This window comes from Gordonia sp. 34D (genome assembly GCF_056682775.1).
In genome coordinates this window covers 2530579-2758252 of record NZ_CM155293.1, presented here as the reverse complement: position 1 = coordinate 2758252, position 227674 = coordinate 2530579, and the positions used below count along the sequence as shown (strand labels likewise).

Here is a 227674-nt window from a genome sequence, read left to right as displayed (position 1 = left end):
TTCGACGAAGCGGGGCACTTTTTCGAGGGCAATTTCCAAGCGCACGCAGTATCCGAGCGTGCCGTACGAGTTGGGGAAGCCGAAGAACAAGTCTCGATACTCGTTGTCTGGACGCGCGATCACCACTTCGCCCGCGCCGGTGAGGATCTCCATTTCCAGCACGGACTCGTGTGGCAGCCCGCTGCGAAACGAACTGCTCTCGATGCCCAAACCGGTAACGGCACCGCCCAGCGTGATCGTCTTCAGCTGCGGAACCACCAGGGGCACAAGGCCATACAGCAGGGTGCGCGCGACGAGATCCTCGTAGGTGCACATCCCGGCCACCTGTGCCGTCTGCTTAACGGGGTCGACTGAAATGACGCCATTGAGATCGGAAACATCCAATCCGGGCGACGACACTTCCGCGCGCTTCCGGAACAAATTAGAGGTCTTCTTCGCCAATCGGACATTGGTTCCGGTCGGAATTGCGTGGTAACTGTCCAGGAGCTTGCTCCTGCCGCGCCGGAATGCAATGTCGTTGTACTCGGATGCGTTCAAAGCCACATTCCCACCGTAGCCCCATCGCCAGTACGGTGGATGGAGTCCATCGCCACCGCCGCATTGAAATCAGCGGGGCGATACCAAAAGCGGCATGCACTCAGTGCCGATCCATCCATAAGGAGCCACCAAAAGTGGGACAGGTAACCGCCTCCGCCAGCATGTCGATTAACGCCGCACCGGAAGCCGTCAGCGCCGCACTGGCCGATTACGCGACCGTTCGGCCGACGCTGCTTCCGGCAAACTACCGCGACTACCGCGTCGATGAGGGCGGCAACGGCAACGGCACGCTGGTTCATTGGATCTTGCAGGCCACCGAGAAGCGCCAGCGCGATGTCCTTGCCGACGTCACCGTCCAGGGCAACACCATCACTGAGACCGACCGCAATTCGACGATGGTCACCACGTACGTCGTCACCGGCGCTGGCGCAGGTTCGACCGTCGAAACCACCACCACGTGGAAGGGTGCTGGCGGCATCGGCGGCTTCTTTGAGCGCACGTTCGCGCCCAAGGGTCTGAATCGGATCCAGACCGAACTGCTGACCAACCTCAAGAACAAGCTCGAGAAGTAGTACTTCTGAGTCGTCGGGGACGCAGTCGCGTCAAACCACTGGCCGCCCGGGATGGCATTGATGCCACCCGGGTGGTTTTGCGTGCGCTGGGCAGCACCGTCTGCGAGGCACTGCTGGCGGCACCGTCGTTGAGCGAGTTGTCGGAGGCCGATCTCCGGGCACGGTCGGCGGCGGGGGAGATCGTGGACGTCGACGGCAATCCGGTCGACCTCGACGCCACGGTGCTGCGCCCGGCCCCGGTGTATCTCTACCGGGACCTGCCGCACGAGTATCCCGTCCCCTTCGACATGCCGATCCTGCATGTCGACGACGACATCGTGGTGGTCGACAAGCCGCACTTTCTGGCGACGATGCCGCGCGGCGCGCACGTCGCGCAGACGGCCCTGGTGCGACTGCGCCGGGAACTCGGCTCCGACGATGTTGCCCCCGCTCATCGACTCGACCGGCTGACAGCGGGCGTCCTGCTCTTTACCCGTCGTCGGGACGTGCGGGCCGCCTACCAGGAACTCTTTGCCGAACGGCAGGTCCACAAGGAGTACCGGGCGTATGCGCCGGTCGACGACTCTCTCGCGGCAGGGAGGCGCGTGGAGAACCGGATCGTCAAGACCTCCGGCGACCTCCGCGCCCAAGTGGTGCCCGGCGAGGTCAATGCGATCTCTTCCATCACGCTCGTCGGACAGGACGACGGTATCGGCGAATACCACCTGCTCCCGACTACCGGTCGCACCCATCAGTTGCGGATGCACATGGCTGGCCTCGGCGTTCCTATCCTGGGCGACCCGCTGTACCCGGATGTGGACCCGGACCTCGCTTCCGCGCCCGAACGCGGCGATTTCTCCCAGCCGTTGCGGCTGGTAGCGCACGTGCTGTCGTTCACCGACCCCCTCTCGGGGGAGCGGCGGGAGTTCCGCACCCAGCGTTGATCGCGGGTTCGCGTACCCTCGCGGCATGGCCATCATCGCGTCGTACGAGCGGCATCCCGACCTCGGATGCGAAGCCGTTGTGTTCCTCGACGACGAATCCGACGCCTGCTTCCAACTGCAGCGCGACCTTCCCGGCGGCCCGCGGGCAGGGGAGTACTGCATCACCACCGGTGCCAGCGCCCCCATCTACGACGGCATCACCAACTGGCGGCGCGTCGACAACCGATTCGAATTCGCGCTCACCCCGCGAGCGGCCCGATTGTTCGGTGACGAACTGCTGTCGTTCCAGGTAGTCGCGTCGGACGATGTCAGTATTGACGAACTCGCCGGGCACGTCGACCGCTTCCTTGCGGCCAACCGACTACCCTGAGATACGTGACTGACGCATTCGATCCCAGCGCCCTCTTTGGTGGCGGAGCAAACGGCGAGAACCCGATGGCGGGACTGCTCGCGCAAGCCCAAGAAATGCAGACCACGCTGCTGCGCGCCCAGCAAGAACTAGAGGAAGCCGTCGTGACCGGCACCGCTGGCAACGGCCTGGTAACCGTGACCGGATCAGGCGCTGGCGAGGTGACGGGCATCGAGATTTCCCGCGATGTCGTCGACCCCGAAGATATTGAGACCCTGCAAGACCTCATCATCGGTGCGCTCGCTGATTTCTCGAACGTCAGGGAGAATCTGGCCTCGGAAAAGATGGGGCCGTTGGCTGGCGGACTGCCCGGATTGGGCTGATTCACCACCATGTACGAAGGCCCGATTCAGGATCTCATCGACCAACTCGCGAAGCTTCCCGGGTTGGGCCCGAAGGGTGCGCAGCGCATCGCTTTTCACCTGCTTGCCGGTGAGAATGTCGAGATTGATCGGCTCATCGCCGCCCTCGGTCACGTGCGCGACGATGTTGTTTTCTGCAGCGAGTGCGGCAATGTGGCGGCCGAGAAACTCTGTCGCATCTGCGCTGACGCGCGCCGCGACGTGACGAAGATTTGCGTCGTCGAAGAGCCGAAGGACATCTACGCGATTGAGCGGACCAGGGAGTTCGACGGTCGCTATCACGTGCTCGGCGGGGCCCTGGATCCGTTGTCGGGCATTGGGCCGGACCAGTTGCGTATCCGCGAACTCCTGCGTCGCCTCGGCACGCAAGAGGACGGGCAGGACGTTTCGGAGATCATTGTCGCGACCGATCCCAATACCGAGGGCGAAGCGACCGCCACGTACCTGCTGCGGATGTTGAAAGATTTCCCCGGGCTGTCGGTCACGCGCCTAGCATCTGGTCTGCCCATGGGTGGCGACCTGGAGTTCGCTGACGAGTTGACGCTGGGTCGGGCACTGTCGGGCCGCCGCGTTCTGGTGTGACGGCCTTCCCCAATGACCGACACTCTCGATCCGACGCCGCGAGATTGGTCGTGGCTGGCTGACGAAGTCGCCACCCGCAGCGGGCTGATCGAGGGGGCCATCGCGATCGACGGACCGTCGGGTGCCGGGAAGAGCACGTTTGCTGCCGAGTTGGTGCGGGCGTTCGCTGACCGCAGTCGTGCTTCGGTCCTCATTAGTACCGATGACTACGCAACCTGGGACGATCCTGCAGCGTGGTGGCCGGAGTTGGAGCGCGATGTATTGGGCGCTTACGAACGCAACCACGACTACTCGTACTCGCCGCGCGTGTGGGTCGACGGCCATCCGCAGCCGGGGCCCGAGCAGTGGGTGCGGTGGCAGCCGATTCTGATTGTCGAGGGTGTTACGTGTGCCCGCCGGAGTTCGGCTCACCGGTTTACCCAGCGGTATTGGCTCGACGGTCCTGACCCGGAGCAGCGACTTGCCCGCACCGTCGCCCGCGATGGCGAAGCCGAGCGTGACCACCTGACGCGCTGGCAGCACTTTGAGAAAGGCTGGTTCGCCGTCGACAAGACCCGCTCCCGATGCGAGGTTTTGTCGTCGATTTCCGAGTAGCGACTGAGCGTAGCGATGGAGAGTATCGAGGAGCGACGACCCCTACCGCGCGGCGGCCAAGCGTTCCTTGCGGAGACGGTCCACCTGCGGGAGGTCCAAGGGGGCGAGCTTGGTGCCCGTCGCCTTTTCCAGGAGGTAGTCGGCGAGTTCGGGATTGCGGGCCAAAACCGGACCGTGCATGTACGTGCTGACCACACTGCCCTGCACGGCACCCTCGATGCCGCCGCCAGCACCATTGCCGACACCGTCGCGGACGCGGCCCAGCGGCTTGGCCGCCGGACCCAAAGTGGTGGCGCCGCGATGATTTTCAAATCCGGACAGTGGCTGGGTTAGACCGTCGAGCAGGGGCATGGTTACCAGTTCGCCGATTGCGCGAGCCTCTTGGGGCGAGGTCGTGAGATCGAGCATGCTGATCCCTGAAACCCGTTCGCCCGCAGCAGTCTCGTACCAGTGACCCAAGACCTGGATCGCGGCACAGATCGCCAGGACCGGCCGGCCAGCGTCCGCTGCCCGCTGCAAACCGGGGTACCGCTGAAGATGGCGAGTCGCTAGGCGCTGGGCATAATCTTCGGCGCCACCGAGGGTGTACACGTCAAGGGATTCGGGGACCTCGTCGTCGAGGGTGATCTCTACGATCTCCGCATCAAGGCCGCGCATGCGAGCGCGCTGACGCAAGATCAGGGCGTTGCCACCGTCGCCGTACGTGCCCATCACATCGGGCAGGACCAGGCCGATCCGCAGTGTCGACTCGCTCATCGGGTGCCTCCTTCGGTCGTGGCTTCCGGCGCGACGGGCTGGGCGCCTGCGCGTTCCAGGGCAACGCCAAGGTCGCGGAACGCGGTGTAGTTGGCGAGCACCTCCACGCGGCCCGGAGGGCACGAGGCGATCGCATCGAACGGATTGTCGATCACCGTGTGCTCGGAACCGGCATACAGCAGGCGGACCGACAGGTCTGCCGCGCGCTCGCCCGCGGCAATCACCTTGGTCTGCTCGAAAGCTTCGAAGCGCACATCCCACAGCCACGACAAGTCTTCACCATCGGGAACCTGGCCGTTAACGGCAATCACCAGGCTGTCGGCCGTCTCGTCGATCATCGACAGCGCTTCCTGCCAGCCCGCCGGGTTCTTAGCGAGGAGCGTGCGGATCCGGTGGCCATTCAGGTCGACGGTGCCATAGCGTCCAGCCACCTCTCCGACGGTCCCAACCGCGCGCGCGGCGAATGCTGGATCGGCACCCATGGCAACAGCGGTGGCGATGGCCTGCGTAGCGTTGCCGCGGTTGGCTCGACCGGGCACCTGGAGCGTCATCGGTGCGACGAAACCGTCGGGGCCGTAGACGTTGTCGTCGTCGAACCACCACTGCGGTTCGGGGCGGGCAAAGTTGGCATCGCCGGTCGATCGCCAGTGATCGCCCTCGCGGACGATGGGCTCACCAGATCGCGGACAGCTCACCGAGTCGCCGACCCAGCTTGCGCCTGCCGCGACCCACACCACGTGGGGGGCGTCGAAGGCGGCCGACGTGACGAGCACGTCGTCGCAGTTAGCGATGATCGTGGCGTCGGAATGATTGTTGATTCCGCGGCGCAGGCTTTGCTCGATGACGTTGATTTCGCCGACGCGGTCGAGCTGATCGCGAGACAGGTTCAGCAGAGTCATGGCACGCGGTGACGTGTTGTCGGCGACGTGCGCCACGTGTAGCTCGTCAACCTCGAGGGCAGCGATAGGGGCGTCCTGCTGCAGGCTCAAGGTCGCGATAATGCCTGCGTCCATGTTGGCGCCGTCGGCCTGCGTGGCGATCTCCCCGAGCCCAGCGAGTGCGGCAGCCGTCATCCGGGTGGTGGTGGATTTGCCGTTGGTTCCGGTGATCAGCGCGACCGATTTCCCGGCGGCCAACCGAGTCATGATCTTCGGGTCGATCTTCTCGGCGATGAGGCCGCCGATCATCGAACCTTTGCCGCGACCGGCGGTGCGAGAGGCCCAGCGGGCAGCCGCGGCAGCGGCGAGCGCGGCGCGAGTACGGACGGGGAGTCGGGTGGCTTCCGGCATGACACGAGTTTCCCACATGCGCGCATTTGGGCTGCTCCTGCGGGTGGGTGCGGGTGCCCAAAGATAACGCCATTAATTAATGTGACCGTTAGTAACGGCATAGTGGTTTGTCTGCCAGCAAGTGCGCGACGCAGCATCGCGCGCATGAGTGAGGCAGTCGCCAATGCTGCCCGGGAATCTCGGTGATAGGTTCGGCGGTGTGAGCCGCGCAACAGCAGTCAAGCTGCCTGTCCCGATGAAAATCCAACGATCGGTCCTCCTGGCGACCGCCAAGATGCCCAATGCCGTGCGAGCCCGGCTATCTCGTCTTGCCCCGGTCAATGCCGACGGCGACCGACTCGACCCGATGTTGACGGCAATCACCTTGGCTTCCAAGTACATTCCGTCGTTCGCGCTGATGGGCAAAACGGTCGAGGAATCACGTCGCTCTCTCGATCTCAATAGCGCAATGATGGCCGAAAGCTTTGGTCCGTTCGCGGTCGAAGAAGACCTGGTCATGGATACCGCTGCCGGGCCCGTGCCGGCCACGCGTTACAGCTTGGATGGCAACGGTCGCGGATTAATCGTCTTCTATCACGGCGGTGGATTCGTTGTGGGTAGCCGCGTCTCGCACGATTCGGCAGTGCGGGCACTGGCGGTGGCTTCGGGCGCCGACGTGCTCGCGGTCGACTACCGACTTGCTCCCGAGCACCGCTTCCCCGCGGCGGTGGACGATTCCGTCGCCGCCTTCCGCTACGCGGTAGCTAAGGCTGCCGACTGGGGCATTGACCCGAACCAAATTGTGGTGGCCGGAGACTCAGCCGGCGGTAATCTCGCGGCGGTCGTAGCTCAGCAGGTCCGTGGCGACGACGTTGTGCCGTGCCTGCAGTTATTGGTCTATCCCGTCGTCGACATGTCCCGTAAGCGCCCGTCCATCCACGAGTTTTCGACCGGCTTCTTTTTGACCGAAGCAGATATGGATTACTTCCGCGAGACCTACCAGTCCTCAGCAGACGACGTCTCCGACCCGCGATTCTCGCCGCTCCTGGCGGAGAGTCTGTCGGGCCTGCCGGACGCGCACGTCGCCGTCGCCGGGTTCGATCCGCTGCGCGATGAAGGCCTGGAGTACGCCGATGCGCTCGAGAAGGCAGGCGTATCGGTCACCGTCGATCGTGTTGGTCCGATGATCCACGGCTTCCTCAACATGGGATTGTTGACGCCGGTCGCCCGCGACAGCATTGCCCGGATGGGGGAAGCGATCAAGAGGGCTGTCGCCGCGGCATAGGAACGGCGGCGCTCGCGCGGAGATTCTGCTGGGGCGCACAGGCCGCGAATAAAGAAATCCCCGCCCGGAACCCGAGCGGGGATTTCTTCGCTAGTGCGTCAGCGATCTACGGTGCCCAGGTGCGGGCACCCTCGGCGGCTTCTTCAACGGGTGCGGCCGAACGGTGTGCGCGGTTCACGGCTGAAACCACGGCGCGCAGGCTGGCGGTGGTGATCGACGCGGCGATACCGACGCCCCACACCACTTCGCCGTTGATTTCAGCTTCGACGTAGCAAGCGGCGTTCGCGTCGTCGCCCGCGGTCATCGCGTGCTCGGAGTAGTCCAAGACGCTGACGTCGTAGCCAATGGTCGACAGGGCGTCGACGAAGGCGGCCAGCGGGCCGTTGCCGGTGCCGCTGATTTCCTTCTCAACACCGTCGACGAGCACGGCGGCGGTGACCGAATCTTCGCCGTCGTCGGTCTCCGCGGCGTCGACGCGCTGGCTCAACCGCTCCAGCGGGGTCACCGGCTGCAGGTATTCCTGCGAGAACACATCCCACATTTCCTTGGGATTGACCTCGCCGCCCTCACCGTCGGTGAGCTTCTGGATCTCGCGGCTGAACTCGATCTGCAGGCGACGCGGCAGGTCCAGGCCGTGATCGGCCTTCATGATGTACGTGACGCCGCCCTTGCCGGACTGGCTGTTGACACGAATCACGGCCTCGTAGCTGCGGCCCACATCCTTCGGGTCGATCGGCAGGTATGGCACCTGCCACAGGATGTCTTCGACGTCCTGATCGGCGTTGTCGGCGTCGATCTTCATCTGGTCGAGGCCCTTGTTGATCGCATCCTGGTGGCTACCGGAGAACGCGGTGTAAACCAGGTCGCCGCCGTAGGGGTGGCGCTCGGGAACGTTCAACTGGTTGCAGTATTCGACGGTGCGACGGATCTCGTCGATGTCGGCGAAGTTGATCTGCGGGTCGATACCGCGGCTAAACAGGTTCATGCCCAACGTCACCAGGCACACGTTGCCGGTGCGCTCGCCGTTGCCGAACAGGCAGCCTTCGATCCGGTCCGCGCCAGCCAGGTAGCCCAGCTCAGCTGCGGCGACACCTTCGCCGCGGTCGTTGTGCGGGTGCAGGCTCAAGATGATCGAGTCGCGGCGCGCCAAGTTGCGGTGCATCCACTCGATGGAGTCGGCGTAGACGTTGGGGGTCGCCATTTCGACGGTCGCGGGCAGGTTCAGGATCAGCGGGCGTTCCGGAGTCGGGTTAATGACCTCGGAGACGGCGTCGCAAACTTCCTTCGCGTAGGCGAGTTCGGTGCCGGTGTAGCTCTCGGGGGAGTACTCGTAACGCCAGTTGGTGTCCGGGTACTTCTTGGCTTCGTCCAGGCACAGCTGCGCGGCGTCGGTCGCAATCTTGGTGATGGCGGCCTTGTCGGCGCGGAACACGACGCGACGCTGCAGCACAGAGGTGGAGTTATAGAAGTGCACGATCACGTTCTGGGCACCGGCGCACGCCTCGTAGGTGCGCTGGATCAGCTCGGGGCGAGCCTGCGTCAGGACCTGGATGGTGACGTCGTCGGGGATTGCGCCGTCGTCGATGATTTCGCGGACGAAGTCGAAGTCGGTCTGGCTGGCCGACGGGAAGCCGACCTCAATCTCCTTGTAGCCCATGCGAACCAACAGGTCGAACATGCGGCGCTTGCGTGCCGGGCTCATGGGGTCAATCAACGCCTGGTTGCCGTCGCGCAGGTCGACGGCGCACCACAGCGGGGCTACTTCGGCGACCTTGTCGGGCCAGGTGCGGTCGGGCAGCGACACCTTCTCGACCTCATCGGCGAAACTCCGATAGCGGTGCACGGGCATCGCCGAGTTACGTTGCAAATTCCAACTGGCCTGGCCATCCGGAATGGGTCCCGTGGGGGTTACCAAGCGGCTGGGGCCGGAAGTGAAAGCGTCTGCTGGTGCCATGATTGGTCAATCTCCTGATCAAAGAAGTGGGGTTGACCGGCGCATAAAGAGGCCCCGCGACGGAGAGCCGGTCGGATCAGACCCCGCCGCGGCAACCGAGAAGGAGCGCGCGCTGCATGCTCTCCAGCATAACACCGCTGACGGTCCACCCGGCATTTCAAACGCGGGTGTGAAAGGGTTCACGGTCGCGTTGCGCCGCGGAGAGCAGCCAGTACGACCGCCGCGAGCACCAGCAGCGCGGACCCGCCGACCCCGGCGGCAACATGCAGTCCGTCGACGAATGCGGCTCTGGCGGCATCGATCGTCGCCTGTCCTGCTGAGCCCAATTCGCTTGCCTGCTTGAGGGTTTCGCCGAGTGAATCGGAGAAACCACGACCTTCGCGGTCGGCGATGAAGACGGCGGTGGCGATGGACCCAAGGAGTGCTAAGCCGAGCGAAGTCCCCAACTCAAAGCAGGTTTCGGAGATCGCCGAGGCGGCACCGGATTGCTCGGGCGGTGCGGCGCCAACCACGACGTCTGTCACCAAAGCGAAGATGACGCCGTACCCGACGCCGGCCACGGCACTGATCAACAGGAAGATCCAGAGGGGCGACGACGGTGTCATCGCGAGATAGCCGAAGTTGGCGATGCCTGCCAGCAGGACCGATCCGACGAGTGCGGCCCGGACGCCGACGAGTCGCGCTACCCGGTCGGCGGTGATGGAGAAGACGGCAATGGTGATTGCCATCGGAAGTCCGGCGAGGGCGGCCGCGAGGACGTCGTGGCCCAGGACCGACTGCAGGTAGACGTTCGCAAGGTAGGCGATGCCCGCTTCCACCATGATGCCGACCAAGGCGATGGCCAGGGCCGCGCTGAAGATGGGATTTCGGAACAGGCGCAGGTTCAGCAGTGGTGCGGGCGTTCGCGACTCGTGCCAGAGGAAGGTAAGCAGCATGGCGAGGCCGAACAGGCCGGTGATCACCGCAGCTGTGGAGAGACCTTCGGTTGCGAGCGACTTCACCGAATACACCGCGGGGAGCAGGCCGAGCATCGACAGGAGGACGCCGATGACGTCGAACGGTTCGCTGCTCGGTGAGTGGTACTCGGGCAGGACGAAAGGTCCGACGGCGAACAGGATCGCCAGCACCGGCACATTGATCAGAAACACCACACCCCACCAGTAGTGGTGCAGCAACATGCCGCCGATGACTGGGCCGAGGGCCGCGCCGCCAGCAAACGCCGACGTCCAAATCCCGATGGCACGCGCTCGGGAACGACCGTCGGGAAACATGTTGGCGATCAGCGCCAGACTGGCGGGCATCAGAGTGGCACCGCCGACACCCATCAGGGCGCGCGCGGCGATCAAGAAGGCAGTGCTTGGAGCGAACGCGGCGAGGACGGAGGCCGCACCGAAAAGTGCGGCACCGAGGAAGAGGATGCGGCGGCGACCAATTCGGTCGCCCAGGTTGCCCATGGTGATGAGCAGACCCGCGATCAGGAATCCGTAGATGTCGAGGATCCAAAGCTGGCCGGTAGCTGAGGGATCGAGGGCGTCAACGATGGTCGGCATTGCCAGGAAAAGGACTGACACGTCCATCGAGACCAGCAACACCGGAAGCAGCAGCACGGTCAGGCCCCACCAGGCGCGGCGGTTGTCGGCCGGTGGCTGGCCGGTGGGCGGGGGTGCCGCGGACATGGTGGAACTCCCTGGGAGATGGGGCGTGGACCAGCCAAGATTACGCCGTCATTTTCTAAACCCCACGGTGGTGAAACCGGCGCGCAAGAATGGAAGTGGACGCACCTGTGGTGGCGCCCGGCAGTTAACGGTCGTGGCAAGGAGATGATCGTGGCGAGAGGGAGGCGTCGGCTCGGCCTGCTCGCGGCACTGGTTGGCCTGACCGTCGCGGTGGCCGCCTGCGGCAGCTCGGCGATGGCCCCCAGCAGCAGTACGCCGACAGTCCTGGGTTCGGCGGAGGGCACAGTCAGCGTGCTGGCCGGGCCCGGTCACGTGGAAGACGGCAGCAACAATCGGTCCGTCAACTGGGTGCAACCCTTCAGTCAGCAGACGGGTTGGCAGGTGGAATTTACCTCGTTCGGGACGTCGGACGAGGCAGTTGCCAAGATGCGGAGCGGTCAGTTCGACGTCGTATCGGCGTCCGGGGATGCCTCCCTGCGGCTGATTGCCGCGGGTGACGTTGCACCGATCAACACCGCATTGCTCTCCAACTACCCCAACATCTACCCGTACCTTCGGGAAAAATCCTGGAACTCGGCGGGCGGGAAAGTTTGCGGAGTGCCCAGCGGTTGGGGTGCCAACCTGCTGATGTACCGGACCGACCTCGTTAAACCCGCGCCGACGTCGTGGTCTGCGGTCTTCGACGACGCCGATCGGTATCCCGGCAAAGTCACCGCGTACGACTCGCCGATTTACCTGGCCGATGCCGCGCTCTACCTGATGAAGCACCGCCCGGAACTGCGAATCACCAACCCGTATGCACTGGATGAACAGCAGTTTCAAGCGGTCGTCGATCTCCTAAAAATCCAGCGCGCCAGCATCGGTTTCTACTGGAACGACATTGTTCACGAGGTACTGGCCTTCAGTGCCGGGTGGAGTGTCATCGGAACCACCTGGCAAGTCGGTGCCAACCTGGCGCGCGATGGCGGTGCGCAGGTCGAGACGGTAACGCCGGTCGAAGGCTCTACCGGCTGGGCTGATTCGTGGATGGTGTCGTCGCGCGCTAAGCATCTCAGTTGTGCGTACCAGTGGATCAACTACGCGTTGAGCCCCACGGTGAACGCACAGATCACCGAGTACGTCGGCGAAGCACCCGCCAACTCGAAGGCCTGCGCGCACTCGAAAGACCGCAACCACTGCGCGGTTTACCACTCCGCCGACGCCGCGTATGCCTCGAAAATTTGGTACTGGGCGACACCGATGGCCGACTGCCTCGACGGTCGGACCGACGTGAAGTGTGTCGACTATGCGGGGTGGACGAAAGCGTGGCTGGAGATCAAGGGGTGAGCCTCAGGCGACGATCGATAGGCCGTGCCCGACGTCCCACCGCTGCGCGGAATCCCGGATGAACTCGCCGGGTGCTACGAGCGGTGACGACGTGACGATGGCGCGGTCCTCGGAATTCACCAGGGCGGCCCCGGGGGAAACCGTCTTGAGCGAGGTCAAAATGCGATGTTCCAAGGCGGCGACGGTGACATCGAAGCCCACGACTCCGGCCGGACCGTCGGGCCGGTAGGTGTCGACGGCAGCGGTGTACGTGATGGAGAACTCGTCGGTGCAGAGCAGGTCGACGTACGGCCCGGTGATGGCCATGTGCCCGGTGCTGATCGGTGTCACGTACCAGTCTGCGGTGAGGTAGCGACCGCGTGCGGCATCGGACAGATTGGCGATCGGGTCGACGCGGTCGACACCGGTACCTTGCCACCACGCCATGTAGTAGCGGTCGGAGTTGAGCAGGCCCGGTGCGGCAATGAATCCGCCACCGGAAACAACGGAGTCGTCGGCCTTCAGTACCTCGGCGACGGTCGGTTTCACCGCGCGTTCAATCGCAGCAGCGTTGAGCGTCCCGCGGTGCGCCGCCAGCGAATGGCCCAATGCCACCGACCACCGCTGCAGGCTGGTGGAGATTTCTGTCAGCGATCGGGCGACTGCAGCTACTTCGGGCGATGTAGGCACGATCAGCGAGTCCTTTACTTGGGGCGAGATGTGGGTTGGGCCGTCGCCGGCGCTCCGACTCGGTTAGCCGGTTTGCGAGCGTCGAATGAGAAGCCAATTCACGGTATGGGTAATCAGCGCGCGGATGGCGGATTCGGCGTTCGCCTCGCTGCCCTCGGCAATGGCAGCAAGCACGGCGGACCGATGCGCGCACGACTCGCGACGATAGTCCGGGTCGGTGTTCGGCAGATAGGTGAGGCATCCGAGTTCAGACTGCGCCTGAATCAACGCTCGAGCCAAGCGGGCGATGCGCGCCGCAGCAGCGACTTCCACCAGGAATTCGGTTTCCAACTGGCGCCACGTCGTCGGATCCTGCTCGACATCCGGACTGTCCGGGTCGCCGATGAGGTCACCCAGGAGCTTCAGGTCGCTCGGGCTGGCTCGGCGGGCGGCCGCTCGAGCACAACCGACCGCCAGCGCCTCGTAATGGGCACCCATCTCGAAGATGTCGGTGCGCGACGTTTCCCGTAGCCGGGCCTCGGCACGTTCGGTAGAGGGTGCGAGGCCAGCGGAGATGAAGCTTCCCCCTGTACGGCCGCGAGTGGTTACGACGATTTCAGCGTCGCGGAGTCGGGCGAGCGCTTCACGAACGGTCAAGGGGGAAACACCAAGCGCCGCAGCAAACTCAACCTCGTTGGGGAGGCGTTGGCCCGGACGCAAGACGCCCGATTCTGCGGATTCCGCGATGCGATCGCTGATCTGGTCGACGAGGGAACCAGACCGGAGCGGCGTAAACACGGCGGACGTGCTCCGACTCGGCTCGGTGTTCAACATGACGCGGCCTCTTCTCTGCCGTGGCGGCACGGCATGTAGGCGGTGAGGAGGGAGAGTGTATGAAACGGAAAAATTGTGAAATTCGGGCGAGGGGATGGATCAGAGTAAACATACGCGGCGCCTTGCACGTCACAGACAAAACTGAGTCGAGCTTGAGCTAGATCGCATACTCGAACACCGTCAACATATGTGCGCCAAACCATCCGGAGAACACGGCAACCAGCGCTAACATCGCCGCGATTTCGGTGCGCGGGCGGGTTGCTATCCGCAGGGCAACTGGAATGAACAGGACAAATGCCGGCAGCAGCAGTCGTGCCCGGCTCATCATCAGTCCGTCCGACAACAGGATGGATGCCACCACCAGAGCGCCGTACACCAACACCGGCCATGGCACGCGATCGGCGATTGACCATCCGAGCAGAGTGATAACGGACACGAAAATGAGCGCGGTCGCGACCGCTGCGAAGGTCGAATCCGATCCCAGCGAGTCGACAAGGAAGCGCCACGTGGCACGACCGCCGTCGATCCTGGTGTTCCATCCGGAGGTCTGAACTTGGAACCAGCCGTCGAGGGAACCGGTCTTCGCGGCGACCAATGCCAGGTATCCGAGATAGCCGAGTGGGGCAATCCCGACTGCGACCCAGGCGCGGCGACCGTCGCGTCGGCCGAGGAACGCGGCGACCATCACGACGGCGATCACGGCGACCCCCGTCGGTCGCACCACTCCGGCGCCCAGGGCGCAGAACCCGGCGAGCAGCCAGCGTCGTTCGGTGACCCCAACGAGTGCCCATGCCGCGGCCGCGCAAAACACCGCTTCGGTGTACGCCATATTGAGGACCACCGACATGGGGGTGGCTGCGAAGAGGGCCACCAGGATCAGTCCGACGATCGGTGCCTGTTCTTGCGAAGCTCTGACCTGTGGTGACACCCGCGTCGCGCAGTGCTGACCTAGCCGCCCAATAGCCACCGCGGCGAGGGCCCCGGCAAGCACGTTGACGATCATGGCCGCCGCAAACGGCGAGATTCCCGGGAGAATGGCAACGGCCCGGACCAGCCAGGGGTACCCGGGGAAGAATGCATACGCGGTGAAATCGGTATGGACACCGTTTGCATCGGTGAACCAGGGTGGGACTCCGCCGTAGCCGTAGCGGGCGAGCCCGAGCATCCATTCGCCGTCCCACTTCGACAGTGTCGACGTCATTGCGAGCTGATGGGCGTTGGTAAAAACTGAGAGGACGGCGAGCCCGACTAGCCGGACGGCGAAGTACACGCCGACGCACAGCAACGCGAAACGGTGGGCCCGCACTGAACGTTCAGTGGCCACACGGAATTTCGACGGCGGACGGCGGCGTTGATTAGTCGCAGAGGTGGCTGTCATCGGGCCCGATGTTACGGCAGGACCGCGGCGGACGGTGGTCGCTGGAATGCGTCTGGTCAGCGGCGGCAGGTAAGGTGAACCGGGCGCAAGGCCCCTAGTACAGGACTGGCCTTGCCCAAGTGACTGATCTTGCAAAGTGACTGCAAAGACAAAGGAAGGTTGCACGACGTGGCTCTGGTTGTCCAGAAATACGGTGGCTCCTCAGTGTCGGATGCCGCTGGCATTCGCCGAGTCGCCGAGCGCATCGTCGAAACCAAGCGTGCCGGCAATGAAGTCGTCGTGGTGGTTTCCGCCATGGGCGACACCACCGACGAACTCCTCGACCTCGCACAGCAGGTCACCGAGAATCCGCCGGGCCGTGAGATGGACATGCTGCTTACCTCGGGTGAGCGGATCTCCAATGCGCTGGTAGCGATGGCGATTAACGCCCTCGGGGAAAACGCACAGTCGTTCACCGGTTCGCAGGCGGGCGTCATTACTACGAGCAGCCATGGCAAAGCCAAGATTATTGACGTGACGCCGGGTCGCGTTCGCAGTGCCCTCGACAACGGCCACGTAGTGCTCGTGGCTGGTTTCCAGGGCGTCTCGCAGGACACCAAAGACGTCACGACCCTCGGTCGTGGCGGCTCGGACACCACGGCAGTCGCCTTGGCTGCGGCGCTCGACGCTGACGTCTGCGAGATCTACACCGACGTCGACGGCATTTACACCGCTGACCCCCGCATCGTGCCGAACGCTCAACGCCTCGGACATGTCTCGTTTGAAGAGATGCTCGAGATGGCAGCGTGCGGTGCCAAAGTTTTGATGCTGCGTTGCGTTGAATACGCGCGCCGCTACAACGTTCCAATTCATGTGCGCTCGTCGTACTCGAATAAGCCCGGCACCATTGTCTCGGGCTCGATGGAGGACATCCCCGTGGAAGAAGCAATCCTCACCGGCGTCGCCCATGACCGCAGCGAAGCCCAGGTCACCGTCATTGGTATCGACGACAAGCCCGGCTACGCCGCCAAGGTGTTCCGTGCTGTCGCCGACGCCGAGATCAACATCGACATGGTGCTGCAGGGCGTGTCGGCGTTGGAGACCGGCAAGACCGACATCACCTTCACCCTGCCCAAGGAATTGGGCGAGTTGGCGGTGGAAGAACTCGGCAAACTGCGCGATGAGATCGGGTTCTCCGAGGTTGTCCTGGACGACAACATTGGCAAGGTCTCGCTGGTTGGTGCCGGTATGAAGAGCCACCCGGGCGTCACCGCGACGTTCTGTGAGGCGCTCAGCGACGCAGGCATCAATATCGAACTGATCTCGACATCGGAGATCCGCATCTCGGTGTTGCTGCGCGAACAGGACCTGGACCAAGCGGTCCAGGTGCTGCACGAAACCTTCGGCCTCGGTGCTGAAGAAGAAGCCGTGGTCTACGGCGGAACCGGGCGATAGGAGTCGGGTAATGGGTGTTCGTTTGGGTGTAGTCGGCGCGACCGGGCAGGTCGGCGGCGTGATGCGTCAACTGTTGGAGGACCGGAACTTCCCGGCCGACGAGATTCGTTTCTTCGCATCGCCGCGTTCGGCTGGAAAGACCCTGCCGTGGCGCGGCGGTGAGATCGTCATTGAAGATGCCACCACAGCCGACCCTGCGGGTCTCGACATTGCGTTGTTCTCCGCTGGCGCCACCATGTCGAAGGTTCAGGCACCGCGATTTGCCGCTGCTGGCGTCACAGTCATCGACAACTCGTCGGCGTGGCGCAAGGATTCTGACGTGCCGCTGATTGTCGCCGAGGTTAATGGCGCGTTGGCGAAGAACCCGCCCAAGGGCATCATCGCGAACCCCAACTGCACCACGATGGCGGCAATGCCGGTTCTCAAGCCGTTGCATGACGCCAAGGGCCTGCAGCGCCTCGTCATTTCTAGCTACCAGGCTGTGTCCGGCAGCGGACTCTCGGGCGTCCGCGAACTTGCCGGTCAGGTTCGCGCCGGCATCGACGGCGCGGAGAAGCTGGTCTACGACGGAAGTGCCGTCGACTTGGGCGAGACGATCAATTACGTCGCGCCGATCGCTTTCAACGTGGTCCCGCTGGCAGGTTCGCTGGTCGACGATGGCAGTGGCGAGACGGACGAAGACCAGAAGCTGCGCAACGAGTCGCGTCGTATCCTCGACATCCCGGAACTGTTGGTCAGCGGAACGTGCGTTCGCGTCCCCGTCTTCACTGGACACTCACTGTCGATCAACGCCGAGTTCGCCGAGTCGGTGACTCCGGAAGAAGCTCGCGAGATTCTCGCGACCGCCGCTGGTGTACAGGTCGTCGACGTGCCGAATCCATTGGACGCTGCGGGCGGCGACGTCTCGTTGGTCGGTCGTATCCGTCAGGACGAGGGTGCCCCCGCGGGCCGCGGGCTGGCGCTCTTCGTCTCGGGTGACAACCTCCGCAAGGGTGCTGCCCTCAACACGATTCAAATCGCGGAGCTGCTCGTCTAGCCCGAACCCCGCCGCTTGTCCTTCCCGCATGATGCGTTGATTCCCGCTACACGTCCGACGTGTAGCGGGAATCAACGCATCATGCGGGAAAAGGTGGGTGGGCGGGTGTTACAGAATTCACACGTTTGTGAGAGAGCTCACAGAATGGCGTGAAATCTGTACTACTCATCGGTAACTTTGTGCCGTAAGTTACAAAGCGTGAGAAATATTCGGGGCATCGTCTCATCGAGCCGTCAAACATTGTCAGGCGCAGCTAAGCGCGTCACTGTCGTCGCTGTTGTGAGTGCAGTTGCTGGCGCGACGCTGGTTTCGACCAGCGGTGCCGGCACTGCGGAAGCTGTCGGCAACTTCTACCTGCCGCCCGCTAACTACTCTTCGACGCCGGGTGACATCGTCCGTACGCAGCACGCCGACCTGCTCCTGCAGATCCCGGGCGTAAAGCGGCAATGGCCGGGCAACGCTACCCGCATCATGTACACCTCCACCAAGCAGGACGGATCCAAGACCGCCGTGACCGGCACCGTCGTCGAACCGACCGCGCCGTGGCAGGGCAAGGGAAAGCGTCCGACGGTCGTGCTGGCTCCCGGCACCATCGGGCAGGGCGACCAGTGCGCAGGCTCGAAGATGCTGTCGTTCCCGATGTCGATCGACCCGACCAAGCCGAGCATCGGCGTCAACTACTCGGGCCTGGAGATGAACCTCTTCCTCCTCAACGGCGTTCGAGTCGTCATGACCGACTACATCGGCCTCGGCACCCCGGGCATCCATACCTACGTCAACCGGGTCGAGTCCGCACACGCGGTTCTCGACGCCGCGCGCGCAGCACTCAAGACTGCCAAGGCACCGAAGGATGCACCGGTGGCATTCGCGGGCTACTCGCAGGGTGGCGGTTCGGCAGCCGCGGCGGCCGAACTGGCGTCAACGTACGCTCCCGAACTCAACGTCAAGGCCACCTACGCGGGTGCGCCGCCCGCAGACCTCGCCAAGGTGCTCCCGGCCATCGACGGAACCTTCATCACCGGTGCTATCGGCTATGCGATCAATGGGCTCGCCGCGCGTTACCCGGAGATCAATTCGATCTTGGACAAAGAAACAAACGCGACCGGACGCAAGGCGCTCAAGGCAGTCTCTACCCAGTGCATCGGCGACACCGCATTGGCCTTCGGTTTCCAGCGCACCAGCTCGTGGACCCGCACCGGTGAGTCGCTATCGTCGGTAATCAAGCGCTACCCGGTGATCCAGGACGCGCTGGCCGATCAGCGGATCGGAAAGCTCAAGCCGAATGCACCGGTCCTGATTTCCACCGGCATCAACGACGACGTGATTCCGCACGGGCAGGTCATCACGCTGTACCGCGACTGGAAGAAGCAGGGGGCCGTCGTGCATCTGGCGAACGATTACACCCCGCCGATCTTCCCGGGTCTGGTCGTCAACCATGCGCTGCCTATGCTTTTCCAGCTCCTTCCGGGTACCAACTTCATCCTCGGCGAGTTCAACAGCTGAACCGGTAAGAACGAGTCATCACCTGGGCAATCAGCGCTCCGTCAGTTGTAAATGTGGTCCACTGGCCACGTGACTTTGACGAAACGTTTGCTGATTGCCGCGGCGACGGCGGTCCTCGGGCTCGCTGCGGTGTCGACTAATCCGTTGGACGGGTTAGGGACTGCCGTGGCGAGCCCTGCCATTCCCGGGGTTGGCCCGGCGGCCACTTCCCTAATGCACGGCGATCCGGAATCGACAGACAGCACGCCGTTCCGCGGACCGGGGCGAACGGCGCACCTGGCCGCGTCAAGCTCGCCGGGCGGAGTGTGCGCGGCAACGTTTGTCGGCTCCGACGGCTTCCCGATTTCCCTGTGCACCGCTTACGTGGCGGGGGACCCGCCGCAGGTCGCCACTCCCGTGGTCACCTTGTTCAACCCGAAGAATGCCCAGGTTCTGGCACGACTGCCGCTGACAAAGGGGCAACTGCTGGGCGGGGTTTACGGGTTCCTCGATAACCACGACCGCGTCGTCGTGGCGGATGGATCGGGCAAGATCCTCCGTGTCGGGCACCATCGCACACCGAGTGGGTGGAAGCTCAGCGTCGACAAGGCCACCGACGTCTCGAAGTATCTCGGGAACGACGGGATCACCGGCTTGGCCCCCGACTACCAGGGCCGGACCTGGTTCGCGACCACCAAGGGCGTGATCGGAACGGTCCTACCCGACGGTCGTATCGGTACCACCCGCCTGCCGCGGGGCGAGGAACTGGGTAACGGGCTGACGATCCATCGGTCCGGTGCCTCTGTCCTCACCACCCATGCGCTGTACGAGATGACCGCCGACGCGAACGGGGTTCCGCAGACCGTGTGGCGGCGAAGCTACGATCGCGGCACCGCACGCAAGCCCGGTCAGCTGACCTGGGGTTCGGGAACCACGCCGACGTATTTTGGCCCCGGCGGTGATGGCTGGGTCGCCATTGTCGACAGCGCCGCAACGCCGGAGTTGATCGTCTACAACTCGTCCGACGGGTCGCAGGTGTGCCGCATGCGCGCATTTAAAGCCTCACCGCAGGGCACCGAGAACTCGCCGATGGCGAAGGGCAACAGCCTTGTCATCCCAAGCACCTACGGCTTCCAGTATCCGCCGATGGCGGTAAACGGCGGTAATAGCGTGCCAGCATTTGCTGGTTTCCGCGGCGGCATGACCCGCATCGATGTTGCGGACGGGAAGTGCTCGCGCGTTTGGGAAACAACGACTGACCGGATGGCGACCCTGCCACGACTGTCGCGGGCCGACAACCTGATTCACGGCTTGGCTTACGGTCCCTACTCGGCGGTACCGCAGCAAGTTGGTCCGGTGAACTATGTCGCCATCGACTTTGAGACCGGCCGTCGCGTCGTCACCCGACAGGTCGGGGCTGCACCGCTCGACGAGCCGATGCAGTTGACCGGAATGATCGGTCCCGGCGGCGTCCTTTGGCAAGGGACCATAACCCGCATGCTGAAAGTGACGCCCTAGCGTGCGCGCTTAGCGTCGTCGGCTGGGCGATCCGGTGGTAGGCAGATCTGCCATGATCTATGGCATGACCACCCCCGGGTCGCCCGACGGCGACATGCCCGACGACGACCGGTTACCAACGCAGGCCGAACTCGACGCCCAAGATCTTGCTGAGATCGCCCGGAAATCGAAAGACCGCAATCTCGCCAATCGGTATCCGACACGGCCGGAGGACCCCGGACCGGCGCCCATGGAGTTGCTTCGCGATGCGCGGGTCCTGTGGTGGATTGCGGCGGCGGCCTGCCTGACGTGGGTTGTTTACGGAATCGCAAACCTGGGGATGCTTGAAGAACTCATGGCCGTCCGACTCCGCCCGGGTCTGGAAGAGGTCCCCGGCGTTGACCCGGATTCCAAAGCCCTGTCGATGGCATCGTTCTGGACCCCGGCCCTCCTCATTGGCATGCCGGTGTTCACTGCATTGAGCTATCCGCTGCTCGTCGGCATCGTTAAGTTCAACAGTCGCAATGTGCGCAGCATCTATGTCGCAGTCTTAGCTGTGGCGGTGCTGTTCACGATTGTCGGTGCCGACCTGCTCTTCAACTACCCGGAAATTTCCGTGGTCTGGCGGATCATCGCGTGGGTCGAGTGTGGCGCACTGGTCTTGTCCGCGCTCGTGACGATGCGTCGCGCGCCCAATGAATGGCTTCCGAAGACCTCATTGGTTGTGAAGCCCTTCCGGGCCTCGCGCGACGAGTAGGTTGGATAGCGGCGTGGATTTCACGCGATCTGACCGCATCTGAAGGAGAATGAAATGACCGTGTCCCCCGTGTACCACGTTTCGTCAACCTCTACCGGAGGTGGTCGCGACAGCGAAGTGGTGTCCGAATCGGGCCGCATCGATCTGGAACTTGCACCGCCGGTCGAGATGGGCGGCAAGGGCGACGGAAGCAACCCCGAGGAACTGTTTTCGGCAGGCTACGCGGCCTGCTTCATGGGGGCACTTCGCCTCGTTGCCAAGAACGCGGGCGTGGCCGTCCCCGACGACGCCGCAGTGAAGGTGACCATCGGAATCGGCAAGGACGACGTCGACGACGGCTTCGGACTCACCGCCGATATCGACGTTTACCTGCCCGGTTTGGAGACTGGCGCAGCTTCCGAATTGGCCCAGGCCGCACACGGTTTTTGCCCTTACTCGAAGGCCACTCGCGGAAATATTGCGCATAAGGTCACGTCTCGGGTGTAATCCCGGCACCTCCGCGCGGGTGTGGCGCGCTTCCGGTGTGACCGGTGGCACGGCCTCAGTGTGATTGGCGGCACGGCGCCGGGTACCGTGAACTCTCGTGAGTAACTTGGCACTCGTCGCGGCCGCTGGAATTCTGGCGGTCACCATCGCGACCATCGCATATGTTCGATACCGCCAGAACGAAACGGTGGTCCTGCGTCGTGACGCCGATCTCGCTGCCACGCTGCGCGAGTTGGCGGGCACCGATGCCGCTCGACTGGCCGCCGTCGACGAATTCGAGATCGGCCTCTACGAACGGCTCTTTTATAGTCGGGCGATCGGGCCGCGTGCCCGCTCGGCCGCCTGGGCTCTTCTCGCAACGGTGCTGACCATCGCCGCGGTGATTGCTCTCGACGGTCAGGACAACATCGTCAGCGTCGTCGCATGGGCGTGCTCGATTGTCCTGGCCGTCGCGTTCGGGATCGCCGCGGTCGTCTTTGCGGCGCTCGCTGGCTATTCGGCGCTGACGACGCCGCGCGTGTCGTTTGCCGATTCATACGCCGACGAGGCAACAGGTTCGGACGCGTCGGGCGCCGACTTGTAGTGGCGCGCAACAGGACCGGATCGACTCGTTCGCGGGTGATCGGCGCGGGTGCGATTGGCCTCGCGGTCGTGGTGCTGGTGGCGGCATCCGCCGTGTCGGTGGTTGCTGATAAAACCACGCCAGCACGACTGGTCGATGGCTCGGTCGAGGTTGTGGCCGAACCTGGTGTGCCGGACTCCGTGTTGGTGAGCCGCACGGTATTCGCGTCGTCGTCGACGGCAGTGGTGGTGGCGCAGGCGGCCAACGCCAGCGACGTCCGGGCCGCCGCCGACCTCGCGCGTGCCAAACGGGTCCCGGTCTTCGTCCTGGCTGAGAGCACCGCACCCGCCGTGTCGACCGAGTTGCGCAGGCTCGGCGTTACCCAAGCGGTGCGCATCGGTGCCGCTACCGCACCTGTCGACGTCCCGGAGACCACCGACACCGATCTGCCCGGCGACGCGGTCAGTACCGGTAGCGGAACGCTGGTGCTGCTGGCCGACTCGGGCAGCGACACGGTCGCTGCCGTGGCAACCGCCGAAGCAGGTGCCGCAGAGGTGATTTCGATGCCGGTCGCGGACCCGCGGAGTTCCGGTGAGGCCCTCGCCCGAATGCGCGCCAAGCCGGCCATGCCGGTTCGCGCGATTGGCGCGAACTTCGGCACCGTCGAGCAGTTCAAGCAGCAACTCAACCTGGCACGGAATGTCCAGGAGCTTCCGGGCGGCGGTCAACTGATGTTTCCGTCGCGTCGCGTCGTGGCACTCTACGGATCGCCCGGGGCCCCCGAGTTGGGCCCGCTCGGCCGCCAGAGCATTCCCGACTCCATCAAGAAGGCGAAGGCCCTGGCCGCCAAATACCAGAAGTTCTCGCCCGTGCCCGTCGTGCCTGGATTCGAAATCATCGTCACCGTCGCCTCGGCCGAACCTGGCCCCGGTGGCAACTACACCTCGGCGCTCGACGTTGAGAAGATTCGACCGTGGGTCGACGCCGCAGGCAAAGCTGGCGTCTACGTGACGCTCGATTTGCAGCCCGGCCGGATGAACTTCCTTAAGCAGGCCAAGATGTACCGCGACTTGCTGCTGGAACCGCACGTGGGGCTGGCGCTCGACCCGGAATGGCGCCTCAAACCCAACCAGGTTCATCTGACCCAGATAGGTTCGGTGGCACCCGCGGAAGTCAATCAAGTTTCGACGTGGCTGGCCGACATCGTCGCGTCCCAGAACCTGCCGCAGAAAGCGTTGGTGCTGCACCAGTTTGACGCCGATATGCTCGGCGACCGGAGCAAAATCGACACCCGCCGGCCGGAGTTGAGCTTCGTGATCCACGCGGACGGTCACGGTGTCCCCAGCGTGAAGATGGAAACATACCGTCGAATTGTGGCGGGGATACCGCCACGCACCTGGCTGGGGTGGAAGAATTTCTATACCGAGGACAAGCCCATGTTCTCTCCACGGAAGACGATGGCTGTCGACCCGGTACCGTATTTCATTTCCTACCAGTAGGAGGCCGACGATGGCCGTGTCAGTCGAAGAATTGTCTGCGGTTCCGGAGGCCTCGAAGCGACGCAGTTCGCTGGGACTCCTTGCTGCCCAGGACGCAATGCGTCTGCCGGATCTGATTCCCGTTCGCTATCACCGGATGTCGGCGACTCCGTTCACGTTCTATCGCGGGGCCGCCGCCGTGATGGCGTCGGACCTTTCGCTGACTCCCACAACGGGAATCATCACGCAGTTATGCGGCGATGCACACCTGAGTAACTTTGGACTCTTCCGGTCGCCAGAGCGAACCATGGTGTTCGACCTCAACGACTTCGACGAGACTCACCCCGGTCCCTTCGAATGGGATGTGAAACGGCTCGCCGCCAGCGTCATGGTCAGCGCCCTCCAGAATGGCAGCGATGAGAAGGAGGCGCGCCGAGCGGCCAAGCATGCTGCTCGGGCCTATCGGGAAGGCATGATCGCCAGCGCTAGCGAGACCGCGATGAAGTGCTGGTACACGCGGGTCGACGCGGACGATGTGATGGTCGATCTCGGAAACCGGTTCGATGTCTCGGTGTCGGAACGGACCCAGAAGGCGCTCGCGAAGGCCCGTCACCGAGACAGTGCGCAGGCACTTTCTAAACTCGCCTACGTCGATGCCGATGGACCGCATATCAAGAGTGACCCGCCGCTGCTGATGCCCGCATCGGAGATTGTGACGACCCTGTCGCGGGACGAACTCGATGCCGAGTTCCTGGAAGGGTTCGACCGCTACCGGCGGACGCTGCCGGCGCACGTTGCCGAACTGTTTTCCCAGTATCGCTTTGTCGAAGCGGCGCGCAAGGTGGTTGGCGTCGGCAGTGTCGGTACGCGGTGCTGGGTATCGCTCTTCGACGGTGCCATGGGTATTAGTGACCCGTTGATCTTGCAGCTTAAGGAAGCGTCCCAATCGGTCCTCGCGCCCTACGTGCGGGGATACCACTATGAGCACCAGGGCAATCGCGTCGTCTTCGGGCAGCAGTTGCTGCAAGCTTCCAGCGACATCATGTTGGGTTGGGTGCAGACAATGGTGTTCGTTGGCGGTCGCAGCGCAGACTTCTATGTCCGTCAGTTGCGAGACGGCAAGGGTTCGGTAGTCGTGGAGGCGTTGGAGCCGAAGGGCATGCGGTACTACGCGCGATTGTGCGGCACCGTGATGGCGCAAGCCCACGCCCGAACGCCAGCTCGGCTAGAGATCGCCGAGTACCTGTCGGATGCAGGCAAGCGATTCGATTCCGCGATCGCCGATTTCTCGGTCGAATACAGCCGGGTCAACGTTGCCGATCACGCCGGACTCATCGGAGCCATCAGCGACGGCAGCGTCGATGCTGTGTCACTCGGGCCAGACGCCTGACCAGCCGATTTTAATCTTTCGACCCACTCGTTGTAGGCTACTGGAGGCTACAACACGGGGTATGGCGCAGCTTGGTAGCGCGCTTCGTTCGGGACGAAGAGGTCGTGGGTTCGAATCCCGCTACCCCGACGCTTTGGTTGAGAAGCAGTAGAGGCCCCCGGCCTGCAGAAATGCGGACCGGGGGCCTCCTCGTTTGTCTGGGGTCGTGCTTGCCCCTCTGGTCAGCAGTCGGCAGTCAGTCGGCAGTAGATCTCAGGCGAGTGCGGCGCGTGCAGCTGCGTCGAGCGCGTCGGCTACCGCCTCGAGGTCGTCGGGGAACAGGTCGGCATAGGTGTCGAGGGTCATCGCGGCCGATTTGTGCCCGAGCATCGTTTGGACGGCCTTCACGTTTGCGCCGGCCGAAATCGCCAACGACGCCGCAGTGTGCCGCAGATCGTGAAGTGTTGGCCGCGGCCAATCATTCGCTGCCTCGCCCTCGTCGAGGCCCCTGAGCGTATCGACTGCCGGGTTCAGGATCCGCGTGCGGAACGTCGCGATCCGAAGTACACCACCTTTTGGTGCCTGGAATACGAGGTCGTCGCGACTCTTGCTCTCCATAAGGAGAGCAAGGTCTGCGGCGAGTAACTTGGGAAACGGCACCGTCCGGCGCTCATGCGTTTTTGGCGTCGACCACACGAGTTTGCCCTTAACCTCAGTCACGGACTGCCGGACGTTGACGCGTCGCCGCAGCATGTCGAAATCCTGGACTCGCAGTGCTGCCATTTCGCCGTATCGCAGGCCGGTGTAGGCGAGGAACCGGATAACGAGACCGTCGCGGGTGACAGTGTGTGCCAGCTCGTCGACCTGCCGGTGTGTCAGGTATGCGCGATCGACATGCTGGCGCCGTGGAGCTTTGACACCCTCGCAGGGATTGCGAGGGATCCGCTTGTCATCGACGGCAACGGCGCACAACATCCGCAGGACACCGAGAGCGGTCTCGATGGTTGCGGCCTCCGATGTCGTCGACATCTCCGCCACCCAGGAGCGGACAGCTGATGTCTGGACGTCCACGACCTCGACTGTCTCCCAACGCTGTCTGACGTGCGCGGACCAAGCGGAGTCACGCGCGGCCTTGGTGGACTCTTTGACGTGCCCCTGCATGTTCTGCCATTGTGCGTGGATGTAAGCGATTGTGACGCGGCCTGCAGCGGGTGCGACGTAGGTACCGGTGACTACCGTCGCGGTAACCTCGTCGAGCCACTTTTGCGCCTCGTTTTTGCGAGCGAACCCCTTGGTGTGCCGTTTGTGGTTGCTGTCGACGTATTCTGCGCGCCACCGGAGGCCTTTGCCTGCGAGGGCTGAGGGGGTTCCGTCAGTGCGGCGCCAACGGTCTTGAACTCCTGATCGTGGGTTACGTCGTTGTGTCATCGCCAGCGTTCTCGTCTTCGTAAATAGCGCCTGCGGTGAGTCCATCGAATGTGTCGTTGTATCCGTAGGTGAACCTCGTCAGACTGTCGTCGAGGCCCGCCTCGTCGTAGGCGTGCGTTAGCTTCTCGTGCGCCGCACGCCAGCGCCGGTGTGCGAAGCCGAACGCTTGGGCTGCAGAAGTCAATTCGTCGCGCGCCTTGTTGTAGTCGATTCTGATCCGGTCGAGTGGGTTCATTGCGTCCCCTGGTGGGGTGTCTCCTCCCAAGAGTTCGGCTGGCGGTACTGCAAGGATCTGCGCGATTACTATCAGTTCTTCAACCGACAGTGGCCTCTTAGCCCCTTCGATCCTTGTGACGATCAGCGGTTTTATCTCGCGATCGAGTTTCGTTGACATGGCTCGTGCTAGATCAGCCTGGGTCATTCTCGCTGCATGTCTGGCCGCGCCGATGCGTTCTCCGACGACCTTCCCGATATTCTCCATGGGTCAATATTCAACATGTGCTTGACGAGATGCAAGTATTGCATCTAATATCATCCGCAGAAGTACATAATAAACATGTACTCAACAGGAAGATGGATTATCGCATGACGAACAACATTACCCAGGCTGATCGGGTCCTCAACGCGAAACAGGTCGCCGAAATGCTCGGCACTACCCACGGGACCATTCGACAGTGGGACATGAACGGCAAGGGCCCGAAGTCATTCAAGATGAACGGTCTTCGCCGCTGGCGCGAGTCAGCGGTCAACTCCTGGCTGACCGAACAGGAAATGAAGGCCACAGCATGACCACGCTTTTTCAGCAAGAAGCCCCCGGTGTTCATCCGACCAAGAACGTCACCGAGGGCCCTCGAACCGCCAAACACAACGGAGATTCACTCATGAACCTACCCCCCATGACCAGCAACTGCCAGCAAGGTCGGACCAGAATCACTCTCGAGCGTGCAACGCTCGACGTCGCCGAGTTCGAACGCATCGTGCCGCACACCGACGTCACCACCGCCTGCACCCGCCTTGGCGTGCACCCCCGCACAATGATTCGCCGCTACCAGCTCCTCCACCGGAAAGCCCATCCCGGACTACACCAGGCGGCGAAATACTGCCTGGCTGTCGCGACGCTCGAGCGGGTGGTTGCATCATGAGCCACCAGTGGGAGGCGCTCGACTCGAAGCTGTCCATAGAAAAAACGCGCTGGGCCCGGCTATCTGCCGATGCCGAGTCGTGTGGATTTGAGCCCGATGGAGACGCCTCAAATCTTCCGCGCATGCCAGAACGCCCTTCATGGGCTCAAATCCAGGATGACCACATCGACGAGACCGGGTTTGGTCGCTTCAGATCCGAAACCATTCGGCTGCCGTTGTACAACGGCACTGCCACCGAGGTCGACAGCTTCATTGTCTACGACGCGTTGACAGTGACCGCTTCTAGGACCCAGTTTGATCACCTCGTTGAGCTTGGCTGGATCAGGAATATCAACGGAGGTCGGAAGATCGGAAAATTTGAACTGACCCCTGTCGACGCACGCAGATTGGCTCAACTCCTGGACGCGGCCGCGTCCCTCTCCGAATCGGACTAAATAACCAAGGCCGCCACGCTGTTGTCTAGTCAGCGTGGCGGCCAGAAAGAACAACACTCATGTTCGATGCGCACATTACCGCTTTTCTAACCGACCTTGGTCGCCTCGATGCAGCACTTTTCACCATTGGTGCGAAGGTGCCAGTTGGTGCCGAGACTGAGGACGAGTACCAGTTTCCGCGACGCTGGCAGGACTACACCGCCGGCCAAAACCGCGAGCGCCTGGCGGGTTGGTCTGCTGACCACCGGTACGGGCTTGCGGCAGTCCCCCCGCCACATCTGGCAGTAGTCGACGTCGACACAAAAAATGGTGCCAATTTTGAGGAGACTTACGACAGCCTCACCGCGGCGGGTGTACCGATCCTTGCGACCGTCGCAACCCCTTCAGGTGGGCGCCACTACTGGGTGCCGTCTGACGGCACAGTGCCCACGAAGAACGGCCTTCTCCGCGGGGTAGATATACGCGCTCGCCTCAAAGACGGAGGCAGCGCTGGCTTTGCGTTCATCCCCGGATGCCTGCGGCCCAAGTACGCGGGGGCGGGCTATGTACTCCTCGACAACAATCTCGCCGACCATGACCCCGGCGACAACCTGGGTGCTGTGTTCGGTGCCTGGTACCGAACACACCTACCCAGTAGAGATGCCGCGATCGCGGGTCCGAGCTCCGCAACCCAGTCTGTATCTGACGAGCGCCTCGCGGCGTACATCGAACCGATTATCAACGACTTTCAACAGACGATTGAAGGCGGCCGCAATGATGCGATGTTTCGTGCCCGAGTTCGGCTCACCGAGATTGCCGACCCGACAGGGACGCGGCCACTGCTGTCCGCTGGTCAGGTCGACGACCTGATCAGCACGACAGCCCGCAGTATTGGACTTGACGAACACGAGATTGATGCGACCAAACGCTCCGTCGACAAACGCCGAATCGACCTCAAACCCATCCCGGACCGCGGCCGCGTCTCAGGTCACCCCGACAACACTGCACGCCTCACCGGAGGCCGCGATGACACATTGAAAACTCAACCCAACGTCGACTCCAAAATGCGGAGCACCGAACCGTTACCACGTATTTGGCGCGCGAACGATCTGTCACCAGCCGAACAACCCCGATGGCTTGCCAAGGCACGGCTCCCACTGTCGGCCGTCTCTCTCCTGGTTGGCGATGAAGGCATCGGTAAGTCTCTGCTGTGGGTATGGCTTACCGCCGCCATCACTAGGGGGACCGCGGTCCCTGAGTTTGGCATACCAGCCAGGGCCCCAGCCGGGGTTCTCGTTGTCGTCACCGAAGACGACTGGACGACGACGGTTAGGCCTCGCCTTGACGTCGCAGGCGCCGACCTAGATCGAGTGTCAGTAATTTGCATTGAGCAAGACGGTTCTGGGTCACCAGTGTTTCCGAGAGATATGCCGCTGATCTTCGGTGCGGATCCCTATCCGAAGCTTGTTGTCGTTGATGCCTGGCTCGATACCGTCGACGGTTCACTTTCGGTCCGCGATCCGCAGCAAGCACGACGTGCTTTGCACCCGTGGAAGGAAGCCGCGACTGTTACCGGGGCTGCTGTCCTGTTGCTTACGCACACCAACAGGGTTACGTCGGGGAACGCTCGCGACAAATACGGCGCGACTGGCGAGCTCCGCAAAAAGGCGCGCATGACGTTGTTCGCTCAACAGGACGACGACGGCAACCTGTTGGTTGGCCCTGAGAAGTCGAATACTGCCCGCCCCGTCCCAGCGTCGAAGTTCACTATCGAAGGCATTCGGGTATTCGAGCCGACTGACGACCACGATGGGACCGCGCCGCTGCTGCGATACGTAGGAGACTCCGATCGCACGTCACGCGAGTTGATCGCTGACGCTGCGGAAGCTGGCGAGGGATCGGCAGACCGTACTGAAGCCGAAGCGTGGCTCTTTGACTACCTAACCGAGCACCAGTGGAGTGCATCAGCGGATGCCAAACGTGACGGCGCGAAAGCGCTCCGCTGTTCGGAGAAGACGATTCAACGAGCAGCGACAGCGCTCTGCGTGGTAACGGATGGACGGGGTTTTCCTCGCCGTACACATTGGAGCCTGCCGGAAGCTGCAGACGGAATTGAAGACCAACTCGCACGATGGGCCAGTCAGGACAGTCAGAACAGTCAGGACACCGAAAAAAGTGAAAATGTCCTGACTGTTCTTGACCCATCTGACCAGCAGAAACAAAAACATAGTTCTCAGTTGGGACAGTCAGGACACGAAACGGGCGAGGCAGTCCAGACTGACAGTGAGGACGCTGCCTCTCCGTATCGTGTCCCAACTGTCCCAACTGACAATGAACAGCAGAAACACAGTCAGGACACTGTCCTGACTGTGTGTCCATACTGCCGCCTTCCGCTCGTGCATATAGACGACGTACGCGACGGATGGCACACCAGCGAAAGTGGTTGTCTTACCGCACGCCGCCAGGCTGAGGGAGGTCAGTCATGACCGATATTGCAGTGATCACTGCAATATCGGTCATCGAAGGTGGCCGTCGGATAGTTACCGTCCGATGCCCCTATTGCTCGAAAACTCATGTCCACGGAATACCTGCAGACGACACCATCGACACTCCGCGACTATCGCACTGCACCGACCAACAACGGGTCGTCCGCGGCCGCGTCAGGATCATCCGCGCCATCAGGCGACCCTACCTACTCACCGAAACGAGCCTTTGAATGACAAAGAGCCTCGATCCAGCAGCGACCATAAAGCTTCTCGCGAAGGTCCTCGAGGGCACACCAAAACTCGAAGCCGCTTGCAGAGGCGAGCACAAGATGTTCGACGACGAACCGCTTACAACAACTCGCGAACGCCACGAGAAGGCCTCGGCTATCTGCCGGTCTTGTCCGTCACTCACAGACTGCAGCGACTGGTCGCAGTCACTGTCCGATTCACGTTCTAAAAGTCCGTCGGGTGTTGTGGCCGGCCGAATACCGACTACCCATCGAAAGATGGGCCGACGTACCAGCAAGGAAAAGTCATGACCAACAAAACGCAACGAGAGGATCGTCGTAACGCCGCCGAGCTGGTCCGAGCAGTACTTACCGCATCATCAGAAGACGCCACCAGAATCCTCGACACCCTCGACGAAAACCGAGGCATCGCTGGACTAACCGGACTCATTGCCGCGCTAGTCGACGGCCTAACCGAGCAACTCGTCTACAACGCAGGCAGCACCGACGCCGCAATCAGAACGATCGACCTCGTGCTCCTCGAAACCTCCCTGGATGGTGAATCCAATGAGTAACGAGACCCCAAGATTTCCGGCAATACCCCGTACGCCATACCTCAAAAATGTCGGAGTCGATGGCGACGGAAACGCCATCACCGACATGTACGTCGATGTCGCCATCAGTGACGGAACGCTAATCGAGGTCCCTTTTGAGTACGCCACGCACTGGGACAACAACGTATGGAATCAGACCCCGAAAGGCTAAAAAGCTCCATCGACACCCCAAAAGGGCATGCGGTATCGTCGAAGGCGGAGATGTCGCCAGCGTCGCGGCCAAGCACCCCAGAGGGGCGCTCGCCAGCAAGCCCGCGAACACATCCAGCACCCGCCCGCCAGCGCAACGCGCGGCCACGCCGGTGCTGTTGAACAGTCACACTCCAAGCACTCACGCCCCGCAGGAGGGCATCCATGCAGCACAAAACGCTAGCGCTCGCTGGCCTCAAAACCTCCGGCCTCGCCGAAGGGACCTTCGAGGGATTCGCGTCCGTCTTCGACAACGTCGACGCCGTCGGCGACATCGTCCGCCGAGGCGCGTTCGTCAAATCCATCAAGTCCGGTCAGGTGACGCCACTGATCTGGGAACACCAGGCAGCGAATCCGACTGCGTACGTCGGCGAAGTCATCGACGCCCGCGAAACCGAAGAAGGCCTCGCCATCACCGGCCGCCTAGACCTCGACACCGAACCCGGAGCCGCAGCCTACCGGCAGGTCAAGGGACGCCGCGTCACCGGCCTGTCCATCGGCTACTACGTGCAGAAGCAACGCAAGAACGCCGACGGCCACAACGAGCTCCTCGACGTCGACCTCCTCGAAGTGTCGATCGTCGCCCGCGGAGCCAACGACCGCGCACTCATCTCCAAAGTCAAGAACCGGCCCACAGTGGCCGCCACCAAGTCGTGGCTCGCCCGCCAAGCAGCCGCCACCTACCTCAACCAGGAGGACACCATGAGCAACAGCCGCATCCTCGACCGCCTCACCAAGGGCCGCGACGAACAGATCGAGCTCATCAAGAGCATCATCGGCGACGCCGAGAAACTGCAGCGCGACCTGACGCCCGACGAATCCGCCGAAGTCGAAGCCGCCACCTCGAAGGCAACCGAACTCGACACCCGGATCAAGGCAGCCACCCAGGATCAACAGGTCCTCGCCGACGCGATCACCCTCGCCGACCAGATCGGCCCCGACGTCAAGACCGCTGAACCCACCTCGAGCAGCCGAGGCTACCTGCACCTGACCGGTACCGGAGCTAAGACATTGGCCGCCAGTATTATCGGCCGCCTGCCCCGCAACGGCACCAAGGCCCTCGCCGCTGGCCAGCAGACGACCAGCATCGTCATGAACCCGGAGATCGCCACACACGGTCGACCACCGACGTCACTGCTCGACATCCTCGGATCTCGGCAGGTCACCCCTTCGTACGCCTACATGCGGCAGACCGTGCGAACCAACCTGGCCGCGCCGGTCGCCGAAGGCGACACCAAACCGACCTCGACGTACAGCATCGACAGCATCGACGGGAAGCTCGAAGTCATCGCGCACCTGTCCGAGCAGATCCCGCAGTACGCTCTCAACGACGCCGCGAACCTCGAGCAGTTCGTCACCGACGAACTGCTCTACGGACTCCGCGTCGCCGTCGAGAACCAGGTCATCAACGGCAGCGGTACCGCACCGAACCTGACCGGTGTCCTCAACACCAGCGGTGTCCAGACCCAGTCGTACGCGACCGACGCCCTCACTTCGATCCGCAAGGCCATCACCAAGCTCGAAACGCTCGGTTACACCCCCGGTGTCCTCGCAGTGTCGGCCGCAGACTGGGAAGCCATCGAACTGCTGTCGGCGACGTCCGGGGCGACCGACGTCCGCGGAGCGCCACTAGATGCAACTGCGCGCCGCTTGTGGGGAGTACAGGCCGTAGTCTCCAACGTTCTGCCGGCCAAGACCGCGGTTCTGCTCGATCCCACATCGATCAGCGTCGACACCGACGGACAGGTTGACACTCGCTGGTCCGACGCGGTCGGCGACGACTTCGTGAAGAACTACGTCCGAGCTCGCTGCGAAGGCCGGTTCGGTCTTTCGGTCTACAAGCCTCAAGCCATCGTCAAGATCGCCACAGCTTCCGCATAAAGAAGCCAACCCGGGAGGTCAGAACGATCACCCTACCGTAGGACCCCCTTACCCTCGCCTCCATGGGGTAAGGGGGTCCTAACCTCCAACCAACCCCGGGGGGACGAACACTGCCGGGGGGAGTGTTCTTTCGCGGACGATGTTCGAATTTGTACATGTAGCTCTCTCTCTCGCTATTTCCGCGTAACCGAACCGGATCGACAAGGGGGTTGCATTCAGAGTGCACCCCAACGCAGACCGGGATCGGGGAGGTTCTCCGAGGCTGGCATTTACGAGGTCTGGTGTGGCGGTCCGTGGATCGTCAGTCAGTCGGCAGTAGATAGAGCCAATGGTTCACGTATCGAACACCATTAGTGCCTGACCAGTAGTTACTCCGACCTATCGAACACCACGAACATGACAAACACCCAGGTCGTGGAGTTCGGGACGAAGAGGTCGTGGGTTCGAATCCCGCTACCCCGACGCTTTGGTTGAGAAGCAGTAGAGGCCCCCGGCCTGCAGAAATGCGGACCGGGGGCCTCCTCGTTTGTCTGGAGGTCAGTGCTGGCGCAAACGTAGCCCGGCTGGATCAACACCGACCTTGGTGGGCTCGAGGCCAAACTCACCGGCGTTGGCTTGCAGTCGCGATTCCGGCGCTACGGCGTTACGCGATATGAGTGCTATGTCCTATATTTGATTACATTCTTGCGTCGTTTCTGAGAAAGCCCAGGTTAGTGTGACCCGGAGTCTTGTTTTGTCCCGGCGTGCCTGGTTGACTAATTAATGTTCCGCTCGCGCTAACTGCTGCAAGCGGAACCGCGTGTTCGGTGGGGCGCTCTGGGGAGGGTAGTGAGCCGAACAAGCGAGAAGGCGACTCGTCCTGCTCCTGTCTAAGGGGAGGGAGCTGGACGAGTCGCTCTCTTCTTTTCGCCCCGAAGTCGGGTGCTGTGCAGGCTACCCGAAGTCTTCGTGAGGAAGTTCGCGGATCACGCGCGCCGGATTGCCGGCAGCGAATACGTGGTCGGGCAGGTTACGAGTCACCACACTGCCCGCGCCCACGACGGTATTTCGACCGATGCTGACACCTGGGCACACGATGACGCCACCGCCGAACCACACATTGTCGCCAATGCTGATTGGTGCGGCCGACTCCCACCGCTCCCGTCGGGCTTGGTGATCTTCCAACGGATGTAATGCGGTCAGCAACTGCACTCGTGGGCCGATAGAACAGTCGTCGCCGATCGTGATCGGCGCGCAGTCGAGCAGGACGGCGTCGTAATTGAGGAAGCTATTGGAACCGATGGTGATGTTGAAGCCGTAGTCGCACCGGAAACGCGGCATGATCCAACTGTCGGATCCGAGGCCACCGAGGCGGTCGGTCAGGATCGCGGTTCGACGCGCATCCTCATCGGACCCCACCGCGTTGAACTCATCGCACAGGTGCCCGCACGCTTTGCGCAGGGCCACCAGTTCCGGGTCGGCATCGGAGTACCGTGCACCCGCAAGCATTAATTCCAGATTCGACCCGAGGCTCAAGTCAGCTGATTCTCCAGCTGCGGCAGGGACTGCTCGATGGGGCTTTCGCCGCCACCGTGCGAAATTGGGGTCAACGTCAAAAGGGTGGCTTCTGGGCGGCACGCGAATCGCGCTGGCGCATACGGTGACGTCCCCAAACCTGCGCTGACGTGAAGCTTCATGGTGGACCCCCAGTTGGAGACGCCCTTCACTCGTGAACGGTCGAGGTGGCAGTTGGTGACCACTGCGCCGTATCCCGGGACGCAAAGTTGGCCGCCGTGTGTATGGCCAGCCAGCACGAGGTCGTAGTCGTCGGCGGCAAAGGCGTCGAGCACCCGCGGCTCAGGGGAGTGGGTCAAACCCAAGCGCAACTGCGCCAGCGGGTTGGGACGGCCAGCAATCACGTCGTAACGATCGCGTTCGATGTGTGGATCGTCGACCCCCGCCGCCACCACGCGCACGGACCCAACTTCGAGTTCGCGGACCGTATGCGTCGCGTCAAGCCAGCCGCGCTCGGAGAAAGCAGCCCGCAAATCTTGCCACGGCAGCGGCTCGCCGTGGGTCCGGACGTGATTCTTCTTGAAGTACTTGAACGGATTCTTCGGCTTTGGGCCGAAGTAGTCGTTGGATCCGAAAACAAACAATCCCGGACGGGCCAACAGGCCGCCGAGCGCCTGCACGACGGCGGGCACAGCGTTCGGGTGGGCCAGATTGTCGCCGGTGTTGACCACGAGGTCAGGCTCAAGGCGGTCCAACTCGGAGATCCACGCCTGCTTGAGCCGCTGGTTCGGCATCATGTGGATGTCGCTGATGTGCAACACCCGCAGCGGCGATGAGCCGGGTTCGAGGACCGGGAGCGTGGCATGCCGGAGGGTGAACGCATTTCGCTCGATCATCGTCGAATAGACCAACCCCGCGGCCGCCGCGCCCGCTCCGCCAGCAATTACGCGGGCCAGCGTCGAAGGGTCACGTGGGGGAGGGACCGAGGCAGCGCCGAATCCAGGAACCGAAACCATTAGCTCAGGATACGCGTTGGCTAGCCTTCTGGAACTTCGATGACCACCGGGCCGACGCCGGGGACCTGAACGGTCTTCTCCGCAGGCGGGCCACCGTTGGTCGCGGTCTTCCCTCGGCCATTGCTCACGTACATGGCGATGGTGCTGCCTGGCATTGCGCTGTCAGACGGTGCGGTGAACACGACGGTCCCCTTGGGGCGGGGACTGTCGACTTCAAGCTCGGTGACCTTAAAGCCGGCCTCCTGAAGCCGCGATGTGGCCTGACTGACGGGCAGGCCGCTGACCTGGGGGATTCGTCCGCGATCACTGCCGGAAACGAACCGCGGATCGGTCGGCGGCAAGTTAACCGGACCAAACTTGGTCGCGATCGGTCCCATCATCGAATACCAAGTCCGAGCCGGTTCCATACCGCCGTACAGGTCGCCGTCACCACACTGGCGCAACGGCGAACTGCAGATGCCCGCCGGATGCGAACCGTCGTTGTAGGTGTAGACGGCGGCCGCCAGCCGGTTGGTGAAACCGAGGAAGGCCGACGAGCGGTGAGCTTCGGTGGTGCCGGTCTTACCGGACATCGGCAGACGCCAACCGGCGGCTCCAGCCGCGGCCGCCGACGTGCCGCCGCCACGATCGTCTTCGCTGAGCGCGTTGGCGAGCGTGTTCGCCAAACCGGCTTCCACCACCTGTTCGCACTTTGGCGGACTAAACGGGGCGTTAACCATGACTGGCTTACCCGCCGGATCCATAATCGCGTTGCTGTACTGGTCGCGCTTAACCGTCTGGATCGACAGAATCGGATTGGGTGGGCACCAGGTGCCACCCGAGGACAGGGTGGCCGCCACGTTCGACAATTCCAGCGCGTTGACCGCGAACGGTCCCAGCGTGAACGAACCGAAATTGCCCTTCTTGACGTACTCGGCGAGGCTTTGCTCGCTCACCCCCGACGTACCGGGCTGGTTGTACGACCGCAGGCCCAACCGGACGGCCATATCAACGGCGGGTTTAACGCCAACCTGCTGCAACAACTGCACGAACGTCGTGTTGGGGCTCGTCGCGAGTGCCTGCGTGACCGACGCGGCAGGCGGATAGGGGCCAGCGTTCTTGACGCAGTAGGCATTGGCCGGGCACCCGAACGCTCCGTTGCTGTTGCCCATGCCGAAGACGGCAATGCTCGGCGGAATCGGCAACACGCTGCCGATGCCCATGCCCTTCTCCATCGCGGCCGCCGTGGTGAAGATCTTGAAGACCGAACCCGCGCCGTCACCGACAAGCGAGAAGGGCTGCGGTTGAACAGTTTCGTTCTTGTTCGCATCGAGGCCGTAGTTGCGGCTCGACGCCATCGCCAGCACATTGTGCGAATTTTTACCCGGCTCCACGATGCTGCTGACCGTGGCAATGCCATCGGTACTCGGTGCCGTCAGTTGCTGTGCCGCGCGGACCGCGTTGCCCTGCACTTCCGGATTCAGGGTGGTGCGGATCAGGTATCCGCCGCGCAACACCTGGTTGCGGGGGATGCCGTTCTCGGCGAGGAACTGCAGCACGTAGTCGCAGAAGAAACCGTTATTGTTGGCGGCGATGCAGCCCTGCGTCGGGGTTTTCGGGGCGGGAAGCACACCGAGCGGCTTCTGCTTGGCCGCTTCAAACTCGGCGCGGCGCTCCGGAAAATTCTCGATCATGGTGTCGAGCACAGTGTTTCGACGGGTCATCGTCGCCTGCGGATCGGTGTACGGGTTCAGGCCGGAACTGGACTGGACCATGCCAGCCAGCATCGCCGATTGCTCGACGGTCAATTCCTTAGCCGAATGCCCGAAGTACGTCTGTGCGGCCGCCTCGATACCGTACGCATTGTTGCCGAACGGGACCACGTTTAGGTAGCGCGTGACGATCTGCTTCTTGGCGTCTTGCTTTGCTGCAGCATCGTCGAGGCCTTTTTCTCGTTTGGCCTGGTCGATCAGGGTCTGCTCAAGCGTCAGTGCCATCCGGACTTCACGCAGCTTACGGGCCGGGGTGGTCTCGATTGCCGCCTCGCGTTCGGCTTCGGTGCGGGCCAAGACAAGAAGTTGGTAGTTCTTGATGTACTGCTGATCGATCGTCGACGCGCCCTGCTGGACTTCGCCGGACGACGAGTTCTTCAGCGCCGCACGGATTGTGCCCTTCCAGTCGACGCCGTCGTGCTCCAGAAACCGACGGTCCTCAATGGAGATGATCGCGCGGATCATGTCGGGCGAGATGTCGTTGTAGCCGACCTGGTAGCGGTACTGGTCAAACAAGATGGCAATCGGCGCGCCGTTGGCGTCGGTGACCGTTGTGACTTCGGGAATCGTGCCACCCAGCAGTTCCGATGACGAATTTTCCATCGTGGCCGCCGCGCGATTGGACATGACACCCATGCCGACGGTGATCGGAAACAGCAGTCCCGCTACCAATATCGCAGCCATCACGATGGAGATTGCTAGGCCTGCGAGGTTCGAAGTCTTGCGCACGTTGGACACGATACGTGGCATCGGCCACCTAGCGCCGCATCCACCTGCGCCAACGTGTTTCGGGAAGGAAAATTCACCGGCACCTTAACTGACCGACTTGCGCTGTATCAGGGACCTCAATAGATTGGAGACGTGAGTTACCTAACAAAGGGGCTCATATTTCGGTTCGAATCACAGCAGGATCTTATGCACGGGCCACACCAGGTGCGTGTCGATGGGTTTGTGAAAGGCGGGATCGCGCAATGACTCTGGCGCCGTTGTCCACCGTTGACTCTGAAGCTCGACTGGCTTGGGTTTCCCAAGCACGTTGCCGTGGGGGTGACCCGGACGATCTCTTCGTCCGTGGAGCTGCCCAGCGGAAGGCCGCAACAATCTGCCGGCACTGTCCGGTTCAACTTGAGTGCGGCGCAGACGCCCTCGACAACCGCGTCGAATTCGGGGTGTGGGGTGGAATGACTGAACGCCAGCGTCGCGCGCTGCTGCGTCAGCATCCCGAAGTCACCTCGTGGTCGGACTTCTTCGAAAACCAGCGCCGCCGTCAGCGTCTCGGCGCTGTCCAGAACTAAAAGTAATCAGGCCCGGCAATCGCCGGGCCTGACGCCTTTTAGCTTCAGCTGTTCTCGCAGGTGAGTGCGCCTAGCCCTTGCTGGTGATCTGCTCTGCCACGGCGCGCAACGCGCTGGCATCGGCCACCTCGAAGGGGAGGGCGGGCACGCCAACCAGGGGCACGCTCGGATGCGACGAGGTAAACCGCTGCAGCAGGCGAACTTCCCGCTGGGCGGTGGCGGCACGCTCCGCGTGAATCTTCAATACGCCGCGGGTCAACTCGTCGTCCAGCGTGGTCATCGCCGTTTCTGCGGCGGCGGCAGGCAGACTCGACAGCGTTGGATGCGTCCGGTTCACCACCAGGCCCGTCAAGGGCATCGAATCCTTCGACAGTCGCTCCACAAAAAACGATGCCTCACGCAGGGCGTCGGGTTCGGGGGCGGCGATCACCACAAACTCGGTACCCGGCGTCTTCAACAGCTCGTACGTGCGGTTCGCGCGTTCCTGGAAGCCGCCAAACATCGAGTCGAGCGACTGCACAAACGTGGCGACGTCGCGCAGGATATCTCCGCCAACAATTGTGGCGATGCCGCGCATGGCCAGGCTCATTGCCCCGGTCAGGACGCGACCAACTCCGCGGCCACCGCCAACCAGCATCTTCATCAGACGCCCGGACAGAAATGACCCCAACCGCTGCGGCGCGTCGAGGAAGTCCAGCGCATTCCGTGACGGCGGCGTGTCGACAATGATCAGGTCCCAGCGGTTCTCGCCAAGGAGACGGCTGAGTTTCTCCATCGCCATGTACTCCTGCGTTCCGGAGAACGACGACGCCACAGTTTGGTAGAAGCTGTTGTTCATGATCGCTTCGGCGCGCTCGGGCGTCGAATGCTCAATGACCATGTCATCGAAAGTCCGACGCATGTCGAGCATCATGGCGTCCAGCGATCCGGTCGCGGTCTCGGCGATGGTGTCCAGCGGGACGGGCTGAGGCTCGTTGGTGAGCTCGTTCATGCCCAACGACTGCGCTAGCCTGCGGGCCGGGTCAATCGTCAAAACGGCGACCTTGCGACCACTTTCGGCGGCATGCAGGGCCATCGCGGCGGCGGTGGTGGTTTTGCCGACCCCACCGGAACCGCAACAAACAACCACTCGGGTATTTGGGTCGGCGAGTACCGCACCCATCTTCAAATCAGGCATGGCTTAGGCCCCCGTCTTCTTCAACACGGCCGAAAGTTCATAGATTGCACCCAGATCGACCCCGTGTTCGACGGTCGGCAGTTCCACCTGGGCGGCGTCGACATCGTCGAGTTCGGCTCGAGCAATGTATTGGGCTTGCAGCCGCGCTGCGTAGTCGATGGTTTCGGTCAACAGGCCGGCCAAATCATCGTCCGACAGGTGCACACCGACCTCGGCGAGACTCTTCTCAATCCGCCGCGAGTCGATCCGACCTTCGGCAATGGCGTCGGCCTCGTCCTCTGGCAAGTAAGCCGGGTTGACCCGGTTGATGACGATCGCCCCGATGTTGAGGTCCTTCGCCCGCAATTCGGCGACCGCCTCGATCGTTTCCTGGACCGGCATCGCCTCAAGCAGCGTGCACAGGTGAACCCACGTATCCGGTGAATGCAGCAGCGCCGCCACCGACTCGGATTGGTTTCGGATCGGTCCGCTCTTCGCGAGGTCGCGCATGGCGGTCGTCACGTCGAGGAAGTTGCCGATGCGGCCGGTCGGCGGGGAATCGACGACGATGGCGTCGTAGAGGCGTTCCCCCTGCTTGGTGGTCGCGATGACCCGTTCCTTGATTTTGCCGGTCACCAGCACGTCCTTGAGGCCCGGCGCCACGGTCGTGACGAAGTCGATCGCGCCGACCTTCTTGATGGCGCGCCCGGCAAAGCCCAGGTTGTAGAACATGTCGAGGTACTCCAGGAGCGCATGCTCGATCTGGAGCGCCAACGCCCACACCGATCCGCCGCCATCCATCGCGACCAGCTCAGTGTCGGTCGGGGGGAGCGGGGGCACGTCGAAGAGCTGTGCGATCCCTTGGCGTTCCTCGCATTCCACCAAGAGGACCTTCTTACCGTTGGACGCCAGGGTCAACGCCAGGGCTGCCGCCACTGTCGTCTTACCGGTGCCACCCTTACCCGACACGAAATGCAGACGTCCGTCGCGGGCTTGAACCGGCCATTCACCGATGCCCGCGTTGGGCCGCTCTACGTTCTCAACTTCGTTGACCACGCCGCTCACCTTATCGACCGTGTCTACTGCAGCCGCGTCTAACCGATAAGGTTGGGGGTATGAGTGCAGTTACCGCTTGGGAATACGTCACAGTTCCGCTGCTTACGCACGCGACCAAACAGATCCTCGATCAGTGGGGAGCCGACGGATGGGAACTGGTGAGCGTTCTTCCCGGCCCCACCGGTGAGCAGCATGTCGCCTACCTCAAGCGCGCAAAGGACTAACCCCATGGCAGCACCTTGGTCAGCACGACTCGCCGAATTGGGGATCGAACTCCCCGCCGTTGTAAAGCCGGTCGGTAGCTACACGCCAGCGCTGCGTGTCGGCGACCTCGTGTACACCTCGGGACAAATTCCAGTGTCCGGCGGCGAAGTGATCATCCAGGGCAAGGTCGCCGACGGTGCCGAAGGCGAAGTGTCCCCAGAACAGGCCAACGAAGCCGCACGACTCTGCGCCCTGAATGCCCTCGCCGCCGTCCACGCTGAAGTCGGAATCGACTCGGTGGTGCGGGTCATCAAGGTCGTCGGGTTCGTCGCGTCCGCACCCGGCTTCTCCGGACAACCCGGTGTCATTAACGGTGCCTCTGACCTTTTCGGCGAAATCTTCGGCGAGGCTGGCGTCCATGCCCGCTCTGCCGTCGGTGTCGCCGAACTGCCGCTCGGAGTCCCCGTTGAAGTGGAGATCATCGTCCAGGTGCGATGACCGAAACCTCGAATGACTGACACCGCTGCTGGCGCTCGCCGCCTCCGTACTTCCGCCGCGCCGGAAGAACAGGAGTCGGTGATTCTGGCGTCTGCACGACGCGAATTTTCCGAAGTTGGTGTGCGTCGCGCCAGCATGGATGCGATCGCCAAAGCCGCGGGCATCTCGCGCAGCACGCTGTACCGCCGGTTCCCCAACAAAGACGTCCTCCTGTCGAAGGTTGGCGAACTGATCGCGATCGAAACGCTGCAGCGATTGGCGATCGCGGTGCACAACCTGCCGCCGCGTGACGCGGTGGTCGCGGCTTTCGTCGAATACACGCGCTTCGTCGGCGACGACCCCCTCGTGCGCCACCTGCTCGTCGAAGAACCAGAACTCGCCGATGTGATGATGGGCCGATCCTCGCGGGGTGCCGACGAATTTCTGGAACGCTCCACCCTCACGGTGGCGAGCACGCTGCGCCAGACTGGTGCCAGGATGCCAGACACTGATCTCGAATTGGTCGCCGAGCACCTGGTGCGGATCGCGTTCTCGCTGACGCAGGTCCGGACATCGCGCCTTGATCTCGCGAACCCGGCGACCATCGAGAATTACGCAACGAAGTTCTTGGCACCGCTCGTCTTCTGAGTCGCAGACGCCAGGCGGCCGCCAGTCGGCCCGCCGGTGGCTATCCTTGATGAATGTCCTCCGAAGCGTCAAAGACCCCGCCCGACAACGGCTCTGAAGCGACTGTCGTCGATGAGGCCGCGTCGAAGCCCGTGCACCCCGCCTACGGTGTGGTCCGCGAAGTCACACCGTTCGCGTCGGTGATCCTGTGCCGCAACCCGGGTTCGTTTGAACTCGACGGCACCAACACCTGGATTTTGCGAGCGCCCGGCTCGCCCACCGCGGTAGTCGTAGATCCGGGGCCCAAGAAGCACGGCAAGCATGTTCGCGCGGTCGTTGAAGCCGCGAGCGTCGTCGAACTAGTGCTGATCAGCCACCGGCATCACGACCATGTTGGCGCATGCAAGAAGATGCGGAAGCTGTCGGGTGCGCCCCAGCGGGCGTACTCGAACAAGTACTCGGTGGGTGCAGCACGCCTGCGAGACCGGGAGGTTATCCACGCGGCCGGGCTGAAGATCACCGTGGTGCACACGCCCGGACATACCGCCGATTCGACGAGCTTCCTCGTCGAATGGGAAGGTCAGCAGGCAATCCTGACGGCCGACACCATTTTGGGATTTGGCACCACTGTGCTCGATCCCAGCGATGGTTCGCTGAATGATTACTTCAATTCGCTGAATCGGCTGCTGGTGGAAGCCCCCGATGCGGTGCTGCTCCCGGGTCACGGGCCCGACCACCCGACGCTCGGCCCGATTGGTCGCTATTACAAGGCGCACCGCGAGGAACGTCTCGCGCAGATCGTCACGGCGATTGAAGCGATGGGCGTGACCCCGGAGAAGGCGAAACCGATGAAGGTGGTCCGCACGGTGTACGCCGACGTGGACAAGAAACTATGGCCGGCCGCCCGCATGTCGGTGAAAACGCAGTTGGAGTACATCCGCACGCTCTAACCCGGGTTTTCGCCCTCCGTCGTACGCCCGCCCTGCACTCTTCTGTCACGAACAGCGGATTTGGATCGGCACAACCGTCACCGATCGCGGTGATCGGTGACGTTCTGGTCGAATCGTGACAGAAAAGCGGTTTGGAATGGGGTGGGGTGGGGCAACAAAAATGGAGTGAAGAACCGCGCGGCGACGGCACTTCACTCCATTTTTGTTTGTGGCTAGCGGGCGCGGCGGGCGAGACGCTCGGAATCGGCGATCAGGACGCTCTTGCCTTCAAGGCGAAGCCATCCGCGCTGGGCGAAGTCGGCGAGGGCCTTGTTCACGGTCTCACGCGAAGCGCCGACCAGCTGGGCGATCTCTTCCTGCGTGAGATCGTGCGTGACGCGGAGCGCGCCACCCTCCTGGGTGCCGAAGCGCTGCGCCAACTGCAAAAGCTGCTTGGCGACACGACCGGGGACGTCGGTGAAGATGAGGTCCGCGAGGTTGTTGTTGGTGCGGCGAAGGCGACGAGCCAAAACGCGCAGCAACTGCTCGGCGATTTCCGGACGGTCCTTGATCCACTTGCGGAGTGCATCCCGGTCCATCGTGACCGCACGCACCTCGGTGACAGTGGTGGCCGACGACGTACGCGGGCCTGGGTCGAAGATCGACAGTTCGCCGAACATGTCCGACGGTCCCATGATCGTCAGCAGGTTCTCACGGCCGTCGGGTGACCGGCGGCCGAGCTTGACCTTGCCGGACAGAATGATGAAGAGACGATCGCCGGGTTCTCCCTCGTGGAAGATTACATGCCCACGGGGGAACTCAATGGGCTGGAGTTCCTTTGCGAGCGCTGCGACGGCAGTGGGTTCGACACCCTGAAATATGCCCGCCCGTGCTAGTACTTCTTCCACCTAAAGAACCTCTCTCGAGAATATGCGCCGCGTCCAGTGAACACACTACGTGAAAAATCATAGTTGTTGGATTCATCACTGGTGGTATTAGTAGACAACTACCGCGCGTCCCAGTTCTATCCGGGGTGGCATTTCGACTGAGCGGCCGCGCTTTTTGTGACGTTAGGAAGCGCGGGTTGCGCTTGAGCCTGTCAAATCCGCTGCTCGATCTCCCGCAGGCTTTGCGCGGCGATTGCGAAGTTCATCCAACGCCGAACCCAGACCGTCTTTGGCCAGGTTGTTAACGTCGGTCGCGTCGGCGGCCTCCAGGAACTCTTCGACATGCTCGGGACCGACGCTGAGTCGGTCGAGTCGCTCTTGAACTTTTTCCATCGCAAGTGCAAACAGCATCAGCACGGCGGGGAAGAGGAGTACCGCAAAACCTTGCATGTGGACCAGTAAACACCCGGGCCTGAAGTCTCTGCCAAACCCAAACGGCCGTCGTCACCGAGTTGTGACCTGCCCGGATGTCAGAACAGGCAATTCGGTCGGTTAGACGACGGCGTCCCCGCTGGTCTTGGCGGCGCAGGTGGCAAGGGCCGCAGTCACGGCTAACCTGGTCAGTTGTGAGTAGACGTAAGGAAGAAACCAGGCTCGGCCTGGTTCGACGGGCCCGGCGCATGAATCGTGCGCTGCAGGTGGCCTTCCCGCACGTTTACGCAGAACTGGACTTCACGACGCCGCTCGAATTGTCGGTGGCCACCATCTTGTCCGCGCAGTGCACTGATGTCCGGGTCAACCAGGTGACCCCTGCCTTGTTCGCGCGGTATCCGGATGCGGCGTCGTACGCCACCGCCGACCGTACTGAATTAGAAGAACTGATCCGACCAACCGGCTTCTTCCGCAACAAAGCCAACTCGATCATCGGACTCGGACAGGCGCTCGTGTCGAAGTACGACGGTGAAGTTCCTGGCAATCTCAAAGACCTGGTGACGCTCCCCGGCTTTGGCCGGAAGACCGCGAATGTGGTGCTTGGCAATGCGTTCGGTGTCCCCGGGATCACCGTCGATACCCACTTTGGGCGCTTGGTGCGCCGCTGGGACTGGACCCAGGAGACAGACCCGGTCAAGGTGGAGCACGCGATAGGTGAACTGTTCCCGAAACGGGAGTGGACCGACCTATCGCACCGCATCATCTTTCACGGTCGACGGGTCTGTCATGCGCGCAAGCCAGCTTGTGGAGTGTGCATTCTGGCGAAGGATTGCCCGTCGTATGGGGAAGGTCCCACCGATGTGATGGAGGCCGCGGCCCTGGTGAAGGGACCCGAAACCGAGCACCTGCTCGATTTGGCTGGAGTGAAGAAGCAGTGAATTTTGTGAAGAAGGTCGGTCAGGTTCTCAAGGAACCGGCCGCACGGGCAACGCTCGTGTTCATCATCGTCGCGGTCGCGTTGATCGCGGCTCTGTGGCCCCGGAGCACGACGCCAGATTCGGCGACCGCCACCGGTGCCAACCCGCCGACGTCGGGAATCACCGACCAGCAGGTGTCTGCCGACCAGATGGCAACGGCTCGAGCCGCGGCGGCGTTGAACCCGTGCCCCAGCGGGCAACTGCCGGTTGGACCGAACGCGGTGCTCGCGGGCGTGAGCGCGCCGTGCATGGCGACGGGCGATGAGATCAACCTCGGCGCGGTGACGGCAGGAAAGCCGCTCGTCATCAATATGTGGGCCGTGTGGTGCCTACCGTGCCGCAAGGAACTGCCGATCTTCGACGACTTCTCACAGCGGGCGGGCGAACAGCTGAACGTGATCGCCGTCCATGCGCGCGAAGGCGGAGACAAGCCGTACTTCGTTCTGAAATTCTTGGAGGAGGTCGGGGTGCATCTACCGGTCGTCACCGACCCGACGGGTGCTATTGCCCAGGCTATTGGGGCACCGCGGATCTTCCCGTCCACCATCCTGATTCGTGCCGACGGCACAGTCGCGAAGGTGATGCCGCAAATCTTCAACTCCACGGAGGAACTATCGCAGGCCGTTCGCGACAACCTTGGCATCGACGTTGGGGGCGGCGCGTGAGCGATGTCCAGGTTGGGCCAGTGGTTTCCCGCGATCAGATTCCCTCGTGGCTACATGCGGTGACCGATAACCCAGATGTCATCAGCGAGCGGGTGCTCGCCCGCGGCGGCGATCGCGCACGACTGGCGTCGCTGGCTGCGAAAGCCGGCGGGCAGCGCGCAGCGGCGGTCCTGGTTCTGATGTCCGGTTCGTTCGACCCAGACCCCAATTCGCCCGGCGGGCTCCCCGGCGACGCCGAGATCCTGCTGACCGAGCGGGCGGCCACGCTCCGCACTCACAGCGGTCAGGTCGCGTTCCCCGGCGGAGCGCGGGATCCGGGCGACGATTACCCGATCGGTACGGCGATGCGTGAGGCCGAGGAGGAGACGGGACTGTCGGGTGACGGGGTTACCATCCTGGCGAATTTGCCGGTCTTTCCGGTGCCGTCCGGATTTCAGGTACACCCGGTGCTTGCGCATTGGACGAAGCCCAGCGAGGTATTCGCCGTCGACCACGGGGAGACGGCCCGCGTCATGCGCGCAAATCTTCGGGAACTCTTGTCGCCGGAGAATCGCTTTCAAGTCAGCCGCTCCATCGTGGGTGCCACGGTCTACAAGGGCCCGGCGTTCATGTACGACGGCATGTTGGTCTGGGGGTTCACGGGCGGACTGATCGCCGCGATCAGTGAGGCCGCGGGGTGGGACGTTCCGTGGAACACCGACGACGTTCGGCCCCTTGAACAGATGATTGCTGAAACCGGCGGTCGACAAATTTCCGGGTTCGATGACCCGCCTGGCGGTAGCGATGCCCACGACGTGAACGGAGATCGATGAGCGGATCGATGTGGGTCGACCTGGTAATTCTGGCGGTGGCCCTGCTTGCGGCCTTCAGCGGATACCGACAGGGTGCGACCGCATCGGCATTGGCATTGCTCGGTGTCGTGATTGGTGCGATCGCCGGCATCCTGCTCGCGCCGATTGTTATCGAACGGTTCGACGACCCGCGTCTGCGCTTGGCGGTCGGACTGTTGCTGATCGTGGTGCTGGTGGTGATCGGTGAGGTCGCTGGCATGGTCCTGGGGCGGGCCGCCCGCAGCGGCATCCACGCGCCAGGGTTACGCAAAATCGACAGCATCATCGGGTCGGTGTTGCAGGCCATCGCCATCGTCGTCGCGGCGTGGCTGTTGGCGTTCCCGCTGCGCAGCGCCGAACAATTGAGCATCTCGCACGCGGTGGACGATTCGAAGGTGATTCAAACCGTCGACAAGGTGGCCCCGCAATGGGTACGCGACCTGCCGAATGAGTTCACCAGCCTGGTCGAGAGTTCCGGACTCAAGGAAGTCATCGGGCCATTTGGTCAGACGAGCGTTGCCGCCGTCGATCCCCCCAATCAGGGTCTCGTCAGTTCCCCCGCCGTTCAGGCGGTCCGCGGTAGCGTCATCAAGATCACCGGGGTGGCAAGTAGTTGCGGTCAGGCGCTGGAGGGTAGCGGTTTTGTCATCGCTCCCCAACGTGTCATGACAAACGCCCACGTGGTGGCGGGTACCGACACGGTCACGGTCCACGCGGCGAACGGACGTCGGCTAGGAGCGACCGTCGTTTGGTTTAACCACCGCAACGACATTGCCATCCTCGACGTTCCGGGCCTGCGTGCCAAACCGTTGACTTTTGCCGCGCAACAGGCCGAATCGGGTGCCGATGCGATTGCGCTCGGATACCCGGAGAACGGTCCTTTCACGGTGACGCCGTTGCGCGTGCGGAACGTTGTGGACCTGAGCGGACCCGACATCTATCAGAGTCCCAAGCAAGTGGAGCGGCAGGTGTACACGGTGCGTGGCAATATCCGTTCCGGCAACTCGGGTGGCCCGATGATCGCGCCGGACGGCACGGTTCTCGGTGTGGTCTTTGGTGCGGCCGAAGACCCGACCGATGACACCGGTTTTGTCTTGACCGCGGCGCAAGTTCAGCGTGACATCGCCGCATCCGAACAAAGTGATGTGCAGGTCAGCACGCAGCAGTGCGTCGCATCGTAGATAGCCCGAAGCGGCCTAGTCCGCGAGGTGGTTCAGGAGTAACCGATTGAATTCGGTCGGTGCCTCTTGATGCACGAAGTGGCCTGAGCCGGCAACAGTTTGATAATCCATCTGGGGTGCCCAGCGGCGACTGTCGGCCATGAGGGAGTCCAGGATGTAGTGGTCGTCTCGGCCACGTACGGCGAGGACGGGAATCGACAGCGCCTTGTCCATCAGGTTGAGGAAACGCCAACCGTCCGTGCGGAATTGGGAGCGGAACGCCCAACGGCGGTACTCCAGGCTGCAATGTGCGACGCCGGGGATTTGGATGGCGAGGCGGTTGTTCTTAATCGCGGCGCTGAAATCGTCCGTCTCCCGCCACGCGTCCCCGGCACGTTCCCGGAAATACTCGTCAATGAAGACCCCATCGCTGCGGGTGAGTCGGCGTTCGCCGATGCGCGGCAGTTGGTTGTGCAGGAATGGTCCCAGAAAAGCCGACCGCTCCTCGGTGTTGAAGAGAACCCCGTTCTTCAGGGCCTGCGGCTGCGGTGACGACAGCACGGTGACCCGATCGACCACCGTCGGATGCAGCGTGGCCGTTGCCCAACAGACCAGACCGCCGTCGGCGTGCCCCACGAGCGAGGCACTGGCATGCCCAAGCGCACGTATCAGTGCGTAGGTGTCACCGGCGAGCGTCCAACCGTCATAGCCGCGCGGAGGCTTGTCTGAGTCGCCGTATCCACGGAGATCGACGGCGACCGCGCGGTACCCGGCGTCGGTGAGCGCGCTGAGCTGGTGCCGCCACGACCACCAGAACTCACCGAACCCGTGCAGCATCAGCACCAGTGGACGGTCGGCAATCCCATGTTCGGTTTCGACCGCATGGAAGCGCAGGCCGTTGGCGCGGACATCGAAATGCCGCCACGGTCCGTCGAAGCGGACGAGCGTTGGGTCCGGGGGTGGGCTAGTCACAACGGCGCGCGAGGAGGGCGATCAACGGTGCATTGGATCGCGGGCCGGTGGAATCTGCGGGTGAGCCATGCCGCCGGTCGGAGCCTGTTGGCGTCCGGGGATCACGGTGGCCAACTCGTTTACCGATTCGATCGTCTTCTCCGGTGCCTTGAGTTTCTTCAAGAACATGTAGCCGACGATGATCAGGATGATCGACACGACCAGGAGTAGCAGGAAGACGATGCCGAATGCAGCCCAGGTGGGCAGCCACACGGCGAGCAGGAAACCGAGGAAGACGAAGAAGAACAGGCTCGCGTACAGCAGCAGGGCCGCGGCGACGATCATCATGCCGCTGCCTGCGCCAGCCTTCTTGGCCTCTTGGACAAGTTCGGTCTTCGCGAGCTTGATCTCAGCGCGAACGAGCGTTGATGCGCTAGCGGTCGCGTCCTTGACCAGATTGCCGATCGTCGGTTCGCCGTTGCGTCCGAGGTTCGCATCCGACATGGGAATCGATGGAACGCGAGGAGCCTCGCCCGGGTTGCTCGGCCAGGTGTCGGAATTACCGCTCACGAAAACTCCCTCTTACAGATCGGTGGTCGGTCTCATGTTGCCACGTTGGGTGGCGGTGATGAAACGCCCGCCACCCTTGAAAAGGTGGCGGGCGCTTTTCACGACGAGATTAGCCGTGCGATGCGATCAGTTCTGGCGACTGCGGATCGCTTCGAAGACGGACGGGTCGACGAGCGTCGACGTGTCGCCGAGTTCGCGGCCTTCGGCGACATCCTTGAGGAGACGGCGCATGATCTTGCCCGAACGGGTCTTGGGCAATTCCGGAACGATATTGATTTCGCGGGGCTTGGCGATGGGGGAGATGTCGGTCGCCACCTGGTTGCGCAACTCGGTGATCAACGCGTCGCCGGCGTTCTCCGCGCCTTCCATCAGGATCACGAAGGCCACGATGCCCTGGCCGGTGGTTTCGTCGGCGGCACCGATGACAGCGGCCTCCGCCACCGAAGTGTGTGCCACGAGAGCGGATTCGACCTCAGAGGTGGAGATGCGGTGGCCGGACACGTTCATGACATCGTCTACTCGGCCAAGGACCCACAGTGCGTGGTCTTCGTCGTAGCGTGCGCCGTCGCCGGCGAAGTACCAGCCCTGCTCGGCAAAGCGCGACCAGTAGGTGTCCTTGAATCGTTCTTCGTCGCCCCAAATGCCACGCAGCATCCCCGGCCACGGCTTGTCGAGGACGAGGTAGCCCTGCTCCCCGTCGGCGACGTTGTTGCCGTTGTCGTCGACGATGTTGGCGCTGATGCCGGGCAACGGTCGCATTGCCGAGCCCGGTTTGGTTGCGGTGACGCCGGGCAGCGGGGAGATCATGATGCCGCCGGTCTCGGTCTGCCACCAGGTGTCGACGATGGGGCACTTACCGTGGCCGATGACCTCGTTGTACCAACGCCAGGCTTCCGGGTTGATCGGCTCACCGACGCTGCCGAGGAGGCGCAGGCTCGAAAGGTCGTGGGTGTCGGGGATGTCCCGGCCCCACTTCATGAACGTACGAATCAGGGTCGGCGCGATGTAATAGGTGGTGACGCCATACTTTTCGATGATCTGGAAGTGCCGGTGCTCGTCGGGGGTGTTGGGGGTGCCCTCATAGATCACTTCGGTGGCGCCATTCGAGAGCGGGCCGTAGACAAGGTATGAGTGACCGGTGACCCAACCGATGTCAGCGCCGCACCAGAAGACGTCGCGGCCTTCTTTATGGTCGAAGACATTGTGGAAGGTGTAACTCGCCTGCGTCAGGTAGCCGCCCGACGAATGCACGATGCCCTTGGGCTTACCGGTGGTGCCCGATGTGTACAGCAAGAAGAGTGGATGTTCAGCGTCGAAGGCTTCCGGCTCATGGTGCGGCGAAGCCTCGGCCACGGTGTCTTCCCACCAGACGTCGCGTCCCTCAACCCAATTGAGGTTGTCTTCGTGGTTGGTGCGGCGCACCACGATGACCTTTTCGACCGACGGTGCCGCATTGGCGCCGGTGCCGAGGGCTTCGTCGACGGCATCCTTCAGCGGAGCGGGCTTGCCACGTCGATACTGGCCATCGGTAGTGATGACGACCTTCGCTTCGGCGTCGTCGACGCGCGAACGCAGGGCCGCCGCGGAGAACCCGGCGAACACGACCGAGTGCGTGAGGCCCAGGCGCGCGCAGGCCAGCATGGAGATGATGGCTTCCGGAACCATCGGCATGTAGATGGCGACGCGGTCGCCGGTCTGCAACCCGATGGCGGTGAAGTAGTTCGCAGCACGAGACACTTCGTCTTGCAACTGGCGGTACGTGATGTCGCGGGAATCGCCGGGCTCGCCGACCCAATGGATCGCGACGCGATCGCCCTTACCTGCGAGGACATGGCGGTCGACACAGTTGTATGCGACGTTGAGCTTTCCACCCACGAACCACTTCGCGAACGGGGCATTCGACCAGTCGAGGACCTCGCCGAACGGGGTATCCCAGTCGAGGCGATGTGCCTGCTCGGCCCAGAACCCGAGCGGATCGGCCTCAGCGCGGCTGTACATCTCAGCCGTTGCGTTCGCGTTGGCGGCGAATTCTTCAGACGGCGGGAACACTGTGGGGGCGCTGGAGGTCATCGTCGAAAGCCTTTCCGTTGACGGATGATTTTGTTCTGTTGTGAACGTAGTCACTTTGGATACCAAGTGTGATGTCGGGACGGTTGCATGCGGGTTGCGAGCGATGAACGGTCAGTAGTCAGCGATCTGCGGCAGGCGCTCGTGCGGGCCGTTCCGAGTTCGAGACTAGGCTTGCTCGGGTGAGTCAAGATCCGTTGGCACCCCTGCTCGAACTCCCCGGTGTGCGTGAAGCTTCCGATAAGGCACGAGAAGCCGTTGGTGCCGCCCATCGGCATCCGATCAACATGCGGCAGTGGGACAAAACGTCTCGGGAGGCCTCGTGGCGTGCGGGACGATCGTCGGCCGCTATTGACGGTGGCACCACCGACATCTCTCGAGAAGACCTCGGTGACCCGATCGCAGCCGGGGCGATTCGCGTTGCGCAGTCCCTCGACAGTGACTCGCTCGACCAAGCCGTTACCGTGTTTCGTCGCGCGCCGGCGCAGTCGTTGGCAAGGCTGCACACCCTGGCTGCGTCGGACCTGCTGGAGGACAAGGACCTGCTGGGGCGGCCAAGGTCGGAGCCGCACATTGCGCAACGACTGGACTTCCTGGGCCAGTTGATCACCGGTGGTACTTCGGTGCCCGCGCCCGTTCTGGCTGCGGTGGTACATGGAGACCTGTTGGTGTTGCAGCCCTTCGTCGGCGCAAACGGCGTGGTCGCGCGCGCGACGTCGCGCTTGGTGTCGGCAACGACGGGCTTGGACCCGCACCTGCTGGGGGTGCCGGAAGTGTTCTGGCTGAGCAAGGTGGGGCAGTACAAGGAACTGTCGGATCACTTCGCGACCGGAGAGCCGGAGGCCCTGGCGAACTGGATCATCTTCTGCTGCGACGGCTTAGAAGCCGGAGCCAAGGAAGCCCTGTCGATCGCGGAGGCTGCCCGCGGATAGGTCGGCACACATATTTGCGGGCGGCCTCCCGACTGAAGGTTCAGTCGGATTGCCGCCCGCAAGCACGGACTTCAGGCTACCAATGCGTGCATATGTGGGTTGTGGGATCGCCTCGGCGATGAGGAGCTTGCATCTCGTCGTGACTCGAAGGCAGGTAACTCGGTCCTGCGCGGGTCGCGAATAATGCCCGCTGGTTCGCAGGCGCACAACGCTTTTGCCATTCAGAGCGGCGCGCTCCGCGTGGGTGCTTGCCGTCCGTGCTGGAGCTTGCCGATCCGGGGACTTCTACCCTTCTCTTCCGGGAGAAGCTTTGCCGTCCGGGGCTCCGTACCTCCATTTGTACATGGTGATGACGATCACATCAAGGGTTTCTTCAAAAATCTTTTGTGCCTGCTGACCTGGCACTTTGTGAATGTCGGAGTTGGTAAGCGACGGCCATGGCCGCTGCGGCCCCGATTGCTGTGGCGCACAATGCCGTTCGCGTGACGGCAGGCTTTGTGGCCCACGCGGCGGAAGGTAGGGGGTCGGGGAAATCCAAGATTTCCCAACCATTTTCGGCTGCGTGCCGGCGCAAAACCCGGTCGGGGTTGACGACTGCCGGGTGGCCGACCGCCTTCAGCATGGGCAGGTCGGTGCTCGAATCGGAGTAGGCAAAACACTGGGCGAGGTCGTAGCCGCGTTCGTCGGCGAGTTCCCTGATGGCGACCGACTTGTTCTCGCCGTAGCAGTAAAAATCCAGGGCCCCCGAGTAGTGCCCATCTTCGACGTGCATGATGCTCGCGCGAACGCAGTCGACTCCGAGTAGGGCTCCGATGGGTTCGACCATCTCGATACCCGAGGCGGAGATCAGGGCGACGTCGTGCCCGGCCTTCTTGTGCTCGGCGATCAGTGCGGCGGCTTCACTAAAGATGACCGGCCGGACTACCTCGTCGAGCGTTTCGGACACGATTTCGCGGACCTGGTCGGTGCTCCAGCCGGTGCTCATCTGGATGACGTGCTTGCGGAGTCGCGCGACCTGATCTTCCTCGGCCGAGGCGAGGTGGAACTGCAGTTGTGCGATCGCAGATCGAAGCATTGCGCGGCGCGTCAGCAAGCCGCCTTCGAAGAATGGCTTCGTGAAGGCGAGGGCGCTCGAGCGTGCAATGACGGTTTTGTCGAGGTCGAAAAATGCGGCGATCTGGGTTGATGACGTCGAGGTCACAGTACAAATCCTACGACTAGGGGAGGTTTGCAAAGTGTGACCGAGGATACACTTTGGGGGAGATAGTTGGTGTTGCAATCTTCGCGCGAGCGCGTGTAGATTGTTGGTATCCGGTTTACACCGGTAGCTTTCAGCCCGACCCCCCGGGGCTGAACAGCTGATGACCCCGGCCTCCTCCCCCCTGGCCGGGGTCGTCCTCATTTCTAGGGTGTTTTCGCCCCTACTCTGAATTCTTCCGCACTGGCGTGAGATAGATTCCCTTCATCGTCTCGCATTGTGACCTGGACCGCTGTAGTTTCAGACGGACAGTGTCGCAAGGAGCGCGCTAGAAATATGTCTGGGGATGGAATGAGAACTGTCGGAAGAATTACGCTCGCGCTGTGCGCGGCGTTGCTGGGAGCACTTGCCCTCGTTGCCGCACCAGCACAAGCGGATCCCAAGCTGCCGGAAAACTACAACTTCTTCGGCGGAATCCCGTACGAGTTGCAGCATCCGGGCGGATCGCTGCCGGGGTCCAACGACTTCAACTGCAAGCCGACAGCAGAGCATCCGCGTCCGGTAATTCTGGTTCACGGAACCGGCGGCGCCAAGACCACCAACTGGGGTTCGTACGTGCCCATGCTGAAGAACCGCGGCTACTGCGTGTTCGCTCTCACCTACGGGGCCCTGCCGGGTCTGCCGTTCCCGATGACCGCTGTCGGCGGCATGGATAAAATCCCGGTCAGTGCAGGTCAGCTAGCCAAATTCATCGATCGCGTTCGCAAAGCCACCGGTGCGAAAACTGTCGACATCGTCGGCCACTCGCAGGGTACTTTCATGCCTGCGTACTACATGAAGGCACTTGGGGGAGCGGACAAGGTCACCAAATATGTCTCGCTCGCACCGTTGTGGAAGGGCACCGGGTCCACGAGCCCGTCCATGAAGTGGATGGGCCAGCTGCTCGGCGATGCGCCGATCCCGGTGTGTATCGGCTGCGGCGGCATGCTGCCGGGCTCGGACGTCTACAACAAGATTTGGCGCGGTGGCAGTCCTTACGTGAAGGGTGTCGACTACACCAACATCATGACCAGGTACGACGAGCTCGTCGTCCCATATACCGCCGGTTACGTTCCAGGTCGCAAGGGCGAGAGCGTCAAGAACATCGTCGTCCAGGACTCGTGCTCGCAGGACTACAGCGAGCACATGGCGATCGCGGGCTCTCGTCGGGCCGCGTACATGGTGCTCAACGCGCTCGACCCGGAACATCCGGTGAAGGTGCCATGCGAGTTCGTGCCGCCGTTCACCGGTCAGTCCTGACCGAACCACGGGCACGCCAGCGCATGCCGGAGCCTGTGGATAACGCAGTTTCCTAGCCGGGACCAGTAGCGCATTCTCAGTTCATGAGTGATGCGCTACTGGTCCTTTCTGGTGAAGAACTGCTCGATGACCTCGCGCGATGCAGTGCTGCAGCCGGGTACACGATGGTGGTCGCAGACCCGGCTCGCTGCAGGCACCAATGGCTACGGGCCAGCGCGGTCGTCGCAGATCGGGCGGCGTTGGAGGTCCTGGGCCACATCGAACTGCCCAATCGTCCCGGGCTGTTCGCGGTCGGCACGGCTGGCGACGACGGCGAACTCTGGCGCGCTGGCTTGAGCCTCGGTGCGGCCGGCGGATTTGTTCTACCCGACGAAGAAGAAGCGCTGGTTGCCGCCCTTTCCCGCGTGCGGGAACCGCGGAGTCGATCGGCGGGCACCATCGCGGTGATCGGCGGTCACGGTGGAGCGGGGGCCAGCACGCTGGCGGCGGCGATCGCTCTAACCGCGGCGCAGACGTCCACGGTGCTGCTGCTCGACGTCGACCAAGCCGGGGCGGGCGCGGACCTCCTCCTGGGAATTGAAGCCGAGCCAGGTCTGCGATGGTCGGAGGTCAACGGCGAGACCGGTGCCATCGGCGGGGCCGCGCTCCGTGCGGCGGTTCCGCGGTCGCGCGGTGTTGGAGTGCTGGCCTGTGCGCGAGACGATCCGCAACCGCTGCGCCCCGACACGGTTGTCGCGGCTCTCGATGCCGCGCGGGGTGCCGGCGACGTGGTCGTTGCCGATGTAGGCCGCGAACCCGGACCGGTTACATCAGGCGTCCTCGATTCGATGGATGTCTTGATCGTGATCAGCACGGCAACAGTGCCGGGCGTCGCGGCCACGAGGAGAACTGTTGCTCGGCTGCTCGGTGAGCGGGAGCCACGTCTCGTTGTGCGCGGGCCAGCGCCGGGTGGCTTGCAAGCTGACGAAATCGCGCGGTCGATAGGGGTGCCGCTGCTCTGCGGATTACGGCCCGACCCGCGATTGCCCGCTCGATGCGAATCGGGAGGCCTGGCGTTGGGGAGATTCTCGCCCTTGGCGCGGGCGGCGAACACTATCTGCGATCTAGCGCGAGTGGGTCGACGATGACCGGCGCTGATCCGGCGCTCCTCGATCGCGTTCGGCAGCGCCTGGCTGCCGACACTCACGGCACAGCGGCGGCACCCGACCCGGCGACGATCGCCGAGGCGATCCGGGCCGAATCCGGGGGCCTCCTCGGCGACACCGATCTTCTTGCGGCCCTGCGCTATCTGCAAACCGAGATGGTGGGCGTCGGCAGGTTAGAAGGCCTGCTCGCCGATCCGGCCGTCACCGATGTGCTGGTGGTGGGGCCCGATCGCGTCTGGGCCGACCGCGGCGGCGGATTGGAACTGACCGGAGTGTGCTTCGACGACGAAGCCGGGGTCCGCAGGCTTGCCGTGCGGTTGGCGCTCGGGGCGGGCCGTCGTCTCGACGATGCGCAACCGTGGGTCGACGGCCGGTTGACGGGGGTGGGACGCAACGGTTTTCATGTCCGACTGCACGCGCTGATCCCGCCCCTAGCCCAGGACGGTACGTGCATTTCGTTGCGGGTTCTGCGTGGGGCCACGCACAATTTCGCATCCCTTGTCGCTCGCGGATCGATTGCTGCGGAAGTCGCCGACATGGTGGCCGAGGTGGTGGGTGCGAGGCTTGCCTTCCTCGTAGTTGGTGGAACCGGGGCAGGCAAGACAACTGTGCTGAATAGCCTGCTGGGCTTGGTCGAAGCCGAGCACCGCATCCTCTGTGTGGAGGATGCGCCGGAACTGGCACCCGATCATCCGCACGTTGTGCGGCTGGTGGCACGGGCCGCCAACGTTGAAGGCGTCGGGGAGGTGACGGTGCGAACGTTGGTGCGGCAAGCCCTCCGGATGCGGCCGGACCGAATCGTGGTGGGCGAGGTTCGCGGTGCGGAAGTGATCGACTTGCTGACCGCGCTCAACACCGGGCACGACGGTTGCGCAGGCACCTTGCATGCCAACTCGATCAGCGAAGTCCCAGCCCGAATGGAGGCCCTCGCGGCGCTCGGCGGGATGGGCCGAACCGCGTTGCACAGCCAGTTGGGCCCGGCCATCCAAGTGATTCTCGGGGTTTCCCGCGATGAGGTGGGGCGACGGGCGTTGACCGAGATCGGGGTGGTCGAACGGGACAAGTCGGGCCTGGTGCGGGTGGTCCCCGCATGGACCGAGCCGGGTGGTTTCACCAGCCGCCGTGACCAGTTGCAGCGGATGATTCGGGAACGACGATGACCGTCGGGATCGCGTTGATAGCGATCGCCGGAACAATCTTGCTCTGGCCGGTACCCGAGGCGACGCGTCGACTGCAACGGCTCGTCGAGCATCGCGGTCCGGCACGACCACCCGCGGATCCGGTTGTGGCGATCTGGCTGCTCCCGGCTGTCGCAGCGACGGTGTTTGGTCCGGCCGCGGCGATCGCGGGAACCCTGATCGCGGCTCTGGTTACCCAACAACGACGTAAGGCGCGCCGCGACGCCGCCCATCACCGCGACATTGCCGACCTGATCGCCGCGCTGGGAGTGATGGGCACGGAACTGTCGGTGGGCGCACCGGTCTCGACCGCTTGTCGCGCGGCGGCGACAGAGTTGGCCGGGGGCGGGGAGGGGTCCGTTGCGCGTGAACTGGCGCGAATGGCTGCGCGTGCCGAACTCGGAGGTGACCCCGGGGGCGGGGTTGGCGTCGACGGCCCGGTGCGCCGGCTGGCACAGGCGTGGACGACGTCGCTGCACTTCGGTCTCCCCATGGGCGACATGCTGGCTGCGCTGCGCGCAGATTTGGTTGCGCGACAAGACTTTGCCGCCCGCACGCGCGCCGGGATGGCCGGGCCGCGCGCCACGGCGGTCGTGCTGGCGGGACTGCCTGTCTTGGGCCTCGCGCTCGGCCAGGCGATGGGGGCGGCGCCGGTGCAGGTGCTGTTGCAGGGCGGGCTGGGTGGGGTGCTGCTGGTGGCTGGGACCGGGCTTTCGGTGGGCGGAGTCCTGTGGGCCGGTCGAATCACGGACAAGGTTCTCGCGCCGTGACGGCGGCCCTGCTGCTGACGGCCGCGGCCTTGCTGATGTGGCCGGGACCGTCGTGGATGTTGGTGCGTGCGGCGGTAGTCGTGCCAGAAGGGTCAGCCGATGTGGTCGGATCGGGTGTGCCAGACCCGTTTGACGTGGCCGCGGGCTACGACACCTTGGCCGTGTGTTTGCGAGCGGGGCTGCCATTGGCCACCGCAGCTCGTGTGGCGGCGCAGTCGTCGCCGCTGGTGCTGGGGCAGCACTTTGCGCGTGCCGCGGATCTGCTGATGCTGGGTTCTGATCCGGAGGTCGCGTGGGCGGTCGGCGACGATGCTCCGGACGATTTCCGGGATCTGGCCGCTCTCATTAGGCGGGCATCGCGTGCGGGGTCGGTGTTGGCCGACGCCGTCGCCGGGTTTGCCGCGAGTACTCGCCGCCGTGCCGAGAACACCGCGCTTGAAGCCGCCGAACGGGCGGGCGTCAAGATCAGCGGCCCACTGGGCCTGTGCTTCCTTCCGGCGTTTGTATGCCTGGGCATTGCGCCCGTCGTAATCGGGCTGGCATCGGGATTACTCGTCGGATTGTGACTGGGCCAGCGTCTCTCGCACGTCATTCGGACGACAGAACCTCGGCGTTGCCCCTTCTGCTGGGTGCTGTTGGGCGCGCACTCTCGAAGGATGAACATTCGCCCGGTGATTCGTACGAGCATGGTTGTTGCCGCGGTGGCCGTGCTCATCGCGTCGGTCGCGGCTTGTGACCCGGTACCTCCTCGGGCGGGGCCGTCGTCTGCGGTGGCCTCGGTGACCGAGACAGTGCCGGATACTGACATGTCGCCGGTGACGGTCACGAGAACGGTCTCGCAAACTACCGCGCCGCAGCACAACAATCCGACAGCCAGTCAGCCGACCCCGTCGGCAACGGACCTGTCGCGCTATTACGGCCAGTGGGATGGGCATGGTCGCGGGATGACGCTCAACCCGGACGGGTCGGCAACGGTATCGCTGGCATCAGGTGCCGCCAACGTCGAGAAGTGGACGGCTACCTGGGGCGCGCACGGCCACGGCATCGTGGTCACCTTGCAGACCATGACGTCACGTACGGGCGAACCGCTCGGTCAGGAACCGGGCGAATCGTGGACGGGAAGCCTGGAACCGTCGCCGGAAGACGGTGTCACCATCCTCCACATGCCTGGCTTCACCGATTGGTGCTCAACGAAGTACGGGCGGTCGGTGGCCTGCGGGGCCTGAGCCGAGGCCGCTGCAGAATTTGCGGCAACGCTCGACGAACCTATCGTTGATTGGGTTAGCGGTGATGGTTCGTCAGGGGTGCAATGGCGCGGCAGGATGTGATGCGGGGGCTTCGGCTCACCATCCCGTTGATGCTCGGCTACCTCCCGGTGGCCTTCGCTTTTGGTGTGCTCGCCGAGGTGTTCGGGTTGCCGGTCTGGGCGTCGCTGCTGATGTCGGCGATCGTCTATGGCGGCGCATCCCAGTTCGCCGCCTTGCAAGTGTTGGCGTCGGGCGGTGGCATGTTCGCGGTCATCTCCACCACATTCGTGGTGAACTTGCGGCACTTCCTCTTAGCGGCGTCAATTGCCCCGCGTGTGAAGGACTATTCGACGAAGGAAGCCGCCGCGTTTGGGGCGCAACTGACCGACGAGGCCTACGTCATCCAAGAGGTCCTGTTCCGAGCCCATGAGCGACGGCCGAAAGCGGAAGTCTTCGCGCTCAACATGGGTGTCTACGCCTCGTGGATAGCCGGGACGGCGCTCGGCATCGTCTTCGGCAGCGCGGTGCCGGGTATCGAAGACATCGGCCTCGAATTTGCGCTGACCGCCATGTTTCTGGCGATCCTGGCCCAGGATGCCGTGCGGAGTCGGTTGGATCTGTTTGTTGCCCTGGTTGGCGGTGGCGTTGCCGTGCTGCTGACCCAGTTGGGGTTGGAGTTGTGGTCGGTGGTGTTGGCGACAGTGTTCGCTGCGACGGTCGGATTCTGCCTGGACCGGACCAATGATGAACCCGTTGATAGCCCGGTGGGTGAGACTTCGTGAGTACGACGTATCTGATCGTCATGATCGTGGGGATGGCGTTGGCGACGTTGATTTCGCGGGTACCGCCGCTGGTGTTGGCAACCAAACTCAAGCCGGGGCGGAAAGTTCAGCGGTGGCTCAAGCAGGTGCCGCCAGCGGTGATGGCCGCGCTTGTGGCGCCAGCAATTTTTGCCCCCGACGGGCAGATCTGGATCAGCTATCACAACGCCGACCTGATGGTCGGTACCGCGACACTGATCGTGGCCATCGCGACGAAGAACTTCTACGCCACCATCGCCTTCGGTGTTTGCGCGATGGCGTTCGTCAACCTTGTTTTGAATTGACCTCGGATTTGAATTGGGCCCGGTAGTGAATTGAGGGCGACGACACGCCCGATTGGGCCGTGTTGGAACCGATTGCGGGTCCGCTGCGTCTAACTCAGGTAGGGAATTTGCTACGGAACTACGACGACGGGGGACGTTATGGAAATCAGCAACTCGGTGCGAGCAAGTTATCGGCAGGTGCGAGACCTCGCGGTCCAGATTGCGGTCGACGAAGAAGGAATGTCGACGGCGGAATATGCGATCGGCACCATTGCGGCGGCGGCTTTTGGTGCCCTCCTGTACACCGTGGTTACCGGGGATTCGGTGCTCAGTGCGCTCACCGGAATTATCGGCAAGGCGCTGAGCACAACAGCGGGATGAGGCATGGCGTTGCGTGGACTCGGGCGGAATCTGGAGCCTATTCGGCGTATGGGTCGCGACGAGTCGGGAATGGTCACCGTGGAAGCCGCGTATGCGCTGGCGGCGATAGCGGCGTTTCTGCTCATTGGTCTCGGCGGGGTGGTGGGGGTCTCGGCGCAAATTCGGTGCACCGACGCCGCTCGCGAGGTTGCGCGACTGACGGCAGCGGGCGATGAATCGGCCCGCCGAATTGGCGAGGCGGTGGCGCCTGCGGGAGCACACATCGCGGTCGGCAACGACGGTGAACGAGTGGCGGTCACCGTTTCCGCGCCGGTGCCGTTGCTGCCCATCCTCAAGGTGTCGGCGACTGCGATTGCGGCACAAGAGCCCCATAATGTCAGTTGATCATGGGAATTTGGGCTTTTCGACCGTTATGGGAGCGGCGACTATTGCTACGTTAGCTGTGTTGCTGATGGCGGTTCTACTTTTTGGGACCGCTGTAGCCGCCCGGCATCGGGCGCAGTCGGTTGCCGACTTGTCAGCATTGGCCGGAGCATCAGCTGCACTGTTGGAGGGCAGAAGCGGGTGCGAGGTGGCGAGGGAACTCGCGGCGGACCAGGAGGGAGCGCTGCGGGTTTCCGCCTGTATCCAAGACGGCGACGACGTCCAGGTGACCGTCTCGATGACGGTCCGGCTCGGACGGTTCGGGATCCGCGACGCAACCGCTTCCGCGCGGGCAGGCCCCATCGAATCCGTCGAGTAACGGATTTCGGAAAGTCTGCTAGTTTCTTGACCTTGAAATAAGGTAGGCCGATGGATGGGCAATATCTGATCTTCCCCGATTGGGTCGATCTCCTCTATCCCATCGCCGCGATGAACGTAGTGCTGATTGTCCTCGCCGTATTTCTCGTCGCCCGAGATCGTCAGATGAGTGCGCCCGAGAAAGTTGGGTGGACCATCCTGACCGTGGTTCTGCCTATCGTCGGTGCCGTGTTTATGATTTACCGGCAAATGAGGGAAGGCCAAGACGACTGAATCCGTTAGAAAACGAATTCAAAGAATCTTGCTCCAGAACAATTCTTACGGCGCAACGTTGGGGTTCGCTCAAGAGCTGCTTCCCGATTTCCGTGCATCGGCGGCAAGGACAATTGCCGATGCGGCAAAGAAGCACAATGCACCGATGAACGTTCCCATGTTTGCGAGCGTCGCATCGACGGTGGTCCCGGTCTTGCTCACAAACGATCCGACCGCCGAAACGCCGAAAGCTACGCAGCCGAGGAAATTGATCTGCGCCGACCACCAGTCCGCGCTGCTGGGTGCCCACATCCGGTCGGTCGAGCGCGTGAACGCCAGCAACACAAAGAAGCCGCTGATGAGGAAGGCCACCGATCCACCCGCATCTGGATTCCACACCAACTGCTGCTCACCGTGAGTCGTGTGTACTTCCAGCGCTGCTGCCGTGCTGACGTTAAACAACAGGGTTCCGAAGAACTGGATCGACGCAGCGAGCCACGCGGCCGTAAACATCACACCGGATCCGTAAGAGACCGGAACGGTGCGCGGGCCACTCAGCTCCATTTGGATCAGTGCAGCGCCGGTAAAGAACCACGCCCCGATGAAAAAGCAGAGATTGGCGGCCGAGGACCCAGCCCAGGACCCAAAACCCGGGGCAGACCCGAGAGCAAACAGGGCCGAGCCGATCATGAAGCCAATGGCCTGCTTAGTCGGTGTCGGTGCCAGCGCACGACCAACCGAAGCCGAGGCGTCGAGGCTCATGGCATGCCTTTCGGATAGGTGGACATGTCCCGGACCCGCTCGACCGGCGGGTCCGGGACAGTGGATCCAGATTAGTGGTGGAACGCTGCGGTTTGGCCTTCGCGTGGCATCGGGCCGCTGAGCTGCTCGAGGAACTTAACCTCGGCGCGCAGATCATCCAACAAATCGGAGGCCAGATCCTGGCTCAAGCCGGCGCGGACCACGATGCGCTGCACGGTGGTCGCCGCGAGGTCGTCAGCCAACGGGTAAGCGGGAACTTGCCAGCCCTTCATCCGCAAACGATCCTGAAGGTCGTACAGGGTCCAATTTTCGGTGTAACCGGCCTTCATTCGCCACGCGAACACCGGGATGGTGTCGCCCTTGCTGACCAGCTCGAACGGACCCATCTCGGCGATCGCCGCCGAAAGTCGCTGCGCCACATCCAGCGAGCCCTGCTGAACCGCCGTGTAACCCTCACGGCCCAACCGCAGGAATTGGTAGTACTGCATGAGCACCTGTGCGCCCGGGCGCGAGAAGTTAAGCGCCAAGGTCGGCATATCTCCGCCAAGGTACGCGCAGTGGAAGATCATGCTTTCCGGCAAGGCCTCCTTGTCTCGCCAGACGATCCAGCCGACGCCCGGGTACACCAGGCCGTACTTGTGACCCGAGGTGCTGATCGAGGCGACTCGATCGACGCGGAAGTCCCACTCCAGATCGGGCTGGCAGAACGGCGCGATCATGGCACCGGATGCACCGTCGACGTGGATGTGGACATCGAAACCGGTGTCCCGCTGGATCTCGTCGAGCTTCGCGGCAATCGCCGCCACCGGCTCGTACGCGCCGGTGTATGTCTGACCCATGATCGCGACCACGCCAATGGTGTTCTCGTCGACGTACTTCTCCAGGTCATGGCCGTCGAGGAACAGGTGGTCCTCGGTGATCGGCACCCAACGGGGCTCCACCTCGAAGTAGTTGCAGAACTTCTCCCAGCAGACCTGAACGGCCGTCGAGAGCACAATGTTCGGGTTCTCCGTCGACTTGCCCTGCGACTTGCGTAGGTGTTGCCAGCGGCGCTTCAGCGCCAAGCCGCCCAGCATGCAGGCCTCAGACGAACCGATGGTGGACGTGCCGATGGCTTGCTCAACGTCCGGGTTGTGCCAGAGGTTGCCCAGGATCCGCCAGCAGCGATCTTCGATCGCCGCGGTCGCCGGGTATTCGTCCTTGTCGATCATGTTCTTGTCGGCGGTCTGCGCGTACAGAAGCTGCGCTTCCTTGTCCATGTACGTCGTGACGAAAGTCGCCAGGTTGAGGCGTGAGTTTCCGTCGAGCATCGCCTGGTCGTGGACGATTTGGTAGGCGGTGCTGGGAAGCATCATGTCTTCCGGGAGCTCGTGACGCGGCAGCGACGTCGCCTCCCCGCTTCGATTGAAGACTGGGCTGAGCATCATGCGATCGGAATCAGTATCGGCCATGTTTCTCTCCTAATTTCTCAAGTGAGCGATCTGTTGAATGTGAGCGGCACAGGGTTGCCGGTTAGTACAGGTCACACCTCGACTGGTGGGTAGAGCCGGTCCATGGTGTACTGCCGGTTCCGTCTCGCGGCGAGCACCGAGACACCCAAGAAGACGACGGTGATTGTCAGTAGCACGGTGAGCGCCACCCAGAAGCGGTAGTCAACACCGCCCATGATCATCTGTCTCAGCCCGTTGACGGTGTACGTCATCGGATCAATCCAGTGGATGTATTGGAAGGGTTTGGTCGTCGTCTCAACTGGATAAATGCCGCCGGCGGACGTCAATTGGATCATCAGGAAAGCCAATGTGACCACGCGGCCCACGGCTGGCCCGAATAAGGCGTTGAACATCTGTATCAACGCCAGGAATGCGGCGACGACCACCACCATGAATAGGAATGTTCCCAGCATGTGTGCTGGTCGAAGCCCGACGGCTAAGACCGTGACGCCGTACAGGATGGCGGCCTGCAAGATGCCGACGGCGAGTGTCGGCGCATACGAGGCCAGCACGGCGCGCACCGAACTCAAGCCCTGGGCGATCGGCCGCGACTGCAACGGTGTGAACAGCATCCAGGCGATGATTCCGCCGACGAAGAGTGCAAGCGAGAAGAAGAACGGCGCGAAACCGGTACCAAATGTGCCCGCCTCGTTCTTGTACTCCTCCGACAGCACCACGGGCTGCGCCAAGGTCTTGGCCAGCGCATCCTGCTGCTGCTGCGTCCACTTCGGGATCGCCTTGCTCGCTTCGTCGAGTCCACCCGCGAGTTCGTGAGCACCCGCAGCAAGCTGAGTGGTGCCTGCTGCCAGTTGGTTCGCACCCGAACTCAGCTCGTTGGCGGCCCCGCGCGCCGACTGGATGTCCGAATGTAGACCGTCGGTCTCGGCGAGCCCGAGAAGCGAGTGGATTTGGCTACCGGGAGTGTTCATTGCCGCAGTGAGTGCCTGCGAGTCATTGAGCAGTTGCGTCGCGGAGTTATTTGCCTCCGGGCCAAGACCCTCGTTGCCCAGCACATTCTTTGCTGGCGCCAACGTGCGAGCAAGGGCCCGCATCGCCGGGTCCGGACTGTTGGCCATCGCGGAAACGGCTTGGTCGAGTGCGTTGTAGGCGCGTGATTGCGTGGCCGCCGCTCCGCCCACGATCTCGTTGAGCCTCGTCGCGTTCGCGTTGACCCGTTCGGCCGTGGCGCGGACCTCCGCCGGGCTCAGGCCCCCGGAACCGCTCGTCGCGGCGAGGAGGGGATCGGTGACCCGCATAACGACCCCGGACAGCTCATCGAGTGCACCGGACAGTTCGTTGGCTCCGGCATTGGCGGTGTCCAGTCCGGCCGCGAGTTCGTTCGCTCCGTCGGTCGCCTTGGTTACCTGCGGCAGCATGCTGCCGACTTCCTTGAACACGATGTCGAAGGTCTGCGTACCGACCTGCGCTGAGACCTGCGTGACGACCTGCTGTGCGGCGTCGCCACCCAGCACGGAGGCAAGGTAGTTGTTTGCGTCGTCGTAGGTGAAGATGAGCGGGGCCGATCGAGCGTTGCCGGTTGTCGGTGAAGTGACCGCTTCGCTGAAATCCTTCGGCAGCGTGATGGAGAAGTAGTACTTGCCGTGCGCGACACCGTTGGCGGCTTCTTCTTCGGAAACCACATGTAGATCAAGCTGTTTAGAGTCGACGAGGCCCTGCACCACCTGTTCGCCCGCAGCAAGAGGTTTCCCGTTGAGGGTGGCGCCAGCATCCATGTTGACCAGCGCAATTGGCATCTTGTTAACCGCATTGAATGGGTTCCAGAATGCCCAAAGGTACAGGGCGCCATACATGAGCGGCATCAAGATGATCACAGCGAGGGCTAAGCGAGGCATTCGCCCGCGGTAGTACCGCTTGAAGTCGCTGCCTGGGGAAAACGCGGCAAGCATCTTCATTGAATCTGGTCCTCACGTTGGAGACGAATGAACTCGTCGTCGGTCAAGTTGGGGACATCGATAACGTCCGTGATTCCGGGTTGCGGTTGCACACCATTGATATCCGCGGTGATGACGGTCTGTTCTCGTCCCAGTGCGATGAGACGATCCAGCAAGATTCTGCTGCTGCGATCGCCAGAAAGTTTGTCGACCCCGCCGACAACCAGCAGTTCCGGGCGGCGAATATTGGCCATAGCGATTCGGAATAGTGCTGCGGTAAGTTCGGGGAGTTCTTCGACGTATGCGTCGAGCGACGGCAAAGTCAGCGGGCCGAACACCGGTCGGCACATTCTTTCCAGGTCATCCTGGGTCGATTGCCCGACGATTTTGTACCAGGGGGCGGTCCAGCGAAGCTGTTCGGTCAGCACATCGTGCACGCGGATCGTCTGCTCGATACCGTCGACTTCCTCGATGAATCCAAGCGCGGAGTTGGCAAACAGATTGCGAGCATCATTGATTCGGCCGAAGGAATCTAAGGTTCCCGAGGTGGGCTTCATTCGGCCGGCGAGAGTTAACAACAAAGCGGTTCGCCCGCGTCCACCGGCACCGACGAGAACAGTGAGTCCACCGCGACGGACGCGCAAGTCAACGGGTCCATAGATATGCCCCCACGAAGCGCGGACGCCGATACCCTGTGCATCAAGTAACACCTCCCCGCCGTCAGCGAATTGCACGGTGGAGAGTTGGTCGGTGGCGGCCGGGTCGTAGATGGGGGAGTCTGGGGTCGGTTCGGTCATCGTTGTTACAACTCGTTCTTTACGACAACGCCATCCTTGATGATGACCTTCAGGTACTCGTCGGGCTTGCCGATAATTGATAGGTCCGCGGTCGGATCGCCGTCGAACAGCAACATGTCCGCCCAGGCATCCTCGGCAATCACCCCGAGTTTGTGCGCCGCGTAGGGATTGCGTGGACCAGCCATCTCAAACAGTTCAGCATTGACCGAGGTGAGCATCTGAAGTGCCTCGATATTGGTGTAGAACTCGCCGAGGCGCGCGGCCATTTCGCTCTGGCGCGGTGCCGATTCGGGCTCCAAGAGTAGGTCGGTGCCCCACGCTGTCTTTACTCCGTGCTTGCGAGCCCAGCCGTAGACGGCGTCCGTCCCATTGCAAATCTCAACGTTCTTCGCCGAGCGTCCGGGATCCGGGTACGAGTGGTCGTGCTCGGCGAAGGGTTGCATCGACAGCCAGATGCCCTTCTCCCCGATCAACGCGACCGTGTCTTCATCAGCGAGGTGGCCGTGCTCGATGGAACGCACTCCCGCATCAATGGCGCGGCGAATCCCTTCGACGGTGTAGACGTGCGTTGCCACGTACGTGCCGTAGTCGGAGGCGGCTTCCACAGCGGCACGGATCTCGTCGGCCGTGTACTGGAGGGTGTTGAGTGGGTCGTACATCGAGGCCGCTCCGCCTCCGACGGTCAATTTGATCTGCGTTGCGCCCTTGCGCAACTGTTCACGGACTGCCGTCAAAACATTGGCCGAACCATCAGCCACTCGAGTGAATCCGATTTCTTCGGTACGACTCGGTCCGCCACCGAAAGTTGGCGGGGTCTCGTAGACGAAGGCGAAGTCGGCATGGCCGGAAGTCTGCGAAATCATCGCCTGGCTGGGGAAGATGCGCGGACCTTCGAATTGGCCGCGGTCGATCGCTGTTTTGACCGCGGCTACGTCGCCGCCCATGTCTCGGACCGTGGTGAATCCGCGGTGCAGCATGGCCTTTGACTCGGCAAGGGTGTTGACGTAAAGGCTGCCTGTCGGACCCATGATGAAGTCCATGTAGCTGTTGGCATTACCCATTAAATGAACATGGGCGTCGCTCATTCCGGGCATCAAAAAACGACCGCCAGCGTCGATAATGGTGTCCTCGGGCTGGGTGGCTACGGGAGAGGTCGAGACCGCGGAAATTGCCGGTCCCGCTATTACAACATCAGCGCCGGAGACTGTTTTTCTGTCAGTTCCGTCGAAAAGGGTGCAGTTTCGGATAACGGTCCGCGAGTTAGCAAGGGGCCTGTTCATAGTGTCAGTATTGCAGAGGATTAGATCCTGCACTGGATGTGGGTGGGAACCAACAAGCAAATTGGACCGCAATGCGCGGAGTCTCGAAATTCACGAGATGTTCAGGGCTGATGCGCTGCAGCGCTGAAAGCATTTAGGCCGCACCATAGCGTGATTTTGGCGCCAGTTAAAGGGGCTAAGCGAAGGTTCGATCGTTCAGGTGATGCTCGGCGGGAAAGCCTAGGCGCGCGCCGATTGCGGCGAAATACATTCGCGGTGACATAGCATAAAACAGTCCCTCATATATTGAAGTCATACAAAGGGGACCCAAAATTGTGTAGATCGCCGCGGGGGCTGGCGAGGGCGACGAGGTTTGCTAGTGATGCAGCTGGCCGATGAGACGGAGGAGCTTGATGGCGTGTTCCTTGTCGAGTGGTTCGTTGCCGTTGCCGCATTTCGGAGACTGCACGCATGACGGGCAGCCCGAACTGCAACCGCACGAGGAGACGGCGACATCGGTGGCATCGATCCATTCCACGAAGGCCTCGTAACCGCGGGCGGCGAAGCCTGCGCCGCCGGGATAGCCGTCGTACACGAACACGGTAGGCAGGCCGGTGCCGGGATGGTTGGCGGTCGATAGGCCACCGATATCCCAGCGATCGCAGGTGGCGACCAGTCCGAGCATGCCAATCGCCGCATGCTCGGCGGCGTGTAGTGCGCCGGGGAACTTATCAAGGCCAATGCCAGCGCTAAGCATCGACTCCGGCGTTAGCGTGTACATCACCGCGCGGGTTTCGAGGCGGTGCTCGGGGAGGTCGAGTGGGACCGAATCGAGAATCTCGCCCGTGATGGCCTTTCGGAGGAAGCCGACCACCTGGCCCGTCACAACGACCCTTGCCAGCGCCACGGTCAACGGCCCAAATCGGCGCTCAACCTCGATTTCGGTAATGGTGACGTGGCTGACCTCGCGCGGCGAGGTCGTCCAATCCGGTTCTTCCGGATGCGCCAGGGCGAGGCCATCGTTGAGGTCGAGTTCGTCGATCACGAAGCTCTCACCCTGATGGAGATAGACCGCTCCCGGGTATACCGACGTCATCGCGCGGGCGGTATCGACCGTGCCTAGCAGGCGGGAACTGGTGGTGTCGACGATCAGCACCTGTCCGCCGATGCCGCCGCGAATGTCGATGTCGGCGTGCGGGTCGATTCCCGGGGCGACGTACCAGCCAGCCTTGCGGTGCTTGAGCATTCCCTCGGCCGTGAGCTGCGCGACGACGTCCTCGGCCGAAAATGCCCGCACGTCTTCCGGAGTGAGGGGGAACTCCATAGCCGCGCACAGCATGTGGGGTCCAAGGACATACGGATTGGTCGGGTCGGTGACCGTGGCCTCCACCGATCGCTCCAGGAGTGTTGCCGGGTGGTGAACGAGGTAGGTATCGAGCGGGTCATCGCGTGCCACCATCACCACGATGGACCCCTCGCCGCGTCGTCCCGCGCGACCGGCCTGCTGCCAAAACGACGCAATGGTGCCCGGGTATCCGGCCACGATCACCGCGTCGAGGCCGGAAATGTCGACGCCGAGTTCGAGTGCGTTGGTGGTGGCCACCCCGAGAAGTTCTCCGTCGGAGATGGCCTGCTCAAGCTTTCTGCGATCGTCGGCTAGATAGCCGGCCCGATAGGCCGCCACGCGGTCGACGAGATCGGGGGCCGTGTCGGCCAGGATGGCTTTCGCGCGGACGGCGGTAATCTCCACTCCGCGTCGACTGCGGACAAAACAGAGTGTGCGGGCCCCTTCGATGACGAAATCGGCGAGAAGTCGAGCGGCCTCCGATCCCGCGGAACGTCGGACCGGGGCGCCGTTCTCGCCCAATTGGCCACCGGCCGATTCGTCGAGAAAGCCGGGCTCCCACATGGCGACGGTCCGCGCCCCGTGTGGGGAAGCGTCCTCGGTTACCGCGACGACGTCCTCGCCGATGAGCCGGGAAAGTGCCTGCGCGGGATTGGAAACCGTGGCGCTGGCACCAATCACGACGGGATTGGCACCGTACTTGCGGGCGATCCGCAGGGTGCGTTGCAGCACCAGGGCGGTGTGCGAACCGAAGACACCGCGGTAGTGATGACACTCGTCTACGACGATGTACTTCAGCTTTGCGAAGAACGTGCGCCACCGCGGATGCGTGGACGTGATGCCGATTTGCAGCATGTCGGGGTTGGTGAAGATCCAGCGGGAATGCATGCGTGCCCACTGCCGGAGTTCGGAATCGGTGTCGCCGTCGTACGAACTCGGCGCGAGGTGATTGAACTCGGGTCGACCGGCAATTAAGTGTGCGATGGACCGCAGTTGGTCGGTGCCAAGCGCTTTGGTGGGCGACAGGTAGAGCGCCGTGGAGTTGGGGTCTTCGGCAAATGTGGTGAGGACGGGAAGTTGGTAGGCCAGTGACTTACCCGACGCTGTGCCGGTGCAGATGCAGACGTGCTGCCCCCGCTTTGCGAAGGTGGCCGCATCGGATTGGTGGCGCCACGGCTTGGGGACGCCATGTTCGACGAACGCATCGCGAACGGCGGGGTGCACCCACTCCGGCCAGTCGGTGACATCGGCGGACCTGGAATCGATCACCGACAAGTGTGTGAGTGGACTCGCATCCTCGGATACGCCCGCCAGGGTGCGGCCGAGCAGATCGCGGCCGTAATTGGCTTGCCCCATAAGTGTTTTGCGCCCCGCGGTTCTTATTTCGACGTGTCTTAACCTGCCATCGTACGCAGGGACTTTGTGCCCAAATCCGGCTCCCGGTAAAGAACCTTGGCCATGAGGGTGTCTTTGCGGGCCGGAACGTGGTTAGCTTGAGGAGGTCGCATGCTCCACAAGTTGGAGCACAGGCGATCGGTGTACTGCAGTTTGTTCCATCGCCACCCGGCGAGGTTCGTTTGAAGTACGGCGGTCCCAAGAGACCACCGTCGCGGCTCCGCCGCGCCGGGTGAATGCAATGTAAAGGAATGCAGTAAATGGCACAGGGAACTGTGAAGTGGTTCAACGCGGAGAAAGGCTTCGGATTCATCGCGCCTGACGATGGCGATGCTGATGTCTTCGTTCACTACTCCGAGATTCAGGGCAACGGCTTCCGTACCCTCGAAGAGGACCAGCGCGTGGAGTTCGAGGTTGGCCAGGGCACCAAGGGTCCCCAGGCTACCGGCGTTCACGCACTCTAAGTCTCCACTGAGCCCGCCAGGGTTCGATTAAAGACTTCAACTAAACTCCCGGACCGCTTTGGCGGCCGGGAGTTTAGTCATTTCTGGGCCCGGTGGTTCGCGTCCCGCGACACCAAACTGTCACCTGAGTCTCGTACGATGGTCAGGTGAGCCAGATGTCGCTGTTTTCTGCGGAAATTGAGGACCCGGCAATTGCCGACCTCGCGGGATTGCTTGCGGCACAAGGACAGTCGATGCATACCTCCTGGGGTGCCCGAGTGTCGGTGGTGGTCGCAGATCAATGGCGTGCCGAAGCGATCTGCCAAGAGATCGTCGATGCTGGTCTCGAAGCGGAGATCGTCGCCTCCGAAGAGGGGCACCCAATCGCTCGCACGGAGGCGAACCCCCGCATTACTGCGTTGCACCGCGCCTGGACCGCAGGTGCGGTCAAATCAGTTCCCGAAGGCTGGACTCCCACACCGCATGCGCTGCGCCTGTGGACGCTGGCCGCTGGCCGCCCAGACGGGCCGCATTACTGCCTCGGACTCGACCCGGGTGCCCCCGACACCTATGCGAATCTCTCGACGTCGCTCATGCGCGTGGGAATTGCGCCGACTCTTGTCGGGACACGCGGAGGCAGCCCCGGACTACGAATCTCCAGTCACAAGCGAATTACCCGACTGCTGGAGAATATTGGGATCGCCCCAGACGGCGCGCCCGAGGGGATTTGGCCCGGTCAGTAGGGGCAAATAGTGCCCGCGTAGCGTCGAACTGTGCAGTTTGCGGTGCACAAATTGGTCTGAACAAGCGACCTACGTCTCTACGCAACTATCCAGCGCGACGTGCAGAAGACACGTTATATAAGGTACAACGGCATCGAGCAGCAATTACCTGACCGAAGGGCACCCGTGGCCGCCAACGACAACTCATCCTCCGCCGTGCGGCGACTCGTCATCGTGGAGTCCCCGACGAAAGCACGCAAAATTGCGGGCTATCTCGGCGGCAACTACGTTGTCGAATCGTCGCGTGGGCATATCCGAGACCTGCCTCGCGGTGCCGCCGACGTGCCCGCCAAATACAAGGGGCAGCCCTGGGCGCGCCTTGGCGTCAACGTCGACGACAACTTTGAGCCCCTCTACGTGGTGTCCGCAGACAAGAAGTCGACGGTCACCGAGCTGAAGTCGTTGATGAAAGACGTCGACGAGCTTTACCTCGCAACGGACGGTGACCGCGAGGGGGAGGCCATCGCATGGCATCTGCTTGAGGTCTTGAAGCCGAAGATTCCCGTTAAGCGCATGGTGTTCCACGAGATCACCGAGTCGGCGATCCGTGCTGCCGCAGAGGATCCGCGCGAACTCGACATGCCGATGGTCGATGCGCAGGAAACCCGACGCATCCTGGACCGTCTGTACGGCTACGAAGTGTCACCGGTGCTGTGGAAGAAGGTCATGCCGAAGTTGTCGGCGGGCCGAGTGCAGTCCGTTGCCACCCGCATCATCGTCGAACGCGAACGCGAACGCATGGCGTTCGTGTCGGCCGACTACTGGGACATCGCCGCCACGCTCGATGCCGGTGCCGAAGCGTCCCCGAGGACGTTCGCGTCGCGGTTGGTCAATATTGGTGAGGACCGAGTTGCCACTGGCCGCGACTTCGGTGCCGACGGCCAACTGAAGAAGACCGCCGGTCTGACCGTCCTCGACGAAGCGCGCGCCACCGGTTTGGCCGCTGCGCTGCAGGGTGCGCCCCTGACGGTTCGTTCGGTAGAAGAGAAGCCGTACACCCGTCGGCCGTATGCGCCGTTCATGACATCGACGCTGCAGCAGGAAGCAGGGCGCAAACTGCGGTTCTCCTCCGACCGCACCATGCGCATCGCGCAGCGACTGTACGAAAACGGCTATATCACCTACATGCGTACCGACTCGACCACGCTGAGCGAGTCGGCGATCAACGCGGCGCGCTCGCAGGCCCGCCAACTGTATGGCGACGAGTTTGTCCATCCCACTCCGCGCCAGTACACGCGCAAGGTCAAGAACGCGCAGGAAGCGCACGAGGCGATTCGCCCTTCGGGTGAAACCTTCCGCACTCCGGGCCAGTTGGCGTCGGCGCTCAACACCGACGAGTTCCGCCTTTACGAGTTGATCTGGCAGCGCACCGTGGCCTCCCAGATGGCCGATGCGCGCGGCACCACCATGAGCTTGCGGATCGGTGGCAAGGCCACCACCGGCGAAGACGTTACGTTCGCGTCGTCGGGCCGCACCATCACGTTCCCCGGTTTCCTGTCCGCGTACGTCGAGACCGTCGACTCGCAGGCGGGCGGCCAAGCCGACGACGCGGAGAACCGTCTCCCGAACCTCCGCGAAGGTCAGGCGCTCACGGCCGCCGCGTTGACTGCCGACGGGCACTCAACCAACCCGCCCGCCCGCTATACCGAGGCTTCGTTGGTGAAGACCCTCGAAGACTTGGGGATTGGTCGTCCGTCCACGTATGCGTCGATCATCGGCACCATTCAGGACCGCGGCTACGTCATCAAGAAGGGCAGCGCGCTGGTCCCGTCGTGGATCGCGTTTGCGGTCATCGGCTTGCTCGAGGGCTACTTCAACAGTCTCGTCGACTATGACTTCACCGCATCGCTGGAAGATGACCTCGACCAGATTGCGTCCGGCAACGCCGACCGCACCCGCTGGCTCAGCGAGTTTTACTTCGGAACCGACACCGACGCACCCGTCGACGACAACGACGATGCCGCCGGTGCCATGGCGCGCGTCGGTGGTCTGAAGAAGCTCGTCGACGTCAACCTTGAGGGCATCGACGCACGAATCGTCAACTCGATCAAGCTCTTTGACGACTCCGAAGGCCGCCCCGTTTTTGTTCGCGTGGGACGCTACGGCCCGTACTTGGAACGCAACGTGGCAGGACCGGACGCCGAACCCGACCTGAAGCGCGCCAATCTGCCGGCAGATATGACGCCCGATGAGTTGACGCTGGAAGTTGCCGAAAAGCTCTTCGACACGCCGCAGGAAGGGCGCGTTCTGGGCGTCGACCCGGTAACCGGTCACGAGATCGTCGCGAAGGAAGGCCGATTCGGTCCGTATGTGACCGAGTTGCTTCCCTCGGAAGATGACGGCGACGACGGTACGGCACCCGTGCCGACAATCCCGGCAGGTCCCACGCCACGCGACGGCGGTGAAACCGTCGGATCGCCTGTACCGGCCGGCGACGAGGTGGTCGCACTCGACGAGGTCGGCGAAGGCACCGTCGCGACCGCCAAGAAGACGGCGAAGAAGACTGCTAAGAAGGTCGCGAAGAAGGCTGGCCCCAAACCGCGAACCGGCTCGTTGTTCAAGGGCATGGATATTTCGACCGTCACGCTCGAAGACGCATTGAAGTTGCTGTCGTTGCCGCGCGTCGTCGGAGTGGATCCGGAGAGCAACGAGGAAATCACCGCGCAGAATGGCCGCTATGGTCCGTACCTGAAGAAGGGGACGGATTCGCGGTCGCTGACCAGCGAAGATCAGCTGTTTACGGTGACGCTCGAGGAAGCCCTCAAGATTTACTCCGAACCGAAGCGTCGTGGTCGTGCTGCGGCCGCCCCGCCGTTGCGTGAGCTGGGTCCCGACTCGGTCACCGAAGCGCCGATGGTGATCAAGGATGGCCGATTCGGTCCGTACGTGACCGACGGCGAAACCAACGCCAGTCTCCGCAAGGGCGACGAGGTTGCCACCATCACGCCGGAACGGGCAATGGAACTCCTGGCCGATCGCCGCGCGCGCGGTCCGGCCAAGAAGGCAGCAAAGAAGACGGCCAAGAAGACCGCAGCGAAAAAGACTGCAGCGAAGAAGACGACCGCGAAAAAGACGGCAGCAAAGAAGACGACCGCGAAAAAGACGGCAGCAAAGAAGACAACGGCGAAAAAGACGACGGCGGCGAAGACGACTGCCGCAAAGAAGACGACTGCCGCAAAGAAGGATCCCGCCCCAAACGCCGCATCCGACGAAGCCCCCTGGGACTAGCCCCAGGGAGCGCTCCCGCGCCGTTCCGCTTTTCTGTCACAATTCAGCCAGGCCGTCACCGATCTTCACGATCGGTGACGGTCTGGCTGATTTTGGGCTCCCAGATGTGACAGAAAAGGGGAAATCCGGCGGGGGTTCAGCCCGTAAACGCACCGCAAAACGGCAGACGGCACGACCGTCCTCGCCTAAGCGGGTTCGACGGAACCGGTGGGTTCAGCGATGTCCAGATCGGGGCGAGCCAGCAGGGTCTCGATTCCACGGCCGCGGAGTTCCACACCCTCGCCGATATCCCAGTGCTTGGATTCGGCATCGCTAGCCAAGAACACCGCGCGGGCCGAACCAAGGACGCGGGTGGCTTCATCTTTCGCCAGTTCGGTCAGGCGGGCCGCCTCATTGACCGGGTCCCCAATCACCGTGTACTCAAGCCGCTGTTCGGAGCCGATATGGCCAGCGACAGCTTTACCTGCCGACACCCCGATGCCCATGTCTACGTCACCGAGGCGCTGCGAGAGTTCCACGCGCAAGTCGCGGGCCGCAGCCAGGGCGGCACCGGCAAAGTCGTCCTGATCCAAGGGAGCACCGAAAATTGCGAGGGCGGCATCGCCCTGGAACTTATTGACAAACCCGCCGTGCCTGCCCACCACTTCCACGACCACCTCAAAGAAGTCGTTAAGCAATTCGACGACTTCGCGGGGTGGGCGGTTTACGGCGAGTCGCGTCGACCCGACGATGTCGACAAACAGCACTCCGATATAGCGCTCTTCGCCACCCAACTCGGTGCCGGTCTCGATGGCACGACGTGCCACGTCCTCGCCGACGTAACGGCCAAACAGGTTGCGGAGATCCTGGCGCTCGCGAAGGTCGGACACCATGTCGTTGAACCCGGCTTGCAAAAGGCCGAGGTCATTGCCGTCGTAAATCTTCACGGCGACATTCAGATTGCCTGCACGGATCTGGCTCAGGGCGACCCGCAACTGTTTCACGGGGTCGGTGATCGACCGAACCAGTCGTGAGACTGCGAGCAATCCGAACACAATCGCCGCGGTCGCCAGCCACAGAATCGGACGCTGCAAGCCCTGGGCATCGGTCTCGATCACGTGCGTGTGCTGCAAGACGATCAGAGTCACAATCATCAACATCGGAACGACAACCGAGGTCACCCAAAACACCGTGATGCGGGTGGCGATACCGGGGGCCTTGGAATTATCGGGGTCGTTGGCCATCGCGGCCACCGTGATCGGCCGCAGCACCTTCTCGGTCTGCATAAACCCGAGGACGCCCGTCACAAGGGCGCCGATGAGGCTCGCGATGATGACGATGACGCAGTCTTTCACCGACGTGCGCAGGTTGATTATGGACAGCAAGATGCCGCCGACGGCCCACAATCCCAGGTTGATCGCTGTGAGCAGGGTGGGCAGATTGAGGGCACGTCTGCGGGCGGCTTCGTCGTCGAGGCGCGTGCGCCGCCGATGCCAGATGAGGACCGGCATGCTGAGTTGGATGGTGAGGTAGGTACCGATGATGATCGCGATCACCAGGTACAGGCCGAACGCCGCCTGGTTCTGGGCGTTGAACTGACTGAGGGAGATGGAGTCGACCTGCGGCATACCGAAGCGGAGGAAGGCGAAGGTGAACAGCGCACCGAGCAGGTTGGCGCGGAGCATGTCGAGCGCAAGGACGGGCCACGGCGTGTGCACCAGCCAACGCAGCGTGTGCGCTGCCCGAGCTAGGCCGGACCGTCGTGTGACCATGTCATCCAAAGTAGCGGGCTGCTTGCAATTGTTAAACACCCGGCGGGATGCGGGATTGCTGAACTGGCCTTTAGTCTGACAGATGTGACTAATGTCTTCGCCAGAATGATCGGCCAGCAAGCCCTGGTCGACGAGTTGTTGGCAGCAGCAACATCGGCTCGTGCCGTAGCTTCTCGGCTCAGTGAGGCTGAAGGCGGTGCGGTTTCGATGTTCGCTGGCGAACCTTCCGGTGACATGGAGCCGGTGGCACGCGAGACCATGACGCACGCTTGGTTGTTCACCGGGCCGCCCGGCAGCGGGCGGTCAGTGGCCGCGACCTGCTTTGCAGCGGCTCTGCAGTGCCAGTCGGTCGACGAGGTGGGGTGCGGGGAATGTCGTGCCTGTGTGACCGTGCTGGCTGGCACGCACGGCGATGTCCGGCACATCGTGCCGGAAGGTTTGACGATTTCCGTCGCCCAGATCCGCAGCATCGTGCAGTTGGCTGCCCGTCGTCCGACGACGGGCCGCTGGCAGATCGTGGTGGTCGAAGATGCGGACCGGCTCACCGAGCAGGGCGCAAATGCGCTCCTGAAGGCTGTGGAAGAACCGCCAGACCGCACCCTGTTCCTCTTGTGCGCGCCGTCTGTGGCACCCGAAGACATTTCGATCACGCTGCGTTCGCGGTGCAGGCATGTGGGGCTCACCGCCCCACTGGCCGCAGACATTGCGAGGGTCCTGGTGGACAGGGACGGTATCGACGTCGACCGTGCCGAGTGGGCGGCGTCGGTGTCTGGCGGACACGTTGGACGAGCCAGGCGGCTGGCGGTAGACGCCTCCTCGCGGGAGCAACGCGACAGGGCGCTGTCGCTAGCGCGCGCCGCCACCCGGGATTCGACGGCCTACGCGGCAGCTGAAGACCTGGTCCGCACCGCTACGGAAGCCGCAGCGCTACTGAGCGCCGAACGCGACGCGGCGGAAACCGAAGAGCTGATGACGGCGCTCGGTGCCGGCGGCACAGGCAAAGGCACCGCACGACCACCGCGCGGAACCGCAGGTGCGGTCAAAGATTTGGAGAAGCGACAGAAGTCGCGGCGCACCCGCATGATGCGTGACGTCCTTGACCGCGCTCTCGTCGACTTGGCGGCGTTGTTCCGCGACGGGCTGTCGTTGGCGATGGGGGCACAAGTGACCTTGATGCACCCGGACAAAGCCCAAGATTTGACGGGGCCGATGGCGCGTCATGCGAGTCCGGAGGAGCTATTGGGGTGCGTCGAAGCGGTTCTGGATTGCCGCGACGCGCTCGAAATGAACGTGAAACCCAAGTTCGCCGTCGACGCGATGGTGGTGCGAATTGGTCGGCAACTGTCGCACCGGTGAGGGGCTAAGCAGTACGCGCTAGTTCGCGGACTCGGCGCGGTCGTCGTCGATGTCCGTGCCCTCGGTATCGGTGTCCTCGGCGAGCGGATCGTCTCCACCGGCACCTTCAAGGACCGTCAACTCGTTGTCGATGGCTGCGGAAACCGCTTCCGCCTTCTGCTTGATCTTGTCGATGAAGTGGTTCATTGATGCTCCTGGGCCTGGTAGAAAACTTGATCTAACTATATGTGTGGAACAGCGAATTGTCGGCGTCACGTCGTAGTCTTTTCCGCAGTGGTCCGGCAGTGAGCTTCGTTGGGAGTCAGATGGGGCAGTGGGCGCGACTTTCGGCGGTCGGATTGGTCTTCGTCGGTGCCTTGGCCGGAACGTCGGTTCGGTGGGTCGCCGAAAAGGCATGGCCTGCCGTAGACGGCGGGTGGCCGTGGGGAACTTTCGTCGTGAACCTCGCTGGCGCGTTCGTGCTCGGCGCGCTGCTCGAAGGGTTGGCCCGGTTGGGGAGCGACGCTGGCGTGCGGCGCGGTGTGAGATTGGCTGTTGGCACTGGCTTCTGTGGAGCGCTCACCACGTATAGCGCTTTCGTGTTGGAGATCAGCATGCTGGGCCGCGGTCACTTTTACGGCATGGCGGTCGGATATGCGGTCGTAAGTGTGGTGGCTGGCGTACTGCTGGCCTGGTTGGGAATGCGTATTGCCCGACGCGTACTACCGCTCGGGACGGTGACCGCCCAATGATTTTTGCCCTCACGGTCCTCGCGGGAGCGCTCGGTGCGGTGGTTCGCTTCCTGGTGGACGATCTCAGTCGGCGCCGCTGGCCAGCGGCCTTCCCCGGCCCCACCTTTGCAATCAATGTGACGGGCTCGCTGCTCATCGGGTTGGTGGCAGGCTTAGTTATGTTCGGCGGGGCCGCGAGCGAATGGCAGGTGGTGGTCGGGACGGGCTTCTGTGGCGGCTACACCACCTTCTCGACTGCTGCTGTCGAGACGATCCGCGTTGGCGGGCGCCGTGGCTTCATTTACGGAGTGGCAATGCTGGTTGGGTCGGTCGCCGCGTGCGGCGTCGGGCTATGGCTTGGTTGGTTGCTCTAGCTATCTGCGTAGCTTCTGAAAGAGCGGCCTGGCGCGTGATGAACGCACCAGCGAAGATGCGACACCGGACTAGGCTACGACAATGCTGCGCTTGGCCAAGCCCATCCAAAACCCGTCAATGGGCTGGTCGGGAACGTCGCCGATATGCGATGCCGCGCCAAGAGTCACAAACAGCGGAGCGAAGTGCTCGGTCCGCGGGTGCGCGTACGGCATACCCGGCGCTCGGTTGGTGAAATCGAGAAGCGCGTCGACGTCGCCCGCGGTGAATTGCTCGCGTGCCCAGTGATCGAACTCCACCGACCACTGGGGTGGGACGGCATCGGGGGTGGGATCGGTCAGGTACGGCAACCCGTGGGTCGTGAAGCCGGAACCGATGATCAGGACACCTTCATCGCGAAGGGGCGCTAGTCGCTGCCCGAGGCTCAACAGGTGCTGTGGATCTAGCGTTGGCATCGACACTTGGAGGGTCGGAATGTCCGCCTCGGGATACATGACGGTCAGCGGCACGTAGGCACCATGGTCCAGGCGTCGTTCGTGGTCGTGACGGACCGGCTCGGTCGCGGGCATCAGTGCACCGACCCGATCGGCCAGCTCGACGGCTCCGGGGGCGTCGTAGGTGGTCGCGTAATAGCGATCAGGGAAACCCCAGAAGTCGTAGGTCAGTGGGACTCGGGAATCGGTCGCACCGACCGTGAGCGGAGCCGCTTCCCAGTGTGCGGAGACGATGAGGATTTGCTTTGGTCGAGGGAGGTTGGCGGCCAGCGCCTTCAGTTCGGTAACCCAGCGCTTATCGTCGACCAGTGGTGGAGCCCCGTGGCTGAGGAACAGTGCGGGCATCCGGTCGGCGGCTGGCTGGGTGGGTGACGACATCGTGAGCCTCCTGCGGGATCGGTCTACCTCGGTGGAGTGCAGAGCAACTGCCGACCCACGCGCTTCCAAGGATAATCCCGCCGGCCGCGACCCCGGAGCCAAGACCTTTTTCCCTTCTCGCATGATGCGTTGATTCCCGCTCCACGTCAGACGTGGAGCGGGAATCAACGCATCATGCGAGAAGGGACGGCGGGCGGTTACCCGAGTTGCGGGGCCACGTGCTCGGCGACGAGCGCGAGGTGCTCGAGGTCGGCGAGGTCGAGAACCTGCAGATAGATGCGGCTGGCTCCTACCTCGCGGTAGCGGCTGATGGCCGCAGCGACCTCGTCTACGGTGCCCGCTGCGCCATTCGCGCGAAGTTCTGCCGGCTCGCGACCGATCGCGGCCGCACGCTTGGTGAACTCGACTTCCGTGCGCCCACAGCACAAGACGAGGGCGGCGGAGTTGACGATCTCGTCGCGGTTGCGGCCGATACGCTCGCACGCGGCATCGACGCGCTGATACATGTCGGTGACTTTCTCAACGGGCGAGAACGGCACGTTGAACTCGTCGGCGTACTTGGCTGCCAGCCGTGGTGTGCGCACGGGTCCGCCACCGCCAATGATGATCGGCGGACGAGGCCGTTGGACGGGCTTGGGTAGTCCCGGCGAGTTCGTGATCTGCAAGTACTTTCCTGCGTAGTCGAACGTTTCTCCCGCCGGGGTCGCCCACAACCCGGTGACAATGTCGAGGGTTTCCCCAAGTCGATCGAAGCGTTCGCCCAGCGGCGGGAACGGGATGCCGTAGGCGGCATGCTCTTCCTCGAACCAGCCAGCACCGAGGCCGAAGTCGAGCCGACCGCCACTCATGTGGTCGACTTGCGCCGCCTGAATCGCGAGTTGGCCCGGGTGCCGGAACGTCGCCGACGTCACCAGGGTGCCAAGGCGGATCCGGGAGGTTGCCGTCGCGAGCGCCGCCAGCGTCAGCCAGGCGTCGGTGGGTCCGGGGAGGCCGTCAGAGTTCATCGCAAGGTAGTGATCGGAGCGAAAGAACGCGTCGAAGCCGAGTTCCTCGGTGGCTTGTGCGACGGCGAGAAGAACGTCGTAGGTGGCGCCCTGCTGAGGTTCGGTGAAGATGCGAAGTTCCATGGGCCCATCATGCCTACGGTGCCCGCACCACGAACACATCGACTCGGGGCACCGCGCGGACAGGTGCCGGAAGTACTACCGCGCCGACGGGCCGTTCGCCGCGGGATGTGTCGAGCGCTTCGCGGATTACTTCAAGGGTTACGGGGTCGTAGGGGACTTCAGCTCGAAACGAAAAGCAGGTCTGGACCGTGGTCCAGACCTGCTTTGTTTGAGCCGCCTAGGAGAATCGAACTCCTGACCTATTCATTACGAGTGAATCGCTCTACCGACTGAGCTAAGGCGGCGTGCCGTCTCGCGACAGCGCTGCCAATCGTACCGAGTGGCCAGCCCTGCAAGCAAAACGGGTGCTAGGGGCGGTTTCGCGGACCTGTGGCGGCGTGGGTTAGCTCGTCACTCCCTCGGCGCGGGCAGCGTCGGCGACGGCCTTCGCGACTGCCGGGGCGACGCGATCGTCGAGCGGGCTGGGGACGATGCAGTCGGCGGCCAGGTCGTCGGCGACAACGGAGAGGATGGCGTCGGCGGCAGCGAGTTTCATGCCCTCGGTGATCCGACGGGCACCAGCATCGAGCGCGCCAGCGAAGACTCCGGGGAATGCGAGGACATTGTTGATCTGGTTGGGGAAGTCGCTACGGCCCGTCGCGACGATGGCCGCGTACTTGGCCGCGACGTCCGGGTGAATCTCCGGATCAGGATTCGACATCGCGAAGACGATCGCATCGTCGGCCATCGATGCCACGTACTTCTCGTCGACGAGGCCCGCCGAAACGCCAATAAAGACGTCGGCACCGGCCATAGCCTCACCGATATCGCCGCTGAGGCCACGGGGATTCGACCATTGGGCGAGTTCGTTCTTGTACTCCACCATGTCGGTGCGGTCGGCGGACACGACGCCCTTCGAGTCGAGAACGACGATGTCGTCGATCCCGGCCGCCTTCAAGATCTTGGCGCATGCAACGCCAGCAGCGCCGGCGCCCGAAATTACGACCTTCAGCGGCGCCAGATCCCGCTTCATAAACTTCGCCGCGCCCTTCAATGCGGCCAGTACGACAATCGCTGTGCCGTGCTGGTCATCGTGCATGACGGGGCAGTCGAGGGCCTCGATAACTCGCTGCTCGATCTCGAAACAGCGGGGTGCCGAAATGTCTTCCAGGTTCACTGCGCCGAAGCTGGGGCGCAACCGGATCAGAGTTTCGACGATCTCGTCGGGGTCTGTGGTGTCAAGAACTAGAGGGATGGAATTGAGGCCTGCGAAGCTGCGGAACAGAGCGGCCTTGCCTTCCATTACTGGCAGTGATGCTCGCGGCCCGATATTGCCCAATCCTAGGACGGCGGTGCCATCGGATACGACCGCCACCAGACGTTCGGTCCACGTGTATTTGTCGACGAGTTCGGGGTCAGCATGGATGGCGCGGGACACCTGGGCAACGCCCGGCGTGTAAATGATCGACAGGTCTCGCTGCGTCTGGATCGGGGCACGCAATTCGACGGATAGTTTGCCGCCCTCGTGCGCCAGAAATATGTCTTGATCCGAGATCTGCATGGGGTTGCCTCCAGGCTCCGGTCGAGCGGCGACAGGGGTACCTGTCGCGCTCGTCGCTAGTCATCAACGTGCGGACGGCGCTGTCCACATGTAACTCTGCTCGCCGAGCCTCTTCGCCGTGGCGAAACGCGAAGAGAGTGGCGAGCTTCATGAATCGTATTCCGCGGATGGGTGGTCGTCGCTGTTCGGCGAGAAAGTGCAACCCCAACAAGGTGTACAGTACAACTTGTGTCTATGACGTATTCATCAGCGGATCGGGTGTACGACGAGGTTAAGGAACTAATCCTGACCTGCGAGCTTCCCGGTGGGGAGATGATCAGCGAAGGTGACATCGCGACTCGGTGCGAGGTCAGTCGAACGCCCGTGCGCGAAGCCTTCCTCCGATTGGCGGCCGAAGGTTGGATGCGTCTGTACCCAAAACGCGGCGCGCTGGTCGTCCCAATCGGCGAACGCGAGGCGCGGGACGTGCTTGATGCGCGTGTCCTGTTGGAAACCCATGCGATCGGCGCGATCGCGCAGGATCCCACGGCCATCGCGAACCTGGCCGGCCAACTGCGCACGTCGCTCGACGGCCACCGCGCCGTCGACGCCGCCGATGCCGCCGAGTTCGCCCGGCTGGATGCGGAGTTTCACCAACTGATCGTGGCTGCGGGCCGCAACGGGTTGCTCGCCGACTTCTACACCTCACTCGGCGAGCGGCATCGTCGAATGACGGCCGCACGACTACGCCACGATCCGACCGTCACCGCTCAGATCCTGACCGACCATGCCGAACTCGCCGACGTGGTCGCGGCAGCCGACGCCGACCGTTTCGCGGACCTCCTGGCTGCGCATTTGGCGAGTGTCCACGGCACCGAAGGTGGGCTGTCGTGAAGGCCCCTTGGGCTGCGGTCAGTCTCGCGGTCTTCACCGCCGCGTGGGGCGGAAACGAGTTCACCCCTCTGCTGGTGATGTACCGGACCGTCTCGCACATGTCACCGGTCGCCGTCGACGTGCTCTTGTTTCTGTATGTGCTGGGCATTGTTCCAGCGCTCCTGATCGGCGGACCACTGTCGGATCGCTTTGGTCGCCGGCCGCTGATGTTGCCGTCTCCGGTGATTGCGGCAATTGGCTCGACGCTGCTCGCCATCGGCGAGCATTCGGTGCCGCTGCTGGCGGCGGGCCGCGTCCTCAGCGGCATCGCGCTGGGGTTGGCGATGGCAGTCGGTGGTACGTGGATCAAAGAACTCTCCGACAGAGCCGGTGATTCGGCATCGGCGGGAGCTCGACGCGCTGCGCTCAGTTTGACGGCCGGGTTCGGTATCGGCGCGGGCGTGGCGGCAGTGCTCGCCCAGTGGGGGCCGTGGCCGGGCCAACTCGCCTACCTGATCACCATTGTCTTCGCCGCCGCCTCGCTCTTGGCCATCGCGCGGACCCCGGAGACGCGCCGTCGCACGTCAGCGGGTAGTTTCGCCGATGCGATGAAGATCCCGTCGGCCCGGAAGCTGCGCTTCTGGCTGATCATCGGGCCGGTTGCGCCGTGGGTGTTCGGTGCGTGCGCCATGGCTTACGCGGTGATTCCAGCGCTGATGACCGAACACACTGCTGGCGTGGCGATAGCGTTCGCCGGCCTGTGCTGCGTGGCGGGTCTGGCCGCCGGCTTCCTTATCCAGAGTGTCGGTAAACGCATCGACCGTCCCGGTTCGACGCGGGCCATGGTGACAGCGTTGGCGTTCGTCGCCGTCGGGATGGCGTTGTCGATTGCGGTCGTGGCGAATCCATCGGTCCCCCTCGCGGTGTTCGCGGCCATTGTCCTGGGGTGCGGCTACGGGATGGCCTTGATCTCGTGCCTGCTGGAGGTCCAGCGGATTGCCGGACCCAACGACCTCGCCGGGCTCACCGCGGTGTTCTACGCGTTGACCTATCTCGGATTCGCCTCGCCAGCCATCATGTCGTGGCTCATCGAACGCTTCCCATCGGTTACCTATACGGAAATGTTTATCTTCGGAATCGCGATGGCCGTGCTCGGTGCCGTCGTGGTGACGGTCGCCAATCGGACTCGGATCGCCGGACCGGGGACCATCGTTCCCGCCGAACAGGAAATACCGCTGGCAGATCGGACGCCGCTGCAGGTGCCTCACCCGTGAGGTGACATGATTCGCGCATGGTTTCGACCAAGCTCGACGGGCGACTGAAGGCCCTCGTCTCGAACATGCCGGAAGGCGCTGGCAAATATGTGGCGCTGGGATTCCGGATCGTCCGGGCGCTCGCCGTCAATAACATCAGCGACCGCGCGATGACCCTCGCCGGGCAGGCCTTCACCTCGGTCCTGCCGGTGATGCTACTGCTGACCGCGCTGCACGGCGTCGGTGCGACTGCACTCGACGAGTTCTTGGGCATGTTCGACCTCAGCGACATGATCAAGCCGGACGAATCGACCGCCACCTACACCTCGTTCGGCATCATCGGCGCCCTGATGACGGTGATTTCCGCGACCTCACTCGCGCGTGCCCTCGATCGCATGTACGTCGGAGTTTGGGGTTTCCGAAGCGCCGGGATGCGCGGTTGGTGGCGTTGGTTCGCCGTTGTCGTGATTCTGGCGATTGCCGTGCTGGCCCAGGTTGTGGTGGCCGTCTACTACGACGATTCGGTACCTCGCGGGTTCCTTGGCCTGGTCAGCACATTCGTGATTTGGACGCTGGCGTGGGTCGCGGTGCCGCGGGTCCTGATGAAGAAGCAGTTTTCACTGGTCGATCTCTGGTGCGTCGGCGCTCTCTGCGGCGCCGCGCTGACCGCGTTCATTGCGTTCACCGAATTAGGCTATTCGACGGTCTTCGCATCGTCGCGGGCTGCTTTCGGAGCCCTCGGACTGGTGTTCGCCTCAATCGGGTGGCTTTTCATTTACACCGCGATCGTGGTGGTCGCGACGGTCCTGGTGAAGGTCTTGCGCACCCCGGCCGACAACGACGCCACCATCGTCGAGCAGGACGTCGACCTCGACGGGTCGGTCCCACTCCAGTCCGGCGGCGGCTAGTCCGGGTACCCGTTCGGGTTCTGCGACTGCCAACGCCACGTATCAGCGCACATCTCGTCGATGGTGCGAGTCGCCGACCAGCCCAATTCGCGGTTGGCCTTGGACGGGTTGGCCCAATAGGCATCAACATCGCCGGGACGCCGAGGAACCACCTCGTACGGAATCTCGCGACCGCTGGCCCGCGCAAACGCGGCAACGACCTCCAGCACCGACTCGGGGTGACCGCTGCCCAGGTTCCACACCGACAGCGCGTCGTCGCGGAGGCCAATCCGTTCGAGCGCGGCCACATGCCCGGCCGCCAAATCTTCGACGTGGATGTAGTCGCGGACGCCCGTCCCATCGACGGTGTCGTAGTCATCGCCGAAGACCGCCAACTTCTCGCGACGCCCCACCGCCACCTGCGCGACAAACGGCATCAGGTTGTTCGGCAGACCGCTGGGGTCCTCACCGATCCGGCCGCTGGCGTGCGCGCCCACCGGGTTGAAGTACCGCAGCAACGCGATGCGCCAGGAATCATCGGCGACCGCCAAATCACGCAGCACCTGCTCCACCATCACCTTGGTCCAGCCGTACGGACTCGTCGCGTAGGTCGGCATGTCTTCGGTACGCTCGCGCACCGGGTTCTCCCCGTACACCGTCGCCGACGAGGAAAACACGAACTGTCGTACCCCGTGCACATCCATCGCCCGCAGTACCGAGAACGTGGTGTCGAGATTGTTGCGGTAGTAGGCCAACGGCTTCGCCACCGATTCGCCGACCGCCTTGAACCCGGCGAAGTGAATCACCGCCTCGATCGGCTGACCGCCGGCGATAGCGTCGTCGAACAGCGCGAGCGTCGCGGCCTCATCGGTGAGGTCGACGCGACACACCGGAATCGACTGTCCGGCAAGCTCTTCTAATCGCGTGACCGCCGAGGGCTTGGCATTACTGAAATCGTCGGCGATCAGCACGCTGTGGTTGGCCGTCAGCAACTGCAAGACGGTGTGGGAGCCGATGTAGCCGGCTCCGCCGGTGACGAGAACGCGCATCTTCTTATTCTCCGGATTCGAGGACGTGCTGGGTGCGGGCATAACCGGCTTCGACGGCGGCCTTCGCGGCGGCCCACCAACTGCGATTATCGCGATACCAATCGATGGTCGCGGCCAGCCCCGAGCTGAAATTGGTGTACTTCGGCTGCCACCCCAACTCGGTCCGCAACCGGCTCGAGTCGATAGCGTAGCGGCGGTCGTGCCCGGGGCGGTCGGTGACAAAGTCGAAAGCGTCAGCGGGCTGTCCCAGCGCGGTCAAGATCGATTCGACGACTGTCCGGTTGTCGACCTCCCCGTCGGCACCGATCAGATACGTCTCACCGATCGCGCCGCGATCCACAATCGTCCACACGGCGTCGTTGTGATCATCGACGTGAATCCAGTCGCGAACATTGCGGCCATCGCCATAGAGTTTCGGCCGCACACCGGTCAGCACGTTGGTGATCTGCCGCGGGATGAACTTCTCCAAGTGCTGGTACGGGCCGTAATTGTTGGAGCAGTTCGAGATCGTCGCCGCCACCCCGAACGAGCGGACCCAGGCCCGCACCAGCATGTCGCTGCCAGCCTTGGTGGCGCTATACGGGCTCGACGGATTGTACGCGGTCTCCTCGGTAAAGCGGGCTGGATCGTCGAGTTCCAGATCGCCGTACACCTCGTCGGTGCTGATGTGATGCAAGCGGACGTTGTACTTGCGGATCGCCTCAAGCAACGTGAACGTCCCCACCAAATTGGTTTGGATGAACACCGACGGGTCGGCGAGCGAGTTGTCGTTGTGGGACTCGGCCGCAAAGTTGACCACCAAGTCCGCGTCTTTGACAAGCGCGTCGACAATCACCGGGTCCGCGAGATCACCGCGCACCACGTGCACGCGCTCGGCCACAGCCAGCAGCGTCTCGGGGTTGGCCGCGTAGGTGAATTTGTCGAGGACCGTCAGTTCCACGTCGGGACGGGTGGCGAGCGTCCGCAGCACAAAGTTGGCCCCGATGAACCCGGCACCGCCGGTCACGAGTACCCGCATGGAATGGCTCCTCAGCTAATTCGAGTGAGTTCGACCCGAAGACGTTGGTTCGAGACGGTATTGACCCTGAGACAGTAATAGTTCTGACTGGCCCGAGGATACCGATAGGCTGACCGCATGCGCGGAATCATCCTCGCCGGCGGCACTGGCAGCCGGTTGCACCCCATCACCCAGGGGGTCAGTAAGCAGTTGGTTCCCGTCTACGACAAGCCGATGGTCTACTACCCGCTGTCGACCCTCATGCTCGCGGGTATCCGGGACATCCTGATCATCACCACCCCAACCGATCGTGCCGCCTTCGAGAACCTCCTGGGCGACGGCTCGCAATTCGGGGTGACGCTGAGCTATCGCGTACAGACCGAACCCAACGGATTGGCACAGGCATTCGTCCTGGGTGCCGACCACATTGGCAGTGATTCCGTCGCGCTGGTCCTCGGCGACAACATCTTCTACGGGCCGGGCCTCGGTTCGCAGCTTCAGGGTTTCGACGGCATCGACGGCGGCGCGATCTTCGCCTACCGGGTCGCCGATCCGACGGCCTACGGCGTCGTCGAATTCGATTCGGCGGGCAACGCGGTGTCGTTGGAAGAGAAGCCGGTGCAACCGAAATCGCGGTATGCGGTGCCGGGGCTCTACTTCTACGACAACGATGTGGTCGAGATCGCGGCCTCACTGAAACCGTCGGCGCGCGGCGAATACGAAATCACCGACGTCAACGCCGAGTACCTGCGACGGGGCAAGCTGCACGTGACGGTCCTGCCTCGCGGGACCGCGTGGCTCGATACCGGTACCTTCGACTCGCTCCTCGACGCGGGCAACTTTGTCCGGACCGTCGAACAGCGGCAGGGCCTGAAAATTGGGGTCCCGGAAGAGATCGCGTGGCGGCTCGGCTACCTCGACGACGATCAACTACATTCGGCAGCTACCCGATTGGTGAAATCGGGGTACGGACAATATCTGCTGGATCTGCTCGATCATGGACGGGAGTTATAGGGCATGGACGTACGGCCGCTGAAGATTTCGGGGGCGTGGGTGTTTACCCCGACTCGATTCGCCGACGACCGCGGCGAGTTCCTCGAATCGTTTAAGGCAGACGTCGTTGCTGAAACGATCGGGCACCGGTTCGCGCTGGCCCAGGTCAACACCTCGGTGTCGGCCGCCGGTGTGATCCGCGGCGTCCACTTTGCCGACGTTCCGCCCGGCCAAGCTAAGTACGTCACCTGCACGTCGGGCGCGGTGCTCGACGTGATCGTCGATATTCGCGTCGGATCGTCGACGTTTGGGGAATGGGACGCGGTCCTGCTCGACGACGTGGACCGTCGAGCCGTTTACGTCGCCGAAGGTTTGGGCCACGCCTTCTGCTCGCTGAAGGACGGTTCCGTCGTCAACTACCTGTGCTCGACGGGCTACAACCCGGGGGCCGAGCACGGGATCAACCCGATGGATCCGGCCCTCGGTATTGACTGGCCGCGCGTGGGACTAGACGGCCTGCCCTTGACGTACGTGCTGTCGGAGAAGGATGCCGAAGCTCCCCGTTTGGTCGACGCTCGCGAGTCGGGCCTGTTGCCGCAGTAGCGGCGTCGTACCTCGCGCCCCGCGCCTTCCTGCTCCCGCACCTTGCTGTTCTCGCATGATGCGTGCATTCCCGCACTATGTCGGACATGTAGCGGGAATGCACGCATCATGCGAGAACAGGACCGGAGGGACGACGGGGCGCTCGCGCGGCCTATGTGGGGAAGGCGGGGAGCTTCGCGGTGAACAGCCAGTCTTGCCAGATGTCATTCAACGACGTCGTTGTGAATGTTGAGGCGAGGGCGATGAAATCCTCGGTCGTCACACAGCGGTAGGCGTACTTCTCAGTCCAGCGGCGAATCAGCGCAAAGAACTCGCCGTCGCCGATTCGCAACCGCAAAGCGTGCAAGGTGATGGCACCGCGTTTGTACACCCAGTCGTCAAACATTTGCTTCGGCCCGGGATCGGCCAACGTCACCGCAACCGGCTCCGCGGCCAACTTCGCGTAGTAATGGTGTGCCCACTCGTCGGCAGTTTTGCCGCCGGAATGCTGACTCCAGAGCCACTCCGCGTAGCAGGCAAAACCTTCGTGCAGCCAAATGTCTTGCCACCGCGCCACGGTGACCGAGTTCCCGAACCACTGGTGCGCCAACTCATGTGCGACGAGGCGCTCATGATTGAGGGTGCCGTCGCAATGGTTCGCGCCAAAGGTTGAAAAGCCCTGTGACTCAAGGGGAATCTCGAGGGCATCCTCGGTAACCAGCGACGTGTACTCGCGGAACGGATACGGGCCAAACATTTCGGTGAACGCCGCGACCATCTGCGGTTGCCGAGCGAAGCTCGCCTCGAAATTCTTCTCCAGGGCGGGCGGCATCAGTCCGTGCACCGGAACAGGTCCGTCGACCATGGTGCGACGCTCGTACTGTCCGATCTGGATAGCTGCCAAATAGGTCGACATGGGTTCGGGCTGCTCATAAACCCACGTTGTCTGCCCGGCACGACGACGCTTACTCACCAGCCGACCATTCGCAAGCGCGTAATACGGGCTGTCGGTGGTGATCTCGATCCGGAACGGTGCCTTCGCTTCGGGATGGTCGTCGCAGGGGAACCACGACGGCGCACCGTTCGGCTGATTGGCACACAGTGAACCGTTTTCCAATTCCTCCCAGCCGACGCTTCCCCAAGGGCTCCGGACCGGTCGCGGGGTACCGCTATATCGCACTTCCATCGTGATCGCGCTGCCCGTCGGGATCGGTGCGGCAGGTGTGATCGACAGTTTCCCCAACCGGTGCGCAAACCGGACGCGTTGACCGTTAACCGTCACTTTGTCGACCCGCATCGACGATGCGAGGTCGAGGCCCACCCGCCGCAACTGCTCGTACGACGTCGCAGTCACGGTCGCTGTCCCGGAGAGTCGGTTGCTATTGACCCGGTAGTCGAGAGCGAGGTCGTAGCGGGTGACGCGATAGCCGAGGTTGCCGTTGCCCGGTAGGTAAGGGTCGAGTTCGTGAGAGGCGGCGCTCAGCGTAGGCGAGTGCCATGCGGTCTTCCCGAATTTGCCGGGCACAGCCTGCCTTTCGTTGAGCGTGGGATCTGGTGACGTCGAGGGTACCGCCGCCGACAGTTGTGTTGGAGACTGCGCTGGGGTCAGCGCGGCCAGGGCGCGATCGGATTGCCCTGCCACCGCGTATTGGCCGGGACAACGTCGCCGCGCATCACCAACGACGCCGGTCCGACCGTCGCCGATTCACCCACACCGGACGCAGGCAGCGCAACGCAATGCGGGCCGAGGGTGGCACCGGCTTCCAGGGTGACGACATCGATCGCCATCACGCGGTCATGGAAAAGATGTGTCTGGACCACGCATCCGCGCTGCACATTGGCACCGTCGCCGAGAGTTACGAGGTCGGCTTCGGGGAGCCAGTACGACTCGCACCAGACGCCGCGGCCAATCTTGGCGCCGAGCGCCCGCAGCCACAGGTTTAGCACCGGCGTGCCAGCGGCGGCATTGGCGAACCAAGGGGCGGCCACGGTTTCGACGAACGCATCGGACAGTTCGTTACGCCAGACAAACGAACTCCACAGCGGATGCTCGGACGGCTGGATCCGACCCACAACGACCCATTTGGCTACGGCCGCGACGGCACCGGCAACGGCACCTGCGGTGAGCAAGATGAGTCCGCCGAGCAGGGCGGCCACCAGGGCATTCCATTCGACGGCGAGCGTCTGTAGCGCAAACAGGACGCCGACGCCGATGCCGAACGACACCATCACCGCGATGATGCGCAGTGTTTCGACGGCCCCGCGTGCCGCACGCAAGCGCCGTGAAGGGGCAAACGTGCGTGTGGTGTCGGTCTCGGAAGCGGTGCGGCGCAAGCGAACCGGGGGACTGCCGAGCCAACTGGAACCACTCTTCGATTTGAGCGGCGCTGACGACAGGACGGCCACAAGAGAGTTTTTCGGGAGCTTGCGCGACGGTGCGACCATCCCGGAGTTGCCGAGGAAAGCGCGCTTGCCGACCTTCGCTTCACCGACCCGCATCCAGCCCCCGCCGAGTTCGTACGACGCCATCAGCGTGTCGTCGGCCAGGAACGAATAGTCACCGACCGTCGTGAATTTGGGGATCACCAGGGCGGTAGAGATCTCGGTGCCCTTGCCGATCTTGGCGCCGAGGGCCCGGAACCACCATGGCGTCAGCAGGCTGGCATACATCGGGAACAGATAGGTGCGCGCCGAGTCCATCAGGCGCTCGGTGGCCCACACCTGCCAGCCGATGCGGGATCGAACCGGGTAGACGCCGGCTTTCATCCCGATCGACAGGACACGGACCGTAAGGAGAACAACGAGCGCGAACGTGGCCATCGCAGCGAGGGCTGCGAGTGGTGCCATGGCGAGCCCGCGCAACGCGGCCGAGCCCATCGTCTCGGCGGACAGCGACCACGAGCCGATCACGACCAGGCCCACGGCGAGCGACAGCAACGGGATGCCGGAAATCAGGAAGGCCGACGCCGCGTAAACCGGCACCCACCACTTGCGTTGCGGTGGGCGCTGCTCCGGCCATTCGGCGGTGGCTTTCGCGACCTTGACGGCCGGCGAACCGGACCACCGCTGGCGCGCCTTTACCTTCCCGCGGACTGCCGACCCGGGGTCGATGATGGCGTCGCGCCCCACGACGGCGCCGGGCAGCAGCACCGAGCGGGCGCCGATCGTCGCGCCCGGCTTGATGTCGACGCGCCCAATGATGAGGTCGTCGCCGTCGAGCCACCAGCCGGACAGATCCACTTCGGGTTCGATGGCGGCACCGTCGCCGATATCCATGAGGCCGGTGACGGGCGGCAGCGAATGCAGGTCGACGCCGCGCCCGATCGTCGCGCCGAGCGAGCGTGCCAGCGTCGGCAGCCACGGTGCACCCGACAGGTTGTAGGCGCCGCTGGCCTGCATGAGGCGTTCGGACAACCACAGTCGAACATGGACCGACCCGCCGCGCGGATACGTCCCCGCGCCAACGCCAGCAAGCAGGATGCGGGCTCCGCCGGCCGCGATGATCAGCCGACCGAACGGTGTCACGAACACCAGGAACGCAACAGCCAGCCACCACCAGTTCACGTGCACCAGCCACGACGCCGAATAGCCGAGGCTGTCGGCGACGGCGCGACCGATGTTGTTGGCGAACCCGAGCCAGGTAATCCACGCGATGCCGGTCAGCGTGGCGAGCGGAACCGAAGCGATCGCCTGGGCGATGCCGGTGGCGCGCGGAACCGGGCGGACCGTGCGCTTTTCGGCGACGGCGGTCGGATCCCGAGAATCGAGGAGTTCGGCGAGCGAACCGAGCCGCGGATGGTCGTAGAGGTCGGCGACCGTCACTTCCGGGAAGCGGGTGCGCAGGGCCGTGACCAGTTGGGCGGCAGACAGGGATCCGCCACCTTCGGAAAAGAAGTCGGCGGCGGGGGAGCCAATACTGACACCGAGAACACCGGTCCACTGTTCGGCGAGCCAGGCTTGGGTTGGCGTCAGATCACCATCGGAGTCGGAGGAATCGGTCCCGGCCACCGGCCACGGCAGTGCGTCGCGGTCGACTTTGCCGGACGTGCGGGTGGGGAGCTCGTCCATCAGCACCAGGCGGGGAACCATGGCGGCGGGCAACTCTTCGCGGAGTGAGGCTTGGGCGGCGGCGACGTCGAAGTTGGGGTCGGTCGACGCCAGGTAGCCGACGAGAAGGGCATTTCCGTTCGCGGTTTTGCGGACGGTGGCTGCAGCGCCGCTGACTCCGGGCAGGTTTTGCAGGGCATTGTCGATTTCGCCGAGTTCGATGCGTCGGCCACCAATTTTCACCTGGTCGTCGGCACGACCAACAAATTCGAGGCCTTCGTTAAGCAGTCGGACCATGTCGCCACTTCGGTACGCGCGGTCCCAGCCCAGGGTTGGCATTGCCGAGTATTTTTCAGCGTCCTTGACCGGGTCCAGGTAGCGAGCGAGGCCAACGCCGCCGATCACCAGTTCACCGGACTCGCCGACGGCAACGGGTCGGGCATCGGCGTCGACGACGGCGAGGTCCCAACCGATCAGGGGCAGCCCGATGCGGACGGGCTCACCGCGGTGCATCTGGGCGGCGCACGCGACGACTGTCGCTTCGGTGGGGCCGTAGGTGTTCCACAGTTCGCGGTCGTCGGTGGCGAGTCGGTCGGCCAACTCCGGCGGGCAGGCCTCGCCGCCGAAGATCAGCAGACGAACAGCTTCGAGGGCTTCGGCAGGCCACAGCGCGGCCAACGTGGGGACCGTCGAAACCACATTGATATCGCGCTTGACCAGCCACGGACCTAAATCCATGCCCGACCGCACGAGCGCCCGCGGCGCCGGTACCAGACACGCCCCACTGCGCCAGGCGAGCCACATTTCCTCGCACGAGGCGTCGAAGGCAACCGACAGGCCAGCGAGGACGCGGTCGCCGGGGCCGAGCGGCGCATCTTGCAGAAACAGGGCGGCCTCGGCGTCGACGAAGGCTGCGGCATTGCGGTGGGTGACGGCAACACCCTTGGGTCTGCCGGTAGACCCGGAAGTGAAGATGATCCACGCGTCGTCGGACAGGGTGGCCGGCGACGACGTCAACGAGGGGAGCGGTTCGTTGGCGGATGCTGCCGCACGGTCGGTTCGGCGGTGCACGCCATCGGCATCGACGATGGCGTCGACATTGGCCTCACCAAACACCAGGCGAGCCCGCTCCTCGGGATCATCGGCGTCCACGGGCACATAGGCCGCACCGGCATACAGCGTTGCCAGGATCGCGATGTACAAATTCTGATCGCCCGACGGCATCCGAATGCCGACGCGATCACTGCGGCCGACGCCAATATCGGCGAGACGACCGGCGACGCGTCGAATGATGGCAATGAGTTCGGAATACGTGACGATGGAATCACCGTCGTCAATTGCCGGTGCATCGGGATACTGGCGGGCGGTGGCCACCAGGATGTCGCACAGGGTTCGTGGTGCGGGTGCGGCGTCGCCCAGGAGATATTGGGCGGGGATGTGCCCGTCCGCCGGGGCGTCGGCCCGACTTGAACCAACCGGAATTGACACTGTGCGGGGACCTCTTCCGAGCGCGCGGCAAATGCGTGCCAAGCCGACACGTCGAAGTCATTGTGCAACAGGTCAGACCCTCGCGCTTGGCGGTGAACCGTGTTTTGCCCAATCAGTGGTCAGCAGGGCAGCATTCGCGCAAACGCCCACCGTAAGGTGAATCACGAAGTGTAGAGGACCGAGTCACACGCGACATGCGTGATGGCTCGCCCGCCAGTACTGAGGAGAGAGACTTATGGCAGCACCGTTGAAGCTCGGACTCAAGGCATCAGCAGAACAGTTCGACCCCCGCGAACTCGTGGAGGTTGGGGTGATGGCCGAGGAGTTCGGTCTCGACTCGGTGACCGTCAGCGATCACTTTCAGCCGTGGCGGCACAACGGCGGTCACGCACCGTTCTCGCTGGCCTGGATGGCTGCTGTCGGTGAGCGGACCAAGCGCGTCCAGATGGGTACGTCGGTGATGACGCCGACGTTCCGCTACAACCCGGCTGTCGTGGCTCAGGCTTTCGCGACCATGAGTTGCCTGTACCCCGAGCGCGTAATGCTGGGTGTTGGCACCGGCGAAGCTCTCAATGAGTACGCCACGGGATTCACCGGCGAATGGCCCGACTTCAAGGAGCGCTTCGCGCGCCTGCGCGAGTCCGTCCGCCTCATGCGTGAACTGTGGACCGGCGAGAAGGTCGACTTTGAGGGCGACTACTACCGCACCCAGGGCGCGTACATGTACGACATTCCCGCCAACCCAGTACCCGTCTATATCGCTGCTGGCGGTCCCGTCGTCGCGCGGTACGCCGGTCGTGCCGGTGACGGCTTCATCTGCACCTCGGGCAAGGGCATGGACCTCTACACGGAGAAGCTGATCCCGGCCGTCAAGGAAGGTGCGGAGAAGGCTGAGCGCCAGTTCGACGACATCGACCGGATGATCGAAATCAAGATCTCCTACGACCCCGACCCGCAGAAGGCCCTCGAGAACACCCGATTCTGGGCACCGCTGTCGTTAACGCCGGAACAGAAGCACTCGGTGAACTCGTCGGTGGAGATGGAACGACTCGCCGACGAACTGCCGATCGAGCAGGTCGCGAAGCGGTGGATCGTGGCTTCGGACGCCGACGATGCCGTCGAGCAGATCAAGACGTACATCGATGCCGGCCTCAACCACCTGGTGTTCCACAACCCCGGACACGATCAGCGGCGGTTCCTGGAGGCGTTCACCGCCGATGTGGTGCCGAAGTTGCGAAAGCTGGGCTAGAGCGAGACGTCGAAGGGTCAGCTATTCGTCGCAAGATCGTTGTCTGACAAGCAAAGCCACCATAGGGTGGACCGCAAGTCGACAGCACTTCCGCGAGTCCGCTACAGGCAAACGAGGGGTTTCATGAACGCACCAATTCCCGGCCAGAACGGCGACGGCGGGCAGCCGGGTCAGCCGCAGTACGGTCAGCCGGGCCAGCCAGGTCAACCGCAGTACGGTCAGCCAGGTCAACCGCAGTACGGTCAGCCGCAGTACGGTCAGCCGGGCCAGCCAGGCCAACCGCAGTACGGCCAGCCGAGTCAGCCAGGCCAACCGCAGTACGGCCAGCCGAGTCAGCCGGGCCAACCGCAGTACGGTCAGCCGGGCCAACCGCAGTACGGTCAGCAACAGTACGGCCAGCCGGGCTACCAGCAGGCCTTCGGTCAGAACGGCGACGTGACGACCAACCTGTCGATCAACTTCTGGCTGTCAGCCTTCTTCTCTTGGCTCCCCGCAGTGATCTTCTACTTCATGGATAAGGACAAGGTTCCGGCGATTACGCGCAGTTACGCGGTCGCGAACCTCAACTTCCAGATCCTTCGTACGTTGGTCGGGTTCGGTGCATGGGTCATCATGATGCTCATCGTCCTTGTCGGGGGCGGTTCGCTGTCGCCGGCTGTCAGCCTCCTGTTTTCGTTGGTGATCTTCGGTATCTCGATCTATCTGTTCGTTCTGCAGATCATGGCCGCGATCAAGGTTCAGGACTGCGCCCGGCGCGGTGAGCCAGCCGACAACCTTTACCCGTTCAACGTCAACTGGGTTTCTTAGCCAGTTTCGGTATCGGAAACAACTAACAAAGCCGCCGGGCGAATCAATGAGATTCACCCGGCGGCTTTGTGATGGCAGGCCTACTCGGAAGGTGCGACAGTCTCTGTCACGGTGGGTCCCGGAACCTCGACCGTTTTAGTCCTGGTTTCGGTCTGCGTATTGGTGACCGTGTCGGTAACCGTGGCGGTGTTCCGTTCGGTTTGCGTTTGCGACTTGGTGACCGTGGAGGTTTTCGTCAGCGTGGTGGGGTCGGAGGAGACCTCGGTGGTGGTCGTCGTCATGGTCTCGGTGACTGGTGTACTGGCTTTAGCTGGGCGCAGCGCGTCGATCGCGAAGAAACTGACGATGACCAGAGCAGCCGCTGCGCAGGCGATCGTCGTGATGATTCGCCATCGACGAACCGCAGCGGTCTCGGCGGCGACGGCAGTGGCGGTTGTTTCCGAATCGTCGCCCTCGGGGGAGTTCGATGTCTGGGACTGCTGCGCATACATCTGCGGCGCAGGGTTGCCTGTCGTGTAGCCCGAGTAGGCGGCTTGTCCGGCGGGGACGGCGGAATACTCGGCCGGGTACTGCGGATCGCCCGTTGGCGTATTCGCGGTGCCGTCGTTCGGCGGCTGAGTCACAGGCTCTCCTCGGAGGAAAAATTTGGGCGGGGTCTCCGCGCTATTTATGCACAGTACCGCGTGGATCGGGGCTGATTTGCGCGCCCTACCGGTACTTCCGGCACGTCGGGGGGCATTTCGAGAGCGTGCATCTTGGTGACCCGCGATTGTGGTCCAACGAGATAAGTGTGACCCAATCGAACTATGAAGGTTTGTTGTGAATCGTTCGACAGAGCGGCATTTGGTGTGTCAGGATGTCAGATGAGAACGCAAGGCTCCCTCCCAAAGCCAGGCCCATCTCGTCATGTCCCCCATGCGTAGAAGGTCTTTTATGTCCCCTGTTACAACCATGCCCAAAGCACGTCCCGTCGCCTCCTCTGCTGCTAGTCGCGCGCCTCTGGCAACGCGACTCACCCCGCGCGCAGTCGCGGAGTGGGAAGCTCGACTCGGAGTTGGAAACGCCCCCACCCGGCTTCGTCCCGACCGGTTCACCGGATCTGCGGGAACCACCACTTACTCTCCGACGGTTGACGTCCGCGTCGCCGAGCCGGATTCATTCCACGCAATGCGTTTCGCGGCGGGCTTGTCGTCGATCGCCACCTACTGTGCGCTCCAGCCAGCAATGGTTCTGGAACGCACTGCGGCTCGCGTCCGAATGGATCCCTCCGACGCGCTCCTGGTGAGCGTGAGCGGCATGCGTGGCCAGTCCATCATTCGTCAGGGTGGCCGGGAGTCCACCTACGGCCCCGGTGACCTGGTGTTCGTCAACAATGCTGCCCCGTACAGCATTGTCTCGACGGCGGTCTCCGACCCCTCGGGCATGCTGATCCCGTTCAGCCGACTCGGCAAGCACCGCCATGTCGCCGAACGCCTCCAGCGTCCCGTCGCCGCCAACACTCCGCTCGCACGGGCGGCTGCAGTCTTCGTCCGTCGCTTTGCCGCCGAGACTTCGGCCCTCAAGTCGACGTCGGCAGCAGCAAACGTCTCCGAGCAGGCCGCCGTCGACCTCCTCGTCGCCGCATTGTCGGAGCTCGAGGGTTCGCCAGCGGCGATGGAAGACAACGCGCTGTTTGTTCAGGAAGCCGCAGCAGATCTGATCGACCGTCACCACCGGGATTCGAGCTTCTCGCCCGACGTGATCGCCGAGCACCTGCACCTGTCGCGCCGTCAGCTGTACCGCTACTTCGAAAGTTGCGACAACTCGCTGGCCAGCCGCATCGCCGATCGTCGCCTGCAGACCGCACACGAAATGTTGGTCCAGAGCCCGATGGCTTCGATCAGCAGCATCGCATTCTCGTCGGGCTTCCCGACCGTGGCGACCTTCCGCAACCGTTTCAAGACGCGTTACGGCGTCGGCCCGGTTGAGTACCGCCACCGCGTCCACGGCTAGACGCTAAGAACTAAGCACGCCGCCCGGATCATCGCGAGATGATCCGGGCGGCGTGCTATTTACGCGGGGTTTTCGTCCCTTTCCTGTCACATCTGACGGTCGTGCCGGTGACCAAACCGTCACCGATCGAGACGTTTGGTGACGGCTTGGTCGAATCGTGACAGAAAAGGGGGATGTTAGGGGGTTGAGGGGGCGAGGCGCCAGAGCGGGTTGACGGGGCCATGGCCTGCACCCAAAGGGTAGGCAGCAGCGAGGCCTCGCGTGACCCAGCGTTTGGCGAAAGCAACGGCATCCGGTACCGAGTAGCCGTGGCCGAGCGCTCCGACGATAGCGGCGGCCAAAGTGTCGCCGGCCCCGTGATCGTGCGGGGTGTTGATCCGCGGGGCGGGAAACTGATGGAAGTCGGTGCCGTCGTACAGCAGATCCGGGCTGAGGTCGCTACCTCGCAGATGCCCGCCCTTCACCAGCGCCCAGCGGGGACCCATCGCGTGCAGTGCGACGGCGGCCGCCCGCTGCGTGGCATCGTCGACGACGTCGATCCCCGTCAGCAGTCGCACCTCGTCGAGGTTGGGCGTCACGACCGTCGCAAGCGGAAACAACTGCGTCGTGAGTGCCCCGAAGGCATCGGCGGCCAGCAGGGGATCTCCGTGCATCGATGCCGAAACCGGGTCGACGACCAGCGGTATCGCACCATCACGGCCGATACCCAAGTCGACTGCCGCGTCGGCGATCGCGGTGATGATTGGCGCGGAAGCCAACATGCCAGTCTTGGCCGCCGAAACGCCGATGTCGGAAACCACCGACCGCATCTGCGCGGCGACGATCGTCGGATCAATCTCGGCGAACTCGGTGACACCCGTCGAGTTCTGGACGGTCACCGCTGTAATGGCGACACATCCGTGTAGACCGAGCATCGCGAAAGTCCGCAGGTCAGCTTGGATTCCCGCGCCGCCACCGGAGTCGGAGCCTGCGACAGTTAGCACCCGCACCGGGGTGGTGCCGGGTGCAGCGAGCGGGAGCGACGGGTACGTCACGGCGTGCTCACCGCCTCGTCGATCGGTAGGTAAACGCGGTTGCCCGCGGCGGTGAACTCGGCCGACTTTGCGGCCATCTCCTCGGCGAGGCGGGCGTCGATATCGTCTTGCGTCACCAATCCGTGCTCCTCGGCGTATGTGCGGACGTCCGCGGAAATACGCATTGAGCAGAACTTGGGTCCGCACATCGAACAGAAGTGGGCGGTTTTAGCCGGCTCGGCGGGCATCGTCTCGTCGTGATACTCGCGGGCGGTGTCGGGGTCAAGAGACAAGTTGAACTGGTCGGTCCAGCGGAATTCAAAGCGGGCCTTACTGAGAGCATCGTCGCGCTCTTGCGCCCGCGGATGCTGCTTCGCCAGGTCGGCGGCGTGTGCAGCGATCTTGTAGGTAATAACGCCGACCTTCACGTCGTCGCGGTTCGGGAGGCCAAGGTGCTCCTTCGGCGTGACGTAGCAGAGCATCGCCGTTCCCGCCTGGGCGATCATCGCCGCACCGATCGCCGAGGTGATGTGGTCGTACGCTGGCGCAATGTCGGTGGCGAGCGGACCCAGGGTGTAGAACGGCGCTTCGTCGCACAGTTCTTCCTCGAGCCGGACGTTCTCGACGATCTTGTGCATCGGAACGTGACCGGGGCCCTCGATCATTACCTGCACACCGTGCGCTTTCGCGATGGCCGTCAGTTCGCCGAGCGTGCGGAGTTCGGCGAACTGTGCCTCGTCGTTCGCGTCGGCGATAGACCCCGGACGCAGACCGTCACCGAGGGAGAAGGTGATGTCGTAGCGGGCGAGGATCTCGCACAGTTCGTCGAAGTGCGTGTAGAGGAATGACTCGGTGTGATGGGCCAGGCACCACGCCGCCATTATCGACCCACCGCGCGAGACGATGCCAGTGACCCGCTTGGCGGTGAGCGGCACGTAGCGCAGCAGCACGCCAGCATGCACGGTCATGTAGTCGACGCCCTGCTCGGCCTGCTCGATGACGGTGTCGCGATATAGTTCCCACGTCAGCTTGGTGGGATCGCCGTTGACCTTCTCGAGCGCCTGGTAGATCGGGACTGTGCCGACGGGAACCGGTGAGTTCCGCATGATCCACTCGCGCGTGAGGTGGATGTCTTTGCCGGTTGAGAGGTCCATGATGGTGTCCGCGCCCCAGCGGGCCGCCCACACCATCTTTTCCACCTCTTCGGCGATCGACGAGGTGACTGCCGAGTTGCCGATGTTGGCGTTCACCTTGACCGCGAAGGCCTTGCCGATGATCATCGGCTCGGATTCGGGGTGCCGATAGTTGGCCGGAATCACTGCCCGACCTCGGGCGACCTCGCTGCGGACCAGCTCGGGGTCGACGCCTTCGCGCGCGGCGATGAACTTCATCTCCGGGGTGACGATGCCTTCGCGGGCCCACGCCAACTGTGTTGATGCGGTGTGTGCGGCTGTCCCACGTTCGGGGTTGGCCGGAATCAGCACCGGTTCTGGACGAACCCAGTGGTCACGGGTTTTTGCTAAACCGGCATCCAGATCGATGGTTGCCGAATTATCGGTGTAGGGGCCGGAGGTGTCGTAAAGGTCGAGGTGATCACCATTGGTGAGGTTGACGCGACGCTGCGGGACGGCCATGCCGTCGACGTCGAGATAGTGCTTGGTGGAGCCTTGGATGGGTCCACAGGTAACAGTTTTTTTCGACATGTCGGCCATGACTTTTCTCCCTACGCCGGCATTATCCGGACAGGTTCAGGCGGTCGACGACCGCCTGTCGTCATCTCAGCCCCCGGTTTCGTGGGAGCCCCCGCGTATGAAATTTGCGCCCGCGGATGGGGCGCTCACCACCCTACTCAGGTGCCGGATCGAAGGCATATCGTGATGCGCATGTGACTGATGTGACTTGCATCTCTATTTGTCCAACCATAGGCTTGTGATGCGAGTCACAGGAGGCTATATGTACCGGAAGCACCGTCATGCTCAGCCGACGCAATCGGCGCGTTCGCTGCTGCAACAGATATCTCAGGTCTCGCACAACCCTGACCGTGAGCGGTTCGAACTCTGGGTGGCTGGCGATCTCGTCGGTGTCCTCGGTTATCGCATCGACAAGGGTCCGCAGGGAGATGTGGTCACCATCCTGCATACCGTTCTCTACGACGAATACAGCGGACACGGACTTGCGACCCGACTGACGGGCAGCGCAATGTCGTACATGCGAGAGAACAACCTCAAAGTGCGGCCGATCTGCTCGTTTACCAGACACTTTTTGGACAGTCATCCCGGCATGGTGGCAATGGCACCCGCCTAGTGAAACTCGCTTACAAGGTGAGGGCGCTGACGTCGAAGACGACGGGCGCATGGTCGCTGGCACCCTGGGTGGCGCGAACTTCTCGATCAATGAAGGCGTCGTGTATGCGGTTGTTCAATGCTGGTGAGCACAAACCGAAATCGATGCGCATGCCCTCGTTGCGGGCAAACCGACCGGCTTGGTAGTCCCAGAACGTGAACTTCCTTGGGCCCGGCGTGTACGGGGCCGCGCTGTCGACGAATCCATGGTCGATGAACTTCGTGAAGGCGGCACGTTCTATCTCACTCGTATGAGTGCGACCCTGGAAGTACTCCGGATCCCACACATCCTCATCCGTGGGTGCCACGTTCCAGTCACCGAGCAGGGCAATCTGCGCTGCGGGATCGTGCGTCAGTTCCAGACTGGTCACATCCGCGAGGGCACCCAGCCAATCGAGCTTGTACTGCAGATGCGGGTGCCCGGGCTCACGGCCGTTGGGCACGTACAGGCTCCAAACTCGCACCCCGCCGCACGTCGCCGACATGGCGCGCGCCTGTATCTCGCCGTTGTAGGTCGGCTCACCGTCGAAGCCGTTGTGAACCTCGTGCACTCCGAGACGTGAAGCAATGGCGACGCCGTTGTAGCCGCTGGTCCCGTGGAAGGCGACGTCGTATCCGTGCGCGATGAAACTCATCACCGGGAACTCGTCGTTGGTGCACTTAGTTTCCTGCATTGCCAGCACGTCGATAGCGTGCCGATTCATCCATGCCACGACCTGCTCGGATCGGGCGCGGATCGAGTTCACGTTCCACGTCGCCAGGCGCATGCGTCAATCTTGCCGTAGCCGCAAGAGGGGCGCGTCAGCGGCCTCCCATCGTCGGGCGACGAGATCACCCGCCGTTGTCGAGTCAGCAAGCAAAACAAGCCCGAACCCCAGTTGCTCACTGCGGTAGTGCTCGCGCCAAAAGTCGACCGATGTCGCGAACCATGCGAAATCATCGGCATTCGCCGCCGCGAGGAACTTGTCAGCGGCTTCGATCACGGTGAGGTAGCCGGTTGCGACCGCGCCGGTCGGCGTGTGCATGCCTGTCGGTAGATCGCGAATGGAATCGTCGAACGCGTCCTTATTGGCGCCGAAGTGCGACGGGAAGTCCCACGCGGAGGCAAATGCCTCGTACATCCCTGGCATGGTCGCCATTTTGGCGCCGGGAAGTCGCCGGGCGACGGCACCGGTCCGGTAGGTGCTGATCGATCCGACTGCCAGAACGGTAGCCGGGCCGGGGCCGGTCAAGGCGCCGGGGGGAAATTCGAGGTTCATGCGGCCGGTCCTCTGATCAGGATGAAGCTCTTGTAATGGTCCTTGGTGTACCAGGCTGAACCGTCGCTGCTGGTCACGATGCGTTCGGCGTCGCGGCCGCGGCCTCGCTGCTTCGGATTCACGTCCCACTCCCGGTACGTGATCCGACGCCCGCTGGAGTCTTTGACCGGAAGGTTGCGCTCGTTGTTGCGGAAGGTGTCGCCGCCGCGCGTCCCGGGCGCATTCGCGGCCTCCGGCCATCGACCGGCATCCACCAGTGCCAAGGTGTTCAGTACCCGCGCGGGTATCTGCTTGCTCGGCGCCGGGGTAGCGGTCGACGACGTCTTCTTCGGAGCCTTGGAGGCGGTGGCTGGCCGCGTGGGCTTCGGTGTTGCGGCTCCAGCGGGTGCCGGAGCGGCTGACGAAGCACTCGTCGTCGACGTCGCAGCTTCGGAATCGGGGCCGTCCCGTCCGTCGATCCACCAGGTCAGTGCGACGACCGCCAGAAGCAATACCACGGCCAGAATTGCCGCAAAGGTTCGTCGTTTGGTTAGGTCGGGCGCGCCGTCGGCGTCGGTGGGGTTGGAATTCGACATCGCCTCCACCGTATGTCATTGCGTGGACGCTACATCGTCAGCAAACGGCAGGTGTGATGCAACTCGAACCCGAGAGCGCGCCACGCATCGCGCGCGGCACCGTCGAAAGCGGGGACGGTCGCCGCAGCTACCCCCGGTGAAATGAGGGCCCACTCGCCGGCGGGTGTGTCTCGGTCGGGTTCGGGACCGACGAGTACCTCGTACGCAATGGACGCGCGAGGCGCGGCCCCCAACGCGGAACTGCGCAACAGGCGGTCGGCCACCATCAGTCGAGGTGCCAGGTCGTGGTCGGTGAGCCAGGCGAGGGCAGGTCCCAGACCCGCTGCCGTCGACCCGAATTCGACCGGTGCCGCCACCCCGGAGCGCAGGTTGGGGCCAGCCGCGGTCAGTAGCCATCCGTCGATCACTTCGCGCGCGTCAGTCGATGCGGCCTCCATCAGTGCACGCTCGACGTCCCGGATCTCCGAATTTCGAACGACCCGGCGCGACAGCAGTCGGATCGACGAGATAGCCGCGAGGGCGAGCCGATGGGTTTCGCCATCGCGCTCGATGAACACGGCGGTGTCGGAGCGGTCACGGAGAATGCCGGTGATGTCGGACTGCGTCGGATGACCCCGTGCCGGTTGCGGATTTGGGGCCCCACGCCAATCTGCGGGAGCGTCGTCGCCCAGTCGATACCGGATGACGACGCGATCACCGATCGCCGGTTGGTGACTGCCGCTCGCGGAAGGCATGGCTAGTCGTCGTGCCCGAAGGGGTCGACGCCAGCACCGGGCAGCCACGACAGTCCAGGCCGACCCCAGCCGTTGCGCTTGATGGCCTTCTTTGCTGCGCGCGCATTGCGTCCGACTAGGACGTCCACGTACAAGAAGCCGTCCAAGTGGCCGGTCTCGTGCTGCAGCATGCGAGCAAAGAAGCCATTGCCCTCAATTTCGACGGCGTCCCCATTGCGGTCGGTTCCGACGACCTTGGCCCAGTCGGCGCGACCGGTCGGGAACCCTTCACCCGGCACCGACAGGCAACCTTCGTCGTTATCGTCCGGGTCGGGCATGGTCTCGGGGATCTCCGACGTCGTCAACACGGGGTTGATGACCTCGCCGCGACGTCGCGTCGCTCCGTCGGGGCAGTCGTACACGAACAGTCGCAAACCCTGGCCCACCTGGTTGCCAGCAAGGCCGACACCGTTGGCGGCGGCCATCGTGTCGTACATGTCGTCGAGCAGGGTGATGATCTCGGCGGACGGCTTGCCGTCAGCGTCGAGTTCCACCGGGCTCGTCGGCTGGTGAAGGACCGGTTCGCCGATGATGCAGATCGGGAGAATTGCCATGGCTGAGTATTCTACTTCGCGACACACCGGCGTTGGCTGCGGTGCGCCGTCGAGGGTTCGCCACGTCATCGTGGTTAGATGTTGGACGGAACCACACCAATGTTATTCGCCTCGTGCGGAGCTCCGGTGGTGGTTGGGGTGTAGATCAAGGTTCGGCTGTTTGAGGAGCGAAATGGACGGCGCAACTGCGCGTAGCCCAAAGGGTGACCCCACAGCTGTCGGCAACGTCAGTGACGAGGGTGTCGACCCGCATGAGGTCGGTGCCGACGGCCTCTCCCGGCGTGAGCGGGAGATCCTCAACTTTGAGCGCCAGTGGTGGAAGTTCGCCGGCTCAAAAGAAGACGCCATCAAAGAACTCTTTAACTTGTCGGCAACCCGCTACTACCAGGTACTTGGTGCGCTCGTCGACCGTCCGGAAGCTCTCGCCGCCGACCCGATGCTCGTCAAGCGGTTGCGTAGGCTCCGAGCGTCTCGCCAGAAGGCGCGTGCCGCGCGGCGTCTCGGCTTCGACATCACCTAATACTCACACCAGCCTTCGATATCCCATGAGTGCGGTGGGTTAGAGTTGCGGTGATGAATGCTGATCGTGAAACCAACCGACTGCCGCTGCGCGCGGGTGCCATGTTGCTGCTGGCGATTGCGGTCGTCTGCCTTGGGCTTGGCATCCACCAGCTGACCCTCAAAGACAACGCTCCCGACGCCGGGCTCATCGCTGCAGAGAGTTCGCAAGCTTCGGCGGAAGCCAGTGCCGGATCGCCAACCGCCGCAGCCAGCGATACCGCCACCACCAGTCCCAGCCCCACCGTTGATCCCAACGCCACCGAACTCTGCGTGCTTAACGCCGGATCGATCACCGGGTTGGCAGGCGAGGTCGGTGACGCTTTGACCAGCGCGGGATACAAGGTTGGCGAAAAGGCGAACCTCGCGAGCGCAAGCATCACCGAGAACACCATTTTCTACACCGCAGACCAGGAGGCGGAAGCCAAAAAGGTCGCCGAATCAGTTCCGGGTGGGGCAGCGTTGACCGCTCGGCCGGACCAATTCACTCGCTGCCCCGGTGCGATTGCGGTCGTCGTGGTGAGCCGGTAGCACGCGAGCCGGGTGGACCGGTCATAATCATTGACGAGTAATAACGAACAACACATGGTGAATACGGCAACTCTCGCGGCAGGCTCAAGCCCAGCCAGCCGAAGTGCCAGCCGACGTAAAAGGAGCACACATGACCGTCCGTAGCAGCAACCGCGCTTCGACTGTCCGAGTCGTTGCGGTACTCGCGGCGGCTGGCGGCGCAGCCCTCGCCCTCGCAGCTTGCACCCCCAACGAGCACGCAACCGACGTTCCCGGCACGACGCCGGCCGTTGTCACCGGCGACCAAGTGGTGCCGGGCGAAGTGGTGAATGCCGACGGCATTCCCAATACCGCGCAGGCTGGCGCGACCACCCTCTTCGACAAAGAGGGCAACCGCGTTGGATTCGTGAGCTTCACCCAGGAGGACGACGCCGTGCAGGTTTCGGCGCGCGTCTCGGGAGTTAAGCCCGGTGTTCACGGTCTGCACATCCACACGGTCGGCAAGTGTGAGGCGTCGACTAACTTCACCTCAGCGGGCGGTCACTACCAGGCACCGGGTCGTACGGCAATGCCCGAAACCGGCGACCTGATGAACATGAACGTCCTCAAGAACGGCACCGCCACCGGTACCTACACCACCGATGCCTTCACCGTGCAGGAGATTCGCGGCAAGGCATTGATCTTGCACGACGTCGCTGAAGACGGTGCTGATGCTCCCCGCGTGGCCTGCGGCATCATCTCGCAGACCCGCTAGTTAGCAATCGGGGGGACCAATTGGTGACGATTCCGGCAGAGATCGTCTTCAACGGCTCTGCGGGACCGACTCTTGGCGTCGAATGGGAACTGGCCCTGGTCGACAAGACCACCCGTGACCTGAGGAATGCCGCCGACGATCTTTTCCGGCTCATCGACGTCCGTACTGGCTGCGACGGTGGGAAGGGGACCGGAAAGATCCATCGGGAGTTGCTCCGCAACACCGTTGAGTTGGTGACCGGGATCTGTCACACGGTTGGTGAAGCGATGGACGATCTCGGCGGCTCGCTCGAGATTGTCCGCGAGATCGGTGACGAGATCGGCGTCGACCTGTTCGGAGCCGGTACCCACCCATTTGCGGAATGGTCTGCGCAGCAGTTGTCGGAGGGGCACCGGTACGCGGAACTCATCGAACGCACCCAGTGGTGGGGTCGACAAATGTTGATCTGGGGCGTGCACGTGCACGTCGGGATCGATGACGGCAGGAAGGTGCTGCCGATCATCTCGTCGCTGCTGAAGTACTACCCGCACCTGCTGGCGGTGTCGGCATCGTCGCCGATGTGGGTTGGTCGCTCCACCGGTTACGCAAGCAATCGCGCCATGATGTTTCAGCAGTTGCCGACGGCCGGGCTGCCCTTCCAGTTCCAGCAGTGGAGCGAGTTCGAGCACTTCATTCACGATCAGAAGAAGACTGGCATCATCGACCACCTCAACGAAGTGCGGTGGGATATCCGACCGTCGCCACACTTGGGAACCATTGAGGTCCGGGTGTGCGACGGTGTGTCGAACCGTCGGGAACTGGCGTCGATTGTTGCGCTGACCCACTGCCTTATCGTCGACTTGGATCGCCGTCTGACCGCCGGAGAGACCCTCCCGCACATGGCCCCGTGGCTGGTTCAAGAGAATAAGTGGCGCGCCGCTCGCTACGGCCTGGACGCGATCATCATTCAGGACGCCGACTGCTCCGAACGCCTCGTCACCGACGACCTCGCCGACCTTCTGGTTCGGCTGGAACCGGTGGCCGCGTCGTTGGGCTGCCTGGAAGAACTGGGCGGGATCGCCGACATCATCGCTGGCGGCGCTAGCTACCAGCGGCAGCAGCGGGTCTTCGCCGAAACGGGTGACCTTAACGCGGTCGTCGACTCTGTGGTCAACGAACTGTCGTAGCTGTGGCTATCGGCCGTCGGCCAATTCGTCCTCGTCGAGGACACTCTCCCCGAGCGACTGCTCGCGGTAGACCAGTCGGCCCACGCGTTGGGCGACGACGGGTGCGGTGATGAGCGTAAAGAGACCGGTCAAGACGAGCATGCCGCCGTCGGGGTGGCCGTCGAGCTTGATGTATGTCCCCATCAGTACGAGGATCATGCCGAACGTTTGCGGCTTCGTCGCCGCGTGCATGCGGCTGAGGGTGTCGGGGAATCGGACGATCCCGATGGCCGCAGTTAACGCCAGCAGCGAACCGCTCAGAATGAAGACGGCGGCGATCACGTCGCGGATCATTGCTGATCGTCCCGGACTCGGAAGCGGGCAACGGCAATCGAACCGAGGAAGCCGACCAAACTCAGGGCGACGATGGCCGGCACGACCGTCGTATCCAGCGTGTACGCCACCCACACGGCGAGGCCGCATGTTGCGAGGGCAATGATGGCGTCGACGCCGACCAGACGATCGAGGGTCGAGGGGCCGCGGAGAGTGCGGTAGCCGGTCAGCAAGACGGCCGTGAGAATCATGCAGGCACTGATGGCCCAGACGATGGTCATCGGGACTCCTTTCGTGCACGTTCGGCGTCCGCCACGCGTTTGCGGTCGGCGAACGGTACGTGATGGTAGTCGTCGTCGATGCCGTGGAACGGGCTGGGACGCCACTCGTCGTCACGTTCGAAGGTCTTGATGAACTGCCGCTCGACGTAGGCCATCTGCTTAAAGAATTCGTCGATCGAGCTACGTTTGCGGACGTCAAAGACATGGATGTACAGCATCCGGGCGGCCTGATCGATCTCGACGACCATGGTTCCCGGAACCAAGTTGATGTAGTCGACCGCCAAGGTCAGCACGAGGTCGGACTTGATGGCCACATGCACTCGCACGACTGCACCGAGTGGCGGTGGGCCCGGTTTGATTGACGCCCACGCGACCTGGGCGCTGGAGATAAAGAAGTTGACGATCAAGGTGGCGGCGAGTTTGAGCGCCGACAGAATATGGAATCGACCTTCGACGGGCACTCGCGGCAGCGGCAACAGGACCATCACCAGGGCCGCGATCACCGCGCCCATGATGATGTTGCCCCAGGTGATGTCGCCCCACAGCAGCACCCAAACAAAGGTCAGCCAGGCGAAGCCCCACAGTCGGAGGGCCAGTCCCCGGAGTGAGCCGCCCGACCACTGCGGGGCGCGCAGATGGTCGTTGAGCCATGCGTAGACACGGATGACAGTCGAGGCAACGACGAGGAAGGCGACGCGCCACAGGTTGGTGAAGAAGGCGGCGACCGGCCCCTTGTTAACCGGTTTGACGTGCGGGCGATCGGGGAATGGCGTGTTGCTCATCGCTGTCCTCCCACGGGCTCGTGCAGTACCGATTGGATGTAGTGCTCCCGGTTGATGACGCCGTCGGCGGCGTCGCCGGTGAAGGCAAACATGGGTCCGCCCCAGACGGTGAGGGCCAGTCCGGCGGCCACCATCGCCATGGTAGGAACGACCATCGCGATGGGCATCCGTCCGACATCCTCGCGCTCGGCGAGCTGGACGTCGGTGCCCTCTTCAATGAGCGCGGAGGCGGTACTCGATGCGAGGTCGCCCTCGGGGGCGTCGGCGCGGGCCCGCCAAAAGGCCTTCGTCCAAATGCGGGCCATCACGTACAGGGTCAACAGGCTGGTGATGACCGATCCGGCAACCAGCAGCCAGGCGAGTACCGAGCCGTCCTGCGCGCCAGCCTCAAGGAGCGCGACCTTGCCGATGAACCCGGAGAACGGCGGGATGCCGCCGAGATTGAGGGCGGGGATGAGGAAGAGTGCGGCCAGCAGCGGGCTGGCGATGAGGCCGCCGAGCCGTCGCAACGACGACGATCCGGCTTGTCGTTCGATGAGCCCGACGACCAAGAACAGGGTGGTCTGCACCAGGATGTGGTGGGCGACGTAGAAGATGGCGGCCGAGGTTGACAGGGCGGATCCGACGGCGATACCGAAGACCATGTAGCCGATATGGCTCACCAACGTGAACGACAACAGTCGTTTGATGTCCGACTGCGCTATCGCACCGAAGATACCTATCAGCATGGTCAGTAGGCCAGCGATCATTAGGACGTTGTCCATGGACCCGCCGGGGAACAGCAAGCTATGCGTGCGGATCAGCGCATACACGCCAACTTTGGTGAGCAAACCCGCGAACACGGCGGTGACGGGTGCCGGTGCCGTCGGATACGAGTCCGGTAGCCACGTCGACAGCGGGAACACCGCGGCCTTAATGCCGAACGCCACCAGCAGGACGGCGTACAGGGCGTTGCGCGTGCCGGACGGTACGTCGTCGAGCCGGACGGCCATCTCAGCGAGGTTGAGGGTGCCGGTCGTCGAGTAGGCGAAAGCGATGCCCGCCAAGAAGATCAGCGACGACACCATCGACACCATGATGTACGACGCACCCGCGCGGACCCGGTCGGCGGAAGCGCCAAGCGTCAGCAGAACGAAGCTCGCGGCGAGGAGCACCTCGAATGACACGTAAAGGTTGAACAGGTCGCCAGCGAGGAATGAGTTGCAGACGCCAGCGGTCAGGATCAAGTAGCTCGGCAGGAAGATCGACACCGGCTGTTCGGTGGTGCCGTCCCGGATGCCCTGTCCGATGGCGTAGACAACGACGCACAGGAGCACGATCAACGAGATCACCAGCATGAGCGCGGCGAGCCGGTCGACGACCAAGGTGATGCCGAGCGGGGTGCCCGCCAAGCCGCGGTCGCCCCAGCCCCCGATATTCACCGCGAAGGTGCCGTTTTCTCTGGTGAGGAACAACATCAGGGACGACGCCGTCAGCGCGATGGCGATGGCACCGACGCTGACGAGCCGCTGCAGGTGGGGGCTGCGCGCAGCGAGGAGGGTCACCGCGGCGGCAAGCAGCGGTACCAATGTCGGCAGCACGATGAGGACGGAAATCCAGGAGGGATTCGGGATCATCGAATCACCCCCGGGTTGGCGGGGTCCGCAGGGTCGGTGTCATCGGGGTCAGTCGGCATTTCGTCGCCGTCATCGGGGAGGTCGTCGAGCACGTGCGCGTCCTCTGGCATGAGGTCCGGTTCGTGGACGTTGATGTGTGCGGCGATGAATTGATCCGGTGTCAGCGGGTTGCCGTACTTGTCGAACAGGTCGCCAACCACCGTGTCTGCCCCGGTCTGGGGGTCGTCGCTGCGGTCGCGGTCGGGGAACAATTCCGGCGTGGACGTCGCGATCTTGATGTCTTCCTCATCGTCGCCGAGTTCGTCATCGGCGGGCATTTCGCTGCCCGGCGGCAGTTCGGCGTCGGCCTGCTGATTGATCTGGAACAGCCGGTAGGTCAGGGCCAAGATGAACGCTGCGATGCCGAGGGTGATCACGATTGCCGTCAGCACCATGCCTTGGGCGAGGGGGTCGGCGTCAAAGCTCTGGCCGGTCGACTCTCGTCCGCGAATCGGCGGATGACCCGGCTCACCAGCCAAAATGATGATCAGCAGGTTCAATGAGTTGCCGACGAGCAGGAGCCCAAACAGCATGCGGACCAGACTGCGTTCGGTCAGCAGGTAGACGCCCGCCGACGCCATGACGCCGATGAGTATGAGGAGTCCGAGGTTCACGGCCATCACTGCACCTCCGCTGTCTCGGTGGCGGGGGCATCGGGGCTTTCGCCCGCGTCATCGTCATCGCCCGCGTCATCGTCGGGTTCGTCGAGACGAGCGCCGAGGCTCCGGAGAATATCGAGGACCAGGCCAACCACAATGAGGTAGATGCCGAGGTCGAAGAACAGGGCGGTCACCAGTTTTACGTCACCGAAGATCGGCAGCGTCATCTTGAAGACCGCGGACGAGAGGGCCGGTGCCCCGAGGAACAACGACGTGGCCGCGGTTGACGCCGAGATAGCCAGGCCGGCTCCGAGGATGGTGCCGGCTTCGACGCGGATCGCTTCGCCGAGTTCGTAGCGTCCGCCAGCCAAGTACCGCAGCACCAACGCCAGGCCCATCACAAGGCCGCCGGCAAATCCGCCGCCCGGCGCATTGTGACCGGCAAAGAAGAAGTAGACCGACAGGACCACCAGCGTCGGGAACACGAGGCGGGTTGTCGCTTCCAGGATCAGCGAGCGCTGCGAAGGGTCGCGCATCTCGCTGCCGCGCAGCCAGGTGGTGCGGGAGTTGCTGAAGTCGTCGTCGTTGCGGCGTTCGGCGAGCGCCGACTCGGTCGCCCGCGGGACCAAGCCGAACCGGCGATTGCGGAACAACATGGACGCGACACCGGTCGCCGCAACGATCAGCACCGACACTTCGCCAAGGGTGTCCCAGGCGCGGATGTCGACAAGCAGGACGTTGACGGCGTTGGCACCGTGACCGAACTCGTACGCTGCGTCGGATAGGTACACGTGCAGTGGTTCGACGGAGCGAGCAGCGGAGGCATACAGGCCGATTACCACGAGCATCGCGCCGAAGGCGACCGAGATGATGATGCGGACGGTACGGTGACCGGTCTTCATCGCCGACGATGCCTCGGACGGGAGCTTACGCAAGACCAGCACAAACACCACCAGCGTCAGGCTCTCGACCAAAAACTGGGTTAGCGCGAGGTCGGGGGCGCCATACATGGCGAAGAGGGCACCGCAGCCGTAGCCGGTGAGGCCGAGGGTTAGCAGACCTGCGAGACGGTTGCGGAGGACCGCAGTGGCGATGGCTGCGGCAGCCATCAACAGACCAATGACGATCTCTTCGGAAGTGTCGAAGCCCCGAATGTGTAAGGTCTGCCTGCGGCCGAGGAAGAGAGCAGCAATCGGGAGCAGCACGGCGGTGGTCAGGATGACGCCCTGCGTAATGGGTAGGGAACCGCGCTGCGTGTTTCGGGTAACCCACAGCGACATGCTGTCGGCGGATCGGAGCGTGCGGTCGTAGATCCGGTCGGCATTGAGGCGCGGCGGATGAACGAAGATGTGGGCGCGCAGTTTCCGCAAGATGAGGAACAGGGCGGTGCCCGCGACAACCACGATGATCGAGAAAACGACCGGCAGGCCGAACCCGTGCCACTGCGCGAGGTGTTCCAGGTCGTGGCCGTAGGCGGGAAGCGTCTGAGCGTACGGCTCGAACAGTCCGCCGACCCATCCGGCGGCAACCGCTGCGACCACGCCGGCCACCGACAACAAGGCCGGTGGCACCAGGAACATCGGAGTCGGCTGTTCAAGCTGGGCGACGGCGCGGGTGGGGAGCCTGCGCACCTTGCGGCCAAACGCGCCCCACAGGAAGCGGGTGGTGTAGGCGAAGGTGATGACCGAGCCGATCAGTAGCACGATGGTGACCAGATGTCGCACGGTCGGCGGTAGGGCCTCGGTGTCCCAGACGCTGGCGAACGCGGTCTCCTTGCCGACAAACCCGAGTGTGAACGGCAGTCCGGCCATGCTGGCCCCGGCCACCGCTGCGATGGTGGCGAGGAGTGGTAGCCGGTGTCCAAGTCGGGCCAACTGACGAATGTCGCGGGTTCCGGTGGAGTGATCGATGATGCCGACGACCATGAACAGGCAGGCCTTGAACATAGCGTGCGCGACCACCATCGCCAGGCCAGCCATCGCAACGTTGGCGTCGCCGATACCGACGAGCACGACGATGAAGCCGAGTTGGGAGACGGTGCCAAAGGCGAGGATCAGCTTGAGGTCGAGTTCGCGGAGGGAACGCCAGCCGCCAATCAGCATCGTCATTAAACCGAGGCCGATAACAAGGACCTGCCAACTGATCAACGGTGCGAACGCCGGTGCCAGGCGGGCCACCAGGTAGACGCCGGCCTTCACCATGGCCGCGGCGTGCAAGTAGGCGCTGACCGGCGTCGGGGCGGCCATCGCGCCGGGGAGCCAGAAGTGGAACGGCACGATGGCCGACTTCGATAGCGCGCCAATCAGAATCAGTACGACGGCAACGTCGACGAATATCCCGGCGGCGGGCGGGTTGGCGACGAGGTCGGAGAGCAGGTAACTGCCGGTTCGTTCGCCGAGCATGATGAGGCCGACGAGCATTGCCAGTCCGCCGAAAGTGGTGACGAGCAGGGCTTGCGTGGCGGCCCGCCGGGACGTGGCGCGGACACCGTAGAAGCCGACGAGCATAAATGACAGGACCGTCGTGGCTTCCCAGAAAACGTACATGACCAGCGTGTTATCGCTGACGACGAGGCCGAACATGGCGCCGGCGAAGGCGACGAGTTCGCCGCCGAAAACTGAGACACGTCGTCGCATCTCGTCGAAGTAGTTCGCGCAGTAGATCAGAACGAGGGTGCCGACACCGAGGATCAGGACGGACATCACGGCGGCGAGGGTGTCGAACCGCAGCACGATATCCATGCTCAGGCTGGGGATCCACTCGACAGTCTCTACGCGGGGTTGGCCCGGTGTGGGCCAATGCGTGGCCACCCATGCCAAACCTGCGGCCGGGGCGAGCGCGAGAACGTAGAAGCCGCGGGAGCCCAGGGCCTTAATGATCGGTGGCGAAGCGAGCGCGCTGAGGAACAGTGCGATCAATACCACGATCAAAATGGCACTCCGGCTGGTGTCGAGAACGGATGGGCGGGGTGTCGCAGCGACGACGCGCTGGTTCTACCTTACCGTTTTGGGTATGAGGAACTTTCGCAGGCTGCTGCTGGTAGCGCTGATCGTGATGTGCATTGGCAGTGTCCTTGCCGCGTGCGGTGACGACAAGCAGGCCGCGCCGCCGGGCGTCGCCCTGCCCGGCGACTTCCCGCTGTCGGATGTTCCGCTGGTGGACGGGAACGTCCTGACCGCATCGGGTGAGTCACCGAAGTGGCAGGTCACGGTGCAGGGCAAGGCTGCGGACGGCAACGCATTCACCAATGCGGTTAGCAAGTTGACGGACGCCGGATATCAGGAATCGTCGCGTGTTGACGACCCGCAATCCCGTTCGGTGTTGCTGAGCAAAGACGTCGGCGACAAGCAGTTGTGGGTCAACGTCGGCCTGTCGGCCAACGCTTCTTCCGGTGCCTCGACGGTGATCTACCAGATCAGTCGCGCTGGCTAACCAGTCGCCGACCAATCTTGTGGGGGAGTGATGGCAGGAGGTCAGCAGGCGGTTTCCAGGGAGTTCACAGCGAGGGTCGGTTACCTGGTAGCTAACGGGCGACGAGGATGTTGCCCTTGACGCAGAGGATCCGAAGTGACCACTCCCCACGACCCGACTAACGACCCGACTAACGACCCGACTAACGACCCGTCCGAAGAGAATGGACCCGACCCCGCAGCGCAGCCGGTCGACGAGCAGCCCACCGACGCGATTCCCGCAGCCGAACCGGCGGTGCCGCCGGCTGCAGCCGCGCCAGCACCGCCTGTGCCGCCGACACCGCCCACAGCGGCCGTACCGGTCAACGACACGAAGCGGAAGTGGCTGTGGGCCGGAGCGGGTGTCGGTGCACTCGCCTGCCTGGGCCTGGCTTTCGGGCTCGGCTACATCACCGGAGATCAGACCGGTCATCACGGCGAGCGTGGAAACCATCACCGCATGGACGAGCGCGGCCACATGAACCGCGGCGGCCAGGAGATGCCCGGACAAGAGTTCGGCCGGGGCCGCTGGCGCATGGCGCCGCCGGAGCAGGGACAACAGAATCCCAATCAGCAGAACCCGCAACAGCAGACGCCCGGTCAGCAGACGCCCGGTCAGCAAACCCCGACCAGCACCGTCCCCAGCATTCCGGGTTAAGCCTTCGGGTTAGGTCTCCGTCAGCGTCAGGCCCTCTCGGAGAGGCCTTCGTGAGCCACGCGGAGGTCCTTCTTGAGGATCTTTCCTGACGGGTTCTTGGGGAGCGCATCGGCGAAGACCAGGTACTTCGGCCGTTTGTAGCCAGCCAAAACGCTCTCCACATGGGTGTTCACCTGGTCTTCAGTCAGGTTCACTCCGTCCTTCGGCACAACCACCGCGGCCACCGCCTCGATCCATTTCGGGTGGGGAACGCCGAATACTGCGACCTCGGCAACACCGTCGAGAAGGTAGATCGCCTCCTCTACCTCGCGGGAGGCGACATTCTCGCCACCGGTCTTGATCATGTCCTTTTTGCGGTCGACGACAGACAGGTAGCCCTCGGCGTCGATGATGCCGAGGTCGCCGGAGTGGAACCAGCCTCCGGCAAACGCGGCGGCGGTCTTCTCGTCGTCGCGGTAGTAGCCAAGGCACGCGTGCGGACTGCGATGCACAATCTCGCCGACTTCACCGGTGGGTACCGGATTCCCCTCGTCGTCGACGACCATCGTCTCCACGTTCAACGATGCCCGACCCGCCGATCCCGCGCGCTCCATCTGCTCGTGGGGTTGCAGGATCGTGGCCAGCGGTGACATTTCGGTCTGCCCGTAAAAGTTCCAGAGGTCCACCTCGGGCAGACGGCGGCTGATCTCGCGAAGCACCTCGACCGGCATGGCGGAAGCACCGTAGTAGCCCTTGCGCAGGGACGACAGGTCCCGGGCATCAAAATCCGGGTGGCGCAGGAGTGAAATCCACACGGTCGGCGGGCAAAACAGCTTGGTCGCACCGTGGTTTTCGATGGCAGCCAGAACGGAAGCCGGGTCCGGGCTGGGCAAGATAATGCTCGTCGCTCCGAGGTACACGTCGACCGATAGGAAGCAGTCGAGTTGGGCGCAGTGGTACAGCGGGAGCGAATGAATCTCGATATCGTCGGCGCTCATACCGCCGTCGACGATGCACGAAACATATTGCGAAATCAGGGACTTCGACGACAGCAGCACGCCCTTCGGACGTGATTCGGTACCGGAGGTGAACATCATCCGCACGGGGTCGTCGTCGCCGACGGCCACCTGCGGTGCCGCCGCATCGGGATGTGCGATCCAATCGGCGACATCCTCCCAACCGTCCGTCGCTGAGTCGGTGAGCTTGATGGCGCCTCGTACGGCGTCGATCCCGGCTGTGTCGATCGCCGCCCCGACAGTCGGTGTCAGGGCGTCCTCGGCGACGACAATGCTTGAGCCCGAATGGCTGAGGATGAACGCGATTTCTTCGGCACCGAGGCCAAAGTTGATGGGAACCAACACCACACCGAGGCGGGCCGTCGCGAACCCGAGCACGACGAACTGCCAGCAGTTATGGCTCACGAGCGCCAGGCGGTCGCCCTGGGCGAGGCCGCGTTCTGTGAGCGCATTGGCGCATCGGTTCACGGCTTCGTCGAACTCGGCGAACGTCAGCGTGGTGTCGCCGTTGATGATGGCGGTTTTGGATGGCGTGCGGAGTGCGGTTCGGCGCAGCAGGTCGCCGATCGTGTACGACCGCGCGGTGGCGACGGCAGCGGTGGTCTCTGGACTAAATCCGGTGGTCACGATCTCTCCTTGCAGAAATTACTTGGGTCTCCTAGTAATTCGTACAGGGGTCGGCCGATCCGCGAGGCAGTTTGGCGCAGTTCTTAACGGCCGGGCACGCTACTCGGCGCGACGCTGCGCGTACGCCTCGAGTTCAGCGACCTGAACCGGATCCAGCGATGGACGTACAGACTCGCGTGCGGTCGCGACATCGTCGGCGGTCACGGTCACGGCGTCGATGTCCCGGCGCATCGCAGCCAGGGCCGCCTCGCGCAGCAGTGCCGAACAGTCGGCAGCCGAATAGCCGTCGAGTTCTGCAGCCAGGGCCGCCAAGTCGATGTCGGCGAGGGGCACGTTTCGCGAGGCGGCGCGCAGGATGTCGGCGCGGGCTTCGGCGTCCGGTGGCGGCACAAAGACCAGGCGTTCGAGCCGACCGGGCCGCAGGAGTGCCGGGTCGATCAAGTCGGGGCGGTTGGTGGCTCCGAGAACGACGACGTCGGTGAGGGGTTCGGCGCCGTCGAGTTCGGTCAGCAGGGCGGCCACCACGCGGTCGGCGACGCCCGAATCGGTGGATCCGCCGCGACGCGGGGCGAGAGCGTCGACCTCGTCGAGGAAAATCATGGACGGTGCGCTCTCGCGGGCCCGCGTGAACAGATCGCGGACGGCCCGCTCAGATGAGCCGACCCACTTGTCGAGCAACTCGGCACCCTTGACGCTGTGGACCGACAGTTTGCCGGAAGCAGCGAGTGCGCGAACCACGAAGGTCTTGCCGCAGCCGGGCGGCCCGTAGAGCAGCACACCGCGCGGGGGTTCCACACCGAGTCTGGTGAAGGTGTCGGGGTGCTGCAGCGGCCACAGGACAGCTTCGGTGAGTGCCTGGCGGGTCTCGACCATGTCGCCGACATCGTCGAGCGTGATCGATCCCAGTGCCACATCCGGTGACCCCAAGCGCGACGCGGGGCGGACCACACCGAGAGCTTCGATGAGGTCTTCGGTGCGCAAGGCAGGGGGTTCGTCGTCGCGGGTAGCGCGGGTCGCGGCCCGTAGCGCGGCATCGCGAATCAGGGCGGCGAGGTCGGCGGCGACAAATCCCGGGGTGCGCGAGGCGATCTCGTCGAAATCGATACGACCATCGGTCGGCGCGTCCGATGCGATCGCGTGCAGCAGACGAGAGCGTTGAGCGGCGTCGGGCAGGCCGATCCGCAGTTCGCGGTCGCACAGGTCGGGTTCGCGGAGTCGGGAGTCGAGGTCGCCCGGATCGGACGTGGTGGCCATGAGGGCGACCGTGCCATCGGCGATGCCATCGCGCAGGTCTTGCAAGATCAGCGACGCCACGGGATCGGCGGTGCCGGGGAGCAGTTTGTCGATGTCGGTAATGAGCAGGACGCCACCGTCAGAGAGCTGGGCGAGGGCGTCTTGGACGGCGCCGCGGCGCGGCTCGGCGGTCAGCGCACCAACCGAGGGGCCATCGACTTCGGCGAGTGGACGGCCTTGGCAGACCGACCGCACGACCGTCGCCTTCCCGACCCCGGTCGGACCGGAAACCAGCACGCCGAGGCGTGGCGCGGCCCCAAGTTTGCGGAGCACATCGGGGTTGTCGAGGTTCACCTCGAGCCACTCGGTGAGACGAGCGACCTGGGTGTCAACGCCCACCAGGTCGGAGGTCGGGCGCACCGACCTCGGAGCCGGGGGCTGCGTCGAACCGTCACCGGTCGAGGCTTTCCCGGTGGCCGCAGGCGTCGAATCCCGTCGACCAGCGGTGATCGGCGCGTCGCCGGTGTGCCACAAGACTGCCGAATTGGTTTGCACACTGACCGGGCCCGCCGGCACGGTTTCGGTGATCGTCAGCAACTCGTTGGTCCAGGTGATCCCGACCGAGCGGGCCAGCGACGCGGTGGCTTTGGACGCCGACAGTTCCGGTCCGAGGTCTCGGGGCAGCAGTGAGACGGTGTCGCCAACGCTCACGACCTTCCCCAGGAGTGCCCGTCGCAAGGTCGGTTCTGTGATGGAGACAGTGGTCAGTGCCGAGCCCTGGACGCTCACGCGCGTCGCGCCGTGAACTACCACGGGTGCCACCACGACCTGCTCATTCTCGCGAATCCCGAGGTTCGAGAAGGTGAGCTCGTCGAGCTGGATCAGGCCCGTCGGTGCGCTGGCGGACGTCGCGGCGACCACCGCGGAGGTGACGCGCGCACCGGTGAGTTGAACGGCATCCCACTCGCGCAACGACAGCGCGACGAGGACTTCGGGATGCACACGCACGATGCCGCGTCGAGAGTCGGCTGCGGCGATCTGCAGTCGCGCGGTCAGGGTCAGCGATGGCGTCATCTTCTCAGTCCTCGGGTGGGCCCTGCGGGCGCCGCAGACCCAGACGCGCCGTTGACGGGGCACGACCGCCGCGCGCGGGCATACCGCGACGGCGGGTTCCGGCCGCGACGGCCTGCCTGCGTTCGTCACGGCGTTGTAGGCGCCGGTCGCGGGCCGGTGCTTCCCAGTGCTCGGGGTGTGCGGCGGCCCACCGTTGGGTGCGCCACGCGAACGGAATGTGCACCAGATAAACCACCACGATGATGATCATCAGCAGGTAGGGGAAGGTGAAGAGCAGGGCGGCGGCTGCGGCGACGATGAAGAGAATGCCGGCCAGCGCGCTGGGGCGAATATTGGCGCCCTTCAGCGACAGCGTCGGGACGCGGCTAACGGCGAGGAGTCCGATAAACACCATCCACGCGCCGACGGCGGGCACGGACGACCACCATCCGCTCCCGAAATGCTGCTCGAGGCCGATCGGCAACAGGGCCATGACGGCGGCGGCCGGAGCCGGAACGCCGACGAAGTAGTCCTTCGTGTATCTGGGCGCGTTGTCGTCGTCGAGCAGGGTGTTGAACCTGGCGAGCCGCAGCACGATGGCCACGCAATACAGGAGTGCCAAGATCCAGCCGAAGTCTTGGGCCGCCGACGACGATGCGTCACGGAGCACGACTGCGTACACGATTAGCGCGGGCGCGACACCGAAGTTGATCGCATCGGCGAGCGAGTCGACTTCGGCACCGATCTTGGTTGACGCATCCATCAGCCGAGCCACGCGGCCGTCGAGGCCGTCAAAGACCGCGGCTAGCACCAGCAGTCCCATCGCGAGGTCAACCTGGCCGACGTCGGCGGACCGCACGGCAGTCAGGCCAGCGCAGATCGCGAGGATGGTCAGCGTCGACGGCACGATCATCCGGCCGGCGCGGGCCGATCGGGAGGCGCGTGAGCGTGCCGATCTGGGGTCCGAAGAGGCGGTGGGGTCGGACAGCGAGTTGTCTACGGTACGGCGCAACGAACGCTTGCGCGGGGTCACCGAAGGGCTGCGCAGGGCCCGGATGCGGGCCATCAGCGTCCCGACTTCTGCACTGCAGGCAGCTGTCCCAGGATGGTTTCGGCACCAACGGCGCGCTGTCCGACGGTCACCTTCAGTTCGGTGCCTTCCGGGAAGTACACGTCGACGCGGGAGCCGAATCGGATGAGACCGTAGGTGTCGCCGATCGTCAGCTGGTCACCGGGCGCCGGGTCGCAGACGATGCGTCGAGCGATCAGTCCGGCGATCTGCACGACACCGACCCGGGGGCCGGATGCGTCGGCACCAGCCGCGATGGTCATCGCGGTGCGTTCGTTTTCGCTGCTTGCTTCCGGCAGGTCGGCTGAGAGGAACTTGCCGGGGGTGTGCTGCACGGACAGGACTCGGCCCGAGATCGGGACTCGCTGAACGTGGACGTCGAATACCGACAGGAAGGTAGAAACGCGGGGGAGCGGTTTGTCGCCGAGGCCCAGTTCGGGCATCGGGATCGCCTCGTCGACGAGAGCGATGGTGCCGTCGCCCGGTGCTACGACGAGGCCGTCGCCGGTCGGAGGTACGCGGCTGGGGTGGCGAAAAAACAGGGCCGATGCGCCCGCAAGGGCCATGGCGGGACGCGAAATCCAGGGGTGCTTGCGGCCGAGGACCGCGACTGCGGCCGGTCCGACGACGAAGGGGAGTCCCTTCGGGTGCAGTGGCGGGACCGTTTCGCGAAACAGGTCGACGAGGTGGGCAAGGCCTTCGCGGTCGTCGGGTTGGGCGGGACGTCGAGCCACCGGTTCTGCACTCCTAGATAGAGGTCGCCGTCCCGAGGTAATCGGGCTTGGCGGTAGTGGTGTCGAGTTTAATCGCCCGCGGGGCGAGCACCGCATCGTGTGGCCTACCGCTGGTCACGAAAATAGTTTTCCCCGCCCGGCGTTGACGGGGTCGCAGGCGACCACCGCCGGTGCTGAGCGGGGAAAACTCTGGCAGGAAGCGACTATGCCTGGGCGGCGCGCTTGATCTTGCCGAGCGTCTCGCGGATCCCCTCGGCGAGCTCGGCCTCAAAAGAGGTTTCGCCTCCGAAAACCTTGTCTACCAGGGTCGATGACAGCTTTGTGGTCTGGCCGCCCGCCGCAGTGCGGCTTTCGGTCAGCTGCACGCCGGCGTCGGTCGGGGTGATCTTGAAAGCCCACACGGTCTTGTTTTCGGCGATCTTGAAAGCAAGCTCTTCGTTCGGCTTGAAGGTGACGACCTTCGACCGCGTCGGCCATACGAGGGCGCCGCTGCGGTTGATGTTGAACGTCTTGGTGCCCAACTTCACGTCGCCGCCGAAGATAAACATCTTCTTGCACTGCGGACTCCACTCGCCCATGCGGCGCAGATCGCTGATGACCGACCAAACCTGTTCCGGCGTGGCCGCGATTTCGACGGAGTCTTCGATCAGAGTTGTAGCCATAGTTTCCTCCTTGGCGGTTGCCGTCCCACAGACGGCAAGTGCGTCCCGCGCGTTACGGAACAGTGCTGCCGGTCACTCTAGTGCATGTGACGCAAGGTCACACCTTCTAGGGTGGCTGGCAAGCGCGGTTACTCGACGACCACCATGTCGTAGTCGGCGACCGCACCCGACAGGCGCTGCAGATGACTGTCCGCATCGCCCAGCGTGTGACTGATCGCGGTCAACCTGCTCACGTAGTGCGCCACCGGGTACTCGGCGGTCATGCCGATACCGCCGTGCATCTGGATAGCTTCCTCTCCGATGTGCTTTCCCGAGCGTGCGGCTTGCAACCGGGCACGCGAGGCAATCGTCGGATCGAAGCGGTCGTCGGACAGTGCCGCCGTCGCGAAAACGCTCAGGCTGCTGGCCAATTCCAGCGACACGTACATGTCGGCGGCGCGGTGCGTCAGGGCCTGGAAAGTCGAGAGCGTGACACCGAACTGCTTGCGGGTCTTGAGGTATTCGGTGGTCATCGTCAGGCACGAGCGCATCGCGCCCACAGATTCCGCCGTCAAGGCGGCTTGGGTGTAGACCTCGACGTCGTTGATGACGGCGGTTGCATCGCCCGAACCGAGGCGAGTGGCGGCAGCGCCGTCGAAGGTAATTTGTGCGCCACGGCGACGGTCGTGGGTGCGGTAGCCAGTGCGGGAAACGCCATCGGCAGCGGCGTCGACCAAGTAGAGGCCAACTTCCCCGGCCTCATCGCGCGCCGAAACCACCAGCGTGTCGGCAGAATGGCCTGCCGGGACCAACGACTTGGTTCCGGTCAGAGCGCCATTCGCGAAGGCCGTTTCGACGGCATACGACGGCCAGCGGTCGCCGTTCTCGTGATGGGCAAAAGCCAACAGACGCTCGCCCGACGAGAGGCCCCCGACGATGTCGGCGCGGACATCGGCGTCGGCCGTCTTGGCGACCAGGAGGCCGGGCACCACCACCGCGTCGAGGAACGGTTCGGGCGCGATCGACGCACCAAACTCCTCCATGACGGGGGCGAGTTCTTCGGCTCCGGCACCGGTGCCGCCATCGGCCTCGTCGAACACCAAGCCCAAGATGCCGATCTCGGCGAGCGAGTTCCACACGCCGCGATCCCAGCCGAGTTCGGTGTCGGTGACGGCGCGCAGGGTCTCAATGTCGTACTTCTTGGTCAGTACTTCGCGAACGGTGTCGCGCAGCATGACCTGTTCTTCGGAAAGTTCAAATTCCATGGGTAATCCTTAACTCAAGTCTGGTCGGCGGCAGCCGCAATTACAGGCCGAGCACGGCCTTATCGATGATCTGACGCTGCACTTCCGATGACCCGCCGTAGATCGTCACCTTGCGGTAGTTGAGGTACTGCGGCGTTGCTCGCTGTGCCCAGTCGGGGCTCGAAATGTCTGCTGGCTCGTCGGCACCGTCGATGCCGGAAACCGGGAGGGAGTCCGGGCCCGCGATGTCGGCAAGCAACTCGGTGGCGGCCTGCTGCAACTCCGAGCCGCGGAGCTTCAGCAACGACGACGCCGGGTTCGGCTTACCGTCGCTCGATCCGGCGACCACCCGCAACTGCGTCACCTCGAGCGCCAGGAGCTCGTTCTCCAGGGCCGCGAGACGGGCGGCGAACAGCGGGTCGTCGAGCAGGGTTCCCTGCGGGGTGCGGGTGGCCTTGGCCAATTCCTTGGCTTGTGCAACCTTCGTCTTGGTCCACCCGATGCGGGCGATGCCGGACCGCTCGTTGCCCAAGAGGAACTTGGCGATCGTCCAACCAATGTTCTCCTCGCCGACCATGTACTCGGCCGGGACGCGCACGTTGTCGAAGAAGACCTCGTTGACCTCATAGCTGCCGTCAATTAGCTGGATGGGTCGCAATTCCACGCCGGGACTATCCATCCGGAACAGGAAGAAGCTAATACCTGCCTGCTTCTTGGCGTCCGGATCGGTGCGGGCGAGGCAGAAAATCCACTCGGCGAACTGACCGAGCGTGGTCCACGTCTTCTGTCCGTTGATGATGTAATGATCGCCGTCGCGAACGGCGCGCGTCTTCAGAGACGCCAGGTCGGAGCCGGCTTCGGGCTCGGAGAATCCTTGGCACCACCAGATGTCGAGGTTCGCGGTCTTCGGGAGGAACTCTTCTTTCAGCTTCTGTGAACCGAATGCGGCGATCACCGGGCCCACCATGCCCGCGTTGAACGGCAGAAGGTCGGGCACAAAGTTCAACGCCATCTCTTCGCGCCAAATGTGGTGCTGGATCGGCGTCCAATCTTGACCGCCCCATTCGACCGGCCAGTGCGGGACGGCGTAGCCACCCTTGTTGAGAGCCTGAGTCGTGGTGATCAGATCGTCCGGGTAATTAAGGGCCCCTGCCTTGGATCGCTCACGGATCTCCGCCGGAATCTCGGTCGTGAAGTACGTCCGGAGTTCCTGGCGGAAGGCTTCTTCTTCTGGTGTGAATTGCAACTGCATGTCAGTAGTCTTACCTGTTGATGTGTGTCGCCGTACAGCCTTGCCCGTTCCGCGGGGCGCCTGTCGGTTACGGTGAGCGCCATGTTGCATGTGCATGCGTTCACCGATGATTGCCTGGGCGAGCTCGATGCCGTAGGTGTTGCCCAATCGATCGCGGCGGGAGAAATCTCGCCGACCGAGGCGGCAAAAGCCGCGCTGGCCCGGATCGATGTCGTCGAACCCACCCTCGGGGCGGTGGCCTACGACGACCGCGAGCGGGCCCTCACACGCGCGGCAACGGGAGACTTCGGCGGCGCTTTCGCCGGCGTGCCGTCGTTGATCAAAAACAACACCCAGTTTGAGGGCATCCCCACGTTGTACGGGTCGGCCGCGCCGGCGGTCGTACCTGCTGCGGCGAACGAACCGGTTGCCGACGAACTGGTCGCGACGGGGTTGAACATTCTGGGGGCGACGACAATGCCGGCGTTCGGGTTGACGGCGACAACGGAGTTTGCGGACCGGGCTCCGACGCGGAATCCGTGGAACACCGATTTCTCGTCCGGGGCGTCGTCGGGCGGGGCGGCAGCGTTGGTGGCGTCGGGTGCGGTGCCCATCGCGCACGGCAACGACGGTGGCGGCTCCATTCGGATTCCGGCCGCGGCGTGTGGGCTCGTCGGATTGAAGCCGACCCGAGGTCGGGTAGCGCAGTCTGCGCAGATGAAGGGCATGCCGATCGACCTGGTCAGCAATGGCGTTTTGACCCGCACGGTTCGCGACACGGCGCATTATTTTGCCGACCTGGAACGTCAACGTCGGGTGGATTCGTTGCCGCCGATCGGGCTCGTCGAAGGTCCGGGAACCAAACGGTTGCGGGTCGCGATGTTGAATGCGCCGCTGACGGGCCGCCTGTTGGATGCGGATACGAGCCGCGCGTTGGATGCCACCGTCGAACTGTTGGAGTCGTTGGGCCACCGGGTGACGACGATTCCGATGCCGATTGACCGGGCCTACATCAACCAGTTCACCGACTACTGGGCGCTGATGGCGTTCGGTATTGAACGGCTGGGTGCGCAGTCGATTGGAAAGGGTTTCGACCGGTCGAAGGTGGATCCGTTCACGAAGGGACTGTCGTCGCGGTTCATGAAGCGCTTCTACCGCTTGCCGAGCTCGATCATGGGGCTGAAGCGCGCGAACAAGGCCTTCCACGCGATTTTCGACAACTTCGACGTCGTCTTGTCGCCGACCCTCGCACATGCGGTCCCGGAGATTGGCCACCTGGATCCGAGCGGCGACTTCGACGAGATTTTCGCGCGCCTCATCGACTACGTGGCCTTCACTCCCGCCAACAACACCAGCGGCGGTCCCGCCATCACGGTGCCGCTCGGCCAGGGTTCCAACGGCGTCCCGGTGGGCATCCACTTCTCGTCCGACCTCGGCGACGAACGAACCTTGCTGGAATTGGCGTTCGAACTCGAGGCGGCGAAGCCGTTCGCGCGGATTCAGGACTAGCCCCACCGTCGCTCCGCTCCTCCTGTTCTCGCATGATGCGTCAATTCCCGCACTACGTCTGACGTAGTGCGGGAATCAACGCATCATGCGAGAACGTGAAGGCGAGTGGCACTCCTAGTGGGAGAGGGCTCCTTCCGCGCCGACGCCGGTGAGGGAGCGGACTTCCATTTCGGCGTTGCGGCCGGGTTCGCCATGATCCTTCGACGACAGCGTGCCGACGATGCCGAGGATGAAGGCCAGCGGGATGGAAATGATGCCGGGGTTCGACAGCGGGAACCACGCGAAATCGGCACTCGGGATCATGGCCTTCGGTCCACCGGAGACGGCGGGCGAGAAGATGATCAAGAGGATGCACGAGGCGAGACCGCCGTACATGCTCCACAGGGCGCCACGAGTGTTGAAGCGCTTCCAGTACAGCGAGTACAGGATGGTCGGCAGGTTTGCCGACGCGGCGACGGCGAACGCCAGCGCCACCAGGAAGGCAATGTTCTGGCCGTTGGCGAGAATGCCCAAGATGATGCTCAGCACGCCAAGGACCACAATGCACTGGCGTGAGACGCGCACCTGATCGTCTTCGCTCGCCGTGCCGCGCTTGATCACCGAGGCGTAAATATCGTGGGCGAACGACGCCGAGGCGGTGATGGCCAAACCAGCGACAACCGCCAGGATCGTTGCGAAGGCGACGGCCGAGATCACGCCCAGCAAAACGGTGCCACCGAGTTCGAGAGCCAGCAGCGGTGCGGCCGCATTTTCCTTGCCCGCGGCAGCCATGATGCGGTCCGGTCCGACCAGCGCCGCGGCACCGTAGCCGAGAACCAGCGTGAACAGGTAGAACGCACCGATCAGCGAGATCGCCCAGACCACCGAACGGCGGGCTTCCTTGGCGGTCGGAACCGTGTAGAAGCGCATCAGGACGTGCGGCAGTCCTGCGGTACCGAGGACCAGAGCCAGGCCGAGCGACAGGAAGTTGATCTGTGAGGTCACCGACCCGCCGTACTGCGCGCCGGGAGCGAGAACGTCGCGAGCGGCAGTCTTGGCGTCCGACGATCCGCTCATCGCGGACTGCGCGTCGCCCATGATGGTCGACATATTGAAGCCAAACTTGGCGAGCACCAGGAACGTCATGACGCCGGCACCGATAATCAGCAGGACAGCCTTGATGATCTGCACCCAGGTGGTGCCCTTCATGCCGCCGATGAGAACGTAAGCGATCATCAGGACGCCAACGATGGCGATCACGATGGACTGACCGGTGCGGTCGTGGATGTTGAGCAGCAGCGCGACGAGGCCACCGGCACCCGCCATCTGTGCCAGCAAGTAGAACAGCGAGACGACGAGCGTCGACAGTGCGGCCGCCATGCGGACGGGGCGCTCATGGAGTCGGAAGCTCAGGACGTCGGCCATCGTGAACCGGCCCGTATTTCGGAGGAGTTCGGCGACCAGCAGGAGTGCGACCAGCCAGGCGACCAGGAAACCGATTGAGTAGAGGAAGCCGTCGTAGCCGTAGACGGCGACAGCGCCCGCGATGCCTAGGAAGCTGGCGGCCGACAGGTAGTCACCCGCGATAGCGACGCCGTTCTGCGGCCCGGTGAAACCGCCACCGGCGGTGAAGAACTCGGAGGCGGAGGCATTCTTCCGGTTGGCGCGAATCACGACAACCATGGTTACGGCGACGAAGGCAATGAAGATGGCGATATTGATGGTCGGGTTACCGACGTTGGATTCGGCCAACACGTTGGTGGTCACGCGATCTCACCTGCTTCGCGGGCGTAGGTGCCGTTGGCGAAGTTGTCACGAACCACTTCTGCCTTGGGGTCCAGATCACGTCCCGCGAAGCGGACGTACAGGAAGGTAATGCCGAATGTGGTGACGAACTGCAGCAAACCCAGCAGGAGCCCGACGTTGATGTTGCCCCACACGGGAGTGCCCATGAAGTCGTGGGCGAAAGCGCCGAGGATGACGTAGGTGAAGTACCAAAGGAGGAAGAAGACCGTCATCGGGAATACGAACCGGGTCAGGGTCTTGCGCAGTTGCGCAAACTCCGGACTGGCTTGCGCGGCGAGGAATGCGTCCTGCGACGGACTCACATTCGCGTCCGCGGCTTGATCTGTGGTGGTCACGATCGCTCCTTCTCTGAAGTGGACTGGCAGTACAAACTGCTTCAAAGCATGAGTGAGAGGACGGTCACAACTAAAGCGATCTGTGATTGAGGCGACGGACTGGGGGCCTCGTGCGATTAACGGTGCGTGCTGGAGGACGAACGGTGACGCATTTTGTCGGCTACGGCGTCCGTTCGACGCCCAGGCCAAGCCGTTCGGGCACGTGCATGCGGGCGAAAGCGCCAGCGGTGCCCGCTGGGATGCGAGCGCGGGTCACTAGGCTGACCAGCACCATTGTTGCGAACGTGAGGGGTACCGTTACCGCAGCGGGGTAACTGGCAATGACGGCGAGCCAGCCGTCGTCGTCGGTGATGATTCCGGTGACGGAAATGCCGACGGCGACCGCCGAGGTGATAGCGCCGATGGCCAGTCCGCTGATCGCGCCGACTGCGGTGAGGCCCCGCCACCAGATACCGAGGACCAGAAGTGGGCACAGGGTGGACGCGGACACCGCGAACACGAGGCCGACTGATCGGGACAATTCCAGGCTGCCCGCACCGAGGGCTATGCCGATCGGGATGGTGCCGCCAATCAGCGCGCAGATCCGAAAGGAACGGACTCCGGCGGGCATCAAGTCGGTCGACATGACGCCCGCGATGCTGACGAGTAGGCCCGACGACGTGGCCAGGAACGCGGCCATAGCGCCGGCTGCGACGAGCGCCGACAGCCCGATCGCGAGGATGCCTCCGGTAGCGGACGACGGCAGCAGGAGCACCGAAGCGTCTGCGGTGCCCGTTGCGAGAAGTTGCGGAACCCACACCCGAGCTAAGACACCGAGCACCGTGGGGAAGAAATAAAACACCGACAGCGCGGCGATCACGTTCAACGCGGTACGACGTGCGGCCCTACCGTCTGGGTTGGTGTAGAACCGGACCAGCACATGCGGCAGGCCCATCGCGCCAAGGAATGTCGCGATGATCAGCGACAACACCTGGTACAGGGGATGGCCGCCGCCGAGGCCGCCGCCGGATGTCATCCACGCCGACCCTGTCTGCGGGGCTCCGGCAACGACGGGGGTGGCGGCTCCGGCGTCGAGGTCGATGACGGAGCCGCGACTGAGTTGGTGCATCCCCGCAGTCAGGGGTGCGTTCGCGACGACGACATCGTCGACGGTCCCGGTGACGCGGACGCCGACCGGATCGGTGACTGATACGTCGACGGGGGTGTCGATGCGGACGGTGGTTTCGGTGTGCACTCGCGGCGGCAGTGGGTCGCCGATCCGTTGCGGGCTGTTGAGGAAAATGGCACCGAGCACGATCACCGGGATAGCGACGGCGGTCAGTTTGAGCCAGTACTGGATGGCCTGGGCGAAAGTCACCGATCGCATGCCTGCGCCGACCACGTTGACGATCACCAGCAGTCCCGTCGCGACGATTCCCACCCACGGCGGAATGTGCAGCAGGATCTGCAACGTCAGCCCGGCCCCTTGCAATTGCGGAACCAGGTAGAGGACGCAGATAACGATGACGACGGCCATGGCGGCTTTGCGAGCGCGGACTGATCCGAGGCGGAACTCGGCGAAATCCGGCACGGTGTACGCGCCCGAACGGCGCAAGGGCGCGGACACGAACAGCAGCAGCGACAGGTAGCCGGCGGTGAAGCCGATCGGATACCAGAGGGCATCTGCACCGTATTTGGCGACCAGGCCAGCAACGCCGAGGAACGACGCCGCCGACAGGTATTCGCCCGCGATGGCGGCCGCGTTCCAGCCGGGTCCGATGCTGCGGGAAGCCACGAGAAAGTCGGAGGTGGAGCGCGCCCCACGACCGCCGTAGGCACCGACCGCAACGGTGCCCAGGGCCGCGAGAAGGATGGCGACGACGGTGAGGGCCGAAACGTGATCGGTCATCATCGGGCTGGTCCCTGCCCGTCCCGATTCGGGTCGTAACTGTTCCCGCTGCTGTCCCCGCCGTTAGGGTCGGCGCCGTTAGTGTCCCCGTTGTTGGTGTCCCCGTCGTTGGTATCCCCGTCGACGAGCCGGACGAAGTCGCGTTCGGCCTGCTCGGCGAGCCGGATGTAGAGGCGGCCCGCCAGGTACAGCAGGGGTAACGGCAACAGTCCCAGGATTAGCCAGTTGAGTGGCCACCCGAACACGGTCGCATGGCTGAACGGTTTGACGGTGGCGCCGATGAGGGGAATCGCCGCGAAAATTGCGAGTACCGCCAGCCCCAACCGCAACGACAGTCCCAGTTGGGCGCGAACGAGGCCGCGGACCAAATGCTCACCAATGTCGGTCTGTTCGGCAACTTCTACTCGAGTGCGAACAACGCGGGCACCGCGACGTTGAGACAAGACGACGCGTTCGCGTTGGCCGGCGCGGTCGCGGGCGGAATCGGAGCCCGACTCTCTGGGGGACATGAGGCTAGTCGCCGCCCTCGGCCCTCGGGGCGCGGAAGGTGCGGAGCGGATCGCGGACGAGTCGGTCTTTGAGTTCTCGGACCTGGCGTCGACTGACGGGGAGTTCCACCGCCGGTGATCGTCCGTTGGCTCGGACACGCACCATCGTCGTGGTGCCCGCTGAGCGCAGCCCGACGACCATCGGTAGCGAAACCAGGTACGAGCGGTGTACGCGTGCGAATCCTGCTCGTCGCCAACGAGATTCGAGAGTCGAAAGGGTGACGCGCACCAGATAAGACCCAGTGTCGGTGTGCAGGCGGGCGTAGTCGCCAACGGCCTCGATCCACGAGATCGAATCGCGCTGCACGAGTGATGTGACGCCTCCGAGTTCGACGGGGATTACGTCGTCGGCGGGCTCGTCCGGTTCGGTGGCAGCGGCGGGCTCGGCACCGTTATTGAGGGCCGCCACGATGCGGACCAGCGCTTGGTCGAGTCGTTCGCTGCGCAGCGGCTTCAACAGGTAGTCGACGGCACCGACATCGAAGGCTTCGACGGCTCGATCGTCGTGCGCGGTGACGAACACGATGATCGGGGGTGCGGTGTAGTTGGCAAGGACCGACGCCAATTCCATTCCGGAGAGGCCGGGCATTGAAATATCGAGGAATACGGCGTCGATGTGATGGTCGGCCAGTTCGCGGAGTGCTTCGGTCGCGTCGGACGCCTTGTAGACGGTGGTGACCGCATCGTGGCGGTCCAAGAGATATGTCAGTTCGTCAAGGGCGGGGATTTCGTCGTCGACTGCGAGGACGGTGAGCTCGGTCATCGTTTCGTCTCCTCGGAGGTCGGGGCGTTTCTCGACGGAGAAACTCCGCCAGGGCGGGTGCGACTGGTTGCCGGTGCGACGTGGATACCGGGCGCGAACTTGGGAACTCGCATGCTGACTTTAGTTCCGGCACCGATCGCGGTTTCGATAACGAGGCCGTAGTCGTTGCCGAACGCGGACCGCAGTCGTTGGTCGACGTTGGTGAGTCCAACGTGTGCACCGTCCGATTCCTGCGGTCCAGCGGGGTCGAGTGCGTCGATGGCCCCGGTCCGCAGCAGTTCGGGATCCATGCCGACGCCGTCGTCTTCGACGCTGAGGAGGCAGTCGGACCCCACATTGCGGGCGACGATGGAGATGGTCCCGTCGCGTCGGCCAGCCATGCCATGGCGGACGGCATTCTCGACAAGGGGCTGCAATGCCAAGAATGGAACCACGACGCCGAGGACTTCGGGAGCGACCTGGAGTTTCACCACGAGCCCGTCGCCGAACCGGGCGCGTTCGAGGGTGAGATAGCGGTCGATATTGCGGAGTTCGTCGGACAGCACGGTGTATTCACCCGCGGCCCGGAACGAGTAGCGGGTGAAGTCGGCGAAGTCGAGAATCAGTTCGCGTGCCCGTTCGGGATCGGTGCGGACAAATGAGGCAATGGTGTTGAGGGCGTTATAGATGAAGTGCGGGCTGATCTGGGCGCGCAGGGCGAGCACTTCGGCGCGATCCAGACGTGAGCGGGAGGCGTCGAGTTCGGCGAGCTGCAGTTGCCCGGACGCGTACCGGGCCACTTCGGTGATGGCACCGATGCGGCCGGGGCCGGGATTGGTGAGCGAGACCACGACGAGCGCACCGGCGCTGATGTCGTCGGAGAGCAGGGGAGCGGCCAATAGGCTGCGGGTGGGGCCCACGCCACCCCCGGGATTTGTCAGGACCGCGTGACGGCCATTGTCGAGGGCTTCGGATGCGAGGCGGGCGGCATCCCGGCGAAGCGGTGGCGTCCACAGGTCGATGTCGCCGTCGTAGGCGAGGAACGTTCCGTCGGCGGCGTAGAGGGCGAGACCGTCGGCACCGGTCAGGGTCCGCAGCGGGACAGCGGCGGCGGTCGCAGATTCTTCGGTCAGGCCATTTCGGAGCGAGCGAGCGGCGACGGCCGCAGTCTGCAGCGTGTTGTGAACGGCGCGCTCGTGCGGAGTGCTGACGACCCGGCGGGTCCGCAGGGCAACGACGATTAGTACGGCGGCGAGCACGACGCCCAGGGCCGTGATCGCAATCAGCTCAGCGGACATAGGGCATCACGGTTCGAGACTAGCTGCGGGGCGTGGTGCCTCTGGCATGAACGCCGCAGGTAGGTGCGGTCTTCCCGATCAGCGTAGGGCACGGCGCAGTAGCTTGCCGGTTGCGGTGCGCGGGAGCGCGGAGACGAACTCCACCTCGTGCGGGTACTTATAAGCCGCCAGATGATCTCGGCAGTAAGCGATCACCTCGCCCACAGTCATCGTCGCACCGGGGTTGGTCACGATGAAGGCTTTCACCGTTTCGCCACGGTACCCATCCGGTACGCCGATCACGGCAGCCTCCGCGATGGCCGGATGCGACTGCAATCGTCGCTCGACTTCCGACGGCCACACCTTGTATCCGGCGGCATTGATGATGTTCTTCTTGCGGTCGACGATGTAAAACCAACCGTTTGGATCCATAAACCCAACGTCCCCGGTGCGTAGAGAACCGCCGGAGAAGGCGTCGGCCGTTGCGACCGGATCGTTCCAGTAGCCGTGGATCACCTGTGGTCCGGTCGTCACCAATTCGCCGATCTCGCCGACCGGAAGGTCGTTGCCGTCGTCGTCGACGATCCGCACGATGGTGTCGAACACTGGTATTCCTACCGATAAGACCTCGAAATCGTCGCTGACCGGGGCGCTTACGCCCGGTGGAACCGCATGCGACGGCGAGGTTGTTTCGGTCTGTCCGTAAACGTTGTGGATGTAGCCACCGAGTCGTTCCTCAAGTCGGTCGGCGACGTCTGGTTCGATCGGTGCGCCACCGGAGTACCGCAATCGAAGTGAGGCAAGGTCGGATGCTTTGACGTCGGGGTCACCGGCAAGTGCGATGTACGCGGTGATCACCGCAACGCAGAACGCAGGCTGCCATTCGCGGCAGGCATCGGCGATGACCGTCGGATGAAACCGATGGGTCATGATCAGCGGCGACTGGTTAATCAATGCGGTGGCGACGGCACCGACCAATCCGGTTACGTGGAAGACGGGCGCGAGCGCGAGGACTGGTTCACCCGGACGCAATCCGGTCCAGTCTCGGTACACCTGTGCGTTGAACGCGAGGTTCGCATGGGTGATCTGGGCACCCTTGGATGGTCCCGTGGTACCCGATGTGCTGGCGAGGAGTGCGATGTCTGACGGCCCGACCCGCCGTTGCTGCGCTGCTGGTCCGCTGCCGACGGATGCTTCCGCGATGAGTGCCATCAGGTCGACCGTGTCGCCCGGCTTGCGGCGCCTTGTTCCGTCGAAGACTCGCGCATCATCGCGTGTCTGCCCGTCCAGTGCGGAGACAGTCACCACGATTCGCACTGATGTTGCCCCGGTGGCGAGGACGGCGCGGGCCCGGTCGGAGTACAGGTCGTCGAGGATGAGCAGTGCGGTGGGGGCGAAGGAGGCAAGGGCGTCGGACAGCTCATCGGACGTCGCCATCGGACTGATTGGAGTAGCCGTCCCGCCTGCTTTCCATGCTGCGATCACGCCGATAACAAACGCCGGATTGTTCTGCAGGCACAGGGCCAGGCGATCGCCCGCGCTGAACCCGCGGGCGATGAGAAACCAAGCGAGGGCATTTGCGGCGCGGTCGACTTCTGTCCAGGTGAGCGTTGAATCAAAGTAGTGAATCGCCGGAGAATGGGGAACTGCGGTGACAGCGGCATCGAACATATCGAGCGCCGTGGGGAAGGCGCGGCGCAAATGTGGGCCACGGTCCGCCGGGTAGGCCGTGAGCCACGGCCGTTGGTCGTAGCCGGTCATGGTGTCGAGTCTAAGTGGCACGTTCGGTTGTGCGGGCAGGTGAATCTGTTTGCACCGGCTAGCCTGTTCAGTATGGCTGAACAATCGTTGGGTGTCGGGGAATCGGTTCGACTCTTGCGTGTCCGACGCGGACTAACGTTGCGCAGCCTCGCGAAGGTTATCGGAGTCAGCGTCGGCACAATGAGCGCTATCGAGAACGGGAAGGTCGCGGTAACGATCGATCGGTTGCGCCAACTCGCGAACGCGCTGGGCGTCGATGCTGCCGCGCTGATGGATGTGCGGTCCGAGGCGCCTGTGGTAGCCGCCGATCCATCCTTGGCGTCCGTTGGTCAGCGGTGGCGCGAGTTTGGGCCGCTCGACCTTGATCCGGTGTTGGAAGCGGCGGTTGAGGCCTTCTCTGAAGTGGGCTACCACGGTGCAACCATGCGGATGATTGCGGACGCGGCAGATGTGGGTATCGCGGGGATCTATCGGCATCACCAAGGCAAGAAACAGCTGATCACGGCCATTGGTGAGGCGCTGGAGATTGACGCGGCATGGCGCGTGGAGGCCGCGGCGGCGGATTTTCGGGATGACCCGGCGCGAGCTTTCGGAGCGATGGTTGAGGCCCTTTCGCTGTGTCAGATTCATCGGCTGGAGCCAGCGTTGGTTATCGAAACCGAGTTGCGGCGGCTCGATGAATTGAGTCGGGAACGGATCGTCGCCCTGCGGCACGCCATGACCCGGAGGTTTGAAGTTGTTGCTACCGCCGCTACCGAATTGGGGCAGTTTGGGACGTCCTCGCCGGCGGGTACGGCGCGGACTGTTGTGGCGCTGTGTCGGGCGCTGCCGCTGCGGTTTGGGGGAGGATCTGCGCTCCCCGGTGCGAGTGTCGCGGAGGAGTATGCGAACTTGGCACTGCTCATGATGGTGGACAAAGTTCAGTAAAACTGAACAGATTGGCCTGCGCATCGAGGGAACAAAGTGCCAGGTAGAACCTTTTTTTGACACCTGTTGACAATCATCATCGAGTCTGTGATTCTCATCTCATCACCGACTGAACGAACGGTCGCTCGGTCGTCTGGCGGTGAATCTCGATTCCTCCCGTGAGCTCAAGCCACCCAAGTGGCTGGGGGCTCCGCCGACGAAAGGTTCTGCGATGACTTCCGTTCCAGACTTGACCGAAATCCTTGAAAACTCCCCGTCCAACTGGGGCAAGTGGGGGCCAGACGATGAGGTCGGCAGCCTTAACTACCTCACCGCCGAGCAGGTCCTGCGTGGAGTGTCGCTCATCAAGCGTGGTGACCTCTTCACCCTGCAGCGGCTGATTGGAGATCCAAAGGGCGACCCCGTGTGGCCCGGACGCACGCCGGCGACAAAGGAAATGGTCTACGACGAGTCTGATTGGGATGAGGGCGGCGACGGACCGCAATTCCCGGGTGGTCTGCACTACGCCGATGACAAGCTCGAAGCCTTCCTGCAGGGGTCGACGCAGTACGACGCCCTGGGGCACGTTTGGTTCGACGGCAAGATCTGGAATGGCTACGACGCGCGCACCACGATTGGTGGACTGCAAAAGGCCAGCGTCGAACCGATCGCTAACCGGGGAGTGGCTGGCCGTGCAGTCTTGCTCGACCTTGCTCGTTGGCGCGGAGTGGACGCACTGGGCCCGAAGGAAGCATTCAGCCACGAGGATCTCCAAGCGTGCGCAGCCGCGCAGGGCGTGGAACTGCGGCCTCGCGACATCCTCCTGATCCGCACCAACCACCTCGAACTGTTCTTCCAGGATGCGGACGGGTTCTACGCGGACTTCGGTGAGCCCGGCTTGGTGTACTCCCCGGAATTGGTGCAGTGGTTCGCCGACATGGAAATCCCGAATCTGGTGACTGACACCATCGCCAACGAGGTCACGCACGACCCCAACAGCGGGGCGGCGCTGGTGCTGCACAACGCCCTGATGCGCAACCTTGGAATCGCCTTCACCGAGATTTGCGACCTGGAGAAGCTGGCGGAGGACTGCGCGAGCGATGGCCGCTACGACTTCTTCTATGTCGCGGCACCGTTGAAGATCCACAGCGCGAGCGGTTCGCCCGTCAACCCGGTGGTGATCAAGTGACTTACGCGGACCGGCCCTGGCTAGCGCGGTACCCGGACTCGGCCCCCACCGATTTGGAGCCCGAGTATTCCTCGGCGCTCGAGGTCTTTGATGCCGCAGTGGCCACCGCGCCCGATGCGGCAATGCTCGCGTACTTCGGAACGTCGCAGACCTTTGCCGACGTCGATCGGGCCTCACGGGCGCTCGCATCCGCGTTGGCGGCGAATGGGTTTAGCCGCGGCGACCGGCTTGCGCTCTACGTGCAGAACAACCCGGCATTTGTCATCGGCATGATTGCCGCATGGCGATTGGGTGGGACGGCAGTGGCGATCAACCCGATGAACAAGCAACGGGAATTGTCGTACTTGCTGCGTGATTCCGGAGCTACGGCATTGCTGGCGCTCGATGATCTGTACGCGCAGATTGGGCGAGAGGTCGTCGAATCTGGCGTCACATCAGTCCACACCGTCGTCACCTGTTCTCCGCTGGACATGCAGGACCGCAACGACGCCCGTCTCTTCGCCGACTATCACGCGGTTCGCACCGATGGCACCCTCGATCTCGGCGAACTGATCGCTGCGGGCGGCGGCAACAGCCTTCCGGACCCGCAGCTCACCCCGGATGATGTCGCCGTTCTGGCGTACACCTCGGGAACCACCGGCGACCCGAAGGGTGCGATGAACACCCACGGCAATTTCGTGTTCAACGCTCAGGTGTACCGCGAATGGACCGGGTTGAAGCCTGGCGAACCGGTCCTGGGTATTGCTCCTTTGTTCCACATCAGTGGGCTGGTCGGGCACATCATGTTCGCCATGTTGATGAAGTCGCCGCTGGTTCTGGCGCATCGTTTCGAGCCGTCGGTGATGCTCGACGCGGTGAAGGAGTACCGTCCCGTCTTCACGATTGGGGCGATTACCGCGCTGAACGCGTTGGCTGCGGCACCGGGCGTTTCGCCCGGCGATCTCTCGTCGCTCCGGATCCTCTATTCGGGTGGCGCACCGATCGCGCCCGCGGTGGGCGATCGGCTCGAACAGATCTACGGTGCCTATGTCCACAACATTTACGGACTCACCGAGACAAATTCACCGTCGCACGCAGTGCCCTTCGGCGTTCGAGCACCGGTCGATCCGGTTTCCGGTGCATTGTCCGTTGGACTGCCGGTGTTCAATACGATCGTGCGTGTCGTGGGGTCGGACGGGGCTGACGTCCCGATCGGCGAGATCGGTGAGTTCGCGACCTCCGGTCCTCAGGTGGTTCCCGGGTATTGGAACAAGCCGGAGGCCACAGCGTCGTCGATCCCCAATGGTGAGTTGCATACAGGCGACGTCGGCTTCATGGACGCTGACGGCTGGTATTACGTCGTCGATCGTAAGAAAGACATGATCAACGCATCGGGCTACAAGATCTGGCCGCGGGAGGTCGAGGACGTTCTCTACTCGCACAGCGCCGTTCGCGAAGCCGCCGTCGTCGGACTGCCGGACGAGTATCGCGGCGAGACGGTGAAGGCCTTCGTCTCGCTGCATCCGGGGCAGAGCGTCGACGAGGCAGAACTCGTCGAATTCTGCAAAGCGCAGATGGCGGCCTACAAGTACCCGCGTTCAGTTGAAGTGATGGACGAACTGCCCAAGACGGTGACCGGCAAGATTCTTCGCCGTGAGCTGCGGGACGACGCAACCGCGTCCTCGCAGCCTGGCGGAGCAAAGTCTTAGGAAATTTCTAGGGACGGGCAGGTTGCAGTATTCCTCGGTAGGGGCGCTGTGACCTGCCCGTTGTTCGTCGTTGGAGGGGTTGGGAGCGGCAAACTCCTTCCTTGCACTCTCGGGGTGTGAGTGCTAAAAATGGTACTTGGCACTCTCGGCATGTGAGTGCCAGGTCGGATCGATGAGATCGGTTCAAAAGACACCCCGGTCGTCCGTCGCGGGCATCCGAGTCCGGCCCGAAGACTTAGTGTCACCCCCTACCGGAGGATCACTTACCAATGGCAAAGCAGATTGCTTTCGACGAAGAGGCACGTCGCGGCCTCGAGCGCGGCCTGAACAGCCTCGCCGACACCGTCAAGGTCACGCTCGGACCCAAGGGCCGCAACGTTGTCCTGGAGAAGAAGTGGGGCGCCCCCACGATCACCAACGATGGTGTTTCCATCGCCAAGGAGATCGAGCTGGAGGACCCGTACGAGAAGATCGGCGCCGAGCTGGTCAAGGAAGTCGCCAAGAAGACTGACGACATCGCGGGCGACGGCACCACCACCGCTACCGTTCTGGCGCAGGCGCTGGTTCGCGAAGGCCTGCGCAATGTCGCAGCCGGCGCAAACCCGCTGGGCCTGAAGCGCGGCATCGAGAAGGCCGTTGCGGCCGTCACCGAATCGCTGCTGGCATCGGCCAAGGAGGTCGAGACCAAGGAGCAGATCGCTGCTACCGCCGGTATCTCGGCAGGCGACCAGACCATCGGCGACCTGATCGCCGAGGCCATGGACAAGGTCGGCAACGAGGGTGTCATCACCGTCGAAGAGTCGAACACCTTCGGCCTGCAGCTCGAACTCACCGAGGGCATGCGCTTCGACAAGGGCTACATCTCGGGCTACTTCGTGACCGACGCCGATCGCCAGGAAGCCGTCCTCGAGGATCCGTACATCCTGCTCGTCTCGGGCAAGATCAGCACCATCAAGGACCTCCTGCCGCTGCTGGAGAAGGTCATCGCGTCGGGCAAGCCCCTCGTGATCATCGCTGAGGACGTCGAAGGCGAAGCTCTCTCGACCCTTATCGTCAACAAGCTCAAGGGCACCTTCAAGTCTGTCGCCGTCAAGGCTCCGGGCTTCGGTGACCGACGCAAGGCCATGCTGGCCGACATCGCCATCCTGTCCGGTGGCGAGGTCATCAGCGAAGAGGTTGGCCTCTCGCTGGAGACCGCTGGTCTCGAACTGCTGGGCACCGCCCGCAAGGTTGTCGTCACCAAGGACGAGACCACCATCGTCGACGGTGCCGGCGATGCCGACGCTATCGGCGGTCGCGTGGCGCAGATCCGCGGCGAGATCGAGAACAGCGACAGCGACTACGACCGCGAGAAGCTGCAGGAGCGCCTGGCGAAGCTGGCCGGTGGCGTTGCAGTCATCAAGGCCGGCGCTGCCACCGAGGTGGAGCTCAAGGAGCGCAAGCACCGCATTGAGGACGCTGTCCGCAACGCGAAGGCTGCCGTCGAAGAGGGCATCGTCGCCGGTGGTGGCGTGGCTCTGCTCCAGTCGGAGTCGGCCATCGACGGACTGGCCCTGGAAGGTGACGAGGCCACCGGTGCGAACATCGTTCGCGTCGCCCTCGAAGCTCCGGCCAAGCAGATCGCTGTCAACGCTGGCCTCGAGCCCGGCGTTGTCGCCGACAAGGTCCGCAACTCGCCGCTGGGAACGGGCCTCAACGCCTCGACCAACTCCTACGAGGACCTGCTGGCTGCCGGCATCAACGACCCGGTGAAGGTCACCCGCTCGGCACTGCAGAATGCAGCATCGATCGCGGCTCTGTTCCTCACCACCGAGGCTGTTGTTGCTGACAAGCCTGCTCCGGCTGCTCCGGCAATGCCGGGCGCCGACGAGATGGGCGGCATGGGCTTCTGATCTTCTGATCATCGCCCTGCGCAGTTTCGCAGAACTCACCGAAGGCCGGTCACCCATTGGGTGGCCGGCCTTCGGCGTTGCCCGCGCATCCTATTCTGCCCGTCGTACCTCCGGCTCCCGTTCTCGCATGATGCGTTGATTCCCGCACTACGTCAGACGTAGTGCGGGAATCAACGCATCATGCGAGAACAGCGACGCGGGGGTACTTGCGGGGCGAGGGGTCAGTCGCGGTTCAGCAACCCCAACATTGCATAGGTGGCGATCTTGCTGCCGTGGGGGATCGCCGACAGGTCGACGAGGTAGTTCGGGTTGTGCGGCGCGTAGGGGAACTCCTCGCCGCGGGCGACGGCAGCGGCGAAGACGTCGGGATCGGCAATGCCGACCATCAGGTAGGTGAACGGCATGTCCGGGTACGGGCCCTTCAACAGCTGGACATCCTCGGAGCCAGTAGCCCGCGGGCTCTCGGTGACGACGAGGGTGTCGCCGAGAACTGCGCCCAACGACGTCGCGATCTGAGCCGACAGCTCCGGATCGTTGACGAGAGGGCTGGAACCGCCCTTCATGATGATCTCCGGCAGTTGGTCCTCGCCCATGCCGTAGGTGCGGGCGATTCCCTCGGACACCGATTTGACGGCGTCGAGCATGATTTCGCGGACCTCGGTGTCGTACCAGCGGAGATTGGCCTTGACCAGCGCCGACGACGGAATGACATTATTTCCGGTACCGGCATCGATGGCACCGACAGTCAGTACGGCGGTCTTCTGCGGGTCAATCATCCGCGACACAATCGTCTGATACTCCACGACCGCCAGCGCCGCCATCAGAACGGGGTCCTTCGCCTTCTGCGGCATGGAACCGTGGCCTCCGACGCCGTGGAACAAGACGTCGAGTTGATCGGTGCCAGCCAGACGCGGACCGGGCGAAGAGACGACGACCCCGACCGGTGCTGGCGCAGTATGCATGCCGATGAGAACGTCCGGCTTGGGAATGTAGTTGTACAGGCCGTCGTCGACCATCGCCTTGGCGCCGGTGATGGGTTCTTCGGCGGGTTGGCCGATCAGGATCAGCGTCCCCGACCATTGGTCCTTCAGGGCGATCAGCGCTTTCGCCATCCCGAGCATCCAGGTGACGTGGGCATCGTGCCCACAGACGTGCGCCACCGGGACTTCGGTACCGTCGTCGAGGGTGACCCGCTTCTTGCTCGCGTATTCAACGTCGGTCTCTTCTTCAACGGGCAACGCATCCATATCGGCGCGGTACATCACGGTGGGACCGTCGCCGTTGCGGTAAATGGCGGCCACACCCGTGGTACCGATGCCGGTCGTGATGTCGAATCCGAGGTTCTGCAGGTTAAGTTCGACGATCCGCGCGGTCTGCGTTTCCATAAACGCGAGCTCGGGGTTGCGATGGATTCCCTTAAAGAGTTCGACGAGCCGCTCGCGGTCGTCATCAATCAACTGGTTCACATCGGCGATGAGAGCGTCGGACAGTGGCTTCACGGATGACTCGGCAGGGATGCTCACTCAACCATCGTAACGAGCGGTTGAGCATAATGAGGCCTATGACAGATCAGGTTGTTCCCGCTCCCGGTGCGCCCAGCGCGATTGCCGCACTCCCCAACTTGCGCGACCTCGGTGGTTGGCGTGGTGCTGATGACCGCCCGGTGCGATACGGAATGTTGTTCCGCTCCACCGACTTCCGGTCGCTCGCTGGCAACGAGGCAGAGGCGGCGAAGGTTCAGGCCGAGCTTGGTTTGCGCACCGTCTACGACCTTCGCTCGACGGCCGAGACAGAGGCGATGCCGGATCCGAAGTGGGACGACGTCGCCGAACTGCACTTGGACGTGCTCGCTGGTACGTCGATGGCAGTACCTGCCAACCTTGTGACGGTGCTGACCAATCCGGAAGCTATCGGTGAGATCAACAAGTTCCTCGAGGGCGGCGGCGCTGCAGCGAAGATGAGCGGCACCTATCGGGACATGGTGACCGTCGACAGTGCGCGAGAAAGCTACCGGCGTTTCTACAGCGGGCTCCTCGGCAAGGACCGCGCGCCAGCACTGTTCCATTGCACCACCGGTAAGGATCGGACGGGCTGGGCTGCGGCGTCGTTCTTTTCACTGATGGGAGTGTCGCGCGAAGACATCTTCACCGACTACCTCCTCACCAACGACCGATTGCTCCCCGCACTGGCTCCGGTGTTCGACAAGTTCGCGGCGGCTGGCGGCGACACCGACAAACTCCGCGACATTTTGGGCGTGCGCGCCGAGTACCTACAGGCCGCATTTGACGAAGTCGAAGCGACGCACGGCGGGATTGCCGGATACTTCTCCGACGGTCTCGGGATCGATCAGGCAGCTCAGGCCGGTCTCCGGGAGCGGTTCCTGTCGGCGTGATGGTCGATACGACGTCGCCGCGGGCCGCTATGGTGCGGTGCGCGACGGATTTGATCTCCCGGAATGGGGTGGCGGGGACGTCGATCGGTGCGGTGCTGCAGGCGGCGGGCGCGGCTCGCGGGTCGGTGTACTACCACTTTCCGGGAGGTCGGGCCCAACTGATGGCTGAGGCCGTCCGCCACGGGGGTGAAGTTTTGGGGGCCGATCTCAACCGTGCGCGCCGACTGCCCGTCCAGTCGGCGATTCCGGCGATCGCCGGAATATGGCGAGCGCGTTTGCTGGACAGCGACTTTGCCCTCGGGTGCCCGGTGGCTGCGGGGGCGCAGGCCCGCGGCACGGATCCGGAAGCGACGGATGCCGCTGAAGAGATCTTCCTTCAGTGGGGCCACCTCCTGTCGGCGCGTTTCCGCGAAGAGGACTACGACGATCGCCGCGCTGATGAACTGGCCGATGCGATCCTGGTCGGTATTGAAGGTGCCGTAATTTTGTGCCGGGCCAGGCGCGGTATTGACGCACTCGACCGGATAGTTATTGACCTGCAAGACCTCGCGAGGCGCGGCGGACCAGACAGCCTCGACACCGATGACGAGATACGCCAGCACAGGATTTGAATCACTTTTGCCAAGCAGTCGGGATCGCCGCACAGCGCTGAGGTAGGTTTGCCGACATGGCTGTCTCTGCATCAACTGAATTTGACGTAAAAGCACCCCCGGCGCTCGTGATGGAAGTTCTTCTCGACGTCGAGTCCCTTCCTGACTGGTCGGGACCGCACAAGTCGGCGAAGATCGTCACCACCGACGACGAAGGCCGCCCGCTGCGCGTGGACCTTTCGGTGAGTGCCGTAGGCATGACCGATCATCAGTCACTCGACTACTCGTGGACCGACAACACGTGTGCGTGGGAACTGGTCCAGTCTGACCAGTTGAGCCTGCAGCAGGGCGTGTACACGCTCAGCGAAAAGGCCGACGGGACGACGCACGTGAAGTTCGACCTCACTATCGACCTGAAGATCAAGCTCCCGGGTCTGATCGTGAAGCGCGCGCAGAAGATGGCGGTCGACACCGCTAAGAAGGGCCTGACCGACGAGGTCAAACGCCGCTCCTGAAATACCCGTCCAGCCAGCCCCGACGCCACTTGCGTCGGGGCTGACTTATTTTGGGCCGGAGACCGTTCCCCTGCGTCGCGGACTTGGTGAAAAACTATGCCCGAAACGGACTTTCGGGATGTTTATGGCGCGGGAATGATGCGGTCCGATCACGATCGCACCGGAGGTGCGTGAGCCGGTCTGCGGTGGGGGTAGCGTGGCGCGTGCGCGGTGCGACGGTGGGGTCGCGCAGTTTGCATTCATTTTTTGTGAGAGGGATTCCATGCGGATCGGGACGCTGTTTTTTCGGACATTTTTTGTACTGGTTGCTGCGGCGGCAGCAATGAGCCTGACGTCGTTGCTCGGTGGTGGTGGTGCCGCCAGTGCCAAGACCACCTGTACGGCCAACAACAATCAGCGAGTTGAGCACAACCGCGGGGAAAGCAACTGCATCGCGAATGCCGGTCCGGGGAGCAGGGCGTCGGCGAAGGACACCACCAACAGCGGTGCGGCCCTCGCGGTGGCGACCACGGGCGGTACCGCCACCGCCGAGAACAACGGTGCTGATTCCTCGGCCTTGGCGAGTGGCATCTACGGCGGCCACGGCTACGCGTACACCTTCGGTTCGCATTCCAGCTCGGTCGCTCAGGGACGCCATGGTGGCACGGCCATCGCGGTGACCGGCGCTGCCGGTGGGGCGTTCGCGACCAGCGATGGGGTGGCCTGCCTCGGCTCAATGGCCGCAACCTACGACACCCGGACCGGGCGCGGTTGCTTCCGGTGGGGCGAAATCTACCTGCGTTGAGCATGTTTGGGTGACGTGCAGGGCGGCGATCGTGGCACTAGGGTGACAGAGTGGACCCTTTCGCCAATGAGCCCCCTGCACTTCCCGTCGGCCCGGACCTGAGTTTGGTCTCCGGTCGTGAGGCACTACAGCGAATCGTCGATCTGCGCGACACGACGAGTTTTACCGTCGTCGACGACGATGATGACGATCCCATCCTGCTGACTCTTCCCGAGCGGAATGTGGTCGACACCTGGCGCGAGGACTACCCGTACAACGAGCGGATGAGTCGGCGCGAGTACGAGGTCACCAAGCGTCGCCTGCAAATCGAACTGCTGAAGTTGCAGAAGTGGACCAAGCAGACCGGGCAGCGGCATCTGCTGGTTTTTGAGGGCCGCGACGCGGCGGGCAAGGGTGGAACCATTAAACGGTTCAACGAACACCTCAACCCCCGCGGTGCGCGCACGGTGGCGCTGGAGAAGCCGACCGAACGCGAGGCCACCGAGTGGTATTTCCAGCGTTACGTCCAGCATCTGCCCGCGGCCGGGGAGATGGTCTTCTTCGATCGCTCCTGGTACAACCGGGCGGGCGTCGAACGGGTCATGAACTTCTGCACCGATGCGCAGTACACAGAGTTCATGCGGCAGGCGCCCGCGTTCGAGAAAATGCTGGTCGACGACGGTATCCATGTGGTCAAGTTCTGGTTCTCGGTGACGCCGCTGGAACAGCGGACCAGATTCGCGATCCGGCAGATAGATCCGGTGCGACAGTGGAAACTTTCGCCGATGGATCTGGCGTCCCTCGATCGCTGGGAGGCGTACACCGATGCCAAGCAACGGATGTTCACCAGCACAGATACCGATTTTGCGCCGTGGATCGTGGTGAAGAGCAACGACAAGAAGCGCGCTCGTATCAATGCGATGCGGTATGTGCTGAGCTTGCACGACTACGACGGCAAAGACGTCGCGCTCGTCGGTGAACCGGATCCGTTGATTGTTGGTCGCGCCCGCGACCTCGTCGGCGAATGACGGACATCAGTCGGCAACAGGTAGCCTCGACACGGTGCGAAGCGTAGTTTCCGGTCTGTTCACCGTGGTGGCGATGGTCTGCATGATTGTCGCAGTTCCGAGCGTGTGGCTGACCCAGCGAGTGGTATCGACCGACGGCTTTGTGGCGTCCGCGTCGGAGGCTGCGAAGACCAGCGAGGTGCAGGACTACTTCTCCCAGAAGGTCGCGGATTCGATCGAGCAGGCAAGTGGGTCAAAGCTCGCCAGCAACGTCGCGCTCCCGCTGGCGCAGTCGTACTCGCGGACCGATGCCTTTGTCCGGGACTTCGCGGAAGTGGCACGTCAGCAACACGACTGGCTCTTTACCCAGCCGGCCCCGGACGCTGACCTGCATCTGATGGAACTCGATATCACGCCGATGATCAACGACGCGATCAAACAGGCGTCCATTCCCGTCCCGGTCTCGTTCGACCGTCCGATTTTGGTGACGATTGATCAGCGCCAAATCACTGCGGGGTCGATGGAAGACAGCGGGAAGCTGGTGACGGTGGCGGCGTGGGTGTCGGTGATTGGTGCCATCGTCGCAGCGCTCCTGGCTCTTCTGCTGGCTGTCCGACGCAGCACGGTCTTGGCGTGGCTTGGTGTGGGAGGCGTGCTGGCCGGAGTGATCGGTGCCTTGCTCGCGGTCGCGACGAAGAGCGTCGTCAGTGATCGCCTCGCCGACACGGACCCGTCGGCCCGCAACACTATCGAGGTGGTGGTCGGCGGGATTTCCGATGACCTCACCCAATTGTCGCTGCTCGTCGGCGTCGGCGGACTCATCGTGCTGGCCGTCGGCGGCGTGGCCCGAGTGGTGTCTGGTCGACGCGCACTCGCCTAGCCGCAGGTCGACCGACTACGGGCTACCGTCTACTCGGCAGGGGGTCGTGGCTCCACGTCGAACACGAACCGCGCGGCGTCGAAGCGGAGACGGCCGCGGTCGAATGCCGTAGCCACTGCACCCGACTCGGCCACCTCGCTCGGGGTGCCCGAATGCAGGGTCCCGTCGGGGGCCAGGAGCCAGAGCGAATCCGACAGCCGCATTGCCAATTCCAATTCGTGCGACGACACCAGGACGGTGATGTCGTGATCGCGCGCCAGCGTCGTCACCAGATCGAGGAACTCCACGCGCGACGGCGCATCCAAGTGCGACGTCGGTTCGTCGAGCACCAATAGTTCGGGATCTTGGGCAAGCGCCCGAGCCGCGAGGACTCGCTGCCCCTCACCGTCGGAGAGATCATGAAACGCCCTATCGGCCAACGACTGTGCGCGCACCGCTGACAGGGCCCAGTCGGCGCGGGCGCGGTCGTGCTCCGAGAGTCGCCCGGTGACCCCGACATACGGCGTGCGACCGAGTTCGGCCACTTCGCGGGCGGTGAGGCGGCCAGGGTCGATCACCTGGGTGCCCACTGTTGCGATCCGCCGGGCAATCCGGGCTGGCCGCATTCGGGTGGTATCGGTGCCGTCGGCCAGCAGTACCGCTCCCGAAAACGGTTTCTGAAGTCCGCAAATGGTGCGCAACAGCGTCGACTTGCCTGCACCGTTCGGGCCAATCAGCGTGGTCAGCGCGCCGCGGTGCGCGACGGCGTTGAGATCGGCGGCAACCGTCGTCCGCGTGCGACGGTGTCGATAGCCGATCGTGAGGGAGTCGAGGGTCAAGCCTGCGGGCGTCACACGGCACCGCCTTGGCCGCGCCCGCGCAGCAGCACGGTGATGACGATCGGCGCGCCGATCAAGGCTGTCACCGCGTTGAGCGGGAGGGCGTTGTCTTGGCCGGGCAACTCGGCAATCACACCGCACCACACGGCCAATAGTGCTCCGACCACGACGCAGGCCGGCAGGAGGATTCGATGATTCGCCGTCCCAAACAGTCCACGCGCAATGTGCGGGATTACCAGTCCGAGGAAGCCGACGGGTCCGCAGTACGCGGTGACGACGCCGGTCAGAATGGCCGCGGACAGCAGCGTGGTGGCCCGCGTAATCCGCAGGTCGATGCCCATCGACCGGGCATACTCCTCGCCGAGGAGCAGCGCATTCAGTGAGCGGACCGAAGCCAACGACACCAAGATCCCGAACAACACGACCGGCGCGGCGATCTTGAGGTCGTCCCACGACGTCGCCGAGAACGTGCCAAGGCCCCACATCATGTACTCCTTGACGGAGTTAGGGTCGGCGTAGACGATCAGCACCGCCACCAGCGAACCGGTGACCGATCCGATCATCACGCCGATCAGCAGCAGGGTCACCGCACTGTGGACCCAAACCGAAAACAGCAAGACCAGCCCGAGAACTACGGCGGCACCGATAGCGGCGGCCGCGACGCTGCCCGCTCGACCCCATCCGGCCAGGCCGCCAGCAAAGCTCGCCGCCCCGGCCGTTCCTGCCGTCAGGGCTACCAGGGCGACGCCGAGACTGGCTCCGGAGTTGGCGCCGAGAATGTAGGGATCAGCGAGGGGGTTGCGAAATAGCGTCTGCATTTGCAGGCCAGCGACCCCGAGTGCCGCGCCAACGAGAGCCGCCGTAGTGATGCGCGGGAGTCGGACATTGCGGAGGATGAAGTCGAGACCATCGTCGGGCAGATGCCCGCCGGTCAGGACTTTCACCGTGTCGCCCGCCGGAATTGGCACCGAGCCGAACGCGGCCGCCAGGAGCACGGAAACAACACACCCCACCAGCAGCCCGCCCCACACCAGGGCGTTGCGGTCGCGGCGCGATGTCGACGCGACTGGACTCTTCGTCATGCCGTGGACTTACTGCGCTGGCAGGTGCAGGTAGAACTCGAATTTGTGGTTCGGGTACAGGTCGGGATGCAAGATGGCGGCGAGGTCGGCGAGCACCAGGTCGGGACGCAGCACGCCCTTCTCCCAGTAGTCGTTGCCGCCGCCAGCGTTCGTTGCCTTGGTGCTGTTCCAGGCCTGCTCAGCGGGTTTAGCGAAGGCCCGATAGCGCGGGTCTTGCTTGTACAAGTCGGCGAGTGAGGCGATAGTCGGGTCGCTGAGCAGCCACTTGTCGGCTAGGCGGCCCTTGGCAATGACGGCTTCCACCGACAGTTGCAGGCTCCCCTGCGCGGGGTCGTTGATCCACGGGTAGGTACCGCCAGCGTCGGCGACCAACTTGCCAAAGTAGCTATCGCCCGACGCCATCATCCACGTACCGTTCGAGATTCCGCCGAGCAGCACATTGGTTTTCGGGGCATTCGCAAGGTTCGCCGCCACGGCCCGATAGCTGTTCTTAACGTCGTTGAAGACGTTGGCGGCTTCCTTTTCGGTGCCCGTCAGAGCGGCGAAGAACTTGATCCACTCGGCACGGCCCAGCGGATTCTCTTCCAACCAGTCGGCGTCGGCGATGACTGGGATTCCCGCGCCGGTGATTTTCCCGAAGGCGGGGGAGTCGTTGCCGTCGGTCACCAGCACGTCCGGTCGTCCGGCAATCACCTTTTCGGCGTTCACCACGCCAGCATCGGCGAATTCGCGGACCTTATCCGCCTTGATTCGCTCAACGATTTCGGGAGTCGAGACGTATCCGGTGGTCGCAACGCCCGTCACGGTATCGGCGGCACCGAGTGCGGCGATCGACGGCAGGTGGGTCGTCGACCCGGAATACAGGGTCCGCACCGGGACTTGGACTTGCGGGGCGTCGGCCAGTGCACCGTCGAGCTTCGGGGCGGGCGCACCACAGCGGACCAGCACATACGATGCGGCCGGTGCACCTTGTGATGGATGCGCCACGGTTACTACCTGATACGAGTTGTGGTACTCGATCTTCAGGCCGGTGGCTTCGTCGATGGTCGACTTATCCGGAAAATAGTCCTTCGACGCGTCGAAGTCGGTGATGCAGTCGCGGGTGCTGCCCGCGTCGTTTGCCGGGGCCGTTGAGCAACCGGTCGCAACGATCGGGATAGTCACGGCGACGGCCGCGACGAGCACGCTGAGTCGAGTGGCACGCATGGATCAGAAACCTCCCTCGGGGATGCTCCGCCCCGGGTCTGCAGAAGCGACGGTGAGTGTCTGACTTGCTACTCGGAAAGAAACTTCCTCGGGTAGGTCACAGTGGCGGGACCGTGCCGGACTCACACCGGCTTCCTCACGGGATATCGCTTAGTTATCGGCGCAAATCTAGCATGCAGACATTCTCAACTCCCACTGGCGCAAGCCCCTTGACGGGCTTAACGTGGGGCGATGAGCGAGACTCGGAGCAGATGGCGTCGCGCGATCGCCATCGCCGGGGACTGGGTGCGCCGCGCACCAATCACGTACCTGTGGCTGGTGGTACTGCTGGCAACCACCGTTGTCCAGCATCGTGTTTCGCCCGAGAAGCTCGACGCGATCCTTGGCCGGAGATCGACCAATATCGCGAACCTCTTGCACGATCCGCTCCGGGCCTTCTTCGGCAGCCTTCTCTGGCTCGACGGTGCGTACTGGGTGCCGTACTTTCTTGGCTTCACGATTTTCCTGGCAACCGCTGAACGCTGGATGGGGAGTAGACGGTACCTCGCGGTCGGCCTCGCCGGACACATCCTCGCCACCCTGATCAGCCAGGGGCTGGTCGGTGCCGCCATACAAACCGGCGTCGCCAACCCGTCACTGCGCTACGCCACCGACGTCGGTGTCAGCTACTTCATGGCCGCGGTGATCGGCGTGCTGTCGTACTATCTGCCGCGTCCCTGGCGGTGGATCTACATCGCCGGCGCCGTCGTCGTGTTTTGCGGACCGCTATTGGATCTGCCGGTGAGTTTTACCGCCGTCGGGCACGCGAGCGCGCTCGCCATCGGCTTCGCGTGCTACCCGCTGGTGCGGGGCAAGCCAATGCTCAACGTCGACGCCCTGCTGAAACGGATCCGCGGCTATGCGCCCGCCTCCTTGCGGCCCAGCGCGCGCCACAAGAATTCGTAAGCCAGCGCCGACTTGAACGCGCTCTGCCGGTTGTCGGCCGCGCCGCCGTGCCCGCCTTCGATATTTTCGTAGTACTGCACCTCATGCCCCTGCTCTTCCATGCGGGCCACAAACTTCCGCGCGTGCCCGGGATGCACGCGGTCGTCGCGGGTCGACGTTGTCACCAGCATTTTCGGCATCGCGGCATCGGCACGCAGTCGCTGGTACGGCGAGTATTTGGCGATGAACTCCCACTCGTCGGGGTCGTCGGGGTCGCCATACTCTGCCATCCACGATGCGCCAGCCAGCAGAAGGTGATAGCGGCGCATATCGAGCAGCGGCACCTGGCAGACCAGGGCGCCGAAGAGCTCCGGATAGCTCGTCGCCATGACCCCCATCAGGAGGCCGCCGTTGGAGCCGCCTTGCGCCCCAAGCTGTTCGGGCGTCGTAAGGCGGCGTGCGACGAGGTCGCGGGCCACCGCAGCGAAGTCCTCGTACACCAGGTGGCGACCCGCCTTCAGCGCCTGCGTGTGCCACTCCGGGCCGTACTCGCCGCCGCCGCGAATATTCGCAATCACGTAGATGCCGCCGCGACTGAGCCAACTGCGCCCGGCAATGCCCATGTACGACGGTGTCATCGAGTTCTCGAAGCCGCCATACCCGTACAGCAGGGTGGGGCCGGACGCGACATCGTCTCGCTTGATCACGAAGTAGGGGATGGCGGTGCCGTCGTCGGACGTGGCGAAGAACTGCTGCGTGGAAACTGTCGAGGCATCGTAGAACTCGGGCGACGACTTGATGATGGAGACACCGTCGCTGGTGGAGCCGTGCAGCAGGCTCGGGGCCCGCGTAAAACTACTTGCTGAGAGCCAGATTTCGTCGCTGTGGTCGGGGTCGGCGTCGAGGACGCCAACGGTTGCCAAATCGGGGATGCCAGCAACCGTCGCCAGCTGCCACGTGCCGAGTTCACGGAACTCCAAGCGGGTGGCAACGTCGTGCAGCGTCACCATCACCAAATGCGACTGGGTGAACGCGAAGTCCTCAAGGCTCGTGTGCGCATCAGGTGCGAAGAGAACCCGGTGGGTCCGGTCTCCCGCGAGGTAGGCGGGGTAGTCGAACACCAGCAGGGTGCCTGCGGGATGCGTGATGGCCGGGCCATCCGGGCCGTCGATGGTCCACTCCGACCGCACCAGCACCAGCAGCCAGTTGTGGCGGACGACGAAGAAGGCATCAGTGGGAACCTCGATCCGGATCAGTTCGCCATCCCGGAGTTCGTAGTCGAGCGCATTAAAGAAGTCCGTCGACCGTGACACGAAATGCCGCACATAGCCCGGTGTGGTGTCGCACGTGGCGGCAACGGCCACGTCGGAGACCTCGCCAGCGAAGACCGTCGGGGCGTCGGCCACATCGGTGCCACGCGACCACCGGCGCACGGTCCGCGGATAGCCGGACGACGTCAGCGCCGACAGGCCATCGGGGGTGGAGGCGAAATCGGTTGCCACGTAGACGGTGTCGCGGTCGATCCAACCGACCGTCGACTTCGCCTCCGGCAACGTGAACCCGTCGGCCACCCAGGTACCGGCGCTCACGTCGAACTCCCGAACCACCGCAGCATCAGCACCGCCGCGCGATAGGGAAATCAGCGCGCGGTCGTAGTCCGGGCGGAGCATCGTGGCCCCAGACCACACCCAATTCTCGTTCTCATCGGACGCCAGAGCATCGACGTCGATCAGCACATCCCATTCCGGATCGGCGGCGCGGTACTGCTCGAGGGTGGTGCGGCGCCACAGGCCCTTCGGGTGCGCCGCATCGCGCCAAAAGTTGTAGAGAAACTCGCCGCGCCGACGCACATAGGCGATCCGATCGTCGGTATCGAGGACCTCGAGGGCTCCGGACTCGAGTTCGGCAAACCGGTCTGAGTCGGTCAAATCGGCGATCGTCGGCGCGTTGTGGTCGCGAACCCAAGCGAGGGCGTCGTCGCCGGTCACCTCCTCGAGCCAGAGGTACGGGTCGGCCAGCACGTCGTCGTTGGTCACCGAATCAACGGTACCGGGACCGGGCCACGGAAGCGGTTAGGCGTGGATGGGTGCCTTCGTTTCCAGTGTCGGCGCTTCGTCATCCACGCCGGGGATCGCGGTGCCAGCAATCGGCACCCCCGCGGTTTCGGTGAGGAACCGGAGTGCGACGAGGCCAACCAGGCATGCGCCCATCATGTACAGCGCCGGAAACAGCGTCCACCCGGTCCCGTCGACCACGGCATCGTTCACCAGCGGTGCGGTACCGCCAAACGCGGCCGTCGATACGTTGTAGGAAATCGCGAATCCCGCATACCGGACGTGGGTCGGGAACATCGCGGGGAACGTCGCCGAGATGGTTGCCAGTTGCGGGATGTACAGGATGCCTAGGACGACAAACCCGACGATTGCCCAACCGAAACTCTGACCCATCAGCCAATACATCGGCACCGCCAGAACCAGCAGTCCGATCAACGACCACCGCCACATCGGCTTGCGGCCCGTTCGGTCCGACCACGCACCGAACACGGGGATCAGCACCATCATCAGCACCTGGCCGATCAACATCACGACCGAAGCCGAATCCTCGCTGAGTCCGAGGGACCCCTTCAGATACTGCGGTTGGTACGCCAGCAGTGTGTAGTTACAGACATTGAGTGCAACCACCATCCCGAACATGATCAGGATGGGCTTCCAGTACGTGCCGATTGTCTCGCGGAGTTGACCCACGATGCCCCCGGTGTCGGGCTTGTCGGCCTCAGTGAAAATTGGCGGATCGTCCAATTGCGACCGCAGGTAGAGGCCCGCGATGCCCAGTGGCAGGGCCAGCAAGAAGGGGAGACGCCAACCCCACTCGCTCATCTGCGATTCCGACAGCGCCAAACTCATGAACAACACGATCGCCGTGCCGGAAGCAAAGCCGGCCATCGTGCCAAATTCCAGGAAACTGCCGAGCTTGCCGCGTTTGCGGGGCGGTGCATACTCGGCCATGAAAGTGGCCGCACCACCGTATTCGCCACCCGTCGAGAAGCCCTGTACGACGCGCAAGGCGATGAGCAGGATGGGAGCCCAAATACCGATCGAGGCATGAGTTGGCAGTACGCCTATCAATGCGGTGGCCAACGAAATCAGCAGGATGGTGATCGCGAGGACGTGTTTGCGACCAAGGCGGTCGCCGAGCGGGCCCCACACAAATCCGCCGAGCGGACGCAGCGCGAACGACACGGCAAAGCCGAGCATGGTTCCGATCGTGCCGAGGCTGCCCGGGAAGAAGGCCTGCGTGAGATAGGTCGTCGTGGCGGCGTAGACGCCGTAGTCGTACCACTCGGTGGCATTGCCGATGGCCGAGGCGGCGATGGCTTTTCTAATAACCGCGGGCGACGGGGCCTGCGCAGTCTGGGGCGCCACTGCGCCGCCAGTATTCGATTCAGTCATGGGACCTTAGAAGTTCGAGAGTCGGTTCTTTGGTCTTGCGATCTGGTGCGCGAATACCACTCCCCAGCGATGCCGGTTGGGCCGATAGACACTTCGAGGTATCCCCCGAACGGACTACACCTGCCTATCACGTTCAACGGCGCGATGCGACCGTTGTACCCGAGATCGGGGCTATTGAATGCCCTTCGGGAGGCCCGCCAGTCCGGCGATCAGGAAGTCGCGCAGAGCCGCCACATTGTCGGGTGAGATCTCCTGCGGTGCGGTGAGTTCAGTCATGATGACGGTGAAGGTGAAGCGCCAGCGACGTCGTGCCACATCCGGTTCCAAACCGGCAACCTTGCTGGTGAGCAACTTGGTCCACACATCGAGGCGGAACCACTCGCTCGACCAGGGGGTGTCCGGGTTCGACAACACGAACTGGGCGAGCACGTGAACCACCGGGGCCGACTTCGGGGAAGCCTGCATGGTGATGAGGGGGTCTAAGACCGCATCGACAATGTCGGCAATCGTGGCCGACTCTCCGCCAAGGGATTCGAGCATGTGGTCGGAGGCGGGTTCAAAACGATCCAGCAGCAGCGCCGCGACCAGGCCATCCTTGGAACCAAAATGCTCCTGGACGGCGGTCGGATCGGCGCCAGCTGCCGCGCACACGTCTTCGGTGCGCAGCCGTCCGTAGGTCACGGTCGCGAGGAGTTCCTCTGCGGCGTCGAGCAACTTGGCGCGCGTATCAGCGGAGTCCGAAGCTGAGGTCATCTTCTGATCACACCACAATCTGCGCCAATGGTGCCGACCGTGTGGCATGTGGGTACCGGAAAAATTGTGATTGAGAACGTAACTCCGGAGGGATAGCTGCACGGCGCACAGCCGCGACGTAGGCTGAACCCCGTGGCTGAACATTTTCAAACAGTTGTCCTTGGAGCCGGTCCTGGCGGGTACGTGGCCGCGATCCGGTCCGCCCAGTTGGGCATGAAGACCGCCGTCATCGAAGAGAAGTGGTGGGGAGGTGTTTGTCTCAACGTCGGCTGTATCCCGTCGAAGGCGTTGCTGCGCAATGCCGAACTCGCCCACGTCTTTAACCACGAGGCTAAGACCTTCGGCATCAGCGGCGAGGTGAGCTTCGATTTCGGGGCCGCTTTCGACCGCAGCCGTAGCGTCTCTGACGGCATCGTCAAGGGCGTTCACTTCCTGATGAAGAAGAACGGCATCACCGAGATCGATGGGTACGGCGTGTTCCGCGACGCGAACACCATCGTCGTCGGTGACCGCGAGATCACCTACGACAACGTCATCATCGACACTGGGTCCACCGTGCGACTCCTGCCGGGCGTCGCGCTGTCGGAGAATGTCGTGACCTACGAGACGCAAATCCTGACGCGCGAACTCCCCGAATCCATCGTGATTGTCGGTGCGGGTGCCATCGGCATGGAGTTTGGTTACGTGCTCGCCAACTACGGCGTCGACGTGACGATCGTCGAGTTTATGCCGCGAGTGCTCCCGAACGAAGACGCCGATGTCTCGAAGGAGATCGCGAAGGCGTACAAGAAGTTGGGCGTCAAGATCCTGACCGGCACTGCCGTGCAGACCGTCGTCGATAACGGCGACAACGTGACCGTCACCTATAAGGATCCGAAGGGCGCCGAAGGTTCCCTGACTGTCGACAAGGTGCTCATGTCGGTCGGTTTCGCGCCCCGCGTCGAAGGCTTCGGCCTGGAGAACACCGGCGTCGCACTCACCGACCGCGGCGCCATCGACATCGACGATTACATGCGCACCAACGTTCCCGGCATCTACGCCATCGGTGACGTCACCGCGAAGTTGCAGCTGGCGCACGTCGCCGAAGCACAGGGCGTGGTGGCAGCTGAGACGATGGCCGGTGCCGAGACCATGGCGCTTGGCGACTACCGGATGATGCCGCGCGCCACGTTCTGCCAACCTCAGGTCGCATCGTTTGGACTTACCGAGGAACAAGCTGAGGCCGAGGGCTACGACATCACGGTCACAAAGTTCCCGTTCAGCGCTAACGGCAAGGCGCAGGGTCTGGCCGCGGGAGCCGGGTTCGTCAAGCTGATCACCAATGCCGAAACTGAGGAACTTCTCGGTGGACACCTGGTCGGCGACAGCGTTTCCGAGCTGCTCCCAGAGCTGACCCTGGCCCAGAAGTGGGATCTCACGGCCCGCGAACTGGCCCGCAACGTCCACACTCATCCCACGATGAGCGAGGCCATGCAGGAAACCTTCCACGGCGCGATCGGCCACATGATCAACCTGTAGGTCGCGCTGCGCGCCCCCGCCTTCTCGCATGATGCGTCGATTCCCGCACTACGTCAGACGTAGTGCGGGAATCGACGCATCATGCGAGAACAGGTAGGGCGGGCACAATGGGAGGCGTGGCGGCACAGAAACTGGAACGACGGTGGACGACGTCGACTCGAATTCCGGTGCGGGCCATGCTGGCAATCCATCAACGGGGCAGCGGCGATCCAGCGTTCCGTGTCGCCGCCGATGGGTCGGTGTGGCGCGCCGTACACACCCCCGACGGACCGGGAACAGTGACGATCGCGACCGGTGCCGGAACGGAACTAATCGCCCGCGCCTGGGGGCCGGGCGCAGCCTGGCTGATTGACACCGCCCCAAAAATGCTCGGCGCAGCAGACGATCCGACACAGTTCATCCCGCGCGACGCCGTCGTCGAACGACTTGCCGCCAAAGTCCCGAATCTGCGGATCGGGCGGACCGACCGGGTGTGGGAGGCCCTCGTCGGTGCAGTGATCGAGCAGAAAGTCACCGGCACCGAGGCATACCGTGCGTGGCGCTACCTACTTACCAAGTACGCCGAACGTGCGCCCGGTCCCGTGCCCGACGACATGCGCGTCCCGCCGCCGCGACAACGGTGGCGGGACATCACCGAATCCGACTGGCATCGAAGCGGACTGGAAGCCATCCGCGCCAAAACCATTCGCACGGCGGCGGCAGTCGACGTCGAAACCAAGGCCGATCGTCTCACCGCGCTGCCTGGCGTCGGGCTCTGGACCGCCGCGCACACCCGCATTCGCGCCGTCGGCGATCCCGACGCGGTACCCGTCGGCGACTACCACACGCCGTCGGTCGTCGGGATGGCGCTGGCGGGCGAAAAAGTCGACGACGACGGCATGCTTGAACTACTGGAACCCTATGCCGGACAACGCTATCGAGTGATCCGACTGTGCGAACTCGGGGCCGGGATGCCCGAGCGGCGCGGGCCCCGCATGTCCGTGCGTGACTATCGTCGGATGTGACGACCTACGGTGCCAGCGGGTCGGGAACTTCGCCGGTGCGGATCGGGCAGCGCGTCTGGCTGTAGATCGTGGGCATGCACAGATTGCAGTGGACACACTGCGACTTAGTTTCCGGGTCGGCTTCGATGCGCAGCGGCAGGTCGGGCTCGCGGAGCAGTGCCCGACCCATCGCCACAAAGTCGAAGCCTTCGTCGAGCGCGCGATCCATGGTGGCGCGATTGGTGACACCACCGAGCAAGATGACCGGGAGCGAGACCGACTTGCGCAACTCGCGTGCCAGCGGCATCAGGTAGGCGTCGTGGTACGGGTAGTGCTTTAGGAACACCGGCCCACCAGCCTTTAGCCCGGCGCGCATGATGCCCGAGAATGCCGCAGCGAACTCCTTCCGAGGCGCCTTGCCGTGGAACAGGTACATCGGATTCAGCAGTGACGAACCCGCCGTCGGCTCAATCGCGTCGATAAAGCCGTCCGCCTCGAACAGGCGGGCGGTCTCGCAGGCATCGTCGACGTTGAAACCGCGCCACGGCTTCGCGGCACGACCGGGCCCCGGCTTCCCGACGCCGTCGTACATGTTGAGTTTGGCCCACACGGCCACATCCGGTCCGACGGCCTCGCGGACCGATTCCAGAACCTCGCGCGCCAGTCGTGCTCGATTGGCGATCGGACCGCCGTAGTCATCGCGACGGTGGTTCAGCAGCGGCGACAAGAACGAGCTGATCAGGTAATTGTGCCCGCAATGCACCTCGAGCGCGTCGAAGCCGGAATCGACGGCGATCTTGGCTGCGGTCGCGAACTTCTTGCGCAGGTCGGCGATGTCTTCGACGGTCAGTTTCTGCGTCAATGACATACCCATCGGTGCGGGGATAGCGCCGGGCCCGAGGGCCTTGGCGCGGTTCGACACCGAGTTCGCGACGGGACCAGCATGGCCCAACTGGGCTGCGGCCAAGGCGCCCTCGGCATGAATGGCACCGGTGAGCTTGCGGAGGCCGTCAACAGCCTCCGGGCGCATCCAGATCTGGTGACGATCCGTTCGCCCCTCGGGCGACACCGCGCAGTACGCGACCGTACTGATCGCGACGCCGCCAGCGGCATGCTCCCGGTGAAAATTGATCAGCTCATCGGTGACCAAAGCGTCGGGAGTCATACCCTCGAAGGTCGCGCATTTGATGAGGCGATTGCGCAGGGTCAGCGGCCCCAACTTGGCGGGGGCAAAAGGGTTGGTCATCGCAAACTTTCTTCGTCGGAATTGGGCTGTGGGGCAGAGGGGCCGGACAAGCCGGCGGTTAAGAATTGGCGGAGGGCCGCAGCGGCCGTCGGAGGTAGTGGGACGCCCGGTCCGAACTGCGCCAGCAGCAGGGAGAATGCAACGCGGCAGCGTCGTCGAGCATCGGTGAGACTGAGTCCCGGGATGGCACGAGTCAGGGCCTGGGCCCATACGTCCAGGTCAAACCAGGTGGTCTGCCACTCGGCGGTGGGATTGGTGAGAACAAACCGCGAGAGAAGCGACAGTCGTACCGCGCCAATCGGGTCGGCGAGGAGTTCTTCCATCGGTGCGAGGATGGCGTCGACGAGGGCGGGGACGCTTGGCGGCCCGGCGATCGCTTCGTCGAGCCCGCCAGCCCACACCGAGGCCAGGCGAGTTTCCAGAAGATTCGCGACCAGCTGTTCCTTGGACCCGAAGTGGTAGTGCACAGCTGCGGAATTGGCGCCGGCGCGCGTGCAGATCCGGCGAACGGATACGGCGTCGTATCCGTCCTGAAGGAGCAGGGCCTCGGCGGCGTCGAGCAATTTCTCCCGTGTGGTTTGCGAGGGAGTGGTTGCGGGCATGTCGGTATTCAAACACAGATTGAATCGTTGTTTCAATCACTGATTGAATCTGCGGTGCCGAGCGGCGCATTTCTGTCACAAAGCGGTCCTCAGAAACAACCAGACCGTCACCGATCGGGGTGATCGGTGACGGTCTGGTCGAATCGTGACAGAAAAGGGGGACGAGCGGAGCGAGGAAAAAGGGGCGCGGGCTAGTGGCCGTGGATGACGATGAGGGTGACGGTGCCGTCGGTGACGGCGGTCAGTTTGTGCTTGGTGCGGGCGTCGACGCGGATGGCGGTGCCCGGCTGGAGGCGGACGGTGGTGCCCTGGACGGTGAAGTCGATCTCGCCGGACTGGCCCAGCACGATGATCGGGTGGACGGCCATGTGTTCGGCCATAACCTGTCCGGCCACAAATGACAGTCGGACAACGGTCTCCGAGTCGCTCTTATGTATCCGCTTAACCCACGGCTTGGGGCCCGTGCCGTCGGTGTTGGGTGCGTTCAGTTCCGTCAAGTAGCTGAAAGCACTCGGAGATACATCGAGCGACGTCATTTAGGCTTCCTCGCGATCAGTTCAATGGCGGCCATCTCGTGCTGGTACTTATTGAAGACGCTGCGCATCGCCAGGATGCGTTTGCGTGCGGCGCCATTCCGCAAGACGTTGACCACGATCTTCAGGGTTCCAACGATACCCTCGTCGGCAATGACCCGACGCGTCTCCAGCAGCGCCATCGGTGCGAAACCGACCTTCTCAACGACGAAGCCGGCATCTTCGAGAATGGTGCGCCACTCCCGCTCGGTGAGCGGTCGGGCATTCACCTTGATTGACCGCGCGAGCGCTTTGCGAATCTCCGTCTTCGCCTCGTCGGGCAGGGTGTCGGGATGTAAAGCCAACTCGTGGATCGCGTAGCGGCCGCCGGGCCGCAAGACGCGGAACGCCTCGTTAATGATTTCGGTCTTACCGCGATCGGTCTGCATCGTCAGCATCGCTTCACCGACGACAGCATCGGCGGAGTCGTCGGCGAGCCCGGTTGCCTCGGCCTCGGCCTTATGGACCGCACCGCGACCGGCGATCGCGGCACTCGTCAATGCGACGGCCTGCGGATCGGCCTCGATCCCGACGTAGCTCTTGGGGTTGCGGGAGAGGATCTCCGTCGCGGTCTTGCCGAGGCCCGGTGCCAGTTCGACGACGTCGGCGTCGGCCAAGTCGGCGTCGGCGAGCATTTGCTCGGTCAGCTCCAATCCGCCGGGCCGCAGCACGCGCTTGCCCATGCGCGCCAGAAGCCAGTGGCCGGGCAGATCTTCATCGCGACGTCCCTCAAGGGGAAGGGCTCCGGTGGTACTCGCTTGAGACATCGTCTCTCCTAACTGAGGGATCGTTCCAGAGTTAGGTTAGCCTCAGGTTGCCTACATAGGGAAGGGTGCCCTGACTATTGGGGCTTCGGTTTCCTCGCGTGAATGTATTGCCCGACGCCGGTTATGGTCTGTTCGATGTGCTCTAGGCCGAGCGACTGGAGTTGGACGAGCAGTTCCCGCTTGCCGAAAATCCGCAGGCCAGACCACCCGATGGCGGTCCCGGCGCCGGGAAGTGCGGCGATCGATGCCTCGACCGAAGTGAAGATGATCAACTCTCCGCCGGGCTTGAGGACGCGTGCCATCTCGTCGAGCACCGGAAGGGGATTCGGGATGAGATAGAGCGCGGCCAAACACATGACGGTGTCAATGGAGTTGTCCGCGACCGGGAGGAAATGCGCGTCTCCTCGCACATACGAAATCCGCGGGAGGCGATGCCGAGACTGTGCCTGCGCGAGCATTGGCATCGAATAGTCGAGGCCGATATAACGGCCATCGCCGGTGAGTCCGGCCGCGGCATCCTCGCTGTAATTGCCGGGACCGCAGGCGATATCGAGCACAGTGCGGTCGCCCGGACGAGCCAGGTAGGCGCGCAGGGCCCGATCGTAGTCTTGCGTTTCGGGGCCGCCGAGGCTGAACCCGCGGGTGAATACCGGGCGCCACAAATGCTCATAGATCTGCGAGAACGCCGCGTTGCCCATCAGCCGCTGCGCGAGTGACGTCACCGTTGTGCCCGTTCAGAACTGGTCGCGCGCGATGCGCAGCGTGGAAATGGTGGTGGCGAGCATGTCGTACTGGCCCACCAGCAGCGTGAACGCGATCGCCTTGCGCTCAGTGAGGTGACGACGCAGGGAATCCCACGTCGGATCCGACAGATCTCGCGTGCCGACCAACTCGTCGACGGCCAGCAGCAGGGTGCGCTGGCGGTCGCCCCAACCGGCGTCTGGCCCCTCAATGATCCGCTCGAACTCGGCGCTATCGATCCCGGCCTTGGCGCCCAACCGTCGGTGATGGTCGAGTTCGTAGTCGGATCCGCGCAGGTGGGCCACGCGAATAATGATCATTTCCGACTCGCGGCGCGATAGTTCACCGAACGGCATCATCCGCGACGAGAAGTGCAACCACCCGCGGAACAGTCCCTTGCTGCGGCCAAGCGTCGAGAATATCTTCGCGTCCCGGGTGCCCGCGCCAGCGGAGATCGCCCGAACCAGGAGCCAATTGATCGGTCCGAGCTCGCCGAACGAGCCAGGGGCAATGCGAGGTGTGCTCATGGGACAAACCTAGTCGACCGTCTCGCTCGGGGTCGAGTGTCTGCGCTTCCGTGACACTCAGGACGTGGTGTACGGCGAGATAGTGCTCCGGTGCTCTTCCAGGTGCAGTTCCACACCGAGCGGCGGGAACGCCCGCTGCGGGCAGTTTTGTCGATCGCAGACACGACAGCCCGCGCCGATCGGGGTGGCGCGGGCGTCGTCATCCAACTCCAGACCGTCGGAGTAGACCACCCGCCCGGCATGGCGGAGCTCGCAGCCCATGCCGATCGCGAACGTCTTGCCGGGCTGTCCGTAGCGGGCCGCACGACGCTCGACCGTCCGTGAGATCCAGAAGTATTGGCGACCGTCGGGCATTTCGGTGATCTGGGTGAGGATCTTGCCCGGCGACCCAAACGTCTCGTACACATTCCACAGGGGGCAGGTGCCGCCGGAAGACGAGAAGTGAAAACCGGTGGCGGACTGACGTTTTGACATGTTTCCAGCCCGGTCAACGCGGACGAACGTCCACGGGACGCCGCGCATGCTCGGCCGCTGCAGTGTTGATAGGCGGTGGCACACGGTTTCGTACGAGACCGCATAGAACGCCGACAACCGCTCGATGTCGTACCGGAAGTCCTCGGCGAGCCCATGGAACTGGCTGTAGGGGAGCACCGCGGCCGCCGCGAAGTAGTTCGCCAATCCCAGTCTGGCCAGCGTCGCGGCGTCTTCGGTGGTGTAGTTCGCGGCTGCCACGAGTTCCTCGATGAGATCGCCAAACTCCAGAAATCCCAGTTCCGCAGCGATCTTCATCGCGCGCTGACCGGAAGACAGGGCCGCGGAAAACTCGATCAGCTTGGCGTCGGGGTCGAAACGGTGCAGCACATTGTCGCCTAGATCCACGCGCCGCTCGATCCGGACCCCGTGGCGATCTTGCAGTCGTGCTGCGAGTCCGGCACGCAAGTCCGCCGAGTGCATCCGCATGCGGGTCGTGAGGTCTTCCGCGGCCTCGTCGAGTTCATGAATGTAATTGCGACGCTGATAGAAGAAGTTCCGGACCTCTTCGTGTGGCGCGCTGATCGATCCGCGCTGTTCTTGATCTCCGCGCCCCGACGTCGCCGCCGCCAACTGCTCCGAGACCACCCGATAGTGCCGGTGGATGGCGGCCATCGCCTCGGCGAGAGATCGATGCGTCGCGACAAAGCTGGTGACCTCGTCGGTATCGCGCGCGGCATGGTCGATGTCGAGATCTTCGTCGAGCAGCGCTTCGCGAAGCTCGGCGACCAACCGGACGTCGTCCTGGGGGTCGAAGAAGTCGATGTCGAGGCCGTACGCCTCGGTGATCCGGGCCAGAACCGATCCGGTTAACGGCCGGTTGTCGTGCTCGATTTGGTTTAGGTACGACGCGGAAATCCCGAGGACGCCGGCGAGTGCCTGCTGCGAGAGGCCGCGGTCGGCACGCAGTCCGCGTATCCGACCGCCGACAAACATCTTCGGACTGGCTACCTGATTGGGGGCCTGATTGCCGCTCATAACTGCCCATCTTCGCACTGCGGGGTACCGTGCCGGTGTGTCCCGCAGCTACTCGCCCCGCATCCGCCTGTCCCGTGTTGGCCTATCCCGCGTTGTCGCCGTCGCGGTAGCGGCCGTAACCATCGCCACGACCGCGGCCTGTGGGTCGGACGCCAGTGAGAACCTGTCGCTGCCGGACTTGCTGATCACCTCCGACCAGATGCCAGCGAATTTCACCGTGGCAACGATGACCGTCGACGACCTCATCAGGGCTAACCGGGCCACCCTGGAACAGTCGACGACCGTCGCCTTTGTCCCCGCGGAGTGCGCGCCGACCGCGGATGCGGCGTTCAATCCGCTGCTGAACGAAGGGAACTCGGCGTTGTTGGTGGGTACGGCGCAGGACGGCACGTTCAGTGAGCTGATTTCATCGGTGCGCCGCGACATCGATGCCGACCGTCGTGCCACCACTGGGCCGTGTCGCGTGGTGACGGCCACGCCGAGCAAGGGAACTTTGGCTGGAGCTTCGATCGTCACGACGACCACTGAGCTGCCAGCCATCGTCGAGCCGACCGTGGAGCAGTCGTTCCTGGTTCGCAGTGAGTCGAGGACCACGCTCCCGGGTGGCACGCCCCGCGCGCGAACGGGCCTGATGGGCAATGTTCTGGTGAAGCGGCCCAACGGGGATGTGGTGACCCTTCAGGTGGGCGTTTCCGCTCAGGAAATCGAATCACCCGGGGGAGCCGCCGCACCCGCACCAATGTCGGACGCGGCGTTTGCCGAACTCGTGCGCGACGCCATCGCACGCGCTTCTCGCTGACCTTCGTCGTTGATTTCTTTCGCCTGCGTCACATCTGGGGTGTGAAGTACAACACATTCTTTCGGGCCGCTTGAGTCGGACATTTCTCGACTATCTCGTCGGGGGCTGTCGGATGGCCCGAAGGTTTTCCCAGTACGCGCGTACTTTTTAGCGAAACCCGTGTCGCGGGCCGCTAGTCGAACTTTGCAAGATTTACAGAACTCGCCAGTAACCTGGTCGTGATTAACACCTGTCAAGGGCTGGACCTGGGACTTTGTCATATGGCAACCTAGTGCCAGGCAACGCCTCAAGGTGCCAACCGGTTCGCAAGAATCGACTGGACCTTAAACCCTCAAAGCGCTGCGATCGAGCAGTTCTAACGAAAGCGAAGGCTATGAGCAACGTCGGAAAGCCGCGTACCGCCGCGGAAATCCAGCAGGATTGGGACACTAACCCCCGCTGGAAGGGCATCACTCGCGACTACACTGCCGAGCAGGTCGTTGAGCTCCAGGGCAACGTCGTCGAGGAGCACACCCTCGCTCGTCGTGGCGCTGAAATCCTCTGGGAAGGCGTCACCAAGGGTGACGACAGCTACATCAACGCACTTGGCGCCCTCACCGGCAACATGGCCGTGCAGCAGGTCCGCGCGGGCCTGAAGGCCATCTACCTGTCCGGTTGGCAGGTCGCCGGTGACGCGAACCTCTCGGGTCACACCTACCCGGACCAGTCGCTGTACCCGGCGAACTCGGTCCCGTCCGTCGTCCGTCGCATCAACAACGCGATGCTGCGCGCCGATGAGATCGCCAAGGTCGAAGGCGACGACGCCGTCGACAACTGGGTCGTCCCGATCGTCGCCGACGGTGAAGCTGGCTTCGGTGGCGCACTCAACGTGTACGAACTCCAGAAGGCCATGATCGCCGCCGGTGCCGCAGGTACCCACTGGGAAGATCAGCTCGCCTCGGAGAAGAAGTGCGGCCACCTCGGCGGCAAGGTGCTGATCCCCACCCAGCAGCACATCCGTACCCTGACCTCGGCTCGCCTTGCTGCCGACGTCGCCAACACCCCCACCGTCGTGATCGCCCGCACCGACGCTGAGGCTGCCACCCTGATCACCTCGGATGTGGACGAGCGCGACCGCCCGTTCCTGGACGGCACTCGTACCTCCGAAGGCTTCTACGGCGTCAAGAACGGCATCGAGCCCTGCATCGCTCGCGCCAAGGCTTACGCACCGTACGCCGACCTGATCTGGATGGAAACCGGCAAGCCCGACCTCGAGCTCGCCAAGAAGTTCGCCGAGTCGGTCAAGGCTGAGTTCCCGGACCAGCTCCTGGCCTACAACTGCTCGCCTTCGTTCAACTGGAAGCAGCACCTGGACGACGACACGATCGCCAAGTTCCAGAACGAGCTCGGCGCGATGGGCTTCAAGTTCCAGTTCATCACCCTCGCCGGCTTCCACGCCCTCAACTACTCGATGTTCGATCTGGCCCACGGCTACGCTCGCGAGCAGATGAAGGCATACGTGGACCTGCAGGAGCGCGAGTTCGCTGCTGAGGAGCGCGGTTACACCGCCACCAAGCACCAGCGTGAGGTTGGCGCCGGTTACTTCGACCGCATCGCCACCACCGTCGACCCGAACACCTCGACCGCAGCCCTCAAGGGCTCGACCGAAGAGGGCCAGTTCCACTAGGAACTGATTCAACCTTTCTTCGCTAGAGGTTGACGACTGCTATTGAACCCGGGGCACTGGGAGGGATTAGTCCCCATGTGCCCCGGGTTCATTGCATCTATTGGACTTCCAGTACTTCGGCGTGACCGCGCATAACACGGCAGGAGCCTTGACATGACAAGCGAGAAGATTTCGCGCGTCGGCATTATCGGTGCCGGTCAGATGGGTGCGGGCATCGCTGAGGTCTGCGCCAGGGCCAATGTTGACGTGCTGGTGTACGAGTCATCGCGGGAGTTGCTGGCCGCTGGCCGAGCTCGAATTATGGAGTCGCTTGACCGCGGCGTCAGTCGCGGAAAACTGACCGAGCGTGAGCGTGAACAGGCATCGTGGCGTCTGCGCTTCACCTCTGACCTCGACGACTTCGCCGACCGGCAGTTGGTTGTCGAGGCGATTGTCGAAGACGAAGACGTGAAGGCTGCCGTCTTTGGTGCGCTCGACAAAGTGGTGACAGACCCGAATGCGGTCCTCGCCTCAAATACTTCGTCCATCCCGATCATGAAGTTGGGGATGGCCACCGAGAATGCGCACCGCGTGATCGGAATGCACTTCTTTAATCCCGTTCCGGTGCTGCCCTTGGTTGAACTAGTGACGACGCTGATGACCTCCGACGAGGTCAGCGCGCGGGCCGAAGCATTCGCCTACGACGTCCTCGGTAAGCAGGTGGTCCGCTCGGCGGATCGCTCGGGTTTCGTCGTCAACGCACTCCTGGTTCCGTACCTGCTGTCGGCGGTGCGGATGGTCGAGAGCGGCTTTGCGACAGTGGAAGATATCGACAAGGCGATGGTGCTCGGATGCGCCCACCCGATGGGCCCGTTGAAGCTCGCCGATCTGGTTGGACTCGACACCGTCAAGGCGATTGCCGACAAAATGTACGACGAGTTCAAGGAGCCGCTGTACTCGCCGCCATCGGTGCTGCTGCGGATGGTGGAGGCTGGACGACTGGGGAAGAAGTCGGGCCACGGTTTCTACACGTACGACGAGCCGGCCGTCGTGTCGCGCTGAAGCGCTTGCCGCTGGTTGTCGCACTGGGTGCTGACAACTCGGGGAAGACTGGGACTCTGCGGCCGACGTTTGCTAGCGGTTAGCTAATTTAATCAGGCTGGTGGGAATGTAGCGACCAGCTAACTCCGCTGTTCAGACGACAAAAATTCACGAGTCTGCCGGCGAACTCCCGGTGATATGGACCACTCTGCTAGCTGTAGCGCTAGCTTTAGTTAGCACTTTGCGGCATGCTGGTATTACCCGATCCAAAGCAATGCAAGGAGTTGCCATGAGCACCGCCGAACGTACTTTCCCCACCCCGGTCTACGCCGTCGTCGGCGCTGGCGATGTCGCTGTCCAGGAAGTCAAGGACGCACTCGCCGAGCTGAAGGCCCGCGCACAGGCTTCGCGTGAGCGCACCCAGGCTCGTCTCGACGAGACTCGTACCCGCTTGACTGAACTGCCGACCGACTTCCCGAGCATCGAGGAAATCCGCGGCAAGCTGACCACCGAGGAAATCCTCAAGGTCGCAAACCCGTACATCGAGGCCACAACCGGCCTGTACAACACGCTTGCTGAGCGCGGCGAAGGCGCTGTGGAGCGTCTCCGTCAGACCCCGTACGTCGAGGAGAACATCGCTCGCGTCGAGAAGGTCTACCAGGAAGCTGTTGAGCTGACCGAGGATGCGCTCGGCGCCGTCTCGTCGCAGACCCGCTCCGTCGGCGAGCGCGCTGCTGCTCTGGCTGGCCGCGCTGCCGATCGCGTTGAAGATGCCGCTGTTGCCGCAGACGAGGTTTCGGACAAGCTGCTCGACGCCGCTGCTGACATCGAAGAAGCAGGAGTCAAGGCCAAGGCTGACGCCGATGCCGCCGCTAAGAAGGTCAGCGCCGCTGCCACCCGCAAGCCGGCCGCTGCAGCGAAGCCTGCTGCGAAGAAGGCTGCTCCCGCCAAGAAGGCTGCTCCCGCAGCCAAGAAGGCAGAGCCCACCGCTAAGTAAGACCAGTTGTAGAAACTGAGCCCCGACACGTCACGGTGTCGGGGCTCAGTTGCGTCTTCCCGCTTAACTCATCTCGGCGACGCGCCGCTTTTCGACCTTCACGTCGAACTGTGCGGGCGGCCACTCCAAGTCGAGTGAATCCAGTGCATCCAGCAGCAGTTCGGACACGGCTAGGCGCGAGAACCATTTGCGGTCGGCCGGAATCATGAACCACGGCGCAGTTTCGGTGTCGGTGAGATCGAATATGTCCTGGTAGGCCGCGAGATAGTCGTCCCAAAGGGCGCGCTCGTCGACGTCGTTCGGATTGTACTTCCAGAACTTATCGGGCCGCTCTAGACGCTCGGTGAGGCGAGCGCGCTGCTCCTCCTTTGACACGACCAGCGCGCACTTAATGACCGTTGTGCCGGCGGCAACCAGTTCGGCTTCGAAATCGTTGATCAGTTGGTAGCGAGCCCGCCAGGTGTCCTCGGGAACCAGATTGTGAACCCGAACAGGCAGCACATCTTCGTAATGTGAACGGTCAAAGATGCCGATCCTGCCAGCGCCCGGAAGTGCGCGGTGGATGCGCCACAGAAAGTCGTGGGAGAGTTCCTCGGCGGTGGGTTTTCCGAAGCCGACTACGGACAAACCCTGCGGATCCATCAATCCTCCGACGTGCCGGACGATGCCACCCTTGCCTGCGGTATCCATGCCTTGCAGCACCAGCAGCACCGAGCGGTTGCCGCCCGAGCGGCCTTCGGCGTAAAGCATCTCCTGCAACTGCGCCAACCGCTCACCGGTCTTGGCGAGGAGGGCTTCGCCGTCGCCCCGGTCGCCGTCGAATCCCGGCGTCGAATTCGCATCAAAATCGCTGATGGGACCGGTGTTGCGCACGCGCAACGCAGACGAAGGCGGAACCGACCACAAAGAACCTGAACTACTCACAAGTGGAGCCTCTCACTATTCGCTGGTGTCGACGGGGAGGAACATTGGCGGATTCGCAGAAAAGCGTTCGCTGTCACCGTCGGCGTTCACAATCGCGACGACGCCGCCCCAGATAAGCATCGTCAACTGGTCGGCCATGGCTTCCGACGTCTGGTCTGGGGCCGCAATCCACTCCTGTACCGCGTTCGTGACCGCACCAACCATCGCCTGCGCCCAAATAGCGGCGCCGGCGGTGCTGGCGCCGCGGGACGCGAGTCGCGACCGCAACGTGGAGGCGAGGGCCCCGGCAAAGATGCGTTCGGCATCGGCGGCCACCGCACGACTGCCAGCGGGGCGGTTCATGGTGAACCGGTAAACGTTCGGATCGGTCGAGACGATGTCGACATAGACGTGGATTACCGCGCGGACGAGCGGGTAATCGCCGATGTCTCCGGAGAGTGCTTCGATCAGGCGGGGCAGCACTGTCGTTTGCACGTAGGCGAGCGTGACCGCTGCGGCCAGGTCGTTCTTGTCGGCGAAATAGCGGTACAGGACCGTCTTCGACACCCCAATGTGGCGGGCGATGTCGTCCATCCCCGCATCCGGGCCTAGCGCGCGGACGGCGTCGATCGTGCCGGTGGTTAATTCGGCCCGACGTTCCTGCTTGTGAGCCTCCCAACGCTGCTTGCGGCCGTCCGAAGCGACGGCTTCCACGGCGGGGGTGAGGATGCGCTGTTCCAGTTCGCGGGTCAGGACAGCGGCCGCATTCACGGCGGCGCGTGCGGCATTTGTGGGGATCGGCGGGTTGGGCATCACTAGAAAGACTAGTAGTTTGTGCGGAACACTGGATGAGTGTCGTCAACCTTCATGCAACCTCAGAGTGCTCCCGCGTCACTGTCAGTGCCTGCTGGGCTGACCGAGGCCGATGCAAAACGTGCCCGTGACCTGCGACGAATGAAGATCGTCGCCACCGGCCTGCTGGTTTTCGCGGCAGTAATCTATTTCGTTATGCGGTGGCTGGAACACCGCGACGGTGCCGACGTCGCGACGTGGGTTGGCTACGTTAGGGCCACGGCGGAGGCCGGGATGGTTGGCGCATTGGCCGACTGGTTTGCCGTGACTGCACTATTTCGACAGCCGCTCGGACTGCCGATTCCGCACACCGCGCTGATCCCTCGCAAGAAGGACCAGATCGGTGATCAGTTGGGTGGTTTCGTCCAAGAGAACTTCATGACGCGCGAGGTGATCGAGACGCGCGTCGAATCACTCGACCTACCGCGCCGACTCGCGTCGTGGGTTGCCGATCCGGCCAACAAACAGCGCGTGAACGACGAAGTGTCGCGGGTGTTCCGGCTGGGTTCGGAAATGCTCGGCGATGAAGACATCGAACGTTTTATCCAGGCAGTTTTGAAATGGGCGGCAGAACCGGTCTGGGCGCCGCCAGCCGGGCGCATTCTCGAACAACTGGTTTCCGAGGACCGGCTGGAACCGGTCATCCAGTTGGCGTGCGACCGTGCCCACGAGTGGGCGCTCGGTTCGCAGGCCCTGGTGGATCGAGTGGTGGACCGGGACGGTCCGGCCTGGACGCCGAAGTTCGTCAACAATCTGGTCGGCGACAAAATCTATCGCGAGCTCACCGAATTCACCTACAAGGTGCGGTCGGATCCGAACCATGAATTGCGGCTCGCGATGGGCAAGTTTGTCGCCGACTTTGCTCAAGACCTGCAATATGACGACGCCATGATCGCCAAGTTTGAGGGGCTCAAAGAAGAACTGCTTGGGCGCGATGAAGTGACGGGCGCGGCGTCGACCGCATGGCAGGCTGGCAAGGCCGTCATCGAGCAGATGCTCGACGACCCCGCATCCACGCTGCGCACCTCGCTGTCCGACGCCGTTGTGCAGTTGGCTCAGCGGATCCGCGACGACGAACCGCTGCAGGCAAAAATGAACGGCTGGACAGTTCGAGGTGCACGCCACATCGCTGACAACTATTCGTCCGAGATCATCTCGGTCATCACCGAAACTGTGCGCGGCTGGGATGCGGAGGAGACCAGTCGGAAGATTGAACTGCAGGTGGGGCGTGATTTGCAGTTCATTCGGATCAACGGCACCGTTGTCGGCTCCCTGGCGGGTCTCACGATCTATACGGTTTCCGTTCTCCTGTTCTCCTAGCGGTGCTTGCATCTGTTAGCGGGCGGCGGTGATACTTGACCGCAGGAGGCATTACGTCCACATGACATCCGATCCAAAGCATCCAGACCGGGCACCCGATGCAGGCACCGTTGAGGCGGTCGCCAACGCGGCGCAAGATATTGGCGAGTTCATTCGCAGCCAACGACTCTCGGCCAAGGTTTCGCTTCGCCAACTTGCCGAGCGCGCCGGGGTGAGCAACCCGTACCTGTCGCAGATCGAACGTGGTCTGCGTAAACCGTCCGCAGACGTGCTTTCGCAGATCGCCAAGGGGCTGCGCGTTTCGGCGGAGGTTCTCTACGTCCGGGCCGGGATCTTGGAGGCGCGGCCAGCCAGCCCGGTCCGGGATGCGCTGCTCGCCGACAGTTCCATCAGCGAACGGCAAAAGCAGATGCTGTTGGAAATCTACGATTCCTTCCGCCGCGAGAACCCGACGTCGGAAACCGACGGCGCGGTCGCCGCGACTGCCGATTCGCCACGTGCCGAATCTGCGGTCACTGCCGATTCCGAGTCGGCCTCAAGTGACTAAGGTGGAATCGTGAGCACAGAAGTTTTCGTCCATTACGCGCAGTTGTACATCCTGATCGCCATCACCCTCGTCTCGGGGATTACGGCCCTGGTGGCACTCGTGCACGCGGCAATCACCCGACCGGATGCCTTCACCGCCGTGGATGCGCAGTCGAAGACCTTTTGGGTGGCTGTCCTCGCCGTCTCTGCTGTGGTCATCTTCCTGATTCAGGCCACGTTCGGCTTTGGCCTCATGTTCTTCCTCGCAGCAGTCACGGCCGTGCTCGTTTACGTCGTCGATGTCCGAGTCCGGGTCGACGACGTCCTCGGTCGTTCGTGGTTCCGGAAGAACGCGTAGACGCTGGCACATGAACGAGTTCCGCATCAACGAACTGGCCCAGGTTTCCGGCGTCAGTGTTCGGAACATTCGCGTCTACCAGGACCGCGGGCTGCTGCCGCCGCCGACGATTCGCGGTCGCACGGGCTGGTACTCCGACGAACATCTTGTCCGGCTGAACCTGATTTCGCGCATGCTCGAACGCGGTTATACCTTCGCCACGATCAGTGAATTGCTGCACGCTGCTCACTACGGAATGAAGGTGGAGCACGTGTTGCGGGCACCCGCCAAAGGCGGCCGCATTCGCAGCTTCAAACGGGCGGCGACCATCACCTTCACGGAGCTCAAGAAGTCGTTGGGTGCCAGTGAGCGCACCATCAGCCTGAGTCAAAAGTTGGGGCTGCTGACCAAGGATGGGACGCACTACGCGATCCGGAATCCCGAAGTGCTCGAGGGTGCCGAAGCGCTGGTGAAGGGCGGCATTGACATCGATGTCCTCCTCGACCGGTGGGTGCGCGTGGAGCAGGACCTGACGGATGTGGCGCGCAGCTTCGTCACGATTATCACCGACACCTATTTCGACGAGAACCTGCCAAACCTGGGTGAGGAAAAACTGGCGAAGATCGCCGAACTCATTCAGACCGTCCGACCGATGGCGCACGAGATCGTAGAAACCACATTCATGCGCGCCCTCGATAACGAGATCTCGCGTGCGATTGGCGAGGCAACCAAATTCTTCGACGCGACGGTGGAAGGTGAGGCCGACGTCGAGGCGGACCGTACGGGTGGGAATCAAATGGGGAAGGTCAAGGAATGACGGGGAAGAACGTGGCGAACAGCAAATGGGCTACCGCCCGGCGATGGGGCTTGTACTCCGCAATCGGTCTCGCCGGGGCGACGGCGGCACAGTTCGCAATCACCGGCTCGGCGATGCTCCGCGAGGTACTCAAATACCCGAAGCCGATCGACGATGGACCCGATCCGCTGCTGGAGCAGCCAACGCACGCCATGCGGTCGTCGGTGGTGGGCACCCCGGATGGTGCGCTCTTGCATGTAGTCGCCTCGGGCGATGTGAACGACTCGGACGAGATCTTGGTCCTCATTCACGGGTGGACGTGCAATACCTCGTTCTGGAACCCGCAGTTCAACCACTTCGGTAGCTCGCGTCCGGTCATCGCCTACGACCAACGCGGTCACGGACTGTCGGAGTTGGGCCCAAACCGGCCGACTGTCGACATGCTGGGGCAAGACCTGCAGGCGGTGCTTGAGGCAATGATCCCCGAGGGGAAGCGTGCGGTGCTGGTGGGCCACAGCATGGGCGGCATGACCATCATGTCGTGGGCGCAGCAGTTCGGTGCGGGCATGGAAGAAAAGATTTCCGGCATCGTTTTGGTCTCCACGGCTGGGTTGGGCGTGATCCAGCGTCAAGAACTGATCCCGGATTCGCTGCCTGCACTGGCGCGTCCGGGCAAGGCCGTGCTGACGAAGTTCTTCACTTCGGCGCCCCTTCCGCTGCCGAGTAACTCGACGACTTCGCTGTTTTCCCATTACGTGACATTGGGACCGGTGGTGCGAAAGGCCTACGTCGATTTCACCGACGAGATCGTCGCAGCCTGCTCGGCGAAGGCTCGTGCGGCGTGGGGCGCGGCAATGTATCCGCTCGACGTGCTGTCGGGGCTGGATCGGATCACCGTTCCGACATCGGTGGTGGTCGGCTCTGCGGATCTATTGACGCCGGTTAAGCACGCTCAGGAGATGGCCACCATCCTCAGCAGCCGCGGCTTCTTGCACTCCTACACCAGCTATGAGGGCGCAGGCCACATGGTGCCGATCGAGCGTGCCGACGCCTTTAACGCACTGATTGACGAACTCCTCGCCGACGTGAGCGTGGCAGCGGGCTAGCCGGCACTTAGTTTTTTTCGGGCATCGCGCAGTTCACGAACACGGGCTCGGGGTGCAGTTCGACACCGAACGCTTCGCATACTCCGTCGCGCACACGTCCGGCGAGGGCCAGCAGATCGGCGGTCGTGGCCGACCCCCGGTTCGTCAATGCGAGCGTGTGTTTGGTTGACAGGCGTGCTGGAGCGTCGTCGGACGGGAAGCCCTTGGTGAACCCTGCACGCTCAATCAACCACCCCGCGGAGAGCTTCACGCCGGCGTCGGCGGGGTAGCGCGGGACGGAGACGTCGGTACCGAGTCGGTTGGTGATGCGTTTCAGAATGGCGTCGAGGTCGCCCTCGGCGACGATCGGGTTGGTGAAAAACGACCCCGCGCTCCAGGTGTCATGGTCGGTGGGGTCGAGCACCATGCCCTTGCTTGCTCTTAATTCAAGGACGCGCGACCGGACATCTGCAGCATTGGCGGTGCCGCCCTCGGCGACGTCGATGGCACGTGCCAACTCGCGGTATGCGATGGGCGCCGACCGCTGTTCCGGATTGAGCCAGAACGAGACGGCCAGCACTACCTGGCTGTCGCGTCCCTTCAAATTGCTTGTGCGGTAGGCCAATTCGAGGTCGTCGGGACCCACCCACGAAATATTTCCGGTGGTGCGGTCAAGCAGTCGAACGCGGCGCAGGACATCGGCCACTTCGACACCGTAGGCACCAACATTCTGTACCGGGGTGGTGCCCGCGGCCCCCGGGATTCCAGATAAGCACTCAAGGCCACCGAATCCGGATTCGACGGTGGCGGCGACCAACGCATCCCAGTCAGTTCCGGCTTCGGCGGTGACAAACGGGCGGCCGTCTTCCTCGCCATACTCGATCCCGGAGGATGCGATAACGACCGCCGTCCCGTCGAACCCGTCATCGCCGATTACCAGGTTGGAGCCGCCGCCAATCAACAGCACGGACTCGGCTCGGGCATCCAAGTCACGGACGGTCTGAACCAAAGCCTCGGTGCTACCGCACTCGATGACAGCCTTGGCTGGTCCGCCCAGGCGCAGGGTCGTCAACGATGCGAGGGTGGTGTCCGGTGAACTTGCCATGTGGTGTGAATCAGTCACGCCAGTAACGGTAGCCTGGCTTCCATGTCGAGCAAGTTCGAGCATTCGGTCAACTACCCGTTCCCGGTCGCCACGCTGTGGGCCCTGATTAGCACTGAGCAGTACTGGCGGGACCTCCTGCAGGCGACCAATGCAGAACACGGCTCGCTGGAGTCCTTCGCCATCAACGGTGACGAGGTGACCGTGGTGACCAAGCAGGGCGTCGGTGCGGAAAACTTGCCGTCGGTGGTGACTGCGGTCCGTCCCGGCGATGTTGAAATTCCGCGGACCATCGACTTCCGTTTGGTTGGCGACGTCATTGCCGGAACCATGAACGCCTCGGTGAGTGGCGCGCCCGCCAAGATCCGCGGCGACATTAACATCGCAGGTAATCCCGCTGTTGCGCAGTACTCGGGCGAGGCCGACGTGTCGATTCCGTTCGTCGGCGGCAAGATCGAAAAGGCCATCATCGAACAGGTCAGCCAACTGCTCGACGCCGAACGCGACGCGACCGTCGATTTCCAACAGGGCTAAATCTGCCGTTAGGCTGTCTCACATGGCACGACGGCTCAGCTATTCCGCTCGCTACACGCACGCTCCGGACACGATCTACCAGGCGCTCTCACAGAAGAGGTACTGGGAAGACCTGATGGAGGGGTTCCGTGAGCTGACGCCGATCTCGAATGTTGAAGAGTTCGAGGTCGGTGGCGACGGCGTCCGCGTCGTTCTGCACCAGACGATCACGCGCGACATGCTGCCGCCGATTGCGCAGACGGTGATGCTCAAGGACATGTTGATCACCCGGGTGGAAACCTACGGTGCTTTCGATCCGTCCAATACGGCTGGCACCTACATGGCGTCGATTCCCGCTGGCCCCGGGTCGTTGACCGGCGCGCAGGAGCTGTTTCCGACCGAAACCGGCTCCACCATCCGCAAGACCACCGAGGTCAAGGTTTACATCCCGTTCGTCAACGCCAAGCTCGAGCAGTTGATGCTGGTAAACCTTGTCGACCTCTTCCGGGGTGAAGCTGAATTCACCTCTAGCTGGGTCCAGGACAACCTCGGGTGAAGCGGTCCGGCCCACCAGCCGGACGACCCCAGGGGCGAGTAACCCGCGGAACGACCAATATCAACCGGCTTCGCCGTGTCGATCGGGAGATGGCTGCCGATCCACGTATTAGGGCCGCGTGCAATGTGCCGTGCCCGTTGGCGGTTGATCTCGGCTACGGTGGACGCCCGGACACTGCGGTCGAGATGGCTGTGCGACTTCGCAAACGCATCCCCAACCTGGAACTCGTCGGCCTGGAGATCGACCCGGAACGGATCGTTGAACCGCGCGACGGCGTCCGCTTTGCGCTCGGCGGCTTTGAGCTTGCCGGACTGCGGCCCAATCTGGTCCGAGCCTTCAACGTGCTTCGCCAGTACAACGAAGACGAGGTGGCCGAGGCGTGGCGGCAAATGCAGGCATCCCTCGCGCCGGGCGGGGTGATCGTCGAGGGGACGTGCGATGAGATCGGACGCCGATGCTGCTGGATCCTGCTCGACGCGCAGCGGCCCCTGCAGTTGACGCTGTCGTGGTCGCCCGGGCACACGCGGCATCCTTCGGAATTGGCCGAGCGACTCCCGAAGGCGCTGATCCACCACAATGTGGCTGGCGAAGCGATTCACGAACTTCTTTCCACGGCTGACCGCTGCTGGGACCGGGCGGCCGGGCACGAGGTTTTCGGCCCGCGCGACCGCTGGCGCTACGCCCGCGAAATGCTCCGCGACTCCGGCGTCGACGTGTCCATCCCGCGCGGGCGCCGCGTCGATAACCTGCTGACAGTTCCGTGGGAGTTGGTCTCGCCCGCAGGCGTCTGACGTGACTCGATCGAGGAGTTGAGGGGCCGTCATCCGTTTGGGTGGATACTCGGAGATGCCGGAAGTCAGTACTACCATGGGCGCATGTCAACACCTGGTCAGCCAAACGATTCCAGTTTCGGGCCGTATCCCGGTGTCGATAATTTTGCCGAGACCGCCGCGCGCCCGATGCCTCAAGCCCCGATGCCGCACGCCCCGATGCCGGGACCCGGCTACCCGGGCGGTGCCTATCCGCAGCAGTACCCGACCTACGCGATGCCGCCGGAGAAGCCCAAGCCGCCGGTATTCATGATCGTCGCGCTCACAGCCATCGTCATCCTGTTGGCTGCCGCCGCATTTGTGTGGATCAAAGTCGCCAACTCCGGCGACGACCCAGTCGCCGACCAAGCCGCCGTCACCGAGCAGCAACAGCAGCAACCGCAGGCGCAGCCGACCGTGACGTCAGTCGTTGCCGATCCGGAAACTGAAGCGGCAACCCAACTGCGCAATCAAATCACCACCGACGCCGCCCTGTTCCGCAGTTCGCTCGCCGACCGGTGGACCGCGCAGATCAGTGCAAAGCGTCCCGGCCTCTATGCCGAGAATCGGACGTGGGACAACCGATCGATCCTGTCCGAGTTCCAGGCGATGCAAAGCCGGTACCCGCAGGTCAAGCTGATCGACTCCAGTGCATGGCCGGTCTTCTCCGAAAGTGGCTGGATGGTGACCGTATCGGCACAGGGCTTCGCCACCGCAGAATCCGCGCTGGCATGGTGTCGCGGTAATGGACTCGACAAAGATCACTGCTTCGCCAAGCTCATCAGCAGCACTCGCGGTCCCGAGGGATCTACTCTCTATCAGAGGTAGCGAAGTCCATCTGAGGGAGATTCATGCGACTGGCAATGGCGCAGATCAGCTCAAGTGAGCATCCGGTCAAGAACCTCGAAGTAATCCGTGATCGAACACGGGATGCCGCAGCCAACGGTGCCGAACTCATCGTGTTCCCCGAAGCCGCCATGTGTCGGTTCGGTGTGCCCTTGACCTCGGTAGCACAACCGCTCGACGGCCCTTGGGCCAATAGTGTCGTTCAATTGGCAGACGACCAGCAGATCACGGTCATCGCCGGAATGTTCACCCCGGCCGCCGACGGACGAATCCACAACACGATCCTGGTTGCCCGGCCCGGGCGCGACCCCGTCGGCTATCACAAGATCCACCTGTTCGATGCCTTCAATTTCGCGGAATCCCGGACCATCGCGCCCGGCTCCGAGCCGCTTGTCGTCGACGTCGCCGGCACCAGCATTGGTATCGCCACCTGCTACGACATTCGATTCCCCAACCTGTTCACCGAGCTCGCGCGTCGCGGCGCTCAAGTCATCGCAGTCCCGACGTCGTGGGGGAGCGGCCCGGGCAAGCAGGCCCAGTGGGAGACCCTCACCGCAGCGCGGGCTCTCGACTCGACGTCGTTCATCGTGGCCGTTGGACAGGCCTCGCCTGCCGACCCCGAAGTCGCGAAGTCCTCAGCTCCTACGGGGATAGGGCATAGTCGGCTCTTAGATCCGTTCGGTAGCGTTGTCGCGGAATACGACTCCACGGTGCAGGCCGGTGTTCATGACATCGATCTGGCCCTGACAGACAAGGCGCGCACGGCGCTGGCCGTTTTGGCTAACGCCCGAGAGATTCCCCGCCTGGATCGGACCGCACCGCATGACTGATGAGCAGCGACCGCCGCAGCCCGACGACGACGCGTCGAACATCGACGACCCCACCGTGCCGCATGCTGAACCCGCTGAAGCGGTAGAGCCTGCCGAGCCCGCACCGGCTACCGATCCGGAAGCGAGCGTGCCGGAGCCGAGCCTGCCCGAAGCGGAAACGGTGCCCGACGATGCGGGCTCGTCGATCGACGAGACGCCGACCGGGGAAGTCATCACCGGGCCGATTCGTAACATCCCGGGGCCGCAGACGCAGGCCTATTCGCAGGCCGGGAACCCGCCGACCAAGCAGATGGAGGCGCTCGATTCCAGCGCATTCGAACCGATTCCGCCGGTCAATGCCGGTCCACCCGGGCCGCCGACGTCGCCCGGTGCGGTCCGCACCTCGCCGTCGAAGAAGCGGCCGCGGGGTCGCACCATCGGGTTGGTCGCGCTGGCGGTCGTACTGGCGCTGATCATCGCGGGCGTCGGGACCGAGCTGTATATGCGTCACAAGGTCACCAACTGCCTGCAGACGTCGTTCGAGAACCTCACCGGTGCCAGTACCGATGTGTCTGTGTCGCGGAGCCCCATCGTGTTCTCCGTCGTCAGTGGCGAGGTTCCGTGGGTTCAGGTCGATACCACTGACGGCAGCAGCAGCACGATGCGACTTCATGCGCGCGCCGAAGGCATCAGCACCGACGGCGGAACGGTCAAAGCGCTGGGTGGCAATGGCTACCTTCCGTACGAGCGGATCACGGCGTTGAGCTCGGATACCGGTGGGGGTCAGTCGCCGATCCAGAAGATCTCTGCGGACAAGTCGGCGGGGACCCTGAAGATCGAGACGACCGTCAACTTCACGATCATTCCCGTCCCGGTCACCGTCACGCTAAAGCCGGTCTTGAAAGACGGTGCGGTGACCTTTGAGGTGAAGGAAGCGACCGCGCTGATCTTTGGTATCGGCACGGACTTTGCCCAGCCGATCGTCGACCAAGTCACCGCCAGCATGTTTGGTCCGCTCTTCAAGCAGATCCAAGTCACCAAACTCGACGTCGGTACCGACGGCATCGACTTCGCCTTCCAAGGCAAGGACGTGAACTTGAAGTCCGCCGCCGAATCCACCGGCGGCCAGGGCGGCAACAGCTGCTCGATGTAGCCCCTTTTCGCTTCGCTCAAATTCCGCTTTTCTGTCACGATTCGACCAGACCGTCACCACACGCCGCGATCGGTGACGGAAATGCAGACCGTCGGCGTGTGGATGTGACAGAAAAGCGAAGAATTTCCGGCGTGGCTACTCACTCGGGGAAGCCGTCTAAGACGGCCCGTGTGCCTGACAGTCCGAGGCGGGAAGCACCCGCAGCGATGAGTTCGGCGGCGAAATCGGCCGTGCGGATACCGCCGCTGGCCTTGACTCCGATGGTCGGTCCCACGGCCGCGCGCATCACCTCGATGGCGTGAACACTGGCGCCGCCTGCGGGATGGAAACCGGTCGACGTCTTCACAAAGTTGGCGCCCGCTTTCACCGCCTGCCGGCACACCTCGGCAAGACCCTCGTCGCCGATAGTTTCCAGCAGTACTGCCGATTCGACGATCACCTTCAAAACCGCGTCGGGGCCGATGCCTTCCCGGACCGTCATAACGTCGGCGAATACCTCGTTGTAATTGCCGGCGACCGCAGCGCCGACGTCAATCACCATGTCGACCTCGTCGGCCCCGGTGTCGACAGCGAGGCGGGCTTCAGCGGCTTTCACGAGCGAATGGTGCTTGCCCGACGGGAAGCCAGCCACCACGCAGGTCTTCGCCGAGCCGGTGTCGATTGGCAGCATCGACGGCGACAGGCAGACCGCGTACACGCCGAGCTCGAGGCCCTCGGCGATGGTCTTTTCGGCGTCGGCAAGGGTTGCTTCGGGCTTGAGAATTGTGTGGTCGACCATCGCTGCGACGGCCGCTCTGGTCAGGTTGGTGTTGATCACGAATTCGAGCTTGGCACACTTAGAGAGGTGACCAACTCCCAGATCTCATCTGATGACGGTGAACGACGCTTCGTTTTGACCCTCGGCTGCCCTGACCGCACAGGTATCGTCGCTGCTCTGTCTGGTTTCCTGACAGGGGTCGGCGGGTGGATTACCGAGGCCGCCTACCACTCCGATCAGACCACCGGATGGTTCTTTACCCGCCAGGCGGTGCGGGCGGATTCGGTCAGCATGACCGTCGATGAGTTCCGTAGCCGCTTCGCCGATGTCGCTGCCATGTTCGGTCCCGAGGTGGAATGGGAAGTTACTGACACCGGTGCCCCGAAGTCGGTGGTGCTCCTGGTCAGCAAAGACAGCCACTGTCTCACCGACCTGTTGGCGCGGGCCGAACGCGGCGACCTCCCGGCCAAGGTGTGCGCGGTCATCGGCAATCATCGCGATCTTGAAGAGATCACCGCCCGCTTCGACGTGCCGTTCCATCACGTGCCCTTCCCGGCCGACGGCAAGGCCGCGGCGTTCGCGGAAGTGCGACGCCTCGTCGACGGCTATAACCCCGATGCGATTGTGTTGGCGCGCTTCATGCAGATCCTTCCGGCCGAGCTGTGCGAAGCGTGGGCGGGTCGGGCGATCAACATTCACCACAGCTTCCTGCCGAGCTTCATCGGTGCGCGGCCGTATCACCAGGCGTTCAACCGCGGCGTGAAACTTATCGGTGCCACATGCCACTATGTGACCGCCGATCTGGATGCCGGTCCGATCATCGAGCAAGACGTCAGTCGCATCACGCACGACTATTCGGCAGCCGACATGGTCCGCCAGGGTCGCGACATCGAGACGCTGGTTTTGGCACGCGGTGTGCTCTGGCATCTGGAGAACCGCGTCCTCGTGCACGACCGCAAGACGGTAGTTTTCGCCTAAACACGCGGTCAGCTGGGCCTACAGACCTAGATCTTTCGCGATGATCGTCTTCATGATCTCGGTGGTACCGCCGTAGATCGTCTGAATTCGGGCATCGACGAACGCTCGTGACACCGGATATTCGCGCATGTAGCCGTAGCCCCCATGCAGTTGAAGGCAACGGTCGGCAACCCTGACCTGCAATTCTGTGGTCCACCATTTCAGCTTCGCAGCGCGGGCCGCAGTGAGTTCGCCCGCCACGTGTTCGACAATGCAGTCGTTGAGAAATGTCCGGGCCAAGTCGAGTTCTGTCGCGATCTCGGCCATCACGAACTGGGTGTTCTGAAATGATCCGATGGGTGAGCCGAAGGCACGACGCTGCTCGACGTACTCTCGCGTCGCCGCAAAGACGCCTTCGGCGGCGGCAACCGCACCGACCGACAACGACAGTCGTTCCTGCGGCAGGTTTCGCACTAGTTGATAGAAGCCGTCGCCTTCGGCACCGAGGCGATTGCGCACCGGAACCCGCATGTCGGTAAAGGCCAGTTCGCTGGTGTCTTGGGCGTGAAGGCCGATCTTGTCGAGATTGCGGCCGCGACTAAATCCGGGCGTGTCGGCGTCGACCACGAGCAGCGTTAGGCCGCCGTGCCGTTCGGGACCGGTCCTAACTGCCACCACAAACAACGTGCCGTTCTGGCCGTTCGAGATGAAGGTCTTGGCACCGTTGACGACGTAGTCGTCGCCGTCGCGCACCGCGGTGGTCGCGATGCCTGCGAGGTCGCTGCCGGTGCCGGGTTCGGTCATCGCGATTCCGAGGACGCTGGTGCCGGTCACGATGCCGCTGAGCCAGCGCTGTTTCTGCTCGTCGTTGGTGAGATCGGTGAGGTAGGGGAGGACGACGTCGTTTTGCAGGGAGAATGCGATCGCGGCGGCGGCCGCGCCTTGGCGCCCTAGAGCGTCGACGATGATGGTGTTGTATCGAAAGTCATCGACCCCGGGACCGCCGAACTCTTCGGGGACGGAGAACGCCAGCAGCCCGTGCGATCCGGCGTCGGTGAACATCGACGCGGGTAGGCTGCCAGCCTGTTCCCATTGTTCGTGGTGGGGCACAATTCGATCGGCGACGAAACTCTCCGCGAGGTCGCGGAACGCTCGGTGCTCGGCGTCCAACGGTAGGGAAGTCATGGGATCCTCGCTAGTCCTGGGGAAGTTGAGTGCTACTCGACGGTGTGTGGAAACGATCGGCGATCATGTCGTCCCGGGCTTGTTCGGTTGCCCGGTAGTGCAACTTTTTGCCCGTCGCCGAGACCGGGAACTGCTCGACGAAGCGATAGGCGCGGGGGCGCTTGAATGACGACAGCATCGGGTGATGGTGGCAGTGCTCATCGAGGTCGGCGGCAGTGACCGGTTCGGTGTCGTCCGCGCGGACGATGTATGCCACGACCAGCTGGCCCCACTCGTCGTCGGGCACGCCGACGACTAAGGAATCTGCGACCCCGGGGTGGGAGTTGAGGGCTTCTTCGACTTGCACCGGATGGACGTTTTCGCCGCCCGACAGCAGCATGTCGTCTTTGCGCCCGACGATCGTCACGAACTCGTGCTCGTCCCAGGTGGCGAGGTCGCCGATGTAGAGCCAGCCGTCGCGGAACTTTGCGGCGTCCTGCGCTGGATTGTCGAAGTATTGGCCTGCGCCCTTCGGCGACCGGACGATGACCTCTCCGACGCTCTGCCCGTCCCGGGGCACGGTGTCGCTCGGGTCGGCCAGACCGCCGTCGTGGACGGCAACGACCGCTACGTCGTCGTCGATGCAGGCGCGGCCTGCCGTACCCGCCATATCGGGAAGATCCGACGGTCGTAGGAAGGTGTTCCAGAACCCTTCTGTGCTCCCGTATCCGTTGAAGATCCGTGGGTTGAGGATGTCTTGGTAATGCAGTGCCGCTTCGCGTTCGAGCGGCGCACCCATGGTGACCAGTCCCTTCAGCGACGATAGGTCGCGTGGCTTGGCTTCCTGGGCGCGGGCCAGCAGGGCCAGGTTGGTTGGCGCACCGATGAGGAAGGTGAGACCGGTTTTCTCGACAAGGTCGAGAGTGCGGTCGGCGTCGAAGGCCGCCATCGGCACTAGGGAACTGCCCAGGTAGAACGTGGGATTGGGGCCGGCGCAGTAGAGCCCACCGCGGTGAAACCACGGGGTCATGTTGAGTGTCTTGTCTTCTGGCGACAGCGGGAAATGCATGATGACGTCGTGGGCGCTGAAGATCTCGATCATGCTGTTCATCGGTACGGCCTTCGGCATGCCCGTGGTTCCGGAAGTGAAGAGGCGTGTGGTCTCGTCCCACACGGTGCGCGAGGGTGCGGGTGGGGCCGCGCCTTCGATGAGAAGGTCGCGATAGCGAATCACTTGGGTTCCCGGTGGCGCGGTGACGGGTTCGCCGGTGCCGACGGCCACAATGACCGCGGGGACGTGGGAGGTGTGCTGCAGTGCGGCGGCGACGACCTCGTTGAGGGAGGTGTCGTAGACGAAGACGGCGGGAGTGGTGCTGCCCAAGATGAACGCCGTCTCTCCTGCGGCGAGTCGAAAGTTCATCGGTGCGCCGACGACCCCGGCGGCTTGGGTCGCCAGGTACAGTTCGGCAAATTCGACGCCGTTGAACAGTTGATAAGCCACCACATCGGTGGGCGCGAGGCCGGTTGCGAGGAGCCCGGCCGCGAGCGCATCGACCCTGGCCCCCAGTTCGGCGTAGGTGATGACCTGCTCGGTTTCCGCGACCTGGATGGCAGGTCGGTTACTGAACCGGTGAACGTTTCGGCGAAAGCCGTTCAAGTAGGTGAAGTCGTGCTCGAAGTATTCGCGGTAGGCGCGAGCGTCGTATTTGTACGACATGGTGGGGCTCCTTCGCAGTGGCTGGGTTTAGCCAGCCATGGTGAGGCCGCCGCTGGCGCTGATCACCTGGCCGGTAATGAACGAGGCGGCATCGGATGACAGGAAGACCACTGGCGCGGCGATCTCGTCGGGACGCGCGAGGCGGCGGAATGGGATGGCGCGGACCAGCGCTTCTTTCAGTTTGTCGGCCTGTGCCTGAAACAGTGGTGTGTCGGTGGGCCCGGGACAGACGCAGTTGACGTTGATTTGGTGGCGGGCCATTTCCCTGGCGAGGGATTTGGTGAGGGCTATGACGCCGCCTTTGGCTCCCGCGTAGATGGTTTCGCCCGCGCTGCCGACGCGGCCTGCGTCGCTTGCGACGTTGACGACTCGACCACCGGTGCCAGCTTCCACCATGCCCGGCAGGAACGCGCTGTTCATGTACACCGGGCCCAAATAGTTGATCGCCACGACCTTCTGCGCAAACTCCGGGGTGGCGTTGAGGAATTGGTCGGTGCGATCCCAGCCGGCAGCGTTGACGAGGATGGTGGGGATGCCGACCTCGGCGTTGACACGGTCGCGGAGGGCGTTCACCTGCACGGCGTCGGCAACGTCGACCGCCATCGGGTGGATGCGTCCGGCGGCACCTTGCTCGGCGGTGGCCGTGGCACCGGCGACGTCGAGATCGGCGGCAATGACGGTGTCGCCGCGTTCGGCCAGGGCCAGCGCGATCGCGCGGCCGATGCCGGATCCGGCACCGGTGACAACAGCAATGGCGGGTGTACTCATGAGTGGGTCCTTACGAAGTGAGCGGTGGGGTCAGGCTGTTGGGGTGGCGGAAGGGAATTGGGGCGCGCGCTTTTCTTGCAGTGCGGTGTAGCCTTCGACGACATCTGGTGCCATGAAGCAGAGCATTTCGTAGGCGGCCGACTGGTCGAAGATGGGGCCAGCCATGCGCATCCAGTTGTTGAGCGCCTTCTTGGTGTAGCGGATCGACATCTGCGATCCCGTCGCCATGACTTCGGCGATGCGCAGCGCCTCGGTGAGGACGTCTTCGCGGGGGAGGGCCTTCGTGACCAGGCCAATGCGTTCGGCTTCGGTGCCGGTAATCATGTCGCCGGTCATCAGGTAGTACTTGGCCTTGGCCATGCTGGTCAGTAGTGGCCACATGATGGCCGCATGATCGCCTGCGGCAACACCCAATTTGACGTGTCCGTCGCCGATCTTCGCATCGGCGGCGCAGATTGAAATGTCGGACAGCAGTGCGACGACGGTCCCGGCGCCGACGGCGACACCGTTAACGGCGGCGACGATGGGCTTGTTGCAGTCGATGATCCCGTAGACGAGGCGGCTCATTTCGTCGAGCATGGAGGCTACGCGTTCGTGATCGCCCGCCATTGCTTGCACCATCGCGAGATCACCGCCCGCAGAGAATGCCTTGCCAGCACCGGTCACTACCGCGACGCGGGTGAGTGGGTCGGCCGAGATTTCTGGGAAAACGCGGGCCAGTTCGGCGTGCATTGTCTCGTTGGTGGCGTTGTACTTTTCGGGGCGATTCAGGGTGACCAGGAGGACGCCGTTGTCTCGGCGCTCGAAGAGAAGATGCTGGTAGTCGGAGAAATTCATGGGAACCATCCTTGGTTGGCGGGGCCGATGTGTCAGAATGAATGAATATTCATTTGAGTTGAACCTACGTTCATTATTGGTGGCCGTCAAGGGCTTTGATTACCGAAATGAATATTCATTCATCTACCGTTGGGTGGAACCCACTGCAGGAAGGGCCCAATGACCGAGGTACTCGATCCAGGACACGCGGCGCGAGAAGCACGCGCCGCGCAGCGCTCGCGACAACTGCTCGACGCTGCTGCTCGGCTGATGGAGAAGACCGGCTCGGAAGCGGTCTCCATGCAGGCGCTTGCGGCGGAAGCCGGTGTCAGTGTCGGCTTGATCTACCGCTACTTCGGCAGCAAAGACGATGTCCTGCTCGCGGTAATCATCGACGTGCTGAACCAGTTCGAAATCGAGGTGCCGAAAGCAATCGCCGAGGCTGGATCGGATCCGGTCCGGCAGATGGCGGCAGCGTTCGGTGCCTACTGCCGAGTGATCGACTCGCGTCGGCACGCGGCGCTGTTGACGTACCGCGAAAGTAACGCCCTCGATTCGGCTGGCAGGCAGCAGATCAAGACACTGGAACTTACGACCATCGAACCAATGCAACAGGCCATCGCCGACGGTATGGCCGATGGGCGACTGGTAGCTCGGCACCCCGATCTCGTCGCCTACAACCTGCTGCTCTTGGCGCACGCGTGGGCCCTCAAGCACTGGTATTTCGAGCGCACACTCGACATTGAGGGCTACATCCGGGCGCAGTTGGAGCTTTCGTTGCGGGCGTTGATCGCCCCAGATTTCGCCGACGAGTACCGCGATTTGCTGGGTGGGGCGCCGGCGGCCTAGCCGGTCTTGATGTTGCGGCGAGAGGTCGCTTGGTCGCGGGGGCGCACCACGATCTGGTCGAGGTTTACGTGCGATGGCCGCGACGCGGTGAACGAGATGAGCTCGGCGATGTCGTCGGCCACCATCGGCTGCAGGCCCTCGTAGACGGCGTCGGCGCGGTCGGCGTCGCCGTCGAAGCGGACGAGGGAGAATTCCGTTTCGACCATGCCCGGGCAAATCTCGGTGAGGCGAATCGGCTTACCAATCAACTCCAGTCGCAGCGTCCGGTGCAGAACTCCTTGGGCGTGCTTGGCGGAAGCGTAGCCCGCACCGCCGTCGTAAACCTCCAGCGCGGCAGTCGACGTGATCGTGATGATGAGGCCGTCGCCCGAAGCTTCCAACTTGGGCAGTAGGGCTTTGGTGACGCGTAGGGTGCCGACGACGTTGGTCTCCCACATCCAACGCCAGTCCTCCAGATTCGCCTCCGACACCGGAGCCAACCCCTTGGCGCCGCCCGCATTGTTGACGAGGACGTGCACTTCGTCGAGGGTCGCGGTGAACCGATCGACGGAAGCCGCGTCAGTCACATCCAAATACATGGCACGACCGCCGATCTCGTCAGCGAGGGCCTCAATGCGGTCGATGCGGCGGGCCCCGAGAACGACGGTGAACCCGTCGCGGGCGAGGGCGCGTGCCGCCGCGGCACCGATGCCTGAACTCGCGCCGGTGACGACTGCGATCTTGCCGTTGCTGTTGACTGATCCGCCGGGGTTATTCATATGAACACTGTAGCGAGCACGGTGATCGGCGACACTTGGCTGCTGATAGGTTCGAGTTATGTCCGTCAGCGGTGTTGTCGCCGCCCCACTCCATTTCGGGTCCGGCCCGGCCGCCGCGGTGTTAAACGCTGTCCGGGTGGGCGCTCCGGCGACCCGCGATCAGCTTGTCGCCGACACCAAACTGTCGGCGGCAACCGTGAACCGGCAGGTCAACGCGCTCTTAGAGTGCGGCTTGGTGATCGAACGCCCGGACTTGCTCGGGCATTCCGGGGTCGGTCGCCCCAAAGTGCCGCTGACCCTCGACCGCGACCAGTTCTGTGTTGCGGGTATGCATGTTGGTGCGAGGCGGACGGCGCTGGTGGTCGCCGACCTCGGTGGCCGCATGCTTTACAGTCATGCGATCCGCACCAAAGAGTTGGCCGACGCTGACGCTGCCGTGGCCGTCGACCGACTGTGTGCGCTGCTCGCCGAGCTCGCTGCCCGCTTCTCGGGCCGACGCGTCCTGTGGGCAGGCGCCGCCATCGGTGGGGTCGTTGACGATGCGACCGGCGTCGTCGACCACAAGATTCTGAACTGGGAACGACAGCCGCTCGGTGCCCGACTGCATGCGGCGTTGGGTGTCAACGTGTCGGTGGCCGAACATGTGCAGGCGATGGCGGCGGCGGAACTGTTGCTGTCGTCGTCGTTGCAGCGCACCGGTTCGAGCTTGTTTTTCTATGCCCGTGAGACGGTCGGCATGGCGTTGATCGTCGACGGTGAGGTCCATCAGCCAGCGCGTGGTGCGGGCGTAATTGCCGGATTGCCGGTGCGCGCAGGAATTTTCGCCGACGACCCGGTGGCCCCGCTGCAGTCGGTGATTGGTACGGCGGCGACCAAAGCTGCCGCCGCGCGTTTGGGTGTGGATGACACTGCCGGAGTGGTCGCGGACGATCGTGCGCGCGTCCTCGGCGAAGCTGTTGCCGTGATGCGCGACGTGTTGAATCCCGACGAGATCGTGGTGGCTGGCGAGGCGTTTTCGGCGCACCAGCATGGGCTCGCTCCGGTTCAGGCGGCCTTCACAGCGGCGACGCTGCTGCCGCGGCCGCCAGAAATCATGCCGACGTCGTTCGGTGTTCAGGTCCCCGAAGCATCCGCTGTCGCCGTCGCCCTGTCCGCCGTCTACGCCGATCCGCTCGCCGTCGTCGGGGCGTAGTCGTACCCGCCTGCCCCCGCGCCCTTGGTCGTTCTCGCATGATGCGTCGATTCCCGCACTATGTCAGACATAGTGCGGGAATCGACGCATCATGCGAGAACGGGAGGCGGGGGTGGGCGCGGAGCTACTGCCGCAGCGCGGTGACGAACTCTAAGACGGCGGCGACGCCGTCGGGGTCGGGGACGCGGAACTCGGCGGCGGTCGGACCTTCGCCGACCTTCACACCCACATCACCCTGGCGCAGGTGAGCGAAAGCCTTCTCGTCGGTGACGTCATCGCCGAGATAGATGACGGCGTCAACGCCGAGCGTTCCGCGCAGACGGTCAAGAGCGTGACCCTTGCTGGTCTCGACGACCGCCAACTCGATAACCATCTTGCCGTTCATCACGTGCACGCCATCCCACGTTGCGGGGCCATTCTCCGCCAAGTGAAGGGCGGCGACAGCGTCGTCGCGCGAGGCCATCCGGGTGTGCAAGGTGACGCTCGCGGGCTTGCGTTCCACCGACGTGCCGGGGAATCGGGCACTGATCGACGTGAACTCCGAGACAATCCGCGCCAGCAGTGCTTCCTGCTCGACGCTGATTGCCGACTCGAAACCGTCAGCGAACTCGGCACCGTGACTGCCGACGAGCGTGATGTTTCCACTCGCCCCGGACAGCGACTGCAGGTCGACGCGGGCACGTCCGGAAACTAGCGCGGCATAGGTCTGCGGGGACACAGCGGCCGTCTCCAGCGCCGCCATCGACCGCGGATTTGGCCGGGCGTCCGCCGGGCGGGAGACGATCGGCGAGACGCAGCCGTCAAAATCTGAAGCGACCAAGACGCGCGGTTTCGAAGAGAAGGCTTCGAGCGCCGCGACCAACGCCTCGTCGAGCACCGTCTCGCTCACGCCGGACCAGCCAAGGTGGCAAGGAAACTGTTGGCCCACTGGTCGACGTCGTTGTCCATCACCTGGGCGTGCAACTTTGCCATCCGTTCTCGGCGCACGTCGACGGGATCGGTCGCGGCGCCAGCGATGGCGTCGTCGACGCTGGCTTCGTCGTACGGATTTAACAGGTAGCTGTCGACGAGTTCGGCTGCGGCACCAGTGAACTCACTGAGCACCAGCGCACCGCCGAGGTCGTCGCGGGACGCCAAGTATTCTTTGGCGACCAAGTTCATGCCGTCGCGCAACGGCGTCACCAGCATCACGTCGGCGGCCCGGAAATAGGCGAGCAGTTCGTTGCGGGGGATCGGCTTCAACAGGTAGCGCACCGGGGGACGGTCGGCGGTGCCGTGCGTGCCGTTGATGTGCCCGACCGTCTGCTCAATCCGATTGCGGATATCGATGTAACTGTCGACGCGCTCGCGGCTCGGGCTCGCCAGCTGCACCAGCATCGTCTTAGACGGATCCAGTCGGCCAGCGGCAAAGAGGCGGTCCAGGCCAGCGAGGCGAACGTCGATGCCCTTCGTGTAGTCGAGGCGGTCGACGCCCAGTAGCAACACCTCCGGGTTGCCGAGTTCGGCGCGAATCTCCGCTGCCCGGTCGGCAACGCTCGCTGCGGCCGCGGCCACATTCGCCGAATCAATGGAGATGGGGAACGACCCAACCTGCACGGTCCGATCGTCGTACTTGACGGTGCCGAAATCGGTCCGCACCCCAACCGGATCACGGGAGGCAGCCGCGCCGAGAAGTCGGCGCGAGAGGGTCAGGAAGTTCTCGGCACCGCCGGGCAGGTGAAAGCCGATGAGGTCGGCACCGAGGAGGCCCTTGAGAAGCTCGGTGCGCCATGGGAGTTGGCTAAACAACTCCGGCGGCGGGAACGGGATGTGAAGGAAAAAGCCGATGCGCAGATCGGGCCGCAGTTCGCGGAGCATCGCGGGCACCAACTGCAACTGGTAGTCCTGCACCCACACCATCGCGCCCGGCGCGGCGGCCTTCGACGCGGCTTCGGCAAACCGTCGATTAACTCGGACGTAGGTGTCCCACCAGTCGCGACGGAACTCGGGCTTCACGAGAACGTCGTGGTACAGCGGCCATAGGGTGGCGTTCGAGAAGCCCTCGTAATAGTCGACGACCTCGGCATCGCTGAGGGGAACCGCGCGCAGATCGATGCCCTCGATCTGCGGCTGATCGGGAGTTGGATCGTCGGGGTCCGACGTACTGCCCGACCAGCCAACCCAAGCCCCGGACCGGGTCGCGAGCGTCGGCGTTAGTGCGGTGACTAAGCCACCCGGTGATCGACTCCAGACGATACTCCCGTCCGGTTGGACACGCTTATCAACTGGAAGCCGATTTGCGACGACAACGAAATCCGCACCCGCCGCAGGGTGCCCGTCAGGCGAGGTCATCGAATCAGGCGGACTCGCCTGGCGCGATACCCAGCATCGAGAGGAGCATCCGGCCTTCTTCGGCGTCGTTTGCATATGCCGCCACGACGCGACGGGCCTGGTGCGCGGTCTCGTCGGCTACCGGCTCCAGGTCTTCATCGTCAACGATGTCGGTTGTCTTTGGTGCTGCCATGGCCGAAATTCTACCCGAGCCATTCAGTTGTGCTTGTCCGCGTTCGCGACGATCGCGTCACGGACGTATTGGGCCAGACCGGGTGCGAGCTTTTCGTAGGTTGCGGTGAAGCGCGGGTCCGCTACATACATTTCGCCGAGGCACGTGTGGAACTCGTGACTGCAGTCGTAGAAATGGTCATTGATCTGCAGTCGCGCGCGTTCTGCCGCGTCGGTGGCGGCGGCGCTGTCGGCGGGGAGTCCGGCCTGCAAGGCGGCAACAAAGGCGGCATTAATCGCATCCGTCTCAGATCTGATATCCGCCCAGTCCGACTTCGTGTACTTGGTGGTGCGCTTGGCGGACTGCTGCCACGCGTCGGTTTGCCCCCACCGGTCTTGGGCTTCGGCTTGGTACTCGTCGTTGAAGGCGTCGCCAAAGATTTCGCGCATGTCGGCGTCGGTCGCGGGTTGGTTGTTCATGTGTCTCTCCACTGCTCGGTCGATGGCGTCGACGAGTTCGGTCAACTCGCCGAGCCGGGATATGACGGCATCGCGCTGCTTGCGAAGTGCGGCGACGGGATCGTCGCTTCCGCCGAGCAGCGCGGCGATTTGATCGAGCGGCATCTCAAGGCGTCGATAGACCACGATCGCTTGGAGTCGGTCGACGTCGGCCCGCGTGTAGAGCCGATAGCCGGCCGAACTGCGGGTGGTGGGGGAAAGTAAGCCAATGTCGTCGTAGTGATGCAAGGTGCGCACCGTGACACCGGTCATTTCGGCCAGCCGTCCGACAGTCCACGTTTCGTCCGTAGCCATCGACTTGCCGCTCGTTGCGTCGTTCGCCGTCATGTGTTCCAGCGTCCAGGCTTACGCCGCGGGAGGGTCAAGCCCAAGTATTTAGCGTCGGTTCCGGTGGCGCGACCGCGGACGAGTGACACCGGCAGATGCGGGCGTTTGAGTTTGCGCGCAATGAACTCGCCGAGGGTGACGCCCGCTGCGATGGAGCAGCCGATCGTGATGGCTGTCGCCAGCTCGCGAAAACCGGCGATGGTCTGCTGACTCATCACGCCGTACAGGCCGCGATACATGGCGAGGCCGGGAAGTAGTGGGGCGATACCCGCGACGGCGACGACGAGCGGAGGCACCAGTGCGCGGCGGGCGGCGAGACCACCGACGAGGCCCACAACCACCGACGCGCACGCGCTGGCGACGATGGGTCCTGCGGCCGTGTACGCCAGTCCGGTCACGACGCCGGTGGCCAACATTCCGGCGCCCAGTGCGACGGGGATGGCGCGACGTTCGGCATAGCTGGCGGCAGCGAACGCGCCTGCCGCCATGGCACCGCCGAGGAGGCTCGAGATCACATCGGCCCGACCGAACGGCGACGTGGTGCTCAGTCCCGGGAGCGTGACACCCATTGCCTCCACGAGGCTGATGGCCAAACCCACACCGGCAAGAATCCCGCCGGTCATCAAGACGACCTCCGAGAATCGGGCCGTACCGGTGAGTGGCGCACCGGTGATGGCGTCTTGCACCGAACCCACCAGGCTCAGCCCGGATAGCAGGACCACGATCCCCGCCGCGATGACCTGTGACGGCGCGAAGACAATGTCGAGTTCCTCGCGCCAGTGATAGAGCCCGGCGGCCGGTAAGACGGCAATGAAACCGCCGAGGACCTGCTGGAAGAAGATGGGCGTTCCGATGCGGGCGAGGATCCGATTGAGCGAGACAATAACGATGGTGGTGAGGAAGCTCGTGGTGCCGACGAGCGCGGTGCCACCCAACAGGATCGAGATGCCCAGAGCCATCAGGCCCCACGAGAGAGTGGCGAACCAGTACGGGTAAGGGTGCGGCGAGGCGGTGATGCCGTCGACGATCCGGTGCGCGGTGCCGGGGGTGATCGCGAGTTGTCGGATCCGTCGGACGAGGCGGTCGATGTGTGCGAGTCGGGTGAAGTCGAGTGACCGGTAGTGGACGGTACGGACCGTGGTGATCGGCGGAAGCGTGGGGCCGCGGCGCGCGCTCACCAAGATGGTGTTGAACGTGACGTCGACCTCCACATCGTCGAGGCCAAAGATGCCAGCGACAAACTCGATCTGGCTGCGCGTGTCGATGGCACCGGTACCGGAATCGAGGAGGACGGCGCCGATGCGAGCGGCCAGGTCGAGGACTTCGGTGATGGCTGCTTCATCGTCGAGCGCAATGGGTTTTCGCGGTGCGACGACGATGCTGCCCGGCTCGATCGTGTCGATCGTCGCCGTCGCATCGCCCAGGATGCGATCGAGCCCCTTGCGGAACGCTGCCTTCAGTTGCACCGCGCTTCCTCTCGGCTTGGTTTTTCGGCTTCGGCAGTGAGCCTATATACTTCCGCGGCAGGCCTCCTTAGCTCAGTGGTAGAGCACTCGCCTTGTAAGCGAGCGGTCGTCAGTTCAATCCTGACAGGGGGCTCCGCTGGCCGCCGGGTCATTTGGCCCGGCGGCCTTTTTGTGGCCAAAAGCGCCAATATCGGACGTGATACGCATCGCCCCGGGGGTCTCACCGGGCGTTTGGAACGTATTATTAGGCCCGTGACCACCACAAACGACCGTCGCGGAATGAGCTGGCACCGTCGTGCGGGGATGCCCGTGCGCGTCTGGATGGTGGTGCTCATCGTGGTTGGTCTCGCGCACTGGGCGATCCCGAGTTCCCGCTGGTTGATCGTGCATATCTTCACGATCGGTCTGGTTGTGAACTCGATTCTGTTGTGGTCGCAGACGCTCGCCGAACGGTTCCTCGGCTATCACCTCCCGCCGGAACGTCGCGCGCCACAGTTGGCGCGGATCTATACCGCCAACGCAGGTTTGATCGTCACGATCATCGGCATGCTGGGCACGTGGTGGCCTGTCACGCTGGTCGGGGCGGTGCTTATTGGCACGGTGGTTGCCTGGCATGCCCTTGCGTTGGCCCAGTTGATTCGTGAGGCGCAGCGCAGTCGCGCGGAGAACGGTGAAGGCCCGGCCACCAACGCGATCAGCGTCTGGTTCTTTGTCGCATCGGCCGCGATGCTGCCCTTTGGCGCAGGCTTCGGCGTTGCCCTCGCTTACGGTTTCGCCGACCCCGAGCAAGCCGGATATCTTGTCACGCACCAGGCCCTCAACATTCTCGGCTTCCTCGGTTTGGCGGCCGCGGGCGTGCTGATGATCATGTTCCCGCGCATGCTCGGCGACACCGAAGTGGACCTGAGCCGGCGCCCGATCGCGTTAGCGGTATTGCCTGCGGGCATCGCCGTGATCTGCGCTGGTGCGCTCACGAACCAACCGGTGGTTGCCGCCGTGGGGGTCGGGATTTACCTCGTCGGATGGCTCATCGTGACCGTCCCGTTTGTGCCCGTACTTCTTCGACGGCCGCCGTCGTCGTACTCGTCGGCGTCGATCACTGCCGCCCTGGTGTGGTTGCTGGGGTCGTTAATCGCCTACGCGACCGTGATGGTGACGGGGCCGTTCGAAGCCTCGCGCATCACGTTGCTGACCGTCTGGTTCCTCGCGGGCTTCGCGGGACAGTTACTGCTCGGCGTCATGAGCCATCTGTTGCCGACCATGATGGGCGGCGGCGAGGTGACCGCCGCGGGCAAGGCCGGCATGGACAAATGGTGGCTGTGGCGGGTACTCGTCATCAATGGTGGCCTGGTGTTGTGGCTGTTGCCGTTGGGTAGCTGGGTCAAGGTGGCGTTGTCGTCGCTGGTGATGCTGGCGTACATCCTGTTCTTGCCGATCATGATTCTCAGTGCCCGGGCGGCGATGACGGTTCGTCGCGCCGCCGCGGAGCAGCAGAACGGGGCAGCCGAGCACACTGACGGGGCAGCCGACCAGCCTGACGGGCCTCGGGGCGCGGTGACGAAATCGCAGCCGCAGCGCGGACTACAGGCGGTGGCTGCGGCGACCGCGTTGGCTCTCGTCCTGTCGGTGGGCGTCGCCCTCGGGGGTGGGGGCACTGCCGTTGAAGATGCGGCAGGCACAGCGACACCGACGGGCGAAACGACAACCGTCCAGGTTGATGCCGTCGGCATGCGGTTTACCCCGGAGACGGTAACGGTCCCCGCCGGAAACCGGCTGGTCATCAAGGTGACCAACAAAGACACGATGGTGCATGACATGGTCTTGGCCACCGGTGGGTCGACAGGCCGCTTGGCGCCGGGTAAGTCCGGGACCATCGATGTCGGCGTCGTGGGACGGAACATTGAAGGCTGGTGCTCTATCGTGGGCCACCGTCAACAGGGCATGGTGTTCCACATCAAGGTGGAGGGCGGTGACAACCCCGAAACCACCGACAACCCCGAAACCACCGACAACCCCGAAACCACCGACAACCCCATGCAGCACGGGGCGATGGGACCTGCGGCCAAGACCGACCTGATGCGCGATCCCGGCCCCAAATTCACTGCCCGCGACCCCAAACTGTCACCGGCGCCGGACGGTGCGCTCCACAGGTACACCTTTGAAGTGACCGAGGCGCCCGGCGAGATCGCGCCCGGCACCAAGGCCACACGTTGGACGTACAACGGCGGAACCATGGGCCCCACGCTTCGCGGCAAACTCGGTGACGTCTTTGAGGTGACCCTCGTCAACAACGGCACGATGGCCCACTCCATCGATTTCCACGCGGGCATGGTGTCGCCGGATAAGAACATGCGCGACATTAATCCGGGTGAACGCCTCGTCTACCGCTTCCGCGCTGAACACACCGGTATCTGGCTATATCACTGCGCAACCGCCCCGATGCCCGTGCATTTGGCGGCCGGAATGTTCGGTGCCGTCGTCATCGATCCGCCGGGCCTCGCACCCGTTGCCGCCGAGTATTTGATGACCCAGTCCGAGTGGTACCTGGGGCCGGACGGAGCACCGATCAACGCCGACAAGGTCGCCACCGGCATTCCTGACCTGGTGATGTTTAACGGCTACGCCAACCAGTACGTCTTCCGACCGCTGCGGGCCAAGGTTGGCGACCGCATCCGCATGTGGGTGCTCGACGCCGGTCCCAACGAACCGCTGTCGTTCCACGTGATTGGCAGTCAATTCGACACCGTCTACAAAGAGGGTGCCTACCTACTGCAGCCCAACAACCCCCTCAGCGGTGGCTCGCAGGCCCTCGGCCTACTCCCAGCTGAAGGCGGCTTCGTGGAACTCACCTTCACCGAACCCGGCACCTACACGTTCCTCAACCACCGGATGTTCGACGGCGACCGCGGTGCCATGGGCAAGATCATCGTCGAGTAGCGGAAACAGTTTTTCTACCCAGCGAAATGTGTCGTCAACTCTCGAATGATCCGATCCCATAGCGGACGGGGGAGGTCATGGCCCATGCCTTTGATTTCGGTGTAGCGGGCACCGGGGACGGTGGCGACAACCGCCTTGGACGCCGAACCGCGCATCAGTTTGTCTTCGCTGCCGTGCATCACCAAAGTCGGTGCGGTAATCCGCCTATTGAACGAGACAAGGCTGCCTGTCCCCATGATCGCGGCGAACTGTCGGGCGAACCCGGGCAGGTAATAGTTGCGGTCGTAGTACTCGGCGGCGTGCTCGCGAGCCACCGTCGGGTCGGCGGGCAATGACTGCGACCCAATAATGCGACCGGTGGCCATCGAGGTCGCGATAATCCGGTCCCTGTCCGCGCTACGCGGCGGACGCTTCAGAAGGGCAAGGAGTTGCTTTGGTCCGGGCGGCGGCAGGAAGGCCCGATTGTTGCTCGACATGATGATCGTGTCCGACAGCACGCGGTCGGCATGATTGGCTCCTACCACCTGCGCGATCATTCCGCCCATCGACGCGCCAACAATGTGTGCGCGGTCGACACCGAGGTGATCGAGGACCCCGATGGCGTCGTCGGCCATGTCGACGAGCGTGTACGGGCTGCCCGGCACGGCTTGCCCGATGAAGTACCGCAGCAGTTTCACGGGCAGTAGCCCGCTGCCGGGCGAGGCGTCGTCGATCTTCGACGACAGTCCGATATCGCGGTTGTCGAAGCGAATCACGCGGTATCCGTGTGCTGCTATTTGCTCGCAGAATTCCGGCCGCCAGAACACCATTTGGGCACCGAGTCCCATGATGAGCAGAACCGCCGGGTCTGCGGGATTGCCGAACTCGTCGTAACAGAACGTCAGGTCGCCGACCGGCGCGAAGTTGCTCACTGCTGGCTGATTCGGATCAGCGGTATGGTCCGATCTACCGCAGCCGCACGTTCCCGATAGTTGGCGTACAGCGGGAACACGGTGTCGGCCATGGCCCACAGTCGCTGCTGCTCGGCGGGGTCTTCGACGATGCTCGCGGTGCGCCACTCGCCACCGCCAGCCTTGCTGATTTGCACCCTGGGGTGCGCGCGAATGTTGTGGTACCAGGCCGGATGCTTATCTCGGCCGTAGCTGGACGCGATGATGATGACGTCGGTACCACCGCCGTCGGTGTCGTGGAAGTACAAGACAGGGACGACGCGCTCGGCGCCGCTCTTGGCGCCGATGGTGGTGAGGAGCGCGGTCGGCAGCACCATCCCCGAGCTCACTTTGCCGCCACTGAGCTTGAGCAAGGTTGGGTCGATACGCGGTGCCACGTTGATCGACGCCCACCGCCCGACCGGCGTCCGCAATACAGCGGCGTAAGCGCGGTTGGCGGGGCGCAGGCCCTTGGCTGGGTCGACGAGCGGCAGACCCGAAACGATGGCACTCATTCGGGGAGCAACAGTAGAAGGTCGGTCCGCAGGTCGTGATGATCGACGACGCTGGGATCGGTCACATAGATCTCGATAGCCGCCAGCGGCGCCTCGCCGCCAGCCGCGAAATGCTTCTCGGTCAGGTTTTCCCACGCCGAACCGAGGCCGTCGAAGCCGCCGAGGTGCGACATGATGACGGCGCGACCGCTTGGGAAGATCGACGTCTCGACACCTTCGACCTCAGCGGGGGCGGCCACGGGGAAGCCGATGATGAGGTCGAATTCGTCGCTGATATCGCCGCGGTAAATGGCGAAACCGGGGCCGATCGGGCCGGCCTGAGCGATCTCGTGAAAGTGACCGTCGAAGATTTCGTGAAGCCCATCGAGTCTCACTTCGGGGAACTCCATGGTCGCGACCAGGATGCCTTCGGGGAGTGCGATTTCTGTCGGTTCGAAGTAGGGGTCTTCGTCCATGATCAGCGGCAATGAATCCATGCGCGCCATGCTACTTCTCAGCGGTGACATGCGGGAGTCCTCAGGTGCGCGATGAGCCTATTCCCGGCAAGATGAACGTGTGACTGATGCTGATCACGTCGTCGACACCGACTATGGCCCGCTACGCGGCACCAGCACCGCGGCGGCCGACCTGTGGCTGGGCGTCGCTTACGCCGCACCCCCGGTAGGTCGACTTCGGTGGCGGCACGCGCAGCCTCCCCGGGAGCGCTCGGAAGTTGTTGATGCGCGGAACTATTCGCCGGTTTGCCCGCAGCCGGTCATGCAAGTGATCGATCTGGGTCCCGATGCTTTCGCGAACGAGGATTGCCTTTATCTCAACGTGGGCACACCCCGCGATGTGGCTGGCTCCCAGGCACGACTACCCGTAATGGTGTGGGTGTACGGAGGCGCGTACCTGTGCGGCTCCGGTTCGCAACCGCTGTACGACCCCGGTTCGCTGGTGCAATCGTCGGTGGCGCGCGGAACGCCGACCATCATCGTCACGTTGAACTACCGCCTCGGGGCGTTCGGGTTCGCGGACCTGCGACATATGTCGTCGGGAGGGGAACAGTTTCAGGCGAACTGCGGGCTCTCTGACGTGATTGCCGCGCTGGCGTGGGTCCGGGACAACATCGCTGGCTTTGGCGGCGACCCTGCCAACGTGACCCTTTTTGGTGAGTCCGCGGGTGCGGGCATCGTGACCACCCTGTTGGCTTCCCCAGCGGCAAAAGGGTTGTTCCACAAGGCGATTGCGCAGAGTTCTCCGGCGACCACGGTTTACGACGCCGAGCGTGGCCAGCGGTATGCCAATATGCTGCTCGCCGAGTTGCCGCGCGAGTATGTCAGTTCCGAGGTGTTGCGATCAACGCCTGCGCTCAACTTGGTGAACGCATCGTCGACCGTCTTTAACCTGGTACCGAACCGGTTCCCGGGAACGATCGCGTTCGCTCCGGTGGTCGACGGCGATCTGGTTCCACTGGATCCGCTGGAGGCCATCGTCACCGGTGAAGCGCACCGTATTCCGCTTCTGATCGGTACCAATCGGCATGAGACATCACTGTTCCGGTGGATGTCGACACCGCTGTTGCCGGTCAAGAACCAGGGCGTGGACGCGATGTTCACGCTCATCAGCGCCGAGCGGCCCGGCCTGCGGGTTCCCGAACCCGATCATTTGGATTCGTCGTATCAGCACGTGCCGTCGGGGGTGCGGAGTATGGCCATTTCCCGCGACATCGGGTTCCGAATGCCTGCGGTGTGGATTGCCGAATCGCACGCCCAGGTTGCTCCGGTGTATCTGTACCGATTTGATTGGGCGACACCGATTCTGCGCCTTCTCGGTTACGGCGCGGCGCACGCCACGGAGGTGCCATACGTGTGGGGAAATCCGGCATCCACAAAGCGTGACCCGATGTACGCGTTGGGGGGTCGAGCGACGGGAGAACAGGTGCGACGACGGATGCAGTACCGCTGGCTCGGGTTTGCCGCAGAAGGCGATCCGAACACTGGCGGGGACGATGCGACATGGGAGGCCTACGTGCCACAACGACACAGTTCGCTCCTAATCGGCGGTACCGAAGATACGCCGGTCGACGGCCTCGACGACCACATCCTGCGGGCGTGGGGCGACGAAGTGCTGAGCTTCCGATGACCGTCCACCGCTTCACCTCGCCGGGCTTGCACGACGGCGGATTCGCCCACGGTGCCGAGGTTTCCGCGGGATCGCTCGTCTACACGGCCGGGCTCTCGCCGCTCGACGACGACGGTCGCATTGTGGGCGCCGACGATCCCGTCGCGCAGACCGTGCGCGCCATTGAATGCTTGGACATTCTGCTCGGCGATCACGCTTCGCTCCGCTCCGCTCTGATCAAGGTCACGGTCTATGTGGCGACTTCCGACGCCGAGGTGCTTGGCACGATCTGGCGAACTGCCGACGCTACCTTTGCCGGGCACACGCCACCGGCAATTGTCGTCGGCGTTACCGCTCTGCCGTATCCGGGGCAAGTCGTCGAGATCGAGGCTGTGTTTGCGAAGGACCAACCGTGACGGACCGACCCGTCATCACTGACGACCAGCGTCGCGCCGCCCTGCAGCAGCGACTGCTCCTCGACGACACCACCGGGCACAGCGTGATCGAGGTGGCCGACGCGGTGGTCGGACTGCATGCGACGATCCCGTCCACGGTGCACCTCTCGGCGTGGGCGCGCGGTATCGCCGACGGTCCCGAGCCCGTGGAGGCCGCGCTGTATCGGGACCGGGCGGTGGTGAAGCAACTCGCCATGCGGCGGACGCTGTTTGTGATGTCGCGGCCGGTGTTGGCCGAAGCCGTCGGTGCAGTTGGGTCGCGCGTGGCGGCGTCGGAGCGGACCAACATGCTGCGCGACCTGCGGCGATCCGACGACGTGTCTGACCCCGAAGCCTGGTTGGTTGCGGCCCACGATGCGGTCCTCGCCGAGTTCGGCGACGGTGCCGCGTTCTCCGCTTCAGAACTACGGAAGCGGTTGCCGGACTTCGACATTGAAGTGATGATCAGCCCAGGGAAATCGTATGGCGGGCTGTCGCCGTTGCTGCCGCGAATGTTGAACTTCATGGCCGCAGCGGGCGAGGTGGTCCGCGGACCGAACGACGCGGCGTGGCATCGGTCGCGTCCGTCGTGGACGGCAATGGCGACCTGGCTCGGCGAGCCGTTGCCGCACGTCGAGCCGCATGCGGGCCATATTGCGCTAGTGGAGCGGTGGCTGCGGCAATACGGGCCGGGGACGGAAACCGATTTGGTGTGGTGGCTCGGAACCACAAAGTCTGCGGTCCGCAAGGCACTAGCGGCACTTGACGTGCGGGAGGCGGACCTGTCGAACGGGGTTGGCTACCTGCTAGCCGACGATCCACTGCTCGACGGCGCGGTCGACGCCGTCGAACCTCGAGCCCTGCTGCTTCCGACCCTTGATCCGGCGACGATGGGTTGGAAGGAACGTGACTTTTACCTCGGAGAGCACGCGCCAGAACTGTTTGATCGCAACGGAAATGGCGGGCAGACCGCGTGGTGGGACGGTCGGATCGTCGGCGGCTGGGTCCTCGACGACAACGGCGTCCGCGTGGTTCCCCTCGAGGACCTTTCTGCGGACGCCGTCGCGTCGTTGAATGCCCGCGCCGCCGAACTCACCGACTGGCTTGGCGACCACCGTCCCACGTCCTCGTTCCCCTCGCCGCTGATGCGACGCGGGTAGGGCGACCTCGCGGAGTTTTGCCGATCAATCCGCCACGACAGCCGCAGTTTCGCCCAGCCCGATGACGATCTTGGTGCCGTAGGGTGCCGCCTGCACCATGCGCAGCTGCGCAAGGGCGGGTGACGCGTCGAGCATCCGGCCGGCGTTCGCGAGAGCCCGCAAAGCTGCGGTCTCGGCGCGAGCCTCGGCAAGGCGTGCCTCACCGCGAGTTTTCGCGGTGAGCAATTCCAGCGCGGCGGAACGCAGTTCGTGCGGGACAATCAGGTCCTTCACGACGACGTCGCGAACCTCGAGGCCCACGCTGGCGCCGGCCTCGACGGCCGCGGCGCGGACGTCGGACAGGTCGATAGCGCGAGTGGAGCGAGACAGCAGCTCTTCGACGGCAAGGCCTGCGATCGCATCGCGCAATGCCACCTGAACGGCAAGGTACACCACCGAATCGGGGCTCTCGGCGCGCTCGATGAATCGCACCGGGTTGATGACACGCACCATGGCCGCGGCGCTGACCCGGATAGTCGCAGCCTCCGCGGTGGTGATTTCCTGCGGCGCGAGTGACAGGATCCGCTCGCGGATGGAGACCACCTGGACGGTGGCATCGCCCGGAATCCGATGGGTACCTGGATCCAGCACCCGAGGTTCGGTGCCGTCACTGTAGACGACGGCACGATGACCAGCCGGAATGAACAGCTTTCGGCCAGTGATGGTGGTGATAAATGACATGGCAGAACTCCTTCCGGTGGTTGTGTCTGCGCGTGTTGGGTTTGGTTATAGACATGACATGGATCGACGGGACGCCGAGTTCCGCTCACCGCGCGGCCTGTTGACGGGGCATCCGACGACGCTGCACTCGTGGCGCAAAGTGGATCGGTGCCGCAAAGTCGACAGGGTCGCTGTTGCGGTGGGCGGAACCAAGCAGATGAGAAGGGAGTCGAACCCGAGGGCCTGCTGGCCCGGCCACGTGGTTCACCGGCAACGTGCGGAACCGCGGACGGTATCCCGTGGCGGCCGCCTCCCGATGGACCGACGAGAACTCTGCCAGAACCTCCGAAATCCGGCAATCAATTTTCTGACCTGCAAGTTTTGGTACGGCTGCCGGATTTGGGCGGCACTCACAGGAACCTCCCAGTCGTTTGCCAGGCCCTGCGGCGACGGACACGGCAAGCTGGTAGCCATGACTGTTGCAGACAAGCCCGCCAAGGTTCTCGTCGTTGACGATGAGGAGAACATTCGGGAACTGCTGTCGGTGTCGTTGAAGTTCCAGGGCTACGACGTGGTGGCCGCCGCTGATGGGCCGCGCGCCCTCGACATTGTGCGCACCTTCAAGCCCGACGTGGTGGTGCTCGACGTGATGATGCCCGGCATGGACGGCTTTGGCTTGCTGCGGCGACTCCGCGCCGACGGCATCGATGCGCCCGCGCTGTTCTTGTCCGCGCGGGACTCGGTGGAAGACAAAGTCAACGGTCTCACCATCGGTGGCGACGACTACGTCACGAAGCCGTTTAGCCTCGAAGAAGTCGTCGCGCGCCTCGGAGTGCTGTTGCGGCGCAGTGATTTCAGCGAGGCGGAGAAGACAGCACGGATTGTGTTCGCCGACATTGAACTCGACGAGGAAACTCACGAGGTTTTCAAAAACGGTGAGCTGGTGCCGTTGTCGCCGACCGAGTTCACCCTGTTGCGGTACTTCATGGTGAACGCCGGGACGGTCCTGTCGAAACCGCGGATCCTCGATCACGTGTGGAGCTACGACTTCGGCGGTGACGTCAACGTCGTCGAATCGTATGTTTCCTACCTGCGGCGCAAGGTCGACACCGGCCCCAAACGGCTCATCCATACCCTGCGCGGCGTGGGCTACGTGATGCGGGAGCCCCGCGAGTGACTTCAACTCAACGCGCCACAAATCCGCGGAGTACGCGCAGGGGTGTGCCGTTGCGGGTCTCGCTGGTAGTGCTCACCGCACTTCTCGTCGCGCTGGTTTTGGCGGTATCCGGGTTTGCGGTGACCTCGGCGATGCGCGGCAACCTGCTGTCGCGGACCGACGCGGGCCTGCAAGATGCCGTCAACGGCTGGGCCCGCCCCCGCGATATGGGGCCGGGGCATGGCAATGGGCCGCCCGGGCCACGTCGACCACCTTCTCAGTACTACGTCGCCACCGAACTTCCGAACGGGATGTTTCTGACGATCAGCGACTTCTCCTCAGATCCTGATCTCAGTTCGCTGCCCGACGGCAACTCGGCCCCGGTCACCGTCAACTCCGACGGTCCGGGACCCCAGTGGCGCGTCATCAAACGCCAGTCCGACACCGGTTCGACGATCGTCGCTATACCCCTCACTGACGTGCAAGAGACCATGAGTCGACTGATCTGGTTGCAGGTTGGCATCGGCGCGGTGATGGTTGCCGTGGTCAGCGTTCTTAGCTCCCTGCTGGTGCGCTCCAGCCTGCGGCCGCTGCGCCGCGTCGAAGAGACTGCCCATGCCATCGCCGGGGGTGACCTGCATCAACGAGTTCCCCCTGCGCCAGCAAACACCGAGGTCGGAAGCCTCGGCCAGTCCATCAACGCCATGCTGACGCAAATCCAGGGGGCTTTCGCCGCGTCTGAACGGTCGGAACTTCAAGCGCGCGAATCGGAAGAGAAAATGCGCCGGTTTGTCGCTGACGCTTCCCACGAACTCCGCACCCCGCTCACCTCGATCCAGGGCTTCTCCGAATTGCTGTCGATGGGCGCGGTCGACCCCGACGACGCCGTCGCTCGGATTTCTGCCGAAGCTGAACGGATGGGGCTACTCATCGAAGATTTGCTGATGCTTGCCCGCCTCGATGCGCAACGGCCGCTGCGTCGGGAAGCCGTGGAAATGGTTCCGCTGGTGGCCGACGCCGTCGAAGCCGCCCGCGCTGCCTCACCGGAACAATCCATCGCCTTGGATGCTCCGGCAACGACTGGTGACCCGGTGATTAGCGGTGACCCGGCAAGACTAACGCAGGTGGTCCGCAACCTCGTCGGCAATGCCGTCGCCCATGCCGGTACCGACGCCGAGATCCACGTTCAGGTGACGGCTGGACCGTCGGAGGTGACGGTCGTGGTGGCCGACAATGGTCCCGGGATGTCCGCCGACGACGCCGCGCACGTCTTTGAGCGCTTCTATCGCGGCGACGACTCCCGCCACCGCGAGCGCGCCGGTGCAGGCAACGGTCTCGGATTGTCCATTGTCGCGGCGCTGGTCGAGGCGCACGGCGGGCGTGTCGGCGTCGATACCGCGCCCGGCGCAGGCGCGCGATTCTGGTTTGTGCTGCCCCGGATCGATACGGGTGGCATCGAGGTGCCTGCGCTGGCCTGACTCGCGTCCTAGACTCGGGGCATGCCTTCGGTTTTCACGCACATCATCAACGGCGATCTGCCGGGCCGCTTCGTCTGGAAAGACGGGACCGCAGTCGCCTTCCTGACCATTGCCCCGGTCACGCCCGGTCACGTCCTTGTGGTGCCACGCAAGGAGATTGACCACTGGGAGCAGATCGATACGCCGACATTCACGCACATGACGGACGTGGCGCAGAAGATCGGGCGCGGCGTTAAAGAAGCGTTCGATGCGCCGCGCATGGGTCTGCTGATCGCCGGCCTCGAAGTGCCGCACCTGCATTTGCACGTGTTCCCCGCGCACTCGCTGGAGTCGTTCGACCTCACCAAAGCCGACACCGATCCGTCACCCGCGTCGCTCGACGAGGCCGCCGACAAGATCCGCACCAGCCTCCGTGCCCTCGGCTACGGAGAGAACGTCCCGGACGCGTAAGTCCGGGAGCGTCACGTAACGGTTAGGTCTACGCCGTCCGGTGAATCACCAGCGGTAGCACCGCGCTCGCGCCTGCTTCCCGCAAGGCTGCTGCTGCCAGGGTGACGGGCCAACCGGAACTCGTCTCGTCGATCACCAACAGCACGGCACCCTGCACCGCGGGGACCGGCCCGAGGTGATCGCGCCAGTAAGCGGCTTCGGTGCCACCGGTCGCGTCGCGGCCGGGAAGCTGACCGGGCATCACTTCGAGAGGGCCGCCACCGCGCTTGCCGACCTCGCGGAGTCGTGCGGCGAGGGTGGCTCCGAGAGCACCGCCGGTGAGGTCGAGCGAGCAGATCAGGTCGGGGCGGACGCCCGAGGACTTGCCCCACGCTGCGACGACATTGACTGCGGCCTCCGACAAGGCGGCGACGGCGCGCTCGTTTCCGGACCGGACGGCATTGAGAACATCGCGCCATTGCGGGGCGTCGGCGAAGGCTAGGACGCGGCCGACTTCAGCCATCGCGCCGGGTGGGATACGGCCGCGTGTGCCGAACTCGCCGCCGGGCCACATCTTTCGCGGTTCCAGAATATCGGCGTCGCGGCGGAGCACACCTCCGACCGTGCGCACCACGTCGATGGCCGGTGCTTCAGCGAGACCGGGCGTGATCTCACCCCGGCACACCGAGCACTGGCCGCAATCCTCGGAGCGGGGATCGTCGAGGGATTCGGTCAGCAGGCGCATCAGGCACTTCTCGCCGCGGATAAAGGAGCGCATGATGTCGGCTTCGCGGCGTCGCACGGCCAGCACGCCTTCGTAGTGTTCGGCGTCGTAGGTCCAGGGCTTGCCGGTCACGAGCCAACCGTCGCTGGTGCGTTCGACGGCGCCGTCGACGGCTAACTGCTTGCACATCAGTTCCACTCGGCCGCGTCGGATGCCGGTCGCCGATTCCAATCCGGGGACGGTCATCGGCCCATCGGCCGAGCGCAGGGCCTCGAGCAGTCGTTCCATGCGGTCGGGGTCGGGGATGGTCGCGGTGGCGAAGTGTTCCCAGATGGCGTCGTCGAGGGTGGAGGCGAGCAGCATGACGACGGCTTCGTCGAGGGCGCGGCCGGCACGACCGACCTGCTGGTAGTACGACACCGGCGACGGCGGTGCCCCGACGTGCACCACGAACCCGAGGTCGGGTTTGTCGAAGCCCATGCCGAGGGCCGACGTCGCGACGAGGGCTTTGACGCGGCCGGCGAGGAGGTCGTCTTCCAGGCGGTGCCGGTCGTCGGGTGGGAGGCCGCCGGTGTAGGCGGCGACCGCGTAGTCGTCGCCGTGCAGCGCGCGGATGGCTTTCACGAGGCGGTCGGCGTCGGCGACGGTGAGCACGTACACGATCCCCGAACCGGGCAGCATCGGCAGTTCCTGCGCCACCCACGCGTATCGCTGCAGCGGGTCGAGGCCGTCGATCACGTTCAGGTGCAACGACTTTCGCCCGAGTGGACCGCGCAGCACGAGAGTGGCATTGCCGAGTTGCTTCGCTACGTCGTCGGTGACGCGCGCGTTGGCGGTGGCGGTGGTGGCGAGCACGGAGGTCTGCGGGTTCAGGGACTGCAGGACGTCGGACACGCGGCGGTAGTCGGGCCGGAAGTCGTGGCCCCAGTCGGAGATCGCGTGGGCTTCGTCGATCACGACCAGGCCCAGTTTGCCAGCGAGGGCTTCGAGGACGCGCCGCCCGAATCCGGGATTGGCGAGCCGTTCGGGGGACACGAGTAGGACGTCGAGGGAACCGCTGAGGAGGTCTTGCTCGATGGCAGCCCAGTCGTCGATGTTCGCGGAGTTAACGGTGGCGGCGCGCAGCCCGCCGCGGGTGGCCGCGGCGACCTGGTCGCGCATCAACGACAGCAGTGGCGACACGATCAGCGTGGGACCGCCGCCCGCCCCGCGGATAACGGCGGTCGCAGCCCAGTACACGGCGGACTTGCCCCAGCCGGTTGCCTGGACCACCAGTACGCGTGCTCCCGGTGCGGCGAGCGCGGCCACAGCTGTCTCTTGGTCGGGGCGAAGTCGGGCATCGGGACCAGCGAGCGAGGTAATGACGCCGTCCGCGATCTCCCGCTGAGCGGGCGTCAATTGGGGTGAGCTGAGGTCGGGTGGCGTCGAAGTGCTCATGACGCCCAATCTATCCCCGCGCACCGACAGCGACGAACGCGTTATCCACAGGCGTGACGTGGGACCTCTCGGGAGCACGTGCTTACTGGAAGTCGGTATAACCGGTTGGCTCTGAGCGGCGAGCAAGTCTCGAACCGAGCCACCACCTCGCACATCGCCAGCTCCGACAATGATGGCAGCACCGATTCGCCTCTCGCGATTGCCGAACGATTGGTCGGCAAACTGCAATCGCGAGTCAATGTCCGAAGACAGTGCGCCACTTGCGATGTCAACGTCGAGGTCGCCATTCTGCGAAGGTTCGGCGGCGATCCGTTCAATCCGGCGACGTATGACGAGGACCGCGCACAGTCCGATAGCTGTTGCGCCAGCGGTGCCAAGAAATACCGTCGCGGTGCCGCTGAGCCCGCCCACTATCCCGGCGACGACTGGTCCAGCGACTTGACCGAGGTACTGGGCCGAAACGTTGTAGCCAAGAACCAAACCGACGGACGTATCGGGCAGCAGATGGCGAATGGTTGCGACCACCGTCGGAGTGATTCCGCCCAGCGCGAGACCGGTGGCAAAGCGGAGTAGGGCAAACATCCACACGTTCGGCATGAACGCTTGCACCGCGAGGAGTGCCGTCGCGAAAGCGAGGCTAAACGAGAGCACGCGCAGATGGCCCGTGTGGTCAGCCAGGCGCCCCAGCCATGGACCAGAGATCACAGTGCCGAGTGCTGTCACAGAAAACACCACGGCCGAGTAGATTGCCACGCGCTCAGTAGTGCCAGTGAGATGCTCGACATGGACAGCAATGATCGGCTCGACGGAGATCGTTGCGAACATCAAGACCGTAGACAGGCCCAGCAGTGAGAGCACGGTGGATTTGTGCGGTACTGCCTTCCACGCTCCGCGAGTCTTGGCTGCAGTCTTGCGGGCTGTGGCCTCAGGGGGGCTCTTTGAGGAAGATCACCGTACCGAGGAATGTCACAAAGATTAAGGCACCGGTCGCGGCCACTGAGGCGGCGATCAGTGTCGACTACTACGCCCGCCTCGAGCAGGGCCGCGAGCGCAACCCAAGCGATAGCGTGCTTGTCGCGATAGGTGCCGTCTTGGGCTTCTCCGATGACGACTATGCCTATGCGCGAGCACTTCGGTCCGAGTCAATGCCGAGTCGATCGGAAACCTATCCGGCTGAGCGACTTCACGTCCTCGTCGAAGCCGTTCGTCCGAACCCCGCGTATGTCCTTGACCGCGTTAGCAACGTAATCGCTATCAACCCGGAAGGTGCTGAGTTGTTCACTGGGCTGATGGACCATCCGCACCCGAACATCTGCAGGTATCTGCTGCTAGACCGTCGCGCGCGCACTCGTTTCGTCGACTGGCGCGACAATGCGCGCGGCAGTGTGGCCGCGCTCCGAGCCGCGAACAGCGCTGGTGCGACGCCCGAGTTTACGGCCCTGGTTGACGAACTCGCCGTTGCCTCACCAGAGTTCAAGACTTGGTGGGAGGAATACCAGGTCGCACCCGGAGAGGTTCGCGGAAACGGTTCGGAGAGCCGACCGGCGAGATCCGCACCCTCTCGTACGAATCCCTCCGACTGCCGGACACAGATCTCCGTATGACTCTCTACATCGCTGACCAACGCCAGCAGTAGATGTGGCACCGAAACGATTGACGATGTTTGATTCGGTGAATCTGGGGTTCCCCAGGTAACCGATTCCGTGTGAATGAATAGCTCGGCGCTTGTCTACCGATCTAGCGGGTTGTCGGAGGCGTTGCGAGTTGTTCCTTCGTGAGGCGGCAGCCGGTATTCACTTCGATTACTGCAGCGACCGCGGATGTGAGCGAGAGGATGGCCCCGGTGGTGCGACTGCTGTAGGTGACGTTGTACTTGCCGGAGGTTCCGTAGGGCAGGGAGTGTGCGGTCGACGCGGCGCTGTTGACCGCGGTGCGCACGGCGTCGGCCACACCCGGCCAGTCTTTGTCCGGAACTGGGGTGTCCGAGACGATAAAACCGAAATCAACTGAAGTGCCGCCCGCTTCGCTCTCGGCTGCCTTGCAGCGGTGGGTACCCGGACTGGGCTTCTGATTAACCCGCCAGGTCAGTCCCGGTGATGCCGCAGTGGTGGTTTCGATGACCTGCTTCAGGAGGTTGCTCATGGCCTCTTCGGCTTCTTCGCGAGGAGGGAGCGTTCGTAAGTGTTGTGCGGCTTGGGCGACTTCGCTGGGTTTTGGGCCGGCGTAGCGGTCTTCTTGGAGTTCGCTGATTCCGCATCCGGCTAGTGCTGCGGATAGGAGGAGTGCGATGCCGCAGGTGCTGATGGATTGTTGTCGGGTCATCGCGCTAGATGTCCTGGTTTTGGCCGAGCCCAGCGATGACAGCGGCCATATTGTCTTGCCAATTTTGTCGCCCCCCGCGAACTGAAACCCCGGCTATGCGACCCTTCGTGATGATTCGGAATCTGTATGGAGATTCTGGCAAAAGGTAGCTATTTCCTCGGAATGTATCGGGTTCGCCGGAAAACCACCACCCACAGGAATCTCGCAGGTGTAGCCCAGGGGCACGGGAGGCTCGGGGCCGAGGCTGAACCAATGACAGAAGTCCTGCGCCCGGATCAGCAGCCGACCCGCATCACCGAAAACCCAACGCGGGGACCGGTTTTGGACGTGGTAATGCCGGTCTACAACGAAGAACGAGACGTTGAGCAATCGGTTCGCCGCCTGCATCGTCACCTGCACGACAGCCTCCCGTACACCTCGCGCATCACCGTCGCCGACAACGCCAGCACCGATTCGACCCTCGCTATCGCTCAACGATTGGCTGCTGAACTCCCCGACGTCCGCGTGGTGCATCTTGACCTCAAGGGTCGCGGACGGGCCCTGAACCAGGTGTGGAGCCACGACGATGCGCAGATCGTCGCCTACTGCGATGTGGACCTGTCGACGGACCTGAATGCCCTGATGCCGCTGATCGCGCCACTGATTTCCGGGCACTCCGACATCGCGATCGGCACCCGACTCTCGCACTCGTCGCGGGTGGTGCGCGGCGCCAAACGGGAATTCGTATCGCGGTCGTACAACCTGATCCTGCGGACGGCGATGCGCGCCCGCTTCTCCGACGCACAGTGCGGCTTCAAAGCCATGCGGTCCGACGTAGCCCGCGAACTACTGCCGTACGTCGAAGACACCGGCTGGTTCTTCGACACCGAACTCCTCGTCCTCGCCGAACGCGTTGGCCTGCGGATCGCGGAAGTCCCCGTCGACTGGATCGACGACCCCGACAGCAGCGTCGACATCGTGGCCACTGCCATCGCCGACCTCCGCGGCTGCGCGCGCGTCGCGTGGGCCCTCGCCACCGGCCGCATCCCCGTCGCCGAACTCCGGAAAACCCTAGGCAGGCAACGACTTCCGGGACCGCAGATCGACGGCGTTCCGCACGGTCTCGTCGGCCAACTCGTGCGGTTCTGCGCCGTCGGACTGACATCGACCCTGGCCTTCGCCTTGCTGTTTCTCCTGCTGCGTCCACTCGGACCGCAGGTTGCGAACTTCCTGGCCCTCGCGGTCACCGCAGTCCTCAACACCGCGGCCAACCGGCGCTTCACCTTCGGTGTGCGTGGTGCCGAAGACCGGGCACGGCACCACCTCTTCGGTTGGGGCGTCTTCATTTTCGGCTGGCTGGTGACCGGCGGATCGCTCCTCGCCCTGCACCGCTGGCAACCCGACGCCAGCGCCGCCGTAGAACTCACCGTCCTTGTCGTCTCCAACCTCGTGGCCACTGCAACCAGGTTCGTCGGACTCCGATGGATCTTCCGCCGACGCCCCGCAACGACCCTCGCCACCCAACCCGAACGGAGTGCCGCATGACCGCCACCGTCCTCAACCGACCCCAGCCCGCAGACGCCGAGCCCGACGAGCCTGCACAACAATCGCGGGGGCCGCTGTACCGCGGCCTGTCGTTGGCGGCGCTGCTGATCGGCACGGGTGTCCTGTACCTGTGGAACCTGTCGATCAACGGCTGGGGAAACTCCTTCTACACTGCGGCCATCCAAGCGGGATCGCAGTCGTGGAAGGCCTGGTTCTTCGGCTCGTCCGACATGGCGAACTCCATCACCGTCGACAAACCGCCTGCGTCCCTGTGGCTTCCGGCTCTCTCGGTCCGAGCGTTTGGCCTCAACTCGTGGTCAGTGTTGGTCCCGGAAGTCCTGATGGGCATCGGATCGGTGGCACTGCTGTACTTCATCACCCGCCGCTACTTCGGGCATTGGACGGCGATCGCCGCTGGGGCCGTCCTCGCGTTGACACCCGTCGCGGCACTGATGTTCCGCTTCAACAATCCCGAAGCGCTGCTGATCTTGCTGATGATCGCAGCGTGCGGCGCGGTGTTGCGTGCCATGGAACCGGGGCAGACTGCACGACGCAGCACCTGGTGGATGGTCGCGGCAGGCGCGGCCGTCGGTTTCGGGTTCCTCACCAAGCAACTCGAAGTGATGGTGATCGTGCCCGCGATGGCGCTCACCTACCTGGCGTTCGGCCCGGGACGATGGCTGCGGCGCATCGTCGACCTGCTGGCCGCACTCGTCGGTTTGATCGTGAGTGCCGGATGGTGGGTACTCGCGGTGGAGCTGTGGCCAGCGTCGAGCCGCCCGTATATCGGTGGCTCACAAAACAATTCGATCCTCGAACTGACCTTTGGTTACAACGGACTTGGCCGGCTCAACGGCAACGAACACGGCAGCGTCGGCGGTGCCGGAGCACACCGCACGGTCGGTGCCGCAGCCGAAATGTTCGGTCCCGGAGGCCCTGGCGGACCGGGCGGCGGTGGTTGGGGTTCGACGGGCATCTTCCGCATGTTTGAGGCGGCGCAGGGCGGACAGATCGCCTGGCTGATTCCGTCGGCCATCATCGTCGGCGTTGCCGCGCTGGTGCTGATCGGCAAGGCCCCGCGAACCGATCTGCGACGCGCTTTCCTCGTGATCTTCGGCCTGTGGTCGGCCATCATGATCGGCGTCTTCAGCTTCATGGCTGGCATCTTCCACAGCTATTACACGGCGGCCATCGCACCGGCATTGGCGGCAGTGATCGCGGCAGGTGCAGCTGTCTGCTGGGGTCAGCGCGACAAACTGTGGGTGCGACTCGCATTGGCAGCTGCTACCTGGGCGGCCGCAATCTGGGGTTTCTACCTGCTCAATCGGTCGCCCGACTTTGTGCCGTGGCTGCGGTACGTGGTGCTCGTCGTTGGACTGATCGGTGGTGCAATGCTGCTCATTGCCCGGACCGGACTCCTCGCGATCGTGGCAGCGAGCGCGGCGATCCTCGCCGGACTACTGGGCCCGATCGCTTACACCCTCGACACCGTGACCACGGCCAAGCAGGGATCCATCATCAGTGCGGGCCCGCGCGTGGCCGGTGAATTTGGCCCGGGCATGGGCGGCGGCAAGCATGGGCGCGGCTTCGGTCCCGGGATGCCCGGCATGCCTGGCGCACCGGGCCAGAACCCGCCGGGCGCAGCAGGCTCCCCGGCGGGAGGCCTCCTGAACGGATCGACGCCGTCGGAAGAGATGGTGGCGCTCCTTCGGACCAATGCCGACGATTACACGTGGGTGGCCGCCGCGGTCGGATCCAACGAGGCGTCCGGCTACCAAATTGCGTCTGGCTACTCGGTGATGCCGATCGGTGGCTTCAATGGCACCGACCCGTCGCCGACGCTGAAGGCCTTCCAGGACGACGTCGCGCAGGGCAAGATCCACTACTTTCTCAGCGGCGGTCGTGGTGGGCGCGGTTTCGGTATGGGGGAGAGCGGCAGCTCGGCGGCCATCAGCAACTGGGTGAAGGCGACCTTCCCGGCCACCACCGTCGACGGCGTGACCCTGTACGACCTCACCGCGCCAAAAAACTAGCGGCACGAGAGGGCGGCGACCCAATCTAGGCACGTTCACGCGTTAGGCTCTGCGCGTGAACGTGCCTACAACGCTTCGTCGAATGACTGGTCGGGACCCCAACGAAGAAGGCCGCGCCGCCAGTTCCCTGGAAGTGTTCTACGACCTGGTCTTCGTCGTCGCCTTCTCTATCGCTGGCGTTCAACTTGCCGAATACCTTGCTGAAGGTCACTACCGGACGGCAATCATCTCCTACTCGCTGGCGACGTTCGCCGCCATGTGGGCGTGGATCAACTTCGCCTGGTTCGCCTCCGCCTTCGACACCGACGACTGGGTGTACCGACTCCTCACTCTGGTGCAAATGATTGGCGTCGCCATCATCTCGATCGGCATCCCGCCGGTCTTCTCCTCAATCGACGCCAACGCGCACGTCGACCTCGCGACCGTCGTCATCGGCTACTTGGTGATGCGGGCGGCGATGATCGTCCAATGGTTGCGGGCCGCCATCCAAGCCCCCGACCACCGCGCGACCTGCCTCACCTACGCGGGCATGACCGCTATCGCACAGATCGGCTGGGTCCTGGTGGCGGTCCTTCCGTTGAACCTCGCGCCGACACTGCTCGCAATCGCGGTGTGCGTGGTCATCGAACTGCTTGGACCGGCCATCGCCGAAAGTCGCTTCGCCAGCACGCCGTGGCATCCCGGGCACATCGTCGAACGCTATTCGACGCTGGTCGTCATCACCCTCGGCGAAGGCGTCGTCGGGACCGTCGCCGTGTTGCAAGCGGTGATCGGACGGTCCGGGTGGACCACGGAAACCGCGGTCCTCGGCCTCACCGCCATGGGCGTCACCTTTGCCATGTGGTGGCTGTACTTCCGGCTTGACGTTGGTGGCCCCCTCGCCAAGAGTCCGGGAAAAGCCTTCCTCTTTGGGTATGGGTCGATGGTCATCTTTGCCGCGTGCGCAGCCGTTGGCGGAGGCCTACACGTGGTGGCGCTGTGGATTGAACGCCAAGCGTCAATCTCGACGACGGGAGTCCTTGGGGCCGTCGCCATCCCGATTGGGATCTTCTGCCTCGGCACGATCGCGATGTATTACGCGCTGGCCGGTGTCGACTCGCTTCTGGTGCCGCTCCTATTGGTGACGGCATTGCCGCTGCTCGTAGCCGTGGTCATGGTGACCGGCGGTGCGGGAATGCTGGCCAGTGTCGTCGTCGCTTGCCTGTCGCCGGTGTTGGGCGTGATCTTGCTGGAGTTGACCACCCGGTGGCGTAACGAGCGCTCCGTGAACCGGTAACCGAGGTCAACTGCGCCCGAGGCGAAGATTCCCGCATCTACCCACTACCCTGAAAGCGTGCGCGTACTCGTGATCGGCTCGGGCGGCCGCGAACATGCCCTCCTCCTCGGACTCGACCGTGACCCCTCGGTCACCGAACTCCACGTGGCTCCCGGCAATGCCGGTACCGCCTCGGTGGCGACCAATCATGCGGTCGACGTCGCCTCGGCCGATGCCGTCGTGGCGTTGGCGCGGGAGATCGCGGCCGACCTGGTGGTCATCGGACCCGAGGTACCGCTGGTCCTCGGAGTTGCCGATGCGCTCCGCGAGGCTGGCATCGACACCTTCGGCCCCAGCGCCCAGGCCGCGCAGATCGAGGGTTCCAAGGCCTTCGCGAAAGACGTCATGGCGGCCGCCGGTGTGCGAACCGCCCGCGCCGAGATCGTCGACAACCCGGCCGAACTCGACGCCGCGCTCGACCGCTTCGGCCCCACCTGGGTTGTCAAAGACGACGGCCTCGCCGCCGGTAAGGGCGTTGTCGTGACGCCCGACCGCGCCGCCGCTCGCGCCCACGCCGCCGACTGCCTCGAAAACGGACACCCGGTCCTTCTGGAGAGTTTCCTCTCCGGCCCCGAGGTGTCGCTGTTCTGCCTCGTCGACGGTAACGACGTGGTCCCGCTCCTGCCCGCGCAAGACCACAAACGCGTCGGCGACGGCGACACCGGCCCCAATACCGGTGGCATGGGTGCCTACACGCCGCTGCCGTGGCTGCCGCAAAGCATGGTCGACCGCATTGTCGACGAAGTCTGCAAGCCCGTCGCCGCCGAACTCACCAAGCGCGGCACCCCGTTCTCCGGCCTGTTGTACGCTGGTCTCGCGATCGACGACGAAGGTCCCGCCGTCGTCGAATTTAACTGCCGCTTCGGCGACCCGGAAACGCAGGGCGTGCTCGAGCTGCTGGAGTCGCCACTCGGTGCGGCGCTCGCCGCCACCGCCCGCGGAACCCTCGCCGATCTGCCTGCGCTGCAATGGCATCCCGGTGCTGCAGTGGTGGTCGTGCTGGCTGCCGAAAACTACCCGGGGCGTCCCCGGACCGGCGACCCGATTGTCGGATCTGGAGCCGAAGGCGTCCTGCACGCGGGCACCAAGCTGAACAACAAGGGCGAGGTCGTTTCGTCCGGTGGTCGTGTGCTTTCGGTGGTCGGACGTGGCGCGGATCTGAAGGCTGCGCGCGCCCAGGCCTACGAGCGTCTCGCTGGCATCAAACTGGTCGGCGCACACTTCCGCACCGACATCGGCAAGGCTGCCGAAGACGGTCAGATCAGCCTGTAGTTCCTCGCTTGAACAGCAATATCGCCTCCCGGCCGTTGTCGGGAGGCGATATTTGTTTGCAACTAGCGTGCAGCCAAAGCCAGGTTGCGGCCCAGGAACTCCACCTGATCGGGGAGGACCGACCGCCAAAAGCGATTCGTATGGCCGCCGGGTGATGTCGAAAACGCTGCCGGCGGATGCAGGTCGGCGGCCCACTTGCGCCCGTACGTGTAGAACTGATCGGCCATTCCCACCGAGATCATGACGGGGATCTTCGCGAAAGCATGCTGTTGGCCGAACAGTGAATTGGCCTGGTAGTCCTCGTAAGAGTCGAAGGCGCGGGGCGGGAAGTTCATGGGATCAGCCCACATGGCCGGTGAGCTCGCTGCAATGGCGGCAACGCGCGGCGCGCCGATCAGCGCGCCCAGTCGGAGCGCACCGTATCCGCCCATCGACCACCCGTACAAGCCGATGCGATCGGTCCGCAGATTGAGTTCGGCATTGTTCTCAAGCATCGGCATGAACTCGTCGACGATCATGGCCGCACCGTCGGTGCCGTCGGCGCGGAGATGGAAGTAGTTGCGTCCCACGTCGACGCTTGCCACGGCAAACGGCGCGTTGCCAGCTTCCACATACTGCTGGACGACGCCCTGAATGTTAAGGGACTTGCCAAAGATGCTGCGCTCGTTGGTGTTCAACGCATGCGCAACGATGACCACGGGTAGTTCGCCGGTGACTCCGCTGGGGCGAGTCACCGCCCATCGTGTTTCGCGGCCTGCCATTTTCGGGGAGATGAAACTCCCCTTGATGAGTGGGGGATCACTGGGGATTTCCGGGGGCGCGGTCTCGATGGGCAGTTGGTCGTCGCCACCAATATTGGCGGCATCTTCCGGCATCAACGTCTCCGGCGTGGCACAGGCAGCAACCCCGCCCAGTGCGGCTAAGCCTGCGATCCCGCCGAGCACCGCGCGACGAGACACGCTACGACGTGGGCGGTTGGGGTCGGACGAAGGCAATTGCGCAAGAGACATAACGGGTCGGAGTCTACCGCCAGGCGGGGCGACGACGATATTCCAGCGATCAGGAGGGCCGCTCGGCCCCGCCCTTTCCGGGCTCGGGGACTCCTCGGGTCGTTGGTCCTGGCGGTCAAGCGCAGAAAACTGCTCATAAATCGACCTCCGCGGGTAAATAACCCTCGGAGGTCGATTTACGAACAGATTTTCTTAGTTCACCGGCGCGGAGCCCAAAACCCCGGCCAAAACGAACCTACGACTACGCGCTGACGCGGGAGTCGGGGCAGGTGCAGCGCTGTTCGGCGGGGACGGGGGCCATCACGTCGGCGACGTGTTCGCCGCAGCCATCCCAGGTGATCTTGGTGCACTTGCTGCAGGTAACGGGGTAACACATAGAGAAATTTCCTTTGGGTTGAGAGGGGCAGTCGATCAGAGTGATTCGATGGCCGCGGTGAGCTTCTCGGTGGCGGAATCAGCGACCGCGACGAGGTCCGGGTTGTCGACGACAGTCACCATCAACTGCGGATTCATCGCTTCGACGATACTGCGCTGCGGATTGTCGACATCGGACCGAACAACCACGTTGCACGGCAGCAGCAAACCGATCTGGCGTTCGGCGGTGACGGCGCTGTGCGCGAGCGGCGGGTTGCAGGCGCCGAGAATTACATAGCCTTCCATTTCCGCGCCGATCTTTGCCTTCAGCGTGGCGGCCATGTCGATCTCAGTGAGCACCCCGAAGCCCTGCGCGGCGAGTGCCTCGCGGGTCTTGGCGATGGCGTCGTCGAGTGGTGCATCGATGGTGGTTGCGATAGCGATTTCCATGGTGATTCCTTACTCGTAGGGCTGGAGGTGGGGTGCCTCACGCGAGGGTGAGGAAGAGCTTTTCGAGAGTTTCGATGTCGGGGCCGTCGCCGCTGGTGTCGGAGACGCAATCGCGCAGGTTGGTGGCGATGATCTTGAAGCCCGCACGGTCGAGTGCGCGGGAAACAGCAGCTAGTTGCGTGACAACGTCCTTGCACTCGCGGCCTTCTTCGATCATCGAGATGACCCCGCCGAGCTGGCCTTGCGCGCGCTTAAGTCGGTTCAGTACGGCGGTCATGGATTCCGCATCGCCTTGCATGGGTCCTCCTGGGGGTCGTTCCAACACCCACCACTATACCCCTAGGGGTATCTAACGTGCATTTGTCGTTTACCTGCCACACCTCTGTGGCACTACACTCGGTAGGCGTGGGTAAACCTGCTATTAGCAATGTCCTGGCCAATCGCTACGCATCCGCGGATATCGCGGAGATCTGGTCGCCGCGCAACAAGATCGCCCTGGAGCGTCAGCTCTGGATTGCGGTGATGAAAGCGCAGCGCGACCTCGGGATCGATGTACCGGCGGAAGCAATCGCCGACTACGAGCGCGTCGTCAACGACGTAAACCTCGAGTCGATCGCCGACCGCGAGCGCATCACCCGACACGATGTGAAGGCGCGCATCGAAGAGTTCAACGACCTCGCCGGTCACGAACAGATTCACAAAGGCATGACCAGCCGCGACCTCACCGAGAACGTGGAGCAGCTGCAGGTCTTGCTGTCGCTGGGGCACGTCCGGGCACACGGCATCGCCCTGCTGGCGCGCATCACCGAGCGCGCCGCGCAGTACGCGTCGCTGGTGATGGCTGGCCGCAGTCACAATGTCGCGGCCCAGTCGACCACCCTCGGCAAGCGCTTTGCCTCGGCCGCCGATGAACTGATGCTGGCATTGACCCGCGTCGACGAACTCATCGCGCGCTACCCGTTGCGCGGTATCAAGGGCCCGATGGGTACCAGCCAGGACATGCTCGATCTCCTCGACGGCGACGCCGACAAGCTCGCCCAGCTCGAGCAGAAGGTCGCCGAGCACCTCGGCTTCGCGAACTCGTTCACGTCGGTGGGCCAGGTGTACCCGCGCTCGCTCGACTTCGACGTCGTCTCCGCGCTGGTGCAGGTGGCGGCGGGACCGTCGTCGTTGGCGACCACCATCCGCCTGATGGCCGGCCACGAGCTGGTCACCGAAGGCTTCCAACCCGGCCAGGTTGGTAGCTCGGCGATGCCGCACAAGATGAACACCCGCAGCTGCGAACGCGTCAACGGTCTGGCCGTGATCCTCCGCGGCTACGCCTCGATGACCGGCGAGCTTGCTGGCGCGCAGTGGAACGAGGGCGACGTCTTCTGCTCGGTCGTCCGTCGGGTGGCATTGCCCGACGCCTTCTTCGCGATCGACGGCCTCATGGAAACCTTCCTTACGGTGCTCGCCGAGTTCGGCGCGTACCCGGCCGTCATCGGCAACGAACTCGAGCGCTACCTGCCGTTCCTGGCGACCACCAAGGTGCTGATGGCATCGGTGCGTGCAGGCGTCGGACGCGAAACGGCCCACGAAGCCATCAAGGAAAACGCCGTGGCCGTCGCCCTCGCGATGCGTGAGGAAGGTCGCGAACCCGACCTGCTCGACCGGCTCGCCGCCGACGACCGCATCCCGCTCGACCGGGCCCAGCTCGACGCGCTGATCGCCGACAAGTCGGCCTTCGTCGGTGCCGCCGAAGCTCAGGTCGCCACCGTGATCGCGAATGCGGCCGCGTGGATCGATGCGAACCCCGAGGCCGCGGCGTACACCCCGGCCCCCATCCTCTAGGAGCCAGACATGCGACCCACCCTCGCCGACTACCGGCATGTCGCGTCCGGCAAGGTCCGCGACATTTATGAGATCGACGCCGACACCCTGCTGCTGGTCACCTCCGACCGCATCTCGGCTTACGACTTCATCCTCGACACCCCAATCCCCGACAAGGGCCGGATCCTGACGGCGGCCAGCTTCTACTGGTTCGACGTCCTCGGCGTGCCGAACCATCTCGCTGGCGGCCCCACCGATGAGCGGATTCCCGCTGAGCTCGTCGGACGGTCGATGGTCGTCAAGAAGCTGCCGATGGTGCAGGTGGAGTGCGTGGCCCGCGGTTACCTCACCGGGTCTGGACTCGCCGACTACAACGCCACCGGTTCGGTGTGCGGCGTGGCGTTGCCCGCTGGGCTCGGTGAGGCCGACAAGCTTCCCGAGCCGATCTTTACCCCGGCCACCAAGGCCGAAATGGGCGAGCACGACGAGAACGTGAGCTTTGAACACGTCGCTGCGACAGTGGGCGTCGAACTCGCAACGCAGCTGCGCGAGCTGACTTTGGACATCTACGGTCGTGGCTCGGACCTGGCCGCTGAACGCGGAATCATCTTGGCCGACACCAAGTTTGAGTTCGGTCAGGCCGAAGACGGTTCGCTGGTGCTGGCCGACGAGGTGCTGACTCCGGACTCGTCGCGCTACTGGGATGCGGCGACGTACGAGCCGGGCAAGGTGCAGCCGAGCTTCGACAAGCAGATTGTTCGCAACTGGCTCACCGGCCCGGAATCGGGCTGGGATCGCAAGGGTGAAATTGCTCCGCCGCCGCTACCAGCCGACATCGTCGAGCAGACCCGTGCCCGGTACATCGAAGCTTACGAACGGATTTCGCAGTTGAGTTTCGCTGATTGGCCGGACCGCCTCGATGGCTGACCGCATTAGCCCGCCGGTCGCGAAGAAGGTTCCAACCGAGCGGGTGCATCACGGCGACACCTTTGTTGACGAGTACGAGTGGCTGCGCGATAAAGACAACCCGGAAGTCATCGCGTACCTGGAAGGCCAGAACGCCTTCGTCGAGCAAGAGACCGCGCACCTGGCTTCCCTGCGCAGCGACATCTTTAACGAGATCCGCTCGCGCGTCCAAGAGACCGACATGAGCGTCCCGACGCGTAGTGGGGGCTACTGGTACTTCACCCGCACCACCGAAGGACTCGCCTACGGAGTGCGGGCGCGTTGCCCCATCTCGGGCCCAGACGATTGGACACCACCCGAGGTGACGCCCGGCGTCGACCTCCCCGGTGAGGTGGTCTTCTTCGACGCCAACGTGGAATCGAAGGGGCACGACTTCTTCAGCCTCGGTGCCATGTCCGTAAGCCACGACGGCGACTGGCTGGCCTACAGCACCGATGTGAAGGGCGACGAACGCTACGACCTTCGCATCAAGAACCTCGCCACCGGCGAACTGCTGCCCGACACCATCGCCGGGATCTCGGCGGGGGCCACGTGGTCGCTCGATGCGAAGTACATCTTCTATACGACGGTCGACGATGCCTGGCGGCCCGACACCATCTGGCGTCACGAAGTCGGATCCAGCGATCCTGACGTGCAGGTTTTCCACGAACCCGACGAGCGTTACTGGGTTGGTATCGGGACCACGCAGTCGGACGAGTACCTCGTGATCGGCGTTGGCTCCAAGGTCACGTCGGAAGCGATGGTGCTGCGCGCCGACGACCCGACCGGTGAGTTTGTCACGGTGGCCGGCCGTACCGAAGGCGTCGAATACTCGGTCGAGCACGCGAAGATTGACGGTCGCGACTGGTTTGTCGTCGTCCATAACGATGAGCGTGATGGCCGCAAGGCCCTCGACTTTGCCGTCGATATTGTTCCCGTCGACAACCTGGCCGACCGCCGCGAACTGATTGCCCACCGCCCGGGTCGCCGGGTGGAAGAAGTCGACTGCTTCCGCGACTACCTCGTGTTGTCGTACCGGGAAGACGCCTTGCCTCGCTTGGCGATTGCGGACCTGCGACGCATCGATGGTCTGCCGACGCTCGACGATTTTGTGGAGGTCACGTTCGATCAAGAACTCCGGTCGGCGGGGCTCGGCGCGAACGCCGAGTGGGCCACGCCGAAGCTGCGGATCGGGTACGGCAGTTACGTCGACCCGTCCGAGGTGTTGGATCTTGATGTTGCGACCGGCGAGCGGACGCTGCTGCGCCGGCAACCGGTCCTCGGTGGCTATGACGCGTCGCAGTACACGGCGGTTCTTGAATGGGCTACGGCCAGCGACGGAACGCGGGTGCCGGTGTCGTTGGTCTTCCGCCGCGACTTGGACCGGGCCAAGCCCGCGCCGACGTTGCTGTATGGCTACGGGTCGTACGAGACGTGCTTGGACCCGGGTTTCTCGGTGGCACGACTGTCGATGCTCGATCGTGGCATGGTGATGGCTTTCGCGCATGTGCGCGGTGGTGGCGAGATGGGTCGCGCCTGGTACGAGAACGGTAAGACGCTCACCAAGAAGAACACGTTTACCGACTTCGTCGATGTGGCACGCTATCTCATCGACACCGGTTGGACGTCGCCCGAGCATCTGGTTGCCGAGGGTGGCAGCGCCGGTGGGTTGTTGATGGGTGCCGTTGTGAACTTGGCGCCGGAACTGTTCAACGGCATTCTCGCCGCGGTGCCGTTCGTCGATGCGTTGAACTCGATCTTGGATCCTTCGCTCCCGCTGACCGTGATCGAGTGGGATGAGTGGGGCGATCCGCTGCACAATGCGGACGTCTACGAGTACATGAAGTCGTATACGCCGTACGAGAACGTTGAGGCCCGGAAGTACCCGGCGATCCTGGCGGAGAACTCTCTCCACGACACCCGCGTGCTCTACGTGGAAGCGGCGAAGTGGGTCGCCCGCCTGCAGGAATGCACCACATCCGACCAGCCGATCCTATTGAAGACCGAAATGTCGGCTGGCCACGGCGGCGTCTCCGGCCGCTACAAGCAGTGGGAAGAGACCGCCTTCGAACTGGCCTGGATTATGTCGCAGGCCGGTGCCGTCCCGCGCCACCCCTGACCGTTCCCGCATGATGCGTTGAATCCCGCTACACGTCAGACGTGTAGCGGGATTCAACGCATCATGCGGGAACGGAGTGGAGGCTAGCCGAGGGGGTCGAGGACCTTCTCTTCGCGCGTTTCCACGTCGGTGTGAACTTCCATCTTCTTGCGGGGCAGGAAGAACGCCGGGATCAGCGTCAAGGCAACCAGGATGGTCGCAATGATGAACGTGTCACCGTAGGTTGAGGCGATGTCTGCCAGGGTGCTCTGTCCGGCCTGGCCGACGGCGACCGGGTCCTTGACGTTGACGCCGTTCTCGACCATCGCGTTCATCGTCTTCTCCGGGTCGCCACCGGCCTGCATCATGGCCCGCGACAGCGGCAGCAGCATCGTGGTGAAGATGACCGTGATGACTGCGGTACCGACCGACGAGGCCGTCTGCTGAATGGCGTTCATCAGCGTTGACCCGTCAGCGATCTCCGACGGTCGCACGGTTGCGAGCGCTGCCGACATGATCGGCATCATCGTCATACCCATACCGAGGCCCTGGATGAGGAGCGCGCCGCACAGGTACCAGTACGAGGTGTCCGTACCGAGGGAAATGAACATTCCGACGCCGATAGCGATCAGGACCAGGCCGACGAGGACAAACTTGCCGGGACCGATCTTGTCGGTCATCTTGCCTGCAATCGGCATCGTCAACATGGCACCCAAGCCCTGCGGTGCCAGCAGCAGACCCGCCATCAGCGTCGTCTCGCCGCGAACCACGATGAAGTACTGCGGGTACAGCAGTGATGCACCGAAGAAGGCGATCGCGAACAGCGACATGGTGATGATGGCGATGCGGAGGGTCGGGTTGCGGAACAGGCGAAGGTCGAGCAACGGGTGCTTGGCGCGGAGGGCATGCCACACGAACGTGGCAATCAGTGCGGCACCAATGATCATCGGAATGTAGACGCGCGGGGCGTTGAACGTGCGTTCGTCGGCGCTGGAGGAAACACCGAACAGGAACAGCGCCAGGCCGGGCGACAGCATCAACAGGCCGGGGATATCGATCTTCTTACCGGGTTCTTGATCGTCGCCGGGCAGCGCCATGAATGCGTAGACCAGCGCGATGATGCCGATCGGCACGTTGATGAGGAACACCCAGTGCCACGAAGCGATCTCGATGAGCCAGCCGCCGAGGATCGGTCCCATAATGGGGCCCAGCAGCATCGGGATGCCGAGGACTGCCATGACCGAACCGACGCGCTCAGGTCCGGCAGCGCGGGTCATGATCATCATGCCGATGGGCATCAGCAAACCGCCGCCGAAGCCCTGGATCACGCGGAACGCGACGAGCGAACCGATGTTCCAGGCCAACGCACACAGGACGGAGCCGATGAGGAACAGCACCAACGACGCCATGTAGACGCGTTTGGTACCGAACCGTGAAGCGGCCCAACTGGAAACCGGAATCACGGCGGCCAGGGCCAGCGTGTAACCGGTCATGGACCAGGCTGCACCTGCAGCGGAGGTATCGAACGTCGACATGAAGGTCGGCTGCGCGACGGCGACGACGGTGACGTCGAGGATCGACATGATGGCGCCCAGCACCACAACGCCAGCGACGACAAAGACGTCCCGCCCCAGCTTGGTGCTATCGACTCCCGGTGGGGAGGAGGTCATAGGGTTCTCGTTTCGTGAAGGATCAAAATCGGTGATGGGGATTACCGCGAAAGTGTGGAGGGGGCCTTTGCGATGCATTCGACAGCAGAGTTCAGAGCCGAAGTAATTCGGCCCCGAATGTCACTGGGGATTTCGGCTACGATCTCGGCGACTTCGGTGTCCCGAATCCGGAACTGATTGGCGATTAGTTCGCGTCCGGTTTCGGAGATCGACAGGCGCTTAACCCGACGGTCGGATTCGTCTTCCCGCCGGGTGATGAGATTGATAGCCACGAGTCGGTCGGCGCCGCGACCGGCCGCAGCAAGCGACAGTCCGACGGCGTCAGCCAACTCGTTCACTGACAGATCGTGTTCGCTGCGGGACAGGACCATCAGCATGCGGAGCTGCGAGAGGGTCATGTCGGTAGCGGCTACGCGGTCGACGGTGCTACAGGAGGCCCGATCCGCGACTTGCTCGAAAAACGACACCAGCGCACTGGTGCAGGACTCGACGGAGGTCTTAGTTTCGGACACTCGAAAGAACTTACGCCCACGCAATAATTGCTGCAACGCAACAACTGGTGAGTTCGCTCACCGACGTTTAGCATGTGGGACATGGGTCACTCCAACATTAAAAACATCCCCGTCCGTGCTCTCGATGGCGGCGACTTTCGCCTCGCCGATCTGACCGGTCCGCTCCTGGTGGTCAACGTCGCCTCCAAGTGCGGTCTCACCCCGCAATACGCAGCCCTCGAACAGCTGCAGAAGGATTACGGACCCAAGGGTCTCACCGTGGTGGGCGTCCCGTCGAACCAATTTATGGGCCAGGAACCCGGCACCCCGGAAGAGATCGCCACCTTCTGTTCCACCACCTACGGCGTCACCTTCCCGCTGCTGGAGAAGACTGACGTCAACGGCGACAACCGTCACCCCCTCTATGCGGCACTCACCGAAACCCCCGACGCCGACGGCGAAGCTGGCGATATCACCTGGAATTTCGAGAAGTTCCTCGTCGCCGCAGACGGCACTGTCGCCGCACGCTTCCGTCCCCGCACAGAACCGGACGCTCCAGAAGTGATCACGGCCATTGAGGCAGCCATCAATACCGGCGCGTAGTCCAGGTACAGTAAAAGGCGTGTTCGTTCGGCCCACTCGGGCCGAATTTGATGACCATCTGTTTTAAGGAGCAGTGCGGCTAATGGCGCGTGTAGTGGTCGATGTGATGCCCAAGGCCGAGATTCTGGACCCGCAGGGCCAGGCCATCGTCGGCGCATTGGGTCGCCTGGGGTTCTCGGGTGTCTCAGATGTCCGGCAGGGCAAGCGTTTTGAGCTGGAAGTTGACGGCAGCGTCGACGACGCCACGCTGGAGCGAATCGCTGAAGAACTCCTGACCAATACGGTCATCGAGAACTTCAACGTCTCGCGAGTCTCGGAGTAAGGGCGTCATGACTGCTCGTATTGGAGTCATTACCTTCCCCGGAACCCTCGACGATGTCGACGCCAGCCGCGCGGTTAACACCGCGGGCGGCGAAGCCGTCAGCCTTTGGCATGGTGACGCTGATCTCAAGGGTGTCGACGCGGTCATCGTTCCGGGTGGCTTCTCGTACGGCGACTACCTGCGCGCCGGCGCGATCGCCAGCTTTGCTCCCGCCATGCGCGAAGTAGTGGCCGCTGCCGAACGTGGCATGCCGGTCCTCGGTATCTGTAACGGCTTCCAGATCCTTTGCGAAGCTGGACTGCTTCCCGGTGCATTGACCCGCAACGAGGGACTGCACTTCATTTGCCGCGACGAGTGGCTGCGGGTGGAATCGAACACCACCGCGTGGACTTCCCGCTACGAATTGGGTGCCGAGATTCTGATCCCGCTCAAGTCGGGTGAAGGACGCTACGTGGCCTCGGAGGAAACCCTCGCGGAACTCAAGGGCGAGGGTCGCATTGCGTTCACCTACGCCGGAGACAACCCGAACGGTTCGTCGCTCGACATCGCCGGAATCTCCAGCGCCAATGGTCGTGTCGTCGGCTTGATGCCGCACCCGGAGCACGCGACGGAGGCCCTCACCGGCCCGAGCGATGATGGTCTTGGGTTCTTCTACTCGGCGCTGGACTCGGTGCTCGCGGCCGTCTGATGACGGTAACCACTTCCGCATCGGCTGCGGGTCTGGCGGAATTTATCGACGCCTCGCCGTCACCGTTTCACGTCTGTGCGACGGTCGCGGCCGAACTCGATGGTGCGGGCTACACGCGGTTGTCGGAGACTGAGGCTTGGGCCGGTGCCGCGGCAGGACGCCACTATGTGGTCCGAGGCGGATCGATCATCGCCTGGAACGCCGAATCGTCCTCGGACGCTTCGCGTTTCCGCATAGTCGGTGGTCACACCGATAGTCCGAACCTTCGGGTCAAGCAGCACCCCGATCGCTCGAGCGCTGGCCTCGCAACCGTTGCTCTAGAACCGTACGGCGGCGCCTGGCTGAACTCGTGGCTCGACCGCGACCTCGGATTGTCGGGCCGCTTGGCCTACGACGACGCGGGCACGGTCGCGTTCAAACTGGTGCGGATCAACGAGCCGATCCTTCGGGTTCCGCAGTTGGCGATACACCTGTCCGAAGATCGCAAGGGTGTCACGTTGAACCCGCAGCGGCACGTCGACGCCATTCGAGGGGTGGGCGACGCCGATCCGCTGCTGGATTACGTGGCCGATCATGTGGGGATCAATCCGACGGCAGTTCTCGGATGGGAACTGATGACCCACGACGTTGCGCCGTCGCAGATCATTGGTGCTGCGGGCGATTTGCTCAGCGCACCCCGCCTGGATAATCAGGGAACCTGCTATGCGGGTTTGCGGGCGCTGCTCGATGCGGAGCCTTCGGGCGCAGTCACGATGCTGGCCCTCTTCGATCATGAAGAGGTCGGTTCGGGTTCCGAGCGCG

Annotated in this window: 222 protein-coding genes, 3 tRNA genes, 1 pseudogene and 2 riboswitches (2 of these 228 running past the window's edge); of the genes and pseudogenes, 120 read left to right on the top strand and 106 right to left on the bottom strand. The window is 63.6% G+C overall.

Features of this window, described 5'->3' with window-relative positions; genetic code table 11:
* A protein-coding gene (locus AC1L34_RS12855) for an FAD-binding protein (RefSeq protein WP_424293049.1) crosses the window boundary here: on the bottom strand, positions 1-543 show its 5' portion. The gene continues 873 nt to the left of window position 1, outside the view; 543 of the gene's 1416 nt are visible here — the first part of the coding sequence; its start codon is at positions 541-543; the stop codon falls past the left edge of the window.
* Positions 544-671: 128 nt separating this feature from the next.
* On the opposite strand from AC1L34_RS12855, the gene AC1L34_RS12850 reads away from it, so the two are divergent.
* The 6 genes from AC1L34_RS12850 (at position 672) to AC1L34_RS12825 (ending at position 3979) form a co-directional block, all read left to right on the top strand.
* Positions 672-1109 carry an SRPBCC family protein gene (locus AC1L34_RS12850; RefSeq protein ID WP_424293048.1) on the top strand — a complete coding sequence of 146 codons (438 nt, stop codon included), beginning with the start codon at positions 672-674 and terminating at the stop codon, positions 1107-1109.
* A 71-nt stretch (positions 1110-1180) separates the two neighbouring features.
* Positions 1181-2032 carry a pseudouridine synthase gene (locus tag AC1L34_RS12845; RefSeq protein WP_424293047.1) on the top strand — a complete coding sequence of 284 codons (852 nt, stop codon included), beginning with the start codon at positions 1181-1183 and terminating at the stop codon, positions 2030-2032.
* Between the two features lie 25 nt (positions 2033-2057).
* Positions 2058-2402, top strand: a complete 345-nt coding sequence (locus tag AC1L34_RS12840; protein WP_424293046.1) for a hypothetical protein — start codon at positions 2058-2060, stop codon at positions 2400-2402.
* A gap of 5 nt (positions 2403-2407) precedes the next feature.
* Positions 2408-2764 carry a YbaB/EbfC family nucleoid-associated protein gene (locus tag AC1L34_RS12835; protein ID WP_424293045.1) on the top strand — a complete coding sequence of 119 codons (357 nt, stop codon included), beginning with the start codon at positions 2408-2410 and terminating at the stop codon, positions 2762-2764.
* A gap of 9 nt (positions 2765-2773) precedes the next feature.
* Complete coding sequence (recR, locus tag AC1L34_RS12830; protein WP_424293044.1) at positions 2774-3385, top strand: recombination mediator RecR; 612 nt, start codon at positions 2774-2776, stop codon at positions 3383-3385.
* A gap of 12 nt (positions 3386-3397) precedes the next feature.
* The gene (locus AC1L34_RS12825; protein ID WP_424322807.1) at positions 3398-3979 is read left to right on the top strand and encodes a uridine kinase family protein; all 582 of its coding nucleotides are present in this window, start codon (positions 3398-3400) and stop codon (positions 3977-3979) included.
* A gap of 42 nt (positions 3980-4021) precedes the next feature.
* Here AC1L34_RS12825 and AC1L34_RS12820 read toward each other — a convergent pair whose 3' ends face one another.
* Positions 4022-4735 (bottom strand): type 1 glutamine amidotransferase, encoded by a 714-nt coding sequence (locus AC1L34_RS12820; RefSeq protein WP_424293042.1) that lies wholly within the window; start codon positions 4733-4735, stop codon positions 4022-4024.
* A complete protein-coding gene (locus tag AC1L34_RS12815) occupies positions 4732-6024 on the bottom strand; it encodes a MurT ligase domain-containing protein (RefSeq protein ID WP_424322808.1) in 1293 nt (430 codons plus the stop codon). Before AC1L34_RS12815 ends, AC1L34_RS12820 begins: the two co-directional genes overlap by 4 nt.
* Positions 6025-6223: 199 nt before the next feature.
* Between AC1L34_RS12815 and AC1L34_RS12810 the strand changes: the two genes are divergently transcribed.
* Positions 6224-7288, top strand: a complete 1065-nt coding sequence (locus AC1L34_RS12810) for an alpha/beta hydrolase (RefSeq protein ID WP_424322809.1) — start codon at positions 6224-6226, stop codon at positions 7286-7288.
* Positions 7289-7394: 106 nt separating this feature from the next.
* Here AC1L34_RS12810 and leuA read toward each other — a convergent pair whose 3' ends face one another.
* Both leuA and AC1L34_RS12800 read right to left on the bottom strand, forming a co-directional pair.
* Positions 7395-9242: a 2-isopropylmalate synthase gene (gene leuA / locus AC1L34_RS12805; protein ID WP_424293609.1), complete on the bottom strand. Its 1848-nt coding sequence runs from the start codon at positions 9240-9242 to the stop codon at positions 7395-7397.
* Positions 9243-9421: 179 nt separating this feature from the next.
* Positions 9422-10918, bottom strand: a complete 1497-nt coding sequence (locus AC1L34_RS12800) for an MFS transporter (RefSeq protein WP_424322810.1) — start codon at positions 10916-10918, stop codon at positions 9422-9424.
* A gap of 18 nt (positions 10919-10936) precedes the next feature.
* On the opposite strand from AC1L34_RS12800, the gene AC1L34_RS12795 reads away from it, so the two are divergent.
* Positions 10937-12244, top strand: a complete 1308-nt coding sequence (locus tag AC1L34_RS12795) for an ABC transporter substrate-binding protein (protein ID WP_480034833.1) — start codon at positions 10937-10939, stop codon at positions 12242-12244.
* 3 nt (positions 12245-12247) lie between these two features.
* Here AC1L34_RS12795 and AC1L34_RS12790 read toward each other — a convergent pair whose 3' ends face one another.
* The 3 genes from AC1L34_RS12790 to AC1L34_RS12780 all read right to left on the bottom strand — a co-directional run bounded on the left by AC1L34_RS12790 (position 12248) and on the right by AC1L34_RS12780 (position 15104).
* Positions 12248-12913 (bottom strand): cache domain-containing protein, encoded by a 666-nt coding sequence (locus tag AC1L34_RS12790; protein ID WP_424322811.1) that lies wholly within the window; start codon positions 12911-12913, stop codon positions 12248-12250.
* 63 nt (positions 12914-12976) lie between these two features.
* Positions 12977-13726 carry a FadR/GntR family transcriptional regulator gene (locus tag AC1L34_RS12785; RefSeq protein WP_424322812.1) on the bottom strand — a complete coding sequence of 250 codons (750 nt, stop codon included), beginning with the start codon at positions 13724-13726 and terminating at the stop codon, positions 12977-12979.
* 157 nt (positions 13727-13883) lie between these two features.
* Positions 13884-15104: a hypothetical protein gene (locus tag AC1L34_RS12780; RefSeq protein WP_424293613.1), complete on the bottom strand. Its 1221-nt coding sequence runs from the start codon at positions 15102-15104 to the stop codon at positions 13884-13886.
* A 168-nt stretch (positions 15105-15272) separates the two neighbouring features.
* On the opposite strand from AC1L34_RS12780, the gene AC1L34_RS12775 reads away from it, so the two are divergent.
* The 10 genes from AC1L34_RS12775 to AC1L34_RS12730 all read left to right on the top strand — a co-directional run bounded on the left by AC1L34_RS12775 (position 15273) and on the right by AC1L34_RS12730 (position 25355).
* On the top strand, positions 15273-16538 hold the full coding sequence (locus AC1L34_RS12775; RefSeq protein ID WP_424322813.1) for an aspartate kinase: 1266 nt from the start codon (positions 15273-15275) through the stop codon (positions 16536-16538).
* A 10-nt stretch (positions 16539-16548) separates the two neighbouring features.
* Positions 16549-17574, top strand: a complete 1026-nt coding sequence (locus tag AC1L34_RS12770; RefSeq protein WP_424293616.1) for an aspartate-semialdehyde dehydrogenase — start codon at positions 16549-16551, stop codon at positions 17572-17574.
* Between the two features lie 198 nt (positions 17575-17772).
* Positions 17773-19077: a lipase family protein gene (locus AC1L34_RS12765; protein ID WP_480034832.1), complete on the top strand. Its 1305-nt coding sequence runs from the start codon at positions 17773-17775 to the stop codon at positions 19075-19077.
* 69 nt (positions 19078-19146) lie between these two features.
* Complete coding sequence (locus AC1L34_RS12760) at positions 19147-20574, top strand: hypothetical protein (RefSeq protein ID WP_424322814.1); 1428 nt, start codon at positions 19147-19149, stop codon at positions 20572-20574.
* A 64-nt stretch (positions 20575-20638) separates the two neighbouring features.
* Entirely contained in the window at positions 20639-21310 is a 672-nt protein-coding gene (locus AC1L34_RS12755) for a hypothetical protein (protein WP_424297119.1), read from the top strand.
* Between the two features lie 54 nt (positions 21311-21364).
* The gene (locus AC1L34_RS12750; protein WP_424297121.1) at positions 21365-21796 is read left to right on the top strand and encodes an organic hydroperoxide resistance protein; all 432 of its coding nucleotides are present in this window, start codon (positions 21365-21367) and stop codon (positions 21794-21796) included.
* 97 nt (positions 21797-21893) lie between these two features.
* A complete protein-coding gene (locus tag AC1L34_RS12745; protein WP_424297123.1) occupies positions 21894-22379 on the top strand; it encodes a hypothetical protein in 486 nt (161 codons plus the stop codon).
* Complete coding sequence (locus AC1L34_RS12740; RefSeq protein WP_424297125.1) at positions 22379-23857, top strand: hypothetical protein; 1479 nt, start codon at positions 22379-22381, stop codon at positions 23855-23857. The genes AC1L34_RS12745 and AC1L34_RS12740 overlap by 1 nt, the downstream gene beginning before the upstream one ends.
* Positions 23858-23867: 10 nt before the next feature.
* A complete protein-coding gene (locus tag AC1L34_RS12735) occupies positions 23868-25226 on the top strand; it encodes a DUF2252 domain-containing protein (RefSeq protein ID WP_424297127.1) in 1359 nt (452 codons plus the stop codon).
* 55 nt (positions 25227-25281) lie between these two features.
* Positions 25282-25355, top strand: a tRNA-Pro gene (locus AC1L34_RS12730).
* A 123-nt stretch (positions 25356-25478) separates the two neighbouring features.
* Here AC1L34_RS12730 and AC1L34_RS12725 read toward each other — a convergent pair.
* Both AC1L34_RS12725 and AC1L34_RS12720 read right to left on the bottom strand, forming a co-directional pair.
* Positions 25479-26633 carry a tyrosine-type recombinase/integrase gene (locus AC1L34_RS12725; protein ID WP_480034831.1) on the bottom strand — a complete coding sequence of 385 codons (1155 nt, stop codon included), beginning with the start codon at positions 26631-26633 and terminating at the stop codon, positions 25479-25481.
* Positions 26617-27114: a helix-turn-helix domain-containing protein gene (locus AC1L34_RS12720; RefSeq protein ID WP_480034830.1), complete on the bottom strand. Its 498-nt coding sequence runs from the start codon at positions 27112-27114 to the stop codon at positions 26617-26619. Before AC1L34_RS12720 ends, AC1L34_RS12725 begins: the two co-directional genes overlap by 17 nt.
* Positions 27115-27218: 104 nt before the next feature.
* On the opposite strand from AC1L34_RS12720, the gene AC1L34_RS12715 reads away from it, so the two are divergent.
* The 7 genes from AC1L34_RS12715 to AC1L34_RS12685 all read left to right on the top strand — a co-directional run bounded on the left by AC1L34_RS12715 (position 27219) and on the right by AC1L34_RS12685 (position 33585).
* On the top strand, positions 27219-27422 hold the full coding sequence (locus AC1L34_RS12715) for a helix-turn-helix transcriptional regulator (protein ID WP_480034829.1): 204 nt from the start codon (positions 27219-27221) through the stop codon (positions 27420-27422).
* Entirely contained in the window at positions 27419-27775 is a 357-nt protein-coding gene (locus AC1L34_RS12710; protein ID WP_480034828.1) for a hypothetical protein, read from the top strand. The genes AC1L34_RS12715 and AC1L34_RS12710 overlap by 4 nt, the downstream gene beginning before the upstream one ends.
* The gene (locus AC1L34_RS12705) at positions 27772-28209 is read left to right on the top strand and encodes a hypothetical protein (protein WP_480034827.1); all 438 of its coding nucleotides are present in this window, start codon (positions 27772-27774) and stop codon (positions 28207-28209) included. Before AC1L34_RS12710 ends, AC1L34_RS12705 begins: the two co-directional genes overlap by 4 nt.
* Positions 28210-28268: 59 nt before the next feature.
* Positions 28269-30674 (top strand): AAA family ATPase, encoded by a 2406-nt coding sequence (locus AC1L34_RS12700; RefSeq protein ID WP_480034826.1) that lies wholly within the window; start codon positions 28269-28271, stop codon positions 30672-30674.
* A gap of 230 nt (positions 30675-30904) precedes the next feature.
* Positions 30905-31213: a WhiB family transcriptional regulator gene (locus AC1L34_RS12695; protein ID WP_480034825.1), complete on the top strand. Its 309-nt coding sequence runs from the start codon at positions 30905-30907 to the stop codon at positions 31211-31213.
* Positions 31210-31476, top strand: coding sequence for a hypothetical protein (locus tag AC1L34_RS12690; RefSeq protein ID WP_480034824.1), 267 nt, complete (start codon positions 31210-31212; stop codon positions 31474-31476). Before AC1L34_RS12695 ends, AC1L34_RS12690 begins: the two co-directional genes overlap by 4 nt.
* A 393-nt stretch (positions 31477-31869) precedes the next feature.
* Complete coding sequence (locus tag AC1L34_RS12685) at positions 31870-33585, top strand: HK97 family phage prohead protease (protein ID WP_480034823.1); 1716 nt, start codon at positions 31870-31872, stop codon at positions 33583-33585.
* Positions 33586-34518: 933 nt separating this feature from the next.
* Here AC1L34_RS12685 and AC1L34_RS12680 read toward each other — a convergent pair.
* The 3 genes from AC1L34_RS12680 to AC1L34_RS12670 are packed head-to-tail and all read right to left on the bottom strand — an operon-like array spanning position 34519 to position 38530.
* Entirely contained in the window at positions 34519-35073 is a 555-nt protein-coding gene (locus tag AC1L34_RS12680) for a sugar O-acetyltransferase (protein WP_424297129.1), read from the bottom strand.
* Positions 35074-35096: 23 nt separating this feature from the next.
* Positions 35097-36095 (bottom strand): metallophosphoesterase, encoded by a 999-nt coding sequence (locus AC1L34_RS12675; RefSeq protein WP_424297131.1) that lies wholly within the window; start codon positions 36093-36095, stop codon positions 35097-35099.
* A 20-nt stretch (positions 36096-36115) separates the two neighbouring features.
* Positions 36116-38530: a penicillin-binding protein gene (locus AC1L34_RS12670; RefSeq protein WP_424297153.1), complete on the bottom strand. Its 2415-nt coding sequence runs from the start codon at positions 38528-38530 to the stop codon at positions 36116-36118.
* A gap of 287 nt (positions 38531-38817) precedes the next feature.
* Between AC1L34_RS12670 and AC1L34_RS12665 the strand changes: the two genes are divergently transcribed.
* Positions 38818-39141 carry a WhiB family transcriptional regulator gene (locus tag AC1L34_RS12665; protein WP_424297133.1) on the top strand — a complete coding sequence of 108 codons (324 nt, stop codon included), beginning with the start codon at positions 38818-38820 and terminating at the stop codon, positions 39139-39141.
* A gap of 70 nt (positions 39142-39211) precedes the next feature.
* On the opposite strand, the gene bagB is transcribed toward AC1L34_RS12665, so the two are convergent.
* Together bagB and bagA are read right to left on the bottom strand one after the other, a co-directional pair.
* Positions 39212-40318, bottom strand: coding sequence for an ArsA family ATPase (gene bagB / locus AC1L34_RS12660; RefSeq protein ID WP_424297135.1), 1107 nt, complete (start codon positions 40316-40318; stop codon positions 39212-39214).
* Between the two features lie 3 nt (positions 40319-40321).
* Positions 40322-41362, bottom strand: coding sequence for an ATPase BagA (gene bagA / locus AC1L34_RS12655; protein ID WP_424297137.1), 1041 nt, complete (start codon positions 41360-41362; stop codon positions 40322-40324).
* Between the two features lie 50 nt (positions 41363-41412).
* On the opposite strand from bagA, the gene sp36 reads away from it, so the two are divergent.
* From sp36 to AC1L34_RS12635, 4 genes are read left to right on the top strand one after another with little or no spacing between them, the layout of a single operon-like run.
* On the top strand, positions 41413-41577 hold the full coding sequence (gene sp36, locus AC1L34_RS12650; protein WP_156890486.1) for a Sp36 family protein: 165 nt from the start codon (positions 41413-41415) through the stop codon (positions 41575-41577).
* A gap of 4 nt (positions 41578-41581) precedes the next feature.
* The gene (locus AC1L34_RS12645; protein ID WP_424297139.1) at positions 41582-42055 is read left to right on the top strand and encodes a RidA family protein; all 474 of its coding nucleotides are present in this window, start codon (positions 41582-41584) and stop codon (positions 42053-42055) included.
* 12 nt (positions 42056-42067) lie between these two features.
* Positions 42068-42682: a TetR/AcrR family transcriptional regulator gene (locus AC1L34_RS12640; RefSeq protein WP_424297141.1), complete on the top strand. Its 615-nt coding sequence runs from the start codon at positions 42068-42070 to the stop codon at positions 42680-42682.
* A 53-nt stretch (positions 42683-42735) separates the two neighbouring features.
* Entirely contained in the window at positions 42736-43611 is an 876-nt protein-coding gene (locus AC1L34_RS12635; RefSeq protein WP_424297143.1) for an MBL fold metallo-hydrolase, read from the top strand.
* 212 nt (positions 43612-43823) lie between these two features.
* Here the strand turns inward: AC1L34_RS12635 and AC1L34_RS12630 are convergent, their stop codons facing one another.
* A complete protein-coding gene (locus AC1L34_RS12630; RefSeq protein WP_424297144.1) occupies positions 43824-44498 on the bottom strand; it encodes a Crp/Fnr family transcriptional regulator in 675 nt (224 codons plus the stop codon).
* 162 nt (positions 44499-44660) lie between these two features.
* On the bottom strand, positions 44661-44927 hold the full coding sequence (locus AC1L34_RS12625) for a hypothetical protein (RefSeq protein ID WP_424297146.1): 267 nt from the start codon (positions 44925-44927) through the stop codon (positions 44661-44663).
* A 230-nt stretch (positions 44928-45157) separates the two neighbouring features.
* On the opposite strand from AC1L34_RS12625, the gene nth reads away from it, so the two are divergent.
* From nth to AC1L34_RS12605, 4 genes are read left to right on the top strand one after another with little or no spacing between them, the layout of a single operon-like run.
* A complete protein-coding gene (gene nth, locus AC1L34_RS12620; RefSeq protein ID WP_424297155.1) occupies positions 45158-45847 on the top strand; it encodes an endonuclease III in 690 nt (229 codons plus the stop codon).
* A complete protein-coding gene (locus tag AC1L34_RS12615) occupies positions 45844-46551 on the top strand; it encodes a TlpA family protein disulfide reductase (protein ID WP_424297148.1) in 708 nt (235 codons plus the stop codon). The genes nth and AC1L34_RS12615 overlap by 4 nt, the downstream gene beginning before the upstream one ends.
* Positions 46548-47363: an NUDIX hydrolase gene (locus tag AC1L34_RS12610; protein WP_424324256.1), complete on the top strand. Its 816-nt coding sequence runs from the start codon at positions 46548-46550 to the stop codon at positions 47361-47363. The genes AC1L34_RS12615 and AC1L34_RS12610 overlap by 4 nt, the downstream gene beginning before the upstream one ends.
* The gene (locus AC1L34_RS12605) at positions 47360-48562 is read left to right on the top strand and encodes a MarP family serine protease (protein ID WP_424297151.1); all 1203 of its coding nucleotides are present in this window, start codon (positions 47360-47362) and stop codon (positions 48560-48562) included. Before AC1L34_RS12610 ends, AC1L34_RS12605 begins: the two co-directional genes overlap by 4 nt.
* A 15-nt stretch (positions 48563-48577) precedes the next feature.
* Here the strand turns inward: AC1L34_RS12605 and AC1L34_RS12600 are convergent, their stop codons facing one another.
* From AC1L34_RS12600 to acs, 3 genes are all read right to left on the bottom strand, one after another.
* Positions 48578-49513 (bottom strand): alpha/beta fold hydrolase, encoded by a 936-nt coding sequence (locus AC1L34_RS12600; RefSeq protein ID WP_480034822.1) that lies wholly within the window; start codon positions 49511-49513, stop codon positions 48578-48580.
* 21 nt (positions 49514-49534) lie between these two features.
* Positions 49535-50062, bottom strand: coding sequence for a phage holin family protein (locus AC1L34_RS12595; protein ID WP_424297551.1), 528 nt, complete (start codon positions 50060-50062; stop codon positions 49535-49537).
* A 126-nt stretch (positions 50063-50188) separates the two neighbouring features.
* The gene (acs, locus tag AC1L34_RS12590; RefSeq protein WP_424297549.1) at positions 50189-52132 is read right to left on the bottom strand and encodes an acetate--CoA ligase; all 1944 of its coding nucleotides are present in this window, start codon (positions 52130-52132) and stop codon (positions 50189-50191) included.
* Between the two features lie 179 nt (positions 52133-52311).
* Between acs and AC1L34_RS12585 the strand changes: the two genes are divergently transcribed.
* Positions 52312-53061: a Fic family protein gene (locus AC1L34_RS12585; protein WP_424297547.1), complete on the top strand. Its 750-nt coding sequence runs from the start codon at positions 52312-52314 to the stop codon at positions 53059-53061.
* A 373-nt stretch (positions 53062-53434) separates the two neighbouring features.
* Here AC1L34_RS12585 and AC1L34_RS12580 read toward each other — a convergent pair whose 3' ends face one another.
* The gene (locus AC1L34_RS12580; protein ID WP_424297546.1) at positions 53435-54262 is read right to left on the bottom strand and encodes an HAD family hydrolase; all 828 of its coding nucleotides are present in this window, start codon (positions 54260-54262) and stop codon (positions 53435-53437) included.
* A gap of 348 nt (positions 54263-54610) precedes the next feature.
* Here AC1L34_RS12580 and AC1L34_RS12575 point away from each other — a divergent pair, with 348 nt between their 5' ends.
* The 12 genes from AC1L34_RS12575 to AC1L34_RS12520 all read left to right on the top strand — a co-directional run bounded on the left by AC1L34_RS12575 (position 54611) and on the right by AC1L34_RS12520 (position 62377).
* On the top strand, positions 54611-55558 hold the full coding sequence (locus tag AC1L34_RS12575) for an esterase/lipase family protein (protein WP_424297544.1): 948 nt from the start codon (positions 54611-54613) through the stop codon (positions 55556-55558).
* A gap of 83 nt (positions 55559-55641) precedes the next feature.
* Positions 55642-56685 (top strand): septum site-determining protein Ssd, encoded by a 1044-nt coding sequence (gene ssd, locus AC1L34_RS12570; RefSeq protein WP_424297542.1) that lies wholly within the window; start codon positions 55642-55644, stop codon positions 56683-56685.
* Entirely contained in the window at positions 56682-57863 is a 1182-nt protein-coding gene (locus tag AC1L34_RS12565; RefSeq protein ID WP_480034821.1) for a TadA family conjugal transfer-associated ATPase, read from the top strand. The genes ssd and AC1L34_RS12565 overlap by 4 nt, the downstream gene beginning before the upstream one ends.
* Positions 57860-58651, top strand: coding sequence for a type II secretion system F family protein (locus AC1L34_RS12560; RefSeq protein ID WP_424322825.1), 792 nt, complete (start codon positions 57860-57862; stop codon positions 58649-58651). Before AC1L34_RS12565 ends, AC1L34_RS12560 begins: the two co-directional genes overlap by 4 nt.
* The gene (locus AC1L34_RS12555; RefSeq protein ID WP_424293974.1) at positions 58648-59217 is read left to right on the top strand and encodes a type II secretion system F family protein; all 570 of its coding nucleotides are present in this window, start codon (positions 58648-58650) and stop codon (positions 59215-59217) included. The genes AC1L34_RS12560 and AC1L34_RS12555 overlap by 4 nt, the downstream gene beginning before the upstream one ends.
* Positions 59218-59307: 90 nt before the next feature.
* Positions 59308-59877 (top strand): hypothetical protein, encoded by a 570-nt coding sequence (locus AC1L34_RS12550; protein ID WP_424293973.1) that lies wholly within the window; start codon positions 59308-59310, stop codon positions 59875-59877.
* 83 nt (positions 59878-59960) lie between these two features.
* On the top strand, positions 59961-60680 hold the full coding sequence (locus AC1L34_RS12545; RefSeq protein ID WP_424293972.1) for an AzlC family ABC transporter permease: 720 nt from the start codon (positions 59961-59963) through the stop codon (positions 60678-60680).
* The gene (locus AC1L34_RS12540; RefSeq protein ID WP_424293971.1) at positions 60677-61003 is read left to right on the top strand and encodes an AzlD domain-containing protein; all 327 of its coding nucleotides are present in this window, start codon (positions 60677-60679) and stop codon (positions 61001-61003) included. The genes AC1L34_RS12545 and AC1L34_RS12540 overlap by 4 nt, the downstream gene beginning before the upstream one ends.
* Positions 61004-61141: 138 nt before the next feature.
* Complete coding sequence (locus AC1L34_RS12535) at positions 61142-61363, top strand: DUF4244 domain-containing protein (RefSeq protein ID WP_424324363.1); 222 nt, start codon at positions 61142-61144, stop codon at positions 61361-61363.
* A gap of 3 nt (positions 61364-61366) precedes the next feature.
* On the top strand, positions 61367-61747 hold the full coding sequence (locus AC1L34_RS12530) for a TadE family type IV pilus minor pilin (protein ID WP_424296842.1): 381 nt from the start codon (positions 61367-61369) through the stop codon (positions 61745-61747).
* 67 nt (positions 61748-61814) lie between these two features.
* Complete coding sequence (locus tag AC1L34_RS12525) at positions 61815-62105, top strand: Rv3654c family TadE-like protein (RefSeq protein WP_480034820.1); 291 nt, start codon at positions 61815-61817, stop codon at positions 62103-62105.
* 50 nt (positions 62106-62155) lie between these two features.
* Positions 62156-62377, top strand: a complete 222-nt coding sequence (locus AC1L34_RS12520; protein ID WP_424296845.1) for a PLDc N-terminal domain-containing protein — start codon at positions 62156-62158, stop codon at positions 62375-62377.
* 69 nt (positions 62378-62446) lie between these two features.
* Here the strand turns inward: AC1L34_RS12520 and AC1L34_RS12515 are convergent, their stop codons facing one another.
* The 6 genes from AC1L34_RS12515 to AC1L34_RS12490 form a co-directional block, all read right to left on the bottom strand.
* Positions 62447-63118: a hypothetical protein gene (locus tag AC1L34_RS12515; protein ID WP_424296846.1), complete on the bottom strand. Its 672-nt coding sequence runs from the start codon at positions 63116-63118 to the stop codon at positions 62447-62449.
* Positions 63119-63189: 71 nt separating this feature from the next.
* On the bottom strand, positions 63190-64569 hold the full coding sequence (gene gad / locus AC1L34_RS12510) for a glutamate decarboxylase (protein WP_424296848.1): 1380 nt from the start codon (positions 64567-64569) through the stop codon (positions 63190-63192).
* 71 nt (positions 64570-64640) lie between these two features.
* Entirely contained in the window at positions 64641-66515 is a 1875-nt protein-coding gene (locus tag AC1L34_RS12505) for a YhgE/Pip family protein (protein WP_424296868.1), read from the bottom strand.
* 2 nt (positions 66516-66517) lie between these two features.
* Positions 66518-67297 carry an ATP-binding cassette domain-containing protein gene (locus AC1L34_RS12500; RefSeq protein WP_424296850.1) on the bottom strand — a complete coding sequence of 260 codons (780 nt, stop codon included), beginning with the start codon at positions 67295-67297 and terminating at the stop codon, positions 66518-66520.
* 5 nt (positions 67298-67302) lie between these two features.
* On the bottom strand, positions 67303-68577 hold the full coding sequence (locus tag AC1L34_RS12495; protein ID WP_424322852.1) for a metal-dependent hydrolase family protein: 1275 nt from the start codon (positions 68575-68577) through the stop codon (positions 67303-67305).
* 355 nt (positions 68578-68932) lie between these two features.
* Entirely contained in the window at positions 68933-71257 is a 2325-nt protein-coding gene (locus AC1L34_RS12490; protein ID WP_424296854.1) for a DEAD/DEAH box helicase, read from the bottom strand.
* A gap of 299 nt (positions 71258-71556) precedes the next feature.
* On the opposite strand from AC1L34_RS12490, the gene AC1L34_RS12485 reads away from it, so the two are divergent.
* The 3 genes from AC1L34_RS12485 (at position 71557) to topA (ending at position 75749) form a co-directional block, all read left to right on the top strand.
* Positions 71557-71760, top strand: coding sequence for a cold-shock protein (locus AC1L34_RS12485; RefSeq protein WP_009679429.1), 204 nt, complete (start codon positions 71557-71559; stop codon positions 71758-71760).
* Between the two features lie 146 nt (positions 71761-71906).
* Positions 71907-72482 (top strand): hypothetical protein, encoded by a 576-nt coding sequence (locus tag AC1L34_RS12480; protein WP_424296857.1) that lies wholly within the window; start codon positions 71907-71909, stop codon positions 72480-72482.
* A 165-nt stretch (positions 72483-72647) separates the two neighbouring features.
* Positions 72648-75749, top strand: coding sequence for a type I DNA topoisomerase (gene topA / locus AC1L34_RS12475; protein ID WP_424296858.1), 3102 nt, complete (start codon positions 72648-72650; stop codon positions 75747-75749).
* A gap of 185 nt (positions 75750-75934) precedes the next feature.
* Here topA and AC1L34_RS12470 read toward each other — a convergent pair whose 3' ends face one another.
* A complete protein-coding gene (locus AC1L34_RS12470) occupies positions 75935-77500 on the bottom strand; it encodes an adenylate/guanylate cyclase domain-containing protein (protein WP_424296860.1) in 1566 nt (521 codons plus the stop codon).
* A gap of 84 nt (positions 77501-77584) precedes the next feature.
* On the opposite strand from AC1L34_RS12470, the gene AC1L34_RS12465 reads away from it, so the two are divergent.
* On the top strand, positions 77585-78856 hold the full coding sequence (locus AC1L34_RS12465; protein ID WP_424296862.1) for a DNA polymerase III subunit delta': 1272 nt from the start codon (positions 77585-77587) through the stop codon (positions 78854-78856).
* Between the two features lie 18 nt (positions 78857-78874).
* Here the strand turns inward: AC1L34_RS12465 and AC1L34_RS12460 are convergent, their stop codons facing one another.
* Positions 78875-79042 carry a hypothetical protein gene (locus AC1L34_RS12460; RefSeq protein WP_424296864.1) on the bottom strand — a complete coding sequence of 56 codons (168 nt, stop codon included), beginning with the start codon at positions 79040-79042 and terminating at the stop codon, positions 78875-78877.
* A gap of 98 nt (positions 79043-79140) precedes the next feature.
* On the opposite strand from AC1L34_RS12460, the gene AC1L34_RS12455 reads away from it, so the two are divergent.
* Positions 79141-79587: a fluoride efflux transporter FluC gene (locus AC1L34_RS12455; RefSeq protein ID WP_424296866.1), complete on the top strand. Its 447-nt coding sequence runs from the start codon at positions 79141-79143 to the stop codon at positions 79585-79587.
* Entirely contained in the window at positions 79584-79940 is a 357-nt protein-coding gene (locus AC1L34_RS12450; protein ID WP_424322853.1) for a fluoride efflux transporter FluC, read from the top strand. The genes AC1L34_RS12455 and AC1L34_RS12450 overlap by 4 nt, the downstream gene beginning before the upstream one ends.
* Positions 79941-80009: 69 nt before the next feature.
* Here AC1L34_RS12450 and AC1L34_RS12445 read toward each other — a convergent pair whose 3' ends face one another.
* The 4 genes from AC1L34_RS12445 to AC1L34_RS12430 form a co-directional block, all read right to left on the bottom strand.
* Positions 80010-80810, bottom strand: a complete 801-nt coding sequence (locus AC1L34_RS12445; protein ID WP_424322854.1) for a dioxygenase family protein — start codon at positions 80808-80810, stop codon at positions 80010-80012.
* 197 nt (positions 80811-81007) lie between these two features.
* Positions 81008-81937, bottom strand: a complete 930-nt coding sequence (locus AC1L34_RS12440; protein ID WP_424296781.1) for an LLM class F420-dependent oxidoreductase — start codon at positions 81935-81937, stop codon at positions 81008-81010.
* Positions 81938-82148: 211 nt separating this feature from the next.
* A tRNA-Thr gene (locus AC1L34_RS12435) sits at positions 82149-82221 on the bottom strand.
* A 98-nt stretch (positions 82222-82319) separates the two neighbouring features.
* Positions 82320-83477, bottom strand: coding sequence for an NAD(P)-dependent malic enzyme (locus tag AC1L34_RS12430; RefSeq protein ID WP_424293158.1), 1158 nt, complete (start codon positions 83475-83477; stop codon positions 82320-82322).
* A gap of 234 nt (positions 83478-83711) precedes the next feature.
* Here AC1L34_RS12430 and AC1L34_RS12425 point away from each other — a divergent pair, with 234 nt between their 5' ends.
* From AC1L34_RS12425 to AC1L34_RS12415, 3 genes are read left to right on the top strand one after another with little or no spacing between them, the layout of a single operon-like run.
* A complete protein-coding gene (locus tag AC1L34_RS12425; RefSeq protein ID WP_424322855.1) occupies positions 83712-84350 on the top strand; it encodes a GntR family transcriptional regulator in 639 nt (212 codons plus the stop codon).
* Positions 84347-85603: an MFS transporter gene (locus tag AC1L34_RS12420; protein ID WP_424293160.1), complete on the top strand. Its 1257-nt coding sequence runs from the start codon at positions 84347-84349 to the stop codon at positions 85601-85603. Before AC1L34_RS12425 ends, AC1L34_RS12420 begins: the two co-directional genes overlap by 4 nt.
* A gap of 17 nt (positions 85604-85620) precedes the next feature.
* A complete protein-coding gene (locus AC1L34_RS12415; RefSeq protein WP_424293161.1) occupies positions 85621-86490 on the top strand; it encodes a hypothetical protein in 870 nt (289 codons plus the stop codon).
* Here the strand turns inward: AC1L34_RS12415 and galE are convergent.
* Together galE and rfbB are read right to left on the bottom strand one after the other, a co-directional pair.
* Positions 86487-87518 carry a UDP-glucose 4-epimerase GalE gene (gene galE / locus AC1L34_RS12410; protein WP_424324989.1) on the bottom strand — a complete coding sequence of 344 codons (1032 nt, stop codon included), beginning with the start codon at positions 87516-87518 and terminating at the stop codon, positions 86487-86489. The two genes, AC1L34_RS12415 and galE, sit on opposite strands and share 4 nt — an antisense overlap.
* A 4-nt stretch (positions 87519-87522) precedes the next feature.
* On the bottom strand, positions 87523-88536 hold the full coding sequence (rfbB, locus tag AC1L34_RS12405) for a dTDP-glucose 4,6-dehydratase (RefSeq protein WP_424293162.1): 1014 nt from the start codon (positions 88534-88536) through the stop codon (positions 87523-87525).
* A 117-nt stretch (positions 88537-88653) separates the two neighbouring features.
* On the opposite strand from rfbB, the gene rfbA reads away from it, so the two are divergent.
* Both rfbA and AC1L34_RS12395 read left to right on the top strand, forming a co-directional pair.
* Positions 88654-89529: a glucose-1-phosphate thymidylyltransferase RfbA gene (rfbA, locus tag AC1L34_RS12400; RefSeq protein WP_480034819.1), complete on the top strand. Its 876-nt coding sequence runs from the start codon at positions 88654-88656 to the stop codon at positions 89527-89529.
* 3 nt (positions 89530-89532) lie between these two features.
* Positions 89533-90111: a dTDP-4-dehydrorhamnose 3,5-epimerase family protein gene (locus AC1L34_RS12395; protein WP_424293164.1), complete on the top strand. Its 579-nt coding sequence runs from the start codon at positions 89533-89535 to the stop codon at positions 90109-90111.
* 151 nt (positions 90112-90262) lie between these two features.
* Here AC1L34_RS12395 and AC1L34_RS12390 read toward each other — a convergent pair whose 3' ends face one another.
* Both AC1L34_RS12390 and AC1L34_RS12385 read right to left on the bottom strand, forming a co-directional pair.
* Positions 90263-91615 carry a M1 family metallopeptidase gene (locus AC1L34_RS12390; protein WP_424322856.1) on the bottom strand — a complete coding sequence of 451 codons (1353 nt, stop codon included), beginning with the start codon at positions 91613-91615 and terminating at the stop codon, positions 90263-90265.
* Positions 91616-91695: 80 nt separating this feature from the next.
* A complete protein-coding gene (locus AC1L34_RS12385) occupies positions 91696-95625 on the bottom strand; it encodes a Pls/PosA family non-ribosomal peptide synthetase (RefSeq protein WP_480034818.1) in 3930 nt (1309 codons plus the stop codon).
* A gap of 235 nt (positions 95626-95860) precedes the next feature.
* On the opposite strand from AC1L34_RS12385, the gene fgd reads away from it, so the two are divergent.
* Together fgd and AC1L34_RS12375 are read left to right on the top strand one after the other, a co-directional pair.
* Positions 95861-96874 carry a glucose-6-phosphate dehydrogenase (coenzyme-F420) gene (gene fgd, locus AC1L34_RS12380; RefSeq protein ID WP_424293352.1) on the top strand — a complete coding sequence of 338 codons (1014 nt, stop codon included), beginning with the start codon at positions 95861-95863 and terminating at the stop codon, positions 96872-96874.
* A 123-nt stretch (positions 96875-96997) separates the two neighbouring features.
* The gene (locus AC1L34_RS12375) at positions 96998-97681 is read left to right on the top strand and encodes a magnetosome magnetite crystal formation protein family (protein ID WP_480034817.1); all 684 of its coding nucleotides are present in this window, start codon (positions 96998-97000) and stop codon (positions 97679-97681) included.
* A gap of 80 nt (positions 97682-97761) precedes the next feature.
* Here AC1L34_RS12375 and AC1L34_RS12370 read toward each other — a convergent pair whose 3' ends face one another.
* Positions 97762-98304, bottom strand: coding sequence for a hypothetical protein (locus tag AC1L34_RS12370; RefSeq protein WP_424293354.1), 543 nt, complete (start codon positions 98302-98304; stop codon positions 97762-97764).
* A 310-nt stretch (positions 98305-98614) separates the two neighbouring features.
* On the opposite strand from AC1L34_RS12370, the gene AC1L34_RS12365 reads away from it, so the two are divergent.
* Positions 98615-99673 carry a helix-turn-helix domain-containing protein gene (locus AC1L34_RS12365; protein WP_424293355.1) on the top strand — a complete coding sequence of 353 codons (1059 nt, stop codon included), beginning with the start codon at positions 98615-98617 and terminating at the stop codon, positions 99671-99673.
* A gap of 176 nt (positions 99674-99849) precedes the next feature.
* Here AC1L34_RS12365 and thiD read toward each other — a convergent pair whose 3' ends face one another.
* Both thiD and thiC read right to left on the bottom strand, forming a co-directional pair.
* Positions 99850-100707: a bifunctional hydroxymethylpyrimidine kinase/phosphomethylpyrimidine kinase gene (gene thiD / locus AC1L34_RS12360; protein WP_424294736.1), complete on the bottom strand. Its 858-nt coding sequence runs from the start codon at positions 100705-100707 to the stop codon at positions 99850-99852.
* On the bottom strand, positions 100704-102398 hold the full coding sequence (thiC, locus tag AC1L34_RS12355; protein ID WP_480034816.1) for a phosphomethylpyrimidine synthase ThiC: 1695 nt from the start codon (positions 102396-102398) through the stop codon (positions 100704-100706). Before thiC ends, thiD begins: the two co-directional genes overlap by 4 nt.
* Positions 102389-102503, bottom strand: a riboswitch (TPP riboswitch). (Overlaps the previous gene by 10 nt.)
* A gap of 136 nt (positions 102504-102639) precedes the next feature.
* On the opposite strand from thiC, the gene AC1L34_RS12350 reads away from it, so the two are divergent.
* The gene (locus AC1L34_RS12350; protein ID WP_424294740.1) at positions 102640-102990 is read left to right on the top strand and encodes a GNAT family N-acetyltransferase; all 351 of its coding nucleotides are present in this window, start codon (positions 102640-102642) and stop codon (positions 102988-102990) included.
* Positions 102991-103000: 10 nt separating this feature from the next.
* On the opposite strand, the gene AC1L34_RS12345 is transcribed toward AC1L34_RS12350, so the two are convergent.
* Genes AC1L34_RS12345 through AC1L34_RS12325 form a run of 5 tightly spaced genes read right to left on the bottom strand, consistent with a single transcriptional unit; the run spans position 103001 to position 106189 of the window.
* Positions 103001-103795 (bottom strand): exodeoxyribonuclease III, encoded by a 795-nt coding sequence (locus tag AC1L34_RS12345; protein WP_480034815.1) that lies wholly within the window; start codon positions 103793-103795, stop codon positions 103001-103003.
* Positions 103796-103798: 3 nt separating this feature from the next.
* Positions 103799-104287, bottom strand: coding sequence for a barstar family protein (locus tag AC1L34_RS12340; protein ID WP_424294744.1), 489 nt, complete (start codon positions 104285-104287; stop codon positions 103799-103801).
* Positions 104284-104862 carry a guanyl-specific ribonuclease gene (locus AC1L34_RS12335; RefSeq protein ID WP_424294746.1) on the bottom strand — a complete coding sequence of 193 codons (579 nt, stop codon included), beginning with the start codon at positions 104860-104862 and terminating at the stop codon, positions 104284-104286. The genes AC1L34_RS12340 and AC1L34_RS12335 overlap by 4 nt, the downstream gene beginning before the upstream one ends.
* 29 nt (positions 104863-104891) lie before the next feature.
* Positions 104892-105596 carry a GNAT family N-acetyltransferase, cg3035/Rv0428c family gene (locus AC1L34_RS12330; RefSeq protein WP_424294748.1) on the bottom strand — a complete coding sequence of 235 codons (705 nt, stop codon included), beginning with the start codon at positions 105594-105596 and terminating at the stop codon, positions 104892-104894.
* Between the two features lie 2 nt (positions 105597-105598).
* Positions 105599-106189, bottom strand: a complete 591-nt coding sequence (locus AC1L34_RS12325; protein WP_424294749.1) for a peptide deformylase — start codon at positions 106187-106189, stop codon at positions 105599-105601.
* A 172-nt stretch (positions 106190-106361) separates the two neighbouring features.
* Between AC1L34_RS12325 and AC1L34_RS12320 the strand changes: the two genes are divergently transcribed.
* From AC1L34_RS12320 to AC1L34_RS12305, 4 genes are all read left to right on the top strand, one after another.
* Positions 106362-106709, top strand: coding sequence for a DUF3263 domain-containing protein (locus AC1L34_RS12320; protein WP_424294751.1), 348 nt, complete (start codon positions 106362-106364; stop codon positions 106707-106709).
* A gap of 53 nt (positions 106710-106762) precedes the next feature.
* Positions 106763-107278, top strand: a complete 516-nt coding sequence (locus AC1L34_RS12315) for a LytR C-terminal domain-containing protein (RefSeq protein ID WP_424294753.1) — start codon at positions 106763-106765, stop codon at positions 107276-107278.
* Positions 107279-107408: 130 nt separating this feature from the next.
* Positions 107409-108011, top strand: a complete 603-nt coding sequence (locus AC1L34_RS12310; RefSeq protein ID WP_424294754.1) for a superoxide dismutase family protein — start codon at positions 107409-107411, stop codon at positions 108009-108011.
* A 23-nt stretch (positions 108012-108034) separates the two neighbouring features.
* Positions 108035-109177: a glutamate--cysteine ligase gene (locus AC1L34_RS12305; RefSeq protein WP_424294756.1), complete on the top strand. Its 1143-nt coding sequence runs from the start codon at positions 108035-108037 to the stop codon at positions 109175-109177.
* 6 nt (positions 109178-109183) lie between these two features.
* On the opposite strand, the gene mnhG is transcribed toward AC1L34_RS12305, so the two are convergent.
* Genes mnhG through AC1L34_RS12275 form a run of 6 tightly spaced genes read right to left on the bottom strand, consistent with a single transcriptional unit; the run spans position 109184 to position 115736 of the window.
* Positions 109184-109510 carry a monovalent cation/H(+) antiporter subunit G gene (mnhG, locus tag AC1L34_RS12300; RefSeq protein ID WP_424294757.1) on the bottom strand — a complete coding sequence of 109 codons (327 nt, stop codon included), beginning with the start codon at positions 109508-109510 and terminating at the stop codon, positions 109184-109186.
* Positions 109507-109770, bottom strand: a complete 264-nt coding sequence (locus AC1L34_RS12295) for a monovalent cation/H+ antiporter complex subunit F (RefSeq protein WP_424294758.1) — start codon at positions 109768-109770, stop codon at positions 109507-109509. Before AC1L34_RS12295 ends, mnhG begins: the two co-directional genes overlap by 4 nt.
* The gene (locus AC1L34_RS12290; RefSeq protein ID WP_424294760.1) at positions 109767-110552 is read right to left on the bottom strand and encodes a Na+/H+ antiporter subunit E; all 786 of its coding nucleotides are present in this window, start codon (positions 110550-110552) and stop codon (positions 109767-109769) included. The genes AC1L34_RS12295 and AC1L34_RS12290 overlap by 4 nt, the downstream gene beginning before the upstream one ends.
* Positions 110549-112168 carry a Na+/H+ antiporter subunit D gene (locus tag AC1L34_RS12285; protein ID WP_424294762.1) on the bottom strand — a complete coding sequence of 540 codons (1620 nt, stop codon included), beginning with the start codon at positions 112166-112168 and terminating at the stop codon, positions 110549-110551. The genes AC1L34_RS12290 and AC1L34_RS12285 overlap by 4 nt, the downstream gene beginning before the upstream one ends.
* Complete coding sequence (locus AC1L34_RS12280) at positions 112165-112827, bottom strand: Na(+)/H(+) antiporter subunit C (protein ID WP_424294764.1); 663 nt, start codon at positions 112825-112827, stop codon at positions 112165-112167. Before AC1L34_RS12280 ends, AC1L34_RS12285 begins: the two co-directional genes overlap by 4 nt.
* Positions 112827-115736, bottom strand: a complete 2910-nt coding sequence (locus tag AC1L34_RS12275; protein WP_480034814.1) for a Na+/H+ antiporter subunit A — start codon at positions 115734-115736, stop codon at positions 112827-112829. The genes AC1L34_RS12280 and AC1L34_RS12275 overlap by 1 nt, the downstream gene beginning before the upstream one ends.
* An 82-nt stretch (positions 115737-115818) precedes the next feature.
* Between AC1L34_RS12275 and AC1L34_RS12270 the strand changes: the two genes are divergently transcribed.
* Together AC1L34_RS12270 and AC1L34_RS12265 are read left to right on the top strand one after the other, a co-directional pair.
* Positions 115819-116238: a hypothetical protein gene (locus AC1L34_RS12270; protein ID WP_424294767.1), complete on the top strand. Its 420-nt coding sequence runs from the start codon at positions 115819-115821 to the stop codon at positions 116236-116238.
* A gap of 135 nt (positions 116239-116373) precedes the next feature.
* Complete coding sequence (locus AC1L34_RS12265; protein ID WP_480034813.1) at positions 116374-116913, top strand: hypothetical protein; 540 nt, start codon at positions 116374-116376, stop codon at positions 116911-116913.
* 26 nt (positions 116914-116939) lie between these two features.
* Here AC1L34_RS12265 and AC1L34_RS12260 read toward each other — a convergent pair whose 3' ends face one another.
* The 7 genes from AC1L34_RS12260 to AC1L34_RS12230 all read right to left on the bottom strand — a co-directional run bounded on the left by AC1L34_RS12260 (position 116940) and on the right by AC1L34_RS12230 (position 125761).
* The gene (locus AC1L34_RS12260) at positions 116940-118535 is read right to left on the bottom strand and encodes an acyl-CoA synthetase (protein WP_480034812.1); all 1596 of its coding nucleotides are present in this window, start codon (positions 118533-118535) and stop codon (positions 116940-116942) included.
* 99 nt (positions 118536-118634) lie between these two features.
* A complete protein-coding gene (locus tag AC1L34_RS12255; protein ID WP_480034811.1) occupies positions 118635-120842 on the bottom strand; it encodes an AAA family ATPase in 2208 nt (735 codons plus the stop codon).
* 4 nt (positions 120843-120846) lie between these two features.
* Complete coding sequence (locus tag AC1L34_RS12250; RefSeq protein ID WP_424294774.1) at positions 120847-121887, bottom strand: CDP-alcohol phosphatidyltransferase family protein; 1041 nt, start codon at positions 121885-121887, stop codon at positions 120847-120849.
* Complete coding sequence (locus tag AC1L34_RS12245) at positions 121887-122624, bottom strand: phosphatidylserine decarboxylase (RefSeq protein WP_424294776.1); 738 nt, start codon at positions 122622-122624, stop codon at positions 121887-121889. The genes AC1L34_RS12250 and AC1L34_RS12245 overlap by 1 nt, the downstream gene beginning before the upstream one ends.
* A 203-nt stretch (positions 122625-122827) precedes the next feature.
* Positions 122828-123286, bottom strand: coding sequence for an SRPBCC family protein (locus tag AC1L34_RS12240; protein ID WP_424322860.1), 459 nt, complete (start codon positions 123284-123286; stop codon positions 122828-122830).
* 128 nt (positions 123287-123414) lie between these two features.
* Complete coding sequence (locus tag AC1L34_RS12235; protein WP_424297587.1) at positions 123415-124530, bottom strand: acyl-CoA dehydrogenase family protein; 1116 nt, start codon at positions 124528-124530, stop codon at positions 123415-123417.
* Between the two features lie 40 nt (positions 124531-124570).
* On the bottom strand, positions 124571-125761 hold the full coding sequence (locus tag AC1L34_RS12230; protein WP_424297585.1) for an acyl-CoA dehydrogenase family protein: 1191 nt from the start codon (positions 125759-125761) through the stop codon (positions 124571-124573).
* Positions 125762-125842: 81 nt separating this feature from the next.
* Between AC1L34_RS12230 and AC1L34_RS12225 the strand changes: the two genes are divergently transcribed.
* Positions 125843-127249: an amidase gene (locus AC1L34_RS12225; RefSeq protein ID WP_480034810.1), complete on the top strand. Its 1407-nt coding sequence runs from the start codon at positions 125843-125845 to the stop codon at positions 127247-127249.
* A gap of 114 nt (positions 127250-127363) precedes the next feature.
* On the opposite strand, the gene AC1L34_RS12220 is transcribed toward AC1L34_RS12225, so the two are convergent.
* From AC1L34_RS12220 to AC1L34_RS12190, 7 genes are all read right to left on the bottom strand, one after another.
* Complete coding sequence (locus AC1L34_RS12220) at positions 127364-128995, bottom strand: solute symporter family protein (RefSeq protein ID WP_480034809.1); 1632 nt, start codon at positions 128993-128995, stop codon at positions 127364-127366.
* A complete protein-coding gene (locus tag AC1L34_RS12215) occupies positions 128992-129369 on the bottom strand; it encodes a DUF485 domain-containing protein (protein WP_424297579.1) in 378 nt (125 codons plus the stop codon). The genes AC1L34_RS12220 and AC1L34_RS12215 overlap by 4 nt, the downstream gene beginning before the upstream one ends.
* A 160-nt stretch (positions 129370-129529) precedes the next feature.
* Positions 129530-131257 (bottom strand): sodium/solute symporter, encoded by a 1728-nt coding sequence (locus AC1L34_RS12210; protein ID WP_424297591.1) that lies wholly within the window; start codon positions 131255-131257, stop codon positions 129530-129532.
* Positions 131257-131766 carry a hypothetical protein gene (locus AC1L34_RS12205; protein WP_424297578.1) on the bottom strand — a complete coding sequence of 170 codons (510 nt, stop codon included), beginning with the start codon at positions 131764-131766 and terminating at the stop codon, positions 131257-131259. The genes AC1L34_RS12210 and AC1L34_RS12205 overlap by 1 nt, the downstream gene beginning before the upstream one ends.
* Positions 131767-131770: 4 nt before the next feature.
* Complete coding sequence (locus AC1L34_RS12200; protein ID WP_424297576.1) at positions 131771-132568, bottom strand: LytR/AlgR family response regulator transcription factor; 798 nt, start codon at positions 132566-132568, stop codon at positions 131771-131773.
* Positions 132565-133845, bottom strand: a complete 1281-nt coding sequence (locus AC1L34_RS12195) for a sensor histidine kinase (RefSeq protein WP_424297574.1) — start codon at positions 133843-133845, stop codon at positions 132565-132567. The genes AC1L34_RS12200 and AC1L34_RS12195 overlap by 4 nt, the downstream gene beginning before the upstream one ends.
* A gap of 78 nt (positions 133846-133923) precedes the next feature.
* On the bottom strand, positions 133924-135585 hold the full coding sequence (locus tag AC1L34_RS12190) for a class I adenylate-forming enzyme family protein (protein WP_424297572.1): 1662 nt from the start codon (positions 135583-135585) through the stop codon (positions 133924-133926).
* Between the two features lie 72 nt (positions 135586-135657).
* Between AC1L34_RS12190 and AC1L34_RS12185 the strand changes: the two genes are divergently transcribed.
* The 4 genes from AC1L34_RS12185 to groL all read left to right on the top strand — a co-directional run bounded on the left by AC1L34_RS12185 (position 135658) and on the right by groL (position 141260).
* Positions 135658-136512, top strand: coding sequence for a TetR family transcriptional regulator (locus AC1L34_RS12185; protein ID WP_480034808.1), 855 nt, complete (start codon positions 135658-135660; stop codon positions 136510-136512).
* 211 nt (positions 136513-136723) lie between these two features.
* Positions 136724-137680, top strand: a complete 957-nt coding sequence (locus tag AC1L34_RS12180; RefSeq protein WP_424297568.1) for a cyclase family protein — start codon at positions 136724-136726, stop codon at positions 137678-137680.
* Positions 137677-139368, top strand: coding sequence for an AMP-binding protein (locus AC1L34_RS12175; RefSeq protein WP_480034807.1), 1692 nt, complete (start codon positions 137677-137679; stop codon positions 139366-139368). Before AC1L34_RS12180 ends, AC1L34_RS12175 begins: the two co-directional genes overlap by 4 nt.
* Before the next feature lie 269 nt (positions 139369-139637).
* On the top strand, positions 139638-141260 hold the full coding sequence (gene groL / locus AC1L34_RS12170) for a chaperonin GroEL (protein ID WP_424324102.1): 1623 nt from the start codon (positions 139638-139640) through the stop codon (positions 141258-141260).
* A gap of 221 nt (positions 141261-141481) precedes the next feature.
* On the opposite strand, the gene AC1L34_RS12165 is transcribed toward groL, so the two are convergent.
* Positions 141482-142783 (bottom strand): amidohydrolase, encoded by a 1302-nt coding sequence (locus AC1L34_RS12165; protein WP_424293528.1) that lies wholly within the window; start codon positions 142781-142783, stop codon positions 141482-141484.
* A gap of 38 nt (positions 142784-142821) precedes the next feature.
* On the opposite strand from AC1L34_RS12165, the gene AC1L34_RS12160 reads away from it, so the two are divergent.
* The 6 genes from AC1L34_RS12160 to AC1L34_RS12135 all read left to right on the top strand — a co-directional run bounded on the left by AC1L34_RS12160 (position 142822) and on the right by AC1L34_RS12135 (position 147407).
* Positions 142822-143652 carry a tyrosine-protein phosphatase gene (locus AC1L34_RS12160; RefSeq protein ID WP_424325254.1) on the top strand — a complete coding sequence of 277 codons (831 nt, stop codon included), beginning with the start codon at positions 142822-142824 and terminating at the stop codon, positions 143650-143652.
* Positions 143652-144263 (top strand): TetR/AcrR family transcriptional regulator, encoded by a 612-nt coding sequence (locus AC1L34_RS12155; RefSeq protein WP_424325876.1) that lies wholly within the window; start codon positions 143652-143654, stop codon positions 144261-144263. Before AC1L34_RS12160 ends, AC1L34_RS12155 begins: the two co-directional genes overlap by 1 nt.
* Positions 144264-144319: 56 nt before the next feature.
* Positions 144320-144757 carry an SRPBCC family protein gene (locus AC1L34_RS12150; RefSeq protein ID WP_424293525.1) on the top strand — a complete coding sequence of 146 codons (438 nt, stop codon included), beginning with the start codon at positions 144320-144322 and terminating at the stop codon, positions 144755-144757.
* Positions 144758-145019: 262 nt separating this feature from the next.
* Complete coding sequence (locus tag AC1L34_RS12145; protein WP_424293524.1) at positions 145020-145541, top strand: DUF6764 family protein; 522 nt, start codon at positions 145020-145022, stop codon at positions 145539-145541.
* Between the two features lie 50 nt (positions 145542-145591).
* Entirely contained in the window at positions 145592-146548 is a 957-nt protein-coding gene (gene ppk2, locus AC1L34_RS12140) for a polyphosphate kinase 2 (RefSeq protein ID WP_424293523.1), read from the top strand.
* Between the two features lie 34 nt (positions 146549-146582).
* A complete protein-coding gene (locus AC1L34_RS12135) occupies positions 146583-147407 on the top strand; it encodes a hypothetical protein (protein ID WP_424293522.1) in 825 nt (274 codons plus the stop codon).
* A 29-nt stretch (positions 147408-147436) separates the two neighbouring features.
* On the opposite strand, the gene AC1L34_RS12130 is transcribed toward AC1L34_RS12135, so the two are convergent.
* Genes AC1L34_RS12130 through AC1L34_RS12120 form a run of 3 tightly spaced genes read right to left on the bottom strand, consistent with a single transcriptional unit; the run spans position 147437 to position 150513 of the window.
* On the bottom strand, positions 147437-148240 hold the full coding sequence (locus AC1L34_RS12130; protein WP_424293521.1) for an ABC transporter ATP-binding protein: 804 nt from the start codon (positions 148238-148240) through the stop codon (positions 147437-147439).
* Positions 148237-149307, bottom strand: coding sequence for a FecCD family ABC transporter permease (locus tag AC1L34_RS12125; RefSeq protein ID WP_424322232.1), 1071 nt, complete (start codon positions 149305-149307; stop codon positions 148237-148239). The genes AC1L34_RS12130 and AC1L34_RS12125 overlap by 4 nt, the downstream gene beginning before the upstream one ends.
* 9 nt (positions 149308-149316) lie before the next feature.
* Positions 149317-150513, bottom strand: a complete 1197-nt coding sequence (locus AC1L34_RS12120) for an ABC transporter substrate-binding protein (protein ID WP_424322231.1) — start codon at positions 150511-150513, stop codon at positions 149317-149319.
* A 34-nt stretch (positions 150514-150547) separates the two neighbouring features.
* Positions 150548-150690: riboswitch (cobalamin riboswitch) on the bottom strand.
* A 54-nt stretch (positions 150691-150744) separates the two neighbouring features.
* Between AC1L34_RS12120 and AC1L34_RS12115 the strand changes: the two genes are divergently transcribed.
* Positions 150745-151458: a rhomboid-like protein gene (locus tag AC1L34_RS12115; RefSeq protein WP_424322230.1), complete on the top strand. Its 714-nt coding sequence runs from the start codon at positions 150745-150747 to the stop codon at positions 151456-151458.
* Here the strand turns inward: AC1L34_RS12115 and AC1L34_RS12110 are convergent.
* The 3 genes from AC1L34_RS12110 to AC1L34_RS12100 form a co-directional block, all read right to left on the bottom strand.
* Positions 151410-153473 (bottom strand): prolyl oligopeptidase family serine peptidase, encoded by a 2064-nt coding sequence (locus tag AC1L34_RS12110; protein WP_424296110.1) that lies wholly within the window; start codon positions 153471-153473, stop codon positions 151410-151412. The two genes, AC1L34_RS12115 and AC1L34_RS12110, sit on opposite strands and share 49 nt — an antisense overlap.
* 36 nt (positions 153474-153509) lie before the next feature.
* Positions 153510-154886, bottom strand: coding sequence for an MFS transporter (locus AC1L34_RS12105; RefSeq protein WP_424296112.1), 1377 nt, complete (start codon positions 154884-154886; stop codon positions 153510-153512).
* Between the two features lie 171 nt (positions 154887-155057).
* On the bottom strand, positions 155058-155639 hold the full coding sequence (locus AC1L34_RS12100) for a TetR/AcrR family transcriptional regulator (protein WP_424296114.1): 582 nt from the start codon (positions 155637-155639) through the stop codon (positions 155058-155060).
* Between the two features lie 132 nt (positions 155640-155771).
* On the opposite strand from AC1L34_RS12100, the gene lpdA reads away from it, so the two are divergent.
* The gene (gene lpdA / locus AC1L34_RS12095; protein WP_424296116.1) at positions 155772-157157 is read left to right on the top strand and encodes a dihydrolipoyl dehydrogenase; all 1386 of its coding nucleotides are present in this window, start codon (positions 155772-155774) and stop codon (positions 157155-157157) included.
* 116 nt (positions 157158-157273) lie between these two features.
* Positions 157274-158161, top strand: coding sequence for a DNA-3-methyladenine glycosylase family protein (locus AC1L34_RS12090; protein ID WP_480034806.1), 888 nt, complete (start codon positions 157274-157276; stop codon positions 158159-158161).
* 4 nt (positions 158162-158165) lie between these two features.
* On the opposite strand, the gene AC1L34_RS12085 is transcribed toward AC1L34_RS12090, so the two are convergent.
* The 7 genes from AC1L34_RS12085 to ramB form a co-directional block, all read right to left on the bottom strand.
* The gene (locus AC1L34_RS12085; protein WP_424323881.1) at positions 158166-159386 is read right to left on the bottom strand and encodes an oxidoreductase; all 1221 of its coding nucleotides are present in this window, start codon (positions 159384-159386) and stop codon (positions 158166-158168) included.
* A complete protein-coding gene (locus tag AC1L34_RS12080; RefSeq protein ID WP_424294657.1) occupies positions 159383-159988 on the bottom strand; it encodes a TetR/AcrR family transcriptional regulator in 606 nt (201 codons plus the stop codon). The genes AC1L34_RS12085 and AC1L34_RS12080 overlap by 4 nt, the downstream gene beginning before the upstream one ends.
* Positions 159989-160179: 191 nt before the next feature.
* Positions 160180-160524 (bottom strand): cupin domain-containing protein, encoded by a 345-nt coding sequence (locus AC1L34_RS12075; RefSeq protein WP_424323882.1) that lies wholly within the window; start codon positions 160522-160524, stop codon positions 160180-160182.
* Complete coding sequence (locus AC1L34_RS12070) at positions 160521-161327, bottom strand: class I SAM-dependent methyltransferase (RefSeq protein WP_424323883.1); 807 nt, start codon at positions 161325-161327, stop codon at positions 160521-160523. Before AC1L34_RS12070 ends, AC1L34_RS12075 begins: the two co-directional genes overlap by 4 nt.
* A gap of 74 nt (positions 161328-161401) precedes the next feature.
* Positions 161402-162049: a class I SAM-dependent methyltransferase gene (locus tag AC1L34_RS12065; protein ID WP_424323884.1), complete on the bottom strand. Its 648-nt coding sequence runs from the start codon at positions 162047-162049 to the stop codon at positions 161402-161404.
* A gap of 12 nt (positions 162050-162061) precedes the next feature.
* Positions 162062-162595, bottom strand: a complete 534-nt coding sequence (locus AC1L34_RS12060; protein WP_424294653.1) for a carboxymuconolactone decarboxylase family protein — start codon at positions 162593-162595, stop codon at positions 162062-162064.
* A 57-nt stretch (positions 162596-162652) separates the two neighbouring features.
* Positions 162653-164104: an acetate metabolism transcriptional regulator RamB gene (ramB, locus tag AC1L34_RS12055; protein ID WP_424294652.1), complete on the bottom strand. Its 1452-nt coding sequence runs from the start codon at positions 164102-164104 to the stop codon at positions 162653-162655.
* Between the two features lie 37 nt (positions 164105-164141).
* Between ramB and AC1L34_RS12050 the strand changes: the two genes are divergently transcribed.
* The 4 genes from AC1L34_RS12050 to AC1L34_RS12035 all read left to right on the top strand — a co-directional run bounded on the left by AC1L34_RS12050 (position 164142) and on the right by AC1L34_RS12035 (position 168586).
* A complete protein-coding gene (locus tag AC1L34_RS12050) occupies positions 164142-164903 on the top strand; it encodes a hypothetical protein (protein ID WP_424294651.1) in 762 nt (253 codons plus the stop codon).
* A gap of 373 nt (positions 164904-165276) precedes the next feature.
* Complete coding sequence (gene aceA / locus AC1L34_RS12045; RefSeq protein WP_424294650.1) at positions 165277-166569, top strand: isocitrate lyase; 1293 nt, start codon at positions 165277-165279, stop codon at positions 166567-166569.
* 153 nt (positions 166570-166722) lie between these two features.
* Positions 166723-167610, top strand: coding sequence for a 3-hydroxybutyryl-CoA dehydrogenase (locus tag AC1L34_RS12040; RefSeq protein ID WP_424294649.1), 888 nt, complete (start codon positions 166723-166725; stop codon positions 167608-167610).
* A 268-nt stretch (positions 167611-167878) separates the two neighbouring features.
* Complete coding sequence (locus AC1L34_RS12035; protein ID WP_424294648.1) at positions 167879-168586, top strand: heparin-binding hemagglutinin; 708 nt, start codon at positions 167879-167881, stop codon at positions 168584-168586.
* Between the two features lie 63 nt (positions 168587-168649).
* Here AC1L34_RS12035 and AC1L34_RS12030 read toward each other — a convergent pair whose 3' ends face one another.
* Both AC1L34_RS12030 and AC1L34_RS12025 read right to left on the bottom strand, forming a co-directional pair.
* Positions 168650-169510 (bottom strand): PPK2 family polyphosphate kinase, encoded by an 861-nt coding sequence (locus AC1L34_RS12030; protein ID WP_424294647.1) that lies wholly within the window; start codon positions 169508-169510, stop codon positions 168650-168652.
* 15 nt (positions 169511-169525) lie between these two features.
* Positions 169526-170302: a TetR/AcrR family transcriptional regulator gene (locus AC1L34_RS12025; RefSeq protein ID WP_424294646.1), complete on the bottom strand. Its 777-nt coding sequence runs from the start codon at positions 170300-170302 to the stop codon at positions 169526-169528.
* 54 nt (positions 170303-170356) lie between these two features.
* Between AC1L34_RS12025 and AC1L34_RS12020 the strand changes: the two genes are divergently transcribed.
* From AC1L34_RS12020 to AC1L34_RS12000, 5 genes are all read left to right on the top strand, one after another.
* Positions 170357-171661 (top strand): DUF445 domain-containing protein, encoded by a 1305-nt coding sequence (locus AC1L34_RS12020; RefSeq protein WP_424294645.1) that lies wholly within the window; start codon positions 170357-170359, stop codon positions 171659-171661.
* Between the two features lie 61 nt (positions 171662-171722).
* Complete coding sequence (locus AC1L34_RS12015; protein WP_424294644.1) at positions 171723-172208, top strand: helix-turn-helix domain-containing protein; 486 nt, start codon at positions 171723-171725, stop codon at positions 172206-172208.
* 9 nt (positions 172209-172217) lie between these two features.
* Entirely contained in the window at positions 172218-172544 is a 327-nt protein-coding gene (locus AC1L34_RS12010; RefSeq protein ID WP_424294643.1) for a DUF2516 family protein, read from the top strand.
* A 10-nt stretch (positions 172545-172554) separates the two neighbouring features.
* Positions 172555-173340 (top strand): MerR family transcriptional regulator, encoded by a 786-nt coding sequence (locus tag AC1L34_RS12005; protein WP_424294642.1) that lies wholly within the window; start codon positions 172555-172557, stop codon positions 173338-173340.
* Positions 173337-174425, top strand: a complete 1089-nt coding sequence (locus tag AC1L34_RS12000; RefSeq protein WP_424294641.1) for an alpha/beta fold hydrolase — start codon at positions 173337-173339, stop codon at positions 174423-174425. Before AC1L34_RS12005 ends, AC1L34_RS12000 begins: the two co-directional genes overlap by 4 nt.
* Before the next feature lie 7 nt (positions 174426-174432).
* On the opposite strand, the gene AC1L34_RS11995 is transcribed toward AC1L34_RS12000, so the two are convergent.
* Positions 174433-175527 (bottom strand): UDP-N-acetylmuramate dehydrogenase, encoded by a 1095-nt coding sequence (locus AC1L34_RS11995; RefSeq protein WP_424323885.1) that lies wholly within the window; start codon positions 175525-175527, stop codon positions 174433-174435.
* Positions 175528-175551: 24 nt separating this feature from the next.
* Here AC1L34_RS11995 and AC1L34_RS11990 point away from each other — a divergent pair, with 24 nt between their 5' ends.
* The 6 genes from AC1L34_RS11990 (at position 175552) to AC1L34_RS11965 (ending at position 180192) form a co-directional block, all read left to right on the top strand.
* The gene (locus AC1L34_RS11990) at positions 175552-176040 is read left to right on the top strand and encodes a DUF2505 domain-containing protein (RefSeq protein WP_424294639.1); all 489 of its coding nucleotides are present in this window, start codon (positions 175552-175554) and stop codon (positions 176038-176040) included.
* A gap of 22 nt (positions 176041-176062) precedes the next feature.
* Positions 176063-176575, top strand: a complete 513-nt coding sequence (locus AC1L34_RS11985) for a DUF2505 domain-containing protein (protein WP_424323886.1) — start codon at positions 176063-176065, stop codon at positions 176573-176575.
* The gene (locus tag AC1L34_RS11980; RefSeq protein WP_424323887.1) at positions 176572-177366 is read left to right on the top strand and encodes a class I SAM-dependent methyltransferase; all 795 of its coding nucleotides are present in this window, start codon (positions 176572-176574) and stop codon (positions 177364-177366) included. Before AC1L34_RS11985 ends, AC1L34_RS11980 begins: the two co-directional genes overlap by 4 nt.
* 84 nt (positions 177367-177450) lie before the next feature.
* Complete coding sequence (locus AC1L34_RS11975; RefSeq protein WP_424323888.1) at positions 177451-178212, top strand: hypothetical protein; 762 nt, start codon at positions 177451-177453, stop codon at positions 178210-178212.
* 23 nt (positions 178213-178235) lie between these two features.
* Positions 178236-179060 carry a carbon-nitrogen hydrolase family protein gene (locus AC1L34_RS11970; RefSeq protein WP_424323889.1) on the top strand — a complete coding sequence of 275 codons (825 nt, stop codon included), beginning with the start codon at positions 178236-178238 and terminating at the stop codon, positions 179058-179060.
* Positions 179053-180192, top strand: a complete 1140-nt coding sequence (locus tag AC1L34_RS11965) for an LmeA family phospholipid-binding protein (protein WP_424325243.1) — start codon at positions 179053-179055, stop codon at positions 180190-180192. Before AC1L34_RS11970 ends, AC1L34_RS11965 begins: the two co-directional genes overlap by 8 nt.
* A gap of 139 nt (positions 180193-180331) precedes the next feature.
* Here the strand turns inward: AC1L34_RS11965 and deoC are convergent, their stop codons facing one another.
* A complete protein-coding gene (gene deoC, locus AC1L34_RS11960) occupies positions 180332-181009 on the bottom strand; it encodes a deoxyribose-phosphate aldolase (protein WP_424294633.1) in 678 nt (225 codons plus the stop codon).
* Positions 181010-181036: 27 nt separating this feature from the next.
* On the opposite strand from deoC, the gene purU reads away from it, so the two are divergent.
* Positions 181037-181927 carry a formyltetrahydrofolate deformylase gene (gene purU / locus AC1L34_RS11955; RefSeq protein WP_480034805.1) on the top strand — a complete coding sequence of 297 codons (891 nt, stop codon included), beginning with the start codon at positions 181037-181039 and terminating at the stop codon, positions 181925-181927.
* An 18-nt stretch (positions 181928-181945) separates the two neighbouring features.
* Here purU and AC1L34_RS11950 read toward each other — a convergent pair whose 3' ends face one another.
* The 4 genes from AC1L34_RS11950 to AC1L34_RS11935 are packed head-to-tail and all read right to left on the bottom strand — an operon-like array spanning position 181946 to position 186392.
* Entirely contained in the window at positions 181946-183091 is a 1146-nt protein-coding gene (locus AC1L34_RS11950) for an acyl-CoA dehydrogenase family protein (RefSeq protein WP_424294631.1), read from the bottom strand.
* A 10-nt stretch (positions 183092-183101) separates the two neighbouring features.
* Entirely contained in the window at positions 183102-184787 is a 1686-nt protein-coding gene (locus AC1L34_RS11945; RefSeq protein ID WP_424294630.1) for a class I adenylate-forming enzyme family protein, read from the bottom strand.
* A gap of 27 nt (positions 184788-184814) precedes the next feature.
* Entirely contained in the window at positions 184815-185555 is a 741-nt protein-coding gene (locus AC1L34_RS11940) for an SDR family NAD(P)-dependent oxidoreductase (protein ID WP_424294629.1), read from the bottom strand.
* A 30-nt stretch (positions 185556-185585) separates the two neighbouring features.
* Entirely contained in the window at positions 185586-186392 is an 807-nt protein-coding gene (locus AC1L34_RS11935) for an enoyl-CoA hydratase/isomerase family protein (RefSeq protein ID WP_424323129.1), read from the bottom strand.
* A 159-nt stretch (positions 186393-186551) separates the two neighbouring features.
* On the opposite strand from AC1L34_RS11935, the gene AC1L34_RS11930 reads away from it, so the two are divergent.
* A complete protein-coding gene (locus tag AC1L34_RS11930) occupies positions 186552-187220 on the top strand; it encodes a TetR/AcrR family transcriptional regulator (RefSeq protein ID WP_424294627.1) in 669 nt (222 codons plus the stop codon).
* Here AC1L34_RS11930 and AC1L34_RS11925 read toward each other — a convergent pair.
* A complete protein-coding gene (locus tag AC1L34_RS11925) occupies positions 187217-187978 on the bottom strand; it encodes an SDR family NAD(P)-dependent oxidoreductase (protein WP_424323128.1) in 762 nt (253 codons plus the stop codon). The genes AC1L34_RS11930 and AC1L34_RS11925 overlap by 4 nt on opposite strands.
* A gap of 58 nt (positions 187979-188036) precedes the next feature.
* Between AC1L34_RS11925 and AC1L34_RS11920 the strand changes: the two genes are divergently transcribed.
* The gene (locus AC1L34_RS11920) at positions 188037-189170 is read left to right on the top strand and encodes an ROK family transcriptional regulator (RefSeq protein ID WP_424323892.1); all 1134 of its coding nucleotides are present in this window, start codon (positions 188037-188039) and stop codon (positions 189168-189170) included.
* A gap of 124 nt (positions 189171-189294) precedes the next feature.
* Here the strand turns inward: AC1L34_RS11920 and otsB are convergent, their stop codons facing one another.
* Genes otsB through AC1L34_RS11895 form a run of 5 tightly spaced genes read right to left on the bottom strand, consistent with a single transcriptional unit; the run spans position 189295 to position 193957 of the window.
* The gene (gene otsB, locus AC1L34_RS11915; RefSeq protein WP_424323032.1) at positions 189295-190059 is read right to left on the bottom strand and encodes a trehalose-phosphatase; all 765 of its coding nucleotides are present in this window, start codon (positions 190057-190059) and stop codon (positions 189295-189297) included.
* Positions 190056-191501, bottom strand: coding sequence for an alpha,alpha-trehalose-phosphate synthase (UDP-forming) (locus tag AC1L34_RS11910; RefSeq protein WP_424293093.1), 1446 nt, complete (start codon positions 191499-191501; stop codon positions 190056-190058). Before AC1L34_RS11910 ends, otsB begins: the two co-directional genes overlap by 4 nt.
* A gap of 4 nt (positions 191502-191505) precedes the next feature.
* A complete protein-coding gene (locus tag AC1L34_RS11905; RefSeq protein ID WP_424293092.1) occupies positions 191506-191673 on the bottom strand; it encodes a hypothetical protein in 168 nt (55 codons plus the stop codon).
* Between the two features lie 23 nt (positions 191674-191696).
* Positions 191697-192497, bottom strand: coding sequence for a MerR family transcriptional regulator (locus AC1L34_RS11900; protein ID WP_424293091.1), 801 nt, complete (start codon positions 192495-192497; stop codon positions 191697-191699).
* Positions 192494-193957: a threonine/serine exporter family protein gene (locus AC1L34_RS11895; protein ID WP_424323039.1), complete on the bottom strand. Its 1464-nt coding sequence runs from the start codon at positions 193955-193957 to the stop codon at positions 192494-192496. Before AC1L34_RS11895 ends, AC1L34_RS11900 begins: the two co-directional genes overlap by 4 nt.
* Positions 193958-194024: 67 nt before the next feature.
* On the opposite strand from AC1L34_RS11895, the gene AC1L34_RS11890 reads away from it, so the two are divergent.
* A tRNA-Thr gene (locus AC1L34_RS11890) sits at positions 194025-194096 on the top strand.
* A 119-nt stretch (positions 194097-194215) separates the two neighbouring features.
* Positions 194216-196900, top strand: coding sequence for a multicopper oxidase domain-containing protein (locus AC1L34_RS11885; RefSeq protein ID WP_480034804.1), 2685 nt, complete (start codon positions 194216-194218; stop codon positions 196898-196900).
* A gap of 14 nt (positions 196901-196914) precedes the next feature.
* Here the strand turns inward: AC1L34_RS11885 and AC1L34_RS11880 are convergent, their stop codons facing one another.
* Genes AC1L34_RS11880 through AC1L34_RS11870 form a run of 3 tightly spaced genes read right to left on the bottom strand, consistent with a single transcriptional unit; the run spans position 196915 to position 198820 of the window.
* The gene (locus tag AC1L34_RS11880; protein WP_424323033.1) at positions 196915-197811 is read right to left on the bottom strand and encodes an alpha/beta fold hydrolase; all 897 of its coding nucleotides are present in this window, start codon (positions 197809-197811) and stop codon (positions 196915-196917) included.
* Positions 197808-198344, bottom strand: coding sequence for a nitroreductase family deazaflavin-dependent oxidoreductase (locus tag AC1L34_RS11875; RefSeq protein ID WP_424293088.1), 537 nt, complete (start codon positions 198342-198344; stop codon positions 197808-197810). The genes AC1L34_RS11880 and AC1L34_RS11875 overlap by 4 nt, the downstream gene beginning before the upstream one ends.
* Positions 198341-198820 (bottom strand): GyrI-like domain-containing protein, encoded by a 480-nt coding sequence (locus AC1L34_RS11870; protein WP_424293087.1) that lies wholly within the window; start codon positions 198818-198820, stop codon positions 198341-198343. The genes AC1L34_RS11875 and AC1L34_RS11870 overlap by 4 nt, the downstream gene beginning before the upstream one ends.
* Positions 198821-198899: 79 nt before the next feature.
* On the opposite strand from AC1L34_RS11870, the gene AC1L34_RS11865 reads away from it, so the two are divergent.
* From AC1L34_RS11865 to AC1L34_RS11855, 3 genes are read left to right on the top strand one after another with little or no spacing between them, the layout of a single operon-like run.
* On the top strand, positions 198900-200468 hold the full coding sequence (locus AC1L34_RS11865) for a carboxylesterase/lipase family protein (RefSeq protein ID WP_480034803.1): 1569 nt from the start codon (positions 198900-198902) through the stop codon (positions 200466-200468).
* On the top strand, positions 200438-200863 hold the full coding sequence (locus AC1L34_RS11860; protein ID WP_424293085.1) for a RidA family protein: 426 nt from the start codon (positions 200438-200440) through the stop codon (positions 200861-200863). Before AC1L34_RS11865 ends, AC1L34_RS11860 begins: the two co-directional genes overlap by 31 nt.
* Positions 200860-202041, top strand: a complete 1182-nt coding sequence (locus tag AC1L34_RS11855; protein WP_480034802.1) for a winged helix DNA-binding domain-containing protein — start codon at positions 200860-200862, stop codon at positions 202039-202041. The genes AC1L34_RS11860 and AC1L34_RS11855 overlap by 4 nt, the downstream gene beginning before the upstream one ends.
* 24 nt (positions 202042-202065) lie before the next feature.
* Here AC1L34_RS11855 and AC1L34_RS11850 read toward each other — a convergent pair whose 3' ends face one another.
* Positions 202066-202761, bottom strand: coding sequence for a slipin family protein (locus AC1L34_RS11850; protein WP_424295142.1), 696 nt, complete (start codon positions 202759-202761; stop codon positions 202066-202068).
* A 451-nt stretch (positions 202762-203212) separates the two neighbouring features.
* On the opposite strand from AC1L34_RS11850, the gene AC1L34_RS11845 reads away from it, so the two are divergent.
* Genes AC1L34_RS11845 through AC1L34_RS11835 form a run of 3 tightly spaced genes read left to right on the top strand, consistent with a single transcriptional unit; the run spans position 203213 to position 205824 of the window.
* A complete protein-coding gene (locus tag AC1L34_RS11845) occupies positions 203213-203917 on the top strand; it encodes a response regulator transcription factor (RefSeq protein ID WP_424295144.1) in 705 nt (234 codons plus the stop codon).
* Entirely contained in the window at positions 203914-205374 is a 1461-nt protein-coding gene (locus AC1L34_RS11840) for a sensor histidine kinase (protein WP_424295146.1), read from the top strand. Before AC1L34_RS11845 ends, AC1L34_RS11840 begins: the two co-directional genes overlap by 4 nt.
* Positions 205375-205395: 21 nt before the next feature.
* Positions 205396-205824 (top strand): HIT family protein, encoded by a 429-nt coding sequence (locus tag AC1L34_RS11835; RefSeq protein ID WP_424295148.1) that lies wholly within the window; start codon positions 205396-205398, stop codon positions 205822-205824.
* 28 nt (positions 205825-205852) lie between these two features.
* Here AC1L34_RS11835 and AC1L34_RS11830 read toward each other — a convergent pair whose 3' ends face one another.
* Together AC1L34_RS11830 and AC1L34_RS11825 are read right to left on the bottom strand one after the other, a co-directional pair.
* Entirely contained in the window at positions 205853-207964 is a 2112-nt protein-coding gene (locus AC1L34_RS11830) for a RecQ family ATP-dependent DNA helicase (RefSeq protein WP_480035332.1), read from the bottom strand.
* A 369-nt stretch (positions 207965-208333) separates the two neighbouring features.
* A pseudogene (locus tag AC1L34_RS11825) lies at positions 208334-208789 on the bottom strand (MFS transporter); the annotation flags it as partial.
* Positions 208790-208902: 113 nt separating this feature from the next.
* On the opposite strand from AC1L34_RS11825, the gene AC1L34_RS11820 reads away from it, so the two are divergent.
* Entirely contained in the window at positions 208903-209568 is a 666-nt protein-coding gene (locus tag AC1L34_RS11820) for a helix-turn-helix transcriptional regulator (protein ID WP_424323399.1), read from the top strand.
* 133 nt (positions 209569-209701) lie between these two features.
* Here AC1L34_RS11820 and AC1L34_RS11815 read toward each other — a convergent pair whose 3' ends face one another.
* On the bottom strand, positions 209702-210286 hold the full coding sequence (locus tag AC1L34_RS11815; protein WP_480034801.1) for an LppA family lipoprotein: 585 nt from the start codon (positions 210284-210286) through the stop codon (positions 209702-209704).
* A 252-nt stretch (positions 210287-210538) separates the two neighbouring features.
* On the opposite strand from AC1L34_RS11815, the gene AC1L34_RS11810 reads away from it, so the two are divergent.
* The 4 genes from AC1L34_RS11810 (at position 210539) to purD (ending at position 216430) form a co-directional block, all read left to right on the top strand.
* Complete coding sequence (locus AC1L34_RS11810; protein WP_424295154.1) at positions 210539-211810, top strand: bifunctional glycosyltransferase family 2/GtrA family protein; 1272 nt, start codon at positions 210539-210541, stop codon at positions 211808-211810.
* Positions 211807-213843 carry an ArnT family glycosyltransferase gene (locus AC1L34_RS11805; protein ID WP_424325137.1) on the top strand — a complete coding sequence of 679 codons (2037 nt, stop codon included), beginning with the start codon at positions 211807-211809 and terminating at the stop codon, positions 213841-213843. Before AC1L34_RS11810 ends, AC1L34_RS11805 begins: the two co-directional genes overlap by 4 nt.
* Before the next feature lie 82 nt (positions 213844-213925).
* Entirely contained in the window at positions 213926-215119 is a 1194-nt protein-coding gene (locus tag AC1L34_RS11800) for a low temperature requirement protein A (RefSeq protein ID WP_424295158.1), read from the top strand.
* Positions 215120-215176: 57 nt separating this feature from the next.
* Positions 215177-216430, top strand: a complete 1254-nt coding sequence (gene purD, locus AC1L34_RS11795) for a phosphoribosylamine--glycine ligase (protein WP_424295160.1) — start codon at positions 215177-215179, stop codon at positions 216428-216430.
* A gap of 62 nt (positions 216431-216492) precedes the next feature.
* On the opposite strand, the gene AC1L34_RS11790 is transcribed toward purD, so the two are convergent.
* From AC1L34_RS11790 to AC1L34_RS11775, 4 genes are all read right to left on the bottom strand, one after another.
* The gene (locus AC1L34_RS11790; protein WP_424295162.1) at positions 216493-217440 is read right to left on the bottom strand and encodes an alpha/beta hydrolase-fold protein; all 948 of its coding nucleotides are present in this window, start codon (positions 217438-217440) and stop codon (positions 216493-216495) included.
* A gap of 241 nt (positions 217441-217681) precedes the next feature.
* Complete coding sequence (locus tag AC1L34_RS11785; protein ID WP_424295163.1) at positions 217682-217816, bottom strand: hypothetical protein; 135 nt, start codon at positions 217814-217816, stop codon at positions 217682-217684.
* Positions 217817-217851: 35 nt separating this feature from the next.
* Positions 217852-218244, bottom strand: coding sequence for a DUF302 domain-containing protein (locus AC1L34_RS11780; RefSeq protein WP_424295165.1), 393 nt, complete (start codon positions 218242-218244; stop codon positions 217852-217854).
* Between the two features lie 37 nt (positions 218245-218281).
* Positions 218282-218542 (bottom strand): metal-sensitive transcriptional regulator, encoded by a 261-nt coding sequence (locus tag AC1L34_RS11775; RefSeq protein WP_424295166.1) that lies wholly within the window; start codon positions 218540-218542, stop codon positions 218282-218284.
* Positions 218543-218649: 107 nt separating this feature from the next.
* Here AC1L34_RS11775 and purB point away from each other — a divergent pair, with 107 nt between their 5' ends.
* The 3 genes from purB to AC1L34_RS11760 are packed head-to-tail and all read left to right on the top strand — an operon-like array spanning position 218650 to position 223120.
* Entirely contained in the window at positions 218650-220077 is a 1428-nt protein-coding gene (gene purB / locus AC1L34_RS11770; protein ID WP_424295168.1) for an adenylosuccinate lyase, read from the top strand.
* Positions 220078-220086: 9 nt separating this feature from the next.
* Complete coding sequence (locus AC1L34_RS11765) at positions 220087-220983, top strand: phosphoribosylaminoimidazolesuccinocarboxamide synthase (protein WP_424295170.1); 897 nt, start codon at positions 220087-220089, stop codon at positions 220981-220983.
* Positions 220976-223120, top strand: coding sequence for a S9 family peptidase (locus AC1L34_RS11760; RefSeq protein WP_424323038.1), 2145 nt, complete (start codon positions 220976-220978; stop codon positions 223118-223120). The genes AC1L34_RS11765 and AC1L34_RS11760 overlap by 8 nt, the downstream gene beginning before the upstream one ends.
* Before the next feature lie 83 nt (positions 223121-223203).
* Here the strand turns inward: AC1L34_RS11760 and AC1L34_RS11755 are convergent, their stop codons facing one another.
* Both AC1L34_RS11755 and AC1L34_RS11750 read right to left on the bottom strand, forming a co-directional pair.
* The gene (locus AC1L34_RS11755) at positions 223204-224769 is read right to left on the bottom strand and encodes a DHA2 family efflux MFS transporter permease subunit (RefSeq protein WP_424322667.1); all 1566 of its coding nucleotides are present in this window, start codon (positions 224767-224769) and stop codon (positions 223204-223206) included.
* 41 nt (positions 224770-224810) lie between these two features.
* Positions 224811-225167, bottom strand: a complete 357-nt coding sequence (locus AC1L34_RS11750; RefSeq protein WP_480034800.1) for a MarR family winged helix-turn-helix transcriptional regulator — start codon at positions 225165-225167, stop codon at positions 224811-224813.
* A 186-nt stretch (positions 225168-225353) separates the two neighbouring features.
* Between AC1L34_RS11750 and AC1L34_RS11745 the strand changes: the two genes are divergently transcribed.
* The 4 genes from AC1L34_RS11745 to AC1L34_RS11730 all read left to right on the top strand — a co-directional run.
* Positions 225354-225863 carry a glutathione peroxidase gene (locus tag AC1L34_RS11745; RefSeq protein ID WP_424322666.1) on the top strand — a complete coding sequence of 170 codons (510 nt, stop codon included), beginning with the start codon at positions 225354-225356 and terminating at the stop codon, positions 225861-225863.
* An 82-nt stretch (positions 225864-225945) separates the two neighbouring features.
* The gene (gene purS / locus AC1L34_RS11740; protein WP_424296386.1) at positions 225946-226185 is read left to right on the top strand and encodes a phosphoribosylformylglycinamidine synthase subunit PurS; all 240 of its coding nucleotides are present in this window, start codon (positions 225946-225948) and stop codon (positions 226183-226185) included.
* 7 nt (positions 226186-226192) lie between these two features.
* A complete protein-coding gene (gene purQ / locus AC1L34_RS11735) occupies positions 226193-226873 on the top strand; it encodes a phosphoribosylformylglycinamidine synthase subunit PurQ (protein WP_424296384.1) in 681 nt (226 codons plus the stop codon).
* Positions 226873-227674, top strand: the 5' portion of a protein-coding gene (locus AC1L34_RS11730) for a M18 family aminopeptidase (protein ID WP_424296382.1). Its footprint extends 470 nt past the window's final position; the window shows 802 of its 1272 coding nt (coding positions 1-802); the start codon lies at positions 226873-226875; the stop codon falls past the right edge of the window. The genes purQ and AC1L34_RS11730 overlap by 1 nt, the downstream gene beginning before the upstream one ends.

Excerpts from the sequence above, each read along its gene's own strand:
- AC1L34_RS12840 (WP_424293046.1), top strand. The coding sequence starts at position 2,058 with ATGGCCATCATCGCGTCGTACGAGCGGCATCCCGACCTCGGATGCGAA.
- recR (WP_424293044.1), top strand. The coding sequence starts at position 2,774 with ATGTACGAAGGCCCGATTCAGGATCTCATCGACCAACTCGCGAAGCTT.
- AC1L34_RS12825 (WP_424322807.1), top strand. The coding sequence starts at position 3,398 with ATGACCGACACTCTCGATCCGACGCCGCGAGATTGGTCGTGGCTGGCT.
- AC1L34_RS12820 (WP_424293042.1), bottom strand. The coding sequence starts at position 4,735 with ATGAGCGAGTCGACACTGCGGATCGGCCTGGTCCTGCCCGATGTGATG.
- AC1L34_RS12815 (WP_424322808.1), bottom strand. The coding sequence starts at position 6,024 with ATGCCGGAAGCCACCCGACTCCCCGTCCGTACTCGCGCCGCGCTCGCC.
- leuA (WP_424293609.1), bottom strand. The coding sequence starts at position 9,242 with ATGGCACCAGCAGACGCTTTCACTTCCGGCCCCAGCCGCTTGGTAACC.
- AC1L34_RS12800 (WP_424322810.1), bottom strand. The coding sequence starts at position 10,918 with ATGTCCGCGGCACCCCCGCCCACCGGCCAGCCACCGGCCGACAACCGC.
- AC1L34_RS12795 (WP_480034833.1), top strand. The coding sequence starts at position 10,937 with ATGGGGCGTGGACCAGCCAAGATTACGCCGTCATTTTCTAAACCCCAC.
- AC1L34_RS12785 (WP_424322812.1), bottom strand. The coding sequence starts at position 13,726 with ATGTTGAACACCGAGCCGAGTCGGAGCACGTCCGCCGTGTTTACGCCG.
- AC1L34_RS12780 (WP_424293613.1), bottom strand. The coding sequence starts at position 15,104 with ATGACAGCCACCTCTGCGACTAATCAACGCCGCCGTCCGCCGTCGAAA.
- AC1L34_RS12770 (WP_424293616.1), top strand. The coding sequence starts at position 16,549 with ATGGGTGTTCGTTTGGGTGTAGTCGGCGCGACCGGGCAGGTCGGCGGC.
- AC1L34_RS12755 (WP_424297119.1), top strand. The coding sequence starts at position 20,639 with ATGACCACCCCCGGGTCGCCCGACGGCGACATGCCCGACGACGACCGG.
- AC1L34_RS12750 (WP_424297121.1), top strand. The coding sequence starts at position 21,365 with ATGACCGTGTCCCCCGTGTACCACGTTTCGTCAACCTCTACCGGAGGT.
- AC1L34_RS12735 (WP_424297127.1), top strand. The coding sequence starts at position 23,868 with ATGGCCGTGTCAGTCGAAGAATTGTCTGCGGTTCCGGAGGCCTCGAAG.
- AC1L34_RS12725 (WP_480034831.1), bottom strand. The coding sequence starts at position 26,633 with ATGACACAACGACGTAACCCACGATCAGGAGTTCAAGACCGTTGGCGC.
- AC1L34_RS12720 (WP_480034830.1), bottom strand. The coding sequence starts at position 27,114 with ATGGAGAATATCGGGAAGGTCGTCGGAGAACGCATCGGCGCGGCCAGA.
- AC1L34_RS12715 (WP_480034829.1), top strand. The coding sequence starts at position 27,219 with ATGACGAACAACATTACCCAGGCTGATCGGGTCCTCAACGCGAAACAG.
- AC1L34_RS12710 (WP_480034828.1), top strand. The coding sequence starts at position 27,419 with ATGACCACGCTTTTTCAGCAAGAAGCCCCCGGTGTTCATCCGACCAAG.
- AC1L34_RS12705 (WP_480034827.1), top strand. The coding sequence starts at position 27,772 with ATGAGCCACCAGTGGGAGGCGCTCGACTCGAAGCTGTCCATAGAAAAA.
- AC1L34_RS12700 (WP_480034826.1), top strand. The coding sequence starts at position 28,269 with ATGTTCGATGCGCACATTACCGCTTTTCTAACCGACCTTGGTCGCCTC.
- AC1L34_RS12695 (WP_480034825.1), top strand. The coding sequence starts at position 30,905 with ATGACAAAGAGCCTCGATCCAGCAGCGACCATAAAGCTTCTCGCGAAG.
- AC1L34_RS12690 (WP_480034824.1), top strand. The coding sequence starts at position 31,210 with ATGACCAACAAAACGCAACGAGAGGATCGTCGTAACGCCGCCGAGCTG.
- AC1L34_RS12685 (WP_480034823.1), top strand. The coding sequence starts at position 31,870 with ATGCAGCACAAAACGCTAGCGCTCGCTGGCCTCAAAACCTCCGGCCTC.
- AC1L34_RS12680 (WP_424297129.1), bottom strand. The coding sequence starts at position 35,073 with ATGCTTGCGGGTGCACGGTACTCCGATGCCGACCCGGAACTGGTGGCC.
- AC1L34_RS12675 (WP_424297131.1), bottom strand. The coding sequence starts at position 36,095 with ATGGTTTCGGTTCCTGGATTCGGCGCTGCCTCGGTCCCTCCCCCACGT.
- AC1L34_RS12670 (WP_424297153.1), bottom strand. The coding sequence starts at position 38,530 with ATGGCTGCGATATTGGTAGCGGGACTGCTGTTTCCGATCACCGTCGGC.
- AC1L34_RS12665 (WP_424297133.1), top strand. The coding sequence starts at position 38,818 with ATGACTCTGGCGCCGTTGTCCACCGTTGACTCTGAAGCTCGACTGGCT.
- bagB (WP_424297135.1), bottom strand. The coding sequence starts at position 40,318 with ATGCCTGATTTGAAGATGGGTGCGGTACTCGCCGACCCAAATACCCGA.
- sp36 (WP_156890486.1), top strand. The coding sequence starts at position 41,413 with ATGAGTGCAGTTACCGCTTGGGAATACGTCACAGTTCCGCTGCTTACG.
- AC1L34_RS12645 (WP_424297139.1), top strand. The coding sequence starts at position 41,582 with ATGGCAGCACCTTGGTCAGCACGACTCGCCGAATTGGGGATCGAACTC.
- AC1L34_RS12640 (WP_424297141.1), top strand. The coding sequence starts at position 42,068 with ATGACTGACACCGCTGCTGGCGCTCGCCGCCTCCGTACTTCCGCCGCG.
- AC1L34_RS12635 (WP_424297143.1), top strand. The coding sequence starts at position 42,736 with ATGTCCTCCGAAGCGTCAAAGACCCCGCCCGACAACGGCTCTGAAGCG.
- AC1L34_RS12625 (WP_424297146.1), bottom strand. The coding sequence starts at position 44,927 with ATGCAAGGTTTTGCGGTACTCCTCTTCCCCGCCGTGCTGATGCTGTTT.
- nth (WP_424297155.1), top strand. The coding sequence starts at position 45,158 with ATGAATCGTGCGCTGCAGGTGGCCTTCCCGCACGTTTACGCAGAACTG.
- AC1L34_RS12605 (WP_424297151.1), top strand. The coding sequence starts at position 47,360 with ATGAGCGGATCGATGTGGGTCGACCTGGTAATTCTGGCGGTGGCCCTG.
- acs (WP_424297549.1), bottom strand. The coding sequence starts at position 52,132 with ATGACCTCCAGCGCCCCCACAGTGTTCCCGCCGTCTGAAGAATTCGCC.
- AC1L34_RS12575 (WP_424297544.1), top strand. The coding sequence starts at position 54,611 with ATGAGAACTGTCGGAAGAATTACGCTCGCGCTGTGCGCGGCGTTGCTG.
- ssd (WP_424297542.1), top strand. The coding sequence starts at position 55,642 with ATGAGTGATGCGCTACTGGTCCTTTCTGGTGAAGAACTGCTCGATGAC.
- AC1L34_RS12565 (WP_480034821.1), top strand. The coding sequence starts at position 56,682 with ATGACCGGCGCTGATCCGGCGCTCCTCGATCGCGTTCGGCAGCGCCTG.
- AC1L34_RS12560 (WP_424322825.1), top strand. The coding sequence starts at position 57,860 with ATGACCGTCGGGATCGCGTTGATAGCGATCGCCGGAACAATCTTGCTC.
- AC1L34_RS12550 (WP_424293973.1), top strand. The coding sequence starts at position 59,308 with ATGAACATTCGCCCGGTGATTCGTACGAGCATGGTTGTTGCCGCGGTG.
- AC1L34_RS12545 (WP_424293972.1), top strand. The coding sequence starts at position 59,961 with ATGGCGCGGCAGGATGTGATGCGGGGGCTTCGGCTCACCATCCCGTTG.
- AC1L34_RS12535 (WP_424324363.1), top strand. The coding sequence starts at position 61,142 with ATGGAAATCAGCAACTCGGTGCGAGCAAGTTATCGGCAGGTGCGAGAC.
- AC1L34_RS12530 (WP_424296842.1), top strand. The coding sequence starts at position 61,367 with ATGGCGTTGCGTGGACTCGGGCGGAATCTGGAGCCTATTCGGCGTATG.
- AC1L34_RS12525 (WP_480034820.1), top strand. The coding sequence starts at position 61,815 with ATGGCGGTTCTACTTTTTGGGACCGCTGTAGCCGCCCGGCATCGGGCG.
- AC1L34_RS12520 (WP_424296845.1), top strand. The coding sequence starts at position 62,156 with ATGGATGGGCAATATCTGATCTTCCCCGATTGGGTCGATCTCCTCTAT.
- AC1L34_RS12515 (WP_424296846.1), bottom strand. The coding sequence starts at position 63,118 with ATGAGCCTCGACGCCTCGGCTTCGGTTGGTCGTGCGCTGGCACCGACA.
- gad (WP_424296848.1), bottom strand. The coding sequence starts at position 64,569 with ATGGCCGATACTGATTCCGATCGCATGATGCTCAGCCCAGTCTTCAAT.
- AC1L34_RS12505 (WP_424296868.1), bottom strand. The coding sequence starts at position 66,515 with ATGCTTGCCGCGTTTTCCCCAGGCAGCGACTTCAAGCGGTACTACCGC.
- AC1L34_RS12500 (WP_424296850.1), bottom strand. The coding sequence starts at position 67,297 with ATGACCGAACCGACCCCAGACTCCCCCATCTACGACCCGGCCGCCACC.
- AC1L34_RS12495 (WP_424322852.1), bottom strand. The coding sequence starts at position 68,577 with ATGAACAGGCCCCTTGCTAACTCGCGGACCGTTATCCGAAACTGCACC.
- AC1L34_RS12490 (WP_424296854.1), bottom strand. The coding sequence starts at position 71,257 with ATGGGGCAAGCCAATTACGGCCGCGATCTGCTCGGCCGCACCCTGGCG.
- AC1L34_RS12485 (WP_009679429.1), top strand. The coding sequence starts at position 71,557 with ATGGCACAGGGAACTGTGAAGTGGTTCAACGCGGAGAAAGGCTTCGGA.
- AC1L34_RS12470 (WP_424296860.1), bottom strand. The coding sequence starts at position 77,500 with ATGGTCACACGACGGTCCGGCCTAGCTCGGGCAGCGCACACGCTGCGT.
- AC1L34_RS12460 (WP_424296864.1), bottom strand. The coding sequence starts at position 79,042 with ATGAACCACTTCATCGACAAGATCAAGCAGAAGGCGGAAGCGGTTTCC.
- AC1L34_RS12450 (WP_424322853.1), top strand. The coding sequence starts at position 79,584 with ATGATTTTTGCCCTCACGGTCCTCGCGGGAGCGCTCGGTGCGGTGGTT.
- AC1L34_RS12445 (WP_424322854.1), bottom strand. The coding sequence starts at position 80,810 with ATGTCGTCACCCACCCAGCCAGCCGCCGACCGGATGCCCGCACTGTTC.
- AC1L34_RS12440 (WP_424296781.1), bottom strand. The coding sequence starts at position 81,937 with ATGGAACTTCGCATCTTCACCGAACCTCAGCAGGGCGCCACCTACGAC.
- AC1L34_RS12430 (WP_424293158.1), bottom strand. The coding sequence starts at position 83,477 with ATGCAGATCTCGGATCAAGACATATTTCTGGCGCACGAGGGCGGCAAA.
- AC1L34_RS12425 (WP_424322855.1), top strand. The coding sequence starts at position 83,712 with ATGACGTATTCATCAGCGGATCGGGTGTACGACGAGGTTAAGGAACTA.
- AC1L34_RS12415 (WP_424293161.1), top strand. The coding sequence starts at position 85,621 with ATGGTTTCGACCAAGCTCGACGGGCGACTGAAGGCCCTCGTCTCGAAC.
- galE (WP_424324989.1), bottom strand. The coding sequence starts at position 87,518 with ATGCGCGTTCTCGTCACCGGCGGAGCCGGCTACATCGGCTCCCACACC.
- rfbB (WP_424293162.1), bottom strand. The coding sequence starts at position 88,536 with ATGCGGGTACTCGTGACCGGCGGTGCCGGGTTCATCGGGGCCAACTTT.
- rfbA (WP_480034819.1), top strand. The coding sequence starts at position 88,654 with ATGCGCGGAATCATCCTCGCCGGCGGCACTGGCAGCCGGTTGCACCCC.
- AC1L34_RS12395 (WP_424293164.1), top strand. The coding sequence starts at position 89,533 with ATGGACGTACGGCCGCTGAAGATTTCGGGGGCGTGGGTGTTTACCCCG.
- fgd (WP_424293352.1), top strand. The coding sequence starts at position 95,861 with ATGGCAGCACCGTTGAAGCTCGGACTCAAGGCATCAGCAGAACAGTTC.
- AC1L34_RS12375 (WP_480034817.1), top strand. The coding sequence starts at position 96,998 with ATGAACGCACCAATTCCCGGCCAGAACGGCGACGGCGGGCAGCCGGGT.
- AC1L34_RS12365 (WP_424293355.1), top strand. The coding sequence starts at position 98,615 with ATGTCCCCTGTTACAACCATGCCCAAAGCACGTCCCGTCGCCTCCTCT.
- thiC (WP_480034816.1), bottom strand. The coding sequence starts at position 102,398 with ATGGCCGACATGTCGAAAAAAACTGTTACCTGTGGACCCATCCAAGGC.
- AC1L34_RS12350 (WP_424294740.1), top strand. The coding sequence starts at position 102,640 with ATGTACCGGAAGCACCGTCATGCTCAGCCGACGCAATCGGCGCGTTCG.
- AC1L34_RS12345 (WP_480034815.1), bottom strand. The coding sequence starts at position 103,795 with ATGCGCCTGGCGACGTGGAACGTGAACTCGATCCGCGCCCGATCCGAG.
- AC1L34_RS12340 (WP_424294744.1), bottom strand. The coding sequence starts at position 104,287 with ATGAACCTCGAATTTCCCCCCGGCGCCTTGACCGGCCCCGGCCCGGCT.
- AC1L34_RS12335 (WP_424294746.1), bottom strand. The coding sequence starts at position 104,862 with ATGTCGAATTCCAACCCCACCGACGCCGACGGCGCGCCCGACCTAACC.
- AC1L34_RS12330 (WP_424294748.1), bottom strand. The coding sequence starts at position 105,596 with ATGCCTTCCGCGAGCGGCAGTCACCAACCGGCGATCGGTGATCGCGTC.
- AC1L34_RS12325 (WP_424294749.1), bottom strand. The coding sequence starts at position 106,189 with ATGGCAATTCTCCCGATCTGCATCATCGGCGAACCGGTCCTTCACCAG.
- AC1L34_RS12320 (WP_424294751.1), top strand. The coding sequence starts at position 106,362 with ATGGACGGCGCAACTGCGCGTAGCCCAAAGGGTGACCCCACAGCTGTC.
- AC1L34_RS12315 (WP_424294753.1), top strand. The coding sequence starts at position 106,763 with ATGAATGCTGATCGTGAAACCAACCGACTGCCGCTGCGCGCGGGTGCC.
- AC1L34_RS12310 (WP_424294754.1), top strand. The coding sequence starts at position 107,409 with ATGACCGTCCGTAGCAGCAACCGCGCTTCGACTGTCCGAGTCGTTGCG.
- mnhG (WP_424294757.1), bottom strand. The coding sequence starts at position 109,510 with ATGATCCGCGACGTGATCGCCGCCGTCTTCATTCTGAGCGGTTCGCTG.
- AC1L34_RS12295 (WP_424294758.1), bottom strand. The coding sequence starts at position 109,770 with ATGACCATCGTCTGGGCCATCAGTGCCTGCATGATTCTCACGGCCGTC.
- AC1L34_RS12290 (WP_424294760.1), bottom strand. The coding sequence starts at position 110,552 with ATGAGCAACACGCCATTCCCCGATCGCCCGCACGTCAAACCGGTTAAC.
- AC1L34_RS12285 (WP_424294762.1), bottom strand. The coding sequence starts at position 112,168 with ATGATCCCGAATCCCTCCTGGATTTCCGTCCTCATCGTGCTGCCGACA.
- AC1L34_RS12280 (WP_424294764.1), bottom strand. The coding sequence starts at position 112,827 with ATGGCCGTGAACCTCGGACTCCTCATACTCATCGGCGTCATGGCGTCG.
- AC1L34_RS12270 (WP_424294767.1), top strand. The coding sequence starts at position 115,819 with ATGAGGAACTTTCGCAGGCTGCTGCTGGTAGCGCTGATCGTGATGTGC.
- AC1L34_RS12255 (WP_480034811.1), bottom strand. The coding sequence starts at position 120,842 with ATGACGCCATCGCTGACCCTGACCGCGCGACTGCAGATCGCCGCAGCC.
- AC1L34_RS12250 (WP_424294774.1), bottom strand. The coding sequence starts at position 121,887 with ATGGCCCGCATCCGGGCCCTGCGCAGCCCTTCGGTGACCCCGCGCAAG.
- AC1L34_RS12240 (WP_424322860.1), bottom strand. The coding sequence starts at position 123,286 with ATGGCTACAACTCTGATCGAAGACTCCGTCGAAATCGCGGCCACGCCG.
- AC1L34_RS12235 (WP_424297587.1), bottom strand. The coding sequence starts at position 124,530 with ATGGAATTTGAACTTTCCGAAGAACAGGTCATGCTGCGCGACACCGTT.
- AC1L34_RS12230 (WP_424297585.1), bottom strand. The coding sequence starts at position 125,761 with ATGCAGTTGCAATTCACACCAGAAGAAGAAGCCTTCCGCCAGGAACTC.
- AC1L34_RS12225 (WP_480034810.1), top strand. The coding sequence starts at position 125,843 with ATGTTGCATGTGCATGCGTTCACCGATGATTGCCTGGGCGAGCTCGAT.
- AC1L34_RS12210 (WP_424297591.1), bottom strand. The coding sequence starts at position 131,257 with ATGACCGATCACGTTTCGGCCCTCACCGTCGTCGCCATCCTTCTCGCG.
- AC1L34_RS12205 (WP_424297578.1), bottom strand. The coding sequence starts at position 131,766 with ATGTCCCCCAGAGAGTCGGGCTCCGATTCCGCCCGCGACCGCGCCGGC.
- AC1L34_RS12200 (WP_424297576.1), bottom strand. The coding sequence starts at position 132,568 with ATGACCGAGCTCACCGTCCTCGCAGTCGACGACGAAATCCCCGCCCTT.
- AC1L34_RS12195 (WP_424297574.1), bottom strand. The coding sequence starts at position 133,845 with ATGTCCGCTGAGCTGATTGCGATCACGGCCCTGGGCGTCGTGCTCGCC.
- AC1L34_RS12190 (WP_424297572.1), bottom strand. The coding sequence starts at position 135,585 with ATGACCGGCTACGACCAACGGCCGTGGCTCACGGCCTACCCGGCGGAC.
- AC1L34_RS12185 (WP_480034808.1), top strand. The coding sequence starts at position 135,658 with ATGGCTGAACAATCGTTGGGTGTCGGGGAATCGGTTCGACTCTTGCGT.
- AC1L34_RS12180 (WP_424297568.1), top strand. The coding sequence starts at position 136,724 with ATGACTTCCGTTCCAGACTTGACCGAAATCCTTGAAAACTCCCCGTCC.
- groL (WP_424324102.1), top strand. The coding sequence starts at position 139,638 with ATGGCAAAGCAGATTGCTTTCGACGAAGAGGCACGTCGCGGCCTCGAG.
- AC1L34_RS12160 (WP_424325254.1), top strand. The coding sequence starts at position 142,822 with ATGACAGATCAGGTTGTTCCCGCTCCCGGTGCGCCCAGCGCGATTGCC.
- AC1L34_RS12155 (WP_424325876.1), top strand. The coding sequence starts at position 143,652 with ATGGTCGATACGACGTCGCCGCGGGCCGCTATGGTGCGGTGCGCGACG.
- AC1L34_RS12150 (WP_424293525.1), top strand. The coding sequence starts at position 144,320 with ATGGCTGTCTCTGCATCAACTGAATTTGACGTAAAAGCACCCCCGGCG.
- AC1L34_RS12145 (WP_424293524.1), top strand. The coding sequence starts at position 145,020 with ATGCGGATCGGGACGCTGTTTTTTCGGACATTTTTTGTACTGGTTGCT.
- AC1L34_RS12125 (WP_424322232.1), bottom strand. The coding sequence starts at position 149,307 with ATGACGAAGAGTCCAGTCGCGTCGACATCGCGCCGCGACCGCAACGCC.
- AC1L34_RS12120 (WP_424322231.1), bottom strand. The coding sequence starts at position 150,513 with ATGCGTGCCACTCGACTCAGCGTGCTCGTCGCGGCCGTCGCCGTGACT.
- AC1L34_RS12115 (WP_424322230.1), top strand. The coding sequence starts at position 150,745 with ATGAGCGAGACTCGGAGCAGATGGCGTCGCGCGATCGCCATCGCCGGG.
- AC1L34_RS12105 (WP_424296112.1), bottom strand. The coding sequence starts at position 154,886 with ATGACTGAATCGAATACTGGCGGCGCAGTGGCGCCCCAGACTGCGCAG.
- AC1L34_RS12100 (WP_424296114.1), bottom strand. The coding sequence starts at position 155,639 with ATGACCTCAGCTTCGGACTCCGCTGATACGCGCGCCAAGTTGCTCGAC.
- AC1L34_RS12085 (WP_424323881.1), bottom strand. The coding sequence starts at position 159,386 with ATGACCAACCCTTTTGCCCCCGCCAAGTTGGGGCCGCTGACCCTGCGC.
- AC1L34_RS12080 (WP_424294657.1), bottom strand. The coding sequence starts at position 159,988 with ATGCCCGCAACCACTCCCTCGCAAACCACACGGGAGAAATTGCTCGAC.
- AC1L34_RS12075 (WP_424323882.1), bottom strand. The coding sequence starts at position 160,524 with ATGACGTCGCTCGATGTATCTCCGAGTGCTTTCAGCTACTTGACGGAA.
- AC1L34_RS12070 (WP_424323883.1), bottom strand. The coding sequence starts at position 161,327 with ATGTCTCAAGCGAGTACCACCGGAGCCCTTCCCCTTGAGGGACGTCGC.
- AC1L34_RS12060 (WP_424294653.1), bottom strand. The coding sequence starts at position 162,595 with ATGAGCACACCTCGCATTGCCCCTGGCTCGTTCGGCGAGCTCGGACCG.
- ramB (WP_424294652.1), bottom strand. The coding sequence starts at position 164,104 with ATGAGCGGCAATCAGGCCCCCAATCAGGTAGCCAGTCCGAAGATGTTT.
- aceA (WP_424294650.1), top strand. The coding sequence starts at position 165,277 with ATGAGCAACGTCGGAAAGCCGCGTACCGCCGCGGAAATCCAGCAGGAT.
- AC1L34_RS12040 (WP_424294649.1), top strand. The coding sequence starts at position 166,723 with ATGACAAGCGAGAAGATTTCGCGCGTCGGCATTATCGGTGCCGGTCAG.
- AC1L34_RS12035 (WP_424294648.1), top strand. The coding sequence starts at position 167,879 with ATGAGCACCGCCGAACGTACTTTCCCCACCCCGGTCTACGCCGTCGTC.
- AC1L34_RS12025 (WP_424294646.1), bottom strand. The coding sequence starts at position 170,302 with ATGCCCAACCCGCCGATCCCCACAAATGCCGCACGCGCCGCCGTGAAT.
- AC1L34_RS12020 (WP_424294645.1), top strand. The coding sequence starts at position 170,357 with ATGCAACCTCAGAGTGCTCCCGCGTCACTGTCAGTGCCTGCTGGGCTG.
- AC1L34_RS12015 (WP_424294644.1), top strand. The coding sequence starts at position 171,723 with ATGACATCCGATCCAAAGCATCCAGACCGGGCACCCGATGCAGGCACC.
- AC1L34_RS12005 (WP_424294642.1), top strand. The coding sequence starts at position 172,555 with ATGAACGAGTTCCGCATCAACGAACTGGCCCAGGTTTCCGGCGTCAGT.
- AC1L34_RS12000 (WP_424294641.1), top strand. The coding sequence starts at position 173,337 with ATGACGGGGAAGAACGTGGCGAACAGCAAATGGGCTACCGCCCGGCGA.
- AC1L34_RS11990 (WP_424294639.1), top strand. The coding sequence starts at position 175,552 with ATGTCGAGCAAGTTCGAGCATTCGGTCAACTACCCGTTCCCGGTCGCC.
- AC1L34_RS11985 (WP_424323886.1), top strand. The coding sequence starts at position 176,063 with ATGGCACGACGGCTCAGCTATTCCGCTCGCTACACGCACGCTCCGGAC.
- AC1L34_RS11975 (WP_424323888.1), top strand. The coding sequence starts at position 177,451 with ATGTCAACACCTGGTCAGCCAAACGATTCCAGTTTCGGGCCGTATCCC.
- AC1L34_RS11970 (WP_424323889.1), top strand. The coding sequence starts at position 178,236 with ATGCGACTGGCAATGGCGCAGATCAGCTCAAGTGAGCATCCGGTCAAG.
- AC1L34_RS11965 (WP_424325243.1), top strand. The coding sequence starts at position 179,053 with ATGACTGATGAGCAGCGACCGCCGCAGCCCGACGACGACGCGTCGAAC.
- AC1L34_RS11950 (WP_424294631.1), bottom strand. The coding sequence starts at position 183,091 with ATGACTTCCCTACCGTTGGACGCCGAGCACCGAGCGTTCCGCGACCTC.
- AC1L34_RS11945 (WP_424294630.1), bottom strand. The coding sequence starts at position 184,787 with ATGTCGTACAAATACGACGCTCGCGCCTACCGCGAATACTTCGAGCAC.
- AC1L34_RS11940 (WP_424294629.1), bottom strand. The coding sequence starts at position 185,555 with ATGAGTACACCCGCCATTGCTGTTGTCACCGGTGCCGGATCCGGCATC.
- AC1L34_RS11935 (WP_424323129.1), bottom strand. The coding sequence starts at position 186,392 with ATGAATTTCTCCGACTACCAGCATCTTCTCTTCGAGCGCCGAGACAAC.
- AC1L34_RS11930 (WP_424294627.1), top strand. The coding sequence starts at position 186,552 with ATGACCGAGGTACTCGATCCAGGACACGCGGCGCGAGAAGCACGCGCC.
- AC1L34_RS11925 (WP_424323128.1), bottom strand. The coding sequence starts at position 187,978 with ATGAATAACCCCGGCGGATCAGTCAACAGCAACGGCAAGATCGCAGTC.
- AC1L34_RS11920 (WP_424323892.1), top strand. The coding sequence starts at position 188,037 with ATGTCCGTCAGCGGTGTTGTCGCCGCCCCACTCCATTTCGGGTCCGGC.
- AC1L34_RS11910 (WP_424293093.1), bottom strand. The coding sequence starts at position 191,501 with ATGACCTCGCCTGACGGGCACCCTGCGGCGGGTGCGGATTTCGTTGTC.
- AC1L34_RS11905 (WP_424293092.1), bottom strand. The coding sequence starts at position 191,673 with ATGGCAGCACCAAAGACAACCGACATCGTTGACGATGAAGACCTGGAG.
- AC1L34_RS11900 (WP_424293091.1), bottom strand. The coding sequence starts at position 192,497 with ATGACGGCGAACGACGCAACGAGCGGCAAGTCGATGGCTACGGACGAA.
- AC1L34_RS11875 (WP_424293088.1), bottom strand. The coding sequence starts at position 198,344 with ATGAGTGCCATCGTTTCGGGTCTGCCGCTCGTCGACCCAGCCAAGGGC.
- AC1L34_RS11870 (WP_424293087.1), bottom strand. The coding sequence starts at position 198,820 with ATGGATTCATTGCCGCTGATCATGGACGAAGACCCCTACTTCGAACCG.
- AC1L34_RS11850 (WP_424295142.1), bottom strand. The coding sequence starts at position 202,761 with ATGTCATTTATCACCACCATCACTGGCCGAAAGCTGTTCATTCCGGCT.
- AC1L34_RS11845 (WP_424295144.1), top strand. The coding sequence starts at position 203,213 with ATGACTGTTGCAGACAAGCCCGCCAAGGTTCTCGTCGTTGACGATGAG.
- AC1L34_RS11835 (WP_424295148.1), top strand. The coding sequence starts at position 205,396 with ATGCCTTCGGTTTTCACGCACATCATCAACGGCGATCTGCCGGGCCGC.
- AC1L34_RS11830 (WP_480035332.1), bottom strand. The coding sequence starts at position 207,964 with ATGAGCACTTCGACGCCACCCGACCTCAGCTCACCCCAATTGACGCCC.
- AC1L34_RS11815 (WP_480034801.1), bottom strand. The coding sequence starts at position 210,286 with ATGACCCGACAACAATCCATCAGCACCTGCGGCATCGCACTCCTCCTA.
- AC1L34_RS11810 (WP_424295154.1), top strand. The coding sequence starts at position 210,539 with ATGACAGAAGTCCTGCGCCCGGATCAGCAGCCGACCCGCATCACCGAA.
- AC1L34_RS11805 (WP_424325137.1), top strand. The coding sequence starts at position 211,807 with ATGACCGCCACCGTCCTCAACCGACCCCAGCCCGCAGACGCCGAGCCC.
- AC1L34_RS11800 (WP_424295158.1), top strand. The coding sequence starts at position 213,926 with ATGACTGGTCGGGACCCCAACGAAGAAGGCCGCGCCGCCAGTTCCCTG.
- AC1L34_RS11790 (WP_424295162.1), bottom strand. The coding sequence starts at position 217,440 with ATGTCTCTTGCGCAATTGCCTTCGTCCGACCCCAACCGCCCACGTCGT.
- AC1L34_RS11785 (WP_424295163.1), bottom strand. The coding sequence starts at position 217,816 with ATGTGTTACCCCGTTACCTGCAGCAAGTGCACCAAGATCACCTGGGAT.
- AC1L34_RS11780 (WP_424295165.1), bottom strand. The coding sequence starts at position 218,244 with ATGGAAATCGCTATCGCAACCACCATCGATGCACCACTCGACGACGCC.
- AC1L34_RS11775 (WP_424295166.1), bottom strand. The coding sequence starts at position 218,542 with ATGCAAGGCGATGCGGAATCCATGACCGCCGTACTGAACCGACTTAAG.
- AC1L34_RS11765 (WP_424295170.1), top strand. The coding sequence starts at position 220,087 with ATGCGACCCACCCTCGCCGACTACCGGCATGTCGCGTCCGGCAAGGTC.
- AC1L34_RS11760 (WP_424323038.1), top strand. The coding sequence starts at position 220,976 with ATGGCTGACCGCATTAGCCCGCCGGTCGCGAAGAAGGTTCCAACCGAG.
- AC1L34_RS11755 (WP_424322667.1), bottom strand. The coding sequence starts at position 224,769 with ATGACCTCCTCCCCACCGGGAGTCGATAGCACCAAGCTGGGGCGGGAC.
- AC1L34_RS11750 (WP_480034800.1), bottom strand. The coding sequence starts at position 225,167 with ATGACCCTCTCGCAGCTCCGCATGCTGATGGTCCTGTCCCGCAGCGAA.
- AC1L34_RS11745 (WP_424322666.1), top strand. The coding sequence starts at position 225,354 with ATGTGGGACATGGGTCACTCCAACATTAAAAACATCCCCGTCCGTGCT.
- purS (WP_424296386.1), top strand. The coding sequence starts at position 225,946 with ATGGCGCGTGTAGTGGTCGATGTGATGCCCAAGGCCGAGATTCTGGAC.
- purQ (WP_424296384.1), top strand. The coding sequence starts at position 226,193 with ATGACTGCTCGTATTGGAGTCATTACCTTCCCCGGAACCCTCGACGAT.